Origin of the sequence: Aquaspirillum sp. LM1 (assembly GCF_002002905.1) — a bacterium.
GTDB lineage: Bacteria > Pseudomonadota > Gammaproteobacteria > Burkholderiales > Aquaspirillaceae > Rivihabitans.
On sequence record NZ_CP019509.1, the window covers coordinates 1026279 to 1256964 of the forward strand.

The 230686-nt window shown below is 61.9% G+C and carries 184 protein-coding genes, 2 tRNA genes and 5 CRISPR repeat arrays (2 of these 191 only partly in view); of the genes, 94 read left to right on the plus strand and 92 right to left on the minus strand.

From position 1 onward, the window contains the following. Window positions 1-384, plus strand: the 3' portion of a protein-coding gene (locus BXU06_RS04550) for a GNAT family N-acetyltransferase (RefSeq protein WP_077297240.1). Its footprint begins 135 nt before the window's first position; the window shows 384 of its 519 coding nt (coding positions 136-519); its start codon lies beyond the left edge, outside the window; its stop codon occupies window positions 382-384. A gap of 21 nt (window positions 385-405) precedes the next feature. Here the strand turns inward: BXU06_RS04550 and BXU06_RS04555 are convergent, their stop codons facing one another. The 3 genes from BXU06_RS04555 to BXU06_RS04565 all read right to left on the minus strand — a co-directional run bounded on the left by BXU06_RS04555 (window position 406) and on the right by BXU06_RS04565 (window position 6220). Continuing rightward, window positions 406-1170 carry a hypothetical protein gene (locus BXU06_RS04555; RefSeq protein WP_077297242.1) on the minus strand — a complete coding sequence of 255 codons (765 nt, stop codon included), beginning with the start codon at window positions 1168-1170 and terminating at the stop codon, window positions 406-408. Between the two features lie 172 nt (window positions 1171-1342). Continuing rightward, entirely contained in the window at window positions 1343-5191 is a 3849-nt protein-coding gene (locus tag BXU06_RS04560; RefSeq protein ID WP_077297244.1) for a translocation/assembly module TamB domain-containing protein, read from the minus strand. 126 nt (window positions 5192-5317) lie between these two features. Further along, window positions 5318-6220 carry a LysR family transcriptional regulator gene (locus tag BXU06_RS04565; protein ID WP_077297246.1) on the minus strand — a complete coding sequence of 301 codons (903 nt, stop codon included), beginning with the start codon at window positions 6218-6220 and terminating at the stop codon, window positions 5318-5320. A 154-nt stretch (window positions 6221-6374) separates the two neighbouring features. Between BXU06_RS04565 and BXU06_RS04570 the strand changes: the two genes are divergently transcribed. Next, the gene (locus tag BXU06_RS04570; RefSeq protein ID WP_077297248.1) at window positions 6375-7142 is read left to right on the plus strand and encodes an SDR family NAD(P)-dependent oxidoreductase; all 768 of its coding nucleotides are present in this window, start codon (window positions 6375-6377) and stop codon (window positions 7140-7142) included. Window positions 7143-7227: 85 nt separating this feature from the next. Continuing rightward, on the plus strand, window positions 7228-8229 hold the full coding sequence (locus tag BXU06_RS04575) for an aldo/keto reductase (protein ID WP_077297250.1): 1002 nt from the start codon (window positions 7228-7230) through the stop codon (window positions 8227-8229). A 63-nt stretch (window positions 8230-8292) separates the two neighbouring features. Here BXU06_RS04575 and BXU06_RS04580 read toward each other — a convergent pair. The 4 genes from BXU06_RS04580 to BXU06_RS04595 form a co-directional block, all read right to left on the minus strand. Beyond that, a tRNA-Ser gene (locus tag BXU06_RS04580) sits at window positions 8293-8383 on the minus strand. 76 nt (window positions 8384-8459) lie between these two features. After that, window positions 8460-9578, minus strand: coding sequence for a GNAT family N-acetyltransferase (locus tag BXU06_RS04585; protein ID WP_077297252.1), 1119 nt, complete (start codon window positions 9576-9578; stop codon window positions 8460-8462). Window positions 9579-9581: 3 nt separating this feature from the next. Beyond that, window positions 9582-10088 (minus strand): hypothetical protein, encoded by a 507-nt coding sequence (locus BXU06_RS04590; RefSeq protein WP_077297254.1) that lies wholly within the window; start codon window positions 10086-10088, stop codon window positions 9582-9584. 327 nt (window positions 10089-10415) lie between these two features. Further along, a complete protein-coding gene (locus BXU06_RS04595) occupies window positions 10416-12137 on the minus strand; it encodes a cation:proton antiporter (protein ID WP_077297256.1) in 1722 nt (573 codons plus the stop codon). 1778 nt (window positions 12138-13915) lie between these two features. Between BXU06_RS04595 and argS the strand changes: the two genes are divergently transcribed. Continuing rightward, the gene (gene argS, locus BXU06_RS04600; RefSeq protein ID WP_077297258.1) at window positions 13916-15634 is read left to right on the plus strand and encodes an arginine--tRNA ligase; all 1719 of its coding nucleotides are present in this window, start codon (window positions 13916-13918) and stop codon (window positions 15632-15634) included. 120 nt (window positions 15635-15754) lie between these two features. On the opposite strand, the gene BXU06_RS04605 is transcribed toward argS, so the two are convergent. Then, window positions 15755-19192 (minus strand): tetratricopeptide repeat protein, encoded by a 3438-nt coding sequence (locus BXU06_RS04605; RefSeq protein WP_077297260.1) that lies wholly within the window; start codon window positions 19190-19192, stop codon window positions 15755-15757. Window positions 19193-19347: 155 nt separating this feature from the next. On the opposite strand from BXU06_RS04605, the gene BXU06_RS04610 reads away from it, so the two are divergent. Both BXU06_RS04610 and BXU06_RS04615 read left to right on the plus strand, forming a co-directional pair. Continuing rightward, entirely contained in the window at window positions 19348-20151 is an 804-nt protein-coding gene (locus BXU06_RS04610; RefSeq protein WP_077297262.1) for a hypothetical protein, read from the plus strand. Continuing rightward, window positions 20135-20500, plus strand: a complete 366-nt coding sequence (locus BXU06_RS04615; protein ID WP_077297264.1) for a HEPN domain-containing protein — start codon at window positions 20135-20137, stop codon at window positions 20498-20500. The genes BXU06_RS04610 and BXU06_RS04615 overlap by 17 nt, the downstream gene beginning before the upstream one ends. A gap of 3 nt (window positions 20501-20503) precedes the next feature. On the opposite strand, the gene BXU06_RS04620 is transcribed toward BXU06_RS04615, so the two are convergent. Next, a complete protein-coding gene (locus BXU06_RS04620) occupies window positions 20504-21274 on the minus strand; it encodes an SDR family NAD(P)-dependent oxidoreductase (RefSeq protein WP_077297266.1) in 771 nt (256 codons plus the stop codon). A gap of 126 nt (window positions 21275-21400) precedes the next feature. Here BXU06_RS04620 and BXU06_RS04625 point away from each other — a divergent pair, with 126 nt between their 5' ends. Next, window positions 21401-22303 carry a LysR family transcriptional regulator gene (locus BXU06_RS04625; protein ID WP_077297268.1) on the plus strand — a complete coding sequence of 301 codons (903 nt, stop codon included), beginning with the start codon at window positions 21401-21403 and terminating at the stop codon, window positions 22301-22303. On the opposite strand, the gene BXU06_RS04630 is transcribed toward BXU06_RS04625, so the two are convergent. Next, window positions 22300-22569 carry a chorismate mutase gene (locus tag BXU06_RS04630; protein WP_253189523.1) on the minus strand — a complete coding sequence of 90 codons (270 nt, stop codon included), beginning with the start codon at window positions 22567-22569 and terminating at the stop codon, window positions 22300-22302. The two genes, BXU06_RS04625 and BXU06_RS04630, sit on opposite strands and share 4 nt — an antisense overlap. A gap of 243 nt (window positions 22570-22812) precedes the next feature. Further along, window positions 22813-26724, minus strand: coding sequence for a phosphoribosylformylglycinamidine synthase (gene purL / locus BXU06_RS04635; protein WP_077297272.1), 3912 nt, complete (start codon window positions 26722-26724; stop codon window positions 22813-22815). Window positions 26725-26850: 126 nt separating this feature from the next. Between purL and BXU06_RS04640 the strand changes: the two genes are divergently transcribed. Beyond that, a complete protein-coding gene (locus tag BXU06_RS04640; RefSeq protein ID WP_077297274.1) occupies window positions 26851-27189 on the plus strand; it encodes a P-II family nitrogen regulator in 339 nt (112 codons plus the stop codon). Between the two features lie 141 nt (window positions 27190-27330). Beyond that, a complete protein-coding gene (locus tag BXU06_RS04645) occupies window positions 27331-28089 on the plus strand; it encodes a molybdopterin-binding protein (RefSeq protein ID WP_077297276.1) in 759 nt (252 codons plus the stop codon). Here the strand turns inward: BXU06_RS04645 and BXU06_RS04650 are convergent. After that, window positions 28077-29561, minus strand: a complete 1485-nt coding sequence (locus BXU06_RS04650) for an amidase (RefSeq protein WP_216352539.1) — start codon at window positions 29559-29561, stop codon at window positions 28077-28079. The two genes, BXU06_RS04645 and BXU06_RS04650, sit on opposite strands and share 13 nt — an antisense overlap. After that, window positions 29558-30070, minus strand: coding sequence for a DUF2867 domain-containing protein (locus BXU06_RS04655; protein ID WP_077297278.1), 513 nt, complete (start codon window positions 30068-30070; stop codon window positions 29558-29560). The genes BXU06_RS04650 and BXU06_RS04655 overlap by 4 nt, the downstream gene beginning before the upstream one ends. Before the next feature lie 496 nt (window positions 30071-30566). On the opposite strand from BXU06_RS04655, the gene BXU06_RS17250 reads away from it, so the two are divergent. Further along, on the plus strand, window positions 30567-30986 hold the full coding sequence (locus BXU06_RS17250; protein WP_150125100.1) for a hypothetical protein: 420 nt from the start codon (window positions 30567-30569) through the stop codon (window positions 30984-30986). 144 nt (window positions 30987-31130) lie between these two features. Next, window positions 31131-32213 carry a hypothetical protein gene (locus BXU06_RS17255; protein WP_150125101.1) on the plus strand — a complete coding sequence of 361 codons (1083 nt, stop codon included), beginning with the start codon at window positions 31131-31133 and terminating at the stop codon, window positions 32211-32213. A 110-nt stretch (window positions 32214-32323) separates the two neighbouring features. Here BXU06_RS17255 and BXU06_RS04665 read toward each other — a convergent pair whose 3' ends face one another. Beyond that, window positions 32324-35140, minus strand: a complete 2817-nt coding sequence (locus tag BXU06_RS04665; RefSeq protein WP_077297282.1) for a valine--tRNA ligase — start codon at window positions 35138-35140, stop codon at window positions 32324-32326. A 194-nt stretch (window positions 35141-35334) separates the two neighbouring features. Between BXU06_RS04665 and BXU06_RS04670 the strand changes: the two genes are divergently transcribed. Further along, window positions 35335-37263: a diguanylate cyclase gene (locus tag BXU06_RS04670; RefSeq protein ID WP_077297284.1), complete on the plus strand. Its 1929-nt coding sequence runs from the start codon at window positions 35335-35337 to the stop codon at window positions 37261-37263. On the opposite strand, the gene BXU06_RS04675 is transcribed toward BXU06_RS04670, so the two are convergent. Beyond that, window positions 37247-37585 (minus strand): DMT family protein, encoded by a 339-nt coding sequence (locus BXU06_RS04675; protein WP_077297286.1) that lies wholly within the window; start codon window positions 37583-37585, stop codon window positions 37247-37249. The two genes, BXU06_RS04670 and BXU06_RS04675, sit on opposite strands and share 17 nt — an antisense overlap. A 145-nt stretch (window positions 37586-37730) precedes the next feature. On the opposite strand from BXU06_RS04675, the gene BXU06_RS04680 reads away from it, so the two are divergent. The 3 genes from BXU06_RS04680 to BXU06_RS04690 all read left to right on the plus strand — a co-directional run bounded on the left by BXU06_RS04680 (window position 37731) and on the right by BXU06_RS04690 (window position 39727). Next, window positions 37731-38303, plus strand: a complete 573-nt coding sequence (locus BXU06_RS04680; RefSeq protein ID WP_077297288.1) for a peptidylprolyl isomerase — start codon at window positions 37731-37733, stop codon at window positions 38301-38303. A gap of 91 nt (window positions 38304-38394) precedes the next feature. Then, window positions 38395-38901, plus strand: coding sequence for a peptidylprolyl isomerase (locus tag BXU06_RS04685; RefSeq protein ID WP_077297290.1), 507 nt, complete (start codon window positions 38395-38397; stop codon window positions 38899-38901). An 85-nt stretch (window positions 38902-38986) separates the two neighbouring features. Then, window positions 38987-39727: a UDP-2,3-diacylglucosamine diphosphatase gene (locus BXU06_RS04690; RefSeq protein WP_077297292.1), complete on the plus strand. Its 741-nt coding sequence runs from the start codon at window positions 38987-38989 to the stop codon at window positions 39725-39727. Window positions 39728-39836: 109 nt separating this feature from the next. Here the strand turns inward: BXU06_RS04690 and BXU06_RS04695 are convergent, their stop codons facing one another. The 3 genes from BXU06_RS04695 to BXU06_RS04705 form a co-directional block, all read right to left on the minus strand. Beyond that, window positions 39837-42050, minus strand: a complete 2214-nt coding sequence (locus BXU06_RS04695; protein ID WP_077297294.1) for a patatin-like phospholipase family protein — start codon at window positions 42048-42050, stop codon at window positions 39837-39839. 14 nt (window positions 42051-42064) lie between these two features. After that, window positions 42065-42811: an amino acid ABC transporter permease gene (locus BXU06_RS04700; protein ID WP_077297297.1), complete on the minus strand. Its 747-nt coding sequence runs from the start codon at window positions 42809-42811 to the stop codon at window positions 42065-42067. Window positions 42812-42998: 187 nt separating this feature from the next. Next, window positions 42999-43808 (minus strand): basic amino acid ABC transporter substrate-binding protein, encoded by an 810-nt coding sequence (locus BXU06_RS04705; protein WP_077297299.1) that lies wholly within the window; start codon window positions 43806-43808, stop codon window positions 42999-43001. A 255-nt stretch (window positions 43809-44063) separates the two neighbouring features. On the opposite strand from BXU06_RS04705, the gene BXU06_RS17260 reads away from it, so the two are divergent. Beyond that, window positions 44064-44636, plus strand: coding sequence for a hypothetical protein (locus BXU06_RS17260; RefSeq protein WP_150125102.1), 573 nt, complete (start codon window positions 44064-44066; stop codon window positions 44634-44636). Window positions 44637-45149: 513 nt separating this feature from the next. On the opposite strand, the gene BXU06_RS04715 is transcribed toward BXU06_RS17260, so the two are convergent. The 7 genes from BXU06_RS04715 to BXU06_RS04745 form a co-directional block, all read right to left on the minus strand. Continuing rightward, a complete protein-coding gene (locus BXU06_RS04715) occupies window positions 45150-46493 on the minus strand; it encodes a DEAD/DEAH box helicase (RefSeq protein WP_077297303.1) in 1344 nt (447 codons plus the stop codon). A gap of 177 nt (window positions 46494-46670) precedes the next feature. Beyond that, window positions 46671-47591 carry a CobD/CbiB family protein gene (locus tag BXU06_RS04720; protein WP_077297305.1) on the minus strand — a complete coding sequence of 307 codons (921 nt, stop codon included), beginning with the start codon at window positions 47589-47591 and terminating at the stop codon, window positions 46671-46673. 97 nt (window positions 47592-47688) lie between these two features. Continuing rightward, entirely contained in the window at window positions 47689-48153 is a 465-nt protein-coding gene (locus BXU06_RS04725) for a flagella synthesis protein FlgN (RefSeq protein ID WP_077297307.1), read from the minus strand. 19 nt (window positions 48154-48172) lie between these two features. Continuing rightward, entirely contained in the window at window positions 48173-48475 is a 303-nt protein-coding gene (gene flgM, locus BXU06_RS04730) for a flagellar biosynthesis anti-sigma factor FlgM (protein WP_253189524.1), read from the minus strand. A gap of 129 nt (window positions 48476-48604) precedes the next feature. Next, window positions 48605-49279: a flagellar basal body P-ring formation chaperone FlgA gene (gene flgA, locus BXU06_RS04735; RefSeq protein ID WP_171982111.1), complete on the minus strand. Its 675-nt coding sequence runs from the start codon at window positions 49277-49279 to the stop codon at window positions 48605-48607. Window positions 49280-49407: 128 nt separating this feature from the next. After that, window positions 49408-52839: a PAS domain-containing protein gene (locus BXU06_RS04740; RefSeq protein WP_077297311.1), complete on the minus strand. Its 3432-nt coding sequence runs from the start codon at window positions 52837-52839 to the stop codon at window positions 49408-49410. A 221-nt stretch (window positions 52840-53060) separates the two neighbouring features. Then, window positions 53061-54686, minus strand: a complete 1626-nt coding sequence (locus tag BXU06_RS04745; protein WP_171982112.1) for a methyl-accepting chemotaxis protein — start codon at window positions 54684-54686, stop codon at window positions 53061-53063. Window positions 54687-55325: 639 nt separating this feature from the next. On the opposite strand from BXU06_RS04745, the gene BXU06_RS04750 reads away from it, so the two are divergent. The 3 genes from BXU06_RS04750 (at window position 55326) to BXU06_RS04760 (ending at window position 60830) form a co-directional block, all read left to right on the plus strand. After that, window positions 55326-58235, plus strand: coding sequence for an EAL domain-containing protein (locus BXU06_RS04750; protein WP_077297315.1), 2910 nt, complete (start codon window positions 55326-55328; stop codon window positions 58233-58235). 110 nt (window positions 58236-58345) lie between these two features. Beyond that, the gene (locus tag BXU06_RS04755; protein ID WP_077297317.1) at window positions 58346-59467 is read left to right on the plus strand and encodes a succinylglutamate desuccinylase/aspartoacylase family protein; all 1122 of its coding nucleotides are present in this window, start codon (window positions 58346-58348) and stop codon (window positions 59465-59467) included. 160 nt (window positions 59468-59627) lie between these two features. Continuing rightward, a complete protein-coding gene (locus BXU06_RS04760) occupies window positions 59628-60830 on the plus strand; it encodes an acetylornithine transaminase (RefSeq protein ID WP_077297319.1) in 1203 nt (400 codons plus the stop codon). 72 nt (window positions 60831-60902) lie between these two features. Here BXU06_RS04760 and BXU06_RS04765 read toward each other — a convergent pair whose 3' ends face one another. Continuing rightward, window positions 60903-61778, minus strand: coding sequence for a dienelactone hydrolase family protein (locus BXU06_RS04765; RefSeq protein ID WP_077297321.1), 876 nt, complete (start codon window positions 61776-61778; stop codon window positions 60903-60905). 219 nt (window positions 61779-61997) lie between these two features. On the opposite strand from BXU06_RS04765, the gene BXU06_RS04770 reads away from it, so the two are divergent. Then, on the plus strand, window positions 61998-62621 hold the full coding sequence (locus tag BXU06_RS04770; protein ID WP_077297323.1) for a MarC family protein: 624 nt from the start codon (window positions 61998-62000) through the stop codon (window positions 62619-62621). Between the two features lie 115 nt (window positions 62622-62736). On the opposite strand, the gene BXU06_RS18465 is transcribed toward BXU06_RS04770, so the two are convergent. Together BXU06_RS18465 and BXU06_RS04780 are read right to left on the minus strand one after the other, a co-directional pair. Further along, window positions 62737-64944: a calcium-binding protein gene (locus BXU06_RS18465; RefSeq protein WP_077297325.1), complete on the minus strand. Its 2208-nt coding sequence runs from the start codon at window positions 64942-64944 to the stop codon at window positions 62737-62739. Window positions 64945-65335: 391 nt separating this feature from the next. Beyond that, complete coding sequence (locus BXU06_RS04780) at window positions 65336-66451, minus strand: hypothetical protein (protein WP_077297327.1); 1116 nt, start codon at window positions 66449-66451, stop codon at window positions 65336-65338. Between the two features lie 383 nt (window positions 66452-66834). On the opposite strand from BXU06_RS04780, the gene BXU06_RS04785 reads away from it, so the two are divergent. Beyond that, window positions 66835-67773 carry a hypothetical protein gene (locus tag BXU06_RS04785; protein ID WP_077297329.1) on the plus strand — a complete coding sequence of 313 codons (939 nt, stop codon included), beginning with the start codon at window positions 66835-66837 and terminating at the stop codon, window positions 67771-67773. 325 nt (window positions 67774-68098) lie between these two features. Here the strand turns inward: BXU06_RS04785 and corA are convergent, their stop codons facing one another. From corA to BXU06_RS04830, 9 genes are all read right to left on the minus strand, one after another. After that, window positions 68099-69181, minus strand: a complete 1083-nt coding sequence (corA, locus tag BXU06_RS04790; RefSeq protein WP_077297331.1) for a magnesium/cobalt transporter CorA — start codon at window positions 69179-69181, stop codon at window positions 68099-68101. After that, window positions 69178-70677: an exopolyphosphatase gene (gene ppx, locus BXU06_RS04795; protein ID WP_216352578.1), complete on the minus strand. Its 1500-nt coding sequence runs from the start codon at window positions 70675-70677 to the stop codon at window positions 69178-69180. The genes corA and ppx overlap by 4 nt, the downstream gene beginning before the upstream one ends. 244 nt (window positions 70678-70921) lie before the next feature. Continuing rightward, window positions 70922-71620 (minus strand): phosphate signaling complex protein PhoU, encoded by a 699-nt coding sequence (phoU, locus tag BXU06_RS04800; RefSeq protein WP_077297335.1) that lies wholly within the window; start codon window positions 71618-71620, stop codon window positions 70922-70924. A gap of 122 nt (window positions 71621-71742) precedes the next feature. Next, complete coding sequence (gene rpiA / locus BXU06_RS04805; RefSeq protein ID WP_077297337.1) at window positions 71743-72408, minus strand: ribose-5-phosphate isomerase RpiA; 666 nt, start codon at window positions 72406-72408, stop codon at window positions 71743-71745. 128 nt (window positions 72409-72536) lie between these two features. Further along, complete coding sequence (gene ispF / locus BXU06_RS04810; RefSeq protein ID WP_077297339.1) at window positions 72537-73013, minus strand: 2-C-methyl-D-erythritol 2,4-cyclodiphosphate synthase; 477 nt, start codon at window positions 73011-73013, stop codon at window positions 72537-72539. Then, window positions 73010-73705, minus strand: a complete 696-nt coding sequence (gene ispD / locus BXU06_RS04815; RefSeq protein WP_077297341.1) for a 2-C-methyl-D-erythritol 4-phosphate cytidylyltransferase — start codon at window positions 73703-73705, stop codon at window positions 73010-73012. Before ispD ends, ispF begins: the two co-directional genes overlap by 4 nt. After that, entirely contained in the window at window positions 73702-74415 is a 714-nt protein-coding gene (gene dnaQ / locus BXU06_RS04820; RefSeq protein WP_077297343.1) for a DNA polymerase III subunit epsilon, read from the minus strand. Before dnaQ ends, ispD begins: the two co-directional genes overlap by 4 nt. Window positions 74416-74439: 24 nt before the next feature. Continuing rightward, window positions 74440-74889, minus strand: coding sequence for a ribonuclease HI (gene rnhA / locus BXU06_RS04825; protein ID WP_077297345.1), 450 nt, complete (start codon window positions 74887-74889; stop codon window positions 74440-74442). After that, window positions 74876-75622, minus strand: a complete 747-nt coding sequence (locus tag BXU06_RS04830; protein WP_077297347.1) for a class I SAM-dependent methyltransferase — start codon at window positions 75620-75622, stop codon at window positions 74876-74878. Before BXU06_RS04830 ends, rnhA begins: the two co-directional genes overlap by 14 nt. A gap of 30 nt (window positions 75623-75652) precedes the next feature. Between BXU06_RS04830 and gloB the strand changes: the two genes are divergently transcribed. Together gloB and BXU06_RS04840 are read left to right on the plus strand one after the other, a co-directional pair. After that, window positions 75653-76411 carry a hydroxyacylglutathione hydrolase gene (gloB, locus tag BXU06_RS04835; RefSeq protein WP_216352540.1) on the plus strand — a complete coding sequence of 253 codons (759 nt, stop codon included), beginning with the start codon at window positions 75653-75655 and terminating at the stop codon, window positions 76409-76411. Window positions 76412-76567: 156 nt separating this feature from the next. Next, a complete protein-coding gene (locus tag BXU06_RS04840) occupies window positions 76568-78325 on the plus strand; it encodes a LysM peptidoglycan-binding domain-containing protein (RefSeq protein WP_077297349.1) in 1758 nt (585 codons plus the stop codon). Window positions 78326-78418: 93 nt separating this feature from the next. On the opposite strand, the gene BXU06_RS04845 is transcribed toward BXU06_RS04840, so the two are convergent. Next, a complete protein-coding gene (locus BXU06_RS04845) occupies window positions 78419-80758 on the minus strand; it encodes a tetratricopeptide repeat protein (RefSeq protein WP_077297351.1) in 2340 nt (779 codons plus the stop codon). A 160-nt stretch (window positions 80759-80918) separates the two neighbouring features. Continuing rightward, window positions 80919-81587, minus strand: a complete 669-nt coding sequence (locus BXU06_RS04850) for a phosphoglycolate phosphatase (protein ID WP_077297353.1) — start codon at window positions 81585-81587, stop codon at window positions 80919-80921. Between the two features lie 399 nt (window positions 81588-81986). Here BXU06_RS04850 and BXU06_RS04855 point away from each other — a divergent pair, with 399 nt between their 5' ends. Continuing rightward, window positions 81987-83345 (plus strand): DEAD/DEAH box helicase, encoded by a 1359-nt coding sequence (locus BXU06_RS04855; RefSeq protein WP_077297355.1) that lies wholly within the window; start codon window positions 81987-81989, stop codon window positions 83343-83345. A 90-nt stretch (window positions 83346-83435) separates the two neighbouring features. Here BXU06_RS04855 and BXU06_RS04860 read toward each other — a convergent pair whose 3' ends face one another. The 3 genes from BXU06_RS04860 to BXU06_RS04870 all read right to left on the minus strand — a co-directional run bounded on the left by BXU06_RS04860 (window position 83436) and on the right by BXU06_RS04870 (window position 85622). Beyond that, window positions 83436-84482 carry a hypothetical protein gene (locus tag BXU06_RS04860; protein WP_077297357.1) on the minus strand — a complete coding sequence of 349 codons (1047 nt, stop codon included), beginning with the start codon at window positions 84480-84482 and terminating at the stop codon, window positions 83436-83438. Window positions 84483-84577: 95 nt separating this feature from the next. Next, on the minus strand, window positions 84578-85255 hold the full coding sequence (locus BXU06_RS04865) for a PPC domain-containing protein (protein WP_077297359.1): 678 nt from the start codon (window positions 85253-85255) through the stop codon (window positions 84578-84580). Window positions 85256-85439: 184 nt separating this feature from the next. After that, a complete protein-coding gene (locus BXU06_RS04870) occupies window positions 85440-85622 on the minus strand; it encodes a YjfB family protein (RefSeq protein WP_077297361.1) in 183 nt (60 codons plus the stop codon). Window positions 85623-85926: 304 nt separating this feature from the next. Here BXU06_RS04870 and BXU06_RS04875 point away from each other — a divergent pair, with 304 nt between their 5' ends. From BXU06_RS04875 to BXU06_RS04885, 3 genes are all read left to right on the plus strand, one after another. Continuing rightward, the gene (locus tag BXU06_RS04875; protein WP_077297363.1) at window positions 85927-86190 is read left to right on the plus strand and encodes an acyl-CoA-binding protein; all 264 of its coding nucleotides are present in this window, start codon (window positions 85927-85929) and stop codon (window positions 86188-86190) included. Between the two features lie 211 nt (window positions 86191-86401). Next, window positions 86402-88981, plus strand: a complete 2580-nt coding sequence (gene clpB / locus BXU06_RS04880; protein WP_077297365.1) for an ATP-dependent chaperone ClpB — start codon at window positions 86402-86404, stop codon at window positions 88979-88981. 712 nt (window positions 88982-89693) lie between these two features. Then, window positions 89694-91310 carry a methyl-accepting chemotaxis protein gene (locus BXU06_RS04885; RefSeq protein WP_077297367.1) on the plus strand — a complete coding sequence of 539 codons (1617 nt, stop codon included), beginning with the start codon at window positions 89694-89696 and terminating at the stop codon, window positions 91308-91310. Between the two features lie 176 nt (window positions 91311-91486). Here BXU06_RS04885 and BXU06_RS04890 read toward each other — a convergent pair whose 3' ends face one another. Continuing rightward, the gene (locus BXU06_RS04890) at window positions 91487-92281 is read right to left on the minus strand and encodes an outer membrane protein assembly factor BamD (RefSeq protein WP_077297369.1); all 795 of its coding nucleotides are present in this window, start codon (window positions 92279-92281) and stop codon (window positions 91487-91489) included. On the opposite strand from BXU06_RS04890, the gene rluD reads away from it, so the two are divergent. The 3 genes from rluD (at window position 92280) to BXU06_RS04905 (ending at window position 95240) form a co-directional block, all read left to right on the plus strand. Continuing rightward, complete coding sequence (gene rluD, locus BXU06_RS04895) at window positions 92280-93344, plus strand: 23S rRNA pseudouridine(1911/1915/1917) synthase RluD (protein WP_077297371.1); 1065 nt, start codon at window positions 92280-92282, stop codon at window positions 93342-93344. The two genes, BXU06_RS04890 and rluD, sit on opposite strands and share 2 nt — an antisense overlap. Window positions 93345-93457: 113 nt before the next feature. Next, a tRNA-Ser gene (locus tag BXU06_RS04900) sits at window positions 93458-93547 on the plus strand. A gap of 244 nt (window positions 93548-93791) precedes the next feature. Continuing rightward, entirely contained in the window at window positions 93792-95240 is a 1449-nt protein-coding gene (locus BXU06_RS04905; protein WP_077297373.1) for a sigma-54 dependent transcriptional regulator, read from the plus strand. A gap of 29 nt (window positions 95241-95269) precedes the next feature. Here the strand turns inward: BXU06_RS04905 and BXU06_RS04910 are convergent, their stop codons facing one another. After that, a complete protein-coding gene (locus BXU06_RS04910) occupies window positions 95270-95902 on the minus strand; it encodes a hypothetical protein (protein ID WP_171982113.1) in 633 nt (210 codons plus the stop codon). Then, a complete protein-coding gene (locus BXU06_RS04915) occupies window positions 95868-96476 on the minus strand; it encodes a helix-turn-helix domain-containing protein (RefSeq protein ID WP_077297377.1) in 609 nt (202 codons plus the stop codon). The genes BXU06_RS04910 and BXU06_RS04915 overlap by 35 nt, the downstream gene beginning before the upstream one ends. Before the next feature lie 206 nt (window positions 96477-96682). Between BXU06_RS04915 and BXU06_RS04920 the strand changes: the two genes are divergently transcribed. The 11 genes from BXU06_RS04920 to BXU06_RS04970 all read left to right on the plus strand — a co-directional run bounded on the left by BXU06_RS04920 (window position 96683) and on the right by BXU06_RS04970 (window position 108788). Continuing rightward, on the plus strand, window positions 96683-97840 hold the full coding sequence (locus tag BXU06_RS04920; RefSeq protein ID WP_150125103.1) for a benzoate/H(+) symporter BenE family transporter: 1158 nt from the start codon (window positions 96683-96685) through the stop codon (window positions 97838-97840). Window positions 97841-98164: 324 nt separating this feature from the next. After that, entirely contained in the window at window positions 98165-99934 is a 1770-nt protein-coding gene (locus BXU06_RS04925) for a DEAD/DEAH box helicase (RefSeq protein ID WP_077297380.1), read from the plus strand. A gap of 177 nt (window positions 99935-100111) precedes the next feature. After that, entirely contained in the window at window positions 100112-100924 is an 813-nt protein-coding gene (locus BXU06_RS04930; RefSeq protein ID WP_077297382.1) for a response regulator, read from the plus strand. Window positions 100925-101018: 94 nt separating this feature from the next. Beyond that, complete coding sequence (locus BXU06_RS04935) at window positions 101019-101921, plus strand: NAD(P)-dependent oxidoreductase (RefSeq protein ID WP_077302662.1); 903 nt, start codon at window positions 101019-101021, stop codon at window positions 101919-101921. Between the two features lie 131 nt (window positions 101922-102052). Continuing rightward, window positions 102053-103159 carry an anhydro-N-acetylmuramic acid kinase gene (locus BXU06_RS04940; RefSeq protein ID WP_077297384.1) on the plus strand — a complete coding sequence of 369 codons (1107 nt, stop codon included), beginning with the start codon at window positions 102053-102055 and terminating at the stop codon, window positions 103157-103159. Window positions 103160-103304: 145 nt separating this feature from the next. Further along, a complete protein-coding gene (locus BXU06_RS04945; RefSeq protein WP_077297386.1) occupies window positions 103305-103913 on the plus strand; it encodes a TetR/AcrR family transcriptional regulator in 609 nt (202 codons plus the stop codon). Window positions 103914-103977: 64 nt separating this feature from the next. Next, the gene (locus BXU06_RS04950) at window positions 103978-104790 is read left to right on the plus strand and encodes a crotonase/enoyl-CoA hydratase family protein (protein ID WP_077297387.1); all 813 of its coding nucleotides are present in this window, start codon (window positions 103978-103980) and stop codon (window positions 104788-104790) included. A gap of 110 nt (window positions 104791-104900) precedes the next feature. Next, the gene (mnmC, locus tag BXU06_RS04955) at window positions 104901-106892 is read left to right on the plus strand and encodes a bifunctional tRNA (5-methylaminomethyl-2-thiouridine)(34)-methyltransferase MnmD/FAD-dependent 5-carboxymethylaminomethyl-2-thiouridine(34) oxidoreductase MnmC (protein ID WP_077302664.1); all 1992 of its coding nucleotides are present in this window, start codon (window positions 104901-104903) and stop codon (window positions 106890-106892) included. Then, entirely contained in the window at window positions 106889-107278 is a 390-nt protein-coding gene (locus BXU06_RS04960; protein ID WP_077297389.1) for a cupin domain-containing protein, read from the plus strand. The genes mnmC and BXU06_RS04960 overlap by 4 nt, the downstream gene beginning before the upstream one ends. Next, a complete protein-coding gene (locus tag BXU06_RS04965) occupies window positions 107271-107996 on the plus strand; it encodes a TIGR01621 family pseudouridine synthase (protein WP_077297391.1) in 726 nt (241 codons plus the stop codon). Before BXU06_RS04960 ends, BXU06_RS04965 begins: the two co-directional genes overlap by 8 nt. Window positions 107997-108185: 189 nt before the next feature. Next, window positions 108186-108788 carry a CBS domain-containing protein gene (locus BXU06_RS04970; RefSeq protein ID WP_077297393.1) on the plus strand — a complete coding sequence of 201 codons (603 nt, stop codon included), beginning with the start codon at window positions 108186-108188 and terminating at the stop codon, window positions 108786-108788. A gap of 156 nt (window positions 108789-108944) precedes the next feature. Here the strand turns inward: BXU06_RS04970 and BXU06_RS04975 are convergent, their stop codons facing one another. The 3 genes from BXU06_RS04975 to BXU06_RS04985 form a co-directional block, all read right to left on the minus strand. Next, a complete protein-coding gene (locus BXU06_RS04975; RefSeq protein WP_077297395.1) occupies window positions 108945-109160 on the minus strand; it encodes a glycine zipper 2TM domain-containing protein in 216 nt (71 codons plus the stop codon). A 98-nt stretch (window positions 109161-109258) separates the two neighbouring features. Continuing rightward, window positions 109259-110347: a ferrochelatase gene (gene hemH, locus BXU06_RS04980; RefSeq protein WP_077297397.1), complete on the minus strand. Its 1089-nt coding sequence runs from the start codon at window positions 110345-110347 to the stop codon at window positions 109259-109261. 99 nt (window positions 110348-110446) lie between these two features. Then, window positions 110447-112918, minus strand: coding sequence for a DNA translocase FtsK (locus BXU06_RS04985; RefSeq protein ID WP_077297399.1), 2472 nt, complete (start codon window positions 112916-112918; stop codon window positions 110447-110449). A 218-nt stretch (window positions 112919-113136) separates the two neighbouring features. Here BXU06_RS04985 and BXU06_RS04990 point away from each other — a divergent pair, with 218 nt between their 5' ends. The 6 genes from BXU06_RS04990 (at window position 113137) to BXU06_RS05010 (ending at window position 120639) form a co-directional block, all read left to right on the plus strand. Beyond that, window positions 113137-113751: a LysE/ArgO family amino acid transporter gene (locus tag BXU06_RS04990; RefSeq protein ID WP_077297401.1), complete on the plus strand. Its 615-nt coding sequence runs from the start codon at window positions 113137-113139 to the stop codon at window positions 113749-113751. Between the two features lie 133 nt (window positions 113752-113884). Continuing rightward, window positions 113885-115060 carry an O-succinylhomoserine sulfhydrylase gene (locus tag BXU06_RS04995; protein WP_077297403.1) on the plus strand — a complete coding sequence of 392 codons (1176 nt, stop codon included), beginning with the start codon at window positions 113885-113887 and terminating at the stop codon, window positions 115058-115060. A 21-nt stretch (window positions 115061-115081) separates the two neighbouring features. After that, window positions 115082-116257, plus strand: a complete 1176-nt coding sequence (locus tag BXU06_RS05000; protein ID WP_077297405.1) for a DUF1501 domain-containing protein — start codon at window positions 115082-115084, stop codon at window positions 116255-116257. A 225-nt stretch (window positions 116258-116482) separates the two neighbouring features. Further along, on the plus strand, window positions 116483-117775 hold the full coding sequence (locus BXU06_RS17815) for an AMP-binding protein (RefSeq protein ID WP_216352541.1): 1293 nt from the start codon (window positions 116483-116485) through the stop codon (window positions 117773-117775). 1020 nt (window positions 117776-118795) lie between these two features. Next, on the plus strand, window positions 118796-120079 hold the full coding sequence (locus BXU06_RS17820) for a Pls/PosA family non-ribosomal peptide synthetase (protein ID WP_253189525.1): 1284 nt from the start codon (window positions 118796-118798) through the stop codon (window positions 120077-120079). Continuing rightward, window positions 120058-120639 carry a hypothetical protein gene (locus tag BXU06_RS05010; RefSeq protein ID WP_077297407.1) on the plus strand — a complete coding sequence of 194 codons (582 nt, stop codon included), beginning with the start codon at window positions 120058-120060 and terminating at the stop codon, window positions 120637-120639. Before BXU06_RS17820 ends, BXU06_RS05010 begins: the two co-directional genes overlap by 22 nt. 35 nt (window positions 120640-120674) lie before the next feature. On the opposite strand, the gene BXU06_RS05015 is transcribed toward BXU06_RS05010, so the two are convergent. From BXU06_RS05015 to BXU06_RS05025, 3 genes are read right to left on the minus strand one after another with little or no spacing between them, the layout of a single operon-like run. Then, on the minus strand, window positions 120675-121370 hold the full coding sequence (locus tag BXU06_RS05015; protein WP_150125104.1) for an ABC transporter ATP-binding protein: 696 nt from the start codon (window positions 121368-121370) through the stop codon (window positions 120675-120677). Beyond that, window positions 121363-122580: an ABC transporter permease gene (locus BXU06_RS05020; protein WP_077297409.1), complete on the minus strand. Its 1218-nt coding sequence runs from the start codon at window positions 122578-122580 to the stop codon at window positions 121363-121365. Before BXU06_RS05020 ends, BXU06_RS05015 begins: the two co-directional genes overlap by 8 nt. Further along, complete coding sequence (locus BXU06_RS05025) at window positions 122577-123620, minus strand: efflux RND transporter periplasmic adaptor subunit (protein ID WP_077297411.1); 1044 nt, start codon at window positions 123618-123620, stop codon at window positions 122577-122579. The genes BXU06_RS05020 and BXU06_RS05025 overlap by 4 nt, the downstream gene beginning before the upstream one ends. Window positions 123621-124183: 563 nt before the next feature. Here BXU06_RS05025 and BXU06_RS18470 point away from each other — a divergent pair. After that, complete coding sequence (locus tag BXU06_RS18470) at window positions 124184-127084, plus strand: calcium-binding protein (RefSeq protein WP_171982114.1); 2901 nt, start codon at window positions 124184-124186, stop codon at window positions 127082-127084. An 83-nt stretch (window positions 127085-127167) separates the two neighbouring features. Here the strand turns inward: BXU06_RS18470 and BXU06_RS05035 are convergent, their stop codons facing one another. The 3 genes from BXU06_RS05035 to upp are packed head-to-tail and all read right to left on the minus strand — an operon-like array spanning window position 127168 to window position 129760. After that, on the minus strand, window positions 127168-128415 hold the full coding sequence (locus BXU06_RS05035; RefSeq protein ID WP_077297415.1) for a uracil-xanthine permease family protein: 1248 nt from the start codon (window positions 128413-128415) through the stop codon (window positions 127168-127170). Window positions 128416-128450: 35 nt separating this feature from the next. After that, a complete protein-coding gene (locus BXU06_RS05040; protein ID WP_077297417.1) occupies window positions 128451-129089 on the minus strand; it encodes a hypothetical protein in 639 nt (212 codons plus the stop codon). A gap of 38 nt (window positions 129090-129127) precedes the next feature. Then, window positions 129128-129760: a uracil phosphoribosyltransferase gene (upp, locus tag BXU06_RS05045; RefSeq protein WP_077297419.1), complete on the minus strand. Its 633-nt coding sequence runs from the start codon at window positions 129758-129760 to the stop codon at window positions 129128-129130. Window positions 129761-130146: 386 nt separating this feature from the next. On the opposite strand from upp, the gene BXU06_RS05050 reads away from it, so the two are divergent. After that, on the plus strand, window positions 130147-132906 hold the full coding sequence (locus BXU06_RS05050) for a bifunctional diguanylate cyclase/phosphodiesterase (protein WP_077297421.1): 2760 nt from the start codon (window positions 130147-130149) through the stop codon (window positions 132904-132906). Window positions 132907-133066: 160 nt separating this feature from the next. Here BXU06_RS05050 and BXU06_RS05055 read toward each other — a convergent pair whose 3' ends face one another. After that, window positions 133067-134713 carry a glycosyltransferase family 39 protein gene (locus tag BXU06_RS05055; protein WP_077297423.1) on the minus strand — a complete coding sequence of 549 codons (1647 nt, stop codon included), beginning with the start codon at window positions 134711-134713 and terminating at the stop codon, window positions 133067-133069. 101 nt (window positions 134714-134814) lie between these two features. Next, on the minus strand, window positions 134815-135027 hold the full coding sequence (gene rpmE / locus BXU06_RS05060; protein WP_077297425.1) for a 50S ribosomal protein L31: 213 nt from the start codon (window positions 135025-135027) through the stop codon (window positions 134815-134817). A 201-nt stretch (window positions 135028-135228) separates the two neighbouring features. On the opposite strand from rpmE, the gene BXU06_RS05065 reads away from it, so the two are divergent. Next, on the plus strand, window positions 135229-135648 hold the full coding sequence (locus BXU06_RS05065; protein WP_077302668.1) for a PaaI family thioesterase: 420 nt from the start codon (window positions 135229-135231) through the stop codon (window positions 135646-135648). Between the two features lie 9 nt (window positions 135649-135657). Here BXU06_RS05065 and BXU06_RS05070 read toward each other — a convergent pair whose 3' ends face one another. Both BXU06_RS05070 and BXU06_RS05075 read right to left on the minus strand, forming a co-directional pair. Further along, complete coding sequence (locus BXU06_RS05070; RefSeq protein ID WP_077297427.1) at window positions 135658-136572, minus strand: alpha/beta fold hydrolase; 915 nt, start codon at window positions 136570-136572, stop codon at window positions 135658-135660. Window positions 136573-136813: 241 nt separating this feature from the next. Beyond that, on the minus strand, window positions 136814-137602 hold the full coding sequence (locus BXU06_RS05075; RefSeq protein ID WP_077297429.1) for an inositol monophosphatase family protein: 789 nt from the start codon (window positions 137600-137602) through the stop codon (window positions 136814-136816). A 162-nt stretch (window positions 137603-137764) separates the two neighbouring features. On the opposite strand from BXU06_RS05075, the gene BXU06_RS05080 reads away from it, so the two are divergent. From BXU06_RS05080 to cas3f, 4 genes are all read left to right on the plus strand, one after another. Beyond that, a complete protein-coding gene (locus BXU06_RS05080; protein ID WP_077297431.1) occupies window positions 137765-138523 on the plus strand; it encodes an RNA methyltransferase in 759 nt (252 codons plus the stop codon). Beyond that, window positions 138520-139422 (plus strand): DUF1853 family protein, encoded by a 903-nt coding sequence (locus BXU06_RS05085; RefSeq protein WP_077297433.1) that lies wholly within the window; start codon window positions 138520-138522, stop codon window positions 139420-139422. Before BXU06_RS05080 ends, BXU06_RS05085 begins: the two co-directional genes overlap by 4 nt. Before the next feature lie 253 nt (window positions 139423-139675). Beyond that, complete coding sequence (gene cas1f, locus BXU06_RS05090) at window positions 139676-140674, plus strand: type I-F CRISPR-associated endonuclease Cas1f (protein WP_077297435.1); 999 nt, start codon at window positions 139676-139678, stop codon at window positions 140672-140674. Then, on the plus strand, window positions 140671-144078 hold the full coding sequence (gene cas3f, locus BXU06_RS05095; RefSeq protein ID WP_077297437.1) for a type I-F CRISPR-associated helicase Cas3f: 3408 nt from the start codon (window positions 140671-140673) through the stop codon (window positions 144076-144078). The genes cas1f and cas3f overlap by 4 nt, the downstream gene beginning before the upstream one ends. A gap of 279 nt (window positions 144079-144357) precedes the next feature. On the opposite strand, the gene BXU06_RS05100 is transcribed toward cas3f, so the two are convergent. Next, window positions 144358-145320, minus strand: a complete 963-nt coding sequence (locus BXU06_RS05100; RefSeq protein ID WP_171982115.1) for an Rpn family recombination-promoting nuclease/putative transposase — start codon at window positions 145318-145320, stop codon at window positions 144358-144360. Between the two features lie 607 nt (window positions 145321-145927). On the opposite strand from BXU06_RS05100, the gene csy1 reads away from it, so the two are divergent. From csy1 to cas6f, 4 genes are read left to right on the plus strand one after another with little or no spacing between them, the layout of a single operon-like run. Further along, entirely contained in the window at window positions 145928-147319 is a 1392-nt protein-coding gene (gene csy1, locus BXU06_RS05105; protein WP_077297441.1) for a type I-F CRISPR-associated protein Csy1, read from the plus strand. Further along, complete coding sequence (csy2, locus tag BXU06_RS05110) at window positions 147316-148311, plus strand: type I-F CRISPR-associated protein Csy2 (protein ID WP_077297443.1); 996 nt, start codon at window positions 147316-147318, stop codon at window positions 148309-148311. Before csy1 ends, csy2 begins: the two co-directional genes overlap by 4 nt. 34 nt (window positions 148312-148345) lie before the next feature. Beyond that, a complete protein-coding gene (gene csy3 / locus BXU06_RS05115; RefSeq protein ID WP_077297445.1) occupies window positions 148346-149368 on the plus strand; it encodes a type I-F CRISPR-associated protein Csy3 in 1023 nt (340 codons plus the stop codon). 1 nt (window position 149369) lies between these two features. Next, on the plus strand, window positions 149370-149963 hold the full coding sequence (gene cas6f, locus BXU06_RS05120; RefSeq protein ID WP_077297447.1) for a type I-F CRISPR-associated endoribonuclease Cas6/Csy4: 594 nt from the start codon (window positions 149370-149372) through the stop codon (window positions 149961-149963). A gap of 141 nt (window positions 149964-150104) precedes the next feature. Then, a CRISPR array of direct repeats spans window positions 150105-151696; the repeat unit is 28 nt; unit sequence GTTCACTGCCGAATAGGCAGCTTAGAAA. 6 nt (window positions 151697-151702) lie between these two features. Further along, a CRISPR array of direct repeats spans window positions 151703-152391; the repeat unit is 28 nt; unit sequence GTTCACTGCCGAATAGGCAGCTTAGAAA. A 145-nt stretch (window positions 152392-152536) separates the two neighbouring features. Further along, window positions 152537-153465: direct repeats of the CRISPR family, unit length 28 nt; unit sequence GTTCACTGCCGAATAGGCAGCTTAGAAA. 145 nt (window positions 153466-153610) lie between these two features. Continuing rightward, a CRISPR array of direct repeats spans window positions 153611-153998; the repeat unit is 28 nt; unit sequence GTTCACTGCCGAATAGGCAGCTTAGAAA. Window positions 153999-154117: 119 nt separating this feature from the next. On the opposite strand, the gene BXU06_RS05125 is transcribed toward cas6f, so the two are convergent. From BXU06_RS05125 to BXU06_RS05145, 5 genes are read right to left on the minus strand one after another with little or no spacing between them, the layout of a single operon-like run. Next, window positions 154118-155356 (minus strand): hypothetical protein, encoded by a 1239-nt coding sequence (locus BXU06_RS05125; RefSeq protein WP_077297449.1) that lies wholly within the window; start codon window positions 155354-155356, stop codon window positions 154118-154120. 4 nt (window positions 155357-155360) lie between these two features. Beyond that, window positions 155361-156137 carry an outer membrane lipoprotein-sorting protein gene (locus BXU06_RS05130; protein WP_216352543.1) on the minus strand — a complete coding sequence of 259 codons (777 nt, stop codon included), beginning with the start codon at window positions 156135-156137 and terminating at the stop codon, window positions 155361-155363. Beyond that, window positions 156137-157360 (minus strand): FtsX-like permease family protein, encoded by a 1224-nt coding sequence (locus tag BXU06_RS05135; protein ID WP_216352544.1) that lies wholly within the window; start codon window positions 157358-157360, stop codon window positions 156137-156139. The genes BXU06_RS05130 and BXU06_RS05135 overlap by 1 nt, the downstream gene beginning before the upstream one ends. Then, a complete protein-coding gene (locus BXU06_RS05140) occupies window positions 157357-158061 on the minus strand; it encodes an ABC transporter ATP-binding protein (protein WP_077297451.1) in 705 nt (234 codons plus the stop codon). The genes BXU06_RS05135 and BXU06_RS05140 overlap by 4 nt, the downstream gene beginning before the upstream one ends. Next, window positions 158058-158627, minus strand: a complete 570-nt coding sequence (locus BXU06_RS05145; RefSeq protein WP_077297453.1) for a hypothetical protein — start codon at window positions 158625-158627, stop codon at window positions 158058-158060. Before BXU06_RS05145 ends, BXU06_RS05140 begins: the two co-directional genes overlap by 4 nt. A gap of 37 nt (window positions 158628-158664) precedes the next feature. Between BXU06_RS05145 and BXU06_RS05155 the strand changes: the two genes are divergently transcribed. The 15 genes from BXU06_RS05155 (at window position 158665) to BXU06_RS05225 (ending at window position 173952) form a co-directional block, all read left to right on the plus strand. Continuing rightward, entirely contained in the window at window positions 158665-160029 is a 1365-nt protein-coding gene (locus tag BXU06_RS05155; RefSeq protein ID WP_253189526.1) for an alanine--glyoxylate aminotransferase family protein, read from the plus strand. A 753-nt stretch (window positions 160030-160782) separates the two neighbouring features. Next, window positions 160783-162153 (plus strand): AAA family ATPase, encoded by a 1371-nt coding sequence (locus BXU06_RS05160; protein WP_077297458.1) that lies wholly within the window; start codon window positions 160783-160785, stop codon window positions 162151-162153. Between the two features lie 12 nt (window positions 162154-162165). Further along, window positions 162166-163131 (plus strand): DUF4435 domain-containing protein, encoded by a 966-nt coding sequence (locus tag BXU06_RS05165; protein WP_077297460.1) that lies wholly within the window; start codon window positions 162166-162168, stop codon window positions 163129-163131. A 132-nt stretch (window positions 163132-163263) separates the two neighbouring features. Further along, entirely contained in the window at window positions 163264-163593 is a 330-nt protein-coding gene (locus BXU06_RS18050; protein ID WP_077297462.1) for a transposase, read from the plus strand. 82 nt (window positions 163594-163675) lie between these two features. Next, window positions 163676-164725 (plus strand): ATP/GTP-binding protein, encoded by a 1050-nt coding sequence (locus BXU06_RS05175; protein WP_077297464.1) that lies wholly within the window; start codon window positions 163676-163678, stop codon window positions 164723-164725. After that, window positions 164722-165339: a hypothetical protein gene (locus BXU06_RS05180; protein WP_077297466.1), complete on the plus strand. Its 618-nt coding sequence runs from the start codon at window positions 164722-164724 to the stop codon at window positions 165337-165339. Before BXU06_RS05175 ends, BXU06_RS05180 begins: the two co-directional genes overlap by 4 nt. A gap of 152 nt (window positions 165340-165491) precedes the next feature. After that, on the plus strand, window positions 165492-166385 hold the full coding sequence (locus tag BXU06_RS05185) for a LysR family transcriptional regulator (protein ID WP_077297468.1): 894 nt from the start codon (window positions 165492-165494) through the stop codon (window positions 166383-166385). Between the two features lie 217 nt (window positions 166386-166602). Beyond that, window positions 166603-168009 (plus strand): 3-isopropylmalate dehydratase large subunit, encoded by a 1407-nt coding sequence (gene leuC / locus BXU06_RS05190; RefSeq protein WP_077297470.1) that lies wholly within the window; start codon window positions 166603-166605, stop codon window positions 168007-168009. Between the two features lie 13 nt (window positions 168010-168022). After that, on the plus strand, window positions 168023-168661 hold the full coding sequence (leuD, locus tag BXU06_RS05195) for a 3-isopropylmalate dehydratase small subunit (RefSeq protein WP_077297472.1): 639 nt from the start codon (window positions 168023-168025) through the stop codon (window positions 168659-168661). A gap of 444 nt (window positions 168662-169105) precedes the next feature. Continuing rightward, window positions 169106-170173, plus strand: a complete 1068-nt coding sequence (gene leuB / locus BXU06_RS05200) for a 3-isopropylmalate dehydrogenase (protein ID WP_077297474.1) — start codon at window positions 169106-169108, stop codon at window positions 170171-170173. Between the two features lie 202 nt (window positions 170174-170375). Further along, window positions 170376-171488, plus strand: coding sequence for an aspartate-semialdehyde dehydrogenase (asd, locus tag BXU06_RS05205; RefSeq protein ID WP_150125266.1), 1113 nt, complete (start codon window positions 170376-170378; stop codon window positions 171486-171488). A 311-nt stretch (window positions 171489-171799) separates the two neighbouring features. Then, a complete protein-coding gene (locus BXU06_RS05210) occupies window positions 171800-172348 on the plus strand; it encodes a flavodoxin (protein ID WP_077297477.1) in 549 nt (182 codons plus the stop codon). 47 nt (window positions 172349-172395) lie between these two features. Further along, on the plus strand, window positions 172396-172710 hold the full coding sequence (locus BXU06_RS05215; RefSeq protein ID WP_077297479.1) for a thiosulfate sulfurtransferase GlpE: 315 nt from the start codon (window positions 172396-172398) through the stop codon (window positions 172708-172710). After that, entirely contained in the window at window positions 172707-173084 is a 378-nt protein-coding gene (locus tag BXU06_RS05220; protein ID WP_077297481.1) for a hypothetical protein, read from the plus strand. Before BXU06_RS05215 ends, BXU06_RS05220 begins: the two co-directional genes overlap by 4 nt. A 139-nt stretch (window positions 173085-173223) precedes the next feature. Continuing rightward, window positions 173224-173952, plus strand: a complete 729-nt coding sequence (locus BXU06_RS05225) for a DsbC family protein (RefSeq protein WP_077297483.1) — start codon at window positions 173224-173226, stop codon at window positions 173950-173952. 146 nt (window positions 173953-174098) lie between these two features. Here BXU06_RS05225 and BXU06_RS05230 read toward each other — a convergent pair whose 3' ends face one another. The 4 genes from BXU06_RS05230 to BXU06_RS18580 form a co-directional block, all read right to left on the minus strand. After that, window positions 174099-174980, minus strand: a complete 882-nt coding sequence (locus tag BXU06_RS05230; protein ID WP_077297485.1) for a cobalamin-binding protein — start codon at window positions 174978-174980, stop codon at window positions 174099-174101. A gap of 1600 nt (window positions 174981-176580) precedes the next feature. Further along, window positions 176581-177183 (minus strand): outer membrane lipoprotein chaperone LolA, encoded by a 603-nt coding sequence (lolA, locus tag BXU06_RS05235; RefSeq protein WP_077297487.1) that lies wholly within the window; start codon window positions 177181-177183, stop codon window positions 176581-176583. Window positions 177184-177397: 214 nt separating this feature from the next. After that, window positions 177398-178990, minus strand: a complete 1593-nt coding sequence (locus tag BXU06_RS05240) for an NAD+ synthase (RefSeq protein WP_077297489.1) — start codon at window positions 178988-178990, stop codon at window positions 177398-177400. Window positions 178991-179474: 484 nt separating this feature from the next. Then, the gene (locus BXU06_RS18580; protein ID WP_216352545.1) at window positions 179475-179786 is read right to left on the minus strand and encodes a zinc ribbon domain-containing protein; all 312 of its coding nucleotides are present in this window, start codon (window positions 179784-179786) and stop codon (window positions 179475-179477) included. A gap of 65 nt (window positions 179787-179851) precedes the next feature. Here BXU06_RS18580 and BXU06_RS05250 point away from each other — a divergent pair, with 65 nt between their 5' ends. The 3 genes from BXU06_RS05250 to BXU06_RS05260 all read left to right on the plus strand — a co-directional run bounded on the left by BXU06_RS05250 (window position 179852) and on the right by BXU06_RS05260 (window position 182262). Then, window positions 179852-180790, plus strand: coding sequence for a DUF692 domain-containing protein (locus BXU06_RS05250; protein ID WP_077297491.1), 939 nt, complete (start codon window positions 179852-179854; stop codon window positions 180788-180790). Then, on the plus strand, window positions 180765-181583 hold the full coding sequence (locus BXU06_RS05255) for a DNA-binding domain-containing protein (protein ID WP_077297493.1): 819 nt from the start codon (window positions 180765-180767) through the stop codon (window positions 181581-181583). Before BXU06_RS05250 ends, BXU06_RS05255 begins: the two co-directional genes overlap by 26 nt. Before the next feature lie 205 nt (window positions 181584-181788). Further along, window positions 181789-182262: an AtaL-like protein gene (locus tag BXU06_RS05260; protein WP_171982116.1), complete on the plus strand. Its 474-nt coding sequence runs from the start codon at window positions 181789-181791 to the stop codon at window positions 182260-182262. 141 nt (window positions 182263-182403) lie between these two features. Here BXU06_RS05260 and BXU06_RS05265 read toward each other — a convergent pair whose 3' ends face one another. Further along, on the minus strand, window positions 182404-183300 hold the full coding sequence (locus tag BXU06_RS05265) for a LysR family transcriptional regulator ArgP (protein WP_077297497.1): 897 nt from the start codon (window positions 183298-183300) through the stop codon (window positions 182404-182406). Between the two features lie 99 nt (window positions 183301-183399). Between BXU06_RS05265 and BXU06_RS05270 the strand changes: the two genes are divergently transcribed. Next, window positions 183400-184008 carry a LysE/ArgO family amino acid transporter gene (locus BXU06_RS05270; protein WP_077297499.1) on the plus strand — a complete coding sequence of 203 codons (609 nt, stop codon included), beginning with the start codon at window positions 183400-183402 and terminating at the stop codon, window positions 184006-184008. A gap of 106 nt (window positions 184009-184114) precedes the next feature. Here BXU06_RS05270 and BXU06_RS05275 read toward each other — a convergent pair whose 3' ends face one another. Both BXU06_RS05275 and BXU06_RS05280 read right to left on the minus strand, forming a co-directional pair. Continuing rightward, entirely contained in the window at window positions 184115-184600 is a 486-nt protein-coding gene (locus tag BXU06_RS05275) for a YajQ family cyclic di-GMP-binding protein (protein ID WP_077297501.1), read from the minus strand. 63 nt (window positions 184601-184663) lie between these two features. Continuing rightward, window positions 184664-184867, minus strand: a complete 204-nt coding sequence (locus tag BXU06_RS05280; RefSeq protein WP_077297503.1) for a DUF2788 domain-containing protein — start codon at window positions 184865-184867, stop codon at window positions 184664-184666. Window positions 184868-185119: 252 nt separating this feature from the next. Here BXU06_RS05280 and BXU06_RS05285 point away from each other — a divergent pair, with 252 nt between their 5' ends. After that, window positions 185120-185572 (plus strand): hypothetical protein, encoded by a 453-nt coding sequence (locus tag BXU06_RS05285; protein WP_150125105.1) that lies wholly within the window; start codon window positions 185120-185122, stop codon window positions 185570-185572. Window positions 185573-185687: 115 nt separating this feature from the next. On the opposite strand, the gene BXU06_RS05290 is transcribed toward BXU06_RS05285, so the two are convergent. The 3 genes from BXU06_RS05290 to BXU06_RS05300 form a co-directional block, all read right to left on the minus strand. Continuing rightward, window positions 185688-186917 (minus strand): argininosuccinate synthase, encoded by a 1230-nt coding sequence (locus tag BXU06_RS05290; RefSeq protein ID WP_077297507.1) that lies wholly within the window; start codon window positions 186915-186917, stop codon window positions 185688-185690. Window positions 186918-187048: 131 nt separating this feature from the next. Next, window positions 187049-187978: an ornithine carbamoyltransferase gene (argF, locus tag BXU06_RS05295; protein WP_077297509.1), complete on the minus strand. Its 930-nt coding sequence runs from the start codon at window positions 187976-187978 to the stop codon at window positions 187049-187051. Window positions 187979-188202: 224 nt separating this feature from the next. Continuing rightward, window positions 188203-190152: an aminotransferase class I/II-fold pyridoxal phosphate-dependent enzyme gene (locus BXU06_RS05300; RefSeq protein ID WP_253189527.1), complete on the minus strand. Its 1950-nt coding sequence runs from the start codon at window positions 190150-190152 to the stop codon at window positions 188203-188205. Window positions 190153-190432: 280 nt separating this feature from the next. Here BXU06_RS05300 and BXU06_RS17265 point away from each other — a divergent pair, with 280 nt between their 5' ends. Together BXU06_RS17265 and BXU06_RS05310 are read left to right on the plus strand one after the other, a co-directional pair. Continuing rightward, window positions 190433-191401 carry a nucleoside 2-deoxyribosyltransferase gene (locus tag BXU06_RS17265; protein WP_150125106.1) on the plus strand — a complete coding sequence of 323 codons (969 nt, stop codon included), beginning with the start codon at window positions 190433-190435 and terminating at the stop codon, window positions 191399-191401. Window positions 191402-191497: 96 nt separating this feature from the next. Continuing rightward, window positions 191498-191812: a BON domain-containing protein gene (locus BXU06_RS05310; protein ID WP_077297513.1), complete on the plus strand. Its 315-nt coding sequence runs from the start codon at window positions 191498-191500 to the stop codon at window positions 191810-191812. Between the two features lie 366 nt (window positions 191813-192178). Here the strand turns inward: BXU06_RS05310 and BXU06_RS05315 are convergent, their stop codons facing one another. Both BXU06_RS05315 and tsaD read right to left on the minus strand, forming a co-directional pair. Next, entirely contained in the window at window positions 192179-194101 is a 1923-nt protein-coding gene (locus BXU06_RS05315; protein ID WP_077302678.1) for an ATP-binding cassette domain-containing protein, read from the minus strand. 162 nt (window positions 194102-194263) lie between these two features. After that, window positions 194264-195298: a tRNA (adenosine(37)-N6)-threonylcarbamoyltransferase complex transferase subunit TsaD gene (tsaD, locus tag BXU06_RS05320; RefSeq protein WP_077302680.1), complete on the minus strand. Its 1035-nt coding sequence runs from the start codon at window positions 195296-195298 to the stop codon at window positions 194264-194266. A 167-nt stretch (window positions 195299-195465) separates the two neighbouring features. On the opposite strand from tsaD, the gene BXU06_RS05325 reads away from it, so the two are divergent. Next, on the plus strand, window positions 195466-195885 hold the full coding sequence (locus tag BXU06_RS05325; protein WP_077297515.1) for an OsmC family protein: 420 nt from the start codon (window positions 195466-195468) through the stop codon (window positions 195883-195885). 41 nt (window positions 195886-195926) lie between these two features. On the opposite strand, the gene BXU06_RS05330 is transcribed toward BXU06_RS05325, so the two are convergent. The 7 genes from BXU06_RS05330 to speA form a co-directional block, all read right to left on the minus strand. Continuing rightward, window positions 195927-196250 (minus strand): helix-turn-helix transcriptional regulator, encoded by a 324-nt coding sequence (locus BXU06_RS05330; protein WP_150125107.1) that lies wholly within the window; start codon window positions 196248-196250, stop codon window positions 195927-195929. A gap of 171 nt (window positions 196251-196421) precedes the next feature. After that, window positions 196422-196757, minus strand: coding sequence for a zinc ribbon domain-containing protein YjdM (locus tag BXU06_RS05335; RefSeq protein WP_077297519.1), 336 nt, complete (start codon window positions 196755-196757; stop codon window positions 196422-196424). Between the two features lie 65 nt (window positions 196758-196822). Then, on the minus strand, window positions 196823-197755 hold the full coding sequence (locus tag BXU06_RS05340; protein ID WP_150125108.1) for a hypothetical protein: 933 nt from the start codon (window positions 197753-197755) through the stop codon (window positions 196823-196825). Between the two features lie 148 nt (window positions 197756-197903). Continuing rightward, a complete protein-coding gene (locus tag BXU06_RS05345; protein ID WP_077297523.1) occupies window positions 197904-199460 on the minus strand; it encodes a hypothetical protein in 1557 nt (518 codons plus the stop codon). Between the two features lie 1514 nt (window positions 199461-200974). After that, window positions 200975-201382, minus strand: a complete 408-nt coding sequence (locus BXU06_RS05355; protein WP_077297527.1) for a YchJ family protein — start codon at window positions 201380-201382, stop codon at window positions 200975-200977. After that, window positions 201363-201806 carry a hypothetical protein gene (locus BXU06_RS05360; RefSeq protein ID WP_077297529.1) on the minus strand — a complete coding sequence of 148 codons (444 nt, stop codon included), beginning with the start codon at window positions 201804-201806 and terminating at the stop codon, window positions 201363-201365. The genes BXU06_RS05355 and BXU06_RS05360 overlap by 20 nt, the downstream gene beginning before the upstream one ends. Before the next feature lie 270 nt (window positions 201807-202076). Beyond that, the gene (gene speA / locus BXU06_RS05365; protein WP_077297531.1) at window positions 202077-203960 is read right to left on the minus strand and encodes an arginine decarboxylase; all 1884 of its coding nucleotides are present in this window, start codon (window positions 203958-203960) and stop codon (window positions 202077-202079) included. Window positions 203961-204343: 383 nt separating this feature from the next. Here speA and BXU06_RS17270 point away from each other — a divergent pair, with 383 nt between their 5' ends. Then, entirely contained in the window at window positions 204344-204538 is a 195-nt protein-coding gene (locus tag BXU06_RS17270) for a hypothetical protein (protein ID WP_150125110.1), read from the plus strand. Window positions 204539-204806: 268 nt separating this feature from the next. Here BXU06_RS17270 and BXU06_RS18375 read toward each other — a convergent pair whose 3' ends face one another. Then, window positions 204807-204929, minus strand: coding sequence for a DUF3149 domain-containing protein (locus BXU06_RS18375; RefSeq protein ID WP_077297533.1), 123 nt, complete (start codon window positions 204927-204929; stop codon window positions 204807-204809). Window positions 204930-205143: 214 nt separating this feature from the next. Here BXU06_RS18375 and BXU06_RS05375 point away from each other — a divergent pair, with 214 nt between their 5' ends. After that, entirely contained in the window at window positions 205144-205530 is a 387-nt protein-coding gene (locus BXU06_RS05375; protein WP_077297535.1) for a hypothetical protein, read from the plus strand. A gap of 32 nt (window positions 205531-205562) precedes the next feature. Here BXU06_RS05375 and BXU06_RS17275 read toward each other — a convergent pair whose 3' ends face one another. Next, window positions 205563-205811: a hypothetical protein gene (locus tag BXU06_RS17275; RefSeq protein WP_150125111.1), complete on the minus strand. Its 249-nt coding sequence runs from the start codon at window positions 205809-205811 to the stop codon at window positions 205563-205565. A 223-nt stretch (window positions 205812-206034) separates the two neighbouring features. Between BXU06_RS17275 and ilvB the strand changes: the two genes are divergently transcribed. Next, window positions 206035-207738, plus strand: a complete 1704-nt coding sequence (ilvB, locus tag BXU06_RS05380; RefSeq protein ID WP_077297537.1) for an acetolactate synthase large subunit — start codon at window positions 206035-206037, stop codon at window positions 207736-207738. 2 nt (window positions 207739-207740) lie between these two features. Continuing rightward, entirely contained in the window at window positions 207741-208031 is a 291-nt protein-coding gene (ilvN, locus tag BXU06_RS05385; protein ID WP_077297539.1) for an acetolactate synthase small subunit, read from the plus strand. Between the two features lie 533 nt (window positions 208032-208564). On the opposite strand, the gene BXU06_RS05390 is transcribed toward ilvN, so the two are convergent. From BXU06_RS05390 to BXU06_RS05400, 3 genes are all read right to left on the minus strand, one after another. After that, entirely contained in the window at window positions 208565-209695 is a 1131-nt protein-coding gene (locus BXU06_RS05390; protein ID WP_077297541.1) for a patatin-like phospholipase family protein, read from the minus strand. Window positions 209696-209799: 104 nt separating this feature from the next. Next, window positions 209800-210930 carry a patatin-like phospholipase family protein gene (locus BXU06_RS05395; protein WP_077297543.1) on the minus strand — a complete coding sequence of 377 codons (1131 nt, stop codon included), beginning with the start codon at window positions 210928-210930 and terminating at the stop codon, window positions 209800-209802. Between the two features lie 958 nt (window positions 210931-211888). Beyond that, window positions 211889-213025: an ISAs1 family transposase gene (locus tag BXU06_RS05400; protein WP_077297545.1), complete on the minus strand. Its 1137-nt coding sequence runs from the start codon at window positions 213023-213025 to the stop codon at window positions 211889-211891. Between the two features lie 253 nt (window positions 213026-213278). Then, a CRISPR array of direct repeats spans window positions 213279-215320; the repeat unit is 28 nt; unit sequence GTGTTCCCCGCAGACGCGGGGATGAACC. Window positions 215321-215453: 133 nt separating this feature from the next. Here BXU06_RS05400 and BXU06_RS05405 point away from each other — a divergent pair. Next, the gene (locus tag BXU06_RS05405) at window positions 215454-215825 is read left to right on the plus strand and encodes a hypothetical protein (protein WP_077297547.1); all 372 of its coding nucleotides are present in this window, start codon (window positions 215454-215456) and stop codon (window positions 215823-215825) included. Window positions 215826-216078: 253 nt separating this feature from the next. Beyond that, window positions 216079-216393 (plus strand): pyrimidine/purine nucleoside phosphorylase, encoded by a 315-nt coding sequence (locus BXU06_RS05410; protein WP_077297549.1) that lies wholly within the window; start codon window positions 216079-216081, stop codon window positions 216391-216393. Window positions 216394-216484: 91 nt separating this feature from the next. On the opposite strand, the gene BXU06_RS05415 is transcribed toward BXU06_RS05410, so the two are convergent. After that, window positions 216485-216850 (minus strand): ArsC family reductase, encoded by a 366-nt coding sequence (locus tag BXU06_RS05415; protein WP_077297551.1) that lies wholly within the window; start codon window positions 216848-216850, stop codon window positions 216485-216487. 104 nt (window positions 216851-216954) lie between these two features. Further along, window positions 216955-218637, minus strand: coding sequence for a long-chain-fatty-acid--CoA ligase (locus tag BXU06_RS05420; protein ID WP_077297553.1), 1683 nt, complete (start codon window positions 218635-218637; stop codon window positions 216955-216957). A 389-nt stretch (window positions 218638-219026) separates the two neighbouring features. On the opposite strand from BXU06_RS05420, the gene rimP reads away from it, so the two are divergent. The 7 genes from rimP to pnp all read left to right on the plus strand — a co-directional run bounded on the left by rimP (window position 219027) and on the right by pnp (window position 228584). Beyond that, a complete protein-coding gene (gene rimP, locus BXU06_RS05425) occupies window positions 219027-219452 on the plus strand; it encodes a ribosome maturation factor RimP (protein WP_077297555.1) in 426 nt (141 codons plus the stop codon). Window positions 219453-219595: 143 nt separating this feature from the next. Further along, window positions 219596-221074, plus strand: a complete 1479-nt coding sequence (gene nusA / locus BXU06_RS05430; RefSeq protein WP_077297557.1) for a transcription termination factor NusA — start codon at window positions 219596-219598, stop codon at window positions 221072-221074. A gap of 76 nt (window positions 221075-221150) precedes the next feature. Beyond that, the gene (gene infB, locus BXU06_RS05435) at window positions 221151-224267 is read left to right on the plus strand and encodes a translation initiation factor IF-2 (RefSeq protein ID WP_077297559.1); all 3117 of its coding nucleotides are present in this window, start codon (window positions 221151-221153) and stop codon (window positions 224265-224267) included. Window positions 224268-224348: 81 nt separating this feature from the next. Then, window positions 224349-224762: a 30S ribosome-binding factor RbfA gene (gene rbfA / locus BXU06_RS05440; RefSeq protein WP_077297561.1), complete on the plus strand. Its 414-nt coding sequence runs from the start codon at window positions 224349-224351 to the stop codon at window positions 224760-224762. 115 nt (window positions 224763-224877) lie between these two features. Further along, window positions 224878-225798: a tRNA pseudouridine(55) synthase TruB gene (gene truB / locus BXU06_RS05445; protein WP_077297563.1), complete on the plus strand. Its 921-nt coding sequence runs from the start codon at window positions 224878-224880 to the stop codon at window positions 225796-225798. 96 nt (window positions 225799-225894) lie between these two features. After that, complete coding sequence (gene rpsO, locus BXU06_RS05450) at window positions 225895-226164, plus strand: 30S ribosomal protein S15 (protein WP_077297565.1); 270 nt, start codon at window positions 225895-225897, stop codon at window positions 226162-226164. 269 nt (window positions 226165-226433) lie between these two features. After that, the gene (gene pnp / locus BXU06_RS05455) at window positions 226434-228584 is read left to right on the plus strand and encodes a polyribonucleotide nucleotidyltransferase (RefSeq protein WP_077297567.1); all 2151 of its coding nucleotides are present in this window, start codon (window positions 226434-226436) and stop codon (window positions 228582-228584) included. 107 nt (window positions 228585-228691) lie between these two features. Here pnp and BXU06_RS05460 read toward each other — a convergent pair whose 3' ends face one another. Both BXU06_RS05460 and BXU06_RS05465 read right to left on the minus strand, forming a co-directional pair. Further along, window positions 228692-229471, minus strand: a complete 780-nt coding sequence (locus BXU06_RS05460; protein WP_077297569.1) for an RNA methyltransferase — start codon at window positions 229469-229471, stop codon at window positions 228692-228694. 66 nt (window positions 229472-229537) lie between these two features. Then, window positions 229538-230686, minus strand: the 3' portion of a protein-coding gene (locus BXU06_RS05465) for an HDOD domain-containing protein (protein ID WP_077297571.1). The gene runs 192 nt beyond the window's last position; the window shows 1149 of its 1341 coding nt (coding positions 193-1341); its start codon lies beyond the right edge, outside the window; its stop codon occupies window positions 229538-229540.

The following is a 230686-nucleotide window of genomic DNA, read 5'->3' on the forward strand; positions in this document are numbered from 1 at the left end:
ATTGGCGGCAGCACGGTGGATGACCAGGTGCTGCTGGAACAGCAATACCAGCTGCAATGCCGCCATTACCAGCAACTTTCCGGCCCGCTGGCCTGGGGTGTGGTGGAAATGGCAGGGCAGCCGGTGGGGCGCTTGTATCTGCAGCAGCGTGAACACAGCCTGCACCTGCTTGATCTGATTCTGCTGCCGGCTTTCCAGCAGCACGGGCTGGGCAGCGCCCTCTTGCGGGCGGTACAGGCGCAGGCGCAGCAGCAGGGCGGCTCGGACGTGAGCTTGTATGTGGAAATCCACAACCCCAGGGCAATGCAGCTGTATCAGCGCCTGGGCTTTGTGCCGATGGAGATGCAAGGGGTGCATCTGCGCATGCTGTGGTCGCCCGCTTAAGCGCCGCTCACAGCCCCCCTCTCACTCGGCCTTCAGCCATTTGTCTGCGGCCAGGCGGATTTTTTCTGCGTAATCGGCGCATTCAGCTGGGCCAATCAGCGGCAGCTTGAGTTCAGCCACCACCGCCGCCACGGTGTCGGGGGTCACCGCCTGCCCGGCGCGGCGCAGACGGTCGGCAATCACCATTTCCTGGCCCCAGAAATACACCTTGTGCGCACCGGTATTGGCCTGCATGCGGCGCACTTCCTCGGCGCGCCCGGCACCAAACAGCGGTAGCCAGATATCCGCCAGCAGGGTGTCTGCCGGGGTGTCTGGCACAAAGGTATAAGCGTCAGCGTTGACGATGCGCACCCGCTGGCGAACCGCATCGGGCAGTTGGGCAAATACGCCAGATTGTTCCACCACCTGAATCACTTCCGGGTCAAACTCCACCACAGTGACCTGGCTGACTGCCGGGTTCAGCGCGGCATTGGCCGCCGCCCAGCCCATGCCCAGCCCCATCACCACCACATGGCCGCTGGCGTATAAGCACCCCAGCGCCTGGCTTTCGGTTTCCATCGGGCTCATCGACATCCAGGTGTGGGTCTTGCCGCTGGCGTCGGTGCGCAGCAGCAGCGCCATGCCCATCACCAGTTGTGGAGGGGTCCAGTAGCCGGGGCACAGCACCATGTCGGCCAGACGCAGCGACCAGCGCTCGCCTTCAAATGGCTGGTAATGCGGGGCAAACAGGCTGTGCTGGTAAACCGGCAGGTCGAGCGGGGCAGTGGTCTGGGCGTGATCGGTCATGGCAGGGCTCTGAAAATAACAGCCGGTACGGTATGGCGTTTGGGTGAGCGATGTCAATAACAGGGCATTGCCGCTTGAGCACCGCGCGCCCCTCCTGGCGTGGGGGCGTGCTGGTACGGTCTGCGGTGGCGCGCCGAGCCAGGCGCGCTGCGCTGCGTTTGGTGAGCCGCTGTTAATCAAACCCCCGGCCATATACCGCATCCAGCGCGCTTTGTTCACCAGCGCGCAGCACCACCGACCAGTTTTTTGACCATTCCCAGGTCAGCTTCACTGCCGCCCCCACCCCGGTCAGGCTTTGCTCATAGCCCAGGTACAGGCCGCTGGACAGCCGTTTGCCCAGGGTCAGCACCTGATTGTCCAGCGGATGGCTGGTGCTGCTGGTCTGGGTGCTGCGCACGCTGGGCCGGGTACTGGCAGCGCCTACGTTCAGCTCGTCCAGGCCCAGCCGGCTGGCCAGTTGCTGCTGGATGCCCATGGCGTTGCCGCTGCCCAGCAGCGTGCTGGCAGCAGAAAACAGCAGCTCGGTTTCACCACCACGCAGGCTGGTGGCACTGCGCCCCAGCACCAGCCAGGACAATTTTTCGCTATCGGGCAGCTCTGGGGTAGACACCAGTTGCACGCGCGGTGCTTGTGCGCTGCCGCTGATTTCTACCCCCGGCTCCACGCTCAGGCCACGGCGCACCGCCAGCACGTCCAGACCGGGGTTATCCAGGCGGTGAACAAAGGTCAGCACGCCCCGGCTGATGTCCAGACGCTGGCCATAGGCGGCGTAATAGCCACTGACCACACGCACGCTGCCAGTGGCGCTGGGTGGCTGCCCGGCGGCGGCGCTTAGCCGCAGCTGGCCAGCCAGACGAGTGTTCAGGCCTTTGCCGATCAGGTGAAACTGCTCGCCCAGGTCAAGATCCAGCGCCACGGCCACAGGCACGGCCAGCGGGGCATCTGGCTCACGTGCCGGCTGGCCGACAATCACCACATCGCTGCCCAGCGTCGGGGTATCGCTTTCTGGCAGCACAATCCGCCCTTTATCCACCGTCAGCCCGCCTGACAGCAGCAGGCCGTTGCCGCTCTGGCGCAGCTGGGCCTGGCCGCTGACGCTCAGGCTGCGGTTGGGGTGGCTGAGCACCGCCAGCTGATGTAGGGTGAGGGTGAGCTGGGTGCTGTCCGGCTGACGCCAGTTGGCGCTACCGCGCAGGGTGAGATAGCCGCCCTGCTTGTCGCGCAGGGTCAGGCTGTCCAGTTTCAGCGTGTCGTCCTGCAGGCTAGCGCGCAGCTGGCCGTCGCTGAAGGCAATGCCGTCGCTGGGGCGTTGCACGCCCAGCGCATCGGCTTTCAGGCTGCCGCGCCAGCGTGGCGCGTTCAGCGCACCGTCGGCGCTCAGGCTGGCGCTGGCGCGGCCACTGAGGCGAATGCCTGGCGGCAGCCAGGTGGCCCAGGCCGCCAGATTAGGCAGCTCGGCGTTGGCGCTGAGCTGCATGGTGCTGGCCGGGCCGGGCAGCAGCTGGCCAGCAGCGCTGCTGAGCTGGCCTTGGGCTGTCAGGCTGCCCAGTGTCTGGCTGCGCAGCGTGGCCTGGCCTTTCCAGATGGCGTCACGCCGGTTCAGCTGCAACTGGGCATGTTCCAGCCCCAGCGGGCGGGCAGCGTGCTGGCTGAGCCAGACATCCCCGCTTTCCCGGCGCAGATTCAGCTGGCCCTGGCCGTTACCGCTCAGGTTCCAGTCGGCGGCCAGCACCAGCGAGCCATCCAGCGGCGGCGGGCTGTCCAGCAGTTTCAGCCAGCTGGTCAGCACCATACCGCTGAGTTGCCCCTGGCCGCTCAGGGTGTTGCCATCCTGCGCCAGCCGGGGGGCATTGAGCCGCGCGCCCAGCAGCTTGCCGCGCAAACCCGTCAGCTGCCAGTGGCGGGCGTCCACCACGCTGAGCGCCAGCGGCGCGTCCAGATTCAGCGCCAGCCGGCCCTGATTGCTGAGTTGGGTCAGTTGGCCCTGCCAGCCGCGTCCGCTTTGCCAGCCGCCCTCTGCCGCCAGCCGGGTATCAAAGTCGCCCAACGGTCCGCGCCCGCGCGCCTGCACGCTCAGGCTGTGTCGGGGCCGGCTGCCCTGATAGCGTGCGTCGGCCTGCACCAATTGCCAGCCGCCAGCGCGCAACTGGCGCAAGGTCAGGCTGAGCTGGCCGGCCTGGTCGAGGTTGTCGGGCAGGCGGGCGTCCAGCAGCAATTGCTCAACGCTCACACCGCCCGGCGCGCGCAGCTGGCGAATGTCCAGCAGGCCGGCCAGGCGCAGTTGCCAGCCCTTGCCGCTCAATTTGCCCTGGCCTTGTGCGCTGCCGGCAAACTCGCCGCCCAGCTGGCTGAGCTGCGGTGCCGCCAGGGTAAAGTTCAGCACATCCTGCGGCCCGCCCAGCGCGCCATCAGCGGCCAGCCGGTTATGGCCCAGGCTGGCGGCCAGACGCAGCCCCTGGGCGCGCTGTCCAGCCCACTGGCCACGCAACTGGGCGCTGACTGGCAGGCCACGGTAGTGGCTGGATGGGTCCACATTCAGTTCAATCTGGGCGCTCAGTGGCTGGGCGTTGCCGCTGACTGTCACCTGGGCATTCAGCGTGCCATCGGCCAGCGCCGTGCTCCAGCGTGCCGGATTCAGCTGGCGCAGGGTGGCGGTCAGGCTGAAGCGGCGGTTGCCAGCCAGCGCCAGGTCGCCGCTGCCCTCCAGCCGCGCGGCACCGTCGCGCAACTGCAATTGAGTCAGCCGCAGCTGGCGGGCCTGGGCCGGGCCTGCCAGCGTGAGTTCGGCGTGCAGTTCGCGCTGCTGACGGTCGTTCAGACTGAGTGATAACTGTGGCACCGACATCTGGCCATGCACCGCCAGCTGGCCGTCTGCCGGCCAGTCCGGCAGCGCGCTGGCCAGGGTGCGCAGCCGCAGGCCGCGCAGGCGGCTGGCAAAATTGAGCGTCTGCCCCTGCCAGCTGCCGCTGCCGTCCAGTTCGCCATCCAGCGCCTGCACACTCAATTGACGCACTGTCAGCGTGTTGTCGTCCACGTCCAGCTCGGCCTGGGCACCCTGCCATGGCAAGCGCTGACTTGGCCACGGCCCGGCCAGCGCATTATTGGCGCGCAGCTGGATGCGCTGGCGCTGGCCAGACACCGGTGTGCTGCTGGCGCTGAGCGAAATATCTGCCGCTGGTGCGCCGGGCAGCCACTGCGCCGGGTTGAACTGCGCCAGGGTGACCTCGGCCTGGCGCAGACGGGCAAATGGCAGCGCAGCAAACGGGGCCAGAGTAGCCTGTGCGCCCAGTGCGCTGTGCTGGTAGCCCACCGCCAGGGAAACCTTGACCGCGCCCAGCGTGCCGGCCAGGCGCACTTCGCCATTGATGGGTGCCTGTGCCAGCTGGCCACCATGCCGCCACACGCCTGCCAGCGCAAAGGGCCGCACCCCATCCAGCTGCAGCGCTGCCGTGCTCGCCCCCCACGGGGTGATGGCCTCGCTGAGCTGCAAGTGATGCTGGCGGCCATCGCTGCGCGCACTGAGCGCAAATGGCCCCATGGCCAACTGACCCAGCTCCAGCCGTGCCAGCCGGGCGTGTTCCAGCGTCAGCGCCAGCGGCAAGGTTAGCTGTTCAGGCAGGCTGGGCGGCGTGGGGTCTGGCGCGCGGGCGGTCAGGCGCAACACCCCCAGCGCCAGCGTGGTGATCCGTACCTCGCCCTGCCACAGTTGCGCCGGCTGCCAGTGCAGGTCCAGCGCATCCAGCTGGTAGTCGGTGCTGGCGGTGCGCAGTGCCAGTCCGCGCAGTTGCACCCTGCCCGAGCCCAGGCTGCCTGTCACCGCCGCCACCTGCAGCGCGCCCCCGCTCAGGCGCTCGGCCAGCGCCAGCCCGGCGCGCAAACCGGGGGCGCTGAGCAGGCTGGCCAGCAGCAGCAGCGGCAACAGCAACACCAGCGTGCCGGCCAGCCACCAACGCCAACGACGATGGGGGCGGGGCGATGGGCTGGGCGCGGTGCTGGAATCGGGTGGCGGGGTGGCGGTCATGACGGCGGTGTGGAAAGAGGAAGTCTAGCAATGTACGGCCTGGGCGACGATTTGTTAAGCAGCAGCTGGCCTGGGCCTGGCGGGGCTGCTTGTTGCGCGGGTGGCGTGCGCCAGCCAATGGCGGGTTCAGCCGGTGCGATTTGCCTGCTCGCGCACCATGTCGACAAAGGCCCGCAAGCCAGCGGGCAGCAGCCGGCGGCTGGGGTAATACAGGTAAAAGCGTTCGTCCATTGCCCGCCAGTCGTCCAGCACGCTGACCAGCCGCCCGGCAGCCAGCGCGTCGGCGGCGTAGCTGGCATACACATAGGCCAGCCCCAGGCCACGTTCGGCGGCGTGGATCATCAGCGGCATCTCTCCCACGGTCAGCGCGCCGTTCACTTCAATGTCCAGCGACTCACCGGCGCGGCTGAACTCCCAGCGGTACAGCGCCCCCCCAGGAAAACGAATGCGGATGCAGCCGTGCGCGGTCAGGTCGCGCGGGGTGCGCGGCACGCCATGGCGGGCCAGATAGTCGGGCGAGGCCACCACAATAAAGCGCTGCGGCGGGCCAATCGGGATGGCCACCATGTCTTGCTGCAGGCGTTCGCCAAAGCGTACCCCGGCGTCGAAGCCGGCGGCCACGATATCTACCAGCGCATCGTCGGCCACCAGCTCCACCTGCATGCCAGGATGGCGGGCCAGAAACGCCGCCACCAGCGGGGCCAGCACCAGCTCGCAGGCCGGGCGCGGTGCGTTCAGGCGCAGGCTGCCCAGCGGTGAGTCGCGAAAGGCGTTCACTTCATCCAGCGCGCCCTGAATATCACGCAGCGCGGGCGACAGCCGCGCCAGCAGGCGCTCGCCGGCTTCGGTGGGGGCCACGCTGCGGGTGGTGCGGTTGAGCAGGCGCACACCCAGCCTGGTTTCCAGATTGCGCAGCGCATGGCTGAGCGCGGAGGGCGACACCTCCAGTTCGGCGGCGGCACGGCGAAAGCTGCGCAGGCGGGCCACGCAGGCAAAGGCGTGCAGGTCAGACAGGCTGGCGGTGGACATTGATGAAAATGACTCAGCAAGGTGTGTTGAAAACAGCGGATTGTTGCACAGTTGGCTGGCGAGTAGTCTGGGGACACTGCATGACAACACCCCCTACCGGCGGCCAATGCCGCCGGGGGGGCCGGTTTATCCCTCTGTTTGGAAAGGTATGGCAATGAAACATCGTCTGGCGGATCTGGCAGGTAAAAGCATTCTGGTGACGGGGGCATCGTCCGGAATTGGTGCCGCCACTGCGCTGGCGCTGGGCCAGGCCGGGGCGCGGGTGGCCTTGGCTGCTCGGCGTGAGGATGCGCTGGCGGCACTGGCCGGGCAGATTTGCGCGGCCGGCGGCGAGGCGCTGGTGATTCCCACCGACGTGACGGTGGAAGCTGACCTCGAGCGGGCGGTGGCGCGCACGCTGGCGCAGTTTGGCCGGCTGGATGGCGCGTTCAATAACGCTGGTGTGCTGGGCAAGGTGGCCCCGCTGCATACGCTGAGCACGGCGGATTTCAGCGCGGTGATGCAGGCCAATGTGTACGGCGTGTTCTGGGCGTTGAAATACCAGATTGCCGCGATGCGCGACAGCGGCGGCGGGTCGATTGTGAACACCGCATCGATTGTCGCCCAGCTGGGGTTTGCCGATTTTGCCGCCTACACCGCCAGCAAGCACGCGGTGCTGGGCCTGACCCGCAGCGCCGCCACGGAGAACTTTGCCCATGGCATCCGGGTGAATGCCGTCAGCCCCGGCCCGGTGGCCACGCCGATGGCGGAAATCGGCTTTGGCAGCCTGGACAATCTGCACGCCAGCCTGAAGCTCACCCCGGCAGGCCGGCCAGGCACCCCCGAGGAAATTGCCCAGCCGGTGCTGTTTTTGCTGTCGTCAGCGTCCAGCTATATCAACGGCCAGGGGCTGGTGGTGGATGGCGGATTCAGCGTGGTGTGATGGCGTGGTCCGGGGCCGCACCAGCCCCTGGCCAGCGCGGGTTTTTTGTCCTGTATGGAATATGGAATATTGAGAAAGGTATACCATGCATCAGCGTGTATTGGGCCCGCAGCAGCGGGCGGTTTCCGCCATGGGCTTGGGCTGCATGGGCATGAGCGAATTTTACGGCCCCAGCGATGACGCTGAATCATTGCTGACCCTGCATCGGGCACTGGCGCTGGGCATTACCCTGTTCGACAGCGCTGACACCTACGGCCATGGCCATAACGAGCAACTGCTCGGCCAGTTGGTCCGCCAGATTGGCCCGGCCCGCCGCCAGCCGCTGTGCCTGGCCAGCAAGTTTGGCATTGTCCGCCAGCCGGGGCAGGCCGGGCGGCGCATTGACAATAGCCCGGCGTATATCCGCCAGGCGTGCGAGGCCTCGCTGCAGCGGCTGGGGGTGGAGCAGATTGATCTGTACTACTGCCATCGCCGCGATCCGGAAGTGCCGATTGAAGAGGTGGTTGAGGCCATGGCCGGGCTGGTGCGCGCTGGCAAGGTGGCGCAGATTGGCTTGTCAGAAGTCTCCGCCAGCACCTTGCGCCGGGCGGCGGCCATCCACCCGATTGCTGCGGTGCAGACCGAATATTCCCTGTGGAGCCGCGACCCCGAGGCTGAACTGCTGCCCGCCTGCGCCGAACTGGGTGTCAGTCTGGTGGCGTACAGCCCGCTGGGCCGGGCCTTCCTGACCGATACCTTGGCAACAGGACAATTAAGCGACGGCGATTTTCGCCAGCACAGCCCGCGTTTTCAGGGCGAGGCGGCACAGGCCAACCAGCAGCTGGTGGCCCAGCTCAGCGCCTTTGCCCAGGCGCGCGGCCAGAGTAACGCCCAGGTGGCGCTGGCCTGGCTGCTGGCCAAACACCCGCAGTTGATTCCCATCCCCGGCACCCGTCGGATTGCCTATCTTGAACAAAACGCCGCCGCCGCCGACTGCGCGCTCAGCGCTGCCGACGTGGCCGAACTGGATAAGCTGTTTGATCCGGCGCGGGTGCAGGGCGAACGCTATCCGGCGTCGGGCTGGCTGGGGATTGAACAGGCCATGTGAGCTGAACCATAAAACCCCATAGAAAAAGCCCCTGAGCAATGCTCAGGGGCTTTTTCTGATGTGTGGCGGAGAGGGGGGGATTCGAACCCCCGATAGGCTATTAACCTATACACGCTTTCCAGGCGTGCGACTTAAACCACTCATCCACCTCTCCGGATAAGAAGGACCGCATTATAGAGACAAAATTTCAATCGCACAAGCTTTTTTTACTGTTGTGGCTGCGCATCTGATCATCCTGCCATTTTATACGGGCTGGCGGCGTGTTGCTCGGCCAGATACTCGGCCATGGCCTGACGTTCCTGCGCCAGCCAGCGGCCAATGGCCTGATGAAACGCCGGCTGCTGCAAGCGGTGCATCGACCAGGTGGGCACGGGCAAAAACCCCCGGGCCAGCTTGTGTTCGCCCTGCGCGCCGCCTTCAAACACCGCCAGACCCTGCGCCAGCGCGTAGTCAATGCCGGCGTAGTAGCACAGCTCAAAGTGCAGGCAGTCCACCTGTTCAATGCAACCCCAGTAGCGGCCATACAGCCGGTGCGCATCGCGCAGACACAGGCTGGCGGCAATCGGCTGCTGGCCGCGATAGGCCAGAAACAGCACGCAAGCCTCGGGCAGGCGCTGGCCCAGCAGCAGAAAGAATTCCAGCGGCAGGTAAGGGTGCGAGCGGTGTTCCTGGTAGGTATTGCGATAGCAGTGTTCAAAAAACACCCAGTCGGCCTCGTGGATGTCGCTGCCGCTGCGCTGTACAATCTGCACGCCGGCAGCGGCAACCTTTTGGCGCTCCTGGCGGATTTTCTTGCGCTTGTCCTGGCGCAGGCTGGCCAGAAAGGCGGCAAAATCTGGCCAGCCGGCGTTCTGCCAGTGAAACTGCACCCCCATGCGCGGCAAAAACCCCACGCTTTGCAGCGCGGCGCGGTCGGCATCGGGCACAAACAGCACATGGCTGCCACTTTGCCCATGCCCGGCATCGGCCAAACCTTGTGCCAGCGCCAGCCGGCTGGGCGCGTCGGCAGCCAGCAGACGCGGGCCGGGAATGGGCGAAAACGGCACCGCGCCCAGCGCTTTCGGGTAGTAGTCCAGCCCATGTTCGGCATACGCTCGCGCCCAGCTCCAGTCGAACACATACTCGCCGCGTGAATGGGTTTTCAGGTAGCGCGGTGCCACCGCGCAGAGCTGCTTACCTTCCCACAGCGCCAGATGGGCCGGTTGCCAGCCGGTGGCGGCGCTGACTGCGCCGCTGTCCTCCAGCGCCGACAGCAGCGCATGGCTCACCCAGGGCTGGCCGCCGGACAGCGCATCCCAGCTGTCGGCGGGCAGGGCGTGCAGGGAAGCATGTTCACGCAGGATAGCCATGGCTCAGTGCCGCTGGTAATAGTCAAACGCCTGCTCGGCGGACAGCGTCACCACCTCGGCGTGGCAGCGCTGATAAAAGCGCTGCTTGTCGATTGCCCTGACTTGCAGCTGCATCTCATGGTTGGCGAGTTTTTCCTTTTCCAGCGCGCCATCAATCGACACCGGAATATCGCGGCAAATCCGCTTGTACTTGCCGCCTTGCTCCTTGCTGCAGCGGGTGTCACCGTGGCGTGCGGAGCGGGACGGACACGCCACCTCCGGGGCCTTGCTGGCTTCAACGGTACGGCAGGACTCATGCAGCCGGTAGCCCCGGTCCAGCACCTGACGAATCTCCGCCGCCTTGTTTGCGTGCTCGCGTTCCTCACGATCCAGCTGCGTGTAACCGTTGACGCTGGTACACACCTCATGCGCGCGCTGCAGCGGCGTCATTTTGCGAAAGCTGTCCACGCTGGCGCAGGCAGACAACAGCGTGACGGTCAGCACGGTCAGCGTCAGTGCAGGGAGGTTCATGCGGCGGTTCCTTGTGGTGGCGAAGAAGCCCTGACCGCTGCGCTGCATGTTGTGAGCGCCTTTTAATCCGGCTGGCTCGTCCAGAACGAGCGCCATGGCGGCGTGGCAGCCCGAATGATAATCCGCTGGCGCAGAAAAGAAACGCTCCGTGCATCGGTAGGCGACAAGGAGTATGCCGGGTGCCCTGATTGAGACAGTGAGGCTTGAGACAGTAAGGCCGCGCGGAGTCAGTGATACTGATAATAATTGAACGCCTGCCCCGCCGACATCGGTTTCACCCGCGCGTAGCAACTGCGGTACCGAGCGCCTGATTGAACACGAAACGGATCAGTGCCCGGCCACGCCGTGGGCGTGGCTGCCCGCCGGGTGATGCGCCAGAATCTGCCCGAGCATTTCCTGCGCCATGGCGGCGTCGGCATGCACCACCGTGCCAAGGTTTTCCTGCTGCCACAGCGCTGCCTGGGCGGCATCGTCGCCGCGTACCAGCACGCGGATGCCAGGGTTCAGCGTGCGGGCAATCTCGACCATCTTGCGCGCGTCAAACAAATCCGGAATGGCCACCACCAGCATGCTGGCGCGGGCAATATGCGCCTGAATCAGCACCGCCGGTTCGCTGGCGTCGCCCAGCACCGCCGCGCGATGGCTGGCGCGCAGCGCCTCCACCGCCTCGCGGCGCAGCTCGGCCACCACAAACGGAATGGCATGGCTGGCCAGTGCATCGGCAATCCGTGTGCCCACCCGGCCATAGCCCACCAGCACCACCTGGCCGCTCAGGCAGGCATCGTGCACCGTACCGGGCAGCTCGGCCAGCGGGTCGGGACGCAAGGCCAGTTCGCGCGCCCAGGCAAAGCGCGCGCGCAGCCAGGCTTCCAGCGGGGCAATGGCGGCAAACAACAGGCTGTTGCAGGCAATCGACAGCATGGCCCCGGCCAGAATCAGGTTTTGCCCTTCACGCGGCAGCAAACCCAGGCTGACGCCAAGCCCAGCCAGAATAAACGAGAACTCGCCAATTTGCGCCAGGCTGGCCCCCACCGTCAGCGCGGTGTTCAGCGGGTGGCGCAGCAACAGCACCAGCGCCACCGCCGCCACGGTTTTGCCCAGCATGATCACCCCGGTGACCGCCAGCACCTTACCCGGATCGCTCAGCAGCACCGCCGGGTCGAACAGCATGCCCACCGACACAAAAAACAGCACGGAAAACGCATCGCGCAGCGGCAGCGATTCGTCAGCCGCCCGGTGGCTGTATTCCGACTCGCGCATCATCATCCCGGCAAAAAACGCCCCCAGCGCAAACGACACATCAAACAGCCGCGCCGAGCCATACGCCACGCCCATGGCCACGGCAATCACGCACAGGGTGAACAGCTCACGCGAGCCGGTGCCAGCCACCCACCATAACAGGCGCGGCAACAGCCGCCGACCCACCAGCAGCATCAGCGCCACAAAGGCGCTGACCTTGGCCAGCGTCAGGCCCAGCGTGGCCCACAGCGCGCCTTCCTGCGCTGCGCCGCCAGTGTGGCCGCCCAGCAGGCCCGCCAGCGGCGGCAGCAACACCAGCACCAGCACCATCACCAGGTCTTCCACCACCAGCCAGCCCACCGCCAGCCGGCCATTGCCCGACGCCAGCTCGCCCCGGCTTTCCAGCGCACGCAGCAGCACCACCGTGCTGGCCACCGACAGCGACAAGCCCAGCACCAGCCCGGCACCGGGCGTCCAGCCCCACGCCCACGCCACCCCGGCTCCCATGGCCGTGGCCACGCCGATTTGCACAATCGCCCCCGGCACCGCCACCTTGCGCACCGCCAGCAAGTCGCCCAGCGAAAAATGCAGCCCCACGCCAAACATCAATAACATCACGCCAATTTCCGCCAACTGCCCGGCCAGCGCTACATCGGCCACAAACCCCGGCGTGGCCGGGCCAATCATCACCCCGGCCAGCAAATAGCCCAGCAAAGGCGGCAGGCGCAGGCGGGCGGCGGCAAAGCCCAGCACCAGCGCCAGGCCAAAGCCGGCAGACAAGGTGGTAATCAGCGGAATGTCATGCAGCATGAAGGCTCCTGAAACAAGGGGAAGATCACAACAAGCAATACCAGAAGGGCAAGCCAGCACACACGGCATGGTGTGGCGCGGCAATTGGCGCAGCAGGGTGGCAGGCGATTGACCACACGCTCTAGTAGCCAGTTACGTTGAAATACAAGGGTTCATGCGAGCAAATTTATGCCGGGTATCTCGGTTTAATTTCTGTTAAAACAAAACCTTACTTTGCCACAGCGAACCACCTGCCGCGCCCTGTCGCGTCATTCCCGCGCAGGCGGGAATCCAGGGGCCTCCACAGCGTGCAGCGGGTGTGCGCTCTCACGACCGTCCCGCCCGCCCCACACCCACGGCACACGCTGTGGTGCGGTCTGGGTTCCCGCCTGCGCGGGAACGACAAGTGGGTGAAACTCACGCCAGAAGAGGGCTAGCCTCCGATGGGCGCTCTGGTTTAATTTTTTTAAAAACAAAGCTTTACCTAGCCACAGCAAACCACCCGCCGCGCCCTACCCCGTCATTCCCGCGCAGGCGGGAATGACGGGGTATCCACAGCGTGCAGCGGGTTTGCGCTCTCACGACCGTCCCGCCCCACACCCACGGCACACGCTGTGGTGCAGTCTGGGTTCCCGCCTGCGCGGGAACGACAAGTGGGTGAAACTCATGCCAGAAGAGGGCTGGCCTCCGATGAGGACTCTGGTTTAATTTTTTTAAAACAAAGCCTTATCTAGCCACAGCAAACCACCCGCCGCGCCCTACCCCGTCATTCCCGCGCAGGCGGGAATCCAGGGGTATCCACAGCGTGCAGCGGGGGGGTCTCCCGACTGCCCCGCAACGCCCCACACCCACGGCGCGCACTGTGGCACGGTCTGGGTTCCCGCCTGCGCGGGAACGACAAGTGGGTGAAACTCACGCCAGAAGAGGGCTAGCCTCCGATGAGGACTCTGGTTTAATTTTTTTAAAACAAAGCCTTATCTAGCCACAGCAAACCACCCGCCGCGCCCTACCCCGTCATTCCCGCGCAGGCGGGAATCCAGGGGTATCCACAGCGTGCAGCGGGGGGGGGCTCCCGACTGCCCCGCAACGCCCCACACCCACGGCGCGCACTGTGGCACGGTCTGGGTTCCCGCCTGCGCGGGAACGACAAGTGGGTGAAACTCACGCCAGAAGAGGGCTAGCCTCCGATGAGGACTCTGGTTTAATTTTTTTAAAACAAAGCCTTATCTAGCCACAGCAAACCACCCGCCGCGCCCTACCCCGTCATTCCCGCGCAGGCGGGAATCCAGGGGTATCCACAGCGTGCAGCGGGTATGAGTTCTCACCACCGCCCCGCCATGCTAAGGATGCGCTGATTTATTCAGACAAACCGTTTTTGCCAAAAACAAAACCCATTAAAATCAAAAACCTGGATTCCCGCCTTCGCGGGAATGACGATTTTTTCAGCGTATCCCTAAAGCTTCCCACGGCATACGCTGTGGCGTGGTCTGGGTTCCCGCCTGCGCGGGAACGACAAGTCGGGTGAGCTTCATGCCCAAAGCGGTCGATTTACCGTCCCGTTGAAATACCTGCACGCAGGCGAGCGCGCTGACCTTGGGTGTCTGTGCCAATCATCGGTTCATATCAGGGTGACTAACTACTCCTAGGGCAGACAGGGGCGTCACGCAGATGGTTCACTGTCTGGCGGGCTTTCCGGGCAACATGGACGCCTCCCGCCCTCCCCGCTTAAAATAGCGCCATTCTTTTACCCCACCCCGTGCGCCTGCCCTGCCGTGCGGCGCACCCGGCAACGAGACACCATGACCCTTCTGCAACTGCTCAACCAACGCATTTCTGCCGCCCTGGCCGCCGCTGGCTGCCCGGAAGCCTCGCCCATCCTGCAAACCGCCTCGCGCGCCGAGTTTGGCGACTATCAGGCCAACGGCATCATGGCCGCCGCCAAAGCCAAAAAAACCAACCCGCGCGCGCTGGCCGAGCAGGTAATTGCCCAGCTGGACCTGGCCGGCATCGCCAGCAAAATCGAAATCGCCGGCCCCGGCTTTATCAACATCCACCTCGACCCGGCATTTCTGGCTGGCAAAGTCAGCGCCGCGCTGGCCAGCCCCACGCTGGGCATCGAGCCGCAAAGCCCGCGCCAGAAGGTGATTGTCGATTACTCCTCGCCCAATCTGGCCAAGGAAATGCACGTCGGCCACCTGCGCTCCAGCATCATCGGCGACGCGCTGGTGCGCGTGCTGGCCGCCGTCGGCCACGACACCGTCCGCTGCAACCATGTGGGCGACTGGGGTACCCAGTTTGGCATGCTCACCGCCTATCTGGTGGAAAGCGACAATCAGGACGCCGGCCTGGCGCTGAACGACCTGGAAGACTTTTACCGCAAGGCCAAAATCCGCTTTGACGAAGACGCCGCCTTTGCCGACCGCGCCCGCGACTATGTGGTGCGCCTGCAATCCGGCGACGCCGAAGTGCTGGCGCTGTGGAAGCAGTTTGTTGACGTGTCGCTGACCCACTGCGAAGCGGTGTACCGCAAGCTGGGCGTCAGCCTCACCCGCGCCGACGCGCGCGGCGAATCCGCCTACAACGCCGACCTGCCGGTGATCGTGCGCGAACTGCGCGAACAAGGCCTGCTGGCCGAAGACAACGGCGCGCAAGTGGTGTTTCTGGACGAATTCCGCAACCAGGACGGCGACCCGATGGGCGTCATCATCCAGAAAAAAGACGGCGGCTATCTCTACACCACCACCGACCTGGGCGCGGTGCGCTACCGCTGCCGCGAACTGGGCGTGGACCGCGTGCTGTATGTGGTGGACGCCCGCCAGAGCCAGCATTTTCAGCAGGTGTTCACCCTGTGCCGCAAGGCCGGCTTTGCCCCGGAAAACGTGCAGCTGCAACACATCGGCTTTGGCACCATGATGGGCGAAGACGGCAAGCCGTTTAAAACCCGCAGCGGCGGCACCGTCAAACTGATCGAACTGCTGGACGAAGCCGAAGAACGCGCCTTCCAGCTGGTCAGCGAGAAAAACCCCGACCTGGACGACGCCACCCGCCGCCGCGTGGCGCTGGCCGTGGGCATTGGCGCGGTGAAATACGCCGACCTGTCGAAAAACCGCAACAGCGATTACATCTTCAACTGGAACCAGATGCTGGCCTTTGAAGGCAACACCGCGCCCTATCTGCAATACGCCTATACCCGCGTGGCCAGCCTGTTCCGCAAGGCCGGCGAGCACGACGCCAACGCCCCGGTGCAGATCGACGCCGCCGAAGAAAAAGCTCTGGCCGTCGCCCTGGCGCAGTTTAACGACGTGCTCTACCACGTGGCCGACGAAGGCTACCCGCACTTTCTCTGCCAATACCTGTACCACGTCGCCACCCTGTTCATGCGCTTTTACGAAGCCTGCCCGGTGCTGAAAAGCGAAGGCGCCGTGCGCGCCTCCCGCCTGCAACTGGCCCGCCTGACGGCGGCAACGCTGAAGACCGGGCTGGATTTGCTGGGGATTGAGGTGCTGGAGGCGATGTAAGCGGGGGTGAGCGGGCAGCGGGCGGATTGCTTGGCTGTGTGCTGCCTGTGCTCAGTGCTTACTGGATAAAAAAACCGCCAGCCTGGTAGATGGGGCGGCGGTTTTTTTATATTGGTGTGGTCAATTGTCGAAGTGGGCGGCCAGCCAAGCCTGGGCTTGTGCTTCGCCACCAGTGATTTCTCGCAAGACATCGCGCACATATCCCACAACATTGGGCGTATTGGATCGCTCAGCCATGCTCAAGGCCTTCAGTAAGGCATCGTCTCGTTCCTCGGGGTGTGCCAAAGCCTGCTGGCAGCGTGCGATTTCAGCTAAGGTCTTGGCCCAGCCCGCTGGCGTTTGCTCCTGCTGATACAAAGCCAGCGCGTCCAGATACATATCCAGCGCGGCAGACCAAGCCTTTTCTCCACGCTTTAAATCGCCCAAAGCCCGCAGCGTGCTGGCGAGCCCCAGACAGTAGCGTGTCTTGTCAAATAGCTCGCGCGCCTGTTCATAGTAGTCGCGCGCCTTTCCCTGCTCGCCCAGCCGGCGTTCCAAATCGCCTAGAGACTTCAGCGTGTAGGCCAGCCCTATATCGGAGTGCTCCTTCGCATACAGCGTGCGCGCCTGTTCGTAGTGGTCACGCGCCTTATCCCTCTTGTCCTGCCGACTTGCCAGATCGCCAAACGACTTTTGCATCTCAGCCAGCCCTAAATCATCGTATCCCTTCTTGAATAATGTCTGCGCTTCTACGTAGCAGACATACGCCTCGTCCTTCTTGTCCAGTTGGTTTTCCAGATCACCTAGCACCCTGAGCGTGTAGGCCCGCCCCGCACCGGAGTGTTCCTTCTCATAGAGCTTCAGCGCCTTTGTGTAAGAGGCACGCGCCTTGTCCACCTCACCCAGCCGCTTTTCCAGATTTCCCAGCGACCTTAGTGTATCAGCCAGCCCCAAGCGGTCACTTTCCTGCTCATACAGATTCTGTGCCTGGCTATAGTACTCATATGCCTTACCCACCTCACCTCGCCGGCTCTCCAAGTCACCCAGCGACTTTAACGTGTTGGCTAATCCTAGGTCATCTCTGCATTCCTTGAAGAGAGCCAGGGCTTCTTCGTAACAAGTACGCGTCTTGCTTAATTCACCCAGGCGCCTTTCCAAATCGCCGAGTGACTTCAGCGTGTTGGCCAACCCCAAATCGTCGTTTTTCTTTTTATACAGGCTCTTTGCCTCCTCGTAACAGTCGCGAGCCTTGTCCATCTCACTCTGCCGCTTTTCTAGATCGCCCAGCGACTTTAGTGTGTTGGCCAGCCCCAAATCGTCATGTTTCTTCTCATACAACACTCGTGCCTCCTGATAGCAGGCGCACGCCTTATCCGGGTCTCTTAGCCGACTTTCCAGATCGCCTCGGCGTAGCAAGAATAAAGCTTCATCTGGGTAACGCTCACACAAGATGGCAAGCAAGGGAGCTGCCACCACTGTGTTGAATATATATTCATTGCTCAGCTTGTTTGCTATAGCAAGCAACCACGCCTCATCTTTTTGCCCAGATAGCATTCCCCCCATCAAGCGAGCCAGTGCAGTAAAATACTGTTGTAGCCATCTGCGGGCCTCCCGTTTTTGATCACTGCTGCAAATACTCTGTACCTGATCCACCTTCAGAGTAAACATCTCTTGCAACGGCTGCCGCACTACCGCCCAATCAAACCGGGCGCGCCCCGCCTGCGCGGCATCCAGCGCATAGCGCGCCAGCGGCGGCAGCATGGCCCAGCGGCCTTCGGCATTGCGTGTCAGCACATGGTGGCGCACCAGCCAGCGGCGGGCGTCGATCCAGCCGCTGGTGGATTCCAATTCTTCTAGCGTGTCTTGCGGCACGCCGCCGTGGAATAGCGCGCAGGCCGCCCACAGCAGCAGGGTGTGCGGATTGTGCTGATGCAGCGCCTGCGCGGTTAAGGCCAGGCTGGTGTCCAGGCTGCCCAGCCGGGCGGTAGGCTGTTGCGGGTCGTCGGCGGCGCGGGTGCCAAGGTGTTGCCAGCGGCGCAGCAGCTCGACATAGCTGCACCAGTCGCCCAGACGGGCGCACAGCACAATGCTCAACGGATGGCCACCCAGCTCGTTCACAACAAAATGGGTCAATTCGGCATCCTGCGGCAGTTGATTGGCCGGCCCGGCCCATGTTTCGCGAAACAGCCGCAAGGCGGCATCGTCGGGCAGGCGGTCCACTTCGATGATTTTGCCAAATACTGCCGACACGCTCTGCCGGGAGGACACCAGCAGGCGCACATCGGGCTGGTCAGCCCAGGCTTTTAGCGCCTTGATCCCTTCCGGCTGGCTGAGCACGCTTTCCAGATTGTCCAGATAGTACAGACCCGGCGGCAGGCTGGTTATCAGCTTGTCCATGGTGTCCACCTGGCTGGGCAGCCCCAGCCCGCGCTGGGCGATGTCCAGCAGGTCGGCCAGGCTGGCGTGGTCTGGCAGGCTGAGATACCAGGCGGCAGCGTGTGGGGCTTCCGTCAGCCAGGCTTTCAGCGCGGCCTTGCACACCTCGGTCTTGCCGATGCCGCCCACGCCGGAGACTTCCTTGGCGGCAGACACGGCCAGGGTGTTGGCGTCGCCGCGCAGGAAATCCAGCACTTGGGCGACGATGGCGTCACGGCCATACACTTCTTTTTCGACGGGATTGAGTTTTTTGTCATTGCCCCCGGACAACCGCGCCGGCGGTTGTGTCGGAACTGGCGCAGCCATTGGCACCCATGCGGCAGGCGCAGCAAGTTGGGCAGTCAGTGAGGGGATTTCACCCAGAAAAGCACACACTGCATGGTGCAGGTGCTCGTTTCGGTTAGCTGGCTTGCTAATGCTGATGTGGTTCTGCGCCAGCGGAACAGCCGTCACGCCAGGCAAGCTGGGGTCGCTGCTGCTTGGATCGACCACACGAACCCGAGCCAGTCGCGTCAGCCAAGGCAGCCAGGATCGCTTGGTTTGCCATTCCAGGTCTCGACTTTCTGCAAAGGCCTGTACGGCGAACCCTAGCCGAGTATGTTCAGCACCAAACGAGCGATTCAACTGCCGCAAGTGCGGATCATGCAGCTGCAAATTGCCGACTTGTGGATTAGGACGAAGCAGCTTGCCGATGGCCTGCGCCAGATTGGCCAGTTCGGCGCCTTGGTGTGGCGTGGCAATAAACACCACGCCACGAATGCGGCGAACCATGGCCTGATGGCGTGGGTCGTCTTTGTGCATGCTTTGGGTAATCAGGGTTTTGATCACCAAGCCGCCCATGCTGTGGCCAATCAGCACCAGTTGGCGTTCGACAAGTTTGGGGTGAACGGAAAGCAGACTTGCCACTTGGTCACCCTGGTCTGGCAAGGGCATGGCCTGATGTTGCCAACGGCTCAGGCTGGCGTCGTATTCCAGCAGGTAGACGTCACATCCGCTGTCCTCACTCAGCCAATGGGGCCAACAGGCATCCGGCGGGGTGCCGTCAGGCCGCCAAGAGTCCAAGAAATGGCCGTTCAGCCCATGGATCAAAATCACCACAGGTTTGTTGCGGTCGCCTTCACGGCAAAGATGTAATTTGGCCAAGCGCTTACTTCCCCCAGACGACGCAGCCAAGGCATGACGACCGCAACCCGATATGGGTGAATGGTAACGTTTTTGCGACACAGGCGGCAGGGCTTTTGTCACAGCCCCTTGCCGCGCTTGTTCGACCGGGTGGGCGTATCGTAAGATGAAATGCTATGGTTATGCCAAAAACACAAGCGGATTCAGTGATTATTGATGAGCTGAATGCCGCCATTCACACCGGCCTTGCGCCCTCTGAGTTTCAGTTGAAACAGTGGGAGCGCTCAGCACGCGCCTTGCTTAACAAGAGCCCCGCCGACGCCGCAGAGGGATACCAGGTATTAGGAATGCTGGCAACGTTCTCAGGTGATGTAGACGAAGTTGAGGCTAACTTTGGCAAAGCCTCTCAGCTGGCAGCAGGCGACCTTTTACTTGCCCATAGATATATCTGCGCACTGGTGAATGTCGGCTACGCAGCGCGCGCGCTGAATGTGTTGTACGCAATCCGCTTACCCGGTGGGTTGACTGACCCAGCATTTTGCGCTGACGCCATTCATGTTTTGCTCATCAATGGCTTGGTGCACAACGCCGCAGACTGGATGGATCAATGCCCAGAAGAGGTCACACATTTACTCGCTGGCGACGCCATGAACTCGTTTGACCCACAATGGCCGGAAGTGGCTGCTGCACAGATGGCTACCCTACAGGTCGCAGTCGCCTGGTCTGATGGCCTGCACTGCGCAGAAACCCTGCTGCGCGAGACGCTGGGTGCCCGGATGTTTGCCGTCACCTACCAATTTCATCTGATCCCCGAATTCGGCCCGGCGCTGACGGTGCGTGCGCCGGTATCAGTGGAATCTGCGGTGGAGCTGAATTTCCAGCTGGCCGAGCGTTGGGCGGCACAGCTGGATTGCTCATTAGGTTGCTCACTGGAACAATTACCCACCCTGACTATCCTGCCCCATGCCCAGCTCAGCTGAAGATTTTTTGCTCACCGCTCAGGCGCTGCTACAGCAGCCCGGCGAAACGGTAGCGCGCAGTGCGGTCAGCCGCGCCTATTACGCGGCTTATCACGCCGCACTGACCTTCGCCAACACCCACGGCTGGCCCGATTGCCCTTACCAGACTGGCGTGCATGAGCAGCTGACTCAACGTTTTGAGCGACAAGGCCAGCATTACAAAGCCTTGGCCATCATGTTGCGCAACTTGCGCAGCGCTCGTGTGAAGGCGGATTATGAGCTTGCCGCTACACTCAATCCGCTAGACGCGCACACCCATGTGCAAACCGCCCAGCGCCTGCTGGACAAACTCGCCGCCGCCCCCGCCTAACCCTCACACAAACATCCCCCCCGACGCCTCCACCCGTTGCGCCGTCATCCACCCGGCATCCTCCGACAGCAGCGCCGCCGCCATGGTGCCAATATCGTCCGGCACACCCACGCGGCCCAGGGCGGTGTGGGCGGCCAGGTGGGCGTTGATGTGCGGGTTGTCGCGCACCAGGCCGCCGGCAAAGTCGGTTTCGATGGCGCCGGGGGCCAGGGTGTTGACGCGGATGCCGCGCGCGCCCAGTTCGCGGGCCAGGTAGCGGGTGAGCACTTCCACGCCGCCTTTCATGCTGGCGTAGGCGGCGTAGCCGGGCTGGCTGAAGCGGGTGAGGCCGCTGGAGAGGTTGAGGATGCGCCCGCCGTCGGCCAGCAGCGGCAGCAGCGCCTGCGTCAGAAAAAACGGCCCTTTCAGGTGGATGTTCATCAGCTGGTCAAACTGCGCTTCGCTGGTGTCGGCAAAGCTGGCGTGAATGCCAATGCCGGCGTTGTTCACCAGGCAATCCAGCTGTTCGCGTTGCCAGTGCTGGCGCAACGCCTGCGCCACCTGGCGGGCAAAGCCGGCAAACTGGCTGCTGTCGGCCACGTCCAGCGCCAAGGCTGCCGCCTGGCCACCCAGCGCCTGGATGTCGCGCACCACGGCATTGGCTTGTTCGGCCTGGTCGCGGTAGGTGAGGATCACATCCATGCCGCGCGCGGCCAGCGCCAGCGCGGTGTGGCGGCCCAGGCCACGGCTGGCACCGGTGATCAGGGCAATCTTGCGGGAAGAAGAGGCGTGCATATCAGGCTCCGTCGGGTGGGTGAAGGGATGGCAGCAGTGTATTGCTGGCTGATGGACGGATAAATCTGGGGGTTCTGGTTATACTGTTCGCCCAGACTGAACAATCTTTTTCTGACAGGCCGCCCGATGGAACAGCTAGAGCGCATGCGCGTGTTTGTGCGCGTGGCCGATTTGGCCAGCTTTACCCAGGCCGCGCACAGCTTGGGCCTGCCCAAGGCCAGTGTGTCCAGCGCGGTGCAGCAGTTGGAGGCACACCTGGGCGCGCGGCTTTTGCAGCGCACCACCCGCCGGGTGCAGCTCAGCGACGATGGCCGGCTGTATTACGAGCGTTGCCGCGATGTGCTGGCCGATGTGGACGAGCTGGACAGCTTGTTTCGCTGTGACGATGCGCCGCTGACGGGCCGGGTGCGGGTGGATATGCCGGCGGGGGTGGCGCGCCATGCGGTGTTGCCGCGTCTGGCCGAGTTTCTGGCTCGCCACCCCGGCCTGAGCGTGGAGCTGAGCAGCGTGGACCGGCGGGTGGAGGTGCTGCGCGAGGGGTTTGACTGTGTGCTGCGGGTGGGCGCGCTGCACGACAGCACGCTGGTGGCGCGCCGGCTGGGCGTGCTGCGCCAGATCAACTGCGCCAGCCCGGCCTATCTGGCCCGCCATGGCCTGCCAGAGACGCTGGCTGATCTGGCCCGCCATCAGCTGGTGCATTACACCCCCGGCCTGGGCGGCAAGCCGGCTGGCTTTGAATATCAGGACGCCGACGGCGTGCTGCGCACGGTGGCGATGGCCGGCGCGCTGACGGTTAACGCCACCGATGCCTACACCGCCGCCTGCCTGGCCGGGCTGGGCCTGATTCAGGTTCCGCTGGCCGGCGTGCGCGGCCACTTGCAACGCGGCGAGCTGGTGCAGGTGCTGCCCGACTGCTACCCGCCCACGCTGCCGGTGCATCTGCTCTACCCCAACCGCCGCCACCTGCCGCGCCGGGTGCGGGCGTGGATGGACTGGCTGGTGGAGGTGATGGCGGATTATCTGGCTTAAGCTTGGCTGCCCTGCGCCTGCCACTGCGCGTGTTCCTCGCGAATAAACGCCTCAATCATCGCCCGCCATACCGCTTCCACCACCTCGGGTGAGGCACCCTGTTGTTGCGCCAGCGTGCGCACCTTGTCCAGCACCTGTGCCACCCGCTGCGGGGCGGCTACGTCGTCGGCGCTGCGCTTGAAGCCCGCCGCCTGCGCCACATAGCCGCCGCGCTCGGCAATCAGCGCCACCAGTTGGCAGTCGATGCGGTCGATGTGCTGGCGCACTTCGTCCAGTGAGGTACAGAGGGGGAGGGGATGCGGGGTGGCGGTTATGGCTGGGCCTTTCAGTGTGCGGCGTTAACCAGATCAATGCCAAGGGGTGGACTAAGCATGCAGCAACATACATAAAAAAACCCCCTGCCATGTGACAGGGGGTTTTTTATGGCCAGAACACTCACACCCGATAAACCCGGTTCCTAACGGCTATCCCCTGCCTGAGCGGGGGATAGCCGTTTTGCCCATGCGGGCTTAGCCCAGCCAGGCGCGGGCGTTGGCAAACATGCGGAACCACGGGCTGTTTTCGCCCCAGTTATCCGGATGCCAGCTCATCTGCACGCTGCGGAACACCCGTTCCGGGTGCGGCATCATGATGGTGAAACGGCCATCGGCAGTGGTCAGGCCGGTGATACCATCGGGCGAGCCGTTCGGGTTGTGCGGGTAGGTTTCGGTTGGCTGGCCGGCAAAGTCGAGGTAGCGCATGGCCACCAAAGCCTGGGCGCGGTCAGCTTCGCTGGCAAACACGGCCCGGCCTTCGCCATGGCTGACCACCACCGGCACCTGGGTGCCGGCCATGCCGGCAAACAGGATGGACGGGCTGTCCGGCACTTCCACCATGGTGAAGCGTGCTTCGAACTGCTCAGACAGGTTGCGGCGGAACTTCGGCCAGTGTTGTGCGCCAGGAATGATTTCAGCCAGGTTGGACATCATCTGGCAGCCATTGCACACGCCCAGGGCAAACGAATCGCTGCGGGCAAAGAAGGCTTCAAATTCGGCGCGGGCCGCCGGGTTGAACAGAATGCTCTTGGCCCAGCCTTCGCCAGCACCCAGCACGTCGCCATAGCTGAAGCCGCCGCAGGCGGCCAGGCCGGCAAAACCACTCAGGGAGGCGCGGCCAGCGATGATGTCGCTCATGTGTACATCAATGGCGTCAAAGCCGGCGCGGTCAAACGCGGCGGCCATTTCCAGCTGGCCGTTCACGCCTTGCTCACGCAGGATGGCCATGCGCGGGCGAGCCCCCACGTTGATGAACGGCGCAGCCGGGTTGTCGTCCAGATTGAACGGCACCACGGCAAACAGCCCTTCACCGTCTTCGGCAATCTGGTCAAACTCGCTTTGTGCGCACTCGGGGTTGTCGCGCAGCGATTGCAGCTCGGCGCTGGTCAGGCTCCAGGTTTGCAACAGCTCGGTCAGCGTTTGATCAAACACCGTTTCGCCGCCCAGGCACAGCGTCAGCGAATCATGCTCGGCCACCGGCGCACCCAGCAAGTGCAGGCAAGCGCCCAGCCCGGCCTGCATCAGGCGGGTAACCACAACTTCCAGTTGCTCAGCCTCGATTTGCAGCACCGCGCCCAGTTCTTCGTTAAACAAGGCGGTCAGCACATCGCCGTGCTCGCCCTGGGCTTTCACCAGGCTATCCAGCTCGACTACCATGCCGGCGCGGCTGGCAAAGCTCATTTCTGCCAGGGTGGTGAACAAGCCGCCGTCCGAGCGGTCGTGATAGGCCAGCACCAGACCGTCGGCGTTCAGGTCTTGCAGAGCATGGATAAATGCTTCGAGCTTTCTGGCATCCACCAGATCCGGCGCTTCGCCAGTCATCTGCTGGAACACCTGCGCATAGGCTGAGCCGGCCATGCGGCTGCGGCCTTCGCCCAGGTCCACCAGCAGCAAGGCGGTTTCGGCAATGTTGGTGCGCAGTTGCGGGGTGAGCGTGCGGGTGACATCGTCCACGGCGGCAAAAGCCGACACAATCAGCGACAGCGGCGAGGTGACGCTGCGTTTTTCGCCGTTGGCTTCCCACACGGTTTTCATCGACAGCGAGTCCTTGCCCACCGGGATGGAGACTTTCAGCGACTGGCACAGCTCGGACACCGCCTTGACCGTGTCGTACAGCGCGGCATCTTCGCCGGGGTGGCCTGCGGCAGCCATCCAGTTGGCCGACAGCTTGATATTGCTCAGATTGCCCACCGGGGCAGCGGCAATGTTCAGCAGTGCTTCGGCCACTGCCATGCGTCCGGATGCCGGGGCATTGAATGCCGCCAGCGGGGTGCGCTCGCCCATGGCCATGGCTTCGCCGGCCAGGGTGTTGAAGCCCAGCGTGGTCACCGCCACGTCGGCCACCGGCACTTGCCACGGGCCCACCATCTGGTCGCGTGCGGTCATACCGCCCACGCTACGGTCGCCAATGGTAATCAAAAAGTTTTTATTGGCCACCGAGGGCAGCATCAGCACACGGTAAGCGGCTTCGGCCAGTTCGTGGCCTTCGGTGGAGAACGGCGTCACCGGCGGCTGGCGGCGCTGCACGTCGCGGGTCATGCGCGGCGGCTTGCCCAGCAGCACGTCCAGGCTCATGTCCACTGCATCCTGGCCCAGCAGGTCGTCGCGCACGCGCAGCTGTTTTTCGGCAGTGGCCACGCCCAGCACGGCAAACGGGCAGCGCTCGCGCTCGCACAGCGCGGTAAAGACAGCCAGATTGTCCGGATGAATGGCCAGCACGTAGCGCTCTTGCGATTCATTGCACCAGATTTGCATCGGCGACATGCCGGATTCTTCCAGCGGCACCGCGCGCAGGTCGATCACCCCGCCACGATCCGAGCCGTGAATCAGCTCAGGCAAGGCATTGGACAAACCGCCCGCGCCAACGTCATGAATCGACAGAATCGGGTTGGCTTCGCCCAGTTGCCAGCAGCGGTCGATCACTTCCTGGCAGCGGCGTTCGATTTCCGGGTTGCCGCGCTGCACCGAATCAAAGTCCAGGTCTTCGGCGTTGGCACCAGTGTCCATCGACGAGGCTGCGCCGCCACCCAGGCCAATCAGCAGGCCAGGGCCGCCCAGCTGGATCAGCAGTGCGCCTTCCGGCAGTTCGTGCTTGTCGATGTGGTCGCCGTGAATATTGCCCAGGCCGCCGGCAATCATGATGGGCTTGTGGTAACCACGCATCTCGCCGTGGACTTCGGCTTCAAAGGTACGGAAATAGCCGGCCAGATTGGGGCGGCCAAATTCGTTGTTGAACGCCGCGCCGCCAATCGGGCCATCCAGCATGATTTGCAGCGCCGAGGCAATGCGCGACGGCTTGCCGTAGGTCTGGCCTTCTTCGCCGTAGGCTTCCCACGGGTGGGTAAAGTCGGGAATGTTCAGGTTGGACACGGTAAAGCCGGTCAGGCCGGCCTTCGGGCGCGAGCCGCGACCGGTGGCACCTTCGTCGCGGATTTCGCCGCCCGAACCGGTGGACGCGCCAGGAAAGGGCGAAATGGCGGTCGGGTGGTTATGGGTTTCCACCTTCATCAGGATATGGGTGGGTTCCTGATGGAACTGATAGCGGTGTTCGCCAGCTGCCGGGTAGAAGCGCTCGATCGTGCGCCCTTCGATCACCGAGGAATTGTCCGAGTAAGCCACCAGCGTGCCGTGCGGGTGCGCCTTGTGGGTGTCGCGGATCATGCCGAACAGGGATTTGTCTTTCGGCTTGCCGTCGATGACAAACGTGGCGTTGAAGATCTTGTGGCGGCAGTGTTCCGAGTTGGCCTGGGCAAACATCATCAACTCAACGTCGGTCGGATTGCGGCTGATGGCGGTGAAGTTTTCCACCAGGTAATCAATTTCATCCGGCGACAGCGCCAGACCCAGCTCGCGGTTGGCGGCGTCCAGTGCATCGCGCCCACCGGCCAGCACGTCCACCGTGCGCAGCGGTTGCGGCGGCACATGGGTGAACAGCCGTTCGGCGTCGTCCAGGCGGGTCAGCACCTGCTCGGTCATCCGGTCATGCAGCAGGGCGCTCAATTGCTGGCGTTCGGCGTCGCTCAGTGGCTGCTCGCTGCTCACCCAGTAGGCCAGGCCACGCTCGATGCGGGTAATTTTGTCCAGGCCGCAATGGCGGGCAATGTCGGTGGCCTTGGACGACCACGGTGAAATGGTGCCGATGCGCGGCACGGTCAGAAACAGCTCACCTGCCGGGGCGTCAGCCAGGGCAGGCTCGCCGTAGGTGAGGATGCGCGTCAGCGTGGCCGATTCCGTCTCGCTCGGCAGGGCCGATACCTCGGCGAAATGCCAGTATTCCGCTGCCACAGCCACCGGTGGCAAACCGGCCTCACTGATGGCACGATGCAGTTTGTCGGAACGGAATGCAGACAGCGCGGCACCGCCGCGAAGCTTGAGAATGGAAGGCATTGAGGGAACTCGCAGCAACATGTAAAAAGCAGTCATAATACATCAAAACGCGGGTCCTTTCGAACTGGATTGCGACATTCGCTTTGGCTAAACCCCGGATTCCATTGGATTATTACAGGAGCTATCATGAAAAAAATCGAAGCCGTCATCAAACCGTTCAAGCTGGACGAAGTCCGCGAAGCCCTTTCCGCCCTGGGCGTGAATGGTTTGACCGTGACCGAGGTCAAGGGCTTTGGCCGGCAAAAAGGCCACACCGAGCTGTATCGCGGTGCGGAATATGTGGTGGATTTTCTGCCAAAAATGAAAATTGAAGTGGTGCTGACCGACGATCGCGTCGATCAGGCCATTGAAGCCATCCTCAACAGCGCCCGCACCGGCAAGATTGGCGACGGCAAGATTTTTGTGTTCGACGTCAACCAGGTGGTGCGCATCCGCACCGGCGAAACCGGCGAAGACGCGGTATAACCGTCCACCCCCATCTGCCCCCGCCGGCCCCGGTGGGGGGCAGATGTTTCTGGCAGCTGTTTTTCTCTGGCAACACGCCACCCGGCCAGAGGGTCACTGCATCGCACGCGTGCTGCCGCTTCTCTCAAGGACACGGCCATCATGGCAATTGGCGCATTGATCATTGGCGACGAACTGCTTTCCGGCAAACGTCAGGACAAACACCTGGCACAGCTGATTCACCTCCTCAGCGCCAGAGGGCTGAAACTGGCCTGGGCCCAGTATCTGGGCGACGACCCGCAGCGCCTGCAAACCACCTTGCGCCAGACTTTTGCCAGCGACGATCTGGTGTTCAGCTTTGGTGGCATTGGTGCCACCCCGGACGACCACACCCGCGCCTGCGCCGCCGCCGCGCTGGATGTGCCGCTGGTCATTCACCCCGAAGGCAAAAAGCTGGTGGAAGCGCGCTTTGGCGCCGACGCCTACCCGCACCGGATCAATATGGTGAACATCCCGCAGGGCAGCCGGCTGATTGCCAATCCGGTAAACCAGATGCCCGGCTTCAGCCTGCACCACCACCACTTTGTGCCCGGTTTTCCCAGCATGGCCTGGCCGATGATTGAAGACGTGCTCGACCGCGAATACCGCCATCTGTTTGCCAGCGCGCCGGATATCGAACTCACCGTGCTGGCGCTGCACGCCCGCGAAGGCGATTTGATCGATCTGATGCAGCAGATGGTCAGCCGTTACCCCGAGGTGCGTTTTTCCAGCCTGCCCAGCTTTGGCACCGACACTCTGCCACCGCATATCGAATTTGGCCTGACCGGCCAGGCCAGCCTCACCCGCGCCGCCATGGACACCCTGGTGGGCGGCCTGCAAGCGCAAGGCTATGCACTGGGCGAAGTGATTCAGCGCAGCTGATCCGGATCGGGCGGCGCTTGCCACGGCCCCAGCGCCGCTTCCACCTGAGCCCCCACCTGCAGCAAAGCCTCGTCCTGCCAGCGTCGGCCCACCAGCTGCAACCCCACCGGCACCCCCGCCACCGCGCCTGCCGGCAGGCTGAGCACCGGGCTGCCAGTCAGCGAAAACGGCGTGGTCAGGCTCAGGGTGGCTTCAATATACGGCAGCGACTGCCCGGCCACCGATAATGGCTTGGGCGGGCGCAGCGGATGCAGGGCAAATGCCGGATAGGCCGTGGTCAGCGCGGTAGGGCACAGCCAGGCGTCCCATTCGCCCAGAAACCCGTCCAGCGCGCTGATCAACTGCTCACGCCGGTTGAGCGCCCATTGAAACTGCCGCAGGTTTAGCCGGGTGCCGTGCAAAAATGCCCGGCTGAGCGGCGCATCGCGCGGCAACAGCCCGGCGCTGTGCGCCATCAGCCAACGCTGCCAGCGCGGCAGGCCCAGGCCAATTTCACTGCCGGCCAGCCAGCCAAACGCCTGCCAGGCGGTGGCCCAGTCAAACCCGGCAGGCGCGCAACGCTGCACATCATGACCAGCAGCTTGCAGGCGCTGCACAGTGTGCGCCAGCGCCTGCGTGGTGCGCGCACACAGTGGCAGGCCGGCAAAGTCATCCCACCAGGCAATGCGCAGAGGCCGGTTAAGCGCCGGCAGACTGCGCCAGGGCAGCGGCGGCGTTTCGCTGTCCTGGCCATCCGGGCCGACCAGCACGGGCAGCGCCAGTTGCAGGTCGGCCACGCGCCGGGCCAGCAGGCCAAACGACAGCAAATGGCGCACGCTGCGTTCTGCGCCGGGCAGATGCGGAATATGCCCGCTGCGCGGCAGGCGGTTTTCGCTGGCCTTGAACCCGGCCACGCCGCAATACGCGGCGGGAATCCGGATCGACCCGCCAATATCGCTGCCCAGCTCCAGCAGAGAAAACCCCATGGCAATGGCCGCCGCGCTGCCGCCCGAGCTGCCCCCTGGCGTCAGCGTCGGGTTCCACGGGTTGCGAGTGGGGCCAAACAGCGGGCTCCAGCACTGAGGGTCGCCGGCCAGCTCAGACAAATTGCTCTTGCCCACCACCACCGCCCCAGCCGACTTGAGCCGGGCCACCAGGCTGGCATCTTCAGGCGGCAGATAGTGGGCCAGCGCGGCATGGCTGCTGGTGGTGCGCAAACCCTGAGTGGCAAAGGCATCCTTGATCGACACCGGCAGCCCCAGCAGCGGCTGGGCGTCAAACCGCGCCACGCCCTGCACCAGCAGGGCATCTATCGCCGCCGCCACCCGCCGCGCCCTGGCTTCATCCAGCGTCACCAGCGCGTTGATTGCCGGGTTATGCCGGGCAATCCGCGCCAGACACTGTTCCAGCAGCGCGCTGGCGCGCACTTCACCCGCCGCCAGCTGTTGCGCCGCCTGCGCCGCCCCCGGCGGCATGCTCAGCCCGGCGCTCATGCCTGGCCCGCCTGCGCCAGCAAGCCACGCGCCATCCGGCGCACGCTGGCGCGCACAATCAGCGTATGAAACGGCAGCACCGCCAGCAAATACAGCCAGCCCAGCCCATGATGCGGGCGCACCCCGGTGATGTGATGCAGCCGCCCGCCATCCACCCACAGCAGCAAGCGGAAATCCAGATGGCGATCATCCTGGCCCAGCAGCACCTGATTGTCCGCCAGCCAATGCACGGTAAACACCCCCAGCGTTTGCCCGCACACAAACGGCGGCGCGTGGCGGCCCGGCGGAGCGGTTTTCAGGCCCAGTGGCCCGGCCAGCCGGTCGCGCAGGCGCATCAAGCCCTCGGCCCAGCCAGGAATGGCAGCCAGAAAGCCCAGGATCAAACGCTCGGCGCAAATCGGGCCAGATTGCGCAGCATTGGCAGGCAAGGCAAAAGCGTGACAGTCACGGTATGGGTAACGCACCTGCTCAGCCGCCAGCACCGAGCCAGCAGGAAAATCGGCAAACATTCAGACTCACTCCAGCAAACACACTGGCCCCGACTGTAGCGCGGGTCAGCGGTGGTGGTCTTGTACTGAAACGACATGGGGGGAGGGGAGAGCGGGGGGAAGTGGCGGTTTTTGGAAGGCTGGGGGATGGAGAAAAGTGTGGTGCATAACAGGTAGAAGACTCGCTGGTCTTCATCGTTTAGTGTCCCCCTGAGGTCTCCATGTGAGACGTTGATTTACACGTCAAAAGATGTGTGTCACTGGGTGGTGTGAAGGCCCCGGCTTTGTCATTGGATAGTTATTTTTATAGGCAAGTAAATATAATTTATTATGCACGATTATTACGTAAGTTTACGTATAATTTCCTAGGTAGAACTACGTGGAAGGTTATGATTTCATGAGGAAATTTGCTAAAATACAACAGTTTTCATCTTAGGGTTGACTCAAGGCAAAAGTAGGTCTACATTGAATGTGCGTATAGAATGTATTTTATTTTTTAGATTGAAAAGGATTGGTAATGAAAAAATTTATATTGATGTGTGCGATGCTGGGGTTTGCTGCACAGAGTCATGCGGTAAGCGGTTCATGGTCAAAAGATACATTACACTACACTATTTACGCTAGTAACACCGCAGCGACCATGCCATTTAGAAGCACTACTTATATGTCTACCGGTGCTTCTTACGTTACTTCTTTGTCTTGGCAGTGGACCCCCTATGCTAATGGTAACTTTTCGGAGGTCGTTCAAATATGTTATTCGGGAAAGTATTCTACTGTAATTGGCGGGTGTAGAACTTACCCTGCTAGACAAGGTACAACCCAAGATTTTAATGGGTTAGATGCTTCCGGGACATTTTGGGTTAGACATACTTTAGTTGGTGGTAGTTATCCAGCTGTTTCAAGTACAGCAGATCGAATATCTGTTGTTTATCAGTAGTTCTGGCCAAATTAGGCATACGTGAAATTTTAGCGCTCCTTATGCGAGAATAAAACTTGTGCCTAAATTTAAGAATCATCTATTTATTGAACAAAAATCCACAACAAATTCATATTTTTTCATACCATAGACTGAGGGCTTACCATGGCTACCAATATTGGCAATTCGATGCCTAGTTACTCTTTGGCTAGTAGTGTATCCATTACATCAAGTACTGCCCAGCCAAGCAGAGCCGAAAAAATGAGTAGTGGTACAGCTATTATGTTGGAGCGCTTATGGCGAATTACCGATCCCACCGTTTCTGCACCAGCTGTCAAAACCGTTACAACAACTAGCATGACAAACTTTAATACAGCTGATTTTCTGACGACTTCTGACCGTAAATTTCTGGAAAAAGTCTATACTTGGGCATCTGAAAATAAGCAACCTCTTGAACAGGTGGATGCCCTGGCTGCTGATATGGCCATGTACCGCCTTGCCGGGCCATCTGGCCCAGCGATGGGGAGTGGCTATACGGCAGATGGAAAATGGATCATTCCGGCATTTGATGAGCGGGATAGTATAATTGCAGATCGGCTTCAGTCTAGCCTGGCTATCGCCAGCACGGAATTAGATCATGGTTTTCTAAGCAAGGAGCTTGATCCAAATAGCATGCAGCATGCTGTGGATTTTGCTTTCTTGGAAAAAGTTGTTCATGTGTTCTCAGATCAGGCGGACAAGCCAATTAATGTGGCCACTCGCCCAAAAGATCCAAATAAACAGTATGCCGCACCTGGTCAGCACTACTACCTGTCTGATGTGTTGCCCAATGGTCAGAAACCACCTACCCATCCGGATAATCTGGGCAAAAGCGTGGCCAGTAGTGGCCAGGGTGGCAGTGATGTATTGAGCTATCTGACTGCACATGACCGTAAGCAATTGTTACAGGGTTACCAAATGCTGATGTCGCTGGGCATGAGTACTGATCTGCTTGACAAAACCGCCAACAATCTGGGTGCCAGTCGCATGCGCGAAGCCACCGGCCAATCAGCCCCGGTCAGCAGTACATTAGCCAGTACAAGCGCTAGCCATAAAGCCACACGCGCATACAGCAGCCAGAACAGCCTAACTTCATTGCTGGATACCTTGAGCCCGGCCAATCGGCAAAAAAATCGCCAGCCGGTGATTCAGATGTCCAAGGTGCTGGAAAAGCTGCTGATGGCGGAAAAGGTCGAGCAGGCAGGGTAGGTCTGACTGGGAGCAATGGGCGCGGGGTTTACGCGATTCGGGCGGTGCATACAGTATGGCTGCACCGCCCGAATCGTATATCGTATCCATCCTTTACTTAATGCAAGCTCTCACCCCAACTTCCCCAACTGCCCCTTCAACTTCACCAGCTTATCCCCAAACTCCACCAACTGCGCCTTGTCCCGCTCCACCAGATGTGCCGGAGCCTTATCCACATACCCAGGCTTTTCCAGCTTGGCAGTCAACTTACCCAGTTCCACTTCCAGCTTGCCGATTTCCTTGGTCAGGCGGGCGGTTTCGGCGGCTTTGTCGATTTCCACCTTGAGCATCATCCGCGCTTCGCCGGCCATGGCCACCGGAGCGTCGTCTTCGGGCAGTTGTGCCACCAGGCTGCCTTCGGACAGGCGGCACAGCAGTTTCAGGTAGGGGAGGTAATCGGCCAGGCTGGCGTCCTGGGTTTCGATGAACAGCGGGGCTTTCACTGCCGGGCCGATGCCCATTTCGCCGCGCAGGTTGCGCACGGCGTTGACCATGTCCTTGAAGGCGTCCATGCGCGTGTTGGCCTGGGCGTTGATCTTCTCTGGCGCGGCCACCGGCCAGGGGGCCAGCATCAGCGAGTCGGTGTGCTTGGCGTTGGCCAGCGGGGCGACGGTTTGCCACAGCTCTTCGGTGATGAAGGGCATGATCGGGTGGGTCAGGCGCAGGGCCACTTCCAGCACGCGCACCAGGGTGCGGCGGGTGGCGCGTTGCTGGGCGTCGTTGCCGGTTTGCAGTTGCACCTTGGCCAGTTCCACGTACCAGTCGCAGTATTCGTTCCAGATGAATTCGTAGATGTCCTGGGCGGCCAGGTCAAAGCGGTAGGTGTCCAGCGCGGTGGTGACGCTGGTTTCGCATTGTTGCAGGCGGCCAATAATCCACTGGTCAACAAAACTGTATTCTAAAGGCAGGGTTTCATCCTGGCCGCAGTCTTTGCCTTCCACGTTCATCATCACAAAGCGGGTGGCGTTCCACAGCTTGTTGCAGAAGTTGCGGTAGCCTTCGGCGCGTTTGAAGTCAAAGTTGACCGAGCGGCCCAGGCTGGCGTAGCTGGCCATGGTGAAGCGCAGCGCGTCGGCACCAAACGGCGGGATGCCATCGGGGAACAGCTTTTCGGTGGCCTTGGCGATTTGTGGGGCTTTTTCCGGGCGGCGCAGGCCGGTGGTGCGCTTTTGCACCAGCTCGGGCAGGGCGATGCCGTCGATCAGGTCCACCGGGTCAATCACATTGCCCTCGGACTTGGACATCTTCTTGCCTTCGTGGTCGCGCACGATGCCGTGGATGTACACGTCGGTAAACGGTACTTTGCCGGTGAAGTGGGTGGTCATCATGATCATCCGGGCGACCCAGAAGAAAATGATTTCATAGCCGGTGACCAGCACTTGCGAGGGCACAAAGGCGCGCAGTTCCGGGGTGTCTTCTGGCCAGCCCAGGGTGGAGAACGGCACCAGCGCCGAGCTGAACCAGGTGTCCAGCACGTCGTCGTCGCGGCGCAGGGTTTTGCCCGGCGCTTGTGCCTGCACGGCTTCCAGGCTGCGGCCCACGTACACCTTGCCGTCTTCGTCGTACCAGGCCGGAATCTGGTGGCCCCACCACAGTTGGCGGCTGATGCACCAGTCCTGGATGTTGTTCATCCACTGGTTGTAGGTGTTCACCCAGTTTTCCGGGATAAAGCGCACCTGGCCGGATTCAACGGCGTCGATGGCTTTCTGGGTGATGGATTTGCCGGTGGGGTCTTGCTCGCTGGCCTTGGTCATGGCAACAAACCATTGGTCGGTCAGCAGCGGTTCGATCACCGAGCCGGTGCGGTCGCCGCGCGGGGTCATCAGTTTGTGCGGTTTGACTTCCACCAGCAGGCCGGCGGCGTCCAGATCGGCCACCATGGCCTTGCGCGCTTCGGCGGTGGTCAGGCCGGCGTAGGCGGCGGGTAGGTCGATGCTGCCTTGCACGCTGCCGTCAAAGCCAAACACTTGTGCCTTGGCCAGGATTTTGGCTTCCAGGCTCATCACATTGATCAGCGCGGTGGCGTGGCGCTTGCCCACTTGATAGTCGTTAAAGTCGTGCGCCGGGGTGATTTTGACAAAGCCGGTGCCAAAGGCGGCATCGACGTAGTCATCGGCAATCACCGGAATCTGGCGGCCAGTCAGCGGCAGTTGCAGCTGTTTGCCCAGCAGGTGCTGGTAGCGTTCGTCGTTGGGGTTGATGGCCACAGCCACGTCGCCCAGCAGGGTTTCCGGGCGGGTGGTGGCCACAATCACTGTGTCATCGCTGCCCACCACCGGGTAGCGGATATGCCACATATGGCCGTCTTCTTCTTCCGACACCACTTCCAGGTCAGACACGGCGGTGCCCAGTTTCGGGTCCCAGTTCACCAGGCGTTTGCCGCGATAGATCAGGCCTTGCTCGAACAGGCGGACAAACACTTCGTTCACCACTTCGGCGCGGGTGGCGTCCATGGTGAAGTATTCGCGCTCCCAGTCTACCGAGCAGCCGACGCGGCGCATCTGGCTGGTGATGGTGCCACCGGATTTTTCTTTCCACTCCCACACCTTGCTGATGAAGGCGTCGCGGCCCAGCTGGTGGCGGTTGACGCCCTGTTCGGCCAGTTGGCGTTCCACCACAATCTGGGTGGCGATGCCGGCGTGGTCGGTGCCGGGAATCCAGCTGGTGTTGTCGCCCTTCATGCGGTGATAGCGGGTCAGGCCGTCCATGATGGTCTGGTTGAAGGCGTGGCCCATGTGCAGGGTGCCGGTCACATTGGGCGGCGGCAGCTGAATGCAGAAGGACGGTTTGCTGAGGTCCATGTGCGGCTTGAAGTAGCCGGCGCTTTCCCAGCGCGCGTACCAGCGGTTTTCCAGATCACCCGGTTCAAAGCTTTTGGCAAGTTCCATGACGTTTCGCTATGCAGAATTCTGTGAAAAATGAGCGCAATTATAGCGCACCTTGGCCAGGCGGCAGGCATTGCTCGCACGCGCAGGCGTGCGCTGCGTGCCGGCAGGAGAAACCCTGCTGCCAGGGGTGAGGCCGGCTCAGTAATATGTCATAATAGGATGTTTTCGTCCCGAGCAGGGCCGGTGTCTGAATCATGTTGCTTCCTCCTTTGTCTGCCCTGGTGCGCTGGCTGGCGTTACGCAGCAATCGGGTGCCGTTGCTGGCCTTGTTGCTGACGCTACTGCTCAGCCTGTTTCTGACCATTCAGCTGGTCGATGCCCGTCGCCAGCAGGAAAGCCGCGCCCGCCAGGAAGTGCAAAATCTCGCTGCGCTGCTGGAGGCGCGCCTGCTGGCGGGCATTCGCGAGATTGACGTTACCCTGCGCAGCCTGGAGCCCAACCTGCCGCTGGCGGCCATTCAAGGTGATGCGCCATCCGCCAGCGTGGCCCATCAGCTGGGGCAGTTGCTGGAACAGGCGCTGCCGCTGGCCAGTTTTGCCGACCATCTTGGCCTGATGAATGCCCGTGGCCTGTTGGTGAGCCACACCGGCAATCATGGTGAGCTGCTGGAAAGCCTGAGCCGGGAGTATTTTGTGCGCATGCGCGATGATCCAGGCGTGCGTTTTATCGGTACCCGCTTGCTGACCACGCCCGGCACGCTGTCGTCCGGGATTGTGCTGGCGCGTCGGCTGGAGGACAAAAATGGCCGGTTTGCCGGGGTGCTGGTGGCCACGGTCAACCAGAACGCCATTCTCAAGCTGTTTGCCAGCATCAGCGTGGGCAAGCATGGTGCAGTGGCCATGCGTGATGAGACCATGGCCACCATTGCCAGGGTGCCCTATTTTGAAGAAAACCGCCCGGTGGTGGCGTCGCGCCATCCGCTGGTCAAGGCCATCATGCGCGGCGAAACCGGCGGCAGCTATTCGGCGTATTCGATTGTGGACGATGAATCACGCATGCATGCCTGGCGGCTGCTGCCGGGCACCCGTTATGTGGTGCTGGTGGGCATGGCCGAGCGTGATTATCTGCAAGCCTGGTATCGCGTGCTGTATGCCTACTACGCGGCAATGAGCGCGCTGGTGCTGCTGGGCGGCAGCGTGGCCTGGCATTACCGCAGCGAACGCCGTGACGGCAAGGCGCTGCAGGCGCGCAAGAATGTGCTGGAAGAAAGCGAGGCGCGCTTTCGCAATATGGTGGAAAGCCTGCCGTTTCCGCTGACCATCACCGCCCTGCACGACCGCACCCTGCTGTACGCCAACGCCCGCGCCTGCCGCCTGTTTGGCATGGACCCCGATCTGCGCAATGGGACACGGCTGGACCCCACCCAGTTTTATGTTGATCCGGGCGATCGAGTGCGGTTTTTTCAGCAGCTGGCCTACCACGAACAGCTGGACAGCGCCGAGCTGCAGTTTCAGCGCCGCAATGGCACGCGCTTCTGGGCGCTGGTGTCGGCGGTACACCTCACCTTTGACCATCAGCCCGCCGTGCTGTGCGGTTTTCACGACATCAGCAGCCGCAAACTGCTGGAAGACACCCTGCGCCGCCAGGCGCAAACCGACGCCCTGACCGGCCTGGCCAACCGTGCCTACGCGCTGGAGCGCGCCACCGAGTTTTGCCAGGAGGCCAGACGCACGGGCACACCGCTGGCGGCGCTGATGCTGGATATTGATCACTTCAAGAAAGTGAACGACAGCCGTGGCCATGCCTGCGGTGACGCCGCGCTGCACGGCCTGGCGGTGGTGCTGGAGCATCATGTGCGCCGCACGGATTTGCTGGGCCGGCTGGGCGGCGAGGAATTTGTGGCGTTTTTGCCGGATACGCCGCCGCTGCAGGCGTTTCAGCTGGCCGAACGCCTGCGCGTGCAGGTGGCCTCCGCCGCCATGCCCGTCCCCGGTGAGCACGAGCCGGTGCGCATTACCATCAGCATTGGCCTGGCCATGCTGCACGAAGGCGAATCGCTGGATGCGCTGCTGGCCCGCGCCGACGAGGCGCTGTATCAGGCCAAGCACCAGGGGCGCAACCGGGTGGTCAGCGCCGAACCGCTGGACGAGCCGCCCGCAGCGGCGCTCACCCCCGAAACATGAAATACACCGCGCCCAGCATGCACAGCGCTGCCCAGACATAGTCCCATTTGAATGGCTGGTCCATATACAGCACGGCAAACGGAATGAACACGCTCAGCGAGATCACTTCCTGGATGATTTTCAGCTGGGACAGGCTTAGCGCCGTATAGCCAATCCGGTTGGCCGGCACCTGCAGCAGGTATTCAAACAGCGCAATGCCCCAGCTGGCCAGCGCGGCCATCCACCACGGGCTGGCCGCCTGGTTTTTCAGGTGGGCATACCAGGCAAAGGTCATGAACACATTGGAGCAAATCAGCAGGAACACAGCGGACAAAACAGGCATGGCGGGCAGGCGATAACAGACAGTGCGTGATAGAATGCGGCGCGACCGGCGGCACAAGCGTGCCCGGTTGCTCCCCGGCGCTGGCCTGCCCGCAGGCAAGCCGGCTGCCATGATACCGACTTTGCCCGCCCGACAGGATACCTTGATGCGCACCTTACGTTCTGTATTTGCCCTGCTGTTGCTCACCCTGCTGCCCGGCCTGCTGTGGGCAGCCAACCCCAAGGTGGAGCTGACCACCAGCCTGGGCAAGGTTGAGCTGGAGCTGTACCCGGAAAAAGCGCCAAAATCGGTGGAGAATTTCTTGCGCTATGTGAACGACGGCCACTATAACGGCACGGTGTTTCACCGCATCATCAGTGGCTTCATGGTGCAGGGCGGTGGTTTCGACAAGGCGATGGTCGAGCGCAACACCCGCGCCCCCATTGCCAATGAAGCCAATAATGGCCTGAAAAACGAGCCGGGCACGCTGGCCATGGCCCGCACCATGGACCCGCACTCGGCCACCGCGCAGTTTTTCATCAACGTGGGCAATAACGGCTTTCTCAATCACCGCGCGCCCACGGCGCAAGGCTGGGGCTACACCGTGTTTGGCCGGGTCACCCAGGGCATGGACGTAGTGGAACGCATGAGCCGGGTGCGCACCACCAACCGTGGCATGTATCAGGATGTGCCGATGGAAGCCGTGGTGATTGAAAAAGCCGTGGTCAAGGCCGAATGATGTCGTGCTGGCCGTGGCGCTGCTGTCTGGCACCGGGCCGGCGCGGTTAACCCGTTTTTTCCCTTTGCGATTTGTGACAAGGACTTCCCGCATGATCAAGCTCACCACCAACCTGGGTGTGATTACCCTGCAACTGAACGCCGAAAAAGCCCCGAAAACCGTGGCCAACTTTGAAGAATACGTGCGCAGCGGCCACTACGACGGGACGGTGTTTCACCGCGTGATCAACGGCTTCATGATCCAGGGCGGTGGCTTTGCCCAGGGCATGGTGCAAAAGCCCACCCGCGAGCCTATCCCCAACGAAGCCAATAACGGCCTGGAAAACAAGCCGTACACCATCGCCATGGCCCGCACCATGGCCCCGCATTCGGCCACCGCACAGTTTTTCATCAATGTGTCGAACAACGCCTCGCTGAACTTCACCGCAGAAAACATGCACGGCTGGGGCTACTGCGTGTTTGGCGAAGTGGTGGAAGGCCAGGATGTGGTTGACCGGATCAAGACGGTCAAAACCGGCCGCAGCGGCCAGCATCAGGATGTGCCGGTGGAAGACATCGTGATCGAAAAAGCGGAAATCATCGAAGACGCCGCCGCCTGATTGCCTGTGCGTCCGCGCGCGCGTTTGCGCATCCGCCCTGCCCAGCCCTGCTGCGCGGGGCGGTTTTTCTCCTGGCCTGCTTACCGTGACCACACTGTTTATTGCCGACCTGCACCTCTCGCCTGCCACCCCGGCGCTTAACCAGGCGTTTCAGTCCTTTTTGCAGGCGCACGCCGGCCAAGTGGACGCGCTGTATATTCTGGGCGATCTGTTTGAATTCTGGCTGGGCGACGACGACCGCCGGCCATTCAGCCGGCAATGCTGCGCCTGGCTGGCCGAATTTGCCCGGCACACGCCAGTGTTCCTGCTGCGTGGCAATCGGGATTTTTTATTGGGCCGCCGCTTTGCCCGCGACAGTGGCGTCACCCTGCTGGCCGACCCGCATCCGCTGACGCTGTATGGCCAGCCCTATCTGCTCAGCCACGGCGATGGCCTGTGCACCGACGACCTGGCCTATCAGCGGTTTCGTGCCAGGGTACACCAGCGCTGGCTGCAACAGCTGTTTCTGGCACTGCCGCTGGGCTGGCGCGCCCGGCTGGTGGGCGCGGTGCGTCAGGAAACCGGTCAGGCCAAGGCCGACAAGCCTGCGGCCATCATGGATGTGAACCTCCAGGCGGTAGACGCGCTGCTCGACCGCGCCGCGCCGGGTAGCATCCTGATTCATGGCCACACCCACCGGCCAGCCCAGCACCAGTGGCTGCACGCCGGCCAGTTGCGCCAGCGCTGGGTGGTGCGCGACTGGCGCAACGAGGGCGGCGGCTATCTGCAGATCACCCCGTCCGGGGTGCTGGCCGGGAGCTGGCCGGTGACCATCCTGCCGGATTAGGGATACGCTGAAAAAACCGTCATCCCCGCGAAGGCGGGAATCCAGGATGTTGATTTTGCTGGGTTTTGCTTTTGGTGAGAACAATTTTTCTGAATCAATCAGCGCCGCCTTAGAAATCCGCCCCCAGAAACAAATACCCCATCACACCGGAGCCCACGGCCTTGCCCACCCCCACAAACAGCGGGCCAAGCAGGCTGTCGGCCACCACATAGGCGGAGGCTGCCGGGATCCAGCCCTGACGGGCGTACAGCCCCGGCGCGGCATGGCGCACCCGGCCCGCTTCCAGCGACATCCCGGCATACAGCCCGCCGCCAATGGCATTGGGCAAGGCGGCAATCTGCCGGTAGCCCATCAGCCGCAACAGCAGGGTGTCCTGGCCCAGTAACTGATTGGGCCCCATGCCGGACAGGTTGAGAAACCCGCCCAGGCCGATCTGGTCGGCGGCAATGCGCTCACTCCGGGCAAAGGTGCGGGCATATTTCAGCGTGGCACGCAGGGTATTGGCGTCCAGGGTATGCGCCAGGTCGAGCCGGGCACGGACATGGGTGAAATCCTGTTCACTGCCCAGCAGGGTGAATGCCCGGCTGAAGTCTGCCTGCAGCAAATAACCATCGCGTGGCAGCTTGGGCCGGTCAAACTGGTCAATCACCACATGGCCCTGCACCCCGGCCACTTTTTCCCGGCCTGAGTCAAACTGCGCCGGGTCGCCCACTTCGCGCTGGGCGCGTTCATTGCCCCGGAACACCCCCAAACGGATTTCACCATGGTTGGCCAGCGACAGGCCCAGCTCGGCCTGCATGGCCTGACGACGCACGCTATAGCTGCCCAGTTGCTCGCCGCCGGGCAGGTATAGCCGCAGCGGGTGTTCCTGGCCATGCAGCGACCAGGCGGTAAACCAGCGGCTGCCTGGGCCCAGTGGCTGGTAGAACTCGCTGTGCCAGCCGGGGCTGTGGCCAAACGCCAGCTCATTGCGCCATTCTGCCCCCCAGTTATTCAGCCAGATGCGCTGGTGGCTGAATAGCAGGCTGAAGGCATTCTGGCCGTCGGTGCCCGAGTTCAGCCCCAGGCCCATGCGCAGATAATTGGGGGCCACCGCGCGCTCCAGCGGGGTCATTTCCAGCACGGTGCTGCTGCCGTCACGCGCCAGCCGGTAGCCCACCCGTTCAAAGTCACCCGAGGCGTACACCTGGGTGAGCTGCAGCTGCAGCGCGGCGCTGTCCAACGGGCCAAGCGGCACCTGCAACTGCTCGGCCAGGCTGGCGGCGCTGATGATTTCGGTGGGGGCAATGGCCACCCGGTCCACCACGGCAGGAGCGCTCCGGCGCGCCTGACGCTGCGCTTGCCAGGCGGTGTACTCGGCCTCGCTGACGCTGTAGCGGCTGAGTTCCGCCAGATGTGCTTGCACCGCTTCCCGGCCCAGCTCGGCCAGCGCCCGGTAATCTTTGAAGTTGGCGGCGGTATAGCGCCCCAGCTCTGGACGAATCAGGATATCGCGTTGCGGATCGAGCAGTTTTTCCTGCTGGCGAACATTTTGCAGCACGCCAATCTGGGTGTACTGCGCCAGCACATCGACAAACGAGCGAATGTCATCGTGCTTGAGCGACGGAGAACCCACGTCGATGGCAATCACCACGTCGGCGCAGCCGCCGGGGCGCTTGAGGTTTTCCACCGGCAGCTGGCGGGCCATGCCGCCGTCCACCAGCAGGCGCTGGTCCAGTTCTACCGGTTCAAACAGGCCGGGTACGGCCATGCTGGCGCGCTGGGCAAAGGCCAGATCACCGTGGTCAAACACATAGGTGTCGCCGGTGAGCAGGTCGGTGGCAATGGCCTGAAACGGAATGGGCAGGTGTTCAAAGCTGTCCACCACCACATCGCCGGTAATCCGGTGTAGCAGCTGGTCGATATGTTGCGAGCTGACCGCCGCGCGCGGAAAGCGCAGGCTGCCGTCACGAAAACCGGTCAGCAGGTCGAAATAATTGCGGTAATCATCGCGTTTGCGCCGAAACGGCAGTTCGGCGCGTTCCATCTGGCCGCTGAGCACGCGGTCCCAGTCGGTGTGGTCAAATGCCTGGAGGATGGCGTCCGGGCTCAGCCCGGCAGCGTAAAACCCGCCCACCAGCGCGCCGGCGCTGGTGCCGGCCATGCAGGCCACCGGAATGCGCAAGCGCTCCAGTTCGGCCAGGATGCCCAGATGGGCAAAGCCGCGCGCGCCGCCGCCGCCCAGCACCAGGCCGATGCGGGGCGGCGGGCTGGCCTGCGCCGGGCTGGCCAGCAGGAGCAGCACCATCAGCAGGCTGGCCAGCACACGCAAAGCCTGGGTCATTTTTGCTGCACCGTTCAGCGATGCGAGGCAATCTGATAATGGCGTTCCAGCCAGTTCACCCCGGCGGCCATGGCCATGGTCAGCAGCAGATACACCAGCGAGATGGTCAGGTAAGGTTCCCAGTAGCGCGAGTACACCCCGGCCACAGTGCGCGCAGCAAACGCCAGTTCGGCCAGGCCGATGGCGGACACCAGCGAACTGTCCTTGAGCAGCATGATGGCTTCGTTGCCCAGCGGCGGCAGCATGCGACGAAACGCCTGCGGGATGATGACAAACTTCATGGTCTGACCGTAGCTCATGCCCAGCGAACGGGCTGCTTCGGCCTGGCCACGGTCGATGGATTGAATCCCGGCGCGAAAAATCTCGGTGATGTAGGCCCCTGCGTTCAGGGTCAGTGCCACCAGGCCAGACAGAAACGCACCGTAGTTCTGGCGGATATCGCGGGCCAGTTCGCCGGAAATCAGCAGGCCGTCGCTGGGATGAACCAGTGCCGGCATCAGGGCAAAGTGAATCAGCAGAATCTGCACAAACAGCGGCGTGCCACGAAAAAAGGTGACATACAGGGTGGCAGGCAGGCGCACCAGATAACGCAACACATAGCGTCTCCAGCCATATTTGGCTTCTGCCAGCCGGGCCATGCCCATCAGCAGGCCAATCACGGTGCCCAGCACCACGGCAATCACCGTGATGCCCAGTGTCATTTGCATGCCGCCAATAAACAGCGGCATGTATTCGGCAATCATGCCCCAACGAAAATCCATAAGTCCTCGAGCAGCAAAACCCGCAGCAGACACGCCGGGCGGCGGATGACCGCCGGCAAACCGTGACCATGCGCCAGGTGAAGCGCCAGCCAGCAGCGCTGGGTGCGGGATGAAGTCATATACGACACAAGGCGGCCAGCCGGGGCTGGCGCGCCTTGTCTGAAGTGCTCAGGATTTTACCCGAGTGTTACTTCTTTTCACCAAAATACTTGGCGTAGATTTTGTCGTAAGTGCCGTCGGCCTTGATCGCCTTGATGCCTTCGTTCAGCTTGCCCTGCAGTTCGGCATTGCCTTTCTTGATCGCCATGCCGTAAAACTCCGGCGCAAAGCTTTCGCGATCTTCCACGGTGGAAATGCCATTGCTGCTGTTGTTTTTCAGGTAGTTGACCACCACGCCGTTATCGGCCACCACGGCTTGTACGCCACCGCTTTCCAGCTCTTTCAGCGCCAGCGGGGTGGATTCAAAGCGCTTGATGTCGGCGCTGGTTTTGCCCAGCAGTTTTTGTACCACTTCATCGCCAGTGGTACCGGTTTGCACGGCCACTTTTTTGCCCTTCAGATCGGTAAATTTCTTCACATCGGTCACGCCCTTGCCCACAGCAATCAGTTGGCGGGCTTCAAAGTATGGTTCGGAGAAGTCCATACTTTGCTTGCGTTCGTCGGTAATGGTGACAGCCGAAATCACGATGTCACGGTCACCCTGGGCCAGGGTGGCAAAAATGCCTTCCCACGGGGTATTGACAAATTTGACTTTGAAACCAGCCTTGTCGGCCACGGCGCTCAGCACGTCGATATCAAAGCCTTCAACCTGTTTCTTTTCGTTTTCAAATTCAAACGGTGCGTAGGCAGCATCGGTGCCTACCACGTATTCCTTGACCTGCGCCACCGGTGCAGCAGCCGGTACCGGCGCGGCGGCTTCTTCTTTTTTGCCGCATGCAGAAAGCATGACCGCGCTCATCAGCGCGCCCAGCAGCAAGGAACGTCGGGAAATCGTCATCATAGGGAGCCTCGTGATAAAGTGATGAACTTGGCACCGCCCACGCCGGAAAACCCCGGAGAGGGTGGCAATCAAACGGTAGTATTACTGCAGCCATCTTACCCAAGAGCCAATTGCAGATTCAACGGGTATTTCAGGATTTTTTTGCCAGAAACCGACAAATTAAGCTGGTTTTATCGCTGTTCGTGACATATGACATTGCTGCAGCGCAAAACGGCAGCCGGTTTTACATTAACTCAACAGGTAACACATCACATGCTACGCACCTTGCTTGCCACTGCGCTGGCCTTGTTGCTCAGTGTGGCCCAGGCCGACGATCTGCCCTTGCCGGGCGATTCTGCGCCTGCGCGCACTGTCACTTCTTCTAGCAAGCCACATGCCAAGCCAGCACAGCACCCCCGCCATGCGTCTGCCTCACGCCAGCATGGCCAACGGTCGGTTCACGCCAAACAGCGGCAAAGCGTCAGTCGCCCGGCCAAGGCGGTTCGCCCATCAAGCAAGGCCACGGTTCGCCATGCGGGTAAACATGCGGGTAAAACAGTCAAGAAAACCTTGCGGCCTCAATCCGGCAAGTATGCGACTAAACGGTCTGCGCACCCCCGGAAAAAACTGGTTGTGAAAAAATCGGCGCTGCACGCGGGCAAAACCGGCAAGACGCAGCGCTCACGGCTGGCCAGACCAACGGCAAAAGCAACAAAACCGCTGAAAAAGTCGGTTCGTCATCCGCAGGTCAAATCCAGCAAGCCCAGACAAGGCAAGGGCAACGTGGCCAAAACCAAGGCCTCGACGCGACAGCACACGCAGCGGCAACGCAAACGCCAACAGTAAGCACTGCTGGCGCACGGTTGCGATAACGGGCCGTGCGCCAGGGCGATATGCCGGGACGGGCGAAAAACAAGAAGAAAAGCAAGAAAGATAGGCAAAGGGCGGACCCGGCCATTGGGGTGGGTTGGCCTGATTCAAGCGCAGGGCCGGTGGTTAGGCGGCGTTTTAAAGCAAAACCCAGAAAAATCAAAAGCCTGGCCCCTCGCTTGCGCGGGGATGACGATGGGTTTCGCGTGCCTCTAGGGATACGCTGAAAAAATCGTCATTCCCGCGCAGGCGGGAATCCACGGGCATCCACAGCGTGCAGCAGGTGCAAGTTCCACCACCACGCCACGCTCAACGCCCACGGCGCACGCTGTGGCACCGTCTGGGTTCCCGCCTGCGCGGGAACGACCAGTGAGGTGAGGCTCATGCCGAAAGAGGTCTAATCACCCATCACCTTGAAACGCAAGGGCACGAGCGAGCTGACCTTGGGCATCCGCACCAATTATCAGTTTATATCATGATGACTGACGACTAGCGGTAGCGCGGGGGCAGCAGCAGGGCAGGAATTTCCCGTGGCTCGCCACGCAGCGCCGGATGGGTCATGCGCACCGGGGTCACTGGGGTGCTGCGCGTGGGAGCAGCCGCCAGGGCGGCAATGGCACCGCTGGCGCTGAGGGCGGCGGACACGCTGGCCACCGGTGCCAGCTCCGGACGTTCCGGGCGTGGCATCCAGCTGGGCCAGAAGCGTTTTTCGGTTTGCGGGGTCAGCGTTTGCTTGATCAGGGATTCAATGGCTTCCAGCTGGCGTTGCTCGTCTTCGCCCATCAGCGACAGGGCAATGCCCTTGCTGCCGGCACGACCGGTGCGACCAATGCGGTGGACGTAGTCTTCTGGCGAGTTGGGCAGTTCAAAGTTGACCACAAACGGCAGCTCTTCAATATCCAGCCCGCGCGCGGCCACGTCGGTGGCCACCAGCACGCGCACCTGACCATCCTTGAACGCCGACAGGGTTTCCAGTCGCTGACTTTGCGCCTTGTCGCCGTGAATCGCTTCGGCGGCCAGGCCGTCGCGTTTGAGTTCACGCGTCAGCTGCTCGGCACCCTGACGGGTGCGGCAGAACACAATCACCTGGGCAATATTGCGCGCCTGCAGCAGGTGAACCAGCAGATGGCGCTTGCGCGCGGCATCCACGGCGTACACCACTTGCTCAATGGTATCGCTGGTGGCATTTTGCCGGGCCACTTCCACCAGTTCCGGGTCGCGCATGAAGTCGGCGGCGAGCTTTTTGATTTCCGGGGCGAAGGTAGCGGAAAACAGCAGGGTCTGCCGGCTGGCGGGCAGCAGGCTCATGATGCGGCGGATGTCCTGGATAAAGCCCATGTCGAGCATGCGGTCGGCTTCGTCCAGAATCAGCATTTCCACCCGGTTAAGCATCACGGTTTTTTGTTCGATGTGATCCAGCAGGCGGCCTGGCGTGGCCACCAGCACTTCCACCCCACGGCGCAGGGCTTCCTTTTGCGGTTCCATCGACATGCCGCCAAACACCACGGTGGAGCGCAATGGCAGGTATTTGTTGTACTGGCTGACACTGGCGCTGACCTGGTCGGCCAGTTCGCGGGTGGGGGTGAGAATCAGCGCGCGCACCGGATGCATGGCCGGCGAGGCACTGTTATTGGCGTGCACACGCAGGCGGGACAACAGCGGCAGGGTAAATGCGGCGGTTTTGCCGGTGCCGGTTTGTGCAGCAGCCAGGATATCGCGGCCAGAGAGCACCACGGGGATGGCGGCAGCCTGAATCGGCGTCGGCGACGCGTAGCCCAGCTCTTCAACCGCCTTGAGCACTTCTGGCGACAAACCAAGCTCGGCAAACGTCATGACGGGATTCCTTCGCAGCAGATAAGTTCAGAAAAACACGTAACTATACGCGACAACCCTTCGCAGTTCCAAAGGAATTGCCACCCAAGTCAGGAGGGGAAAACAGTCGGGCCACCGGGGCAGGCCAGCAATGGCCGGTGTTTTCCCGGTGGGGGGCAGACGGACGGCAGGGAGGGTTTACACCCACCACACCAGCGTTAGCAAGGCAATCATGAACAGCCAGAACATCACCGTGCGCCACACCAGGCCAACGGCGCTTTTCAGGTAGCGCGGGTCGGCTTCGTCGCCCACACCGAGTTCGGGACGGTATTTGACCGTGTAATCCTGGCGCAGCGGGTCGCCTAGCTTGATGCCGATGGCACCTGCCGCACTGGCCAGTAAAATGCCGTAGGCGTAGTGGCCCCAGGCCTGCGCCTGGGCACGCCAACAGTACACGGCATCTTCAAAATTGCCCATGATGGCAAAGCTCACGGCGGTCAGCCGGGTGGGCAGCCAGTCCAGGGCATCCTGGGCGCGGTAGGCAAAGCGGCCAAACAGATCACCAAACTGGCTATCGCGCACGCCCCATTTCTGGTAAAGCATGCTGGACAGGCGGTAGAGCACGGCACCACACGGGCCGGGCAACAAGGCAAACCAGAACATGGTGGCAAATACATGGCGATAGCTGTCGATCACGCCCTGTTCGATGGTCAGCCGGGCAATTTCATTGACTTCCAGCTCGCTGGTGGATTGCCCGGACCAGCGCGCCAGTGCGGCGCGGGCATCGTGCAGACGCTGTTCGGCCAGGGCATCGGTAATATCGGTCAGGGCGCTGCTGAAATGGCGAAACCCCATGGTCAGATACAGCACCAGCACATTCCAGGCCAGGGCCAGCAGCGGCGATACCTGAAGGCACAGTGCGTACACGCCATACACCACCAGGCACGCCGGCAGCACGGCAGCCAGCCAGGCCAGCACGCCGTGGCGGTTCTGGCCGGCATTCAGGTTGCGTTCCAGTGAATTGGCGTAGCGGGTAAACAGCAGAAACAGGCGGTTACGGTTGCCCAGCGGGCGAAGCTGTTCCAGCGCCAGGGCAACAATAATCGAAAGCAGGGTCATGCGGGAATCCGAAGCCTAGAGGTCAGTGACAAGCACGATACCATAAAGCCCGGCGGCTGGGCAGCCTGCCGGGCCTGGGACTGGCGCAAAACGTGCATCAGGCCGAGCCGATGCGGCGGCCACCCGTGACCGCCGAGCGCGCGCCGCCGTCGCGGCGGTAGGCAAAGGTGCTCTGGTCGCTGGTGAACAGCACCTCCAGCGAGGCGTCCACCTGCTCCATATGGATGGCAATCAGCTTGCCGTTGATTTCGTTGATCAGCTTGGCTTTTTCCACCAGCACCTCCAGCCCCAGCCAGGCCGCCAGCAGGGGTTTGTCGGCCAGCCATTTGCGCCAGGCCGCCAGCGATACAATGCCCAGCACGCGCATATGGTCGCCACGTTGCTGTCCCAGGCTGTCGAGTTCCTGCAGCGCCTGGGCTTTTTTCTGGGCGATGGCTTCCAGTTTGTGTGCCGTGCCGGAAATCAGCTGGCGCTGTTCCTGCTCCAGCAGGCTGATCAGTTCAAGGTAACCGGTGCGTTCAGCTTCAATCAGGTGGTTCAGTTCCTGCAGACGATCACTCATGGGGGCGGCACGATCCTGGTTAGGGTTTGTCTTGCAACAGTTCCCGGGTCACGGCAATCAGGCTATCCGCAATGGCCTCGGGGTTGATCTGGAATTTGCCGGCGGCAATGGCGTCCTTGATGGCGGCTACTTTTTCGGCGTCGAACGCTGGTTGCTGGCGGATTTCCTGCTCGGCAGCGGCCATCTGGCTGGCCAGGGGATTGATGTCCACGCTGTCTGACGGCGCGCTGCTGCTGGCCACCGACGTGCGTGCGCCAACGCGGCTTTTACCGCCAACTGGCCGGCTGGCAACTGGTTTACCAGTGGAGTCGATTTTCATCATGGCATCGCTTCACGCATATCGTTTAGGTATCAGGCCTGACTATCGGTAAAATCCCGGTAATCTTGAGTAGTTTAGCCGGTTTCCACCTGCTTGGTACGGACTTTACCTGCCTGAACACCGCCTGCCGTATCAGAAGCGAATTTCCACTGAGCCGCTGGCGCTGACCACACCGCTGATCACCCGCCCAGACGGCATGCGCACACCGATGACATCGCCGACACTGCCATTTTTCATTGCCACGCCTTCGGCCCCCACCTGAAAACTGCCATCCGAAGCCACCAGCTGGACTTTCTGGCCCGAGCGGACAATCTGCTGCTGACGCAACAAGCCCCGGCGCAAAATCAACCCGGCAGACAGGTTTTGCGTCACGGTCTGGCCAATGGCTTCGTTCAGGTCGGTGACCGACACAGCGGCCATATTGCTGCGGGCGGCCACCAGCATCACATCGTCGGCGGTCAGCGTGCTGCCAGCGGAGACCGAACGGCGCAACACCACCACCATGGCGTCGCGCTCCACCTTGACTGGCACGCGGATGTTCCAGCCAGCGCTGGGGCAGGCCATGTCCACGGCAGTGTTGCCCTCAATCCGCCCGCCCAGCCAGCTGGGCTTCAGCGGGGTGGCGCAGGCGGGCAAGCGCAGGCGGGTATCAACCATGCCGACGGTGATTCGCGCCTGGCTGCCTGATAGCGATGCCTCGGCAAACTGGCGCGCCTGCCCCACCAGCGCGGCAATATCCTGGGTGCCGGCTGCCAGCGCCGGCAGACTGGCGAGCAGCACAAGCAGGAAGACAAAAAGTTTTTTCATGCGGGAGATTCTACCGGACTTACGCCCCAGTGCTCCACATAATCCATTTCTGCTGTCCGGCATTGGCATAGTGCGCTTGCGTGGCAAGGCTCATACAGCAGACGATGCGGAGGCACCGAGGGGATGCATCAGTCTTGGCCACGGGTGCGGCACACCACCTGATTGCGGCCATTGTGTTTGGCCTGATACAGCGCCGCATCTGCCTCAGCCAGCCAGTGTTCCGGGTTGTCCTGACGGCTGGCGTCGATCAGCGCCACGCCGATGCTGGCCGTCACTCGCACGTCGCCACCCTGAGCCAGAGCCACCTGCACGGCGGCAATTGCCTGGCGCAGGCGCTCGGCCACGTCGCCGGCGTGTTCTGCCGGGGCACCGGGCAGCAGCACGGCAAATTCTTCGCCACCCAGCCTGCCGGCAATATCGTCGTTGCGCAGGGTGTGGCGGATGACGGACGCGGCCTGTTGCAGCACCTTGTCGCCCACGCCATGGCCATAGCTGTCGTTGACCCGCTTGAAGAAATCCAGATCCACCATCAGCACGGCACCCTGCTGCTGGCTGCCAGTGGTCAGATCCAGGGCAAATTGTTCCATATGGGCAATAAACGCGCGGCGATTGGGCAGGCCGGTCAGCGCGTCGGTGGCGGCCAGGGTTTGCAGGATGGCTTCCCGGCGTTTTTGCCCGGTAATGTCGCGCACCAGCCATAGCCGGCCATAGTATTGTTCGTCATGGCTGATTGGCTGCTGGTCCACTTCCAGGGTGCGGCCCTGACAACCAGCAATTTCGCGGGCCAGATAGCCGTCCGAGCGGATGCGTTCATCCGCATCGGGTGGGGTAAACTGCTTGCGGCTGTCGTCCGGCAGTGCCTGCAGCAGCACCTGCTGGGGCTGGCCAATCAGCCGCGATGGCAGTTCATTCACACAAAGCAGGTCGCACAGGTTCTGGTTGATCATCACAATCCGGCCCGTGTCGTCGTCTACCCACACCCCGCCGGGGAAGCGGTCGATGATGGCGGTCAGCCGCACCCGTTCGGCGGCCAGCGCGGTTTCGGCCTGATGGCGTTCAGTGGTGTCGATCAAGGTCCAGATCACGTCGGCGTCGGGCTGGTCGGGGTCGAGCAGGGTGCCGTGGATGTCAAACCAGCGGGTATGCCCGGCGGCGTCGCGCAGCGGGTGCTCCAGCCGCACCTGGCCCTGACGGCGCAGCATGTCGTAGTAAAGACCAAAGCGGTCGAACGAAGCCGGATCGACATGCAGCTGGCTGAACGACATGAGCTTGAGGGATTTGCCTTCCGGGGCAAACATTTCGGTGGCGCGGGCGTTGGCATGGCGGATAATCCGCTCGGGCGACACCAGGAAAATAGCCGCCGCGCTCTGATCGAGCAGCGCCCGGCGCAAATGGCTTTGCTGTACGCGCTGGCTGATGTCGCTGTAGGTGCCCATCATCCGGGTGTGCTGGCCGCTGGGGTCCTGCACCAGCTGGCCGCGCACTTCCACCCAGCGCCAGTCGTGCTGGGCGGTGCGCATCCTGCATTCCAGCCGCACGCCGTCGCGCGGCACCGACGCCGGGTCCAGCCGCTGCAGGGTGGATTCGCGGTCCAGCGGATGCAGCAGTTCGCCCCAGACAGCAAAGGTGAGCGGGAAGGCCTGCGGCTCATAGCCCAGCATGTCGTAGCAGCGGTTATCCCAGTGCAGGATGCCGTTGCGGGTGTCCCACTCCCACAGGCCGTCGCGCACCGCCGAGACGGTCATGCGCAGGCGCTCTTCGCTCTGGCGCAGCGCCTGCTGCACGGTGTAAGTGGCGGTGATGTCATGGATGTAGCCGTGCCACAGCGTGCCGCCGTCGCTTTCGCGCTCGGGGTTGGCCTGGCCGCTCAGCCAGCGCACCGTGCCATTGGCAAAGCGCACCCGGTATTCGCACTGCCATGGGGTGAGGTTGACCGCAGACAGGCGGATGGAGGTGATCACCCGCTGCAGGTCATCCGGGTGGATGGTGGCAAATACCGCATCGGCGTTGTTTTGCACGTCTTCCGGCGACAATTGGTAAACGTCGCGAATCCCCTGGCTGGCGTAGGGGAAGCAGGCGGTGCTGTCCGGGCGCAGCCGGTATTGATAGACCATGCCCGGCACCTGGGCCACCAGCTTGCTCAGGCGCGATTGCAGCTCGGCCCGGGCGGCTTCGGCCTGCTTGCGGGCGGTAATGTTCAGGTGGGTGCCCACCGCGCGCAGCGGCGCGCCGGCGGAACTCCAGTGGGTGACCCGGCCCTTGGCCAGAATCCACACCCAGTGGCCATCACGGTGCAGCATGCGGTGTTCTGATTCAAACACCGCGCTGGCACCTTCCAGATGAGTTTGCATCGCCATCATCTTGTGCGGCCAGTCGTCCGGGTAGGTCAGCGTCTGCAGGCCAGCCAGGGTGTGTGGCAAGTCGTCGGGCTGATAGCCGATCATCTCGGCCCAGCGTGAATCAAAGCGCATGGCGTCGCTGGGGATATGCCAGTCCCACGAGCCCAGGTCGCCGCCCTGCAGCGCCAGCGCCAGGCGTTCTTCGCTTTCCTGCAGTTGAAGCATATTGCGTTGCTTCTGGAAAAACAGCCAGCTGATGCCAAAAATGCCGATCAGGATCACCACACTGCCCAGCGCATTGCGCAACAGGCCGGCATGCAGGGCGGTTTGTACCCCGGACAAGGCGGTTTCCTGGTTCAGGCCCACATTGACCACCACCGGGTAATTGGCGGCGCGATGCCAGGCGTAGTAGCGCATCACATTGTCCAGCGGTGCTTTGGTCAGGTATTCACCGCGCTGGCGGCCCGCGTCGATCAGAAAACCAGAGCCAGGGGCCTGCACGGCCTTGCCCAGCACGCTATCCTGCTGCTGGGTGCGCGCCAGATAGCTGCCGTCGTCGCGCAGCAGCATCACCACGTCGCCAGGCTGGTAAAACACTTCGCGGAAAAAGTCGGAGATATAATCAGGCGACAGCGACAGCACCACCACGCCGGCAAAGGTCTTGCCATGGTAAATCGCCCGCGAGAACTGGATCGACCAGCGTTTGGACACCCTGCCCTGCACCGGATGGCTGATGAACAGCCCCGGCGTCTGGCGCAGCGCATGCACCGAGAAGTGCTCGCGATCGGCAATCGACACCGGCTTGGCGCTGCTGGATGGCGCATTGGCGTTCAGGCTGGAAAACAGGATGGTGCCTTGCGCGTCGGCAATGGCTATTTGCAGCACGGAGCCCTCAGGAAACGCCTGCTTGGCGGTTTCCACTGCCTGAAGAAACTCGGGCTGCTTGTCGGGATGGTAGCTGGCGGCCAGGGTGCGCGACACATAGTCGACGCCATTGAACAGCGAGCCAATTTGCAGGGACAGCGCGCTGGCCATCTGGGCGGCGCGCAATTTGGTTTGCTGTTCGGTCTGGTTGAGTTGGTCCTGATGCGACTGCAGCAGCTGGCCCCAGTACAACGCAAACGCCACCAGCACCAGAATCCAGACCGGAATGGCGCGGCGCAGCGAGGCTGCATCACTGGGGGTGGGCGTTGCGGGGAACGCTTCGTATGTTTTATGCATAAAACGATGATAATCGAAGCGGACTGAGAAAGGTAGCCCTGTATCGGGATTTTTCTGCCCAACTAAAGTGGCATAGCTGGCCGGCGCAGACTACGTTAACACACCACCCCGGCATCATACCAGTCATTTTATGTGGGTGACATCCAGAGGGCAAGACACGTGGGATGCACACACAGGGCAGGCACCCCGCGTGTGCTGGTCAGCAGAAATCAGTTGAAGGCCTATACCTTGAAGCCTGCCGCCGAGCGCTCCAGCGCGGCGGCCAGGTGTTGCAGGCTCAGCGCGGTGCTATGCGCCTGGCGCACCGACTGGCTGTTGCTTTCCGCCATGGCAGCAATCTTTTCCACATTGGCTGCCACGTCGGCGCTGGCCTGCACCTGCTCCTGCAGCGCCGTGGTGATGGTGCTGACCACCGTGACCACCTGCTCGGCGCTGTTGCGGATGCTCACCACCGCCTCGCCAGCCTGGTGGGCCAGCGCCACGCCAGTGGTCACCTGGCTGACGCCATCCTCCATGGTGTGTACCACGCCCTGGTTGCCACTCTGGATGCCGTGGATCATCTGGGCAATTTCGCGGGTGGCCTCGCCAGTGCGTTCGGCCAGCTTGCGCACTTCGTCGGCCACTACGGCAAAACCGCGCCCTTGTTCGCCGGCGCGGGCGGCTTCGATGGCAGCGTTGAGTGCCAGCAGGTTGGTCTGGTCGGCAATATCCTGAATCACCGTGACAATGGCGGAAATCTTGCCCGACTGCGCCTGTAGCCCGGCAATTTCCCCGGCGGCGCGGGTCACGCTATCGGCAATCTGCTGAATGCCGCTGACCGCCTGGGCGATGATGTCGCCGCTGCTGCGCGACAGCTCGCCCGAGCGGGTGGAAATCCGTTGCGCTTCGGCAGCGCTTTCCGTCACATGGCCAATGCTGACCGACAACTGCTCCACCGCCGAGGCCATGGCGGTGGCCGAGTGTGACTGTACTTCGCTGGATTCGCTGATATGCGCCGATGCGGCAGAAATCTGCCCGGACGAATCCAGCAGATTGCGCGCACCGGTCTGGATTTCCGCCAGCAGTACGCGCAGGCGCTGCTGCATGCTGGCAAACGCGGCCAGCACCTCGGCCACTTCATCGTCGCCATGGGCGTTAACCTTGACCGTCAGGTCGCCCTCGGCGGCGGCATGGGCCACTTCCACCGCATGGCGCAAACGCCGGCTGATATGCCGACCCAGGCTGGCGGCAATCAGCAGGCCCAGCAGCAGGGCAATCGCCCCGCCCACCAGCAGCACCGCGCGAGCCAGCTCGGTGGAGTGCGCCACGGCGGCATTGCGTTCATCCAGCGCCTGTTGTTCGTCGGCAATCAGCGCGCGCAGTTCATGACGGATCTGCCCGCCCTTTTCGGTGCCGCCCAGCGACAGATAATAGCGGGCCACCTGACCAATTTCGCTGGTATCGCCCAGCTTGCCCCGGCGGGCCTCAATGGCCGGGTACACCGAGGCCCCCATCCATGCCCCTTTCAGTTGGGAAATCTTGTCCAGCCGGGCCAGTTGTTCCGGGCGGTCGCTCAACTGGGCGCGCAGGGTTTTCAGGCTTTTTTCCACTTCACCGTCGCCCGCGTACACCGCGCCAAGCATGTCTTCCTTGCCCGTGAGCATATAGCCCCGAATGCCGATGCTGATGTTGGCCAGCTGGTTTTCCAGCGCAGCGGCACGCTGGATGGTTTCGTAACTGTGCTGGCTGGCGGTTTTGGAGGCAACCAGGCGGTCGGTGGAAAACAGGGCGGCAGTCAGCAAGATGGCCAGAATGACCAGCACAATGCCAAACCCCCCGTACAGCTTGCGGGACAAGGTGAATTTCATGCAATAACTCTCTCGTGTCGATGAATGCTGGCCCAGCCGGGCTGGGTTGGCATTCGTCGCGTCCGGTCTGGACGCGTCTGGCCCCCTGCTCCCAGGGTGAGGAGAGGGGCGCATTTTATGATGATTCTGCCGGTTAACCCGCCGGCAGCCCGAAAACTGGCCCACCACGGATCAGGGCGGGCCAGTGTGCCGGTGGCTGCAAGGTGGGCAGCCGCCGAAGTGATGCCTGACTACAATGAACCAAGATGCTCAGGTAATGCCTCATCTCTGTTGGTGTACCGATGCGGCAGCCTGACAGGGCGGTAAAATATCGTGATTTCGATAGGCAAAATCATCATGATGAATGAAAATGCCAATAGACATCCTGAGCACCCGCCACACAAGGATTACCCATAAATAGACTAAGTAAAAATACCTAGTCAGTATCTATCACCCGATTGTTTGCGCCACATCAGAAAGTGTGCACAGCTTGCCAGCGAATGTGTTGCAACGTGCTAAACTGCGCCGTTTTTTGATCTTCCGCATTCTTGTTGTGCCTTTGTCCTGCTGTGTTCGTCGCTGGGCTGCCCGGCACAGCTTTACAGATTTAGCAAGGGAGATGCCAGTCTGTCTCAACCATCTGCCCGTTCCGTCGCGGACATGACCAACACTGACGCCATTTCGACATTGGCGCAGCGGGTTCGGCACGCCCTGGAAATGTTCTACGCCCATCCGCAGGATGGGGTGCTGCCGATGCAGCAGGCAATTGAACTGCTGTGTGCCCAGGTGGGTGCCGACTACGGGGCTTTCCGCGCTGACGCCTTTTGCCCGGATTATCAGATTCAGGATGAGCGCTGCCTGAGCCAGTGCCCGCTCAGCGAGGCGGGCATGCCGCTGTGCCGGATGATTCCGGCACTGGAGCACTGGCTGTATCACCAGCCCGACGTGGTGACCGAAGTCTTTGTCCTCAACCAGTTTGACGATGGCCTGCGCACCTTCCATACCCTGGCGTTGGCCGTGTTGCGCGTGCCCGGCCAGGGGGTGGCGCTGCTCAGCGTGGGCCATCTGGACGTGGCCTACACCTGGGGGCGGGATGAACGCGATGCGCTGGCCACGCTGGTGGGCATTTTCAGCCTGATTCACCAGCGCGACGAAGCCACCCGCCAGGCCGCCCAGGTAGAGGCGCACGAGCGCGCGCTGATGGCGGCCAGTCCGGACGCCATGGTGGTACACGACCGCGACCATATCCTGTTTGCCAACCAGGCCGCCGCCCGGCTGATTGGCCTGGCCCAGCCGGAAGAACTCGACCACTACCCGCTGCACAGCCTGCTGGTCAGCGCCGACTGGCCCGCATTGCGCCAGCGCCTTCAGGCGGTGTTCAGCGGCGCGCCCGACGCCACCGGCCCGTGGCAGGCCCGGCTGCAACGCCGCGATGGCCGCGAGCTGCCGGTGGCCTTGTCTTCGCACCGGCTCAACCATCGCGGCCAGCAGGCGGCGTGGACCACGCTGCGCGACCTGTCGGCGTGGAATGATCTCACCCGCCAGCTGCATCTGAGTGAAACCTATCTCGACCAGGTATTGCGCCAGTTGCCGGTGATCCTGTGGGCAGTGGACGGCGATAACCGCTTTACCCTGTGCGTGGGCACCGGCCTGCGTGGCCTGCCCGACGGCCTGACCCCGATCATCGGGCAGAAAGTGGAAGAATGCCTGCCCAGCCTGCCGGACTTTCCGTTCCAGATCGAGCGCGCGCGCAAAGGCGAACGCTTTAGCGCGCTGCGCCGGTTTGGCGAGCGGCTATGGCTAGAAACCCATTACACGCCGATGCCGGATGAACAGGGCCGCCCTGGCGTGATTGGCATGTCGTTTGACGTCAGCGAGCGTGAACAGGCCGCCGAGCAATTGCAGCTGTCGGCCCAGGTGTTCCAGCATTCCGGCGAGGGGATTGTGATTACCGACGCCAACGCCCGGATCATTGCCCTGAACCGGGCATTTGAACGCATCACCGGCTACACCAGCAACGAAGCGGTGGGACAAACCCCGGCACTGCTGGCGTCGGGCTATCAGGACGCCACGTTTTACCGGGCGATGTGGAGCGCGCTCACCCAGCAAGGCCGCTGGGCTGGCGAAATCTGGAACCGGCGCAAATCCGGCGAGGTATACCCGGAGTGGTTGTCGATCACCGCCATCCGCAATGCCGAAGGTGCCATTCATCGCTATATCGGCATCTTTACCGACATGACCAGCCGCAAGGAAAAAGACCGGGCGATTTATCAGCTGGCCAACTACGACAGCCTCACCCTGCTGCCCAACCGCCATCTGTTCAACGACCGCGCCCGGCTGGCGCTGGCCAGCGAACTGGCGCGCAATGGCTCGGCGGCGATGCTGTTTGTCGACCTGGATGGTTTCAAGCTGGCCAACGACATTGCTGGCACTGAAGCCGGCGATGCGCTGCTGGTGGCCATGGCGCGGCGGCTGCACAGCTGCCTTGACGACGAAGCCACCCTGGCCCGGCTGGAAAGCGACCACTTTCTGATCTTGCAAACCGGCATTGGTGAGGGCGAGCACTGGCAGCCGCTGGTTGAGCGCCTGCTCGACGCCATCCGCCAGCCCTGCACAGTAGACGGCGCGGCCAATGTGCATCTGAGTGCCAGCATCGGCGTCAGCCGCTTTCCTGCCGACGCCGACACCGTGGAAGTGCTGGCCCAGCAGGCTGAGTCGGCGATGCAGGAAGCCAAAACCCTGGGTGGCGACAACTTTGCCCTGTTCAAGCCAGACCTGTCGGAACGCGCCGCCGAGCGCTTCAATCTGTTCAATGCGCTCAAGCACGCGCACAGCCGCAATGAGTTCCGCCTGTTCCTGCAGCCACAGTTCCGCCTGAGCGACGGCGCGCTGATTGGCGCTGAATCGCTGATTCGCTGGCAGCACCCCCAGTGGGGGCTGGTCAGTCCGGCGCGGTTTATCCCGATTGCCGAAGACACCCATCTGATTCGCGACATCAGCGACTGGGTGCTCAACGAAGCCTGCCGCCTGCGGGCAGAATGGCCAGTGCAGCACACCGCTGATGGCCGACCGCTGACCATTGCCATCAATCTGTCAGCCGTGCATTTTCAGGATCCTTCCCTGCCGGGCAAGGTGCAGACGGCGCTGGCCCGTCACCAGCTGGACCCGCGCTGCCTGGAGCTGGAAGTCACCGAGCGCACGGTGATGGGCGATATCGACGCCATTATCAGCATTCTGTCCGAGCTCAAGGCAATTGGCGTGCAACTGGCAATTGACGACTTTGGCACTGGCTATTCATCGCTGTCCTACTTGCGCCATTTCCCGATTGACCGGCTGAAAATCGACCGGTCGTTCGTCACTGACATCACCACCGACACCAGCGCGGCGGCAATTGTTGACACCATCCTCAGCCTGGCGCGCAACCTCGACTTGGCGGTGATTGCCGAAGGGGTGGAAACCGCCGAGCAGCTGGCCTTGCTCACCCAGCGCGGCTGTGGCGAGGCCCAGGGCTATTTGCTGGGCTACCCCTGCCCGGCGGACGAATTCATCCAGCGTTTTCTGTCGCAGTAAGCCTGGGCGGGCCGGCGTCATGCCGGCGCAGGCCGCAAGGATTTCCCCCAAATTGGCCAACTTCGCCTACCATATTGCCCCATCTGCACAGGTTTCCCGGAGATCGACCGATGCACCGCCAGTCGCACCCGCTGCCCTCCCCCAGCCTGGGCACCCAGCGTGAGCTGGTCAGCTTTCACTACGGCACCGCCGGCGTTGGCGAAAAAATCTACCTGCAAGCCAGTTTGCACGCCGATGAACTGCCCGGCATGCTGGTGTTGCACCATTTGCGTGCCGCACTGGCCAACGCCGAAGCCGAAGGGCGTTTGTGTGGCGAAGTGGTGGTGGTGCCCGTCGCCAACCCGATTGGCCTGGCGCAAAGCGTGCTGCGCGATCCACAGGGACGGTTTGAGCTGGGCAGCGGGGAAAACTTCAACCGGCGCTACCCGGAGCTGGCCGTTCCGCTGGCCGAGCGACTGGCTGGCCAGCTGGGGCCAGATGCATGCACCAACAAGGTGCTGATTCGCCGCGCCATGCACACTATTCTGGCCGAATACGCCCCGGCCACCGAACTGGAAGCGCTGCGCCTGACCCTGCTGAGGCTGGCCTGCGACGCCGATGTGGTGCTTGATTTGCACGCCGACACCGAAGCCATTGTGCATCTGTACACCGAAACCCCCTATTGGCCACAGGCCGAAGTGCTGGCCCGCTGTCTGGGCAGCCGAGTCAACCTGCTGGCCCAGGGCAGTGGCAGCGCCTGCTCGTTTGACGAAGCATGCAGCCAACCCTGGTGGCAACTGGCCGAGAGCCTGGACGCGGTCACCCCCGTGCCGCTGGCTTGCCTGGCGGTGACAGTCGAGCTGCGTGGTGAAGCAGACGTCAACCATGAACTGGCCCAGACAGACGCGGCCAGCCTGCTGGCGTTTCTGGCGCACCGTGGCGTATTGCGCGGCGAGCCCCCGCCCCTGCCGCCTTTGCCGTTTCCGCCCACCCCACTGGCTGGGTCGGAAACCTTGCGTGCGCCTCACCCCGGCTTGCTGGTGTTTGTGCGTCCGCTGGGTGACTGGGTGAACGCTGGTGAGCCGGTCTGTGAAATCATCGACCCGCTCAGCGCCCAGGTCAGCCCGGTGTGCGCCAGCGTCAGCGGCCTGCTGTACGCCCGCAGCCCGCACCGCTACGCCACCCTGGGCATGGATCTGGCCAAGGTGGCGGGTAGCACGCCGTTTCGCCAGGGTGAACTGCTGACGGCCTGAATCCACTGGGCAAACCAGTGATGCACGATTGCCCTGCTGCCAGGCCAGCCCATGGGCATGGCCCGGCTGCGCCGGCGCTTGCCGTCTCTCGCGCTGCGTTGCACAATCGCAGCCCAGACTGTTTCTTCCCGCTCATGCTGCTTAACCTGAAGGATTGACGATGCATCCCGTTCAACGCGCCGACTTTGACCAGCTGATGGTTCCCAACTACGCCCCGGCCCAGTGGGTGCCGGTGCGCGGCGAAGGCAGCCGCCTGTGGGATCAGCAAGGCCGTGACTATCTCGACCTGGCCGGTGGCATTGCCGTCACCTCGCTGGGCCACTGTCATCCGGCCATGGTGCGCGCGCTGACCGAACAAGCCCAGCAGCTGTGGCATGTGTCCAACACCCTGACCAACGAACCCGCGCTGCGTCTGGCACGGAAGCTGGTGGACGCCACCTTTGCCGAACGGGTGTTTTTCTGCAACTCCGGCGCTGAAGCCAACGAAGCCGCGTTCAAGCTGGCGCGCAAGGTGGCCAGCGACCGCGACCCGGCGCGTGATGAAATCATCGCCACCACCAACAGCTTTCATGGCCGCACCTTCTTTACCGTCACCGTGGGCGGCCAGCCCAAGTACAGCGACGGCTTTGGCCCGCGCCCGCAGGCCATCAGCCATGTGGCATACAACGACATCGACGCGCTGCGCGCGGCGGTCAGCGCGCGTACCTGCGCCATTGTGATTGAACCGGTGCAGGGCGAAGGTGGGGTGCTGCCGGCACAGCGTGACTATCTGCAAGCCGCACGCGAGCTGGCCGACGCGCATGGCGCGCTGCTGATTTTTGATGAAGTGCAAACCGGCGTGGGCCGCACTGGCACGCTGTACGCCTACCAGCACTACGGCGTTGTGCCGGATATTCTGACCAGTGCCAAGGGTCTGGGCGGTGGTTTTCCGATTGGTGCCATGCTGACCACCACCGACATCGCCAAACATTTCAGCGTGGGCACCCACGGCACCACCTATGGCGGCAATCCGCTGGCCTGCGCGGTGGCCGAAGCGGTGATCGACACCGTAAACACGCCCGAGGTGCTGGCCAATGTGGCCAGCCGCAGCGCGCAACTGCGCGATGGCCTGACCGAACTGAACCGCGCAACGCCGGTATTCAGCGAGATTCGCGGGCTGGGGCTGTTGCTGGGCGCAGTGCTGACCGAGGCGTATGCCGGCAAGGCCGGTGAAGTGGTGGCGCTGGCGGCAGAAGCCGGGGTGATTGTGTTGCAGGCAGGGCCGAATGTGGTGCGCTTTGCCCCGTCGCTGGTGATCAGCGAAGCCGAGCTGGCCAGCGGGCTGGCGCGTCTGGGTCAGGCGCTGGCCAGCTGGACGGCGTGAGCGGCACTTGAGCGCCGGTCCACTGCGCGGCCTGTTGGGCGGGCTCACGCAGGTTCAGCGCCCGTGGTGCGGCTAAGCCAGGTGCTGGTGTAAAAACGCCAGCGTGCGCTGCCAGGCCAGCGCCGCCGCAGCAGCATCGTAGCGGGCGGCATTGGTGTCATTGTTGAAGGCATGATTGACGCCGGGATAGGTGTAAACGCTATGGCGCGCCCCGGCAGCCTGCAGCGCGGCGGTGAAGCCTGGCACACCAGCGTTGATCCGCTCATCCAGCCCGGCGTAATGCAACAGCAGCGGCGCACGGATGGCGGCAACGTCGCTGCTGGCCGGGGCCGGGCCGTAATACACCACGGCAGCCTGCAAGTCTGGCGCGTGCACCGCCAACTGCCCGACCTGACCGCCACCCCAGCAAAACCCGACCGCCCCCACCTTGCTTGATCCGGCCTGACGCAGCGCGGCCACCGCCGCCAGCGAAATCTGCCGCGCCAGCCCGGCGTCCAGCTTGGTAAACTGTTCGCGGGCCTGGTCTTCATCCGCTGGCGTGCCGCCCTGGGTAGACAAGTAATCCGGTGCCAGCACCCGGTACCCGGCCAGCGCCAGCCGGCGCGCCATGTCGCGGATATGCGGGTTCAAGCCCCGGTTTTCGTGGATCAGCACCACACCCGCCATGCTGGCAGCGGCGGCGGTGGGGTGCACCTGATAGCCCGACAGCGCCGCGCCACCGGCCAGTGTGGCAAACTGGCCTTCCTGCGCCAGCAGACGCGAGTCGGTCGGCACACTGGCCGCCTGGGCGTAGTTGTTTTCCAGCAAGGGCAGCAAGGCATACGCTGCCGAGCTGCTGCCCACCAGCGCAGTCAACCGCTGCAGGAAATCCCGCCGGGACCACGGGGTATGGGTATAAGCATCGTAAAGCTGGATGGCAGCCTGATGCAGTTTGGGATCGAGGGACATGGGCGCTCCTGGGAAAAGGGGGATGACACCAGCTGACTGCATCATACTCGATCTACACGGGCCTGCCGGAGCGTGGCCCCTCGAACAAAACCCCGCAGCCCCAAGACAAGCCCCTGGTAAATCCCGTATCCTGTCTGCCCTTTTTATGCCCGGCTCTGGCCGCCATCCCTGGCTGAAGCCGATGTGTCTGATCCTGACACTTACCCCGTGGATACCCGCATGGACGCCATCAAGATTTTTATTGCCCTTCTGGTTCTGGTCAACCCGATCGGGGCGATTCCGATTTTCATCAGCCTGACCCCGGACGCCAGCGCCAAAGAGCGCCGGCGCATTGCCAAAACCGCCTCGATTGCCGTGGCGGTGGTGATTCTCACCTTTGTGGTGCTGGGGGATTCGCTGATTCGCCTGCTGGGGATTTCCATCGGCTCGTTTCAGGTGGGTGGCGGGATTCTGGTGATGATGATTTCGCTGTCGATGATGAACGCCGCGCCGTCGGCAACCAAAACCACCCGCCAGGAAACCGAAGAAGCCGGAGGACGGGCCAATATTGCCGTGGTGCCGCTGGCGATTCCGCTGATGACCGGCCCCGGCACCATTTCCACGGTGATCATTTATGCCAGCCACGCCCACGGCTGGCTGGGGTATCTGAGCCTGGCCGGCTGCGCAGTGCTGATTGCGGCGACATGCTATCTGGCCATGATTGCCGCCACGCCGGTGTCACGCCTGCTGGGCCAGACCGGAATCAATATCGTCAACCGGATCATGGGCATGCTGCTGGCGGCCTTGTCGGTGGAGATCATTGCCGATGGGGCCATCAAGCTGTTTCCAGCGCTGGGGCGCTAGGTATGGCCGCTTCGCCGGGGTGTTTGCAGGCGTTCGGCAGATGAGGGCATAACTCTGGACAAAACCTGGCAAAAGCGCCGGGGTGGGCGCTTTTGCCAGGGAGGTCAGCTTAAGATCACACCACGAGCACGCAGGCAAAATCCGAGGTTTGCAGATTCACCAACCCGGTCAGCTTGATGGCGGCGTCGGTGGCGCTGAAGGTGTTGACGCTGGTGTTGGTGTCCAGCACCACATACGTGTCGCCAGAGAACTGGAAAGACACCAGCTTGGCTTCGCCGCTGTTGGGCAGGCCAGCGGCTTTGTCCAGCAGGCTGACCAAGGTGTCGCCCGCCGTCGGGGTGATTTGGGTCAGCGCGGTCGGTGCCGACACGCCCAGGCTTTGCGCGATGTCAAAGCGAATCTTGTCCTGACCACTGGTGAAATCCGTGATGATGACATTCGACGCCGTCTGCGCCGGATTACTGGTCAGGTAGCGGCCCATATAGAACACATCATTGCCGGCCTCGCCGCTCAGGGTAGCCACACCCGCCCCGCCGCCAGCCGCGGCGGCGACGTACAGGTAGTCGTTGCCGTCGCCGCCCAGTAAGGTGTCGTTGCCACCATTGCCACTGATGACGTCATTCCCTTCGCGGCCATTGATCAAATTATTGCCAGCGCCCCCCTGCATCATATTGTTGAGCGCATTGCCCAGACCATCGATGTTGGCGCTGCTGATCATCACCAGGCTTTCCACCTCGCCCACCACCAGCGGCACGCCATAGTCATTGACCATTTCGCCAGCTTGCAGCGACATGGTCACAGTGGTGCGAATGGTGTCCACGCCTTCACCGGGCAGCTCATTCACCTGATTCATGGTGTTGTTGATGACGTAAGTGTCATTGCCCATACCACCACTGGCGTAGGTACGATGGGTTCCATAATTCAGATAAATCCAGTCATTCCCTGCGTCGCCATACGCATATGACGTGGAATTACCGCCAACATAAATGATGTCATTGCCATTATCGCCATGAATGGTGTCATTGCCACCCTGCGTGGAGCTCGTGCCAAATGAGTAAATACTGTCGTTGCCATCGCCGCCACTGAGTGAGTCGCTGCCGTTGGAGCCACGGATATAGTTATCCATGGCATTGCCCACCAATGCCAACCCAGCTTGACCCGCATACAACTGCTCAAGATTATCGCCCAGCGTCATGGAAATCTTGCTGGTGACGGCATCCAGGCCTTCTCCTGCCAGTTCGACCACCACATCACCGGCATCATCCACCATATAGCTGTCATTGCCCAGCCCGCCCTGCATCGAGTCGGCACCAATGCCGCCATCCAGCAAATCATTGCCTTCGCTGCCAGCGGTGGCGGCGTACAGGTAGTCGTTGCCATCGCCGCCCAGCAAGGTGTCGTTGCCACCATTGCCACTGATGATGTCATCTCCTTCGCGGCCATTGATCAAATTATTACCAGCGCCCCCCAGCATCATATTGTTGAGCGCATTGCCCAGACCATTGATGTTGGCGTTGCTGATCATCACCAGGCTTTCCACCTCGCCCACCACCAGCGGCACGCCATAGTCATTGACCATTTCGCCAGCTTGCAGCGACATGGTCACGGTGGTGCGAATCGTGTCCACGCCTTCACCGGGCAGCTCATTCACCTGATTCATGGTGTTGTTGATGACGTAAGTGTCATTGCCCATGCCACCACTGGCATAGGTACGATGGGCTCCATAATTCAGATAAATCCAGTCATTCCCTGCGTCGCCATACGCATATGATTTGGAATTGCCGCCAACATAAATGATGTCATTGCCGTTATCACCATGAATGGTGTCATTGCCGCCCTGCGTGGAGTCAGTGCCAAATGAGTAAATACTGTCGTTGCCATCACCGCCACTGAGCGAGTCGCTGCCGTTGGAACCACGGATATAGTTATCCATGGCATTGCCCACCAGTACCAACCCAGCTTGACCCGCATACAACTGCTCAAGATTATCGCCCAGCGTCATGGAAATCTTGCTGGTGACGGCATCCAGGCCTTCTCCTGCCAGTTCGACCACCACATCGCCGGCCTCGTCGATCAGATAGCTGTCGTTGCCCAGGCCGCCGAGCATAGAATCAACGCCTTCGCCGCCATCCAGCAAATCATTGCCTTCGCCGCCATTCAGCGTGTCATTGCCTTGATTACCTTGCAGGGTGTCATCGCCAAGATTGCCGGTGATGGCGTTGTTTAGGCTGTTGCCAACCAAGGTGAAACTGCTTGTTTCTGTCAGGTTGAAACTGGTTTCTGTGGCGGACAAAGTGATGGTGTTGCCATTGGTGGTGGCCATGCTGCGCTCCAGCGTGATGTTTAGAGAGAAGTGCTTTTCCCGTTAAGTTAGGAGAAGCGATGTTGTGATAAGTCTAAGCCTTTGGAGAGATGGTATTCAATACGTAAAAACACTTGAGTTCTGTAATTTTTAAATTTTTTCATAATTTTATGTTGAATGCAATTTCAATGTTTAAATTATTCAAGCGGGTCATCAGCTCGTACCGTGTGACTTTTTGTGTTTTGCTGTCGGTTGATTGGTTATGCTGGCCGTTACATGTCAAGCCCCGTACGATTACACACCGTTTTTTTGAACAACGTCGGCTTGTTTTTCCGCCACAGCTTCATCCACATACAATAAGGGCGCAGACCGATTCATCTGCGCCCTACCCTGAACTGGCCACCCTGGTGGGTTACACCGCCAGGTCAATCTGCTGCATGGTGCCGGCGGTGCCGTTTTCACGCAAAAACACCCCGGTGCTGCGCAGTTGGCCCTGCAGCTTGTGCTGTTCGTCCTTCAGGGAAAACTCGGTGCGTTCGCTGCCCAGGAACAGTGCACCAATGCCCACTTCGCTCAGGCTGAGCAGTTGGTCTTGGCCGGCTTCGTCCTGTGTCCACAGCTTCAACCGGGCAAATGCGGCGTCGCCTTCGTCAATCCAGCCATTGCCGTCATCGTCAAGCTGGGCCAGGTCGGCAAAGCCATCGCCGCTTTGCGCGCCAAACAGCTCGCTGCCATTGTCGATGCTGCCGTTTTCATCCATATCCAGCGCCAGAAAGCCACTGCCCGACGCCAGCATGGCCATGTTTTCGGTCTGGCCATCGTTGTCCAGGTCAAAATCCCGCCGTTGATTGCTCAATTGCGCGGCGGTGCCGGCAAAGTTGATCACCAGCGGGTCTTTCAGTCGTGGGCCGATGGTGCGCACCTGGGTGGCATCCCAACTGATGCTGCGCGACAGCGCCAGGTCCAGCGCAAACGACACGGTTTTGCCGTCTGCGGTGGTCACCACGCCATTGGCGTTCCAGCTCAGTTGCTCTTCTTCGTGGTAGCGGGTGGTGGTGGTTTCAATAAAGGTGTTTGGCGCGGCATTTACTGCCAGCGCGCGCAATTCGCTGGCGGACGGGGCGGCGGTTGCGGCGTCGGGGGCTGGCAAGGCGGCGGTTGTGCCCGAACTGGTTTGCTCGGTGGTGCTGGTGCTGGTCAGGTCGCGGGCATTGAACAGCTTCACATCCACGCCAAACATCGACTTCAAAATACTGACCAGCACCTGAAACGAACTACTCAGGCCATTGTCATTGGCTTCGCTGGCGGCCTGACTGGCCTGGTTGGCTTGCGTTTTTTGCTGGGCCTGTTGCGCCAGCGATTTGCCTTCTGCGCTAAGGGTTATTTTTTCGCCGGGCTGGCTGGATGTCAGCAGCGGGCCGGCCATGCGGGTGGCCAGTTGCAGTGGCTCACGTCGGGTGACCGAGCGGGACGACTGCCGGGCACGGTGCTCGGACTGAAAGGTGATATCAGAAGACTGGATGCGCATGGCAGGCCTCGCAAGAGAAAGACGGCAGACAGCATGCTATCGGCCATGGCACAGCCAGCTTGAGAAAAATCGATACGGAACAATCAGCTAGATGCATCAGCGCCACATCGGGCCAGATGCGATGAAAAAAGAGCCGGCCTGAATTCAGGCCGGCTATCCAGACTCACGGCTTCCGAGTTGAGTGGAGGATGTCGGCTGACATCTTGCCCAGTCAAGCAGAAAACATGCCTGCTACTGAGGCGTGCGCGAAACGCGAGCGAAAATCCGTCCGGATGGCGGATAGGGTCCGGTGGTGCGATAACAATGGCATGTGTTTGGCTCAATTTTTTTCGGTTTGGGCCGATAAATTCAAGTTATTCATTCGTTCAATTGAGAGCCCTGCCATGACCCTGTCCAGCCTGAGCGATAGCTTGCGTCTGCGCCTGCAAAGTTTTGCCGGTCGGTTACGCACCACCGGCCAGCCGGCAGCTGCCACGGCAGCGGCTCAGCCTGCCCCGCCGGGCAATTTTCAGGGGGTGAGCGACCGGGTGACGCTGGGGGCCAGTCAGGAAGCCCCCACCCTGTACGACAAGCAAGGGATGCTGAGTGGGGGAAGTGACGCCACCGCCATGCGCAAGCAGGCCACCGACAAGGTGGCCGAGCTGAAAAAGCGGATGAAATGGCTGAAAGCCATGATGACCGGTGCCAGCCCGGCACAGGCCAAGGGGCTGGCCCGTCAGCTGGCGCTGGTGGCGGGTGAGCTGAAACAGGCGGTGAAGCAGTTTGCTGGCAGCAGCGGGCAGGCCGCCAGCGCGCCTCAGGCCAGCGCGGGCACACCCAGTGCGGCCAATGCGTCGGCGGATGCCAGCGCACAGGCCGCCGCACCGCTGCAGGCGGAGGGACAGGCCATGGCGGCAGCATTGAGCGGCGACGCCGTCAGCCAGTCGTCTGCGGGTTCAGCGGAGAGCACGCCGGCGTTTGCCGGCCCTGCCGCCACCAGCAGCACCGGCTCGGCAGCCGAGGCCGACGCTAAGTCCAGACAGGATTTCATTCAGGATGCCAAGGCGGTGGCCAGCGATATCAAGCGCGCGCTGGAAGCGCTCAAGCGCAAATTGCGCCAGTCCGGCCAGGATGCGGTGCGCCAGACCGAAAAACTGCTGCACGAAGTGAGCAAGATGCTGAACGCGCTGGGCCAGCAAGCCACCCCAGCCGCTGTCAGCGGCAGTTTGACTGGCGGCAGTGAGGCAAACGTCAGTGTGGCAGGTGGAGCAACAGGTGTTGCAGAGGTGGGCAGCGTCGAAGCTGGCAGCGTCACCCCCGCAGTCAGCGCAGCGGGCCAGTAGCCCGTCATCATGGTGACTGACGGCTCGATCTGTTTCGGCATGAGCCTCACTTCACTTATCGTTCCCGCGCAGGCGGGAACCCAGACGGTGCCACATCGTGCGCCGTGGGGGTTAGCGTTGTGGGGCGGTCGTGAGAGCACGCACCTGCTGCGCGCTGTGGATGCCTCTGGATTCCCGCCTGCGCGGGAATGACGGGGTAGGGGCGCGGCGGGTGGTTCGCTGTGGCAAGGCAAGGATTTGTTTTAACAGAACAAATAGAGATGCCAGACGTAAACTTGCTCACGTTCACCCTTGTGTTTCAACGTGACTGGCTACTAGACCGGGCTTACCACCAGCGCCGACGCCAGAACAGATAGCCCATGCCCCCGGCAATCGCCGCCATCAGCCCAAGCACGGCAAAATACCCCCACTTCCAGTGCAGTTCAGGCATGTAGTCGAAGTTCATGCCGTAAATGCTGGAAATAAACGTCAGCGGCATGAACAGGGTGGCAATTACCGTCAGGAAGCGCATTTCCCGGTTCAGCAGGTTGGACTGGGTGGACACATACAGATCCACCATGCCGGCCACCAGGTCGCGCTGCAGGTCTACGGTTTCCAGCAGATGCACCAGATGGTCGTACACATCGCGCAGATACAGCCGGGTTTCCGGGTCAAGCAGGCCGGAATCACCATGCTGCAGGGTCATCACCGCCTCGCGCAGTGGCCATAGCGCCCGGCGCAGCGCCAGCAGGGTCATTTTCAGGGTGTGGATGCGGGCCAGAGTGCCGGTGTTGGCCTGGCCGGCCAGCAGGCGGCTGTCAAGCTCGTCCACCGTATCGCCCAGTTGGTCGAGGGTGACAAAATAATGGTCAACAATCACGTCCAGTAGACTATAGGCCAGGTAACTGGCCCCCAGGCGGCGGGCCGGGCCCACGGCGTTTTTCAGCCGCTCGCGCAAGGGCTGAAAGCGGCCTGCCGGGCGCTCCTGGAAAGTCAGCACAAAGCCGTGGCCCAGCACCATGCTGATCTGGTCTTCGTTCAGTGTGCGGCTGGCCGGGTGGTATTCGAATACATGGGTGACGATGAAAATATAATCGCCGTAGTCTTCGATCTTGGGCCGCTGGTGAGTATTGAGAATATCTTCCAGCACCAGCGGATGCAGGCCAAAGCGCTGGCCAATCTCCGCCATCATCGCCACATCCTGCAGGCCGTAAACATTCAGCCACAGGGTGCCAGCGTCAGGCTGGTGTGCCTGGTCGTCGCCCAGATGGGCAAACGGGGTTTCCCGGTAATGCGCGGGGTCGAATTCAATCAGCAGCAGCCGTGGCTCGGCGGTTTTTGTTTCCCCGATATGCACCAGCTCGCCCGGCGCATGGCCAGCATGGTGGCCAAGCCGGGTGGCGGTGTGTGGATGGCCAGGATGACTCATGCCTGCTGCTGGATGCTCAGGGTCAGCCCGGTGCTGCGCCAGGGATCTTCTTCCTGCTTCAGTGCGCCAGCGGTGAGCGGGTTATGGTTCAGCCATTCGGCGCTGACCATCAGGCTGAAGCCCTGGCCGTTATTGCTCAGGTGCAGGGTGGGCGGCAGGTCAACCGGGCGGCGGCTGCGGCACAGCAGCACGGCCAGACGCAAGGCCAGCACCGCCGGCCAGTAGGCCGGCTGGTCGCTCAGCAGTGGCACCATCTTGTTCAGCGAACCCTTGTGCGCCAGCACCAGATGGGCAATCTGGCGTTGCTCGCGGCGGGAAAAGCCGGGCATGTCGGCCTGTTCGACAATATAGGCCGAGTGCTTGTGGTAGCCAGAATGGGAAATCATCAGGCCAATTTCATGCAGTTTGGCCGCCCATTCCAGTTGACGGGGGATTTCCGGGTTGGCCATGGCTTCGCTGCCGGCCAGTTGGGCGTAAAACTGGCGGGCCAGCCCGGTGACCCGCTCAGCCTGGCCGGTATCGACGTGATAGCGGCGCTTGAACTGGGTGACGGTGACGTCGCGCAGGTCCTTGTGGTACTGACGGCCCAGCATGTCGTACAGCACGCCGTCGCGCAGCGCGCCCAGGGTAACCGTCATGGTCTCCACCTGCAGTTCTTCAAACACCGCCAGCATGATGGCCAGACCGCCCGGCAGCACCGGTGCACGGTCGGCGCGCAGGCCGTTCAGGTCCACCGCGTCCATACTGCCACAGCGCAGCAGCTCGGCCTTGAGCTGCTCCATTCCGGCGCGGGTAATGCCGTCCGGGCTGTAGTCGTTCAGCTCGAGAATGTCGCGCAGCGAACGGGCGGTGCCGGAGGTGCCAATCGCCAGCTGCCACTGGTCACGGGTGTATTCATGGGCAATGCGCTGGATTTCGTTGCGCGCCGCCAGTTCGGCGTTCTTGAAGTTGGCTTTGGTCAGCTTGCCGTCCGGAAAATAACGCAGACTGTAAGTGACACAGCCCAGGCCCAGGCTTTCGGTTTTTTGCGGTTTCATCCCGCTGCCGATAATGAACTCGGTAGAGCCTCCGCCGATATCCACCACCAGGCGTTTTTCCTTGCCGGCAGGCAGGCTGTGCGCGGCACCAATGTAAATCAGCCGGGCTTCTTCGCGCCCGGCAATGATTTCAATTGGAAAACCCAGCCGGGCTTCGGCTTCGCGGATAAACGCTGCCGAATTTTTGGCCACGCGCAGGGTGTTGGTGCCCACCACACGCACTTGATCGGGGCTGAAATGGCGCAGGCGGTCGCCAAAGCGGGCCAGGCAGGTCAACGCCCGTTGCTGAGTGGCGTCGTCCAGATAATTGTCGGCGGTCAGGCCGGCCCCCAGACGCACGGTGTCTTTGAGGGTGTCGAGCGGGAAAAACTGCTCGCCGTCCACGCGGACGATTTGCAGGCGAAAGCTGTTGGAGCCGAGATCTACGGCCGCAAGGGTCTCAAACGACGAGGGCACCAGAAAACCTCAAGAAGGTAAAGTATGAAGCGGGGTTGATGGGAGCCACCTGACTACCAGGCATGACATGCACAGGCCAGGCCAAGGCGGGCGGGCGGGCGCGGGCGCACGGTGTGACGGGAAGGCAAGCCCGCCAGCGGCCATCGACGGCAAATCATGGCTTGTCATGATAACGGGAAACCTGTCTTAACGAAAAGCCGCCCGCAAAACGGGCGGCCTGGGCAAGCGCAGTCAGGCGCCTGACGCATTACAGATCGATGTGCTCGACGTCTTCCAGTGCGGTATGGCGAATATCCTTGCCCTTGACCAAGTACACCACGTATTCCGAGATGTTCTTGGCATGGTCGCCAATGCGTTCGATGGCCTTGCACATGAAAATGGTGTCGATCGACATCGAGATGGCGCGCGGATCTTCCATCATGAAGGTCACCAGCTGACGGAAATTGGCGTCAAATTCGTCATCCAGCTTGCGATCCTGGCGGGTGACATCCAGCGCGCCGGCCACGTCCAGCCGGGCAAAGGCATCCAGTGCGCGGCGCAGCATGCTCAGCGCCACTTCGGCCATTTTCTGGATTTCGCGAAAACGCGGCATGTGTACGCGGTCGGCCAGCAGGATGAGCTTGCCCATGCGCGCCACTTTTTGCGCTTCGTCGCCAATGCGCTCCAGATCGGTGATGGTCTTGATCACGGTAATGACCATGCGCAGGTCGCTGGCAGCAGGCTGGCGGCGGGCGATGATGTGCTGGCACTCTTCGTCCAGGCTGACTTCCATGGCGTTGACCAGCGCGTCCTCGGCAATCACCTTGTCCAGCTTGGCAATGTCGGATGACATCAGCGCGTCAATTGCGCCGATGATTTGCGCCTCGACCAACCCCCCCATCTGCAACACGCGGGTGCGGATGGTTTCAAGCTCCAGATCAAACTGCTTGGAAATATGCTCTGCCATGGTGGATTCCTGGGAATGAGGTTCGGTGAATGTGCAATTGTCCCGACCCTGTATGAACTTTTCATGAAGGGAACATCACTTGTGCCCGCTTGCGGGCACAAAAACATGATTTTCATGCTGAATCAGCGGATTTCCTTCACCCCTGAGTCGGTGCCCAGCAGCAAGACATGGGCGTGCTGGCGGGCAAAGATGCCGCAGCACACCACGCCGGGGATCTGGTTGATGGCGGTTTCCATCTCTACCGGCTTGAGAATTTCCAGATTGTGCACGTCCAGAATCAGGTTGCCATTGTCGGTGACAAAGCCCTGACGCCATTCTGGATGCCCGCCCAGATGCACCAGTTCGCGCGCCACCAGCGAACGCGCCATCGGAATCACCTCCACTGCCACCGGGAAGGTGCCCAGCTTGGCCACATATTTGGCTTCGTCGGCAATGCAGATGAATTCCTGGGCCGACGCCGCCACGATTTTTTCCCGGGTCAGCGCGCCACCACCCCCCTTGATCATGTGCAGCGAGTGGTTGATTTCGTCGGCACCATCGATATACACCGGCAATTCGCCAATATTGGTCAGCTCGAACACCGGAATGCCGTGCGCCTTCAGCCGGGCGGTGGAGGCGTCGGAGCTGGACACGCAACCGTCAATCCGTCCCTTGATGCGCGCCAGTTCGTCGATAAAGAAATTCACGGTAGACCCGGTGCCAACGCCAATCAATGCGTTATCCGGCACAAAATCAATCGCCTTGCGCGCTACCGCGCGTTTTTTGTCGTCTTGGGTCAGGGTGGTCATGGTGGTCTCGCTGTTGACTTCGGTGGTCCGTCACAGCAGGTGCTGCGGCAGAGCGGTATTATCACATAAGCGTGGCAAAGTACATGCCTGATCCGGGGCTGGTCAGCCGGGGCACAGGCGCGTGCGTATCACGCTTTTTCAATCAGGCACACCGCCTGCGCGGCAATGCCTTCCTCCCGGCCCAGATGGCCGAGTTTTTCGCTGGTTTTGGCCTTGATGTTCACAGCGTCCATATCCAGGCGCAAATCGGTGGCGATGTGTGCACGCATGGCCGGAATATGGCTGGCCAGCTTGGGGCGCTGGGCAATCACCGTGCTGTCCACATTCACCACTTTCCAGCCGCGCCGCGCCAGGCGGGCCACGGTTTCCCGCAGCAGGATGCGGCTGTCCACGCCATGAAACGCCGGGTCGGTGTCCGGAAAATGGCTGCCGATATCGCCCAGCCCGGCCGCCCCCAGCAGGGCGTCGGTAATGGCGTGCAGCAGGGCATCGGCGTCGGAATGCCCCAGCAGCCCTTTGTCATGCGGGACGGTCACCCCACCCAGAATCAGCGGTCGGCCTTCCACCAGTCGGTGAACGTCCCAGCCCTGTCCAATGCGAATCATGCCATGTCATCCTTGTGTGTGCTCAGAAGGGCGGCGGCCAGCCGGATATCCTGAGCATAGGTCACCTTGAAATTGCGCGCATCACCGCGCACCAGACGCGGCTGCCGGCCCAGGCGCTCGATGGCCGAGGCTTCGTCGGTAATCTCCGCCCCGCTACCGGCGGCCAGCGCGCGCGCCAGCAGGCCGTAGCGGAACATCTGCGGGGTTTGCGCCTGCCACAGGCCATCGCGGGCCACGGTGGCGGCCACGCCCTGCTGGCCATCGTCGCGCTTGAGGGTGTCGGCCACCGGCAGCGCCAACAGGCCGCCGCAGGGGTCGGTGTCCAGCGTGTCAATCAGCCGGGTGAGCGCATCTGCCGGCAGGCAGCAGCGGGCGGCGTCGTGCACCAGCACCCAGTCGTCGTCGGCCAGCGCCAGCGCGGCCAGGCCGTTGCGCACGGTTTCGGCGCGAGTGGCCCCACCATGGCGCAGCACGCCCAGCTTGGCGTCGGGCCAGTCAAACTGGTCAAACCAGTCATCTTCCGGGCTGATGACCACCCAGACCTGATCCACCCTGGGCTCGGCGCACAAGGTGCGCAGGGTGTGCGCCAGGAGCGGCTGGCCAGCCAGTGCGGTGTATTGTTTGGGGGTGGGCTGGCCAAAGCGGCTGCCGCTGCCTGCCGCAGGCACCAGCACCACGCAGCGTGGCTTCATGCCGACTCCGGCGGGGTTTTCCGCCACAGGCAGCTGCCCTTGACGGCTTTGTCCAGGCCGTCCAGGTAACTTTCATGCAGGGCGGTTTCTTCGGCGCTGGCCAACTGCACCTTGGGGCGTGTGCCGCCACTGAGGCTGAGTGCCGGGCCGCCGCGTTCGGACTGGATGGGCTCGATGTCCATCAACAGGCTTTCCTGGCCACGGGTCATGGCCAGATACACCTCGCAGAGCAGTTCGCAGTCGATCAGCGCGCCGTGGAAGGTGCGGTTGGAGCGGTCCACTTCAAAGCGGTCGCACAAGGCGTCCAGGTTGTTGCGCTTGCCGGGAAACTGTTCCTTGGCCATGGCCAGGGTGTCGATCACTTCGCCCGCCTGGCTTCTGGCGCTGGGCAGGCCAATCCGGGTGAACTCCATATCCAGAAAGCCCATGTCGAAGGGGGCGTTATGGATGATCAGCCCGGCACCGCGAATGAAGTCGCTGATTTGCTCTGCCACACCGGCAAACACCGGCTGGCCTTCCAGTTGGTCGAGGGTGATGCCGTGGATGCGCGAGGCTTCTTCCGGGATGTCGCGTTCCGGGTGGACAAACAGGTGCAGCGAGCGGCCAGTGAGCTTGCGCCCGACCATTTCCAGCCCGGCAAATTCAACCAGCCGGTCGCCAGTGCGCGGGTTCAGGCCGGTGGTTTCGGTATCGAGAATAATGTAACGCATGAAAAACCTTGGTGTGATTCCGGGTTAGCCGCCCAGGGTGTCGTCCACCCCACGGTTGGCCAGGGCGTCGGCCCGTTCGTTGAATTCATGGCCGGCGTGGCCTTTTACCCAGCGCCAGTCAATCTGGTGGGTGCTTTGTGCGCTGTCGAGCAACTGCCATAGGTCGGCATTCTTGACCGGGGCCTTGGCGGCGGTTTTCCAGCCACGCGCCTTCCAGCCATGAATCCATTCGCTGATGCCTTTTTGCACGTACTGCGAGTCGGTGTATACATGGATGACCGACGGGCGTTTCAGGCAGTTCAGCGCCTTGATCACCGCCAGCAGCTCCATGCGGTTGTTGGTGGTGTCGTTTTCACCGCCCCACAGCTCTTTTTCGGCACCCTTGTAGCGCAACAGCGCGCCCCAGCCGCCTGGGCCAGGGTTGCCCTTGCAGGCGCCATCGGTGTAAATCTCGACAATATCAGCTGTGCTCATGCCTGTTCTTTCGGGTCACCGCCGGTGGCAACACGCCCCGGCGGCTGGAACGGGCGGCGCTGCTGGCCAGCGGGGCGGGCGTCAGCAGCCGCCAGCGCGGGGTGAGCAGGCGCATGCCGCGCACCCGCTTGACCGCTTCGATGGCATACACGCCAGCCGCCAGCGGCCACCAGCGGTCGCCGGCATCTTCCATGAATCGCCAGCGCTGCAGCCAGCTTTCCCGCTCAAACGGCGGCGCATAACACAAGAACGCCCCGCCAGCCGGCTCCAGGCTCAGCAACTGCAGCCAGTCCTTCAGCCGGTTCAGCCCGATGAAATTGGCCTGCCACGGCAAGCTGTCCGGCTTGCCCCGCCGCGCCAGCCCCCACAGGCTGAACGGATTGAAGCCGGTCAGGATCACCCGCCCCTCAGCCACCAGCACCCGTTCGGCTTCACGCAGCACCTGGTGCGGATGGCTGGTAAAATCCAGCACGTGGGGCAGCAGCAGCAGGTCGATGCTCTGGTTGGCAAACGGCATGGCCACCGGATCGCACAGCAGGTCCACCGGGCCATGATTGCCGGCCAGGCAGCGCCAGGGCATGCGGTTTTCCCGCAGCAGCGGGTGGTCCGGCAGACCAAGCTGAACGGCGTGGTAGCCAAACACATCGGCCACCGCCCGGTCAAAATAAGCCTGTTCGCGCGCCATCACATAGTGGCCAAGCGGCGTATGCAGCCATTGGCTCAGTTCCGGCATGCCGGTCCCTCCGTTTGAAACGGTTTCATCATGCTGAAAATCTCTCCCGTTCCAGTCTTCAACGACAATTATATCTGGGTTTTGCACACCCCGACGCATGCCTTGGTGGTTGACCCTGGCGATGCCGGGCCTATTTGCGCCTGGCTGGCCGAGCAGCAGCTTGTTCTGGCCGGGGTGGTGCTGACCCATGGCCATCCTGACCATATTGGCGGCCTGGCCGGCCTGCTGGCCGCGCATCCTGCGCCGGTTTACGGGCCAGGCGAGCTGGCCGGGGTGGATCATCCGGTGGATGAAGGCGACCAGATTGCCCCGCCGGGCTGGCCAGAGACGCTGACTGTCTGGGCCACGCCAGGACACACCCGCCACCATCTGAGCTATCTGCTGCCGGGGGCGGTATTTTGCGGCGACACGCTATTTGCCTGTGGCTGCGGGCGGATTTTTGATGGCACGCCAGCCCAGTTGTACGCCTCGCTGATCCGGCTGGCCAGCCTGCCCGACGATACCCTCGTGTATTGCAGCCATGAATATACCTTGTCCAACCAGCAGTTTGCCGGGCAGATTGAGCCTGACAATGCCGCGCTGAGCGCCCGCCGCCTGCGCGACCAGGCCCGCCGCGCTGCCGGGCTGCCTACCGTGCCCAGCCGGATGGCAGAAGAGCAGCAGACCAATCCATTCTTGCGGGTAGCGCAACCCGCCGTGCGCCGGGCGCTGGCCGATGCGGGCTACGCGCCGCTGGACACTGACCTGCAGACATTCACCGCCTTGCGTGAATGGAAAAACCGGTTTTGAATGATTTTGGCATGTGACTCACCGCCAGGGCAGACGCTGCTGGGGCTGATGGGAAATATTTTGGCAAAATGCGCAAAACGATTGATTTTTATGGGTTGACAGCCTTGCTCAGGAAAACTAGCATCGCTGCAACTCGAAAATGAAGGTTATTTTGCCATGAAGCCCCTTGCCCCGCTCGCCCTGGCACTGTCATTGGCCTTTTCTGTCGCTCACGCCGACGACGCCCCCAATGACCCCAGCCAGCCGATGCAGGTCGGCATGCAGTTGATGCAAAGTAATGCGCATTTGTTGCGCAATGGTGACAATGTCTGGGTGCGTGTGCGCGAAGGCTTCCAGCTGACCGAAGTGGACAGCGAGCTGGTGCGTCGCCACGAACGCCTGTACAGCGCCAAGCCAGAATACCTCAAGCGCACGCTCGACCGCAGCAAACGTTATCTGTTTCACATCATGAACGAAGTCGAGCGGCGCGGCATGCCCACCGAAATTGCCCTGCTGCCCCTGGTGGAAAGCGCCTTCAATCCTGGCGCGGTGTCCAGCGCCAAGGCTGCCGGGCTGTGGCAGTTCATGCCGGCCACCGGTCGCCACTACGGCCTGGAGCAAACCTTCTGGTACGACGGTCGCCGCGATGTGCTGGGTGCCACCAGCGCTGCACTGGACTACCTGGAAAACCTCTACGCCATGTTTGGCGACTGGAGCCTGGCGCTGGCTGCATACAACTGGGGTGAGGGCAATGTCAGCCGCGCACTGGAAAAAAACCGCGCCAAGGGCCTGCCAGAAGAGTTTTCCGCCATCCGCCTGCCTAACGAAACCCGCAACTACGTGCCCAAGCTGATTGCCGTGCGCAATATTCTGGCCGAACCGGAACGCTTTGGCCTGAAGCTGGATAAGTTCGACAACCGTCCGTATTTTGTGGCGGTGAGCACCGGCAAGCATATGGATCTGGACGTGGCGGCCAAGCTGGCCGAGATGCCGATGGACGAATTCAAGGCGCTCAATCCGGCATTCAACCGTCCGATCTACGCCCACAAGCCGGGCCGTCAATTGCTGATTCCGGCCACCAAGGCCGAGCTGTTTGAAAAAAACCTGGCCGCCTATCAGGCACCACTGCTGTCGTGGCAGGTGTATACCGCCCAGCCGGGTGACAGCGTGGAAGAACTGGCCCAGCGCTACGGCATGACCCTCGAACGCCTGCGCAGCGTCAATGGCCTGGCAAGCAACGCCATTGCACCGGGCCAGCCACTGGTGCTGGCGGCACTGAACCCGGCGGCCACGCCGAGCGCCAGCACGCTGACAATCAGCGCTGACACCGACACCACGCCAGATACCCTGGCCAGCCCGGCGCCGGTGGCGCGCCTGGCTGCTGCCACACCAGTGACCTTGGCAGCTGCGGCGGCCAAAGACGCTGTCAGCGATATGCCAGTCCGCACTGCTGCTGCCTCTGAGTTGAGCCGGCCCGTCGCCGTGGTGGGCGACAGCGCCAGCCCCGAGCGGGCAGATGCGCCCCGTCGGGTGGCAGCCACCCTGGTGCCACAAACCGCCAGCAGCCCTGACAGCAGCGTCAGCCGGCACACCGTGGCCGCTGGCGACACCCTGTACAACATCGCCCGCCGCTACAACCTCAGCGTGGCCGAGCTGAAAACCCTCAACCGCCTGGACGACGAGGCCATCAAGCTGGGCCAGACGCTCACCGTCAAGGGCAGCGCCAGCAGTGCCGTGGCCAGCGCCAAGCCAGCCAGCAAGCCCGAACCACGCGAAACCCGCAAGGAATACGTGGTGCAAAAGGGCGATACCCTGTTCAGCATCGCCCGCAAGTTCAATATCGACCACGACGATCTGAAAAAATGGAACCAGACCAAGTCGCTGGCCCGATTGCAGCCAGGCTTCAAGCTCACCTTGTGGACGGGTGGCCGTTAAGCCGGGCTCGCACCATCACGCATCATTGCCGCCCGGATTGGGCGGTGTGACTGGGCCGGACAGGAGGGTTTTCCTGTCCGGCCCAGGCTATTTTTACCCACCGATTTTTGCTTCATCACTCTGGTCACTCTGGCTGGGCAGCGGTGTAGTCTGCTGCGCGCACCAGGCCTGCCACATGCCGCGCAAAGCCGCTTCAAACTGGCGGGTAAAACCCGCTTCATCCATCAGCCGGCTGGCTTCCATCTCGCTGCGCAGTGCCAGGCGGATGGCGTTGAGCGCCGGGATATCCGCCGCCAGCCTGGCGGCGATGTCCAGATAGCCTGCCTGATCTTGCGCCACCCACTCCGGATGGCCCACGGCATGCAGCAGGCTCACGCCCATGCGCGAGACAAACCGTGTCCCTGCCAGCGTCACCAGCGGCACGCCCATCCACAGCACATCGCAGCTGGAGGTGCCGCCATTGGCCGGAAACGGGTCGAGGGCAATGTCAATCTGGTGGTAGCGCAGATACTGCCAGCGGGAATCCCGCTCTTCCAGCTGCAGACGTGCGGCGGCAATGCCGTGCTGGGCAAAACGCGCTTGCAGCTCGGCACGGGCCTGGCCGTGCTGGATGCCGGCCAGTTCCAGCAGCAGGCGCGAGCCAGGCACGCGATGCAGCAGCTGTGACCACAGCGCAATCATGTCGTTGGTGATCTTGGCGTAGTTGTTACAGCAGCCAAACGTTATCTGGCCATGCTGTAGCGCCGGGGTGGGCTGCACCGCGTAGTCGGCGCGGTGACGCAATGCCGGCTGGCGCACCATGGGCCGGTAGCAGCAAAACACCTCGGGCAGCCGCCAGAGCCGTTCGGTATAGCGCGCTTCTGCCCCGGCTGGGTCTCCATGGCCATCGCTGATGCGCCAGTGTATCCGGCTCAGCCCGCTGGTGTCGGCATAGCCCAGCCAGCTCACCTGTACCGGCGCAGGGCGATGGGCAAAGGTCAGCAGCCGGTGGCCGCCGGTATGCCCGGACAGATCAATCAGGATGTCGATCTGATCCTGCTGAATCTGTCGGGCCAGTTCCATGGACGTGGCACCACGCACCCGACGCCAGACATCGGCCAGTGGCCGCAACTGCTCGGTGACGGCATCCGGATTCAGGCTGGTGTCGTAGGCGATGCAATCAAACTGCTGGCGATGGCGTTCACTCCACACCGGTAACACGAAATAGGCCACCGGGTGCGAGTTAAAGTCGCCAGACACCCAGCCTACCCGCAGCCGGCGTTGCGGATTGGCCAAGTTGTCATGCCGGCGCGGCGTCGGGCAGGGACGTTCATAGCGCAGGCCAAAGCCCCGGTGCCAGTCAAACACTTCCTCAGGGGAATAACCCGGTGCATATTGCAGCGTCAGCAGCAGGTTGCTGTAGGTGTCGCTGTCGCCAGGATCGAGCGCCAGCGCCTGTTGATAGGCGGCAATCGCGGCGGTGTGCTGGCCCAGCTGGCGCAGTGCCGAACCCAAACGGCGTGGGTGGACGGCGACGTTTGGCTGGCGCGCGGCCAACTGCTCCAGCAGGGCAATCGCCGCCTCAAACTGGTGCTGGAAACGCCAGGCATCAACCTGGGCAGACAAGGCGTCCAGATGGTCTGGCTGGCGGGACAATACCTGATCCAGATAGCCTTGTGCCGAGGCAAACGCCTGACGGCGAATCTGCAGGGTGGCCAGATTCACCAGGGTGGCACTATCGTCTGGCTGGCGCTGCAATACCCGCTGGTGCATGGCCAGCGCGTCATCGAGTTCGCCACATTGTGCCAGTGCATTGGCCAGGTTGATTTGCACATGGAGATCGTCCGGATGGCGTGCCAGGGTGTGCTGCAGCAGATTCCGGGCAGCCACATAGCGCTTTTGCTGCAGATAGCAGTGGCCCAGATTATTGGCCGCCTGAGCATGCTCCGGTGCCAGCGCCAGCGCCCGCTCGAAATACGCCGCAGCCTCTGCCATGCGTTGGTGCACCACCAGCACCGTACCCAGCCGGCACAGGGCCTCCACCGAGTTCGGGGTGAGCAAGGCCTGCTGATGCGCCAGTCTGATGGCTTGTGGCAGTTCAGCACTGGGTGGCTGGGCCAGGCTGAGCGCGCCGCTGGCCTGACGTGCCAGCAGTTGTTCGGCTTCGGCCAGCCAGCCCTGCCACGCTGGCTGTGCCTCCAGGCGGAGCGCCTGTTGCCAGCACGCCTGGCTGGCAGCCAGATCCAGCGCCTTCCAGTGTACCCGCCCCAGCAGTGCCAGGCAGGCGGCTTGCTGGCGTGGATCGGCATTTGTGCTTTGCAATGTCTCCCGCAGCGTGGTCAGGCGCGTACGCGCCAGAGGCCAGTTGCCGGCTTGCAGGGCGGCTTGCGCCTGCTGGTACGCGTGATCAAACTCGAACGAATCCGTCGGGGCGTGTGTGGCTGCAGTGCTCATAAGCGGTGCTCATCATCTGTTTCTGAGGAAACGCTGAAAAAATCGTCATTCTCGCAAAGACGGGAGTCCAGTGTTTTGATTTTGCTGGATTTTTCTGAATCAATCAGCGCGTTTCCAAGGGCCGTCTCAATCTGCTTGTCCTGGACCATGGCCCTGCTATTTAACCCAACAGCGAGCCAATCTCGGCAATGCTGTCAATCACCCCGTCCGCCTGTAACGCCGCCACCGATTCGGTGTAACCGTAGCTGACGGCCAGCACTGGCGAGCCGTGGGCGCGGGCCGCCAGGATGTCGTTGCTGGAGTCACCCACCATCAACAGCTCGGCTGGGGCCACGCCAAACTGCCGGGCGGTATGCACCAGCGGTAGCGGGTCGGGTTTTTTGCTGGCCAGGCTGTCGCCGCCCAACACCAGACTGAAATAGTGACTCAACCCCAGCACCAGGAGCAGTGGCTGGGTGAACACCATCGGCTTGTTGGTGACGCAGGCCAGCGGCAGGCCGCGCTCAGCCAGCGCGCTCAGCCCGTCGTGCACGCCGGGATACAGCTGGGTGCCAGTGCTCAGGGTGGCCAGGTAGTGCTGCTGAAACGCGGTGCGGGCGCGGGTTTGCAGCGGGGAATCGTCCACGCTGGCGTCTGGGTTGTCGAGGATGGTGCGCGCCATCAGCATGGCGGCACCGTCTCCCACAAAGCTGCGCACGCGGGCGTCGGCCAGCGCCGGCAGACCCAGCTCGGCGCGCACGGCATTGGCGGCGCGGCTCAGGTCGGGCAGGCTGTCCACCAGGGTGCCGTCCAGGTCAAAGGCGATGGCGCGAATCGGGGTAGCAAACATGGGCGGAGCTCCAGAATCAGGCAAGGCTGCATGGTGCCTGTGTCTGTCCGACAGGGCAAGCCAGCGATGGACATACGCCGGATGCCGTGTCAGTGTGGTACAAACACCGCAATATGGTCAGACCACTGGGCCGCGCCCATGTTAAGATGACCCGCTTTGTTCTATACGTGAACATGACAGAGATTAGGTGTTTTCACCTAGTTTCTGTGCTATCCGCTATAATCGCGAACCATTTCGCTTTTAGTGTATGGATGTTCGGGGTGCCAAAAGCCGCGCATGGTCTGGTCGTTTGGCGACCGGTCATGTTACGGATGGCTTATATCCACGCACCCCGGCAAGGTCCCCGCCCTAGTATTTGTCTTCCGCCTGCGTTATCCGCCGGCGGCTGGAGTTGTTTGCATGCCTTTTTCCCGACTGGGGTTGTCCGACCCCATCGTCCGTGCCGTGGCCGAGCTTGGTTACACGGAACCCACTCCGATTCAGCTTCAGGCCATTCCGGCAGTGCTCAGCGGGGGTGACCTGCTGGCCGGCGCGCAAACCGGCACCGGCAAAACCGCCGGCTTTACCCTGCCGATCCTGCAGCGCCTGTCAACCACCGCCCCGGCCCAGCCCAATGCCCGTCCGGGGATTCGGGCGCTGATTCTGACCCCCACGCGTGAACTGGCCGCCCAGGTGGAAGAAAATGTGCGCGACTACTCGCGCCATTTGAAACTGACCTCAATGGTCATGTTTGGCGGCGTGGGCATGAACCCGCAGGTCGATCGCCTGAAAAAGCGGGTGGATATTCTGGTGGCCTGCCCGGGCCGGCTGCTCGACCATCTGTCGCAAGGCACCATGGACCTGAACAGCGTGGAAATCCTGGTGCTGGATGAAGCCGACCGCATGCTGGACATGGGCTTTGTCCATGACATCAAGAAGGTGCTGGCCAAACTGCCGCCCAAACGGCAGAACCTGCTGTTTTCCGCCACGTTTTCTGATGAAATCCGCGCACTGGCCGACCGTCTGCTCGACCATCCGGCGCTGATTGAAGTGGCACCGCGCAACGCCACCGCCGACCGTGTGCGCCAGCAAGTGTACCGGGTAGACCGCGAACGCAAGCGCGACCTGCTGTCGCACCTGATTCAAGAGCATAACTGGCAGCAGGTGCTGGTGTTTACCCGCACCAAGCACGGTGCCAACCGCCTGGCAGAAAAGCTGGAAAAAGACGGCATTCCGTCGGCAGCGATTCACGGCAACAAAAGCCAGTCGGCGCGCACCAAGGCGCTGGCCGGTTTCAAGAGCGGCGAGCTGCAAGTGCTGGTGGCCACCGATATCGCCGCCCGTGGCATTGATATCAGCGAGCTGCCGCATGTGGTGAACTTCGAGCTGCCCAATGTGCCGGAAGACTATGTGCACCGGATTGGCCGCACCGGTCGCGCGGGTGCCGAAGGTGAAGCCATTTCGCTGGTCTGCGTCGATGAAAACAAGCTGCTGGTGGATATCGAGAAGCTGATTCGCCGTCCGCTGCCCAGCAGCCAGGTGCCGGGCTTTGAAGTAGACCCGCGCATCCAGGCCGAGCCTATTCCGAATGGCCGTAATGCCCCGCGTGGCGGCGGTGGTGGTGGCGGGCGTTCCGGTGGCGGTCAGCCGCGCAGTGGTGGCGGCCAGGGCAGTCACCACGGTGGTCCTGGCGCACCGCGCGCGCCGTCGGCCACCCCGCGTCCGGCTGGCCAGGGCCAGGCACGCACGCCGAAAAAGCCGACCTCACGTCATCATTGAGCCAGGCCTGCGCTGGCGTGGCCAATGGCGCACCAGCGCAAAAAACCGGCAGCACCTGTTTTCCAGGTGTCTGCCGGTTTTTTTACGCCCTCAATGCGTCATCACGTCCACTTTCAGCGTGTTGCCACAATTGGACGAAAACCCTTCCTGACCAGCCTGCAACAATTCGCGCAAGGTAGCCTGCGGTGGAATATGTGCCGGCAGGTTCATGTAAATGTCCACCAGCATGCCATCCGGGGTGCAGATGAATTTCATCCGTTTGTGCGCCCCCTGGCCCAAGCCCTGGTCAATCACGTCGAACACATCCTGGGTGGGAATGCTGAAACCGCGATTGGCGCTCATGAACGGGCCGATTCCGGATTGATTGAATGCCTCGGTCAACTTGATTGCGGTGGCAAAATAACCGTCGGCATCCCATTCGGTCTGGCAAGTGCCATGCTTGAACCACTCGTGGCGCTGCAGGCAGGAGCCGGCTGCCGCACTGGGCATCACCTTTTTCAGCTGGTCCATGGTGGGCGGCGCAATGGCCGGCTCCGGGTAATCACAAAACGCCTTGGCCTGGGCTTGTGCGCTGCAAAAGCCATAATGCGTGCCACAGCTGCTCAGATTGGGCCACAAGCCATGCAGGGTGAAATTGCCTGCCGCCCATTCGCTCGGCGCGGCGCATTCCGGCTTGGTCTTGTGCGATTCACAAAATGCCGCCTGCCAGCTGACGGCAAACACATTGCCATCGGCCAGGCCGGGGGTGGTGCAACGGCTGGCGGTGCTGGGTGTGGCTGGGGTGGAGGGGGCCGGCGTGGCGGTAAGAATGCCCTTGCCACACTGCGCCGACACCCAGCGCCCGGACGGCTGCACATAGGGCAGCTGGATGCGGTACCAGCCCGGTGTGCGGGCTGCGCTGGCGTCGATCACCGGATACGCCACCCCCGGCTGCAGCCGGGCCTGATCCGGATTACGCGCCCGCGTGCCCGCTTTGGGCTGGTTCAGCGTGGCCGCACAGGCCTGGGTGGCGCTGAAGCTGCCGGCATAGCCGCTGCCCGCCGCCAGCACCGGCTGGCCCATGCTGGCCAGCGCCAGGGTCAGGCCCGCCAGCAGCAGGCGCGAGGGGGAGAATCGATAAGACGGTATGGGGAACATGGTAAGACTCCAGGGTGCAGGGTGAAATCCGGATAATTGACCATTCTCGTGGCATCATAACCCGTTTTGCATGCTGGCGTCGTTGCCGGCTAGCCTCAGCGTGAGACCGGCAGCACCCGCAAGCGGTAATCCACCGGTTTGCCTTCGCTACCTGCCCCATCACGGTACAGATACACCTTGATGGTGTAATCCCCATCATCAGGCAATTCGCCCAGCCAGCCACGGGTTTCCACGGGCTGAATGGTTTTGCCATCCGGCTGGATCACCGAAAAATAAGCCAGCGCCACCTTGCCGGTCACTTCAATGCGCACCTTGGCCCCAGCCTTGGCGCTCAGCCGGTAACTGCGACTGGTGCTGCCACTCAGGCTGCCAGACAGTGTTTGCCCCAGGTTGATACGCAACGAGCCATCGCTGTTGGCCGGGCGAGGTTTGCTGACTGGCCGGGGCTTGGGCGCGGGTTTTTTGGCTTCAGCAGCTGGTGGCGTATCCAGGCTGGCAGGCTCAGTGGGCGAGGGCGCAGCTGCCGTAGGGGCAGCGGCTGGAGCGGGAGCGATAACGGGGGCAGCCGCGGCAGTCGGGCTGGCGTTGGCAGCGTCCTGCGTCGGGTTGGCGGTGACGGTCACCGGTGTGGCCGTGGCCGATTTGACCGGCGCGGCGGCTGCGCCGCTGGGGCGCTGCAAGGGAATCACCTGCAGTGCCGGAGTGCTGTCCTGGGCCTGAGCGGTGGCGCTGGTCAGCGCGGCCAGTGCCATCAGCCAGAATGATTGGCGCATCGATACGTTCTCCTGTCGAGCCACGGTGGCGCGCTGGCCCTGCAGCCCTTGCTGTGTCGGATCATAGAGTGTACCTGTGCGACGGGGGGCATGAACAGACGCAAACGCCCGGCTGCAGGCAGCCGGGCGTCGGGCAATCCCACTCCTTCCTATTCAGCTCAGATGAGTGGGGGTGCTGAGTGGATCAGGCGCGCACATCCACATTGGCACCCAGATGCAGCGGGTTGGACGCTGCCGGCGGGGTGGCCACCGAGTTCAGCAGGGTGGCAACTGATTGGGCTTGCAGATCTTGCGATTTTTTCAGCGCAAAGATGCTGGCGGCTTGATGGACTTCAGTCGGGGCAGAAGAAACGCTGGCGGGACTCATGATGGACTCCAAAGTGTAGACACCTGCTCGACAAGAACAGGCTCAGGATGGATTGCACGCGCTTTTGCCAGAAAGTGCAATCGTAGAACTACCTAATTTGCAGAATTTTTGATGGCAATACCCACAGGGGTTTGTTTTTAATTGCACAGCATTAATTCAAACGTTAGTTTGACTGCATGCATTGACTACGCTACAGTCAGGCTGCAGCCTCCCGGTCGCACCGGGCAGGTTATTATCAGGATACGCCTTTCGCTGGACAGTTATCGGCGACATGGCCACGCTATTTTCATCAGGAGAACACGGCATGAGCGAGCTGCAAACCCGTTTTGAACAAGCCCAGATTGATCTGAAATCACTGTCGGAACGTCCGGACAACGCCACCCTGCTGGAGCTGTACGCGCTGTACAAGCAAGCCACCGCCGGCGATGTCAGCGGCGAGCGTCCGGGCATGATGGACTTTATCAATCGTGCCAAATACGACGCCTGGGAACGGGTGCGCGGGCAATCCAGCCAGGCTGCGATGGAACGCTATCTGGACATTGCCAACCAGCAACTGGGCCGCAGCTGATTGCCCGGCACGCGGGCATTGCGGCAGGGGGCCACGGGCTGGCACCCCGTGGCGGACACTTCAAGCCGGATGCAGTGGCGTTTGCGCTCAAGCGGCAAAATTGATGCCAATGTGCTTGTGTTGCGGATAAAGCTTTGCATCACCAGGGCTTGAAAAGCCCGCATTGCCCCACAAATACCGTCTTGACAAAACTTTCTGGAGGTGCAGAACCATGCGTCAAGACAAACTGACTACCAAATTCCAACAAGCCCTGGCCGACGCACAAAGCCTGGCCCTGAGCAACGACCACGCGTACATCGAACCGCAACACCTGCTGGCGGCCATGCTGGACGATGCCGACTCTGGCATTGCCAGCCTGCTGGCCCGCGCCGGGGTCAATGCGCCGCGCCTGCGCCAGGCGCTGGCCGCCGCGCTGGAGCGCATGCCCAAGGTGCAGGGTACCGGGGGCGAGGTGAATGTCTCCCGCGACCTGCTCAACCTGCTCAATCTCACCGACAAGGCCGCCAGCAAACGCGGCGACCAATTCATTGCCTGCGAGCTGTTCTTGCTGGCGCTGGCCGAAGACAAGGGCGAAACCAGCCGGCTGCTGAAAGAGCAGGGCGGCAGCCTGCCGGCGCTGACGGCGGCAATCGACGCCGTACGCGGCGGCGATACGGTGGGCAGCCAGGACGCCGAAGGCAAGCGCGAAGCCCTGAACAAATACACGCTGGACCTGACCGCTCGCGCCCGCGAAGGCAAGCTTGACCCGGTGATTGGCCGCGATGATGAAATTCGCCGCGCCATCCAGGTGCTGCAACGCCGCACCAAGAACAACCCGGTGCTGATTGGCGAGCCGGGGGTGGGCAAAACGGCGATTGTCGAAGGCCTGGCCCAGCGCATTGTCAATGGCGAAGTGCCGGAAAGCCTCAAGCACAAGAAGCTGCTGGTGCTGGATCTGGCTGCGCTGCTGGCCGGGGCCAAATTCCGTGGCGAGTTTGAAGAGCGGCTGAAGGCGGTGCTCAACGAGCTGGCCAAGGATGAAGGCAACACCATTGTGTTCATCGACGAAATCCACACCCTGGTGGGAGCCGGCAAGGCCGAAGGTGCGATGGACGCTGGCAATATGCTCAAGCCGGCGCTGGCGCGCGGCGAGCTGCACTGCCTGGGGGCCACCACGCTGGACGAGTACCGCAAGTACATCGAAAAGGACGCCGCGCTGGAGCGCCGCTTCCAGAAAGTGCAGGTCAGCGAACCGAGCGTGGAAGACACCATCGCCATCCTGCGCGGCCTGCGTGAGAAGTATGAAATCCACCACGGAGTGGACATCACCGACCCGGCAATTGTCGCCGCCGCTGAACTGAGCCACCGCTATATCACCGACCGCTTTCTGCCGGACAAGGCCATCGACCTGATTGACGAAGCCGCCAGCCGGATCCGGATGGAAATCGACTCCAAGCCGGAGGCGATGGACAAGCAGGAACGCCGGCTGATCCAGCTCAAGATTGAACGCGAAGCCGTGCGCCGGGAAAAGGACGAAGCCTCGCAAAAGCGTCTGAGCCTGATTGAAGACGAAATCCGCCGTCTTGACCGGGAGTATTCCGACCTGGAAGAAATCTGGAAGGCCGAGAAAGCCGCCGTGCAGGGCGCACAAACGATCAAGGAGCAGATCGACCGGCTGCGTACTGACATGGAAGACGCCACCCGCAAGGGCGACTGGCAAAAAGTTTCCGAACTGCAATATGGCACGCTGCCGCAACTGGAAGCCCAGCTCAAAGCCGCCGAAGCTGGAGAAAACCCGGCTGGCCAGAAAAGCAACCGCCTGCTGCGCACCCAGGTAGGTGCCGAGGAAATTGCCGAAGTGGTCAGCCGCGCCACCGGGATTCCGGTGTCCAAAATGTTGTCCGGCGAGCGCGAAAAGCTGCTGAAAATGGAAGATGTGCTGCACCAGCGGGTGATCGGCCAGGACGAAGCCGTGCGCGTGGTGGCCGATGCCATCCGCCGTTCGCGTTCCGGCCTGTCCGACCCGAACCGGCCCTATGGCTCCTTCCTGTTTCTCGGCCCGACCGGGGTGGGCAAGACCGAACTGTGCAAGACGCTGGCTGGCTTTTTGTTTGACAGCGAAGAACACATGATCCGCGTGGACATGTCGGAATATATGGAGAAGCATTCGGTGGCCCGGCTGATTGGCGCGCCACCGGGCTATGTGGGCTACGAGGAAGGCGGTTATCTCACCGAACAGGTGCGCCGCAAGCCGTATAGCGTGATCCTGCTTGATGAAGTGGAAAAAGCCCACCCGGACGTGTTCAACATTCTGTTGCAGGTGCTGGACGATGGCCGGCTGACCGATGGCCAGGGCCGCACGGTGGACTTCCGCAATACCGTGGTGGTGATGACCTCGAACATGGGCAGCCAGCTGATTCAGTCCATGGCCACCGACGACTACGAACTGGTCAAACTGGCGGTGATGGGCGAAGTGCGCACCCACTTCCGCCCGGAATTCATCAACCGGATTGACGAAGTGGTGGTGTTCCATGCGCTGGACAGCCAGCACATTGCTTCGATTGCCCGCATCCAGCTCAAGCATCTGGAAAAACGTCTGGCGGCGATGGGGCTGCAGCTGGAGGTCAGCGACGCTGCACTGGCCTTGATCAGCGAAGCGGGTTTCGACCCGGTGTATGGTGCGCGTCCGCTCAAGCGGGCCATCCAGAGCGAAATCGAAAATCCGCTGGCCAAGTCGATTCTGGCTGGTCGTTATGCGCCCAAGTCAGTCATTCGTATCGACGCCCAGCACAACAAGCTGGTGTTTGCCTGAGTCAGCGATACGCCGCGCCGTGCAAGCCCTGCCAGTCTGGCAGGGCTTTTTTCATCTTAGGGATACGCTGAACAAATCGTCATTCCCGCGAAGGCGGGAATCCAGGAGGTTGATTTTGCTGGGTTTTGCTTTTGGCAAACACGATTTTTCTGAATAAATCAGCGTATCCTTAGGTGCGGCTGATGGCAGCGCCCACCGCGCGGCGGTGACGTTGACCTGCTGATATTGAATGCCATGATGTGAATGGATAATAGCATAATATGCTTGAAATTTATTTCACTGGAATATATTATCCGCAACTGTTGCGGTTAAGCTTGCGTTAAGCTTGGCTGATGATAGTATGGAAATGTCCATCATCTGTTCAGACAAGAAAAGATGCAAAACCCGATAAAACAAAAAATTTCTTTAATTTTCAATGTTTTATGAATTCAAGTATATTACTCCTGCACTGGATAAAGCCCATTTTCCATGTGTGGCTTTAATTGTCATGCTGCTGTCCGGCCTTGAGCGGAGCATTTCAACCGCCGCATTGGCTTAAGGGGCTGGCAGGGTGCACAAATTTCCGCCAGTTTCTGCTGTTGTGATAGCTCATGACATGGCAGTATACGTTGGGCTATAATACTAAACCTTTGTTCATTTATTTGTCTGCTGGCGCGCCGGTTCAGCTTGTGCTGGCCAGTGGCTGCGCCGCACTGCCGGAAGCTGACTCCCGATGAAAAACCTGTCTGTACGCACACAACTTCTGGCCCTGGTGATCCTGGCCGTGGTGGGCTTTCTGGCGCTGGGCGGCATGGTGCTGCGCTCGGAATACCTGGCCTTGCGCGCCGCCAGCGTGGACAAGCTGACCACGCTGACCGAAAGCGCGCTGTACATCATCCGTCACTATGAAGAAGCGGCCAGCCAGGGGCAGATGGGCGAAGCTGACGCCAAGGCGCAGGCCAAGCGGGCGGTGATGGCATCGCGCTACGGCAAGGATGGCTATTTTTTCATTTTTGACGCCCAGCTCAATTACGTGGGCCACCCGCTCAAGCCGGCGCTGGACGGCACCAGCGTGTACAAGCTGAAAGACGCCAAGGGGCGGAATCTGGGCGAGCTGTTTGCCAAGGCGGTGGCCGATGGCAGTGGGCTGGCATCGTATGACTGGATCAAGCCAGGTGACTCGGACGAAACTGAAAAAATCTCCAAGGTATTGCGCAGCCAGCGGTGGCACTGGGTGGTAGGCACTGGCCAGCATATTGAAGACATCAACCGCGAAATCTGGCAGTCGGCCATCAATCTGCTGGTGATCATGGGTCTGGGTACGCTGCTCTTGCTGCTGGCCGGCATGGCGATTGCGCGCAATATTGTCCGCCAGTTGGGCGGCGAACCGGTGTATGCCGCCGAAGTGGTGGCCAGCATTGCCAGCGGCAACCTGAATACCCCGATCATCGAGCGCGGCCAGGGCTTGCTCAGCGCCATTGCCAGCATGCAAACCCAGCTGCGCACCATGGTTGGCCAGGTAGCCGAGCAGGCCAACCGGCTGATGGACATGTCCAAGGGCTTGTCCGGCCATGTCGAGCATCTGTCCACCGCCGCCCAGAGCCAGAGCGAATCGGCCTCGGCCATGGCCGCCTCGGTAGAGCAGATGACCGTCAGCATCAATGAAATTGCCAGCCATGCCGGCGAGGCGCGCGATATCAGCCAGAATGCCGGCCAGCAGTCGCATGACAGTGGTCAGGTGGTGCGCCGTGCCGCCGAGGAAATGGCCGAGATCAATGGTTCGGTGGAGGCTGCATCGCATACGCTGACCACGCTGGTGCAGGACGTGGGGGGGATTAGTTCGATTGTCGGGGTGATTCGTGACGTGGCCGACCAGACCAATCTGCTGGCGCTCAACGCCGCGATTGAAGCTGCCCGCGCTGGTGAACAAGGCCGGGGCTTTGCCGTGGTGGCCGATGAGGTGCGCAAGCTGGCGGAACGCACCGCCAAGGCCACCGGGGAAATTACTGACCGAATTCACCATATCCAGCACTTGTCCGGCCAGTCGCGTGCCAGCATGGACGCCGCCGTGCAGCGGATGACCGATGGCGTGACCCTGGCGCGTGAAGGCGGCGAGGCGATTGGCACCATCGAAAGCCACTCCAATCAGGTGGTGGCCACGGTCAACGATATTTCCCTGGCGCTGAAAGAGCAAAGCCTGGCCAGCAACGACATTGCCCAGCGTATTGAGCAGATTGCCCGTGGCGCTGGCGACACCGCTACGGCGGTGCAGGCGGCGGCGCTGGCCAGCAGCGAAATGCACGCCGTGGCCGCCAGCCTGCAAACCTCGGTGCGTGGCTTTCGTACCTGAGTCATGAACGTTGAGCCATGAAAGCCATGAAAAAGCCCTGATGGCTCAGGGCTTTTTCATGATGGCTGCCGGACAGCGCTTAAGGAAACGCTGAAAAAATCGTCATCCCCGCGAAGGCGGGAATCCAGGGTGTTGCTTTTGGCAAAAACGATTTTTCTGAATCAATCAGCGCTTCCTTAACGCCAGAACTGATACCACGGCATATCCTGATACACCCAGGGCGATTTCAGATAGCGGCTGTTCGGGTAGCTCGTGACCAGCACCCGCTGGCTGTCTTCGGCCAGTTTCGGCAGTTTCAGCTCGGTGTAGGCGGTGACCATCAGCGCCAAGGCTTCTTCGGTGTAACCCGCGTCGGCAAACTCGCGAATGGTGGCCTGGGCGCGGTTGACCGCCGCCAGGTACGCCTTGCGTTTCATGTAATAGCGCGCCACGTGCATTTCATTGGCGGCCATGGCGTCCACCAGGATGGCCATTTTTTTCTTGCCGTCTTCCGCATACGGGCTTTGCGGGAAGCGGGTAATCAGCTCGCGAAACGCCTGGAACGACTCGCGCGCGGCGCGCGGATCGCGTTCGGACAAATCCTGCCCGGTCCAGCGGGTCAGCAGCGATTCATCTTCGTTGAAATGCACCAGGCCCTTCAGGTAGTAGATGTAATCCAGGTTGGGGTGGGCCGGGTGCAGTTTGATGAAACGGTCGCACGCCGCCAGCGCCAGTTGGGCTTCCCTATCCTTGAAATGGGTGTACGCGAGGTCCATTTGCGCTTGCTGCGCAAAGCGTCCGTACGGAAAACGCGCTTCCAGCGTTTCGTATAGCTGCACAGCGCGCGTATAATTGCCACTGTTCAATTCGTCGCGGGCCTCGCCGTAGAGTCTTTCTACCGGCCAGCCTCGCGTTTCATCAGCAGGTCCCTTGGTGGACGAACATGCCACCAGACCTGCCGCCATCAGCATTGCAGCAACGATTTTTTTCATGAGCCATCCTTACGACAGTTCCGAAGATTATAACGACTTATCCGAAAACCGTGTCGTCCAGATACCGACGGAATTGGCAGGCGAGCGGCTGGATGCCGCTCTTGCCCGTTTATTTCCGGTGTATTCGCGCTCACGGCTGCAACAATGGATCAAGGACGGCCACGTGTTGGTCAACGGCGAAACCGCCCTGGGCAAGCAAAAGATGTACGGTGGCGAGCAGATTCTGCTCGACGCCCCGCCCCCGCCAGAGATCAGCGCATTCACCGCCGAGGACATTCCGTTCCCGGTGGTTTACGAAGACGAACACCTGCTGGTGATCGACAAACCCGCCGGGCTGGTGGTGCACCCGGCGGCCGGCAATTGGTCCGGCACCCTGCTCAACGGCCTGTTGCACTACTGCCCCAGCCTGACCCAGCTGCCGCGCGCCGGCATTGTGCACCGGCTGGACAAGGACACCAGCGGCCTGATGGTGGTGGCCAAAACCCAGCTGGCGCAAACCGACCTGGTGCGCCAGTTGCAGGCGCGCACGGTCAAGCGCCATTACCGCGCCGTGGCCGACGGCCTGGTGCGCCAGTCCGGTGCCATCGACGCCGCCATTGGCCGCGACCCACGCAACCGGCTGAAAATGGCCGTGGTGAATTTTGGTGGCAAGCCGGCGGTCACCCATGTGGAAGTGGTTGAACGCCTGCTGGCGCACACCCTGGTGGAATGCCGGCTGGAAACTGGCCGCACCCACCAGATTCGCGTACACATGCAAAAAGCCGGGCACCCGCTGGCGGGTGATCCGCTGTATGGCAATCCGCGCCACGCCATGAGCAATACCGCCCGCGAGGCGGTGGCGCTGCTGGGCCGTCAGGCGCTGCACGCCTACCGGCTGGCGCTGGTGCATCCGGCGACGGGCGAAACGCTGGAATGGAAATCCCGCCTGCCTGCCGATATCCGCGCCTTGCTGGCGGTACTGCGTGCCGAAGCTGGCCACGCTCACCACGCGCCGGACCTGGACGACGACGAGGATGACGGCGACGACGATGGCTGGGAGATCATCTACACCCGCGAGGAGTAACAAACGCGCGGCAAAACCCGTCTTGGCGCAGGCTCCGGCAGTGCTGTTGCTGCCATCTGGCATTCCCCCTAGCCAAACCGGCGCGGGGGTTTTATAATCCGACGCTCTTACCCGGAAGCGTGGCTGAGTGGTTTAAGGCAGCGGTCTTGAAAACCGTCGGGGATGTGAGTCCCCCGTGAGTTCGAATCTCACCGCTTCCGCCAGATCAAAACAAAACCCCCTTGAGCAATCAAGGGGGTTTTGTTTTGATCTGGTCAGTGTGGTGTCGTGGCCAGGACAGCCCCGTGTCAAATGGGCAGGATAGCACCAGGGCTAGGGCAAAAAGCGCCAACGCCATGGACAGCCAACCAGCCGGCGGCGCTTTTGCAGTGACAACGACACACCCATACCCAATCCCGCCCCCGCCGATATAATACCCCCCTCTTCTTGCTGTCCCCCGGAGGCGCCATGTCCACCACCCTGCCCGCTGTCTTGATTGTGGACGATGAAATCCGTTCGCTGGAAACCCTGCGCCGCACGCTGGAAGAAGCGTTTGAAGTATTTACCGCCGCCAGCACCGACGACGCGCTGGCCATCCTGCAAAGCGAGTTTGTCCATGTGGTGATCAGCGACCAGCGCATGCCGGACATGACCGGGGTGGCGTTCCTGAAAATTGTCCGCGAGCGCTGGCCTGAGGTGGCGCGCATCATCCTGTCTGGCTACGCCGACAACGCCGACATCATTGCCGCCATCAACGAAGCCGGGATTTACCAGTACCTGCTCAAGCCCTGGCGGCCAGATGCGCTGCTGCTGACCGTGCAGGGCGCGGCGCGGCTGGGAATGTTGCAGCGGGAAAACGAGCTGATCAATATCGAGCTGAAAGCCAGCGAGCCGTGGATGCGCAGCCGGGTGGCGGCCAAGCGCCAGCAGGCATCGGATGCGTTTGCCATGAGCAGCATCACCCGCGCCGCCAACAGCCCGCTCAACCGCATCTGCACACTGCTGACCAAGGTGGCGATACACGACATTGCCGTGCTGATTGAAGGCGAATCCGGGGTGGGCAAGGAGCTGCTGGCGCGTGCGCTACATTACGCCAGCCACCGCGCCCAGCGCCCGTTTGTGGGCGAAAACTGTGCGGCGCTGCCGGAGCAGTTGCTGGAAAGCGTGCTGTTTGGCCACAAGCGCGGCGCGTTTACCGGAGCCTATCAGGACCACGTTGGGCTATTTCAGCAGGCTGACGGCGGCACCATCTTTCTGGACGAAATCGGCGAAACTTCGCCAGCGTTTCAGGCCAAGCTGCTGCGGGTGCTGCAGGAAGGCGAAATCCGCCCGGTGGGCAGTTCGCGCTCGCTGAAGGTGGATGTGCGCGTGGTGTCGGCCACCAACCGCACCCTGGCCGATCTGGTGCAGCAGGGGCGTTTCCGCGAAGACTTGTACTACCGGCTGTCGCCGTTTGCCGTGGTGACGCCGCCGCTGCGCGAGCGCCCGGAAGATATTCCGCTGATTGCGCTGGATTTGCTTGAGCGCATGCGCGCCAGCTTTGGCCAGCCCGACGCGCTGTTCAGCCCGGCCACGCTGGTGTGCCTGCAAAACTACCGCTGGCCGGGTAATGTGCGCCAGCTGAAAAACGAAATCCAGCGCATGCTGGCGCTGGCCGAGGGTGCCGTGCTCAGCCCGGACTTGCTGTCGCCGCAGGTGCTGCACGCCGGCGATGAATCGCAGCAGGAAGAACTGGCGTTTCTGGGCAGCGTGCGCGGTGACCTGAAAGAACGGCTGGACCAGCTGGAAAGCCAGATCATCCGCGAAACCCTTACCCGCCACCGCTGGAACAAAACCCGCGCCGCCAGCGAGCTGGGCCTGTCGCGGGTGGGCCTGCGCAACAAACTGGTGCGCTACGGGCTGGAACCCAAGGGCTGATGGCAATGATCGTCGGGGGCAACACACGCTTATTTGCGCACCCGTCCCAGCGTCAGCCCGTACAGTGCCATGCGCGCCAGCTTCTTCAGGCTGGGAGCCAGCATCAGGCTGTACCAGGAAAATTTCCAGTACGCGGTTTTATGCCGCAACGACAATAATTTGTCGCCGTAGGCAACCATCACATCGTCCAGATAAGCCAGATCCAGCGCCAGAATCAGATTGCAGCTGTTCAGGTGGTCAATGTGGTTCTGGGTCAGCGTGGCGCTGGCGCGGGTTACATTATTGTGATGGCGGCGATAGCGGCCCAGCACTTCATCCAGATAGTGAATTTCACCGCCGTTGTGCAGGGTTTCCACCCAGTACAGCCAGTCAGACGCCACGGGAATGGCCGGGTTGAAGCCATGTTTTGGGGTGCGCTCGCGGCGCACCATGGTCGAGCAGGCACCATTGAAGGTGCCATGGCGGATGGCGGTGTGCACATCACCGGACAGCTTGGTTCTTTCATTGAAAAAATACAGCGTGGCGTCGGTTTCCGACTGGAACACATCCAGATTGTGGTAGCACACGCTGCAGTGCGGGTGCGCTTCCATATGCGCCACTTGCTTGCTGATCTTGCCGGGCACCGGGTCAAGTTCCGCCTGGCGATGCTGCCATGGTCGCACGGGCGCTGCCGGCGTAATGGATCAGATTATGAAACACGGTTGGCGTGGCCCCGCTATTGCGGTAGCCATGCGCCTGGTCGGCAGCAAAGCGCAGCGCCTGGCCCGCGTTCAGCGGCTGCCAGCTACCGTTGAGCCAGAGATCCAGACAGCCGGCAATCACCAGCACATATTCGCTCACCCCGGTCACATGCGCGTCAGCCAGGCGCTGGTAGCCGGGGGGCAGGGTCAGTTCAAACAGTTCAAACCCCACCGCCGGATCATAAGGAAACACCGGTGCCACCAGCATGGCGTCGCTGGCCGGTTGCCGGCGCAAAGCGTGGGCATCACGCCGTTCTGGCGGGCGCGGCGGCGCAGCCGGGGCCTGCGACGGCTCCAGCAGCTGCGACAGCGACAGCTGCAAGCCGCCGGCCAGCTTCCACAGCGTGGCCACCGTCGGGCTGGATTCGCCGCGTTCAATCTGGCCCAGCATGGCCTTGCTCACGCCAGTGGCGGCGGCGGTGTGGTCCAGACTCCAGCCGCGCGCCTTGCGCAGCGCACGCAAGGTGTCGCCCAGGGCAGTGGGGGAAGCACTCATCAGGCATCAGGCTCCAGATTCAGCAGGCCACCCCATGACACTGCATGGCGCGGGGTAGCATGAAAATACTCAAAATAAAAACAGGTTGGGCTATTGTGCGTAATAGCGCACAAGGGGTAGCATGCGCTGTGCGTCATCACGCACACTTTTGTCATTACAGCACAGTTGCCAGGGCCTTGCACCCACTGTGCCCGCCAGGAGCCGCCATGCGCCGTTATTTCAATCCATCCCATTTGTCTGCCGGCCTGATTGCCGTGCTGGTGGGCTACACCAGTTCGGCGGCCATCATTTTCCAGGCGGCCACCGCCGCCGGGGCCACCCCGGCGCAAACCAGTTCGTGGCTGTGGGCGCTGGGCGTGGGCATGGGGCTTACCAGCCTGGGCCTGTCGTGGTGGCATAAAATGCCAGTGCTCACCGCCTGGTCCACCCCCGGCGCGGCGCTGCTGGTCACCGCGCTGGCCGGGCTGTCGATGGGCGAGGCGGTGGGGGCGTTCCTGTTTGCCTCGGCGCTGGCGCTGCTGTGCGGCATCACCGGCTGGTTTGACACGCTGATGCGCTGGGTACCCAAGGCCATGGCTGCCGCCATGCTGGCCGGGGTGTTGCTGCGTTTTGGTCTGGGCACGTTCACCGCATTGCCCAGCCAGCCCTGGCTGGTGGGCAGCATGCTGCTGGGCTTTTTGCTGCTGCGCCGCTGGGTTCCGCGTTTTGCCGTGCCGCTGACCCTGCTGCTGGGCCTGGCGGTGGCGGCGGGGCAGGGGCTGATTCACACCGAGGCGCTGACGGTATCGCTGGCCCAGCCGGTGTGGATGGCCCCCAGTTTTTCCTGGACCGCGCTGATTGGCGTGGGGCTGCCGCTGTTTGTGGTCACCCTGGCGTCACAAAACGTGCCCGGCGTGGCGGTGCTGCGCGCCAATGGCTACACCCTGCCGGTATCACCACTGGTGGGCTGGACTGGCGCGGCCGGGGTGCTGCTGGCACCGTTTGGCGGGTTTTCGTTTAACCTGGCTGCCATTACTGCCGCCATCTGCATGAGCCCGGACGCCGACCCTGATCCGGCCCAGCGCTATCGGGCGTCGATCTGGGCGGGGATTTTCTATCTGGGCACCGGCCTGCTCGGTGCCACGGTGGTCGGGCTGTTTACTGCACTGCCGCAGGCACTGATTGTCACCATCGCTGGCCTGGCGCTATTGGGGACGATTGGCAATGGCCTGGCTGCCGCACTGGAACACCCGGCAGAGCGCGACGCGGCGCTGATGACCTTTGTGGTGACCGCGTCGGGAATGTCATTGTTTGGCATTGGCAGCGCCTTCTGGGGCCTGCTGCTGGGCGGGCTGACCGCCTGGCTGCAACAGCGCAGCCGGTGAGGCACCGGGCTCGCGGCGTGACCGGGGTGTCGCCAATGCCGGGCGACGCCCCGGTGTGACAGGCCTGTGACACTGATTCAGAATTAAGCCTTGCTTTTCAGTACGGTTTATCAGATACTGACGGATTGCCGCTCGGCCTTGCCTCCAGATTCGATCTGGTGGTTCATCGTCTCTCCGACCCTCTGTCGATCCTGTTGCTGTGATCGACCACCTTACGGTTGGCATTCGATGTTCATGACATGCCGCCGCCGTCTTGCTGCCTGCTAGTTTGACGCCTGCCCTGCCGAGCTCCATTGACCTCGTATCCATACAAAGGAAGTTCCCTTGTCGCAATCTGCTTTCGAGGCGCTCGGCCTCGACGCCCGTATCGTTTCCACCTTGACCCAAAACCAGCTGACCACACCGACCCCGGTGCAGGAACAAACCATTCCGCTGCTGCTGCAAGGACGTGATCTGATCGGGTCGGCACAAACTGGCACCGGCAAAACCGCTGCCTTCCTGCTGCCGGCGTTGCATCGCCTGGCGCAATCGACCGAAAACACCAAGGGCCGTGGTGCCCGCGTTCTGGTGCTCACCCCCACCCGCGAGCTGGCTCAGCAAGTGGCCCGCGCCGCAGAAACCTTTTCCAAGGGTCTGCCGCGCATCAAAACCGTTTGCGTGGTGGGCGGCGTGTCCTACCGCATCCAGAACGACCTGCTGGCCAAGCCGCACGAAATTCTGGTGGCTACCCCTGGCCGTCTGATCGACCACGTCAATGCCCGCCGCATTGACTTCTCCCGTCTGGAAATGCTGATCCTCGACGAAGCCGACCGCATGCTGGACATGGGCTTCTCCGACGACGTGCTGGCGATTGCCAACCAGCTGCCGAAACAGCGCCAGACCGCATTCTTCACCGCCACCACCACCCACAATGTGCGTTCGTTTGCCAACGAACTGCTCAATGACCCGGCCACCATCGAAGTTGCCGCGCAGACCGCCCGTCATGAGCAGATCGACCAGATGATGTGCTATGTGGATGACCTGGGCCACAAGAAACGGCTGCTGAAGCACTTCCTGGCTCAGGAAGGCATCAAGCAGGCCATCATCTTCACCGCCACCAAGCGTGACACCGAAGAACTGGCCGACGAACTGTGCGTGGAAGGCCTGCGCGCCGCTGCCCTGCATGGCGACATGCCGCAACGCGAACGCACCCGCACGCTGACCCAGCTGCGCCGTGGCGAATTCGACCTGCTGGTGGCCACCGACGTGGCCGCCCGTGGCATCGACGTGGCCGGCATCAGCCATGTGTTCAACTTCGACCTGCCGCGCTTTGCCGAAGACTACGTGCACCGCATTGGCCGTACCGGTCGTGCTGGTGCCACCGGCACCGCCATTGCCCTGGTAGGCCGTGACGACGTGATGCCGCTGCGCCGCATCGAACGCTTCACCAGCCACAAGATCCGCGTGCATGAAGTGGAAGGCATGGAAGGCCGTTTCCGTCCGAACGAACGCAAGCCGGGCAGCGGCGGCGGCAATGGCCGTCCGCATGGCGGTGGCAAGCGTCCGGGCAGCAGCTGGGGCGGCAAGGGCAAGTCGCACGGTGACCGTGGCTTTGGCGGCGACCGTTCGTTTGGCGACCGCGCCGTGGCCACCACCAGCGGCGAACGCAGCTTTGGCGACCGCAGCGAGCGCAGCCACAGCCATGGCGAACACCCGCACGCTGACCGCGCTCCGGCCAACCGTGGCCACTTTGGTGACCGTCATCAGGACCGTGGCGGTTACGCCGGTCGCCACGAGCGCAGCCCGCGCCCGGCAGGTGCCCCGCATGCCGCGCCGCACGCCCCGCGTGCCGAAGGTCAAGCTCGCAGCGAGCCGCGCGGTGAAGGCCGTCAGCCGCTGGACAACTCCAACCACAACCCGTTTGCCAATGCCGGTGGTCGCCCGCCGCGCCATGGTCAGCACAGCGAACCGCGCAGCTTCAGCGGTGACCGTCGCCCGGCCAGCCCTGGCGGCGATCGTCGCCCCGGTGGCCAGAGCGCCGACGGCCAGCGCCGTCCGGTGCGTGAAGGTGGCCACGGTGCCCGTCGCGACCGCTATCCGGCTTACCGCGACTGATCTGCCTGAGCGCAAGCCGCCAGGCTTGCCGCTGGCAGGCTGACGCCAAGCCCGAAACCAGGGCACCCTTATCCGGGGTGCCCTGGTTTTTTTATGCCCACCCTCTGCACAAGCCGGCGCAGGCATGCTAATGTCTTCGGCTATCCAAACCGCCCCTCTCACCTGCCGGAAGCTGCCATGCTGGAACGTGAATACCTGAATATCTGTCTGGCCGAGCCCTCTTCGGTGCAGGCCAGCATCATCAAGCACATGCTGAGTACGCTTGGCATCGATAACCTGCAAATCACCGAAAGCGGCCAGGCCACGCTGGACCTGCTGGCCAGCCCAGTGCCGCCCGATGTGGTGATCAGCGCGCTTTACCTGCCCGACATGACCGGCACCGACCTGGTGTATCGCATGCGCGATAACCCGCGCATGCGCGAAACCCCGTTTTTGCTGGTGTCCAGCGAAACCAAGCGCTCCTACCTCGACCCGATCCGCCAGGCCGGCACCCTGGCCATCCTGCCCAAGCCGTTTACCGGCGAGCAGCTGTCGCATGCGCTGAACAACACCGTTGAATTCCTCAACGCCCACGAAAACCGCATGGACTCCAGCGTGCTGGACGTAGCCGAACTCAGCGTCTTGCTGGTGGACGACAGCCTGACCGCGCGCAACCATATTCGCGGCGTGCTGCAACGCATCGGCTTTGAGCGCATCAGCGAAGCCATCAACGGCCAGGAAGCCGTGCCGCTGCTGGACACCACGCTGTTTGACCTGGTGGTCACCGACTACAACATGCCGGAAATGGACGGCAAACAGCTGGTGGAATACGTGCGCCAGCACAGCATGCAGCCGTCGGTGCCCATTCTGATGGTGTCGTCCGAGCACGACGAAGGCCGGCTGGCCGCCATCGAACAGGCCGGCGTGTCGGCCATCTGTGACAAACCCTTTGAAGTGGAACTGATCCGCAAGCTGCTGCGCAATTTCTTTGTCGAGCCCAGCCGCTGCTGATTGGCCCTGTATTGACCTGGATTGTCTGGACTTGGATGATCTGATTGCGGCGCGCCCGGTGACGGGCGCGCCGCGCTATTGTGAGCCAAACCCCATGAGCCACCCCCTGCGCATCGCCTTTGCCGGCATTGGCCTGATGGGCCTGCCGATGTGTCGCCGCCTGCTGGCCGCCGGCTACCCGCTGACCGTCTGGAACCGCAACCCCGACAAAACCGCCCCGCTGCTGGCCGCTGGCGCACGCCAGGCCGCCAGCCTGGCCGAACTGGCGGCTGGGGCAGATATCGTCTGCCTGTGCCTGTCTGACACCGCCGCTGTCGAGCAGGTGATGTTTGCCGCCGACGGCTTGGCCGTCCACTTGGCGGCGGACACACTGGTGGTGGATTTTTCCAGCATCGAACCCGCCGCCACCCGCCTGTTTGCCCAGCGCCTGGCCACCCAATGCGGCGCACGCTGGGTGGACGCGCCGGTTTCCGGTGGCGTGGTCGGTGCCGAGCAAGGCCGGTTGGTGATCATGGCTGGCGGCGAGCCCGCCGACATCGAGCGCCTGCGTGCGCCGCTGGCGGCGCTGAGCCAGCGGCTGACCTGTATGGGCCCGGTGGGCTGTGGCCAGGTCACCAAGGTGTGCAATCAATTGATTGTCGCCGCCAACAGCCTGCTGATTGCCGAAGCCGTGGCACTGGCCGAACGCGGTGGCGTAGACGCCAGCCTGCTCGCCCCGGCGCTGGCCGGCGGCTTTGCCGACTCGCTGCCGATGCAAATCCTCGCCCCGCGCATGGCCACCCGCCAGCATGAACCGGTGCAGTGGAAAGTGGCCACCTTGCTCAAAGACCTGGACAATGCCGTGAAACTGGCACGGGAGACCGACAGCGCCAGCCCGCTGGCCGCGCTGGCCGACCAGTTGATGCGGCTGCACGCCACACGCGGACATGGGCAGGCGGATTTGAGCAGTGTGATTGGCTTGTTTCACTCGAGCATCGACAGCACCGCCCCAGCCTGAACACCAAGGCTTGCTACGGCGCTCAGGCATGGCATTCATTCCGTGAATGGGATGGCAGGGGCAAACATTGCCCTGAGGGGCATGCCCATCCGCTACACTGGGCGCTGTTCTGTTTTTTCCCGGTTTTGACCATGACCGCCTCTTCCCTCTACCTTGGCCTGATGTCCGGCACCAGCCTGGATGGCGTGGACGCCGTGCTGGCCGACTTTGCCAGCGCCCGCCCCACGGTGCTGGCCTGCGTCAGTCTGCCCTATCCGGATAGCCTGCGCAGCGCCGTGCTGGCGCTGCAACCGCGTGGTGACAACGAGCTGGACCGTGCCGCCCGGCTGGGGCGTGAGCTGGCGCAGCTGTACGCCCAGGCAGTCCACGCCACCCTGGCGGCAGCCGGGGTCAGCGCCAACCAAGTGGCCGCGCTGGGCTGTCACGGCCAGACCGTGCGCCATGCGCCGCACGCCGGCTACACGATTCAGCTGGGCGACCTGGCCCTGCTGGCCGAACTGACCGGGGTGGACACCATCGGCGACTTCCGTCGCCGCGATCTGGCTGCCGGCGGACAGGGTGCGCCGCTGGTGCCTGCCGCCCATCAGGCCTGGTTTGCCCACCCGACCCAGGCGCGGGCAGTGCTCAATCTGGGTGGCATCGGCAACCTGACCCGGCTCGACCCGGCCTTGCCGGTGATGGGTTTTGACACTGGGCCGGGCAATATGCTGCTGGACGCCTGGATTGGCCAGCATCGGCCCGGCCAGCGCTTTGACGCCAATGGCGAATGGGCGGCCAGCGGCCAGTGTCTGCCAGCCTTGCTGGCCGAGCTGCTGACCGAACCGTACTTTGCCTGCCCCCCGCCCAAAAGCACCGGGCGCGACCTGTTCTCGCTGGACTGGCTCCAGCCTCGCCTGGCCGCTTATCCTGGCCTGGCCGCTGCCGACGTGCAGCGCACCCTGCTGGCGCTGACCGTGCACAGTGTAGCCGATGCCGTGCGCCAGCATGCGCCGGCCACGCGGGCCTTGTATGTATGCGGCGGCGGCGCGCTGAATCCGCTGCTGATGGCCGAACTGGCCGCCGCGCTGCCGGATTGCGCCGTGGCCACCACCGATGCACTGGGTATTCCGGCCATGCAGGTGGAAGCACTGGCCTTTGCCTGGCTGGCCCGCCAGTACTGCCTGCGCCAGCCAGGCAATGTGCCGGCGGTCACCGGCGCGCAAGGGGAACGGGTATTGGGGGCGCTGTATCCGCGCTGAAAGCCATGCGCACGGCGGTCTGACGCTGAATGTCCCGACCCGTGGCACGCTGCCCGGCCCGTCGGGCGCTCTGCCAGTCCGTGCGCGCCTTGTGCTGGCCGCTGCCAGATTTGACAACTTACCTACCAATAAGTAAATTGCCGGCATGACTGCTCCCGATGCCGCTTCCCCCCAGCCGGATGACGCCCGGCAAGACACCAAAAAACGCATTCTCGACATGGCCGAGACACTGCTGCTGACCCGTGGCTTCAATGCCTTCAGCTACCAGCATATTTCCTCCAGCCTGGGGGTGAAAAACGCGGCGATTCACTACCACTATCCCAAAAAAAATCATCTGGGCGTAGCGGTGATCCAGCGCTATCGCCGCCGCTTCCAGCGCTTTGTCGACGCTCAGGCCGGCTTGTCCAGCGTGGCCCAGCTGGAAGCCTACTTTGCCCTGTCCACCCGCTACTACGACCAGGACCAGCAAATCTGCCCCAGCGGGATTCTCAGCGCCGAATACCATGTGCTGCCGGAAGACATGCAGACAGAAGCCGCTGCGTTTGTGGCGGAAATGCGCGACTGGGCCGTGCAGATTCTGCGCGAAGGCCAGGCGCGGGGAGAACTGCAGTTTGCCGGCACGCCGCAGGCCATGGCGGCGGTGATGTTTGCCGCGTTGCAGGGGGCCTTGCAGCTGGCCCGGCTGGACCCGGACATCCTGCTGCAGATCAAGACCCAGCTGCGCGCACTGCTTAACGCGCCCACTGACGCCTGAGCCCCGATCCGTGTCTGGCGGGGCGCAGTCCCGCCGGTTTTTCCCGTTTACCCAGGAGATTGTCGTGACCCATCCCTCTGTGCGCACCGAACTGGCCGATGGCATTGCCCAGCTGACGCTGAACCGCCCGGACAAATCCAACGCCTTTGACGCCGACATGTGGCAGGCGCTGCACGACGCGCTGCGCTGGGCTGACGACACACCGGAAGTGCGGGTGGTGATCCTCAGCGGCGCGGGCAAGAATTTTTGCGCGGGGATTGATCTGGCCATGCTGATGAATATCCAGCAAACCATCCAGAACGACTGCGAAGGCCGCAAGCGTGAAGCGCTGCGCCGGCTGATCCTGCAGCTGCAGGGGGATATTTCCAGCCTGGAACACTGCCGCAAGCCGGTGATTGCCGCCATTCACGGTGCCTGTGTCGGCGGTGCCATCGACCTGATCACCGCCGCCGACATCCGCTTTGCCAGCGCCGACGCCTATTTTGCCGTGCGTGAAATCGACATGGGCATGACCGCCGATGTGGGCACCCTGCAACGGCTGCCGCGCATTGTGGGCGAAGGCGTGGCACGCGAGCTATGCCTGACTGGCCGCCGGGTGGACGCTGCCGAAGCTGCCGCGCTGCGGCTGGTCAACCGGGTGCTGGATACGCCGGAGGCGTTGCTGGCGCATGCCCGCCAGGTGGCCGCCGAGATTGCCGGCAAATCGCCGCTGGCGGTGCGCGGCACCAAGCAGGTGCTCAACTACAGCCGCGACCACAGCGTGGCCGACAGCCTGGAATATGTGGCCAACTGGAACGCCGCCATGCTGCTGTCGGCGGATATCCAGCAGGCGGTGATGGCCAGCATGAGTAAAACCCCGGCGCAATTTGCCGATTAAGCAGCGCCCACAACCGGTCGAGGGGGCGGCGACAGATGCCATCCCCCGACACAGCACCCGCCAGCCGGTTTATCATCACGCCTTTCTGTCTGACCCCGCCCCGCGCCCGCATGACCTCCTCTGCTTCTCCCCTGCTTGACTGGCAAGATGGCCAGCCGCTGTCCACCCGCTTTGGTGACCGCTATTTTTCCCGCCACAGCGGCATGGACGAAAGCCGCCATGTGTTTCTGCAACATAACCACCTGGCCGAGCGCTGGGCGGCGTTGCCGCAAGGCGGACGCTTTGTGATTGGCGAAACCGGCTTTGGCACCGGGCTGAATTTTCTCTGCGCCTGGCAGCTGTGGCGTCAGCACGCTCCGGCGCAGGCACGGCTGCATTTCATCAGCACAGAAAAATACCCATTGGCCCCTGCCGAGCTGGCGCAGGCGCTGGCCTTGTGGCCAGAGCTGGCCGAGCTGGCCCACCAATTGCAGGCGCAGTACGCCGTGCTGCCGCCGGGCTGGCACCGCTTTCATTTTGACGCCGACCGCGTCACCCTGACCCTGCTGGTGGGCGACGCGCTGGACACCCTGCCGCAGCTGGATCGGGCCAGCAGCCAGGTGGATGCCTGGTTTCTGGATGGCTTTGCCCCGGCGTGCAACCCGGAATTATGGTCGCCCGCGCTGTTTGCCCAGCTGGCGCGACTGTCGGCACCAGGGGCCAGCTTTGCCACCTTTACCTCGGCGGGCGTGGTCAAGCGTGGGCTGGCCGAGGCCGGCTTCAGCGTGCGCCGTGCGCGCGGGTTTCGCTATAAATGGCATATGTTGTGCGGCAATTGGCAGGGCGAACCGGCCTGCGCCTGGCAGCCGCCGTGGTATGCCTGGCCGGCGCATGTTGGCGAGCAACGGGCGCTGGTGATTGGCGGCGGGATTTCCGGTGCGGCGGCGGCGGCCAGCCTGGCACGGCGCGGCTGGCAAGTCACCGTGCTGGAGCAGCAGGCACAGTTGGCCGACGGCGCTTCCGGCAACGCTCAGGGCGTGTTGCACACCAAGCTGTCGCCACACCTCACCCCGCTGACCCGGCTATTGCTGTCTGGCTACGCCTACAGCCTGCGCCAGCTGCACCACGGCCTGCCGCGCGGCGAGGCGTGGGACGCCTGCGGTATTGTCCAGCTGGGCTTTGACGCCGACGAGCAGCAGCGCCACGCCGGCCTGGCCGCGCTGGGTCTGCCCGCCGAGGTGCTGCACGCCGTCAGCGCCGAACAGGCCAGCGCCCTGACCGGGCTGACGCTCGACCACGGCGGGCTGTGGCTGGGGCAGGGGGGCTGGGTGCATCCACCGGCCTGGGTGCGGCAACTGGCCGCCACGCCAGGCATCAGCGTGGAACTGGGCTGCACCATCGACACCCTTAGCCACGATGGCCAGCACTGGCTGGCCCACGCCCGCGATGGCCGCCAGTGGCGCAGCCCGGTGGTGGTGGTGGCCACCGCCCATCACGCCGCCCGGTTTGCCCAACTGGCGCACCTGCCGCTGAACCCGATTCGCGGCCAGGTGTCGCACGCTGCCGCCACCCCGGCCAGCCAGGCCCTGCGTGCGGTGTTGTGCGGCGAATCGTATATTTCACCGGCCCGGCTGGGCCAGCACTGCTTTGGGGCCACCTTCCGCTTCAAGCAGACTGAACTGGCGGTGACCACCGAAGAACATCAGGAAAACCTGGGAAAACTGGCCACGCTCACCGCCGACGGCTGGGCGCGGCTGGGCGGTGCGGCGTTAACGCCGGCGCAGCTGGGCGGCCGTTCTGGCTGGCGCGCCACCACCCCAGACTACCTGCCGCTGGTAGGCCCGGTGGCGCAGGCCGAGCAATTTGCCCAGCACTACCCCACGCCAGAACGCTGCGGCCCGCGCCAGCCAGGCCCGGCTGCGCCGTGGTGGCCGGGGCTGTATGTGTCGCTGGCGCATGGCTCACGCGGGCTGATCACCGCGCCGCTGGCCGGCGAAACGCTGGCTGCCGCCCTGCACGGCGACCCAGCCCCGCTGCCCGGCCCGCTGCTGGAGGCCCTGCACCCCAACCGCTTTTTACTGCGCGCACAAAAACGCCGCCATGCCCCGGAGCTCCGCCCATGACGCTGAGCCACTACGCCAAACAGAGCGCCTACCTGACCAAGGATGGCTCGGAAATCCGCGAGCTGATGCACCCATCGGTGCACGGCAACCAGGCGCAAAGCCTGGCCGAAGCCCGTTTGCCCGCCGGCTGCCAGACCCTGGCCCACCGCCATCGGCGCAGCGAGGAGCTGTATCACGTCACCCACGGCCATGGCTGGCTGCACCGCGATGGCCAGCGCCACTGGCTGCAAGCCGGCGATACCGCGCTGATTCCCCCCGGCTGCGTCCACTGGCTGGACAACCCCGGCCCTGATGCGCTGGTGCTGCTGTGCTGCTGCGCCCCGGCCTACGCCCACGACGACACCGAGCTGGTGGATGCAACCGCCACTGGAGCCGACGATGTTTGACCTGATTGCGCTGACCCCACGCTGGCTGGTGATCGACAAGCATCCGGATGTGTCTTTTCATCGTGAACAGGCCGAGCATGGCCTGCTGGACGCCATCCGCGCCCATACCGGGCTGAGTGCGCTGTACCCGGTGCACCGGCTGGACGCCATGACATCCGGCCTGCTGCTGTTTGCCCGCGACCCCGCCACCGCCGCCGAACTGGGCCGCGCCTGGCAGGCGGGCGAGGTGGGCAAGCTGTATCTGGCCATTGCACCGGGCAAACCCAGCAAAAAACAGGGCTGGGTGAAGGGCGATATGGACAAATCGCGTCGTGGCGGCTGGAAGCTGCTGCATAGCCAGCACAATCCGGCCATCACCTGGTTTGACAGCTGCAGCCTGGCCCCCGGCCTGCGCCTGTATCTGCTGCGCCCCTATACTGGCCGCACCCACCAGCTGCGGGTGGCGCTGAAAAGCCTGGGCGTGCCGATTCTGGGCGATCCGCTGTATGCACCTGCCGGACAAGCTAGCGACCGTGGCTATCTGCACGCGGCATTGCTGGAGTTTCCACTGGAGGGACAGCGCTGGTGCTACCAGCGGCTGCCCAGCCGGGGGGCCTTGTTTACCGAGCCGGGTTGTCAGGCGCAGATGGCGGCGCTGCTGGCCGACAGTGTGGCGCAGGGCAAAACCCTGCCCTTGGCCACCCCGGCCCGCCCCCCCGGTGACGCGCCACAGACGTAATCACCTCATTCAATCGGCATTTTTTTGCGCTGGCGCAAATCGGCATGAATTGCCGGGTGAGTTGGATTGGATTCGCCGGGGTGGGCTGCTAGAATCGAATCAGGATCCCCCCAACGCGGGTAAGATCCCCCATAACAGCCACGCCGCCAGCCTGGCCGGCGATAAGGCCACAAAGTGAGGAGATTCAAAATGGACGCCCTGTTTCATCCCCTGCCCACCACCCCGCTGCCCGCCAACACCGATCTGCTGCACCTGGAAGACCGCCCTGGTCGCCCGGTAACCCACGACAGCTGTGCGCTGGAGGTGATGACCGACCTGCGCGTGCTCGATCCGGTCAGCATCATCGAAGACGCCACGCTGGACGCCGCCCATGCGCTGATGGTCAGCCGCGCCATCCGCCTGCTGTTCATCACCGACGACGAAGGCCACCTGACCGGCCTGGTCACCGCCACCGACGTGCTTGGCGAACGGCCCATGCAGCGCATCCACCAGGATGGCAAACGCCACAGCGAACTGCTGGTGCGCGAGGTAATGACCCCGCGCGCCGAACTGGACACGCTGATGCTCAAGGATGTCAGCCACGCCAAGGTGGGCCAGCTGATTGCCACGATGAAACAGCTGGGCCGTCAACATGCGCTGGTAGTCGAGCATAATGCCCACAGCGGCCATCACGAGTTGTGCGGGCTGTTTTCCACCTCGCATATTGCCCGCCGGCTGGGCGTTTCGCTGAACTTCATCCGCGTGCCGCAAACCTTCTCGGAAATCCAGCAGCGCCTGACTCACCCGGCCTGAGCCGGCTGGACGCGGTGCCCCCTTCAGACGCGCACCAGCCTCCAGCGCCTGTTGCGCAAGCCAATGAATCAGGCCCGGCACGCCGGGCCTGATTCATTGGCGCTGAAACCGGGCAGGCGGCCCAGACTCAGCCCAGCCCGCCCTGACCGGCGCGGTTTATTTCTTTGGCGTGGTCTGGTTGCCAATCACCCCGCCCACCACAGCCCCGCCCACGGTGCCCACCGTGCTGCCACCAGTCAGCACCGACCCGGCCACGCCGCCCACCGCCGCGCCAATTGCGGTATTGCGCTGACGCTTGTTCATGTCGGCGCAGGCGCCCAGGCTGCTTGCCAGCAATACGGCCATCAGGCCGATACTCAATTGACGGATCATTTTTTTCTCCTTGATTCCATGGTCTGCTCGGGGGCACATCTCCTGATATAGAGACCGCACTGGCCGGCAACGTTCCCGTGAACAAAAACAGGCTTTACTCAGGCACGCGCGCCCATTGCCAGTGCGCGGGTTCTGCGCGCTGGCAGGTCTTCGGCCTTTGGTGTCAGCCAGCCGGCCAGTTGCTCGCGGCTGATCTGGGCCAGGGCGTCAACCCACACCGGGCTGGCGTTCAGGCAGGGGAGATAGCGGTATTCACCGCCGCCGGCGGTCAAAAAGGTTTCCTTGCCTTCCATGGCAATTTCTTCCAGGGTTTCCAGGCAGTCGGCGATAAAACCAGGGCAGATCACGTCCAGCTTGCCCACCTTCTGCCGGCCCAGTTCGCGCAGCACGTCGCTGGTGTACGGCTTCACCCACTCGGTGCGGCCAAAGCGCGACTGAAAGCACACCACATAGTCGGCCTGACTCAGCCCGAGTGCTTCGGCCAGCAGGCGGCCAGTCTTGTGGCATTCGCACGGGTAGGGGTCGCCCTTGTCCAGGGTATAGCGCGGCACGCCATGAAAGCTCATCAGCAGCTTGTCGCCCCGGCCATGGCGTTGCCAGTGTGCGCGCACCTGGCTGGCCAGCGCGGCAATATAGGCCGGGTGGTCATGAAAATGCCGCACGGTGCGCAGCTCGGGCATATTGCGCAGCTGCATCAGCGTGGCAAACACCGCATCCAGCGCGCTGCCGCTGCTGGACGCGGCGTATTGCGGGTAAAGCGGAATCACCAGCAGCTGGTCCACGCCCTGGGCGCGCAGCCGGCCAATCACGCTCTCCACCGAAGGCTGGCCGTAACGCATGGCAAAATCCACCACCACGCCGGCCTGGCCGTCCTGCGCCAGCCGGGCGGCCAGGGCTTCGGTCTGCTGGCGGGTATTGACCAGCAGCGGCGAGCCGTCCGGTGTCCAGATGGAGGCGTATTTTTCTGCCGACTTGCGCGGGCGGACATTTAGGATCACCCCGTTCAGAATCAGCGCCCACAGCCAGCGCGGCAGCTCCACCACCCGCCGGTCGGATAAAAACTGCTTCAGGTAGGGGCGCAAGGCACCCGCCGTGGGGGCCGCCGGGGTGCCCAGATTCAGCAGCAGCACGCCCACACGCGCCGGGGCATCGTGACGGAAACTCGGTTCAGGCAAAAAATCAGGCATGGTTAACGGCTTTCGTGAACAGGGGAGACGGGCTTGGAACCGGGATGGCCGATAGCGTTCCCGCCGGCTGGCCGCCAGTTGGGAAGAAAGGCTACACGGTCAATCCAGGCTGAGCAGCACGCTGCGGTTGCCGCTGCTGTCTGCGGCGGACACCACGCCGGTTTGCTCCAGGCTTTCCATCAGCCGGATGGCGCGGTTGTAGCCCACTTGCAGCTCGCGCTGCAGATGGGTGACCGAGGCTTTGTCACTTTGCCGCACCAGGGTGACTGCCTCGTCGTACAGCGGGTCGAGCATGCTGTCTGGCAGCGCGGCACGGCGCGAACGCGGCAGGCCCACCGACGGATGGCCGTCGAGCAGGCCTTCCACGTAGTCGGGGCGACCGGTGCGGCGCAGAAAATCCACCACCTGCTGCACATCGCCATCGCTGACCCACGCGCCATGCACGCGCAGCGGATAGTCGGTGCCGGAGGGCTTGTATAGCATATCGCCCTGGCCCAGCAGGGTTTCTGCGCCCATCTGGTCAAGAATGGTGCGGCTGTCGATCTTGGACGCCACTTCAAAGGCAATCCGCGTTGGGATATTGGCCTTGATCAGGCCGGTAATCACGTCCACCGTCGGGCGCTGGGTGGCCAGCACCAGATGAATGCCGGCAGCGCGGGCTTTTTGCGCCAGCCGGGCAATCAGTTCTTCCACTTTCTTGCCGGTGGTCAGCATCAGATTGGCCAGCTCGTCCACCACCACCACGATGGCGGGCATCAGGTCCAGCGGCTGGGGGTCATCCGGGTCGGCAAACGGATCGGCAATCCGCTCGTCGCGGCTGTCGGCGTCGCGCAGTTTCTGGTTGTAGGCGGCCAGATTGCGCACGCCCATGGCCGACAGCAGCCGGTAGCGGCGCTCCATTTCGCTGACACACCAGGCCAGCGCGTGGGCGGCCTGGCCCATGTCGGTAATCACCGGTGCCAGCAGGTGCGGAATATCCTGATAGGCCGACAGTTCCAGCATTTTTGGATCAATCAGCAGCAAACGCACTTCTTCTGGCGCGGCCTTGTACAGCAGCGAGACCAGCATGGCGTTCAGCGCCACCGACTTGCCCGAGCCAGTGGCCCCCGCCACCAGCACATGCGGCATGCGCGCCAGGTCCACCACCATGGGCTGGCCGGCAATATCCAGGCCCAGCGCCAGGCTCAGCCGCGACGGGCTGGACTGATACGCCGGCGAGGCAATCACTTCGGATACATACACGGTGCGCCGCTGTGGATTGGGCAGTTCCAGCCCCATGCAGGTTTTGCCGGGCAGGGTTTCCAGCACGCGCACCGAAGGGGTGGCCAGCGCCCTGGCCAGGTCCTTGCTCAGGCTGACCACCTGCGCGCCTTTCACCCCTGCGGCTGGTGCCAGCTCGTAGCGGGTGACCACCGGGCCGGGGCAGGCAGCCACGACATTGACGGGCGCGCCAAATTCGGCCAGCTTGCTTTCAATCAGCCGCGCGGTGCTGTCCCGTGCTTCGGCGCTAAGCGATGGCGAGCTTGCCGGCGCGGCGCTCAGCAGCTTGATCGGCGGCAGAATCGGGTCGGGCAGGTAGAGCCGGGGCGGGGCCAGCGGGTTGCGGCGCGGCGGCGGGGTGGGCTCGCTGGCTGGCGCAGGGGCGTCGGCCTGTGCGGCTTCAGCCGCCTCTGGCTGGGCGTTGTCTTCCATCATGTCCAGCACCGGCGGCTCATGCGCCGGGTCGTCGTGCATGCCCGGTTCAATCCGGCCATCCGGGGTCAGCACGGCGTCATCGGCGGCATGGGGGGGCGTGGGCATGGCAGGGGCGCTGCTGTCGCCCGCCTCAGGGGTGTCGGGTGCGTCTGGTCTGGCGGGTGCCTCAGCGGCGGCCCTGTCCGGTTCGGCGCGGGCGGCGGGGCGTTCGCTGGATAAATCCTCATCGTCGCCCACCACTTGGCGGCGCAGCGCCAGCCAGGCGTCTTCCAGGCCGCCGCCAATGGCTTCCATGGCGTCCAGCCACGACATCTGGATGCACAGGGCCAGGCCAGCCACCATGCCCGCCATCAGCAGCACGGTGGCACCGGTAAACCCGAGCAACTGCTCCAGCTGCTGGCCCAGCATGCCGCCCAGAATCCCGCCCGCCGACAGCGGCAGCGCCACCTCCAGGCTATACAAACGGATGGCCTCAAATGCCGCGCTGCACAGCAGCAGCAGGGTAAAGCCGCCGTAGGCCATCAGCCCAGGCAGATCCAGGCTGAGCGACAGGCGGTCGTCGTCACGGTAGACACACCAGGTGATCAGCCCGGCCAGCGCCGCCAGCCACCAGGCCGACAGGCCAAACACAAACAGCAGCAAGTCGGCCAGCCACGCGCCCGCCGCCCCGGCCCAGTTATGCGGGGCAGGCAAGTCGGCGCTGTGCGACCAGGAGTTGTCGTCAGGCGAATAGCTCGCCAGCGCCACCAGCAGAAACAGCGTGCAGGCCAACGCCAGCAGCCAGCCGGCCTGGTGCAGCAGCTTGGCCAGTTTGGGCGGCAGGGCGGGCGCGTCGTTGCGCACCACTGCGGGTTTTCGTTTTCTCAGAATTCGCATGACACGCGTTTGGGTTCGGAATCGAGCCGATTATAGCGAGGAATGCTGCAGCTGCGCGGGTGTTACTGCAGGCAAAGCCACAATATCCCGCGCTGAACAGGCCAGATATGCCAAAGCGCGACATTCTCGGTCGGGTTTTGCCCCACGCGGCTGCATTGCCACCGCGAGCTGGCTACACTGGCTGGCCAAACTTTCATTTCGCATCAGGAGCGCCAGACATGGCATTCAGTGCAGCAGCGTATGGTGCCGGCCTGTCGGTGGGGCTGGGTTTACTGGTGGCCATTGGCCCGCAAAACGCTTTTGTGCTCAAGCAGGGCATTGCCAGGGCGCATAGTGGTACGGTGGTGGCGGTATGCATTGCCTGTGACATCCTGTTGATCACCCTGGGGGTGGTCGGGCTGGGGCAAACCCTCAGCCGCTCGCCACACTGGGTGCAGTGGGCCACCTGGGGTGGGGCCGGGTTTCTGGCGCTGTATGGCCTGCGGGCGTTCTGGGCGGCGTGGCGGCCCGGCGCGCTGGACACCCGTGGCACGGTGCAAACCACCCGGCGCGGGGCGATTCTCACCACGCTGGCGTTCACCCTGCTCAATCCTTATGTCTATCTGGACACCGTGGTGCTGATGGGCACGGTGTCCAGCCGGTTTGGCGAGGCGCTGTGGGCGTACTGGCTGGGCTGTGTCAGCGCTGCCGTGCTGTGGTTTGCCAGCATTGGCTTTCTGGCGGGCAAGCTGGCCCCGCTGTTTGCCCGCCCGGCCAGCTGGCGGGTGCTCGACAGCGTGGTGGGCGTGGTGATGTGCGCCACCGCCTGGCATTTGCTCACCCACTTTGCCTGAGCCACCATAGCCAGCACGCGTCAGCGCGCTGGCTTGTGCGCCAGACGCTGCATGAACTTATTCCCAAAAGGTGTTTGGCGCGGCCGGCTGCCGGCGGTATGCTCGCCAGACTTGACGCCAGAAAGCCCGAACCATGAGCCACGCCCCGTTGCACCCGGAAACCCTTGCCATCCGCGCCGGCAAGGAAACCTCGGATTATCAGGAACACAGCCAGGCGCTGTTTCTGACTTCCAGCTTCAAATCCGCCTCGGCTGCCGAAGCGGCCAAACTGTTTTCCGGGGAAATCCCCGGCTACACCTACTCGCGCTTTACCAACCCCACCGTCAGCGCCTTCCAGGCCCGGCTGGCGGCGCTGGAAGAAGGCGAGCGGGCGGTAGCCACCGCCAGCGGCATGGCCGCCATTCATGGCGTGGTGCAGGCTTATCTGTCGGCGGGCGACCATATCGTGGCTTCGCAAAGCCTGTTTGGTGCCACCGTTCAGTTGCTGTCCACCATCCTGACCCGGTTTGGCATTGAGGTGACGTTTGTGCCCGCCACCGACCTGGCCGCCTGGCAGGCTGCCATCCAGCCCAATACCAAGCTGTTTTACCTGGAAACCCCGTCCAACCCGCTGACCGAAATCATCGACATCCGCGCCGTGGCCGATATCGCCCATGGCTGCGGTGCGCTGCTGGCGGTGGACAACTGCTTCTGCTCGCCGGCGCTGCAAAAGCCGTTGACCCTGGGCGCCGATCTGGTGATTCACTCCGCCACCAAATACATCGACGGCCAGGGCCGCGTGCTGGGCGGTGCCGTGGTGGGCAGCCATGAACTGCTGGAAAAGCTGTATCTGTTTGTGCGCAGCGCCGGCCCCACCCTGTCGGCATTTAACGCCTGGGTGCTGTTGTCCGGGCTGGAAACCCTGTTTGTGCGCATGGAGCGCCAGTGCGCCAACGCCCTGCAACTGGCCCGCTGGCTGGAAACCCACCCGGCCATCGAAAAAGTGTACTACCCCGGCCTGGAAAGCCACCCGCAGCACGCCCTGGCCATGCGCCAGCAAAGCGCCGGCGGCGCGGTGGTGAGCTTTATCGTCAAGGGCGGGCGCGAAGCGGCGTGGAAGCTGATTGATTCCACCCAGCTGGTGTCAATCACCGCCAACCTGGGCGATGTGAAAACCACCATCACCCACCCGGCCACCACCACGCATGGCCGCGTGGCACCGGAAGTGCGGGAAAAAGCCGGGATTGTCGAAGGCCTGGTGCGGGTGGCGGTGGGGCTGGAACACCCTGCCGATGTGCAGGCCGATCTGGCGCGCGGGCTGGAAGGCTGATTGCCCGCAGCTCAGCGCCCGATGCCCTCTTTAGTCAATCACCCTCGCCGCCAGCTGATTGGCGCACTGGCGCTGGCCCCCTTCGCGCTGGCGGCACGCAGCTGGGCCAGCCCGGCCAGCCAGGGCGAAGGACGCATGCTGGTGGTGCTGCTGCGCGGCGGGCTGGATGGCCTGTTTGCCTTTTCGCCCAGCGCCGATCCACGCTGGACCAGCGCGCGCCCCACCCTGTCCCGCCTGGCGCTGACCCAGGGCCTGCCGCTGTCCGGCAGCGGTTTTGTTGCCCACCCGGCGCTGCCCGAGCTGGCCGCCTTGTATCAGGCCGGTGAACTGCTGTTTTGCCCGACCGCCGGCACACCGGATGTCAGTCGCAGCCATTTCCAGTCGCAGGATGTGTTCGAGCTGGGGAACGGCCAGATCATGGCCGCCAGCGGTTTCATGGCCCGGCTGGCCAGCGCGCTGGCGGGCCGGCCCGCCGCCAGCTTCAGCGCCGGCTTCCCCTTGTGCCTGAGCGGCAGCGCATCGCTACCCATGCACATTCCACTCAGTCAATCCGGTATGCGCCTGAACAAGGGGCCGGCGCTCGACGCCATTCTCCAGGCACACGCCCATCTGCCCAGTGGCGTGATGCTGCAGCAGGCGCTGGACATCCAGCGCGTGCTGGATAGCCGTGATCCAGACCAGGCTGCACGCGGCGCGGCCCCGTTAAGCGGCTGGCCGGCGCTGGCCCGGCAAATGGGCCTGCTGCTGCGCCAGCAGCCCGACTGGGCGCTGTCGTTCATCGACCTGGGCGGCATGGATAGCCACGCAGCCCAGGCCACGACGCTGGCCGGGCTGCTGCGCCAATTGTCCTTGGGCATCCAGGCACTCAAGGACAGCCTGGGCCAGGAAGAGTGGGCGCGAACCCGGCTGGTGGTGATGAGCGAGTTTGGCCGCACCGTGCAGGAAAACAGCAGCGCCGGCACCGACCACGGCCATGGCGGCCTGGCCTTGCTGGCCGGCGGCGGGCTGGGCCGCCCGCGCATGCTGGGCGACTTTCCCGGTTTGCAGCCCGCTGCGCTGTTTGAAGGTCGCGATCTGCCGGTGCTGCTTGACTGGCGCAGCCTGCTGGCAGAAACCGCCCGCGCCAGCTTTGGCCTGTCTGAGCGGGCGCTGGACAGCGTGTTTCCAGGCCGGCCCAGGGTGGCCTGGACACTCTGACGCGGGGTTTCTCCCGGCTGAAATCCCCTCCGGATGTGCTGTCCAGCCCGGCTCCGTCAACCAAATCCCGCTTCAGCCGTTAATTCCGACACAGCAGGTCGCCTAGAACCTGTGCCTTCGGCGCATCGCAGTGACGATGCGCCATCTCATCACGCGTGCCATCCCTGAAGCGTTTCCCCGGACCATATTGCCGGGAGGGTGGCTTCATTTCTGGATGTTTTTCTGATGATTCTGCATGGCCCTTCCCGCCCGGATTTTCTGACCGACATTGGCCTGCCCGATGTGCTGGAAGCTACCGTTGCCCGCCAGCCGGATTGCCCGGCGCTGTACTGGGGTGAGCAGTGCCTCAGTTATGCGCAATTGCTGGCCCAGGCGCAACTGGCCGCCCATCACCTGATGGCATGCGGCGCAGCGCCAGGCCAGCATATTGGCTTGTGGATGCCGCGCGGCGCAGAGGCGCTGGTGATGCAGGCGGCGATTACCCTGACGGGTGCCGCCTGGCTGCCGTTTGACGCCGATACCCCGCTGGAGCGCATTCAGGTGTGCCTGAACGATGCCCAGGCGATTGGCCTGGTGTGCAGCGCCGACGCCTTGCCAGCATTGGCCGCCAGCCCGGTTCCCGCCTGGTCGGCCAGTGCACTGCAACAGCCGGTGGACGGACCGCTGCGCCAGCGTGAAGGGTTGCGCCCGGAGCATCCGGCCTATGTGATTTACACCTCGGGCTCCACGGGCGTACCCAAGGGAATTGCCGTCAGCCATGGCAGCATTTGCCACTTTCTGCGCAGCGAAAACAGCGTGCTGGGTGTGCGTGGCGACGACAAGGTGTACCAGGGGTTTTCCCTGGCGTTTGACATGTCGTTTGAAGAGATCTGGATCAGCTATCTGGTGGGGGCCGCGCTGTGGATTGCGCCAAAATGCCTGGTGAGCGACCCCGACGCGCTGTCGCAGGCGCTGATTCGCGAGCAGATCACCGTGCTGCATGCCGTGCCTACCCTGCTGGCGTTGTTTCCGCAGGATGTGCCCAATCTGCGTATCATTAATCTGGGCGGGGAAATGTGCCCGCAGGCGCTGGTCGACCGCTGGGCCACGCCCGAGCGGCCCTTGTTCAATACCTACGGCCCGACCGAAGCCACCGTCTCCGCCAGCCTGGCCCGCCTGCTGCCCGGCCAGCCGGTCACCATCGGCCAGCCCCTGCCCAACTATGGCCTGCTGGTGGTGGACAGCCAGATGCAACTGCTGCCGGTGGGTGAAAATGGTGCCGGCGCTGTTCATCACCTTGCCGGTGCTGCCCCGCCTGACGTCGGGCAAGATCGACCGCAAGGCCTTGCGCGCCTTGCCGCTAGAGGCCGTCAGCGTGGAGGGCGGCGACGATACCCCGGCTACACCGGGCGAAACGGTACTGTTTGCCGCCGTGCGCCGCCTGTTTCCCGGTCAGCCCATTCAGCGGGCGGCGGATTTTTTCCACGACCTTGGCGGCCACTCGCTGCTGGCGGCCCGGCTGGTATCTGGCTTGCGTGACGATCCCCGCTATGCCGGCATGACCGTGCAGGATGTCTACCGTCTGCGCAGCCTGCAGGCGCTGGCCGCCGCCATGGATGCACTGGCCGCGCAACACCAGGCCCGCCCGACCCCGGCCCAGACAACACCGGTACAGCCCATCCATGGCTGGCGGCGCGCGCTGTGCGGGCTGGCGCAGGCGGTGATGCTGCCGCCGCTGATCAGCCTGCGCATGCTGCAATGGCTGTCGCCATTTTTTACCTACCATTTCCTGACCGGCGACCCTGATGACAGCATTGCCCTGGCAGTGCTGGTTTCCCTGCTGGTGTTTATTCTGTCGCATGTGCTGAGCTTTGCCGTGGCCATTGCCGGCAAATGGCTGGTGCTGGGCCGTTTGCGCCCAGGGCGCTACCCGCTGTGGGGGCTGACTTACTTTCGCTGGTGGTTGTCCGACCGGCTGGCTGATGTGCCAGCGGTGTATCTGCTGCATGGCTCGCCCTTGCTGTCCAGCTACTGGCGGGCCATGGGCGCGCGCATTGGCCCGGATACGCTGATTGGCTCGATTTCGCTGCGTGCGCCAGATACGCTGACCATCGGCGCGCGGGTCAATCTGGGCTCATCGGTCAATCTGGAAAATATCCGCATCGAAACCGACGCGCTGGTGGTGGACAGCATCACCCTGGCCGATGACTGCTATCTGGGTTCGTACAGTGTGCTGGAAGGCGGCGTCACCCTGGAAGCCGGCGCGTATCTGGACGGCCTGTCGGCCTTGTCCACCGGCCAGCGGGTGCCCGCCGGGCAGCGCTGGGAAGGGGCACCCGCCCGCCAGAGCGCCGCCCCGATTCGCCAGCGCCCGCCAGCACCGGCTGCGCTGGGCCGGGGACGGCAGTGGCTGGCCACTGTGGGCTATGTGCTGGGGGCGGCGGCGGTGGCGGCGCTGTTTTTCCTGCCGGTGTTCCCCAGCTTTATCCTGATTGACTGGCTGGATGTGCATGAGCTGGATCTGGGCCAGCTGGGTTTGCCCGTCTGGCAGGCGTTTTTGTGGTACGCGCTGCTGGCCCTGCCGGCCAGCGGGGTGCTGGTGGTGGCCACCCCATTTTGCTCTCGGCAGCCATCCGCTGGCTGGCCTTGCCGCGCCTGCAGGCTGGGTGCTGGTCGGTGCACAGTGGGGTGTATTACCGCAAATGGCTGACCAACCAGATTCAGGAATCCAGCCTGCAGATCTTGCATGGCCTGTACGCCACGGTGTATGCGCCGTTCTGGTACCGGATTCTGGGGGCCAAAATTGGTCGGGGCGCAGAAATTTCCACAGCCATGGGCGTGGTGCCGGATATGCTGACCCTGGGCGACGATACCTTTATTGCCGACGCGGTGATGCTGGGCGATGAAGAAATCGACGGCGGCTGGATGACCCTGCGTCCCACCCGGATTGGCCACCGCAGCTTTGTTGGCAATGGGGCCTACCTGCCCGATGGTACCGACCTGCCAGAAGACGTGCTGATTGGCGTGCAATCGCGGGTGCCAGAAAATGGCCGGGTGCGTCCGGGGGAAACCTGGATGGGCTCGCCGCCCATCAACCTACCGGCACGCGAAGTGACCAGCGGCTTTCCCGACACCCTGACCTTTCACCCGTCCTGGCTGCGCCGGATCGGGCGCAGCACGGTGGAAGCGGTGCGGATTGTGCTGCCGCTGGCACTGATTATTGCCAGCGGCTACCTGACGGTGATCAAGGTGCTGCCTTACGCCGAACGCGACCAGTGGGGCATGGCGCTCTGGGCCTTGTGCCTGGCCGGCCTGCTGTATGGGGTGAGTTCGTTTGCCGTGGTGCTGGCGGCCAAATGGCTGCTGATTGGCCGCTATGTGCCGCGCGCTGCGCCAATGTGGACGCCGTTTGTCTGGCTGAGCGAGGCGGTGACCAATCTGTATGAATCGATTGCCGTGCCCAATTTTGTCAATTTTTTGCGGGGCACGCCGTTCTTGCCCTGGGCATTCAATCTGCTGGGGTGCCGGATTGGCCGTGGCGTGGTGATGGATACCACCGATATCACCGAATACGACTGCGTCGAAATTGGTGCGGGCAGCGTGCTCAATGCCTGGTCCGGCCCGCAAACGCATCTGTTTGAAGACCGGGTGATGAAAATTGGCCAGGTGCAGATGGGCGCAGGGGTGGTGTTGGGTTCACGCAGCACGGTGCTGTACGACAGCCAGCTGGGCGACGGTGCCCGGCTGGGGCCGTTGTCACTGGTGATGAAGGGCGAGCGGATTCCGGCGCATAGCCACTGGAGCGGGTCGCCCACCCGGCCATGGACGCCGCCGCCGGCATGAGCGCCATGGGCCAGCCACCGGGGCTGCACTGGCTGAGCAACGCCCTGGCCGCGCCGGCACAACTGATGGCCGGCGACACCGTGCTGGTATGGCTGTCCTGTGCCGGATTGAGCCGGGCGCTGGCCAGCCAGTGGCTGCGTCATCAGCTGGATGCCCTGCCCTGCCTGGCCGATGGCTGGCAGGAGTCGGCGCACGGGCCGCGTCCCCGGCGGCCCGACCTGCGCCTGAGCGTTAGCTATGGCCGCCAGCGGGCGCTGATTGCCGTGCATGCCGGCCAGTATGTGGGGGTCGATCTGCTGGCCCTGCCGGTGGCGGATGACTGGCCGGACGTCAGCCGGGTGTTTTTGGGAGATGCCGAAACCACCCGGCTACTGGCCTTGCCGGCAGAACAACAGGCCGACGGGTTTGCCACGGCGTGGGTTGGGCTGGAAGCGCGTGGCAAGGCGCTGCAACAGGGGCTGGAAGCCTATTCAGCCGAGCGCGCGCTCCGCCACGCCGGCCTGCACGCATGCTGCTGGCAGCCCGACTCCGTCCACTGGCTGGCCTTGTGCCGGGGTTGAGCCCGACCGGGGGCAACCTGAAGGATTCAGCCGGATCAGCGCGCCGCCCCTGGCGGCAGCAAGCGGCCATCCTGCAGGTAAAACTGCTGGTTACAGCTGTCGGCCAGGCGGGGGTCGTGGGTGACAATCAGAAAGGTCATGCCTTCTTCCCGGTTCAGCTCGCGCAGCAGGGCAAACACCTCGCTGGCGGTCTGGCTGTCCAGGTTGCCAGTGGGTTCATCGGCCAGCACCAGCCGGGGCCGGTTGATCAGCGCTCGGACAATTGCCACCCGCTGCTGCTGACCGCCAGACAATTGCACCGGCTTCTTGTGTGCATGCGCGGCCAGCCCCACCCGTTCCAGCAAGGCCCTGGCGCGCTCGCGGTCGTCGCGGCTGACGCGGCCCACCCCGGCCAGCACTGGCATCAGCACGTTTTCTTCGGCATTGAACGCCGGCAATAAATGGTGAAACTGGAAAATAAAGCCCAGATAGCGGTTGCGCAGCGCGGTGCGCACCGCATCGCTCTGGCCGCTGGCCTGCTCGCCGGCCAGCCACAGCGCGCCCTCGCTGGGTGATTCCAGCAGGCCGATGATATTCAGCAAGGTGGATTTGCCCGAACCCGACGGCCCCACCAGCGCAGAAAACCCGCCTTCGGTGAGGTTCAGGTCGATGCCGTGCAGCACTTCCACTACCGGTGAATCGCCGCCGCCGTAGCGCTGGCGGATGCCTTGCAACACCATCACGTCAGCCACGAATCGCCTCCACTGGGTCCAGTCTGGCGGCCCGCACCGCCGGCATCAGCGCCGACAACACGCCCACCACGCAGGCAATCAGCGCCGTGCTGATAAACAGTTCGCTGTCCAGCACCACCGGAAACAGCGGGCTGCCATCTTCCGTGCGGGCAATCCGGGTAAACCCCAGCGCCAGCGCTGCACCCAGCGCCGTCCCCAGCAGCGAGCCTACCAGGCCGACAATGCCGCCCTGCAGCAAAAACACCCCGAGAATGCGCCAGGCTGGCGTGCCCATGGCACGCAGGATGCCGATTTCGCGCTGGCGCTGCACCACCGACACCACCAGCACGCTGGCAATACCCAGCGCCACGGCAAAGGTGACAAATACCCGGATCATGGTGCTGGATGCCCGCTGGCTTTTCAGCGCGGTAACCAGCTGGCCATTATTGGCCTGCCAACTGTCGGCGGTCAGCCCGGTGGTGGCGGCCAGCTGGCTGGCCAGGGTTTCGGCTTCAAACAACTGGTCGGTGCGCACATAGATTTCGGTGATGTCCAGCCGGTAGCCCAGCAGGTTTTGCGCTTCCCGCAGCGGCATCAGCACCCAGCGCCGGTTCAGGTCTTTCAGGCCAAAATCCAGCATGCCGCTGACCCGCACCGACACTTGCACGCCGCTGGCCGATTGCAGGCGCAGGCGGCTGCCCGGCGTCAGGCCAAGGTCGGAGGCCAGCTCCACGCCAATCAGCGCCTCGCCCGCTGCCAGCTGCAAACGCCCGGCGCGCAGTTTGTCTTCCAGCCGCACCACTTGCTGGTAATCGTCCAGCGCCACGCCCATCAGCGACACCGACTTGTTTACCCCGCCCTGCTGCGCCACCCCCGGCCCGCTGGCCATGACCGCAGCGGCGCTGACCCGTGGGTGGGCGTGAATCGCCTGCAGCAAGGGTGCCCAGTCGCGGATGGTGTTTTCCCGCTGGGTACGCTTGCGCACGTCGGCCAAGGTGCTCACCCCCTCGGCGGCGGTCAGCGCTGGCCGGTTCAGCCGGTCTGCCGGGCGCAGCACCACATGCGCCTGGCTGGATAAAGTGCGGTCGATGATATTGGCCTGCAGGCCGTTGACGATGGCGGTGATGTACACAATCACCGCCACGCCAATGCTTACCCCGGCCAGAATCAGCACGGTTTGAAAACGCCCCTCGCGCAACAGCCGCCAGGCTACCGTCCAGACAAAGCTCATGGCTGCGCCACCCTGACGCGCTGGCCGTCATCCAGCGCCGGGGCCGGCACAATCACCTGCTGGCCGGCAGACAGGCCGGATTTGACTGGCAACTGGCCGGCCACCCGCTCGGCGGTATCCACCTTGACCCAGCGCACCCGCCCGTTGTCAATCAGTGCCGCCTTGCCATCGCGCACGGCAGTGGCCGGCAGCAGCAGCATGGCGCGCGGGGCGGCAGTGACAATTTCCGCCGACACGGTCATGCCGCTGCGCAAGTAGGGAGCCGGCTGGGTCAGCGCCAGTTCGACTTCCACCGTGCCGCGTGCGGTGTCCACACTGGCCCCGATGCGGGTCACCGTGGCCGGTGCACGCTGTTCGGCAAAGGCGTCAGCCAGCACGGCTGCCGTCTGGCCCACGGCCAGCTTGCCCAGATCGCGCTCGTCCAGATCAAGCAGGATGCGCGGCGGGCCATCGGCGGCAAAGCGCAGCAGGGTTTTGCCGGCAGTCACCACATCGCCCGCTTCCACGTCACGACTCAGCAGCACGCCGTTGGCCGGCGCGCGCAAGGTCATCTGCGCCAGGCGGGCCACGCTTTGTTCGGCCAGCCCACGCAGCTGTGCCTGGCGCTGTTCGGCAGCTTCCCGGCTGCGCCGGGCGCTATCCAGCGCCGCCTGGCTGACAAACCCCTGGGCAAACAGCTGTTGCTGGCGTTGCCACTGGCGTCTGGCTTCGGTCAGCTGGCTGTCGGCGTCGGCTCGCTGGGCCTCAGCCTGCGCCTTGGCTGCCAGCAATTCATCGGACTCCAGCACCAGCAGCACGGCACCGGCCAGTACCTGTGCACCTGCTTTCACCGGCGTGTGCACTACCCGGCTGGTGGCTGTGCTGCCCAGCACACTCTCGTGCACCGCTTCCACCCGGCCAGTGGCCACGACGGTGAGCTGCACCGGGTGAGGGGCGAGCGTGACCGCACTCACTGACACGGGTCGCCACCAGGCCAGTGCCAGCCCAAGGGCCAGGAGTGCCGCAATCGCACCACCCAGCCATTTTCGCTGCAATCTCATGAGCGCCTTTCTGATCAAGCCTTGCCGGCCATGGACAATTATGCCGCATGTCGCGGTGAGGACCTATGTTGTTTATTCAAACCCTGTATGTTATCTGTCTTTACATAATTCACTACCGGAATTTTTTATTTTTGTCTACCCCTCTTGTCAAGCATGATCCATTGACATAGCTAGGTAGAATTACGTATAGTTAGTAGAAATACGTAATGATGCCTTGCCCGGAATCCGCCGCGAGCGGCACACCCGCCTGCTACCTGATCTGCTCGGGAAGTCATCTTGCTGTCCGTCACCTTTGGGGAAGGTGTGCGGAATCCCGTCCGGCGTCTTTCTCTCTTGCCCTGATGCTCGGCACACAGCAGCTGAACTTCCCCAGCGTTGACAGTAGCGCGCATGTTGGCGGCTTTGGCCTGGCCAGGCGGTTCGGCCATGCCTTTACCGTGACAGCCTGGTGATGTGTCTGCCCCCCGTGCGGGATGGGCAACGCAGCCAAGTGAATGCGGTTCCGCGCTGTCTGGCGACACACACGACATAACCATAACGAAGCAGACAAAGGACCCAATCGCATGGCAACCCCTTCCATTACCCTGACCGACACCGCCACCGTTTACACCTTAAGCGCAGACTCCATACTGGCCGTGTACGGCAACGCCCTGGCCAACACCCTGAATGGCAATGCCAGCAACAATGCACTGTACGGCGGCGATGGCAACGACACCCAGACCGGTGGTGCTGGCAATGATCAACTGTTTGGCGAAGCGGGCAACGACCGGCTGGATGGGGGGCTGGGTGCCGATACGATGCAGGGCGGCCTGGGCAATGATGTGTTTTTTGTCGATGATGCCAACGATGTGGTGCAGGAAAATGCCAATGAAGGCATTGACAGCATTGCCAGCAGCGTCAGTTACACACTGGGCAACCATGTAGAGAGCCTCACCCTGCTGGGTGCGGCTGACCTCAGCGGCACGGGCAATGCACTGGCCAACAGCCTGACCGGCAATACCGGCAACAACCTGCTGGATGGCGGTGACGGCAACGACACACTCTCCGGTGCGGCTGGCAACGACACACTGCAGGGGAGTGAAGGCAACGACACCCTGAGCGGTGGTGAAGGCGCTGACCTGCTGGACGGTGGCAATGGCAACGACCGTATGGACGGTGGTGTGGGTGCCGATACCATGGTGGGTGGCCTGGGCAATGATGTGTTTTTTGTCGATGATGCCAACGATGTGGTGCAGGAAAATGCCAATGAAGGCATTGACAGCATTGCCAGCAGCATCAGTTACACACTGGGTCATGATGTAGAAAGTCTCACCCTGCTGGGTGCGGCTGACCTCAGCGGCACGGGCAATGCACTGGCCAACAGCCTGACGGGCAATACCGGCAACAACCTGCTGGATGGCGGTGACGGCAACGACACACTCTCCGGTGCGGCTGGCAACGACACACTGCAGGGGAGTGAAGGCAACGACACCCTGAACAGTGGTGAAGGCGCTGACCTGCTGGACGGTGGCAATGGCAACGACCGTATGGACGGTGGTGTGGGTGCCGATACCATGGTGGGTGGCCTGGGCAATGATGTGTTTTTTGTCGATGATGCCAGCGATGTGGTGCAGGAAAATGCCAATGAAGGCATTGACACCATTGCCAGCAGCATCAGTTACACACTGGGTCATGATGTAGAAAGTCTCACCCTGCTGGGTGCGGCTGACCTCAGCGGCACGGGCAATGCACTGGCCAACAGCCTGACGGGCAATACCGGCAACAACCTGCTGGATGGCGGTGACGGCAACGACACACTCTCCGGTGCGGCTGGCAACGACACACTGCAGGGGAGTGAAGGCAACGATACCCTGAACAGTGGTGAAGGCGCTGACCTGCTGGACGGTGGCAATGGCAACGACCGTATGGATGGTGGTGTGGGTGCCGATACCATGGTGGGTGGCCTGGGCAATGATGTGTTTTTTGTCGATGATGCCAACGATGTGGTGCAGGAAAACGTCAATGAAGGCATTGACAGCATTGCCAGCAGCGTCAGCTACACACTGGGTCATGATGTAGAAAGTCTCACCCTGCTGGGTGCGGCTGACCTCAGCGGCACGGGCAATGCACTGGCCAACAGCCTGACGGGCAATACCGGCAACAACCTGCTGGATGGTGGCGATGGCAACGATGCTCTCTCCGGTGCCGCCGGCAATGATACCCTGCTGGGCAGCGGCGGCAACGACAGCCTGTATGGTGGCGCAGGCAATGACTCGCTGATTGGCAGTGTGGGCAACGACCTGTTGGTGGGCGGCGAAGGCAGCGACACCCTGGAAGGCGGGGTGGGCAATGACATCTACCAGCTTGATGACCTCAACGACACCCTGATTGAAAACGCCAACGAAGGCACGGACATTGTCGTGGTGGCAGCCACCATGAATTACGCTCTGGGTGACAACCTGGAAAATGCCCGCATCACCAGCAGTGGGTCGATGCTGACCGGCAATGCCCAAAACAATGCCATTGTTGCGGTAGGCGTGGCGTGCATTGTGTATGGACAGGATGGCAACGACAGCATTACCGGCGCGGCCAACACCAGTCTGTATGGCGATAATGGCAACGACACCCTCACCTTGACCGGCACAGGCTCGTTTGCCTACGGCGGCATGGGCAATGACACGCTGGACGTGCGGGCCACCACCGGCAACTGGCTGGTGGGCGGTGCCGGCGACGACAGCTATGTGATTGACAGCAGCAATCAGTACATTGTCGAGCGCGCCAATGAAGGCATCGACACCATCAAGAGCAGCGTGTCGTTTTCACTGGCAACCGGCAGCCGTGTGGGCGGTGGATCGGTGTCTGAAAGCCTGGAAAACCTGACGCTTACCGGCACCGTTGCCATCGATGCCACCGGCAACCAGCTGGATAATGCGCTGACTGGCAATACCGCAGCCAACCTGCTGCTGGGCAATGCCGGCAACGATACGCTGATTGGCGGCGGCGGTAACGACACCCTCAATGGCGGTGCCGGCAATGACACCCTGCGTGCCATTGCCGACAGCACGGTGACCTCAACGCTGGGTGGCGTAGTCAGCCTGACGGGCGGTGCTGGCAATGATGTGTTTGCCATGAGCAAGGGCTATCTGGGCAATCACGCCAGCGGTAGCAATGTGCTGACCATTCAGGACTTTGTACACGGCGAAGACAAGATCAGCCTGACCGTGGGCAAAACAGTGACCGCGCCGACTGTCTTGCAACAGCTGACCGTCAGCGCCAGCGACACGCTGGACAGCCTGCTGGCCCGCGCCGCCGCCAGCGGTGGCACGGTGACGGTGCCCAAGGTCAGCAGCTTTGCCTTTTCTGGCAATACCTATCTGGTGCTGGATCAGACCAGTGGTAACACCCTGGCCGCCACTGACCTGGCCATCCAGCTGACCGGCACGCCGACACTGACCTTCAGCGACCTGGACTTCATCAAGCTGTAAGCCAGGCATAGACCGGCAGCAAGCAGCAAAAAGCCCCTGCACCGACCAGACCGGTGCAGGGGCTTTTTATCGGCCAGATGCGGTCAAATATCCTGCCCTTCCACCACGCCATCGTGCGGGCTGTGGTCGGCTTTGGGCAGAATCAGGTTCAGCAGCATGGCCAGCACCGAGCACAAGCCCACCCCCACCAGCGAGAAGCTGCCGAATTTCAGCTCCAGCGCGCCAATCCCGGCGGTGAGCACTACCGAGACAATCACCAGATTGCGCGGTGCCATCAGGTCCACTTTGGCTTCAATCAGGGTTTTCAGGCCAATGCTGGCGATGGTGCCAAACAGCAGCACCATGATGCCACCCATCACCGGCATCGGGATGGATTGCAGCAGGGCGTTGAACTTGCCAAAAAACGCCATGACGATGGCAAACAGCGCGGCCCAGGTCATCACCACCGGATTGAAGTTGCGGGTAATCATCACCGCGCCGGTCACTTCGGCGTAGGTGGTGACCGGCGGGCCGCCAATCAGCCCGGCAAAGCACACGCCCAGGCCATCGCCGGCCAGGGTGCGGTGCAGGCCAGGGGTTTTGGTGTAATCATTACCAGTGACTCCGCTGATGGCCATCACCCCGCCAATATGCTCAATGGCCGGGGCAATGGCCACCGGCAGCATAAACAACGCCGCCGCCCAGTTGACTTCCGGGCTGACAAACTGCGGCATGGCAAACCACGGTGCGTTGGCAATCTTGCTGAAATCCACCAGCCCCATCATCGCTGCCAGCACATAGCCCACCACCACCCCGGCCAGAATCGGCACCAGGCGGAACATGCCACGGGAGAACACGGCCACCAGCACGGTGGCGCTCAGTGACACCGCTGCCAGCAGCAGCGATTGCTGATAGTCCATCACCTGATTGCCACCAGCGCGGCCCATGGCCATATTGCTGGCCACGGTGGCCACCGACAGGCCGATGATCATGATCACCGGGCCAATCACCACCGGCGGCAGCAGGCGATGCACCGCCTCAATGCCGCGCCAGCGCACCAGCGCGGCAAACACAAAATACATGAAGCCCGCGGCAAACAGGCCAAACAGCGTGCTGGGCAGGCCCCAGGTTTGAGTGGAATAAATAATCGGTGCAATAAAAGCGAAACTGGAACCTAGGAAAATCGGCACCTTGCGTCCGGTGCACAGCTGAAACAACAGCGTGCCCACCCCGGCCCCCAGCAGGGCCATGGCCGGGTTCAGGCCGGTGAGCAGTGGCACCAGCACCAGTGCGCCAAAGGCGACAAACAGGATTTGCGCGCCGGAGACGGCGGTTTTGAGTTGCTGGAACATCAGGGGTTTCCTTTTTGGGGTCTTGCGGGGTGCATTCAGACGGCGCAGTACATGATGGCCTGAGCGATGATATTGTTTTGCCCGGCCGCCAGCGTGCTGCCAGCGCGAAAGCGCTGCACCATCTGCTGCACCCGCTGATAAGTGGTGAAATTGGGCAGTGCCTGATAGGCAATGTCCTCACCCAGCCGGGCGGCCAGCTGGCGTACCGTGGTGGGTTTGACGCAGACATGCTGCTGCGGGTCGTAGTAGGCCAGAAAACAGCTCAGCAGCGGCCATTTGGCTGCATTGGCGTTTTTGTCGTAGCGGCACAGCTGCAGCACCTCGACACAGCGGGCAAAGCTGTCCGGGCCAAACTGGTGGAGCAGGTCATGCAGCGCCTGCACCAGCGGGCGGTGGACGTCGCTGAACGCCAGATAGTTGCGAAACGCCAGACGTTCGAAGGTGCTGACCGTGGTGCAGCGGCTGACCATGTGCCGGCAGGTGTCGATCACCCCGGCCAGCTGGTCGCTGGCCAGCGCCTGCTGCAACACCGGCTGCGCCAGCCCGGTGCTGGCCAGTTCGATCACCTTGTTGACGCTACGGTGTTTTTTGCCCAGCGCCAGCCAGGCCGGGTCGTCCAGCCCGAGCGGAAAGCGCAGCAAAAAATCATGGTCAATCTGGGCGTAGGCGTCCATGGCGTTTCTCACAACAAAATGGCGGTCTGGCCGGGCCGTCAGGCGTGCTTGGTGCCAAAAATCTTGTCACCGGCGTCGCCCAGGCCAGGAATGATATAGCCGTGTTCATTCAGATGGCTGTCCAGCGCGGCAGTGACGATTTCCACATCCGGGTGTGCTTCGCTGACAGCTTTCACCCCTTCCGGCGCGGCCACCATCACAATGGCCTTGATGCTCTGGCAGCCCTTGCGCTTGAGCAGGTCGATGGTGGCAATCATCGACCCGCCGGTGGCCAGCATCGGGTCGATGATCAAGGCAATGCGCTCGTCCAGGCTATCGACAAACTTGTCGAAGTACGGCACCGGCTCCAGGGTTTCTTCGTTGCGGTACAGGCCCACCACGCTGATCTTGGCCGACGGCACCAGATCGAGCACGCCGTCGAGCATGCCCAGGCCAGCGCGCAGAATCGGCACCACAGTGACTTTCTTGCCCTTGATGCGCTGCACATGGATGTCGCCGCACCAGCCATCAATGGTCACCGGCTCCAGTTCGAAGTCGCGGGTGGCTTCGTAAGCCAGCAGCCGTGCCAGCTCGTGGGTGAGGGTGCGGAATTTATAGGTGCTGATGTCGGCCTCGCGCAGCAGGCCGAGTTTATGCTGCACCAGAGGGTGGTTGACGATGGTGATAGGCATGATTCCCCGCAATCTGGATCGACGTCCGCCGGGGGGCGGGCGTTAAAAAAGCGCAGTCTGATGATGGACCTGCGCCGACCGCGCCAGCGATGGCTGACGCGGCACAAACGGCTGGATTGTACGCCGGATAAGACCGGATTTGCCATGGCGGATGGTGCAAAATCAGGAAAGCCGGCGCGCCAGCCTGCCGCTGGCACACGCCAGTGGCGAGCCGGCAGTCTGCCTGCTACTGTCAAAGCTGCGTGCCGCATGCCAAACAGGCACCCCTGGCTGACTTGCATCCCCACAGACAAGATTTAATGACATAAGGTATTATTTTGACATAGTCGTGTCCTGGTAGCGACAGACACCTCGCCACACCGATCGAATCAGGAAAGGACACTCCCATGTGGGTTCAACGCAAACTGTCCGGCTTGCTCTTGCTGGTGCTGGCCGTTGGCGTGGCAGCCCCTGCACTGCTGTGGGCCGCCTGGGACATCCAGCGCAGCGCCCGCCAGCAGCAACAGGCATTTGCCCAGGAAATCCAGCAGTTCCAGCGCAAGCTGGAATCCGGCCTGCAATCGCCGCTGTGGGATCTGGCCCCAGACAGCGCCGCGCCCTTGCTGGATGCCCAGTTTCAAGACCGCCGCCTGGCCAGCCTGACCGTGCTGACCGACGCCCGCCAGCTGTTTTATCACCACGACGAAGCCAGCCGGCGTGATGGCCAGTGCACGACTCACCATCTGCCGGTTTACCGGCAAACCCAGCTGCTGGGCGAAGCGCTGGCCGAGTTTTGCGATGGTGCGCTGCAGGCGCAGATTGCCCAGCAGCGCAGCGAGCGGCTATGGCTGATTGGTGGCCAGTTTGGCCTGACGCTGATGCTGATTGTGGCGCTGCTGCACTGGCGGCTGGTATTGCCGGTGCGCCAGCTGGTGGCGCAGGCCCAGGCGCTGGCCCAACGCCGGCTGGCGCAGCCGTTTACCTGGCTGCGCCGCGACGAGCTGGGCCAGCTGGGGGCGGCGCTGGAAACCACCCGGCAGGCGCTGGCCCAGCTGTTTACCCGGCTGGAGCAACAAAACCAGGCGCTGCACGCCGAACTGCAGCAGCGCGCCGCCATCAGCGAGGCGCTGCGCCACAGCCAGCAGCGCTATCAGGCGCTGGTGGACGAAGCGCCGGAAGGCATTGCGCTGATTTGCCCTGGCACCGGGCGCTTTGTTGAAGGCAACCCGCAAACCGCCCACCTGCTGGGCTGCCGGCAGGATGCCCTGCCAGACTACACCCCGTTTGATGTCGCGCTGACGGTAAAAACCGACGCACCCGCCGTGTGGCAGCAGCGCTGGCTGTCGGCGCTGCATGCCGCCAGCGAGGGCGTATTCAGCCAGTTTCGCTGGCGTTTTCAGCCACTGGACGGCCAGCCGCAACGGCATATCGACGTCCACCTGGGCCGGCTGGATACCGGGCAGGGCCGCGCCATTCGCGCCACCCTGCTGGATGTCACCGCCCAGGTCAGCGCCGAACGCCAGCTGCACCTGATGCAGCGCGCCACCGAACAAAGCCGCGATGGCATTGCCATTCTGGACAGCCGGCTGACGCTGAGCAGCTGCAATCCGGGATTCCGCTGGCTGTTTGGCCATGAAGATGTCCGCCTACTGCCCTGCCTGGACCCGCACAATCCGGCCTTGTATCAGGCCTTGTGCCAGCAGCTGGACAGCGAAGGCAACTGGCAGGACGCCATGTGGCTGAACACCCGTCAGGGCAGCCGCTACTGCCAGGTGCGCATCAGCCGGATTGTCAGCGAGGAAGACCCGGACAACCATATCTGCGTGGTGACCGACACCACCGAAACCCACCAGCAGGAAGACCGCATCCGTTACCTGGCCCACCACGATCCGGTGACCGGGCTGACCAACCGGCATTTTTTATACGGACGGATGGCCGAGGATATTCACCTGACGCCACCGCGCCCGTTTGCCCTGGGTTTTCTGGATCTGGACCGGTTCAAGACCATCAACGACACCCTGGGCCACGAAGCTGGCGATATTTTATTGCAGGCGGTGGCGCGTCGGCTGCAGACCATCATTCGCAACGAAGACCTGGTGTCGCGGATTGGCGGCGACGAATTTGTCATTCTGGCCAGCGGCATGCGCCAGGCCAAGGAAGCCGACGAGCTGTTCACCCGTGTGCTGGGTGCGTTTCACGAGCCATTTGAACTGGCCGGCAAGCTGTTTCACATTACCCCAAGCATTGGCGTGTGTTTTTTCCCGTCCGACGGCGACAATGCCGACGTGCTGATGCGCAACGCCGACACCGCCATGTACGTGGCCAAGGCCGCCGGGCGCAATACCTACCGGCTGTTTGCCCAGGCTATGCACGCCCAGAACGCCGAGCGGCTGGATCTGGAGCGCGAATTGCGCCGGGGCATTCAGCAGGGTCAGTTTGTTGCCCATTACCAGCCCAAGGTAAACCCGCAAGGACGGCTGATTGGCTGCGAAGCGCTGGTGCGCTGGCAGCACCCCGAACTGGGCCTGCTGTCGCCCGCGCGGTTTTTGCCCATGGCCGAAGAAACCGGCCTGATTGTCAGTATTGGCCGTCAGGTGCTGCTGGCCGCCTGCCAGGATTGTCTGCGCTGGCGTCAGGCCGGCTATCCGGATCTCTGCGTGGCGGTGAATGTCTCCAGCCGGCAGTTCAGCCACGACAATTTGCAAGACACCGTGCAAGCCTGCCTGGACCAGAGTGGCCTGCCGCCGGATGCGCTGGAGCTGGAGATTACCGAAAGCCTGCTGATGGACAATCTGGAACAGGCCATTACGCTATTGAATGCACTGCGGGCGCTGGGCATTCGCATCTCGCTGGACGACTTTGGCACCGGCTATTCCAGCCTGAGTTATTTGCAAAAGCTGCCGATCGACACCCTTAAAATCGACCGCAGCTTTGTCCAGCATATCGACAGCCGCCCCGGTGACGCGGCCATCACCCGCGCCATCATCACCCTGGCCCATGGCCTGGGCGTGCGCGTGGTGGCCGAAGGGGTGGAAACCGTGGCCCAGCGCGATGTGCTGAACGGGATGCACTGCGACGTGATGCAGGGTTTCTGGTTCAGTCGGCCAGTGTCGGGCGAGGTGCTGATGACCCGGCTGGGCGACACCTTTGGCGGTGAGTCATCGTAAGTTACCTGCCTTAGGGATACGCTGGTTTATTCAGTAAAATCGTGTTTGCCAAAAGCAACACCTAGCAAAATCAAAATCCTGGATTCCCGCCTTCGCGGGAATGACGATTTTTTCAGCGCATCCTTAGGGGCTTGAACCGGTGGGGCCGGCGTGCGCCGGCTTAGTCCGCCACGCGCGCCAGCAACACGTAAAACTCGCGTTTTTCTGCCGGTCGGGCTCCACGCCACCGCGCCTGCCACGGCCCTTGCGGCTGGTAATGCGGGTCTGGCGTGGTAATCAGCCGATAGCGGCAGGCTTGGCCAACCGGGCCATCGCTGTCTGGCAAAGACAGCCCGATATAGTAATACGCCATTGCCCTGGGCAGCTGATTGCTGCGCGCCGTGCTCACGCACTCGCCCGTGTCCGGCAAGGCCTGGCGCAGCGACAGCATCACCGGCTGATAGCTTTTTTGCGCATCCAGCCACGGCAGCCACAAGGCACCGGCCAGGCTCCACAGCAAGGTCATCCCCAGCGCCCAGTTGGTGACCGCCTGACGGCCCATCAGCCGGCGACGGGTCACGGCCCAGCCCCAGGCCAGAGTAATGCCCAGCGCCAGCAGCAAGGGCAGAACATGCACCTGCGCCTGATACGTCGGGCTGTACTTCACCGCCAGCGTGAGCAGCTGCACCGGCCAGCCAAAGTTCATCGCCGCCCAGCCCAGCCAGATCAAGCCGCCAGCCAGGCCCAGGGTGAGCACGCCAAACCAGTTGAAAAACGCGGCAGCCCCGCGCTTGAGGGTATCGAGCTCCACAGCGGCCAGCACTGCCATCGGCAGCAACAGCGGCAAGGCATACAGGGCGTTCTGGCGCGGCGACAGCCACAGCACCAGCAAATTAATCGCTATCAGCAGCAGCGGCAGCTGATAGCGCGCGGCATTCAAGCGTTCACGCCCCCGCCACACCGCCCAGGCCGCCAGCGGCCACGCCGGCCAGGCAAACCACGGCAATAAACGCAGGTAATAGCCAAACTCATGCAGCAGTGTCAGCCGGCCAAAACCATAAAACGGCCCCAGCGCCAGCGAATACCACCATTGGGCAAACAACGCCGGCTCGTGCTTGAGCATCGACAGCGGCCACAACAGCGCCAGCGGCATGCCCAGCGCCAATGAAATGGTCACCGTCTTGATATACTGGCGGCTGCGCCAGCCAGGCAGCAGCAAGAGCAGTAACACCGCCAGCCACACCACAGCCACTTCCATCAGGCTGGCCGACAACAACAGCGCGGTGCTGCCCAGCGCCAGCGCCAGCGCTGCCAGAAACCCCCGGCGCTGCGCCAGCGCCAGCCCCAGCAAGCAGGCCGATTCGGCGCAGAGCATGGCCACATCGGGCGACAGCTGGTGGCCGGATTCAATCAGGCCCAGGCAGCCAATCAAGATCAGCACGGCACTGCGGCCATGGCGGCGGCCAATCAGCTCGCGGGCAGTCATGCCGGTAAACAGCAGGGTCAGCGCCATAAATAAAGGCGTGGCCAGCCGGGCGGCGTCGTGCAGCGCCAGCCAGGGCGACAATAACCGGGCAAACCCGGCGGCCACCCAGTAATACAGCGGCGGCGTATCCAGATAGGCTTCGCCGACAATACGCGGCACTTGCCAGTCGCCGCTGTGCAGCATCCACTGCACCACGCCCAGCGCATAGGGCTCGTCGGGTTTCCACGGGCCATGGCCGAGAATGCCCGGCCACAGCCAGACAAAGCACAGCAGCAATAGCAGCCAGGGTTTTTCCGTCGGTTTGGGCAGTTCGGGATGTTTGGGCGGGGTATAGGTCAGCATGGCAAGCAGTCAGGACGGCAGCCGTCAGAGGGCGTATTGTGCGCGATTGGCGCAAACAAAAAAAGGCAGCCATGGCTGCCTTTTTGTCGAGCTGTCGCGGATTAGCGCGAGAACTTGCCGAACTTTTGCTTGAACTTGTCGATACGGCCAGCGGTGTCCAGCACCTTTTGCTTGCCGGTGTAGAACGGGTGGCATTGCGAGCACACTTCAACGTGGAAGTTTTCCTTGCCCATGGTGGAACGGGTCTGGAAAACATGGCCGCACGAGCAGGTCACGTTGACTTCGGTGTAATCCGGATGGATACCAGCTTTCATGTTTTTTCCTTTGGGTCACGGGCGCAGGGGTTTTGCCTGCGCTACTTGGTCAAACGCGCATTATCCGGAAAACCCTGCCCCTTGACAAGTCACCGTCGGCCACTTTTGCCGCAGATTCTGCCCACCCGGATGGTGCGCTGCATGATTGACGCGCTGCCGTGGCACAGCGATGCTGTGGGCTTCCCAGCCCGGAGCCTGCGAATGAGCCAGATATCCGTTGATGCCTTCCAATGCCTGATTGACGCCGACCTGCCGCTGGTCAGCCTGTTTGGCATTCGCACCACCGCCATTGGCCACGGCAGCGCCAGCATGCGCATGCACTTCAACCCCGGCCTGATCCGCCCCGGCGGCACCATTGCCGGACCGGCGCTGATGGCGCTGGCCGATGTCACCCTGTATGCAGTGGTGCTGGGCATGATTGGCCAGGTGGAGTTGGCAGTGACCACCAGCCTGAACATCAATTTCTTGCGCAAGCCCGGCCAGACCGACATCCTGGCCGAAGGCCGCATTCTGAAACTGGGCCAGCGTCTGGCGGTGGGCGAAGTGCTGCTGTACGCCGAGGGTGACCCAGAACCCGTGGCGCATGTCACCGGCACTTATTCGATTCCGCCGCGCCGCTGATGCTTCTGCTCATGCCGCCACGCCCTGTGGCGACTGCGGATAGCGTTGCGGCTGTTGGGACAGCCAGTCCAGCGCTTCCACCCACAGCGGCTGGGCGGTGGCGCGGAAATAGCCCATATGGCCAATCTGCGCCATGCCAAAAGAATTAGGCTGGATGTCACGCCCCTGCCAGGGGGCATTCTGGTAACCCGGCATAAAAGCATCACGCGAGCCCGGCGAGGCCCAGCTATCGTCCACCGCATTGGCGGCCAGAATGGGCAGGCGCACCTGGGCAAAGCGTTGCGCCAGTTCCGGCAGGCTGCTGTCTTCAAAAAAATACCGTGGATAACGGCACCAGTGCTTCCATTGCCGGTAAACATCCAGCGGCAGGTTTTCGCCCATATTCAGCCGCTTGAGCGGCAGATAGCCATACCAGCGCGTCAGCAGCGGGCCGACCATATTGAGCAAAAACCGCACACGCCAGCCTTCAAGGGTGGGCATCCAGCCATGCCAGCCAGAGCCGGTGCCAAAGGTAAAGCAGGCGTCAATCAGTTCGTGATTGGGCAACAGCCCCAGCGCGTGTCCGCCGTAGGAATGGCCCAGCAGGTACAGCGGGCAACCGTCCCCGTGCATGGCTTTTACCGCCGCCGCCAGATCCTGCTGACCCCAGTCCAGATAATTCATCCGGAAGCCGCGCAGCTCTGCCGGTGCCGACAGGCCCACTCCGCGATAGTCCAGCGTCAGCGTGTCGTAGCCACGCAGGCGGGCAAACCGGGCAAAGCGGCGGTAAAACTGCTGCTGCACCCCGGTGGCCCCGGCCACAATCAGCCGGGCGCGCACCGGGCCGCTGGGCAGATAACGCTGTGCCACCAGCGGATACCCATCGGCGGTTTCCAGCGTTTGTATATGGAAAGAGCGCTTGTCTGCGGCGAGTGAGAGCGACATGGCAGGGCATCTTATGCTGAATAGAATGCGCATATCATGACACCGTCAGGCGCGCCATCACAAGAGCGTAGAAATACCTGAATGTCGTGATGTAATATCAGCAAAACGCCCGGCAAGCCGGGCGTTAAATAAGCGCTGATAAATTCAGAGAAACCGTTTCTGCCAAAAACCAAAACCCAGCAAAATCAAAACTCTGGATTTGCACCTGCGCAGGAATGCCGATTTTTTTTCAGCCTATCCCTCACAGCTCAACCTGGTTCAGCACCTGCAGCATCTGGTGCATGATCTTCGGATTGGCGGCCAGGATGTCGCCAGACTCCAGCCAGCCTTCATTGCCGGTCAGGTCGGTGATGATGCCGCCAGCTTCCTGCACCAGCAGGCTGCCCGCAGCAATATCCCACGGCTTCAGGTTCATTTCCCAGTAACCATCGGTACGGCCACACGCCACATAGGCCAGATCCAGCGCGGCGGAGCCTTCGCGGCGCACGCCCACGGTGCGTTGAATCATGGCCTTGAGCTGGGCCATGTCCAGATCCAGCTGGCTGGTGTTGACGTGCGGGTGACCGGTGGCCACCAGGCAGTCGGACAGCTGGGTGCGCTTGCCCACGCGGATGCGGCGGTCGTTCAGAAAAGCCCCTGCGCCCCGGCTGGCGGTAAACAGATCGTTACGGTTGGGATCGTAGATCACCGCATGGCTGAGCACGCCGCGCACCGACAGCGCAATGCTGATGCAGTACTGCGGGTAGCCATGCAGATAGTTGGTGGTGCCATCCAGCGGGTCGATGATCCATTCGAACTCGGACTGGCCAATCCGGGAGCCGCCAGACTCCTCTGCTAGAATGGCGTGGTCCGGATAAGCATCGCGAATGGTGTCGATGATGGTCTGCTCGGCGGCGCGGTCAACTTCGCTGACAAAATCGTTCGGGCGTTTTTGCTCGGGACGCAGGATGTCGAGGTTGTTGGAAGCGCGCTGGATCACACTGGCAGCGCGGCGGGCGGCTTTGACCGCAATCGTGAGCATCGGATGCATGGATGGCCTTTCACATGGCACACGCACCGCCCGGCACCGGCCCTGAATCAAGGAACCGGCACGCCAGCGGCAGCGCCGTGTGCTGCAATTCTGTTAATGAACAAAAAAACCCGAAGACGGTTTCGGGTTCTGGTATCGCACCATTTTAATGTGATTTTCCCAATGATGAAACCCGAAGCTGTTGATGTACTGAAAAATATTCGCGTGGTGCTGGCCCGGCCCTCGCATCCGGGCAATATTGGCTCGGCGGCCAGAGCGATGAAAACCATGGGCCTGACCCGGCTGACCCTGGTGGCCCCGCGCGATTTCCCCAGCGCAGAAGCCAACACCCTGGCCTCAGGCGCAGTGGACGTGCTGGAGCAGGCCCAGGTGTGCGCCAGCCTGAGCGACGCGCTGGCCGACGTGACCCTGGCCGCCGCGCTCACCAGCCGCCGCCGCGAAATTGCCGCCCCGCTGCTCACCCCGCGTGATGCCGCCGGCGAACTGCTGGCCTGCGCTGCCCAGGGCCAGCAAGTGGCGCTGGTATTTGGCAACGAAACCTTTGGCCTGTCGATTGAAGAAGTGGAGCAATGCAACCTGCTGGTGACCATCCCCGGCAACCCGGACTACTTTTCCCTTAACCTGGCCCAGGCGGTGCAAGTGCTGGCCTACGAGCTGTTCAGCCAGACCGGCTACGGCCTGGACGCGCTGCGCCAGCCGGTGGAACACGCCAGCCACGCCCAGGTGGAAGGCTTTTATCAGCACCTCGAACACACCCTGCAGCAGATTGGCTTTTTTGAACGCCGTCCGCCCGACCGGCTGATGCGCCGCTTGCGCACCCTGTTTAACCGCAGCCGCCTGCAGCGCGAAGAAATCGACATCCTGCGCGGCATGCTCAAACAAATTGAACGCCACGCCCCAGCCCAGCCGCCACAGCCATGACCCCCCTTCCCCACCCGGCGCACTACCGCCAGCCCGTGGTGCGCGACCTGGCCCAGCTGCTGCTAGGCCAGCCACCATGGCACACCGGCTGCGAACTGCCCCACCCCCGCCTGCTGGGCGCACACGGCCTGAGCCTGCTGGCCGAACTCGACACCCAGCCCCAGCCGCTGCTCGACGCGCTGGCCCAGCGCCCGGCCACCCGCCGGCTGGGCCGCTATGTAGAAGCCCTGCTGCACAGCTGGTGCCAGCTGGCCCCGCATTGCCAGGACATTCACGCCAACCTGCCCCTGCGCGACGGCGGCCACACCCTGGGTGAATTTGACCTGCTGCTGCGCCTGGACGGCGAACCCTGGCATCTGGAGCTGGCGTGCAAATACTATCTGGTGGTGGGCCGCCACGGCGAACACTGCGTTGGCCCCAACCCGCACGACGCCTGGCAGCGCAAGCTGGCTAAACTGCAACAGCAACTGCGCCTCAGCCGCCACCCGCTGGCCGCCCAGGCCCTGCCCGCCGGCTGGCAGGGCTGTCAGGTTGGTTCGGTGTTACGCGGCCAGTTTTTTTACCGCGACACCCCACTGGCCCTGCCCCCGCTCAACCCAGCCGCCCCCGCCGGCTGGTGGCGACCGCTGGCCGACCCCTGGCTCGGCGAAACCCACCCCGCCACCCGCTACCTGCACCTGCCGCGCCTGGCCTGGCTCGGCCCCGCCCAGCGCCCGGCCCACGCCAGCGACCTGCTCACCGCCACCACCCTGCGCCCACACTTGGCCCACTGCGACAGCCCGCAACAACTGGCCCAACTGCAGCAAACCGCCAACGGCGACTGGCAAGAATGCGCGCGCGGGTTTGTTGCCCCCGGCGCGTGGCTGGAGTCGGATATGTTGACCCTGGCGGAGGTGTAGGCGCGGATTGGGGTTTATTCATGCAGGGCAAACATTTCTGGGGCACTCCGCAGTGTTTGCCTGGGTTATCGCTGAAACCGGTTTCGGGGCATTACGCCCTTCCTGTGCAAAGTATTCCGGTTCGGAGACACAGGCGGCACCATCACGTGTGCCGCTGATGGATGTCAGCACAGACGACAATCCAGCGCCGATCACACGGAAACCCCTCTATACTGGCCTTCATCCATTTGTAATATCGATGACAGGATTCAGCATGGACAACCTTCGCCCCACCGACCTGAAAACCATCCTGCACTCCAAGCGTGCCAATCTGTACTACCTGGAACACTGCCGGGTATTGGTGAATGGCGGACGGGTGGAATACGTGACCGACCAGGGCAAGCAATCGCTGTACTGGAATATCCCGATTGCCAACACCACCACCGTGCTGCTGGGTACGGGCACGTCAATCACTCAGGCCGCTGTGCGCGAACTGGCCAAGGCTGGGGTGATGCTGGGATTTTGTGGCGGTGGCGGCACGCCGTTATTTTCAGCCAACGAAATGGATATAGAAGTGGCCTGGTTTGCGCCGCAAAGCGAATACCGGCCCACCGAATATCTGCAGGCGTGGACACGCTTCTGGTTTGATGATGGCCAGCGACTGGCGGCGGCCAAGCTGTTTCAGTACGAGCGGTTGGGGCAGATTGTCCGGCACTGGCAGCAACGTGCACGCACCGAGGCCAGCTTTGGCTGCGATGCAGAACGGCTGAGCGCTGCGTTGGATGCCTCACGCGCACGCATTGAGCACGCCCCCGACCATACCGCTTTGCTGACCGAAGAAGCACGGCTGAGCAAAATACTGTTTCGCCTGGCCTGCGAGGCCACCGGGTATGGTGACTTTACCCGCGCCAAGGGCGGCTCGGGCAGTGACCCGGCCAATCGGTTTCTGGATCATGGCAATTATCTGGCTTACGGGCTGGCCGCCAGCGCCACCTGGGTGCTGGGCCTGCCGCATGGGCTGGCGGTGTTACACGGCAAAACCCGGCGTGGTGGCCTGGTGTTTGACGTGGCGGACCTGGTCAAAGACGCGCTGATTTTGCCCCAGGCTTTTGTCAGCGCCATGCGCGGCGATGATGAGCAGGCGTTTCGCCGCGCCTGCATCGAGACACTGACCCGCACCGAAGCGCTGGACAGCATGATCGACACCCTGAAAACCGTGGCCATCCGGCTGGGCAGTGGTCACGCAGGCCTCCGCGACGAGGGTACCGCATGAATATCCTGCTGATTTCGCAATGCCATAAAAATGCCCTGACCGAAACCCGGCGCATTCTCGACCAGTTTGCCGAGCGGCGCGGTGAGCGCACCTGGCAAACGCCGATCACTCAGGCTGGGCTGGACACGTTGCGCCGGCTGCTGCGCAAAAGCGCACGGCGCAATACGGCGGTGGCCTGCCACTGGATACGCGGTAAAGACCATAGTGAGTTGTTGTGGATTATTGGCGACGCCAGCCAGTTTAACGCCGACGGTGCCACGCCCACCAACCGCACCACGCGCAAGCTCACCCGCCACGCCCGGGAAAACCATTGGCACAGTTTGGAATGGATCAGCCAGCTGGCTTGCCTGGCGGCCTTGCTGCATGACTTGGGCAAGGCGTGCGCGGCGTTTCAGGCGCGGCTGCGCGCCGGCCACGTGGCCAGCCGCAATATTTACCGGCATGAATGGGTGTCCTTGCGGCTGTTTCAGGCATTCGTGGGCGTGGGGGCAGACGACGCCAGCTGGCTGCATCGGCTGGCCGAGGTGGACGGCCACAGCCCGGATGACTGGCTGCGCGGCCTGCTGCGCGACGGCCTGGATGCCGCTGCCCGCCAACAACCGCCCTTGGCCGACTTGCCGCCGCTGGCGCAGGCGGTGGGCTGGTTGATGCTGAGCCATCATCGTTTGCCGGTGGCGCCGTCCGACAAGCCGGAGGACGACAAGCCGGAAGACTGGCTGGGCAAGCGACTGAACAACCTGCATCCCGCCCTGTTGCATGACGTGCTGGACAAAATCCAGGCCGCCTGGAACGAGCGCCCCAGCCTGGCCAGCGCCGCAGAGATTGCCCCATATTGGCAATTTAGCCACGGCTTGCCCGTGGCGGACTTGGCCTGGCGCAAGCGCGCCGCCCGTTGCGCCCGTCGGCTGCTGGATGCGCGCCACCCGGCGGCGGGCGCATGGCTGGATGACCCCTATGTCATGCAGCTGAGCCGGCTGACGCTGATGCTGGCTGACCATTATTATTCCAGCCTCACCGACCCCACTCAGCGGCGTGGCTTGAACCCGCATTATCCGCTGCACGCCAACACTGGCCCGGGTGGCGTGCTCAAGCAAACGCTGGACGAGCATTTGCTGGGCGTGGCCTGGCACGCTGGCCAAATCGCCCATGCCTTGCCCGAGCTGGCCGAGCAGCTGCCGCGTTTGGCCCGACACAAAGGCTTGCAGCGCCACACCCGCGAGGCGCGGTTTCAGTGGCAAAACCGCGCGGCGGATTGCGCCGCCGCCATGCGTGCGCGCAGCCGCGAACACGGCGCGTTTATCGTCAATATGGCATCCACTGGCTGCGGTAAAACCCTGGGCAATGCGCGGGTGATGTACGCGCTGGCCGAGCCGACACAAGGGCTGCGCTGCGCATTTGCCCTGGGGCTGCGCACGCTGACGCTGCAAACCGGGCGCGCGTTTCGTCAGCAACTGCAACTGGGCGAGCATGAGCTGGCCATTCAAGTCGGCGGTGCCGCCAGTCGCCAGCTGTTCGAGCATTATCAAGAACTGGCCGAGCAATCCGGCTCGGCCTCCAGTCAGGATTTGCTGGCGGAAGACAGCCATGTGCTGTTTGAAGGCAATGACCAGCATCCGCTGTTGCAGCGGCTGGCGCATAGCCGGGGCATGCCGGCGCTGCTGGGCGCGCCCGTGCTGGTGTGCACGGTGGATCATCTGATTCCGGCGGGCGACAGCCTGCGCGGCGGAAGTCAGATTGCACCGATGCTGCGGCTGATGAGCGGGGATCTGGTGCTGGACGAGCCAGACGAATTCGACATCCGCGACCTGCCGGCGCTCACCCGATTGGTGTTTTACGCCGGCTTGCTGGGTAGCCGCGTGTTGCTGTCATCCGCCACCTTGCCGCCGGCGCTGGTGCAAGGGCTATTCGATGCTTATTTACAGGGCCGTCGGCATTTTCAGCGCAATCGCGGCGAGCGCCCGCAGCAGCCGCCAGCGGTGTGCTGCGCCTGGTTTGACGAGTTTCAGCACAGCCAGCATGACTGCGCCGAATCCGACGCCTTTGCCCACGCCCATCTGGCGTTTGCCCAGCGTCGCCACGCCCGACTGGCTGCCGCCGAACCGCGCCGACGCGCCGAGCTGTGGCCCTTGCATCTGCCGGTGGGCACCCAATTGCACGAAGCCTTGGCCGCCGAGCTGCTGCGTGCCTTGCCCGATTTGCACCATGCTCACGCCAACCGTGATCCGATCAGCGGCAAGCGGGTAAGTTTTGGCCTGGTGCGCATGGCCAATATCCGGCCCTTGGTGGCGGTGGCGCTGGCTATGTTCCGCCTGGGCGCGCCGGCTGGCCTGCGCCTGCATCTGTGCGTGTATCACTCGCAGTTTCCGTTGCTGCTGCGCTCCGCCATCGAACAGCAGCTGGATGGCGCACTGGATCGTCGCCAGCCCGACGCCGTATTTGCCCGCGACGATATTCGCCGCAGCCTGGACAGCCACCCAGAAGTCGACCAGCTGTTTGTCGTACTGGCATCGCCAGTGTGCGAAACTGGCCGGGATTTCTGCGTGGACTGGGCGCTGGCCGAGCCTTCTTCCATGCGTGCCTTGATTCAACTGGCTGGCCGCGTGCGCCGCCATCGCCCCGGTGCCGTGGTCAGCGCCAATCTGCGCGTATTCGACCACCCCTTGCGCCACTTTACCCACCCCAATCAAGCCGCCTACTGCCACCCCGGTTTTGAACAAACCGATCCGGCCACCTATCGCTTGCACAGCCATTGCCTGAGCGAGCTGCTGGAGCCCGGCGAGCTGGACGTGGTGGACGCCCGCCCTCGCCTGTTGGCACGCCAGCCACTGCACACCCAAACCCGGCTGGCCGACCTGGAACATGGGCGCGTGCAAGACCTGATGCGCGCGCCAGAGGCAGGCAAACCGCTTTCTGCCCGTGAACTGCGCAGCCGCAAACGTCATGCCGACCCACTGAACGCCGCCAGCATCTGGTCGCTGCCACGCGCCTGGCTGACCGGCGTGCTGCCGCAGCAACAACCCTTTCGGGAGCAAACCCGGCGAGAGGTCGAGCTGTGTTTTTTGCTGGAAGAAGATGGCGAGGATTACGCCATGCATCAGTTTCGCCCTGAGTTGAGCCCGGCATACAACCCCTATGTACGAGTGGACGGCGCGCTGCTGCATCGCATCGACGACGCACAACTGCGCGGCCCAGGCATCAGCCTGTGGGGCCAGGCCGATTACCTCGCTGCTGTGCAGCAACTGGCTGAGGGGCTGGACATTTCACCAGAGGAATGCGCCAGACGGTTTGGCAGGGTGCGGGTGGCGGAAGCGACCCAGGGGTGGGCGTTTCATCCGGCGCTTGGATTAGTTCAAGTTTTCAAACATAGGAATTTGACAGCGACGTCTACGGCTCCTACAATCTGAACACCTCAATGATCGTTGCCAGTCACAGGCTGTGTGCACAGGACTCGACAGGCTACGAGGGCGAGGGTTTCCGGCATGGGCAAATTGCCCGTGTCCCCAGGTTGGCAGGGTTTGTCGCTGGCAGGAGGGTATGGGGTGTGGTTAGACGCGACGCCAGGAGGTTATTAGCTGGTGGTTAGACTCAGGGCAGGGTTCTCGTTGGCGCGGGAACCCTGCTTTATTTTTTTGGGCGCTTATCTGCGCCTACGCCAGGCATCCCGTGATGTGCGGGATTTTGGCTCAATGCCGCGTGTCGCCAAACACCTCGTCCAGCGATTGCGCATCCAGCACCCGGTCACCCCAGATTTCCAGCTGGGCAGGCGTCGCAGCGGCCAGCCTGGCCTGCTGTACGGCGGACAGTTCACCAAAACGGCGGATGAGCTGGCGTTGCAATAACAGGGCTTCGCCCCGTTGCATGCCTTGCTGTATGCCCTTGGCAATCGCCTGGGCTTCCCAACGGTCGATATTGGTTTCCAGCATGTGCATCCCTTTCGTCAATTCTTCGGCATCGGGTGTCACCAGCCCAGGCATTCGACTTTTCAGCCGGTATTTTACCCAGTGCGCCAACACCCGGTCGAGACGCTGCTTGAATGGGGATTGGGCAATGGCTTCGGCCAGATTGCGAATCGCGCGTCTGGCCGCAGCGGTGTCGGGCGTGTGTTCAAAACAAAAAATCGCCGCCACCACCCGGTGCATGTCTTCCAGCTCGGCGGCAGCGAACGCGGCTTCATCCAGCAGCCAGAATTTCAGCTGCGGCTGAAACGGCTTGAGCACGGGCGGATGAGCGCAGATCAGATCGTAAACCTCACTGCTTTGTCGCCAGCGGGCGTCGCCGTTGTACAGCACGATGGGCAGCACTGGCGGCAGTCCGTCGGCGATGTCCACCGCCTTGCTGCGTAACAGATGATCGTACAGCGCGGCCACGTATTGCAGCATGCGCGCCGGCATGGCGTCGTCCGGGGTGGATTGGAACTCCAACAACAGATACAGATAAACGCGCTGCCCCTGTAGTTCAACTGACCAGACAACATCATCTGCCCGTGGCTTCATCGCCGGGGTGACGTAGTTGCCGTTTTCCAGCCGCAACGTGGTGTAGTCGAGCAACTCGGACACGCCCGGCGGGGCGAAAGCTTCCAGTAGCTCTTGCACCAGTTCGGCGTGAGAAAACAGGTATTTATAACCGCTGTCGTGGAGGTGGGCCATTGGTGCAGTGTAGCGTGATGGCTGGGTGGGCTCAAGGGGCTGTGGCGCAGAAAAGAACACGCACATGTGTGAACCCACGTTCCCAAAAAAAAATCGCCAGACACGCTGGCGATTAAAGAAAGTGCTGCCTATGCGGCAGTGAATGCTTCGCGATCATGCGATCACACATATTTCTCAGCTGCCTATTCGGCAGTTTTGTTGCGGAGCAATGGTAACACCTGCGTTTACAAAGAGGGTGAACGGAACATGTGTCGCGTTTTACCCGACTAAGAGCCGCTGCTTCATGACCATGATAACAAACATAGGTTCATATGAATAAACATAGGTTGACAATCTCAATCTGAGCTAGCTATGCTAAACACAACTCCACCATCGAGCGCTCTAGGCTGTGTGCATTCAGGACTCGAGGCTCTATGGTGGAGGGCTTCCGGCATGGGATGTTCCCGTGCCCCCACGCTAGCAGGGTTTGACGCCAGCAGGAGGGTGCAGGGTGTGATTAAACACACTGGGTTATTAGCATAAGCATGTACGGCTCTCGTTGGCGCGGGAGCCGTACATGTATGTGTGCCTGAATTTTACCGTAAAAACCTATCCTGGAGCTATTTGTATGGCCCCATCTGTTCCTGTGTTCCGTAGCGCCATCGCCGCTTTCATCGAAGAGCGTCTGGCCGCCAAGCTGGCCAAGCTGGATGCCGATGATCCCAAGTGCGCTGCATTGCGTGAGCAGTACCAATACCTCACCTGGCTGGACGACGCTGCCCGGCGGGTGCGGCAGATTCAACTGGTCACCCACACCCTGAAACCCATCCACCCCGATGCGCGCGGCAGCAATCTGTATGCGCCGCCGTCAACGCTGGCGGATTATCCCGAGCTGGGCAGCCATGCGCTGGCCGGGATGCATGCCGACGATGTGGTGGGCAATGCCGCCGCCCTGGATGTGTATAAGCTGCTAAAGCTGCAAATAGATGGCCGTTCGCTGTTGGATTGGCTGCGCGATGGCCACCCGGATGCCGTCGCCGCGCTCAGCGATGACGCGGACGATGCGCACACCCTGGCCGAGGCATTTGTGGGCATTGCCCAGCCACGCGCCGGGGGGCCGGCTTCTCACACCTACGCCAAGCAAGTGTTCTGGCTGGTGGGAGACGACCCGCTGGACGACGGGCAATATCACCTGCTCTCGCCCCTATATCCCAGCTCGCTGGCGCATGCGCTGTTTGCCGTGCTCAATGAGCACCGCTATGGCGAAGCCAACAAGCTGGCGCGCGAGGCCTTGCGCGCCCGGCGCGACCATGACCAGCCGTTTTATTCCTATCCGTCGCTGGCAGTGCAAAAGTTGGGCGGCTCAAAACCGCAAAATATCAGCCAGCTGAACAGCGAGCGTGGCGGCAATAACTACCTGCTCAGCAGCTTGCCGCCCATCTGGAAAAGCCATAAGGTTCGGCCACCCACAGGGGCGTCGGTGTTTGATTTGTTTGGCCGCCATGACGATGTGCGTCGGCTGGTGCATGGGCTGCGTCATTTTCTGGAAAGCAGCGCGCCAGATCGGGCTGATGGCGATGCCCCCGGCCCCAAGAACAACAGACACACCCGCGACATCCGCGACCGCTATTACGCTGACTTGATTGATGAGCTGGTGTTGTTTGGCGAAGAGCTGCAAGAACAACTGCCGGCCAACTGGAGCGCCCACGCTGACTGCGTACTGCACGAAGCAGAACAACTCTGGCTGGACCCCTACCGCTGCGAAACCGACCCCAAATTTTGCGCCAGCTGGATGGCCATGGACTGGCCGGCAGAAGTCGGCCAGCGCTTTGCCAATTGGCTGAACAAGCAGCTGGCGCAGCATTTGCCATTGGGCGAAGTGGAAATGCGCCACTGGCGCAAGGAGCTGCTGGTGGACGAACGGCTGGATGGCTGGGCGCGCCATCTGCACCGACAGCGCCGCGAGCAGGACGCACCGGCTTATATTCCCACTCGCGCCGCCACCCGGGAGGCCACATGAGCGCCACTTTGCCTGACAACGATGGCCTGCTGATTCTGCCGCGTCTGCGCATCCAGAACGCCAACGCCATTTCCAGCCCGTTCACCCATGGCTTTCCCGCTATCACCGCCTTTATTGGTCTGATGTGGGCGCTGGAGCGCAAGCTGGCTGAGCAGCAACTGCCGCTGATTTTCAACAGCGTTGGCGTGATCTGCCATGATTTTGCCGAGCAAACCCAGCCCGGCTATGTGCAAACTTTTCGTCTGACGCGCAACCCGCTGAACCAGCGCGGTGAGCCGCCAGCGATTGTCGAACACGGTCGCATGCACCTGACGCTGACCCTGGTGTTTGGCGTCAGTGGCGGCTTTGTTGAACTGGATGCCAACGCCCGCCATCAGCTGGCCGAGTGCGTGGCCGAACAACTGAGCTGCATGCGGGTAGCTGGCGGCAGCGTGCTGCCCGCCGCCGAGCCGCGCCCCGGCGGGCGTCGGCAGCAGCCCTGGCTGGAAGTGCTGAGCCAGGATAGCCAGGAGCGCGCCAACAGCTTTCGTCGTTTGCGCCGGCAATGGCTGCCCGGTTTTGCCCTGGTGAGCCGCGATGACCTGTTGACCAGCCATCTGCACACCCTGCGCCAGCATACCCCGGACACCAGTGTGCTGGATGCCTGGCTGGATCTGTCGCGCTTTAACTGGCGTCCGGCAGAGCGCGACAACCACGGCAAGGTGATCTGGCGGCATGATCGCCCGGCTGGCACCGGCTGGCTGGTACCCATTCCGGTCGGTTACGCCGCGCTGGGTGAGCTGCATCCGCCCGGCAGCGTGCGTGATGCCCGCGACACCAATACGCCGTTCCGCTTTGTTGAGGGGCTGTACAGCCTGGGGCAATGGATCAGCCCGCACCGGCTGGAACGCCCGGAGCAACTGCTATGGTTTGCCGACAGCCAACCCGAAGCTGGCCACTATCGCTGCCGCAACGCCTTTGCCGACACCCCCGCTGGCGCACTATCCGTCTGACCCCTGTTGAACATCCTGCAAGGAGACTTTACTCATGGCTCTGAAAACCGCATCTGTCCTCGCTTTTGAACGCAAACTCGACCCCTCCGACGCCCTGTTTCATGCGGGCCTGTGGAGTGAGCGCCAACAGGCTGACGCCTGGCCCGTGGTGGCGGTAAAAGAAAAATCCGTGCGCGGCACCATCTCCAACCGCCTGAAAACCAAAGATCAGGACCCGCTCAAGCTGGACGCCGCTATCCAAAACCCCAATCTGCAAACGGTAGACATCGCTGCCCTGCCCGCCCACGCCGACACCCTGAAAGTCAGCTTCACCCTGCGCGTGCTCAGCGGTGCCGGCCAACCCTCGGCCTGCAACGACAAAGCCTATCAAGACAAACTGCTGGCCACCGTGCACGATTATGTCCAGCGCCAAGGTTTTGCCGAACTGGCGCGCCGCTATGCCCACAACCTGGCCAATGGCCGCTTTTTGTGGCGCAACCGCACCGGCGCAGAAAACATCGAAATCCACATTGAACACCGCACCGCCGGCGAAGCCGCCAATACCTGGATATTCGACGCCCTGAGCCTGTCCCTGCGCCAGTTTGACGCTGTCAGCGCACCACTGGATGCCCTGTCGGCGCTGATTGCCGACGGCCTGGCTGGCGCGCGCCATGTGCTGCTGCACATCACCGCCTTTGTCCGCATCGGTGCCGGCCAGGAGGTATACCCCTCGCAAGAATTGGTGCTTAACCGCGAACGCGGCGGCAAGAGCAAAACCCTCTACACCGTTGGCGACGCCGCCGGCATGCACTCGCAAAAAATCGGCAACGCCATCCGCACCATCGACACCTGGTATCCCGAAGCCGACACCCTGGGCCTGGGGCCGATTGCCGTCGAACCGTATGGCTCGGTCACCACCCAGGGCAAGGCCTACCGCCAGCCAAAAGCCAAGCAGGATTTTTACACCCTGCTGGACAACTGGGTGCTGAAAGACCAAATTCCGGCGCTGGAGCAGCAGCACTTTGTCATCGCCACGCTGATTCGCGGTGGCGTGTTTGGCGAGTCGGAAGACAAGTAACATGGACCACTACCTCGACCTGCACCTGCTACCCGATCCGGAGTTCTCATCGGCCCAACTGATGAGCGCACTGTTTGCCAAGCTGCACCGTGCCCTGGTGGCGCAGCCAGATGTGCACATCGGCGTCAGCCTGCCGCAAGCGCGCGCCGGCCAGCGCTCAACCGATGAACAGCCCGGCACGCAGCCTTACCTGGGCCAACACCTGCGCCTGCACGGCCAGGCCGATGCGCTGGCGGCGCTGATGGCCCAGCCGTGGCTTTCTGGCATGCGTGACCATGTTAACCTCAGCGCCATCACCCCCGCCCCGGCCAATGCCCCGCACCGGCTGGTGCGCCGGGTACAGGCCGACAGCAATCCGGAGCGTCTGCGTCGCCGGCTGTGCAAACGTCACACCCTGAGTGAAGAAGACGCCCGCCAACGCATCCCCAACCGCGCCGCCCACTATCTGGAGTTGCCCTATGTGCAATTGCGCAGCCAGAGCACCGGCCAGCACTTTTTGCTGTTCATCGACCAAGGTGCCAACCTGCCAGAGCCTTGCCTGGGTGGCTTTAACCGCTACGGCCTGAGCCAGGGTGGCAGCGTGCCCTGGTTCTGACTCTGCGCCGACCCTTTTTTTTACCAGGGAATTCGGTGCTAACAAAATCAAGCACTTAGCGACTTGGTGAAAAAAAGGGGGTTGGCGGGCTGGTCCAATGGAATGGTTGGTGTAACAATGACTTAGCGGAAAAGTGCTCTAGTTCACTGCCGAATAGGCAGCTTAGAAAGCCCCCAGCCCCTCACCCCGCCAGGGCGCTGGGTTCACTGCCGAATAGGCAGCTTAGAAATTCACCGTCCGCCGGCGCTGGCCAGGTTCGCCGTTCACTGCCGAATAGGCAGCTTAGAAACAACCGTCCCGAACTTCTGGCCGCTCCTTATCTGTTCACTGCCGAATAGGCAGCTTAGAAAGGCGGGCAGCGCCCGTGGCCGAAGGCCAGCGCGTTCACTGCCGAATAGGCAGCTTAGAAACGACGTAATTCGCTTGCGTCTGATCATTCGAGGTTCACTGCCGAATAGGCAGCTTAGAAATTGCATTTCATGGCGTCCGGAACATTGATGGCGTTCACTGCCGAATAGGCAGCTTAGAAAGCCCCGGTCGATTTATCCACCGCTGCCGGATAGTTCACTGCCGAATAGGCAGCTTAGAAATGGCGGGGTGAGGGGCTGGGGGCGAGCGCAGCGTTCACTGCCGAATAGGCAGCTTAGAAAGTTATTGCAACACCCTCGGCCACCCGCACTTGGTTCACTGCCGAATAGGCAGCTTAGAAACAATGGCGACGTGGACGCCCCTGGCGTGTATGGTTCACTGCCGAATAGGCAGCTTAGAAAGCCCCGACCGCCCCGACCGCCCCGACCGCCCCGTTCACTGCCGAATAGGCAGCTTAGAAACTGTTGACTCTCACGCTCTTGGGTTCTTTGTCGTTCACTGCCGAATAGGCAGCTTAGAAATGGAGCCGGGCACGGCGTCGTAAAATGCCGGCGTTCACTGCCGAATAGGCAGCTTAGAAATGCCGCCGACGTGATTGGTCTGGCCGCCGCAAGTTCACTGCCGAATAGGCAGCTTAGAAATTCACCGTTCGCCGGCGCTGGCCAAGGTTCGCGTTCACTGCCGAATAGGCAGCTTAGAAACGGCGCTGCCGTGGTCTACCAGGCGGTTTCACTGTTCACTGCCGAATAGGCAGCTTAGAAATTATCGAGCTCTGACGCAGAGTAAAGCGGCATGTTCACTGCCGAATAGGCAGCTTAGAAAGCGAGCCAGCCGACCTGAAGGTCTATGCTGACGTTCACTGCCGAATAGGCAGCTTAGAAACACACCCAGGCGGCGTCCGGCGCGTCGTGCTCGTTCACTGCCGAATAGGCAGCTTAGAAAAATTGCTAATGCGCTATTTGACTGTGCTGTTAGTTCACTGCCGAATAGGCAGCTTAGAAATAATGCCGAATCGCGTCTAAGTTGAATTCTTTCGTTCACTGCCGAATAGGCAGCTTAGAAAATCGCCCAGGCGCACGACAGCGGGCTGATCGAGTTCACTGCCGAATAGGCAGCTTAGAAATGGCCCCCGGCTCGCGCGCCATCCTGATGGCTGTTCACTGCCGAATAGGCAGCTTAGAAAAGCACCATCAAGTGCTAGCGCAATGTGCCTGTTGTTCACTGCCGAATAGGCAGCTTAGAAAAGCCCGCCAGCGCTGCCGACACGCACAGATACGTTCACTGCCGAATAGGCAGCTTAGAAATGGCAGTTGCTCTGGCCGGCGGCCATGCTCAAGTTCACTGCCGAATAGGCAGCTTATGTCCGCGCAGTTCACTGCCGAATAGGCAGCTTAGAAAAGCAGCTGGTCGAGGATGTTTTGCTGATAGTCGTTCACTGCCGAATAGGCAGCTTAGAAAACAAACTGCCCAGGCCATCAAACGCAGCATTCGTTCACTGCCGAATAGGCAGCTTAGAAAGCCGCGCCGCACTGCGCTGACCCAGCGGCATGGTTCACTGCCGAATAGGCAGCTTAGAAAGCAGAGGCCGCCGCCCAGTTTGAAGGCATGGCGTTCACTGCCGAATAGGCAGCTTAGAAACAGACTGGGTTGATTTACGGCCAGCGCTGTGCAGTTCACTGCCGAATAGGCAGCTTAGAAATGGCTGCATCAGTCGCATGCTCCTTCACGCAGGTTCACTGCCGAATAGGCAGCTTAGAAAAGACGGCACTGAGCGCGATTACTGGCAAGGCCGTTCACTGCCGAATAGGCAGCTTAGAAAACCAATTGCCGGCTGGCAGCATTGGAAATCACGTTCACTGCCGAATAGGCAGCTTAGAAAGTACTGATCTACGACGAGCCCAGCGGCGCGGTGTTCACTGCCGAATAGGCAGCTTAGAAAGATCACCTCGGCCATCCGCGCCGCGCGAATTTGTTCACTGCCGAATAGGCAGCTTAGAAAACGGAAAGCAGCAGCAAACAGGTCTTGATAAGGTTCACTGCCGAATAGGCAGCTTAGGGACGCGCTGATTTATTCAGAAAAATCGTGTTTGCCAAAAGCAAAACCCAGCAAAATCAACATCCTGGATTCCTACCTTCGCGGGAATGACGATTTTTTCAGCGTATCCTTAGAAAATCGCCACAAGGATCACTGGCAGCTTTGCCGGGTTCACTGCCGAATAGGCAGCTTAGAAAAGCAACTGGGCAACACCCCCAGCCAGACCATTGTTCACTGCCGAATAGGCAGCTTAGAAATCAGGTGCCGTGCAGAATTTTAGTGGGGGGCTGTTCACTGCCGAATAGGCAGCTTAGAAAAGTCCGGCTTGAGCCGAACGACTCTTCTGGTCGTTCACTGCCGAATAGGCAGCTTAGAAAACCCTGCGCAGGGTGCTTGCGGGATATACAGCGTTCACTGCCGAATAGGCAGCTTAGAAACGCACCAGGCGCAGGCCGGGGCGCTGGGCGGCGTTCACTGCCGAATAGGCAGCTTAGAAAAGCGACGCAAACGCAGCCGCCATCTTGATAATTGTTCACTGCCGAATAGGCAGCTTAGAAAACGCATATCTGTACAAGGTGCTGGCCGGCGGCGTTCACTGCCGAATAGGCAGCTTAGAAAGATACCCATCACATGGACTGAGCTGTCGGCATGTTCACTGCCGAATAGGCAGCTTAGAAAATCAAAATCAATGGCACAACGATTGAGTGCTGGTTCACTGCCGAATAGGCAGCTTAGAAAAGCCGCTCAGCTGTGGTCTGGATATCCTGGCCGTTCACTGCCGAATAGGCAGCTTAGAAACCTAGCCTGCGGTGAACAGGTCAGTTGACGTAGTTCACTGCCGAACAGGCAGCTTAGAAATGTGGGTGGTGCTGGTGCCGGAATCTGAGTACGTTCACTGCCGAATAGGCAGCTTAGAAATAAATGAGCAAGGGCGTCGGCGGCACGGTCGGGTTCACTGCCGAATAGGCAGCTTAGAAAAGGCTCGTCGTCGCCACCGACCGGCTCACGGTGTTCACTGCCGAATAGGCAGCTTAGAAAGCTTGATCAGCTCGCGCAGCGCGGGCAGCTCAGTTCACTGCCGAATAGGCAGCTTAGGACGCGCTGATTTATTCAGAAAAACCGTTTTTGCCAAAAACAAAGCCCAGCAAAATCAACACCCTGGATTCCCGCCTTCGCGGGAATGACGATTTTTTCAGCGTATCCCTTAGAAAATCGCGTCATACACAGATGCGAATGCAGTGTCGTTCACTGCCGAATAGGCAGCTTAGAAAACAAGAAGCAGTAATGGCTTTGGCCCAGACCCGTTCACTGCCGAATAGGCAGCTTAGAAATATTTCGGTAGTGCTGATACCTTTGATCTGATGTTCACTGCCGAATAGGCAGCTTAGAAAATCTCGGTGGCCAACTGTTCCAGAGCGTGGGAGTTCACTGCCGAATAGGCAGCTTAGAAAATCTCGGTGGCCAACTGTTCCAGAGCGTGGGAGTTCACTGCCGAATAGGCAGCTTAGAAATGTCAGTCTGTGATAAACGCAATGCTCAGCTGGTTCACTGCCGAATAAGCAGCTTAGAAAGTCCGCAGCCGCACAGCTTTTTCGGCCTTTGAGTGCACTGCCGAATAGGCAACTTCGGAATGCACTGATTTATTTCAGAACCCTCCAATTGCTTTTGCCAAAAGCAAATCCCAGAAAAATAAAAACCCTGGATTCCCGCCTTCGCGGGAATGACGCTTTCCCCACATATGCTTAATTAATCAATACACCCAGCTCGCCATCACATAGCCCTGGGTGCGTTCCGGCAATTGGCGAATCAGTGCGCTGGCGGGGCCGGTGTGGTGGCGCAGGCCGGTTTCCAGTTTCAGCCGGTCGCCTTGCCAGGCGAGTGCGGCAGTGAGCATGCAGCCGCCGTCCTGTGGGTGGTACAGCACGTCAATGGCCGGTTGCCAGTTGTCGTGGGTCCAGCTGAGCCGGGCAAACAGGGTGTTGCGGTGCAGGGCGCTGGCGGTGTTGAAGGCGGAGGCTTGCCAGGCCTGGTTGCCGGCCACGGCCTGGGCCGGTGCGCCGGCGCGGGCCAACTGGGCCAGTTCGGCGTTGTGGGCGGCCCAGCCGCGCCAGCTGGCGGCGCTGGGGGCGGTGTCGTCGCGCCAGGCTTCCAGCAGCATGCTGACTTGCTCGGCAGTGGTCCAGCTGCCGCCGATCAGCCATTGCCGCGCCGGGCCGGCCTGCTGGTGCAGCCAGGGGTTGCGGCTGGCCAGGGGCGCGCCGGGGTTGACGTAGGTCACGCTGTCGTCGCGGCGCAGGTAGCGCGCCGAGGCGTGCAGCTCTATTGCATCGCTGACCACCCAGGCCAGCGCTGCGCCCACGCTGGCTCCGGTGCGGGTGCCCAGGCGGGCAAAGCCGTGCCAGTCGATGCTGCCGTCGCGTTGATACAGGCGTGCGGCCAGGGCGGGTTCGCCGGCGTCGGTGGCGTCGCGGTGGGCGGTGGGGTTAACCGCCACCAGCGTCCAGGCACGGTCGGCGGTAAAATATTCGCCCATCAGCAGCGGGCGGCCTTCCAGCGGCAGGCTGAGCAGGCGGCGGCGGCTTTCCTGCTGTACCACGTCGTTGGGCCGAAAACCGTAGCCCACATCCCAGCTCAGCACTTTTTTGCCGGCGCTCCACTGCCAGCCGTTTGCGCCGCCGGCCAGATAGGCTTCGTTGATGCCCAGCCGGCCCTGGCTGAGCTCGCCTTCCGGGCGTTCGCTGCGCGCCAGCAGGTCGGCGCTAAAGCGCAGCGGGCCGAGCGGTGCGCTGCCTTGCAGCCCGGCTTCGAGCACGGCGGTAGATGGCGCGCTGACGGCCAGCCCGGCGGCGTGGGCGGCGGCCAGTGGGCCGCTGTCGGTGGCGTGGGCGCTGGTCCAGCGCGTGCGCAGGGTGGCGTTCCAGCTGGCGTCTTCGGCGTGGGCCAGCGCGGCGCATCCGCTGGTCAGGGCAAGCAGCACAAGCCGGCGCATGGGCTTACTCCAGGCTGGGGCTGCGGGCGAGGAACATCGGGTTCAGCCATTCTGCCGGCACGCTGCGCGGCTTGCGGCTGAGGTAGCTCACCGTGGTGCGCTTTTGCTTGCCCAACTGGTCGATCAAAATCATGTCGGTGACCATGGCGCGGGTTTTGTCCAGGGTGAACTGCGCCTGTTTGGCCAGTTTGTCTGATTGCACGTACAGGTCGGCGCGCACCGGCTCGTGGCGGGTTTTGCCCAGCCACAGTTCGATGCGCTGGTAGGTGACGCCCTTACGCGCCGCTTGCAGGCTCAGGTGCAGGCAGCCGCGCGCGCTGGTGTCGTCGGGCTGGCAGGCTTCTTCGCCCACCAGGGTGGCGCGGTAGTCGCCGCTCCAGCTGAGGGTGGCAATGTCGCCGGTGGAGGCGTCGCCCAGCAGTTTCTGCATCGGGGTGATGCGCATCGGGCGCTGGCTGTTGGGCATCAGCAGCCAGAAATCATCCCCCAGCATCAGCACTTTCTGGCCTTTTTCAGCGGGGCTTTGCATCAGCACCAGCGACTGGCGGCCTGCCTGGGCAAACACGGTGTAGCGGCGTTCTTTGTCCAGCTCGCCGCTGAGGGTGAAGGTTTGCACCAGGGTGTCCACTTGCAGGTTGTCGGCGCTCATCCGGTAGTGATCGGCATTGCGCAGCACGGTGTCCAGGTCCAGCGCCCAGCTGGCGGGGCTGGCCACCAGGGCGGCGAGGGTGGCGGCCAGGGAGGCAATCGGGCGGGCGAGTAGCATGGCGGTGGCTTTCATCAGGTGTGCGCCAGGGCGTCAACCACTGGCAGGTGAACGGTTTTGCGCGCCACCGCCAGCGAGGCCATCAGCGTCAGGGCAATCATTGCCAGCATGGTCAGTGCGTACAGGGTGGGGTCGATGGTGACGTGCAGCGGATAGCCGGTGGTGCGGCCAGGCGGCGGCGGCATGTCCACCGGAAACACATACAGCAGCAGCGATGCCGCCAGCGCCAGCAGCGCGCCCACCGCCGCGCCTAGGCTGCCCAGCAGCGCGCCTTCCAGCCCCAGCATCAGCAGCACTTGCCGGGGCAGCGTGCCCAGGGCGCGCAGTGCGCCAATTTCGCGGGTGCGCTCGATAATCGCCATGGCCATGGCGTTGGCCACCACAAACACCACAATCACGGCAATGATGATGCCCAGCGCACCAAAAATGCGGTTGTACAGATTGCGCACCGCCTGATAGAACACCGCTTCCTGCTCCCAGCTGTGAACGCTCAGTTCTGGAAACTGCGCGGCCAGACGCTGGCGGGCGCTGTCGGTGGCGTCCATGCGGTCGAGAAACACCCCCAGGCTGGACACTTTGTCGGTGACCAGCAGGCGCTGGGCGGTGTCCACGCTGGTGTAAACCATGCGTTTGTCCACCTCGGGCACGCCGGTGGTGAACACCCCGGCCACGGTCACGTCCATGGCGTTCATCGCCCCTTCGGTGGTGCTGGCCAGCAGGGTGAGCCCATCACCTGGCCGGGCTTTCAGGCTGCGGGCCAGATCGGCACCCAGCATGGCCTGCGGGCGGGCGGCGTCGGCGGTGAGCAGGGTGCCGGCGGTGAGGGTTAAAAACGGCCCCTTGACGGCAAATTCGCTGTCGGGGTCGATGCCGGCGGCCAGCATTACGGTGGATTTGTCGCCATTGCTGATCAAGCCGGTAAACGCCACCCTGGGCAGCACATGGCGCACCCGTTCATCGGCCAGCAGCGTGGCGCGCAGGCGGTTTACCTGGCTCAGGCCGTGTTGCAGTGGAATCTCTTCATCGCTGCTGAAATGCGCCGGCGTGCCCAGCACCAGATGGCCGCTGTCGCGGGCAGTGGCTTCGGCCAGGCTTTCGTAGGTGTACAGGGCAAAGCCGCTGGCCAGCAAGATGGCGGCGCTGCCCAGGGCAGCAATGGCGGCGGTGACCAGCGAGCGGCGACGGTTGCGCAAGGTGTTTTGCCAGGCAAATTTCAGCCAGGTCAGCCTGGTTTTCATTGGATCACCCCATCCAGCAAGGACACCACCCGATCACACTGCGCGGTCAGGCGCGGGTCGTGGGTGGCAATGATGAAAGCCGCGCCTTCGGCGTGGCCGCGTTCGCGCATCAGCGCCAGCACCTGGTCGGCGGTGCGTGAATCCAGGCTGGCGGTGGGTTCGTCGGCAATCACCAGCCGGGGCCGCTTGATCAGCGCGCGGGCAATCGCCACCCGCTGACGCTGGCCGCCGCTGAGCGCATCCGGCTTATGCCGGGCGTGCTCGGCCAGCCCCACCGCCGCCAGCTGGGCCGCCACCCGTTCGCGCCGCTCGGCCAGCGGCACATCGGCCAGAAACAGCGGGTAGTCCACGTTCTCGGCTACTGTCATCACCGGCACCAGATGAAAATTCTGAAACACAAACCCCAGCGCGTCGCGGCGCAGCAGGGTGCGCGCGGTTTCGTCCAGGCCATTGACGCTGATGCCATTAAGGGCAATCTCGCCGGCATCCGGGGTGTCAATCAGCCCGCACAGATTCAGCAGCGTGCTTTTGCCGCTGCCCGATGGCCCGGTAAGCGCCAGCAGCTCGCCAGCCTGCACGCAGAGATCCACCCCGCGCAGGGCGTCAATCCGGTGTGCGCCCAGTTGGTAGGTTTTATGCACCTGCTGCAGGCGCAATACCGGTGCGGCAGCTGGCCCGGTAGGCAAGGGTGCGCCAATCATGGCTGGCTCCCAGGGGTCAGGCCGGCCTGGGTGGCCGCCTGGTGCGCGGCCTGGCGAAACGCCCGCGGTGCGCTGGCCAGTTGCGGGCTGGCCAGCACCTCGCCCAGCAGCTTGATGCCCTTGTCGCGCCGGTTCATAAAACCCGGCACCGCCAGAAAAGTATTGGCCGCCACCAGCTTCACCTCCAGCTGCGCCGGCACGCCAGCGGGGCCTAGCGCTGCTGATGTGCTCACCCCGGTCAGCGCCTTGTCCAGCAGCGCCAGGCCATCTTCGGCGTAATGCATTTTTTGCCAGGGCAGCCAGGTGGTGGTGGCCTGCAAGGCGGTGGCCGAGCCGGTATAGGCCAGCAGCACCCAATCCGTTGGCGCGGTTTTGCGCAATGCCACAAAAGCCTCCAGCGCCGGGGCCACCGCCGCGCTGTCGCCCTGCACCGCGCGCATGAATAGACGATGCGCCGGCAGAAACTGCGCCTCGCTGACCGCCAGGGCCGGCGTGGGCGCGGCGCTCAGGCAGAGCACACAGGCCAGCGCCAGCAGCAGGGGTTTGTACATCAGGGAGTTGTTCATACGCCGCTCCAGAGCCAGAAAAATTCATGCCGCCAGTATGCGCAGCCGCGCCGCCAGCCGCCGCCAGCATGCGACGAAACGCGCCAATCCCGGCGTCAGCGCCGGCTGGCCGGGCGCGAATGCGTCGGCGGCCAGCCGGCGCACCAGGGCAAACGCAATAGGCAAAACCCTGCGCGCCAGTTGCCACAAATCCGCCCACTGGCGGTATGCTAGGGTTTTGCGCCGCCAGCCGGCCAAACCCGATGTGTTCAAGGAGAAAAACGACGTGACTGCCCTGCTGCCCCAACCCGATCCCGAAGGCTTGCTCGAATATTCCGTGGTGTATACCGACCGCGCACTCAACCATATGTCGCAGCGTTTTCAGGGGGTGATGAAGGACATTTCGCGCCTGCTCAAGCAGGTGTACCACGCAGACGCCACCGCCATCGTGCCCGGTAGCGGCACCTTTGGCATGGAAGCCGTGGCCCGCCAGTTTGCCACCGACCAAAAAGTGCTGGTCATCCGCAACGGCTGGTTCAGCTTCCGCTGGACGCAGATTTTTGAAATGGGCCGTATCCCGGCAGACACCCAGGTGCTCAAGGCCCGCCAGGTAGGCAGCGGCCCGCAAGCCCCGTTTGCCCCGGCCCCAATCGACGAAGTGGTGGCCACCATCCGCGCCTACCGCCCAGCCGTGGTGTTTGCCCCGCACGTGGAAACCGCCTCCGGCATGATGCTGCCCGACAGCTATCTGCAGGCCGTGGGTGAAGCCGTGCGCGAAGTGGGTGGGCTGTTTGTGCTGGACTGTATTGCCTCCGGCACGGTGTGGGTGAATATGCAGGCCAATCTGGTAGACGTGCTGATCAGCGCCCCACAAAAAGGCTGGAGCGCCTCGCCCTGCGGCGCGCTGATTGGCCTGAGCGAGCGCGCCCTGGCCCGGCTGAACGACACCACCAGCACCAGCTTTGCCTGCGATTTGAAAAAATGGCGGCAAATCATGGAAGCCTTTGAAACCGGCAGCCACGCCTACCATGCCACCATGCCCACCGACGCACTGGCCGTGCTGCGCGACGTGATGCTGGAAACCGAGCAATACGGCTTTGACAACGTGTGCGCCGAACAGCACGAACTGGGCCGCCAGGTGCGCGCCCTGCTGGAAGCACGCGGCTTCCCCAGCGTCGCCGCCGAAGGCTTCCAGGCCCCTGGTGTGGTAGTGAGCTACACCACCGACCCGGAGATTCAAACCGGCAAGAAATTCCTCGCCACCGGCCTGCAAACCGCCGCCGGCGTGCCGCTGCAATGCGACGAAGGCGCGGATTTCCGCTCCTTCCGCGTGGGCCTGTTCGGGCTGGATAAACTGCATGACCCGGCACGGACGGTGGCGAGCTTGGCGGAGGGCTTGGATAAGGTGTTGGGGGCGGCGTAAGGCGGAGTGTGCTGATGCGCTGAAAGGAGAACGGCCCGGTTTCTGGCGGGAATAGGGAGCCGGGGTGTTTTGGTGCTGGTTTAGGGGTACGCTGAAAAAATCGTCATTCCCGCGAAGGCGGGAATCCAGGGTGTTGATTTTGCTGGGTTTTGCTTTTGGTGAGAGCGGTTTTTTTTGAATTGATCAGGGCGTTGTTTATAGATATCTGGCTGTTCCGTGCTTGTGCTGGACAGGAACTGTGCAAGTGCGTCTACTGGGTGTTGAACAACACGGTAGCAGCACTGATATGAAATTTCTCAGGTAGCCCGAGAAATATTTTGCTACTTATGTATTGATTTTTTTTTGGATGTTGGTTACAGTCCAACACGATATGGCATTAAATGCAAGTGACGTAATATTGCTGCGTTTTTAGGAGGCGGAGCTTGAGTATGAAATGCTCCTGGGCTTAGGTCAAGTTATCTGGGTTGTGAAGCTAGGGGTATTAAGAAGTTAAGCGATATCATTGCTAAGCTTTCCCTTATCGCAAACGTCTTTGATAGAATGGTGCTATATCCATGAGTAGTAGACCGTTCAGCTGGGCATAGCTTGTCTGCAACGTATCTCAGACGCGGTGCGTTTAAATGTCAATCAGCCTGCCCCCTAACTAACGTTCATTCAAGCCGACGCAGCATAGTAGCTGCATCTTAGCTCAAGCGTTATGCAGCATACCATCCTGTCCTGTCTCTACCTTTTCAGACACTCCATGAGGTTGCGATGACCAACAGTACACTTGAACGATTTCAGATCATTGGCCTACACGGTTGTAGGTTTGTCGACGTCACGATTCGGGATAACACGCTTATCCTTGTCGGCGAAAATGGATCGGGGAAGACTACGTTTCTCCGCATCCTTTTTCACTTCCTATCTGGCCGATGGCTTCCTCTCGTTCAATTCCGTTTTGATTCGATTGTTGCCACCATAGGAGGTATCGAGTACAAGGTCTCCCATGAAGAACTTGTCAAGGCATTCAAAGGCATTGATCGTCGCTTTCTAGCCGAAATTCCTCTCCCGCTTAGACGGCGCGTGATGGAACTCATAGAACGGGGCGAATTGGAAAAGGCGGGAATTGAACTCGAACGCATGGGTGGACGATATGGCGTCTCGCCCGATGTCTTTCTCAGGCAGCTAGAGTTCTTCGGGGAGACGCCAAGAGGACCCAAGAAGGAACTTCAAGAAACTATCACAAAAATACGAGAAGCGATTCAAGCCCAGGTTCTCTATTTACCAACCTACCGCCGCATTGAGCGGGAATTGAGCAGTATTTTTGAAGATGTTGACCCTGACGATTTTCGCCGCAACCGAACCCGTCTTCGTCAGCAGGAATCCACCGAGTCGTACATCGAATTCGTCGAATTTGGTATGAAGGACGTCCAGAACGCAGTCGATCGAACCTTAGAACGGTTAAAGGAGTTTGCGCGCGAGAATCTCAATAACCTGACCTTAAGGTATTTGGGTGATGTTGTTAATCGAGAATATCAGAACGTTGGAATGAATGAGATCGCTGACGTATCTGAGCAAACCGTCCGTGAAGTACTCGACAGAATCCACGAGAGCATTCTTAACAAGAACCACAAAGATCATCTATTTGGCGTTATCAACTCGGCGCGCTCGGCAGATAACCCAACAGAGCATGAACGAATCATCTACCACTACTTCCTCAAACTTCTTAGGTTCCAACAGTCGCTCCAGGAAAAAGAGCGCCAGATGTCCGCATTTTGTGCTCTCTGCTCTGAATACATAGTTGACAAGACGTTTGTTTATGATAGCCAGACCTTCAGTTTCTCAATTGTGCCCGCTGAAAACCCCCAGTCTGAACGATCAATCACGTTGAGCGATCTTTCTTCTGGTGAAAAGCAAATCGTCTCGCTGTTTAGTCACCTCTACTTGTCTGGCCAGCAAAATTTCTTTGTTCTGATTGATGAGCCAGAGTTATCCCTATCCGTTCCATGGCAACGACGCTTTCTCATTGACATCCACGAAGGATGCTTCACGAAGGGTTTGGTAGCAGTCACTCACTCGCCATTTATTTATGATAATAGTCTAAATAAATACGCGCACTCACTCGGCGAATTTGTGAATTTATAGGAAAATAATAAAATGTCGATGCTTGATATTCATGCTAAAGCACTAAATTGTATTAGCGCTGCACATCATGAGTTTCTTCTCCGTTATAAAGTCAATGCTAAGGTTGTCTACGGCATTGTCGAAGGAAAGGAAGACCCAATGTTTTATAGAGGATTAATCGAGAAAAATCTCCCAGATGGTTGGGAGGTTGAGTTGATTCCAGCAGGCTGCAAAGACAAAGTGCTCAAGGCTATTGAGGCATTCGATTGGACGCGGTTTTCTCCAAAACAGATTTGTTTTTTTGTTGATCGAGATTTGTCATGTTTCATAGAAGATACTCCTCTGACTGCCGAGAACCTTTACGTTACCGACAACTACTCGATAGAAAACGATGCGGCCAATTTCGGGGTGTTCAAGCGCATACTGGAGGAAGTCCTGAGTATTTCTGGCCTAAAGCCTCATGAGTTTGATTTAATAGAAAATCGATTCGCAGCTGGTCTGGCTTTATTCTGCGAAGTAATGACTCCCATTATGGCCCAGATCCTTATTTGGCGTAGCGAGGGAAAACGGCCATGTTTGAATGACATTGATATAAAAAACTTATTTACATTTCGAGACGGTGCCATTCAAATTAGAAATGGCTTTGAAACTACTCTTTCAAGATTGCAGAATGTAGCGAGCTGTGTAGGTCTCTCTGTCGCCACCAAGGCCGCCATAGCTGAGGCTGAAGCGCGTTTCCAAGAGAAGCAGGGTACGAAAAAATTCATCCGAGGAAAGTATCTTTTATGGTTTATGGTAGAAATGGCTCTGGAGATTCACCGGTCGATATCATCCGTCGTTGCACGATTCACATCTCCACCGAAAGTACGGGTTAGTCTGGGCATGAAAAATGCTATGATAATTATATCTCCACGGGTTAGATGCCCGAGGTCGCTTAATGATTTCCTTGACCTGAACTATGGAAAATATGCAATAGAACATAATGGTAAGGCATGCTGAATGCTGAGTAATAATTCAACGTAAAATCCTCCGGCATCCACACCGAGAAAAAGACTATAGAATTTCTACAAATAGTATTAAGATGGCTAGAGCATGTTCTGAACTATCCCATAGCGGTAAAATCCAAGCCCCATGGAGAACCGCAAACCTTACCCAATCCGATGTCAGCGACGAGAATGGGCGTTCGTCGCACCGTACTTGACCCTGTTTCCCTTGGACGCAGGGCAGCGCAAACACTCACTGCGCGAGGTGTTCAACGCTGTGCGCTACGTGGTACGCCGTGGTTGTCCATGGCGCATGCTGCCCAATGATCTGCCGCCATGGCCACTGGTTTACCAACACATGCAGTGTTGGCTGGCTGCGGGCTGCTTTGAAGATATGGTGCTCAACTTGCGGGTGCTGTTGCACCTGCCGGATGACCGCCCGTGTCTGAGGCACTGCACCAACGGATCTGTGAACTAAGCCAGCAAGGCAAATTCGCAGCCAAGCCGCTTGCTGAGCGGTATGCTCAGCCGAAACCAGATTAAAATCCTGCGGATAATTTATGTTAAGTAGATTGGAAATCAAGCAGTTTACGGTCTTCCGTGAACTCAACCTGAGCTGTTCGCCTGGCCTGAATGTGGTGGTGGGCGAAAACAGCAGCGGCAAATCGCATTTGCTCAAGCTGCTGTATGCCTTGATTGCCACCAGCGCCAGCGCGGGAAAATCCGCACACGCTCAGCCACCCACCAAGGCGTATTTGCAAAAAGCCTATGGTGAAAAATTGCTGGGGGTGTTTCGTCCAGAATCGCTGGGCCGCTTGGTCAGCCGCCGGCAAGGCCGCGAGCGCTGCGAGGTGGCGGTGTGCTTTGATCATCAGGTGCTGGATGTCGGCATCAGCTTTGCCACCAATTCGAAAACCGATGTGCAGGTGGATACCCTTCCCAGCGCATGGGAGGCGCAAAGCCCCTTATATTTGCCCACCCGTGAGTTGCTGACGATTTATCCCAATTTTGTCGCGATCTACGAGGGGCATTATCTGGAGTTTGAAGAAACCTGGCGCGATACCTGTATTCATTTGGGCGGCCTGTTGCAAAAAGGCCCACGCACATTGCAAACCGCCAAGCTGATCGAACCGATTGAGCAAGCGCTGGGCGGCAAGGTGGTGCTGGAAAAAAATGGCCGGTTTTATTTGCGCGTTCCCGGCGGCGGCAATATGGAAATGCCGCTGGTGGCAGAAGGCCATCGCAAGCTGGCCATGCTGGCGCGGCTGATTGCCAATGGGGTGATCCAGGCCCAGGGCTATCTGTTTTGGGATGAACCCGAGGCGAATTTGAACCCGCGCCTGATTCGTCAGGTGGCGCAGGTGATTCATGGGCTGGTGCTGGCGGGGGTGCAGGTGTTTATTGCCAGCCATAGTTTTTTCTTGCTCAAGGAGCTGGAGCTGCTGTCGCGACGCCAGCCCGTGCCGCAAACGTTCATCGGCTTGTATTGGCAGGAGGGGGCCGCCGGGGTGAGCTGCGAACAGGCCGAGGTGTTGCCCGGCTTAAACCATATCGTGGCCCTGGATGAAGAGCTGGCCCAGTATGACCGCGAGTTGCAGGGGGGCGCATGAGCACGGTGATTCGGGAGGGCAAGCTGGCGCTGCATTTTGCTGAAGGCTGGCAGGCGGTGAAGTGGGACGAACAAGCTTGGTATCGTGATGGCAATGCCCTGGGCAGCCGCATCAAGGGCATGGATGTGGTGGCTCTGGGGCCTGATGGGCAGCATTGGTGGATCGAGCTGAAAGATTGTCTGGGCTATGAAACAGAGAATTTACCCCGGCTGACAGCGGCAGACCCGGTTCAAGTCCAGACGGCCAATACTTGGCTAAAAGATAATCAGCTGGATCAGCTGGTTTGCGCCAAACGCAAAAAGCTTTTTATTGGCGATGAGTTGCTGGAAAAACTGGTCGGCACCGTAGCTGGCCTGGCCGCTGCGGCGCGCCAGGCCAGTCAGGATGCGCGAGCCCAGGAGGTGGCGGCCTTTGCCACGGCACCCACGCCTGGCTGCCCGTGGTCTATTGCCTTGCTGTTGGGTGGAGAAAGCCGGGAATTCAAGCGAATGGCGGGGCGACTCAAAAGCAAGCTGGATCAGCGTTTGCACGCTTTTGGCGTATTTTGTTATGTGGTGAATGAAACCGTAGCTGCACCACAGCAGCCTTGGACGGTGGAGAGAATGGCATCGTGAATCTGGACCTTAAGGGAGGCGCTAATTGATTCAGAAAAACCGTGTTCGCCAAAAGCAAAACCCAGCAAAATCAACCCCCTGGATTCCCGTCTGCGCGGGCATGCCAGTTTTGTCAGCGTTTCCCTAATTTCACCCCCACCCCCAGGACCCCCATGCGCTTCGACTTTGTAGACCTGCGCCTGCTGGTGCATGTGGCCGAGGCCGGCAATCTCACTGCCGGCGCGGCGCGTTTGCCGATTGCCCTGTCGGCGGCCAGTCAGCGCATGCGCAAGCTGGAAACCCTGTTTGGCGTGGCGCTGTTCGAGCGTGAGCGCGATGGCGTGCGGCTGACGGCGGATGGTGCGCGCTGTGTTGAGCACGCACGGGTGCTGCTGCGCGCTGCCGACCGCATGCAGCGCGAGCTGACTCACCCGGCGCAGCAGGGGCGTCAGGTGTTGCGTCTGGCAGCCACCACGGTGACCACGGCGGAGTTTCTGCCGGATGTGCTGGGGCGTTTTCTGGCGCAGCACCCTGATGTAGATGTGGAAATCGACGAGCGGCAAAGCGCGGCCACCATTCAGGCTATCCGCGATGGTGAGCACGATCTGGGCATTATCGACGGCAATACCGGGGCTGAGCGGCTGGCGCTGTTGCCTTTCAGCCGCGACAAGCTGGTGTTGGTGGCGCATGCCGATCACCCGCTGGCGGCCTTGCACCAGGTATCGTTTGCCACCGCGCTGGATCACCCGTTTGTGGCCTTGCGTCCGGACAGCGGCATGCAGCAGTTTATCGAGCGGGCGGCCTTGCTGCATGGTGGCAAGCTACAGGTGCGCTTACGCGTGCCCAGTTTTGAAGCCTTATACCGGCTGGTGGCCGCTGGCGCGGGTTTGGGCGTGCTGCCCGAAGCGGCGGCGCTGCGCTATCGCGGTGCCGGCCAGCCGGTGACGATTGTGGAATTCAGCGACCGCTGGGCCGAGCGTGAGCTCAAGCTGTGCGCGCGGGATTTTGTCAGCCTGTCGCCGTTGCAGCAGCGCTTTGTCGGGTTTTTGGCGCGCGGGGACGAATAAGTGCCGTTAAGCCGGCGTGCCAGGCCGGTGGGAGGCCAGCCAAAACACGGGGGTCTGACGTGGCTGCGGCGTGGCTCCTGATGGGATGATGCCAGCGGTCTAGCGTGTTTCAGCCATCGCTATCTGCGATGGCTGCGTCGTTTAATTTCAGTTCCGTTCAGGTCGGGGCGGCGGCATAATCGGGGCTGGATTGTCCCTGCACAAGCGAACCGAGACCATGACCGCACAAACGCTTTACGACAAACTCTGGCAAAGCCATGTGGTGCACGAAGAAGCCGACGGCACCGTGCTGCTCTATATTGACCGCCATCTGATTCACGAAGTGACCAGCCCGCAAGCCTTTGAAGGGCTGAAGCTGGCCGGGCGTGCGCCGTGGCGGGTGAGCTCGATTGTGGCCACTGCCGACCACAACACCCCCACCGACCACTGGGACCAGGGCATTCAAGACCCGATTTCCCGCCAGCAGGTGGAAACCCTGGACGCCAATATCCGCGAAGTGGGCGCGCGCGCTTACTTCCCGTTCAAGGACCGTGGCCAGGGCGTGATTCACGTCATGGGCCCGGAACAAGGCGCCACCCTGCCGGGCATGACCGTGGTGTGCGGCGACAGCCACACCTCCACCCATGGCGCGCTGGGCTGTCTGGCGCACGGCATTGGCACCTCGGAAGTCGAGCATGTGCTGGCCACGCAAACCCTGGTGGCAAAAAAATCCAAATCCATGCGGATCGCGGTGGAAGGCGAGCTGGGCGCGGGCGTGTCGGCCAAGGATGTGGCGCTGGCCATCATCGGCAAGATCGGCACTGCCGGTGGCACCGGCTACGCCATCGAATTTGCCGGCAGCGCCATTCGCGGCCTGACCATCGAAGGCCGCATGACCCTGTGCAATATGGCCATCGAAGCCGGTGCCCGCGCCGGCATGGTGGCGGTGGATCAGGCCACCATCGACTACGTCAAGGGTCGCCCGCTGGCCCCCACCGGCGCGATGTGGGATCAGGCCGTGGCTTACTGGAACACCCTGCACTCCGACGAAGGCGCGCAGTTTGACGCCGTGGTCGAGCTCAAGGCCGAAGACATCCTGCCGCAAGTCACCTGGGGCACCTCGCCGGAAATGGTGGTGACCGTGGCCGACCGCGTGCCCGATCCGGCGCAAGAAGCCGATCCGGTGAAAAAATCCGGCATCGAGCGCGCGCTGGCCTATATGGGCCTGACCGCCAACACCCCGGTGAATGAAATCCCGGTGGATGTGGTGTTTATTGGCTCGTGCACCAACTCGCGCATCGAAGACCTGCGCGCTGCCGCCAGCGTGATCCGTGGCCGCCAAAAAGCCGCCAACGTCAAGCGCGTGCTGGTGGTGCCGGGCTCGGGCCTGGTGAAGGCCGAAGCCGAGGCCGAAGGGCTGGACCGCCTGTTTGTCGAAGCCGGCTTTGAATGGCGCGAACCGGGCTGTTCCATGTGCCTGGCGATGAACGCCGACCGGCTGGAGCCGGGCGAGCGGTGCGCGTCCACCTCCAACCGCAACTTTGAAGGCCGTCAGGGCCAGGGCGGGCGTACCCACCTGGTTAGCCCGGCCATGGCCGCCGCCGCCGCGCTGGCGGGCCACTTTGTTGACGTTCGCAGCTTCTAACCGAGAATCGCACATGAAAGCCTTTACGACACTCCATGGTCTGGTCTGCCCGCTGGACCGCGCCAATGTGGACACCGACGCGATCATCCCCAAGCAGTTCCTCAAGTCGATCAAGCGTTCCGGCTTTGGCCCCAACCTGTTTGACGAATGGCGCTACCTGGACCACGGCGAACCGGGCATGGACAACAGCGTGCGCCCGGTGAACCCGGACTTTGTGCTGAACTTCCCGCGCTATGAGGGCGCGCAAGTGCTGCTGGCACGCGAAAACTTTGGCTGCGGCAGCTCGCGCGAACATGCGCCGTGGGCGCTGGAAGACCAAGGCTTCCGCGTGGTCATCGCCCCGTCGTTTGCCGATATTTTCTTTAGCAACTGCTACAAGAACGGCCTGCTGCCGATTGTGCAGCCCGCCGAGGTGGTGGATCAGCTGTTCAATGAATGCCTGGCCAGCGAAGGCTACCGCCTGACCGTGGACCTGGCCGCCCAGACGGTCATCACCCCGTCGGGGCAGTCGTTTGCCTTTGAGATTACTGCGCATCGCAAACACTGCATGCTCAACGGCCTGGACGAAATCGGCCTGACCCTGGCGCACGCCGATAAAATCCGTACGTTTGAAGACAGCCGCAAGCAGAACCTGCCGTGGCTGTATGTGTAAATTGAAGTGACTGCTCGCTGTGGTAGCGCCTGGATTCCCGCCTGCGCGGGAATGACGGGGGTGGGCAGTGAGGCGGTAGTGCGAGAGGCGTTGGCCGGCTCGTCGTAGCGTCGCCTGGATTCCCGCCTGCGCGGGAATGACGATGGTGGGCGGTGAGGCTGTAATAGGTGGGGGCAAGGCGTGGTTGACCGACAACGCTTACAAGCTCCTGCCCGTTGCACCTCACCCCGTCATCCCCGCGAAGGCGGGGATCCAGGAGGGTGATTCGTCCGTCACTGTTGGCGTGTCAACCGTGGTGTGACGGCACAGCACATGCTAGCGGTACCACATCCGCTACTGTTGGCGTGCTGAACACATTCGCCGTGGTTGGCATGCTGGCCAATCGTGGCATACTGCGCCATCGGCGCACTGAATTCAGAACATTGTTTGACAAGGAAAACTCAAGTGAAAATTGCTGTTCTGCCGGGTGACGGCATTGGTCCGGAAATTATTGCCCAAGCGCTGCGCGTGCTCGACGTGCTCAAGGCGGAAGGTCTGCCGATTGAAACCGAAACCGGCCTGATTGGCGGTTGCGCAGTGGATGCCACCGGTGTGCCGCTGCCGGATGCCACGCTGAAGCTGGCACTGGACGCCGATGCCGTGCTGCTGGGCGCGGTGGGTGGCCCCAAGTACGATGTGCTGCCGCGTGAACAGCGCCCGGAGCGCGGTCTGCTGAAAATCCGCAAAGAGATGAATGTGTTCGCCAACCTGCGCCCGGCGATTCTCTATCCCGAGCTGGCCAACGCCTCGTCGCTGAAGCCGGAAGTCGTGGCCGGTCTGGACATCATGATCATCCGCGAACTGGTGGGCGATATCTACTTTGGCGAGCCGCGCGGCATTGAAGTGCGCAATGGCGAAAAAGTCGGCTTCAACACCATGATTTACAGCGAAAGCGAAATCCGCCGCATCGCTCACGTGGCGTTCAAGACCGCGCAAAAGCGCAGCAAAAAGCTGTGTTCGGTAGACAAGATGAACGTGCTGGAATCCACCCAGCTGTGGCGCGACGTGGTCACCGAAGTGGCCGCCGAGTACCCGGACGTTGAGCTGTCGCACATGCTGGTGGACAACGCTGCCATGCAACTGGTAAAAAACCCGAAACAATTCGATGTGATGGTCACTGGCAACATCTTTGGCGACATCCTGTCTGACGAAGCCTCGATGCTCACCGGCTCGATCGGCATGCTGCCGTCCGCCTCGCTGGACGCCAATGGCAAGGGCCTGTACGAACCGATTCATGGTTCCGCCCCGGACATCGCCGGCAAGGGCCTGGCTAATCCGCTGGCCACCATCCTGTCGGTGGCGATGATGCTGCGCTACACCTTTAACCAGGACGCCACTGCCGACCGTATCGAAGCGGCGGTGAAGTCGGTGCTGGCGCAGGGCCTGCGCACTGCCGACATTTACGAAGACGGTGCCACCCGCGTGGGCACCGTGGAAATGGGCGATGCGGTGATCAAGGCGCTCACCGCCTGATTGCATCAGCACAAAGACACGCTGATTTATTCAGAAAAATCGGTTTTGCCAAAAGCAAAATCCAGCAAAATCAACATCCTGGATTCCCGCCTTCGCGGGAATGACGATTTTTTCAGCGTGTCCCAAGGCAACACCCCCCACTCGCCGCCCGCTGGGCGGCGAAACAGACTTCACAACTCAAAAAAGTAAGGAAAACATCATGTTGAAAGTAGGTTTGGTTGGCTGGCGCGGCATGGTTGGCTCGGTGCTGATGCAGCGCATGGTTGAAGAAAACGACTTTGCCCACATCGACCCGGTGTACTTCACCACCTCCAACCCTGGCGGCGCAGCGCCGAGCCTGGGCGGCAAGACCGCCCCGGCGCTGAAAGACGCCAAGAACCTGGACGAGCTCAAGGCATGTGACGTGATCATCACCTGCCAGGGCGGCGACTACACCACCGAAGTGTACGGCCCGCTGCGCGCCGCCGGCTGGAACGGCTACTGGATTGACGCCGCCAGCACCCTGCGTATGGAAGACGAAGCCGTCATCATCCTCGACCCGGTCAACATGAACGTGATCAAGGATTCGCTGGCCAAGGGCGGCAAAACCTTTGTCGGCGGCAACTGTACCGTCAGCCTGATGCTGATGGCGCTGGGCGGTCTGTTCCAGAATGACCTGGTGGACTGGGCCACCTCGATGACCTACCAGGCCGCATCGGGTGCCGGTGCCAACAATATGCGCGAACTGCTCAAGGGCATGGGCGCAGTCAACGCCGCCGTGGCCGCCGAGCTGGCCGACAAGAACAGCGCCATCCTCGACATCGACCGCAAGGTATCTGACTTCATCCGCTCCGACGCCAACCCGACCGAGTTCTTTGGCGTGCCGCTGGCCGGCAGCCTGATTCCGTGGATCGACAAAGACCTGGGCAATGGCCAATCCAAGGAAGAATGGAAAGGCGGCGTGGAAACCAACAAGATCCTGGGCCGCAGCGCCAGCCCGATCGTCATCGACGGCCTGTGCGTGCGCATCGGTGCCATGCGCTGCCACAGCCAGGCACTGACCATCAAGCTCAAGCAAGACCTGCCGGTGGCCGAAATTGAAGCCCTGCTGGCCAAGGCCAACGACTGGGTGAAAGTGGTGCCCAACCAACGCGAAGCGTCGATGAAAGACCTCACCCCGGCCGCCATCACTGGCACGCTGACCGTACCGGTGGGCCGTATCCGCAAGCTGGGCATGGGCGGCGAATACATCAGCGCCTTCACCTGCGGCGACCAGCTGCTGTGGGGCGCCGCCGAACCGCTGCGCCGCATGCTGCGCATTGTGCTGGACAAGTAATACGACGCTAAGCTGGCCAGGCACTGCCGGCAACTGAACGTCACACAGCGGCCACCGGATGGGACATTCGGTGGCCGCTGTGCGTGTGGCCTGTTTTGCGGGTCTGTGCATGACGGTGGCTCTGTCACCCGCTGGCCTGAGCGGAATTTCCCGGCATTTGTCACCTTACCGACACCCCCCATCTCAGTCTGTTGCTGTGGCATTTCAGTCAAGACAATATGAATCAGTTACTTATGTAAACATTATCCGCTGGCATCATCCCTGCATGTCATGGCCAAAAACCACACGCCATCAGGGGAGATCAGCGCGTCATGGATAAAATTGGACTGTTTTTTGGCTCGGAAACCGGCACCACCCGTCTGGTGGCGAAAAAAATGCAAAAAAAGCTTGGCGATGCGCTGTGCGACAAGCCGGTGAACGTCAACCGCTGCCACATGGACGACCTGCTGCGCTACAACGCGCTGATTCTGGGCACGCCCAGCTATGGCGAGGGCGAGATTCCCGGCAAGAGCCTGGGCTGTTTTGAGCCTAACTGGGAGGAGTTTTTTGCCCAGGGGCCAGCCCAGCCGGATTTCAGCGGCAAACGCATTGCTTTTTTTGGGCTGGGTGCGCAGGAGCGTTATGCCGACCGCTTTGCCAGCTCGCTGCTGCCGCTGGTGGAAAAGTTTCGCCGTTGGGGGGCCGAGATTGTCGGCGACTGGCCCACCACCGGCTACACCTACCAGTATTCGGCAGCGGAAGTGGACGGGCGTTTTCTGGGCCTGATCATTGATCAGCGCACCCAGAGCATGTTCACCGACGAACGCCTGGATGCCTGGCTGGCGCAGGTCACCCCGCTCTTGCAGGAAAAACTGGGCTGAACCACTCTGCCGCGCACGCTGCCCGTCGCACCACACAGGACACCCCCATGAGCTACCAGTGCATTTCTGCCCGCACCGCCCTTGAGCTGCTCAGCCAGCACCACAGCGTCACCGTATTTGATGTGCGCGACAGCGCCGCCTATCAGGCTGGCCATCTGGCGGGCGCGGCCAACCTGAGCCAGGACCGCTTGCTGGGCTGGACCAAGCGTCTGGCCAAAGACGCCCCGGTGCTGATTTACTGCTACCACGGCAACGCCAGCCAGAGCTACGCGCAAATGTTGATTGATTTCCGCTTTACCCAGGTATTCAGCGTGGATGGCGGCTACCCGGCGCTGGTGGAAGCCAGCACCGCCAGCGCATGACCCCCGCCGACGTTCGCGCCTGGCTGGCCGCCCATCCGCTCACCCCCAGCGAGGTGGACTGTGTGACGGCGGTGATGCTGAAAATTCTCGACGGCAAATGCAAAATGCGCGAAGCCGAAAAACCGCTGATTGCCGCGCTGTACGACGCCGCGCAGGGCCTGCCCGGCCAGCGCTTTGGTGCCAGCGAACATGCGCTGATTGCCCAGGCACGCACCCACGCCAACGATGCCCTGCGCCAGACGCTTTACGAACACCGGGTGCTGGCAGAAACCGCGATTTCCCGCCCGGTGATGAAGGCATTCAAGGCCATGATCCGCAACCAGGGCCTGTTTGCCGGCCTGGCGGCCCCCGCCGGAGCAGAAGACGAAACATAACATTGCAGATCGACCGGCTGCATAAGACAATGCCCCGTACACGCTGCCGCCCAGCCGGATCACCGGCCACGGCGCTGGCCGGTTTTGTCTTCCGCTGCCGCTCTCTGGCGGCGGGTTAACTTTTGCTGAAAGAGCCTTGATGACTTTCCCTATCCGCCCTCTCTGGCTTGCGCTGAGCAGCCTGTCGCTGATTGCCTGCTCTGCCCAGGCGGCTGATGATGCCGACGCGGTGAAAAAAGCCTTTAGCCGGCAGTTTCCCGACCGCCAGGTGGTGAGCGTGGCCCCGACCTCAATGAAAGGCGTGTTTGAAGTGGTGATGCAGGGCCGGCAGATTGTTTACACCGACGCCCGTGCCGAACACCTGCTGGTGGGCGAGCTGATTGACGTGAAGAAAAAAGAAAGTCTGACCGAAAAGCGCATGAACCAGCTGTCGCGCGTGGACTGGAACAGCCTGCCGCTGGATCTGGCCATCAAGGAAGTGCGCGGCCAGGGCAGCCGCAAGCTGGTGGTGTTTTCCGACCCGGATTGCCCGTTCTGCAAAAAACTGGAAACCACGCTGGCGCAACTGGACGACGTGACCATTCATACCTTCCTGTTCCCGCTGGCCGAGCTGCACCCGGACGCGCCACGCAAGTCGGCGCAAATCTGGTGCGCCAGCAACCGTACCGAAGCCTGGGTGCAGCTGATGCGCAACGGCGTGGCCCCGCAGCAAGGTGCCGCCAACTGTGACACACCGCTGGCCAAGCTGCAGGAGCTGGGGCAAAAACTGGGCATCAGCGGCACCCCGGCGCTGGTGTTCCCCAGCGGCCAACTGGTGTCGGGCGCAATTGGCAAGGCGGATATCGAAAAACTGCTGTCGGTGCGTTAAGGCCATGCTGGAACAACCGTCATTCTGCGCAGGCGGGCATCCAGAAGGTTGATTGTGTGAGGGGGGCGGTTGGCCGAAACGATTTTTCTGAATCAATCCGCGCACCCTCAAGCCCTGGCGGCAATGTGCGCCAGGGGATTGGCCAGTTACTTCTTCAAGACCTCGCGCGCCTGCGCCAGGCGGGCGCAGAGCTGGCGGGTGCCTTCCAGCATGCGTGGGCCAGGGCGGTGCAGGGTATCGGCCTCCAGGGTGAACAGCAGTTGGTGCCGCACAGCGCTTAGCTGGGGAAAACGCTGCCAGCCATCCAGCCCGCCGCGCCCGCCCATGTCTCCGGCAATCATCACCTCGGGGTTGGCCGCCACCACGGCTTCCTGGGTCACTGTGGGCGCGGTCACCGGCAGGTTGGCAAACACATTCACCCCGCCGCATACCCGCAAGGCATCGCTGACAATATGCTGGCCGTTCAGCGTATACAGCGGTTTATCCCACACCTGATAAAACACCCGCACTGGCCGCGCCTGCTGATACTGGCGGCGCAGGCTGTCCAGCTGCTGGCTGAACTGCCCGGCGGCAAGCTGGGCCTGCGCCGAGGTGCCCAGCAGGCTGCCCAGCCGGATCAGCGTGTCCGGAATCGCCGCCAGCGTGGTCGGCTCGCTGTAAAACAGCGGAATCCCCAGCCGACGCAAGGGTTCCAGCTGGCGCTGGGCATTGCCATGCCGCCACACCACCAGCAAATCGGGCTTGAGCGCCAGCAGCCGTTCCACATCCACCTGGCGGTTATCGCCCACCTGGGGGAGCTTTTGCGCCTCGGGCGGGTAGTCACTGTGGCTGACCACGCCCACCACCTGCTTGCCGCCTCCGGCAGCAAACAGCAGCTCAGTCACATGCGGTGCCAGGCTGACCACGCGCTTGGCCGGTGCGGCCAGCACCAGCAGCTGGCCAGCGTCGTCGCGCACCTGGATGGTAGCTTGCGCCGCAGCAGAAACAGCCAGACCGCACAGGACCAGCAGGGTAAACAACGCCTTCATTAACATCACTTTCGGGGAGGGAAACAATCGGGTAAGCAGACTGCCAGCAACTGCGCTGGCTACCTAGGGATACGCTGAAAAATCGTCATTCCCGCGCAGGCGGGAATCCAGGGGTATCCACAGCGTGCAGCGGGTATGAACTCTCACCACCGCCCCACCATGCTCGATGCCCACGGCGCACGATGTAGCACGGTCTGGATTCCCGCCTGCGCGGGAACGACACATCAGTTGAGGTTCATGCCGGAAGAGGTCTAGTCGCCAGTCACGTTGAAACACAAGCGTGCATGTACGCAAGCTTACGTCGGATGCCTCTGTTTAATTGCCATTAAAACAAAATCTTACCTTGCCAAAGCGAACCACCCGCCGCGCCCCAGCCCGTCATTCCCGCGCAGGCGGGAATCCAGAGGCATCCACAGCGTGCAGCGGGTATGAGCTCTCACGACTGCCCCGCCATGCTCGATACCCACGGCGCACGATGTGGCGCGGTCTGGGTTCCCGCCTGCGCGGGAACGACACGTCAGCTGAAGTTCATGCCGGAAGCGGTCTGGTATCCAGCGGGTACTGCTGTTTAATCTCTGCTAAAACATAGCCTTACCTTGCCAAAGCGAACCACCCGCCGCGCCTCACCCCGTCATTCCCGCGCAGGCGGGAATCCAGAGGCATCCACAGCGTGCAGCAGGGGTGTGCGCTCACCACCGCCCCGCCATGCTCAACGCCCACGGCGCACGATGTGGCGCGGTCTGGGTTCCCGCCTGCGCGGGAACGACACGTCAGCTGAGGTTCATGCCGGAAGAGGTCTAGTCGCCAGTCACGTTGAAACACAAGCGTGCATGTACGCAAGCTTACGTCGGATGCCTCTGTTTAATTGCCATTAAAACAAGATCTTACCTTGCCAAAGCAAACCACCCGCCGCACCCCAGCCCGTCATTCCCGCGCAGGCGGGAATCCAGAGGCATCCACAGCGTGCAGCGGGTATGAACTCTCACCACCGCCCCGCCATGCTCAACGCCCACGGCGCACGATGTGGCGCGGTCTGGGTTCCCGCCTGCGCGGGAACGACACGTGAACTGAGGTTCATGCCGAAAGCGGTCTGGCTTCCAGTGGGTACTGCTGTTTAATCTCTGCTAAAACATAGCCTTACCTTGCCAAAGCGAACCACCCGCCGCGCCCCACCCCGTCATTCCCGCGCAGGCGGGAATCCAGGGGTATCCACAGCGTGCAGCGGGTATGAACTCTCACCACCGCTCCACCATGCTCGATACCCACGGCGCACGATGTGGCGCGGTCTGGGTTCCCGCCTGCGCGGGAGCGACACGTGAACTGAGGTTCATGCCGAAAGCGGTCTGGCTTCCAGTGGGTACTGCTGTTTAATCTCTGCTAAAACATAGCCTTACCTTGCCAAAGCGAACCACCCGCCGCGCCTCACCCCGTCATTCCCGCGCAGGCGGGAATCCAGAGGCATCCACAGCGTGCAGCGGGTATGAACTCTCACCACCGCCCCGCCATGCTCGATACCCACGACGCACGATGTAGCACGGTCTGGGTTCCCGCCTGCGCGGGAACGACACGTGAGGAAACGGTCAAGCTATCTGTAGCGTGCTCAATCGCTCAGCACGTCCACCCCTTTAGGCGGGGTAAAGCTGAAACGGCCAGCGGCCAGTTTCGGGTTTTTTTGCAGCGCGGAGAAGGTCAGCGTGGTGTGCTGGCCAAAATTGTCGGCCAGCTCCATTTTGATCAGCTCACCCGACTTGAATCCCATGCGCACGGTTTTAAACGTACCTTCTGCCTGCTTGGGCGTGGCTTCCAGCCAATCCAGGCCGTCTTTCACCCCTTGGTTTTTCAGTTGGTAATTGCGCTCCAGATCGTTGTTGCCTGCCAGCAACGCCGCCGGGCTGCTGCCCAGCGCATCGTCCAGCTTGCGGGTGGTGACCTGGGCCAGCGCCTTGTCGTACACCCACAAGCGCTTGCCATCGCCCACAATCAGCTGATCGTAAGGGGTGTCGTAAGTCCAGCGAAACTGGCCTGGCCGCTGCAATTCCAGCGTGCCGCTAGCGCGCTGGGTCTGGCCGCCGGTCACTTCCTGCTGAAAACGCGCCGACAGCGCGCGGGTATCGTGCACAAACTGCTTGAGCTGGGCAACGCCATCGGCATGCGCCAGCGCGGCGCACAAGGACATACTGGCAATCACAACAAAACGGATCATGGCCACTCACTAACGGTAAAAGATCAGCCTTGGGCGGGACGCCCCGGCAAAAGTTCGCTGCGCCATCATACCGCGCAATCCGGTGCCGGTGCGGATGCCCCACATGACCGTCGCTCCCGCGCAGGCGGGAGCCCAGATGTGTCCACTGCGTGCCACGCTGGCGTTCCGCTCTTTCCATTGACCCATTTTGAATAAAGCAGGCAACAGGCCAGGCTTAGCTGAAGCGATTGGTGATCGGATACCGCCAGTCGCGGCCAAAGGCGCGCTGGGTGATGCGCGGACCCACCGGGGCCTGGCGGCGCTTGTATTCGTTGATTTTCAGCAGGCGCACCACCTTGCGTACATCGGCCTCCGGAAAGCCTGCCGCGATAATCTGCGCGGCAGACTGGTTGTCCTCGACATAGCGCTGCATGATGGCGTCCAGCACGTCGTATTCCGGCAGGCTGTCCTGGTCTTTCTGGTCCGGGCGCAGCTCGGCGGACGGCGGGCGGGTGATGATGCGCTCGGGAATTACCTCGGCCACGGTATTGCGCCAGCGCGACAGCTGGTACACCAGCGTTTTGGCCACGTCCTTGAGCACGGCAAAACCGCCGGCCATGTCGCCATAAAGCGTGGCGTAGCCAGTGGTCATCTCGGATTTATTGCCAGTGGTCAGTACCAGCTTGCCGGTTTTGTTGGACAAGGCCATCAGCAGCACGCCGCGAATGCGCGATTGCAGGTTTTCTTCGGTGGTGTCTACCGGTCGGCCAGCAAACAGCGGGGCCAGCGTGGCTTCAAAGGCGTCGTACATTGGTGAAATCGCCAGCTCGTCATACGGCACGCCCAGCCGCGCCACCATGTCACGGCTGTCGATCAGGCTGATGTCGGCGGTGTACGGCGACGGCATCATCACTGCATGCACCTTGTCCGCACCCAGCGCGTCCACCGCCACCGCCAGGGTCAGCGCCGAATCAATGCCGCCGGACAAGCCCAGCAGCACCCCCGGAAAGCCATTTTTGCCAATATAGTCGCGCACGCCGATCACCAGCGCGCGGTACACACTTTCCAGCCGGCACGGCAGCGCGGCCTGCTCGCCGGCGACAAAATCGCCGTCGGCATAGTCCACCCAACCCAGCGCGTCGTCGTAGGCCGGCAGTTGCACCGCCAGCTCGCCAGCGCGGTTCAGCGCAAACGACGCACCGTCAAACACCAATTCGTCCTGACCACCGGTCAGGTTCACATAGGCCAGCGGCAGGCCGGTTTCTTCCACCCGGTAGCGCGCGGCCTGCTGGCGTGCGTCGATCTTGTCGCGGTGAAACGGCGAGGCGTTCAGCACCACCAGGCAGTCTGCGCCCGCTTCGGCGGCCTCGGCAGCGGGCTCGACATGCCAGACATCCTCGCAAATCAGTACGCCCAGCTTCACCCCGTCCACCTCTACCACCAGCGGTGCCACACCCGGGGTGAAGTAGCGGCATTCATCGAACACTTCGTGATTGGGCAGCAGCATCTTGTGATACTGCCCCAGCCGGTGGCCGTCACGCAGCACGGTGGCGGCGTTAAAGCGCTCGGCCCCCATGCGTGCCGGGTGACCAATCACCAGGGTGATGCCATCCAGCTCCAGCAGTTGATCCAGCGCGGCTTCCACTGCCGCATAAAAGCTGTCGCGCAGCAGCAGGTCTTCCGGGCTGTAGCCGGTCAGCGCCAGCTCGGGCGTGACCAGCACCGACGCCCCACCCTGCCGCGCCAGTTCGGCCAGACGCAGAATTTCGGAGGTGTTGCCGGCAATGTCACCGACCACCGGGTTGAATTGAGCAAGGGCGATACGCATAGTGTGGGGGGCTTTCCTGGGCGGCAAAAGAGGGGATTTTACCTTGTTGCGGGCAGGCAAGGGTTCCGGCGTGCCGTGGCGTGGTACCCGGATGATTCCGGCCTGGCGCAGGTGCTCTTGCACCTGCAGCCCACACTGTAATCCCATGTAATTCAGCACCGACCACCTTGGGCACTAGTAGCCAGTCACCATGATCTGAATCGACTGACAGGCGATTAGACCGCTTTCGGCATGAGTTTCACCTCAGGTGTCGTTCCCGCGAAGGCGGGAACCCAGACCGCGCCACAGCGGGCGCGGTGGGCATGGCGCAGGTAGCGCTGATGAGCGCTCACCCCGCTGTACGCTGTGGACGCGCCTGGATTCCCGCCTGCGCGGGAATGACGCGGTGGGGCGCGGCGAGTGGTTCGTCGTGGAACGTGAGCCATCGTGTTTCAACGTGACTGGCTACTAGAGTGCGCTGTCGATGCTTGACATCCTCCCCCGCCTAAAGTCGGGGGATTCCTACGGCGCTCGTCCCGGCATCGAGTCGGCATGAGTCGCTTCGCTGGGTTCCTGCTGCTGGCGGCATGACCGCACCGCTCACTTCACAGGCGATCCGGGCTGCGGCTTCCCGCCCGGCGGAAGCGTCCGCCGTGTCCTGCCCTTCGTCTCGCAATAGTTGCATCCCGCGAGACAGGATGTTGATCGCGCCGACCAGATCGGCGTTTTCCTTAAAACCGCATTCAACACACTGGAACCGTGCCTGCGCCTGGCGCTGCCGCCGTCCACCTGAGCGTGCCTGCTGCCCAACGGGCATCCACACCCCTCTGCCGCCCCGGCCTGCGCCGGGGCGCACCCCCTTCTGAACATCAGGGAGGCACCATGCCCCATCCCTCACTGGACCTGCCCGACCTGGGCTTTGGCGTTGGCCTGCGCAATACGCACTTGCCCGACATTCTGGCGCATGGCCCGCGCGTGGACTGGTTTGAAATCATCAGCGAAAACTACATCGACCACCATGGCTACAGCCAGCATGTGCTGATGCAACTGCGCGAGCACACGCCGATGGTCATGCACGGCGTGTCGCTTTCCATCGGCAGCAGCGACCCGCTGAATATGGACTATCTGCACAAGCTGCGCACGCTGGCCGACGCCGTGCGCCCGGCGTGGATTTCTGACCACCTGTGCTGGACCGGCGCACTGACGGTGAATTCGCACGACCTGTTGCCGCTACCGCTGACCGAGGCCAGCTTTGCCCATGTCAAACAGCGGGTGCTGGCGGTGCAGGATTTTCTGGGGCGGCCATTGGTACTGGAAAACCCCAGCAGCTATGTGCAGTTTCGTCAGTCCACCCTGCCGGAATGGGCGTTTCTGGCCCGGCTGGTGGACGAAACCGGCTGTGCGCTGCTGCTGGACGTAAACAATGTGTATGTGTCGGCGTTCAACCATGGATTTGACGCCGAGCACTATATCCGCCAGCTGCCGCACGACCATATCGCCCAGATTCATCTGGCCGGCCCCACTGATTGCGGCGACTATCTGCTGGATACCCACGACCAGCCGGTGCACCGCCCGGCCTGGGCGCTGTATGCGCTGGCGCAACAGCTGTGCGGCGGCACCGTGTCCACCCTGCTGGAATGGGATGCCAATCTCCCCGACTACCCGCTGCTGCTGGCCGAGCTGGACAAAGCCCGGCAAGTGCTGCGTGGCGACATGCCTGACTGCCCGGCCCCGGTGCGCCTGCCCGCCGGTGCCACCGCGCTGTCCACCCCGATTGATCACCAGATGAGCCGCCATGACCGCCTCGCCGACCTTGTTTGACAGCCAGCGCTGGCTGCTGACCGTGATGACGGCCAGCCAGGATATCAACCAGGCGCTGACCCTGGCCGACGATGCCCTGGGCCTGGCGCTGGAAGACATGATTGTGCCGCCGCCGCGCGGCAACGCCCGTGCCCGGGTGGCGGTGTACGCTGGCGGCTATGTGCAACGGCTGCTGGAATGCCTGCGGGCAGATTTCCCCCTGCTGGCGCGGGTGATGGGTGAAGCACTGTTTGATTTTTTTGCCCGCCGCTATCTCCAGCACTGCCCGTCCCGCTCCACCACCCTATACGATCTGGGCGCGCGCTTTCCGGCGTTTCTCGCCGCCAGCCAGCCTGCCGCAGCGGCACAAGACGCCAGCCTGGCGCTGCCGGTGGCGCTGGCGCAGCTGGAACGCGCCTATGTGGAGTGCCTGCGCGCACCGGGGCTGGAACACACCGCGCCGCTGTTGTCTGACTGGTGGCTGGGGCTGGATGCGCACCGCTGGTGTGTGCCGCCTTGTGTGCGCCTGCTGGCGCTGCCATTGCCGCTGGCGGGCTACTGGCATGCCTTGCGCCAACTGGATGCTAGCGCGCCATTGCCGGAAACGCCCCCGCTCATGCCCAGCTGGATTGCGCTGACGCGGCAGCATTGGCGCGTCAGCGTGCTCGGGCTGCAGGACTGGCAGTATCAGCTGTTGTGCGCCCGCCAGCATCCGGCAGACGCCTCCCTGATGCACGGCACCAGCGTGCCGGGCGAACAGGCGCTGTGGCTGCATCAGGCTGCTGACCTGGGATTGCTTACGCCAGCGGCGTGATGGGCTGATCTGGCATGACTCGCCGTTGTGCGGGAATCCCCGTCCTTTCAGTTGGAAAATGCGCGGTGTTTGCTGGGGTTTAATCTACCGAATTTGCGCCCAGGGGCCCCGGTCATCGCCCATCCCTTCGATTGCCCTGGCCCTAGGCGAGAGGGGAGGAGGATGTCAAACTTGCGCCTTTGTTGCTGCTTTTGAAAGATGCCCCGTGTACTTTGAACATGTGATTCAGGTGAATGACCTGAGCAAGCCGCTGCTGGCGGTGATTCCCCGCGATACCTTGTGGCGCGGGCTGTTGCGCCGGGCGGAACGGCCCCAGGATTTTCTGCCCGATCTGGCCCAGGGCGAAATTATTGAGCGCGGCGATGGCTGGTTTCGCCGGGTGGTGCAGATGGGCACGCTGCAGGTACACGACCGGGTGACCCTGCACCCCGGCCAGCGCCTGCAGTACGACACCGCTGCGGGAGAAGGCTATCCGGCCAGCCGCCTGACGGTCAGCATTGAAGAACCAGAAACCGATGCGTTGTTTGTGCGCTTTGTTTACCAGAGCGAACTGCCCGAGCAGACGCCTGCCGACGGCGAAGTGGATTACATTGCCTATCTGAAGTCGGCTTACCAGCAAATGGACATCGACGCCCTGGTGATGCTGCGCCGGATGGTGGAAGCCGGCGAGCTGGAATAAGCACTGCCGAGCGCTCAGGCCTGGTCGCTTGGGGACGCGCGGATTGATTCAGAAAAATCGGTTTTTCCAAAAATAAAACCAAGCAAAATCAACACCCTGTATTCCAGCCTTCGCGGGAATGACGATTTTTTCAGCGTATTCTTAGCCCACCGGCTCCAGCTGCTGTTGCGCGCCAGCCAGCAGCGCTGCGCCAAAGCGCGCCAGCCGGGGCGATTGCAGCGCCCAGCAGTGCCAGTACAGGGTAATGGCTGGCGCAGGCTGGGCGGCCAGGTCATGCAGCTGGCCACTGGCCAGTAATGGGGCCACCTGCAGGCGCGGGGTCAGGCCGTAGCCCAGCCCGGCGCGGATCATGTCAAGCAGGGCGTGAATCGACGGCACGGTAAACTGTGGGAAATCCGCCGGGCCAATGCCGCGTTCGGCCATAAAGTTCAGATGCAGGCTGTCCTTGCGGTTAAACAGGATGGCCGGGGCGGCCCGCAGCGCCTCGGGGGTGAGGCCATTGGCAAAATAGCGGGCGGCAAACGCCGGCGTGGTCACGCAGGCATACGGCATCTGCCCCAGGCACACGCTCTGGCAGCCAGTCAGCGCCTGCGCCTGGCTGGTGACGCAGCCAATCACATCACCGTTTTTCAGCAGGGCGTGGGTATAGTCCTGATCGTCCACCGTCAGTTGCAACAGCAACTGCTCTTGCGCCGCGCAGTCGGCCACCGCGTCAATAAACCAGGTGTCCAGCGAATCGGCATTGACCGCAATCGACAATGCGGTAAAGGCCGGCGCGCTGTCGTCGTCGCTCAGTTCACGCAGCAATTCCGCTTCCAGCACGCCCAGCTGGCGCACATGGCGCAGCAGGCGCTTGCCCGCCGGGGTGGCGCGCACTGGCTGGCTGCGAATCAGCACGGTCTGGCCAATACGTTCTTCCAGCTGGCGAATGCGCTGTGACACCGCCGATGGGGTGATGCACAGCCGCTGGGCGGCTTTGTCAAAGCTGCCGGCCTGCAGCACGGCGTCCAGCGCCATCAACGGTTTGCTGTCGAGCATGACATGAATTTTTCTAATGAAGGTGAAAAACAATCAATTTTACTGAATTTGGCACACCCCGTAAGCTGGCCCCATCGTAAATTTTTTGGGAGCGGCAGCATGCAAAGCGCAGTGTTTTTTCAGGGGCTGGCCATCAGTGCCGGCCTGATTGTGGCAATTGGCGCACAAAACGCCTTTGTGCTGGCGCAGGGCGTGCGTGGCGTCCACCGGTTGCAGATTGCCGTGGCTTGCGCCAGTTCGGATGCCTTGCTGATTGCGCTGGGGGTGGGTGGCGCTGGGGCGCTGATTGCCCAGCAGCCGCAACTGCTGGCGCTGGCGCGCTGGGGCGGCGCGGCGTTTTTGCTGGTGTACGCGCTGTTGGCATTGCGCCGGGCCTGGCACGGCGAATCCATGCACTTGCCAGAAGCCAATAACCAGACCGTCTGGCGCGCGCTGGCGGCCACCCTGGCGGTGACCTGGCTGAATCCGCATGTGTATCTGGACACGGTGGTGCTGCTGGGGGGCGTGGCCGCCAACCTGCCGGCGCAGGACCGGCTAAGCTTTGGCCTGGGGGCCATGCTGGCATCGTGGCTGTGGTTTTTTGCCCTGGCCTACGGTGCACGCCTGCTGGCCCCGCTGTTTGCTCGTCCCAACAGCTGGCGGGTGCTGGATGTCGGGGTGGCCACGGTGATGCTGCTGGTGGCCTGGCAACTGGTGCAGGGGCGCTAAGCGCCGCGCAAAGTGCGGCCACATGAGCGCCGCAAGCAAAACCCAGCAAAATCAACACCCTGGATTCCCGCCTTCGCGGGAATGATGATTTTTTTCAGCGTATCTTTTAGTCGCGGAAATTATTGTACTGCAGCGGAAAATCGGTAATTTCCTTGCGCACCATGGCAATGCAGTCCTGCAGCAGGTCGCGCTTGGCACCGGATACGCGCACGGCGTCGCCCTGGATGGAGGCCTGGACTTTCAGCTTGCTGTCCTTGATCAGCCGCACCAGTTTTTTCGCCAGTTCGGTTTCCACGCCCACCTTGACGGTGATGGCCTGCTTGACCTTGTTGCCGCTGACTTTTTCCACCTTGCCGTATTCCAGGCAGCGGATGTCCACATTGCGCTTGCTCAGCTTGGTTTTCAGCACGTCGATCACTTGTTCCAGCTTGAAGTCATCGTCGGCAAACACGGTCAGCACCTTGTCGCCCTGCTCCACGCGGGCGTCGGAGCCTTTGAAGTCGAAGCGGTTGGTCACTTCCTTATTACATTGCTCAACGGCATTCTTGATTTCAGTCAAATCCACTTCGGACACAATATCAAACGACGGCATACACACTTCCTGAAAAAAATACAGATGACCGCCAGCGGCCCCAGGCCGTGGCGCTTGGCTGGCTTAATTGGCCAGAATGAAGCTGACCAGCAGCTCCTTGAACACAAAACCGGTCACACCAAAGCCCAGGGCCAGAAACAGCACAAACATGCCAAAGCGCCCGGCGTTGGATTGCTTGCCCAGATCCCAGATGATGAACCCCATGAACAGGATCAGGCCGCTCAGCAGCACCGCCATGGAAATATTGGTAAATTGTTCTTCAGACATCGTTTTCCACCATATTCGGGTAAGCGCCGCCTGGCGGCTGGACGGGACGAGGGCCATGCCGGCAGCGCGTGGCATGGGCGCAGGCCCCCATGCTATGCTGCGTGGTGCGCGCCACGTAAAGGGCTGTATTGTAAAGTCTCTTCGCCGGAAAACCCAGCCTGTCAGCAGCAGAAGCTTTTGGTCGATGGCGCAATCAGTCCATCATCTTGTGCAGGAAGTCATATAATGGCAACACAAGCTTAATATTGTGCAGTGCAAACCCGCCGTATCATCGTCGGCATGTTCGACACTCACCAGGGACGTGACATGAATGCAGCAAAAAAAATCCGCAAACTGATCGAATCCGGCACCGCCGAAGGCGATATGGCCGTATTGGTTGATCTGGCACGCAGCCTGGAGACCGGAATCCCTTTCCAGCTGGCCCAGCTGAATACGCTGGACATGCGCCATTTTGACCTGGCCATGGAACTGATCGCCGACTGGCGTTTTGACCACCATATTCCGGCCCGCCGCAAACTGACCGACGTGATCATGAACCTGCACGAACAGACCACCGCCGAAAGCGTGGGCCTGGAAGCGCTGGCTGAACGCATCGACACCGAAGCCGAGGCCAACACCACGGCTGAGGCTGAAGCCAAGGTCGAGCCAGTGGCAGAGCCGGCAGCAACAGGCAAGGCGGGCAAAAAGGCCGCCAAGGTGGACTGAGCCTTCTGTCCGCCCATGAAAAAAACCGCTGAGGTGTACCTATCAGCGGTTTTTTTCATGGCAGCGTATATTGAGCGCCCGGCGGGTTTTCCCCACCGGGCGCTTGCGTTCAGGCTCAGGCCTTCTTGCTGGCCAGCTTGGCGGCAATGCGCATGCGCAGGGCGTTCAGCTTGATGAAGCCGCCGGCGTCTTTTTGGTCGTAAGCGCCTGCGTCATCTTCAAAGGTGGCGATGGTCGGGTCGAACAGCGAGTCGGTCTTGGAATCGCGGCCCACCACAATCACATTGCCCTTGTACAGCTTGACCCGCACCCAGCCGTTGACGGTTTGCTGGGTGTGGTCAATCAGGGTTTGCAGGGCCAGACGCTCCGGTGCCCACCAGTAGCCGTTGTAAATCATGCTGGCGTAGCGCGGCATCAGGTCGTCCTTCAGATGGGCGACTTCGCGGTCGAGCGTGATCGACTCGATGGCGCGGTGTGCCTTCAGGATGATGGTGCCGCCCGGGGTTTCGTAGCAGCCGCGCGACTTCATGCCCACGTAGCGGTTTTCCACCAGGTCCAGACGGCCAATGCCGTGCTTGCCACCCAGTTCGTTCAGCTTGGTCAGCACTTGTGCCGGGCTCATCGCCACGCCATTCAGCGCCACGATATCGCCCTGGGCAAATTCGATGTCCAGATATTCGGCAGCGTCCGGCGCGGCTTCCGGCGAGACGGTCCAGCGCCACATGGATTCTTCGGCTTCGGCTGCCGGGTTTTCCAGATGGCGGCCTTCAAACGAGATATGCAGCAGGTTGGCATCCATCGAGTACGGCGAGCCGCCGTTGCGGTGCTTCATGTCGATGGGGATGCCGTTGGTTTCGGCGTAGGCCAGCAGTTTTTCCCGCGACAGCAGGTCCCATTCGCGCCACGGGGCAATCACCTTCACGCCCGGCTTGAGCGCGTAGGCACCCAGTTCGAAACGCACCTGGTCGTTGCCCTTGCCGGTGGCGCCGTGCGAGATGGCGTCAGCGTTGGTCAGGTTGGTGATTTCAATCAGGCGTTTGGCAATCAGCGGACGGGCAATCGAGGTGCCCAGCAGGTATTCGCCTTCGTACACGGTATTGGCACGGAACATCGGGAAGACAAAGTCACGCACGAATTCTTCGCGCAGGTCGTCGATAAAGATGTTTTCCGGCTTGATGCCAAACTGCAGCGCCTTGGCGCGCGCCGGCTCCAGTTCTTCGCCCTGGCCCAGGTCGGCAGTGAAGGTCACCACTTCACATTGATAAGTATCTTGCAGCCATTTCAGAATGACCGAGGTATCCAGACCGCCGGAGTAGGCAAGCACAACTTTCTTGACGTCAGACATAATCAGTTCTTTCACTATTCTAAAGGGCCTGCCCACCCCGCTTGTGGCAGGAATGCGCCAGGCCCTAAAAGAAGCACGCCCGCCAGATGCGGGCACAGCTTCCAGAAACAGGTGTCAGGGCAACACCCGGCTTATTTCTTGTCGGCCACCCGGCCCAGCAACAGAAACTCGACCAGCGCCTTTTGCACATGCATGCGGTTTTCGGCCTCGTCCCACACCACGCTATTGGGGCCGTCGATCACCTCGGCGCTGACTTCCTCGCCCCGGTGGGCCGGCAGGCAGTGCATGAACATCGCATCCGGCTTGGCGGCGGCCATCACTTCGGCAGTGACGGCAAAGCCGACAAAGGCCTGATGGCGCACGTCAGCTTCGGCTTCAAAGCCCATGCTGGTGTACACGTCGGTGGTGACGATGTCGGCGTGGCGGGCGGCGTCCAGCGGGTCGGCGCACACTTCAAACACCTCAGGCCCGTAGTCCTGGCCATCCAGCACGCTGACTTCGTACCCCTTGGGCGAGGCAATGCGCAGCTTGAACCCCAATAGTTTAGCCGCTTGCAGCCAGGTGCGGGCGACATTGTTGCCGTCGCCAATCCAGGCCACCGTGCGCCCGGAAATCGGCCCGCGCTGTTCAATCCAGGTAAACAGATCGGCCAGCACCTGGCAGGGATGGTATTCATTGGTCAGGCCGTTGATCACCGGCACCCGCGAAAACGCCGCCAGGCGCTCCACCAGGGTTTGCTCGAAGGTGCGGATCATGATCACGTCGGACATGCGCGACAGCACGCGCGCGGTGTCTTCAATCGGCTCGCCGCGCCCCAGTTGCGAGGTTTTGGTGTCGAGGAACATGGCATGTCCGCCCATCTGGGCCATGCCGGCTTCAAACGAGGCGCGGGTGCGGGTGGAGTTCTTTTCGAACACCATCGACATGACCTTGCCGACCAGGGGCCGGTACAGTTCGCCATCGTAGTGACGTCGCTTCAGGATTCGGCTCCGCTCGAACAGGTGCAGATACTCGTCACGGGTCAAATCGCTGAATTGCAGGTAATGTCTGGCTGGCTTCATGATGAAAGTAAGGTCCGTAGGATGTCTACCCCGCCGGGCGATACACCATCGCCCTGAGCCGGGAAACGCATCACCGGGTGCGTACACGCGCGGCAGATGCCTGCACCCGAACACGGGTGCCAAAATGCCACGCCCGGCCAGGCCGGGCGCGTGTTATACAGCAATAGCCTTGCTGCAAGTGCTAGTTTTAACGGATTTGACCGAGGCTGGCAAGGTTTACATCATCATGCAAAGCGCCCGCCCGGCAACTGGGCCAGCTCCGCCTCGGCCAATACCCGCAAGGCCGGCTCGCCCAGAGCCTCGTCCACCCCGTGCAATTCCACGGTTTTTTGCGAAGCGCCCAGCCGGGCCAGATAAGTTAAAATCGGCAAATCAATCACCTGCCCCGGCACCAGCACCGGAATCCCCGGCGGATAGGGCACAATCTGGTCGCAACTGACCCGCCCCACCAGCGCCGGATTGGGCTGGCCCTGCTCGTCAAACAGCGGCACCCGTTCGCCCGACTCATAAAACGCATCACGCGGCAGGCAGGCCAGCCGGGTAAAGCGCGGAATCTCCGGCATGCGCTGGCGCAGCGGCTGCGCGCGGCCTTCGCGCGCCAGGCGCAGCATGGCATCGTACAGCCGCGACACCTTGCTGCGCGTGGTGCCCAGCGTCACCAGCAGGGTCAGCGTATTGAAGGTGGATTTTTCCACCTGGATATTGAAACGCTCGAACAGCGCCTCGCGCAGCTCGTCGGCACTGTAGCCACTGGCAGAAATATCCACGGTCAGCTTGGTTGGGTCGAGCTGCACCCCATCGTCGCGCACCTCGTCCGGCAGCAGCGCGTCCAGATCCAGCACACGAAACACCCCGGTGGCGTTGATCTGCTCGCGCAGCTCAGCCGCCAGGCGCAGCGAGCGCGACAGCAATTTATAGCCTTCCATCACCGCCTGCTTGCGCGCCACGTCCAGGCTGGCAATCAAGCCGTATTGCGGGCTGGTGGAGGTGTGCATGTTCAGGTTTTCGCGGAACAGATGGCCGTTGAAATCCGGGTCGTTGACATGAATCATGCTGGCCTGGGAAAACGCCGACAGCACCTTGTGGGTAGACTGGGTGGCGTAATCGGCCCCGCACTCCAGCGCGGTGGGGCGAAACGCCGGGTGAAAGCGCCCGCAGCCATACCAGGCTTCATCCACAATCACCTTGATGCCGTATTCATGCGCAGCGGCAATGATCGGTGCCAGATCATAACGAAAGCCATCGTAGGTACACGAAGTCAGAATCAGCGCCTTGGCCTGCGGGTTGGCCTGCATCGCCGCCAGCAGCGTAGCCTTGGGTACCGGGCCAAAAATCCCGTACTGGCGGTTGATCGACGAATCCAGATACACCGGCCTGGCCCCGGACAAAATCACCGCATGGTGTACCGACTTGTGGCAATTGCGGTCCAGCAGCAGCACATCGCCCGGTGCCAGCAGGGTTTGCACAATCACCTTATTGGCCGTTGAAGTGCCATTGGTGGCAAAAAACGTCCGCCGCGCACCAAACGCCTGCGCCGCCAGCTTTTGCGCCTGCTGAATCACCCCGGTGGGGTGCAGCAGCGAATCCAGCATCGGCACCGACACCGACAAATCGGCGCGCAGCATGTCCTCGCCGGCAAAATCAAAAAAGTCGCGCACCCACGGGCTGGCGCGCAGCGAGTCGCCGCCGGAATGGCCGGGGGTGTGCCAGGAATCCTTGGCCATCGCCACGTAGCGCTTGAGCCGGTCGAAAAACGGCGTGGCCGATTTTTCCACCAGCTCAGCGTGGATAATGCGCAGCCAGCCGGCCCAATCGCCCTCCTCGCGGAAGAAATAGCCGTTCACGCTGTCCGCTGACAAGGTATCGACCATGGCTTTTTCATCGTCATTGTCCAGCAGCACATACAAGGTCAGCTCCGGACGCAGCTGATTAAGCGCATCCACCAGCGCAATTGCCCCACGCGCCGGCATGCTCTCGTCCACCAGCGCCCCCTGCACATCACCCTCCGCCGCCACCAGCCGCAACGCCTCATCGGCACTGGCCGCCGGCACAAACTCCAGCCCCGGCGACACTTCATGCTGCGCCGCCAGCGCATTCAGACCCTGCACGGTTTCTTGCAGCCAGCGGGTATCGTGGCTGACCACCACCATCAGACAAACAGGAGACGACATCATCGCAATTTTCCAGAACACGGCCACCGCGCACGATGGCCCAACCGGGACGATCACCCCGGCCACACCCGGCAGGCTTGTGGCCCACCAGACCCGACCGCCCAGTGCAGACCGGGCGGAATGCCGGCAAACCGGCGTTTGAATGGGTACTTTGCCAGTAAAAGAGAGGGCAAGGCAATCATGATGTAAAATAGACATGGCTGGAAAATCAGCGAATTTACAAGCTGGCTTTTTCTCTGCCTTGTCTCGACTATTTTTTAACACCTTAAGGTAGCAATTGCTGATGACTACACAATCTATACCATGCCCTGTCTGCGATTCTAATGCTGAAAAAATTCATCGCACAGATGGATTTGACGGATTAACAGTTGACTGCCCTCATTGCGGCTCCTTTAGCTTGTGTGGCTCACTTGTATCCACATGGCCAAGCCAAAAAGCCAATGATCCTCTCGCCGCTGCAAAGCTGAGTCATGCGGTACGGAACGCACAAACAAAAAATGCCATCACCATTGTTAATACAGATATGTGTAACGCAATTTTGAGGACATCACTACCCAAGCCAAGAGAGCAAGCAGACTTAATGATTCGCTGGCTTGCTGAAAACTACCAAGAACCAGGAAAAGAAATCAATCTTAACTATGCTGATCATGGGGCAATTATTGGAAGCCAATCGGCAACAGGCTTTGTATTTACGATAGACTATATGATGCAAAGCGGATTTTTGGAAGGAAAAGTCAGCAAAGTAATGGATGCTTCGCGTCGTCAATACCATCTCTTTCTTACTGTAAAAGGGTGGGATTGTTATGATGAAATTAAAACTAGAAATGAGTCCTATCGCAAGGCTTTTATGGCTATGAAATTTGGTGATGGATGCTTAGATCAAACACTAGAAAATGTTTTCAAGCCAGCTGCCAAGAAAGCTGGATTTGAATTGTTTAAATCTACCGAATTACTTGAGGCCGGGTTGATCGACAATCAAATTCGCGCACAGATTCAGGCCTCAGATTTTGTAATTGCTGACCTCTCTCATGATAACCTGGGGGCTTATTGGGAGGCTGGCTACGCAGAAGGGCTAGGAAAGCCCGTGATTTACACCTGCCAGAAATCCAAGTTCGAGAAAAGCAAAACACATTTTGACACTAATCACCACCTGACTATTGTCTGGGATGATGAAAACCCTGCGCAATGTGAAAGAGAGTTGATTGCCGCCATTCGTGTCACGTTGCCACATATTGCAAAAATGGATGACTGACCATTGCAACCTTTGCTCGTTGTGACCGCTCCAACCCCCACGCCCCGCCGCTCACCAGCGGGGCGTGTTCCCTTCGACTTTCCCCAGGAGCCCACCATGCGCCACGCTTTCCCCGCCTCCCTCGCCCTGGCCGCCTTGCTTGCCGCCTCCGTCACCGGCTGCGCGGTCAGCCGCGATCAATCCACCGTCGGCCAGTATGTCGACGACACCGGCATCACCACGCGAGTGAAGGCGCGGTTTGCCGAGGATAAGACGGTGAGCGCGGTGGCGATTCGGGTGGAAACCTTGCGCGGGGTGGTGCAGTTGTCCGGGTTTGCCCGTAGCGCGGCGGAGCAGGTGCGGGCCGAAGCGTTGGCGCGGGCGACACCGGGGGTGGCGGGGGTGCGTAATGATATTGTGGTGCAGCCGTAGGGCGGTGCAGATTTATTCAGCACCGCCCAGCAAAATCACTCGTCTAAGGACACGCTGATTGATTCAGAAAAACCGTGTTTGCCAAAAGTAAAAACCAGCAAAATCAACACCCTGTATTCCCACCTTCGCGGGAATGATGCTTTTTTCAGCGTATCACTAAGCCTGGGGCTCCACTGCCCCCAAACAAAAACCGGGTGAGCAATCTGCCCACCCGGTTGCTGGGCCACCGGGGTGGGTGGCCGAAATGGCACATTGGCCAGCGGGTGCGGGCCAGGCAACGGCCTGGCCCGGTAAGGCCACGCCGTTGCGTGCAAGCGGGCGACTGTAGCGTAAAGCCCGCCCGATTTCAATCGTTTGTTTTAAACTTCAGCCAGCCAGGCCCAGTTCGGCTTCCAGCGCTTCAATCTCCATATGCACCAGCAGCCAGGCTTCTTCCTGCTCGGCCAGCCGGGTGCTGACTTCACCCTGGCGTTTCAGCGCGGTTTGCAGCTCGGTCTTGCGTTCGGCGCTGTAGATGGCTTCGTCGGCCAGTTGAGTGTCCAGCGTGGTTTTTTCGCTGTTCAGTGCAGCCAGTTCACGCTCCAGCGCGGTCAGCTGTTTCACCAGGGGCTTCTTGCGTTCCGACAGGCGCTGGCGGGCTTCGGCTTCCTGGCGTTTTTGCGTTTTACGGTCTACTTCGCTGCTGGCGGTGCCGCTGCTGCGCGGGGCGGCATCGGCGGCTTGCTGGGCCAGCCGGTAGGCGCGGTAGTCGGCCAGATCGCCGTCAAATGGCTTGACCTGGCCGGCGTCGATCAGCCAGTACTGGTCGGTGGTGGTTTCCAGCAGGGCGCGGTCGTGCGACACCACAATCAGGCTGCCAACAAAATCCTGCAGGGCCAGGGTCAGCGCGGCGCGCATGTCCAGGTCCAGATGGTTGGTGGGTTCGTCCAGCAACAGCAGATTGGGGCGCTGCCAGACAATCAGCGCCAGCGCCAGGCGGGATTTTTCGCCGCCGGACAAGGGGCCAATCGGTGCGGTGGCCATGTCGCCGATAAAATTGAAGCCACCCAGAAAATTGCGCAGCTCTTGCTCACGGGTGGTCGGTGCCAGTTTTTGCATATGCCACAGCGGCGATTCTTCTTCGCGCAGGGTATCCAGCTGGTGCTGGGCAAAATAGCCGATTTTCAGCTCACGGGCGGTTTTCAGCTGGCCACACAGCGGGGCCAGCTCGCCGGCCAGCAGCTTGACCAGGGTGGATTTGCCGGCCCCGTTGGGGCCGAGCAGGCCAATGCGCGCGCCGGCTTCTACTGACAACGACACCCGACGCAAAATGGCGGTATCGCCATAGCCGATATCGGCCAGCTCCACCTGCAGCAGCGGGTTGGGGCTGTGTTCTGGCGGTTCAAAGCAGAAATCAAACGGATTATCAATGTGGGCGGCGGCCACGCGCTCCAGCCGGGCCAGGGCTTTTACCCGGCTTTGCGCCTGCTTGGCCTTGGTGGCCTTGGCTTTGAAGCGGGTGATGAAGCTTTCCAGGTGGGCGATGGTGCGCTGTTGTTTTTCAAACGCCTGTTGCTGCTGGGCCAGCCGTTCGGCGCGCTGGTCTTCAAAATTGCTGTAGTTACCGGTGTACACCGCCATCTGGCCGCGCGCCACTTCGATGATCTGGGTGGTGATGGCATCGAGAAATTCTCGGTCATGCGAGATCAGCAGCAGGGTGCCGGGGTAAACCGCCAGCCATTGCTCCAGCCACAGTACCGCTTCCAGGTCCAGGTGATTGGTGGGTTCATCCAGCAGCAGCAGGTCGGAACGGCACATCAGCGCTTGGGCCAGGTTCAGCCGCATGCGCCAGCCGCCAGAAAAACTGGCCACCGGACGTTCAATCGACTCGGCAGAAAACCCCAGGCCGGCCAGCAGCTTGCCGGCGCGGGCCGGGGCGGAGTAGGCGTCGATCACCGCCAGCTCGCTGTGCAGGCGGCCAATGGCTTCGCCGTCGTGGGCCGCTTCGGCGGCGCTCAGTTGTTGCTCCAGCTGGCGCAGCTCGCTGTCGCCGTCGAGCACATAGGTGAGCGCCGAGCAGTCCAGCGCCGGGGTTTCCTGAGCCACATGGGCCACGGTCCAGCCAGCGGGAAACAGGGCGTCGCCGCTGTCGGCGTGCAGCTGGCCGCGCAGCAGGGCAAACAGGCTGGATTTGCCTGTGCCGTTGCCGCCAATGATGCCGACGCGCTGGCCGGGGGTAATGGTCAGCGATACGCCGCTGAACAGCTCCTTGGCACCACGGCGCAAGGACAGGTTTTTCAGTTGAATCATGAACAGTTCGCCTGCAAACAACCCGCTGCCGGGCGCACCCGGCAGGCAGGAAGAATCTTGAGTCATATCGGTCCGCCAGCCAGGGCAGGGTTTGCCGCTGGCTGGCGGGCGGGAATTATGGGGTGGAAGGAGAGGGCGGCAGGGGGCGGACGCGCCCCGGTGTTAGCGTGCCACCGCCTCCAGGCTGGCCAGTGGCCAGCGCGGGCGCACCGAAAATGCCCCCGCCGGGGTGGCCAGTGTCAGCCGGGCGGCCCCTGCATAGGCAATCATGGCACCGTTGTCGGTACACAGCGACAGCGGCGGGTAGTACACGGCAAAGCGGCGGCGGTGGGCGGCGTGGTCCAGCGCGGCGCGCAACTGGCGGTTGGCCCCCACCCCGCCGGCAATCACCAGCCGCTGCATGCCGGTGGCCTTGAGTGCCGCCAGCGACTTGCTGACCAGCACCTCGACAATCGCCTCCTGAAACGCCCGGCAGATATCGGCGCGGGTGGTGTGATCCAGCGCGCCGCCGCAAGCAGCTTCTTGCTGGCGCACCAGGGTGAGCACGGCGGTTTTCAGCCCGGAAAAACTCATGTCGAAATCGCCCGAGCGCAGCATCGGCCTGGGCAGGGTGAAGCGCGTGGGGTCGCCCTGTTCGGCCAGGCGGGACAACTCCGGCCCGCCGGGGTAAGGGAGGCCGAGCAGCTTGGCGGTTTTGTCAAACGCTTCGCCGGCGGCGTCATCCAGGGTTTCGCCCAGGGTGTCGTAGTCGCCCACGCCGCGCACCGCCATCAGCTGGGTGTGGCCACCAGACACCAGGAGCGCCACAAAGGGGAACTCCGGTGCCGGGTTGGCCAGCATCGGCGACAGCAGATGGCCTTCCAGGTGGTGCACCGGAATCACTGGCAGGTTCAGGCCAAACGCCAGGCCGTTGGCCACCGCCGCGCCCACCAGCAGCGCGCCGCCCAGGCCGGGGCCCTGGGTGTAGGCGATGGCATCCAGATCGGCCAGGGTGAGCCCGGCAGTTTTCAGGCATTCGCGGGTGAGCGGCACCACGCGACGGATATGGTCGCGACTGGCCAGCTCGGGCACCACACCGCCGTATTCGGCGTGCATGGCCATTTGCGTGTGCAGCGCGTGCGCCAGCAAACCGGCTTCGGTGTCGTAAACGGCAACGCCGGTTTCGTCGCAGGAAGATTCAATACCCAGAACTCGCATGGTCATCATTGGCAAAGGCAATCCGCCATTGTAGCGGTTCCGGCATATGGATGGCACAAGGTGAACTTTAGCGCGCAGCGTGCGGCAGGTATGCTTGCGGTTTTGGCGGTGGCAAACCCTGCTGCTGCCGGATTGCCGCCAGGCACTGAACAAGGACGACGACAGCAATGAAAGCCAGATTGAAATGGGTGGATGGCGTGTGCTTCATGGGCGAAAGCGCCAGTGGTCACGCGGTGGTAATGGACGGCGCGCCAGAAGGTGGCGGGCGTAATCTCGGCCCGCGTCCGATGGAGCTGGTGCTGCTGGGCACGGCGGGCTGCACCAGTTACGACGTGCTGAGCATTCTGCGCAAATCCCGCCAGGATGTGCGCGATTGCTGGGTGGAGCTGGATGCCGACCGCGCCGACACCGACCCGAAGGTGTTTACCCGGATTCATTTTCACTTTGTGGTGACCGGGCGGGCGCTGAAAGCCGACGCGGTGGAGCGGGCGATTACCTTGTCGGCAGAAAAATACTGCTCGGCGTCGATCATGCTGGGCAAGACGGCGCAGATTACCCACGATTTCGAACTGCGCGAAGCAGAATGAGCAAGGCGCGCGTGGCCGGATGCGGGCTGCGCGCCTGCCACTCAATCCGCCGTGTGCTCTGCTTCACCTGGCGGTGAGTCAGGCTGCAAGTGCGCGATTTGCAGTAAAAACCCCTGCAAGGCTTGTAGGGCCGGGGTGTTGAGCTGGTAGCGGGTGAGCTGGCCGTCAACGTGCCGGCTGAGCAGCCCCTGCTGGGCCATGGTCTCCAGCGCCGGGGCAATGTCTGCCAAGGGCTGGTCGAGCGCCTGCGCCAGGGTGTGGGCGCAGGCCGTGTACGCGGGCTGGGCGCGCAACTGGCAATAAAGCGCCAGATGCATGGGGCTGGCAAGCGAGGCAAACAATTGGGCGGCGAGCAAAGTATCCATGATTTCTATCATACTACAATCATTGGATTGTTGCTTTATTGAAATGGCTTGTGCCGGTAGCAGGGCTGCTTGGCTCAGAAAAAAACACAGGCCCTGCCGTCTATCATGCCGGCAGGGCCTGTTGTTGCATGGGGGAGGCACCCATGGGCGATGGCGGTTTGCCAGCGGTGTTTAGGCTTTTTTCAGGTAGCACGCCTTGAGCATGAAATTGCCGGCGTCCATTTTGCAGTCTACTTCGTGGTCGCCATCAACCAGCCGGATGCTTTTAACCTTGCTGCCCTGTTTGAGGGTGATTGACGAGCCCTTGACCTTCAAATCCTTGATCAGCACCACGGCATCGCCATCTTGCAGCAGGTTGCCGTTGGCGTCGCGAACCATTCTGTCTTCGCTGTCTTCTACCGCGCCATCCATAGGCCATTCATGGCCACAGTCGGCGCAGACATACTGGCTGCCATCCGGGTAGGTGTTTTCCAGGGTGCATTGGGGACAGGCGGGGAAATTGGACATGGGCGGCTCGCAACAGTCAGATAAAGGGCGCAAGGATAACCGAAGCGCCCTCGCTGTGGCAGTGGCTATTTTTTGTCAGGTTGCTCTGCGGTTTGCTTCATCGACTGGAAAAAGCTTTCCCGTGCCTTGTCTTTGGCTGCAGCCTGGGCGGCATCCTGGCTGTGCATCTGAACGATGAAGTCAATATCGGCCAGCGGGAAAGGCCGTAAGGTGGCGGTGCCATGAATCGAGCCGATTTCAATTTCCAGTGGAATACCGCGTTTATAATAGCTGTTGCTTCGCCCGCGACCAGAATAATCATTTACCCAGCCATCTGCTTGCAGTTTGCTCTCCAGGTAGTCAATGCCATCGTTTTTGCGGCATTGAATGGGCTTGCTCCACACTGGCAAGCCTTGGGCTTTAACCGTTTTTTCAATACATTCCGGATGGTAGAATGTGCGGCCAAATTCAATCTGGATGCCTCGATAACTGAGCTGCTCCTGGTTTTCTGTGCGTACCGAAAAACGGGTTTGAGCAAAATTGTCAACATTGTCCAGTACCAGCGAAGCCGACAAGGCATTCATGCCAAAAATCCGGGTCAGCCGGGTGCGCTTGCAATCAAACACGGCACTGCTTTGCGTACAATCAGTAAACCCCAGCGCTTTGGCATCATGCTGGGTGCCCGGCAGAACCAAGCCCTCAAAGTGATAGGACGTGAGCCTGGTCACCGGTTTGGCCGCCAGCATCTTGCTTAATGGCTCTTCATCCGGGGTGTCTTCGCTGCAGGAGCTGATAAAAAAGGCAATCAGCAGTAATGGCCAGATCAGCAAGGAAAACACCCCGGTCAAACGACCAAACCAGCGTGAGCCTGCACTTGGCGCTTCCTCCTGCACGGCGATATCGCTGACAGCCGGAGACGGCCCTTCCGTTGCCGCGATTGGCGGGTGGGAAGGAGAGAAGGCCTGTGGGCGCTCGGTGAGGCTATCGTCCTGAGAAGACACTAAAGTGACCCTTTTCATTTAATTTGACTATCAGCATAAGGCAAGGCGGACATTGGTGATAACACGCTGTATCCAGCCAGCCAAATCAGGTCAACGTTGTTTCATCTACAGCAACATGCTCGGCGTACTGCGTGCGCGGCTCAAGCCATGATTCATTCCAGGTGATTCAACGCTTGCGCCAGAGCGGGTCGCGTTCAAACTGCCTGAAAGCTGCTTCCAGCTGCCACTGCCGCTGGGCTTTTTCGCTGCTGCCCAAGGCATGGGCACAGCGCGGAGACAGCGACGCGCTGCCCGGTTGGTCTTTATGGCATACACTGATCCGCTGTTGCTGATTAAAATTACGCCACAGGCTGGCACCTGGCAGAAAGCTGTATTCCAGGCTATTGCGCGATAATTGTTTCAGCTGGTGGTAATTCAGCCGGTAGGTTTCTGCCGCGCGCTGATATTCATGGCTCAGATCAATGCGCGATACGCCTTCGTCATCTGATGCCAGTACCACCGGCACCCCGGCGGCCAGATAATCCGGCAGCGGGTGGCGTTCGCCGCTGACACCCAGAATCACGTCATTGCTGGTCAGGCAGATTTCTGCCGCCACCTTGCGCTGACGCATTTCCGCCAGGGTGCGAGGAGCATGGTCTTCAAAACCAATGGCAACCCCATGGCCAATCCGCTTGGCCTTGGCCACAAACACGGCATCGTGGATATGGTGGCGCAAGGTTTCGGGTGGCGTCAGCCCCAGGGTCAGCTCACCGGCATGCAGCGCCACGTTGACTTCCGGCATCAGCGCAGACAGGAATCCCACCATGGCCATGTGCAAGCGGTAATCGCGCAAGGCCACCGGGTCGTCTTCTGGCGCAACCAGATTGATCCCGACGACCCGAGAGTCGGTTTTGGCCAGTTCAAATGCATAGGCCAGTTGGGCAAAAACCTGGGCGGGCGGGCTGGTGCGCGAGGTTTGCTGCAGCCAGCGCACACTCACCTGGCAACCCGGCTTGGCATGCGGCAGGCCGCAGGCCTGGGCAGTGCGATAGCTGGCGTCAAACTGGTCCATGTCCTTGCGCGCAGCGTCAACCAGATCGGTCAGGCCCTGTTCCAGCAGCCATTGCCGGCTGTGGGCAAAATCGGGCGTGGTGGGCCAGGGCATGGTTTGGGCCAGCTTGCGTATTCCTTCACCTTGATAGGTGGTCATCAGTTCCAGGTGCTGGATATTCTGGCTGGCTGCACGATTGCTGACTTCTGCCGCCAGCACCACACCGGCCTGTGGCAAATTGGCTACCGGGCGGAAATGGCCAAAAGTGGCAAAAAACTGATCGTGCCCGGTTTTGCCTGACAAGGGGTAGTTGCGGGTGGATAGCTGGTTGACCATGGCGCTGTAAACCGCACCAGGCAGTGCATTGGCGGGCAGTTGTGGCGCAGTGCAAGGCGGCGAGGTGAATTTCAGGCTGCTGCCATCCACGCACAAGCCGGCCTGGGCAGCCAGCTGCAGATAGGTTTCTGCGTATGCGGCACCGGTCAGATGGCTATGCAGGTCAGCGCCTTTGGGCATGCGTTGCAAAAACTGGCGCAACAGCGGCGGACGCTGGCGGTTGGCGTCAAACCAGCGTGCTACCTGCTGGGTATCGGTGCTGGCGGCCTGGGCCAGCGGCGCATGCAGTCCACCCAGGACAGCCAGGCTGACCCAGAACAGGGAGGATGCAGACAGGGCAGAAAAATTCTTGTTCATTTCAACGGTTCATCATTCTTGACGCCACCCAGACAGACAGGTGTCGCTCAGGGATTCAGGAAGTCATCGGGCCGGCATCAGCCCGAAACCCAGTGCTGATCTTGGCGGGTTTATCATTTGCTTAAATGTCTTGCGGGCCCAAGCAAAAATAAATACTAAGTATTTTTACGTAGTTAATGCATGTGCCAGGGGAGAAACTTGGCGGTTTCTCCGTATTTCTACTGAGTAAAATCACGTGATGATGAATTTATCCTGCAGGGCGAATGATATACCAGTTTAAGCCTGTTCTTGGCTATGATCGAACGCAAACCTTGAGCGACTCAGTATTCTCACTGATAAAACCTGTGCAGTTAAGCTGGCCATGAGCCAAGCCGCAGTCACGGTGTTTTATGAGGAGTGGATGCTGCCGGACATCTTCTCCCGCCTTGAAGAGGCGGTCACAAAAGTGCATCAGGCAGGGGTGCAGACGACGTGTCGCCAAGTGCGTGATCCGGCTAGTGTTTGCCACACCCACTGGGGGGCGAGGCTTGCCGTGCGTGGGTGTGTGTGATGACATTTATCCGGGGGCAGGATAGTTGTCAGTCACGTTGAAACACAAGGGTTCATACGAGCAAGTTTATGCTGGACATTTCAGTTTAATTTCTTTTAGAACATAGTCTTACCTTGCCACGGTGAACCACCCGCCGCATCTCACCGCGTCATTAGCACCCCGCCCGCCGCACCACACCCCGTCATTCCCGCGCAGGCGGGAATCCAGGGGCATCCACAGCGTGCAGCGGGTTTTGCGCTCTCACGACAGTCCCGCCCCACGCCCACGGCGCACGCGGTGGCACGGTCTGGGTTCCCGCCTGCGCGGGAACGACAAGTGAGTGAAAATCATGCCAGAAGAGGGCTAGCCCCCGATGGGTGCTCTGGTTTAATTTTTTTTGAAACAAAGCCTTACCTAGCCACAGCGAACCACCCGCCGCATCTCACCGCGTCATTCCCGCGCAGGCGGGAATCCAGGGGGGTCCACAACGCGCAGCGGGTGTGTGCGCTCACGACCGTCCCGCCCCACGCCCACGGCGCACGCGGTGGCACGGTCTGGGTTCCCGCCTGCGCGGGAACGACAAGTGAGTGAAATTCATGCCAGAAAAGGGCTAGCCCCCGATGGGTGCTCTGGTTTAATTTATTTTAAAACAAAGCTTTACCCAGCAACAGCGAACCACCCGCCGCATCTCACCGCGTCATTAGCACCCCACCCGCCGCACCCCACCCCGTCATTCCGCGCAGGCGGGAATCCAGGGGCATCCACAGCGTGCAGCGGGTTTGCGCGCTCACGACCGTCCCGCCCCACGCCCACGGCGCACGATGTGGCACGGCCTGGGTTCCCGCTTGCGCGGGAACGACAAGTCGGGTGAGATTCATGCCGAAAGTGATCGATTCGCCGTCCCGTTGAAATACCCGCGTGCAGGCGCGCGCGCTGACCTTGGGATCTGTGCCAATGATCGGTTTTATCATGGTGTGACTGGCGGCTAGGCCGTCACATCGCCTTCCAGATAACACCAGCGGCCAGCTTCACGCACAAAGCGGCTGGTTTCTGCCAGGCGCAAGGCCCGGCCATTCACCTTGTAGCGGGCCACAAAGCTGACTGTGCCATGGCTGTCGCCAGGCTGGCCAGCCTGCTGGTCAAGCACGCTCAGCCCCAGCCATTTTACCGGCAGTTCATCCGCCAGATTCAGCGCGGCAGGGCGGGTGTCGGGGTGCCAGCTGGCCAACAGATACGCTTCATCGCCCAGCACATAGGCACTGTAGCGCGAACGCATCAGGGCCACTGCCGTGTCTGGCCATTGCTCGCCACCATGGTAGCGGCCACAGCAGGCCGCCAGCGACTGGCCTGAGCCACAGGGGCAGGGTGGGGTGTTACAGGGGCGGGCGCTCATAGATTTTCAGCAGCATATTGGTGAACACTGGCGGTTTCAGCGGTTTGGGCTCCAGCACGGCATAGCCCTTGCGCACTGCTTCCAGTTTGGCCATCAGCGTATTGCGCAGTTTGTCCTGGGTGATTTTCTTGTACTGCACCTGACGGCTCAGTTCGCGGTAAGTGCGGAACACTTCGTCATCCACCGGATGCGGACCCACCATGGCCAGCCGGCGGGCATTCAGCTGGTCGGCGGCTTCCAGCCGGGTCAGCGCGCCTGTTGACACCAGATTGCCCAATCGCTTGGCTTCTTGCAGCAGGTTATCTTCCATCACCGAAAAGTTTGGCGCAGGCGGAGGCGTCACCGGTTGGGCAGGAGGCGGGGCGCTGGCGCAGCCGGCCAGCAAGGCAAGTGCAGAACAGCTGGCAAGGAGCAGGTGTTTCATCATGAGTCCTCTTTGAGAAACCAGGGCAAACGGATGCGCCGGGCATGGCCCCGGCCCGCTGTCGCACCCGCTACCCAGGGATACGCTGATTGATTCAGAACAATCGTGTTTGCCAAAAGCAAAACCCAGCAAAATCAAAACTCTGGATTCCCGCCTTCGCGGGAATGACGATTTTTTCAGCGTATCCCTAGTCTGGGGCAGCGCAGGTGGCGGCGCGCATTGGGCCAGCAGTATGCCGCAAACCACTGCGCTTGTCCGCTGGCCGCAACACTACACGGTCAGATAAGACGAGCGTTTCAGCCCCTGCTTGAGCTCATTCAGGAATGTGCCGCGCTCGTCGCCGGACAATTCGGCGCGGACAATCTTGTCCAGATAACGGCTGATCAGGTCTTCTGGCTGCAGATGCACATAGCGCAGCATGTCTTCGATGGTGTCGTGGACTTCCACCCCTTCGATGCGCAGCGTGCCGTCGTCCTGGGTATAGACGTTGACCGAATCCGTATCGCCAAACAGATTGTGCATGTCGCCAAGAATCTCCTGGTAAGCCCCCACCAGGAAGACCCCAAGCAAATACTCTTCATCCGGCTTCAGGTCATGCACCGGCATTGACGATTCGATGCTCTGGTGATCGACGTACTGGGTCACCTTGCCATCCGAGTCGCAGGTGAGGTCTTGCAGCACGGCGCGGCGCAGCGGTTGTTCGTCCAGCCGGTGCAGGGGCGCAGTGGGCAGCAGCTGGCCAATGCCCCAGGTATCTGGCAGCGACTGGAATACCGAGAAATTGCAGAAATACTTGTCGGCCAGTTTGTCGTGCAGTTCATCGTACACCTGGCGGTGCGACCGCTGGGCGGCGGTCAGCGCCCGGTGCAGCCGGCGGCACAGCGCTGCATAGCATTGCTCGGCAAAGGCTTTTTCCGCCAGGCTGAGCTTGCCGTCGGTGTAGAGTTCGGTCACCGTGGCCACGTACTGGCCGGCGCGGTAATAGGTTTCTGCCGCCAGTTCGATATCACCGGTCAGCGCCAGCTCGTACAGCTTGTGCAGCGGGTCGGCCAGCTCTTCCAGGGTGTCAACGCTGGGCACCGCGTCAATCGGCTGCTCGACGTCGGTGACATTGGTAATCAGCACGGCGTGGTGGGCAGTCAGCGCGCGGCCAGACTCGGACAGCAGATGCGGCATCGGCAGGCCGTGGGCGTCGCAGAATTCATGCATCATGCCAACGATGGTTTCGGCGTATTCGCCGATGGTGTAGTTCACCGACCATGGATTGCGCGAATGGGTGCCGTCGTAGTCCACCGCCAGGCCGCCGCCCACGTCGATATGGTCAACCGGCAGGCCCATGTTGATCAGTTCACCATACCAGCGCACTGCTTCGCGGAAACCCAGCCGGTAGTCGCTGATATTGGCAATCTGCGAGCCCATGTGAAAGTGCATCAGGCGAATGGCGTTTTGCATGCCGGCAGCGCTGAAGCGGCTGATGACCGACAGCACTTGTGCCGCCGACAGGCCAAACTTGCCTTTTTCGCCGCCGCTGTCGGCCCACTGGCCATGCGACAGTGCCGACAGGCGCACGCGCAGGCCAACCATGGGCAGAATGCCGAGTTTTTTCGATTCTTCGATCACGAACGGCACTTCGGCCTCTTTTTCGATCACGATGAAAATCTTGTGGCCCAGCTTCTGGCCAATCAGCGCCAGACGGACAAATTCGCGGTCCTTGTAGCCATTGCACACAATGGTGCCGCCACAGGGGGCCAGCGCCAGCACCGCCATCAGCTCGGGCTTGGAGCCGGCTTCCAGGCCGATGGCCAGGCTGGGGTCGGCGATCATGCTCTTGATCACCGCTTCTTGCTGGTTCACCTTGATCGGATAGAGCAGGGTGTAGCCGTTTTCATAGCCCAGTTTTTCCCGCGCCTGGTCAAAACCACCAATAATCCGGCGCACCCGGTGTTGCAGAATATCGGGAAAACGCACCAGCAGGGGCAGCGCCAGTCCGCGCGCACGCAGGTCGCGGGTCAGCTGGTACAGGTCCAGCGAGGCGTCGTCGTGTTTGCCGCGCGGGTGGACACAGACATGGCCGTTTTCGCCAATATCAAAGTATCCCGCGCCCCAGTGGCGAATGCCGTACATGCTGCGGCTGTCTGCAATGGTCCAAGCCATGAATGTGTCCTTTGTCGGGCCGTCTCGGCCACGCGGTTCATCCGGTCAACCCGCTCCCACTTCACGGCTTGGGGCCGAATAGCGTTTTCCTGGAACCCAGTGGTTGAGAGGTTCAACCACCAATGGTTCACGGGTTGCAGGAGCGGAAAAAGGACGCGGATTGTAGCAATAAATGTTTTGTCCTGCGGCAAAATCTTGCCGGTGCGGGGCAGACAAATCCCCCAGCGTAACAAGGACTTGCCTGGAAAGCATCGCACCAGGCCGGCAGGCGGCCCAATCTGGCCGCCAACACCGCCCTGGCCAAGAGTGTGCCAGACAATTCTGACAGTTTTTGCAGCGTTGGTGAACACGCGGGTCTGTGGGGCTGGTCGGTGGGGGGATAAATGCCAGCTTATGATTATGGTATTTTTACCGATTGGGAAATTTTTTACCCTGGCCCAAAATGGTTGCACCGTCCTTCATTCAGGCAGGTCAATCCACTTGATGTCAAAACCCCAATAACTCAGGTTGCGCCAGCACACGGCAGCACTGGGGTGGCGATGTGCGGTGAAGCCTGGTCAGTGATTGAATACGAATGACTCGCGCTGGCAATGCTGCCAGGGCCGCAGCCAGCGAGGCAGAATCGGCACGGCAGAGACGCAAGGCCATGGCAGCGGACGGGCTTGCGTGGGTCACGCACACCAATAATGTTTGATTTTATTCAGAACTTTAAGAATTTGGGTCGCAATAAGAAAACGGCCCGATAGCAAGCTACGCTATCGGGCCGTTGTCCGTCATCCCCCCGGACGACAGGCAATCATCAGACATGTATGATCATGTCGTCAACTGAAATCGTGAAATCTTGGGTTATTCGTGCGATTTCTTGATAAAGAAAGCGATAGCCGTTCCCACAACTGCGCAGGTTACCGTAATGGTAATCAGGCTGAGAATACCCACGTCAGACGACAGCAATTCTTTCATCAGTGCCATTTTTTCCTCCCCCGGTCATGCCCGACCTGTGTGCTGATTCATAAACAACTGTGACCAGTATAAAGATTTAATTATTATATATATTGATGGAGATCAAATGTCGTGAGCATCGCCATCCGGAGCCAGCTCGGACCGATCTCGCCAGCTGGTCAATCTGGGCAGAATCAGTGACAATCTTCTTTCCTGAGCCTTGTGGCCACTGTGGAGTGTTGTGATGGCTGTCTATCCGTCTGTTACCCCTGCCGATGAGCGCGACGCGCGCAAATGGGCGCTGATTGTTTACATTCTGCAAGCCTGCTCGCTGCTGGTTGGCATCACCCTGCTGGTGGCGGTGATCCTCAACTACGTGAAGCGTAAAGACATGCGCGGCACATTGGCCGAATCGCACTTTCGCTGGCAGATCAACACCTTTTGGTATTCTCTGCTGTGGGCGGTGCTGGGTGCGCTGACCAGCATCATTGGGGTGGGCATTGTGGTGCTGGTGGCCGCCGGGGTGTGGTTTCTTTACCGGATCATCAAGGGCATGGTGTATCTGCAGGATGGCAAAACCATGTATCTGAATAACAGTCAAGTTCCGCCTGGTTATAAACGCGGTTTTTGAACAATTCAGGTTTTTTCTTCCGCCATGCCTTGTCAAAAAGTCCACGCTGCTGCGCTCACTTTGATCGGCATGGCGATGTACGAACGTGTGGCGCGGTCGATGGTCACAGCAGGTAGCGCCGCGCTATGCAACAAATAACCTGTCACCTGATAGAGAAGGGTGTGGCGTTTTGACCACCCTTTGCCCCTGATTCCGGCAACAGGCTTGCATTGGCAAAAAAATCGCGGCACACTGCCTGCCTGAAACTTATTACTGATTCGTCTCTTGAAGGCTGCATTCATGTCCGGTTCTTCCCTGCACCCGCTGTCCATCTCCCTGCCCCTGCCGGCAGGCGTCGTGGTATCCGGTGTAGTGGTCGTTAACGTAGTAGTCATTGACTACGCGCCGCGGGCTGCCGGATAGTTTCAGGATCACACCGAATCTACACCAAACCCCCGCCGGCGCGAGCTTGCGGGGGTTTGTCGTTTCCCCCCGAGCCTGCCGGCCTACAAAGGAGACTTTGGCATGTCTGCCAATGAAATCACTGCTGCCCCTGCCCAGCCAGAATGGCTGACCGGTGCCGAGCTAACCGTTCGTCTGCTGGAACGCCAGGGCGTTACCACCCTGTCTGGCATTCCGGGCGGGGCCATCCTGCCGTTTTATGACGCGTTGTCAGCGTCTACCCGCATCCGCCATGTACTGGCCCGCCACGAACAAGGGGCCGGTTTTATTGCCCAGGGCATGGCGCGCACCACTGGCCAGGCCGCAGTGTGCCTGGCGTCGTCTGGTCCGGGGGCGACCAACTTGCTGACCGCCATTGCCGATGCCAAGCTGGATTCCATTCCGCTGGTGGCCGTAACCGGCCAGGTGCCACACAATATGATTGGCACCGATGCCTTTCAGGAAGTGGATACCTATGGCCTGAGCGTGCCGATCACCAAGCATAATTTTCTGGTGGACAGCGCTGAAGCGCTGCTGGAGGTGATTCCGCGCGCGTTTACCCTGGCACTGTCTGGCCGCCCTGGCCCGGTGCTGGTGGATATTCCCAAGGATGTGCAGCTGCAGCGTATCGCCGTCAGCCAGTGGCCCGAACCGGGCTGCGCCCAGCCCGCGCCTGCGCCAGACGTCGACAAGGTGGCCCAGGCTGCCGCAATGATCAACCAGGCGCGTCAGCCGATCCTGTATCTGGGCGGTGGCGTGGTGCATTCTGGCGCGGCAGACGCAGCGGTGATGCTGGCCGAGCAGGCGGCGCTGCCTACCACCATGACGCTGATGGCGCTGGGTGCCATGCCGGTGGACCATCCGCTGTCGCTGGGCATGCTGGGCATGCATGGCGCGCCGTATACCAATCTGGCGCTGGAAGAGTGCGATTTGCTGATTGCGGTGGGTGCGCGCTTTGACGACCGTGCCACCGGCAAGGTGGCGGCCTTCTGCCCGAATGCGGCCATCATCCATATTGATATCGACCCGTCCGAGCTGGACAAGATCAAGACTGCCCATATCGGCATCGCGGGTGACGTAGGCGCAGTGCTGGCACAGCTGCTGCCGCAGGTAAAGCCGACCCTGCGCGAAGACTGGCATGCGCGGATTGCCCAGTTGAAAGCCGAGCGACCCATGCCACTGCCGGGCCTGGATGACCCGCGCAGCCATTATGGCCTGGTAAAAGCCGTGGCGGATTGCCTGGACGACAGCGCCTTTGTGGCCACCGATGTTGGCCAGCATCAAATGTGGGTGGCGCAGGCGTATCCGCTGCGTCGGCCGCGCCAGTGGCTGACTTCCGGCGGGCTGGGCACCATGGGCTTTGGCCTGCCCGCCGCGATTGGCGCGGCGCTGGCCAACCCGGAGCGCACCGTGGTGTGCTTCTCTGGTGATGGCAGCATTCTGATGAATATTCAGGAGTTTGCCACCCTGGCTGAGGCCGGTCTGAAGGTGAAGGTGATTTTGATGAACAACGCCTCGCTGGGCCTGGTGCATCAGCAGCAGGAGCTGTTCTATGGCGAGCGCATTTTTGCCTCGCGCTTTATCGCCCAGCCGGATTTCCTGCAGATTGCCCGGGGTTTTGGCATTGCCGAGCTGGACCTGGACACCGCCGCCGACCCGCGCGCCGCGCTGCAACAGGCGCTGAACGCGCCCGGCCCGTGCCTGATTCACGCCAGCATCGACGTGAAGGAAAAAGTCTACCCGATGGTGCCGCCGGGTGCCGCCAACAAAGAAATGATTGGAGGTTAACCATGACCGCAGAACAACTCACTCGCCCGGTGCTGGAAATCGACGTGAACAACCATCCCGGCGTGATGTCGCATGTGGTGGGCCTGTTCTCCCGCCGCGCCTACAATGTGGAAGGCATTATCTGCGTGCCAGTGGGCAGCGGCGAAACCAGCCGTATCTGGCTGCAGATCAACGAAGACGAGCGTCTGGAACAGATCGTCAAGCAGGTGGAAAAGCTGGAAGATGTGCTGGTGGTGCGCCGCCATGACAGCGGCCATCCGGCGTTTGCCGGGGTGGAGCGCTACGCGGCGTGATGGGATCTGGTGGGGTGAAGGGGCATGCCGGGGGCATCGCCCCTTCCAGGAGTACCCGTCAGTCACCATGATATGAACCGATCATTGGCACAGATACCCAAGGTCAGCGCGCTCGCCTGCACACGGGTATTTCAACGGGACGGCGACTCGACTATTTGCAGCATGAGTTTCACCTCACGTGTTGTTCCCGCGCAGGCGGGAACCCAGACGGTGCCACAGCGTGCGCCGTGGGCGTGGCGTATGGCGGGGCGGTTGTGAGAGCGCAAACCCGCTGCGCGTTGTGGACACCTCTGGATTCCCGCCTTCGCGGGAATGACGATTTTTTCAGCGTATCCCTAGCCGCCTGGCAGCAACACTGATACAACACCCATCACACAGAGGCCCCGCCAGAATGTTGTCTGGCGGGGCCTCTGTGTGACTGAACAACTGAACCGCTGTCTAGGGACGCGCTGATTGATTCAGAAAAATTATTGTTGCCAGAAAACCCAGCAAAATCAAAACTGCTGGTAGCGCCTCCCCCATCCATAAGATCATCAGGCGGTGGCGGCGGCTTCTGCTTTAACGGCAGGCTTGCTGGCCGGCAGGTCGAGCAGTTCGGCGTGTTCTTCGCAGAACTTCAGCCCGGCTTCGTAGCCCACCTTGTACAACAATTGCAGATTGGTGGCCGACCAGTCCATCACCTGCGGCCAGTGGTCCTTGGGAATGCCGCCCATCAGATCCACCTTGAGCAGCTTGCGTTTTTCCTTGCCGGTTTTCGGGTCGATATTGTGCTGGTACTGGAACAGACGGATGTCGTCCTTGGCGATTTCCACCAGCGGGGTGATGATCGACCCCACCCAGGCGTCGTACAGATCGCGCGGCTTGCGGATCAGTTGGTCAGCACCGAGGATGTCGAAGATCACCAGCGTATCCAGATCGCAGTGCTTGCCCAGTTCGCATGTGCCGCCCTTGTCGTCGTCATTGACCAGCGCCTTGAAGTTTAGTGTGTCAATCGCCGCGCCTTCGATGTAATCCTCACCATTGAGGGTGTACGGCGGATAGATCAACGGGAAAGAAAACGCCGCCCGCAGGTGTTCCGGGGTGATTTCGCTCTTGTTCCAGATGGTCATCTTCGAGCGATTCATGTTGTAGGCGTTGATATAGAACTCGGGCTTGATCTTCGGGATGGCGTCGAAGTTAATCACCTGCTCGGCAAACGGCAGGTGGGCACACATGCCCAGGCTCTTGCCGCTCAGATCCGATGGCGACATGGCCGCCAGAAAAAACTTGGCCAGGTCAGAGAAAAAACCATGCCCCACCGGCGAAGACGGATCGTACAGCGGCTTGGTGAACGGATTGCGGTTCATGATCCAGTCGCGATACGTGGCTGCTTGATCGCCGGGTTTCATGAACACCTTGTAGTTCACCGGAAAACGGTTGTAAATGGCATCCGACACGCCAACCTTGGCCCAGTCTTCCAGTGCCTGTCGCGGATTGCCTTCTTTGGGGGCGGTGTACAGCAGCCCCATCAGGGCACCCGCGCCGGAGGCGGAAATCACGTCGAATTCGACGCCTTTTTCCAGAAACGCCACCAGGGCGCCAGCCATCAGGCTGGAATTGGGTGCGCCGCCACCGATCAACAGCGCTTTCTTGTGCTTGTGGCTAGGATTGACCTTGGCTGTCATGAATGCTTCCCTTGTAAGGTAGTGGTGTCGCCGGCAGCCCACGAGCGGATGACGCATCGGGCCTGCCGGCAGGCTGACCTTCAGGATGAAGGTCAGCGGCCACTTTAAAACATGGCAAGGGCATTTTCAAATAAGCGTGTGGGTGAGAGCGGTGAAGTGTGGTGCATTTGCCGCACTGCAGCATGATGGGTGCGCGCCGGCTTGCCAGTGGCGGGCAACAGGCCCAGCAGCAGGCCGTGTTCATCAAGGAATTCCTGCCCGGTTTGGTAGCCCACTTCAAACAGGCGCTTGAGGTTGCTGTCCGACCAGTCAAAGATTTCCGGCAGCCAGGCATCCGGTACGTTTTTGTAAAAATCCAGCTGCAGCACGGTTTTGCCATGCTGGGCCATTTGCATCTTGTACATTTTGGTGTCGCTGTGGGCAATTTTCACCAGAGGGGTGATGATCGACTTCACCCAGGCATCGTACAGATTGCGCGGCTTTTGCAGCAGGCGGTAAGACCCGAGAATGTCGGCGACAATCACCACATCCACATGCTCTTCCACCTCCGGACGGGTCATCACCTCAAAGTTCAGCGGCTCAATCGACGCGCCTTCAATATACCAGTGCCCATCCACCTCGTACGGCGGATAGATCAGCGGGAAGGAAAACGCTGCACGGATGCGCTCGGCAGACAGCTGTTCCTTGTTCCACACTTCCATGCTGGAGGTGTCCAGATTGAAGGCGTTGAAGTAGAACTCGCCGGGCATGCGATGGGCCAGGTCAAAGTCGACATACTCTTCCACAAACGGCAGATGCGCGCACAAGCCCAGGCTTTTGGTGTTCAGGTTGCTTGGCGTCATCGATGCCCAGGCCAGCTGGAACATATCGTGCATGAAGCTGCCCTGCGGAAACATCTCCCGATGCCACTGCACCCAGGGGTTTTTTGCCATCGCCTGGCGGAACTGGTGAGCGTGGTCGCCCGGTTTCATGAAAACTTTGTGGTTGACCGGAAACAGCTTGTACAGCTCGTCCGATACCCCGATCTGCGCCCAGCGGCTCAGCGCCTCAACCCGGTCGCCCCCTTGTGGGCAAGTGTACAGCAGGCCCATCAACGCCCCGGCACCCGAGGTGGAGATCACGTCAAATTCCATTTCACGTTCAGCAAAAGCGACCAAAGCGCCAGCAATCAAGCTGGAGTTAGGCGCGCCGCCACCCAAGACAATTCCGGTTTTCACATGATGCGTATGGTTCATGATGATTCTCCTGCGGGGCAAAGAAGGAAGGACACTTGTCGTCATGCGTGATGCTGGCTGGCCGATCAGTGACACCCTTGAATGAAACTGTTTGTTATGACTGTCCGGTTACGGTGATGCTGTGGAAAAAAATGTCAGGACGCTTGCTGTAAAAAAGTTGCCCGAGCCAGTCCGCCTGGCGGAGGGGGATCAAGCAAAGGTCGGGTTGTCTGACCAATGTTTGATTTCGCACCGAACTAGGTAGATATGCTTAACAACTCTCTTAAGGCATGAACGATGCTTATATCATGCCATGCTACATTGCCGCGCGCCACGGTCTTTTTATGTTGCGCTGCAGCACGTCACTAAGCAGCAAGTAGGCCAGTTGATAAACAGGCTGGTGGTTAAGCAAGAAAATTGCTAAGGATTGCGTAATTGAACCAAAATTTACCACTCAATTCATGACAAACAAACGATTGTTATGACGTTTTGCAGAGGTAAACCGGCAAAATTTGCCGCAACGGCAAAAATTTCCGGCAAACATCCGCTAACCCCCGTTCAGTTTTTGTGTCAAGCTGATTGGCATAATATCTTTGTCATAATGTTAAACGGCTAGCGTTCATCGCGCCACGCGATCGATTGATCCTGAAAAATGGCCGAAAGTGCCTGGATAGCAGCAGAATGTTGCTGCCTGGCTGCTGCTGAAATGCTGCGTCGCGGGACAAATTCAGACAGACCACGCCAAGGGCGGACGTCACCGGTACACCAAGCTGGTGCCAGGCAGCGCGAAAACGAATCCGACAAGAGGGAAAACGCGCATATGACTCACACGGAGGCAGAGCAGAAACCGCGCAGGCAAAAAGCGGGTAAAGCCGCACGCACCGGGCTTGCATGAGCCACGACAAGCACTGGGGCGGGTTGGGAAAGTTTGACGAGAATGGGTGGGTGGCTGGTATCCTTGCAGGGCAATCGCATGAATTCACGCCCGCCCAAGTCCGAAGAGCTGCTCACGGTATTCATCCGACGTCGCCGCAATCAGTCGGCGCACCTTGATGCCCCCCTTGCGCGGAATCGGATCCAGCCGAATCAGATTCAGCGTGATGTGCTTGAGCACCGCCAGGTTGTGCGCGGCATGGCCCGTACGGGCACGCATCTGATCATCACCAAACACCACGTCCATGCACCAGTGCAGGCGGTTCTCAACTGACCAATGCGCCCTGATGGCATGCGCCAGGCGTTGTGCATCCGCTGCCAGACTGGTGAGGTAGTAGCGCTGCTCGCGGGTGGTTTTGCCTTTGACCAGACGCTCTGAATCCATCACCACAAAAGCATATAAATCAGGCCATTGCGTTGGTTTGTACAGACAATCCAGTTGGTCGAAGACGTAGCAGCGACGATGTTCAATACGTCCGTGATCCTTCTCTATCTGCTCATGAAAGCTGTGCGGGGTTTGTTCCGCCGGGGCAGATTGGAACTGTGTGAAGAAGTCGCGCATTGAGTCGGCGAGCGTAGGGTGGTTGTCCTTGACCGCCAGAACATAGTCAGCTTTCTTGTCGCGGATGGCCTGGGCAATGTTGGTTTGCGTGCCCATCGCGTCGATGGTCACGATGCAACCTTCCAGCGCCAGGGTATTGAGCAGCGTCGGGATGGCGGTTTTTTCATTGGATTTTTTTGCCGTTGCCGTTTGTCCCATCACCAGCCCGGCCCCGGCGGCAAAGGCGCTGACCAGATGCAGTGCGGTGGCGTCCACCTTGCCGGAGCGTCGGCTGGTTTTGCCGTCGATTGCCACCACATCCTGAGCAGCCAGAGCGGGCAGTATGCTGCGAACCCAGCGTTGAAAGGCAGACTCGAATTCTGTTGGATCAATCAGCCCGAACAGCCGCCCAAACGTGTCATGAGAGGGAATGCCGTGTTCCAGCTTGAGATAGCGACGAAACCATGTCAGTTTCTCGTTGGCCCAGGCTTCGATCTCGACGAAGGTGTCGGCACCGGCCAGTACGCCGTTGACGGCGACCACGAGCACTTCGACCAGATCGTGCCGTGTCTTGCGGGTTTGGCGAGGGTCGGTGATGGAGACAAACACATCCGCTAGCTGCAACTTGCCTTCTGTCTCCATGAGTCGCTCCCAAAAAGCGGGACGCTACACAAATCAGGGGCAGGTGAACAGTCTGGGGCGTCATGGCTTGTAGGCGTTAGGGCAATGGCATTCATGCGATTGCCCTGGGTATCCTTGTTGCTGGCTGGATGGCCTGTGACAGGGCTTGAAACATCGCTCTTTGAACAAGCTGACCACGCTACTTACCCACCTGAAAATCGGTAGATTTTGACGTGGGTGAAAAGTTGTTATGAATCAATTGTTTATTTTTGGTGTGTTCCCCGCAGACGCGGGGATGAACCGACGAGACGGCTGCCCGAAAGATCATTGCTGACGTGTTCCCCGCAGACGCGGGGATGAACCGCCGCGCTGGATGCTGCCGACCTGGACGCCGACGTGTTCCCCGCAGACGCGGGGATGAACCGACGCCATCGCGGGTGCCATCTTCATTTTCGTCGTGTTCCCCGCAGACGCGGGGATGAACCGGACAGGATGAGCCAGAGCCCAGCCTAGTGCGCGTGTTCCCCGCAGACGCGGGGATGAACCGCGTTAGAGATATTGCAGAACGCCTTTCCTGGGGTGTTCCCCGCAGACGCGGGGATGAACCGAAAACGGACTTGATCTGCGCGCCATTGCCCCGGTGTTCCCCGCAGACGCGGGGATGAACCGCGGCCAGCTTGCCATCTGCCCGCGAGATGCCAGTGTTCCCCGCAGACGCGGGGATGAACCGAACTCGCTGCTGTACGTGGTGGATGCCGATGAGTGTTCCCCGCAGACGCGGGGATGAACCGCTTGGCATCACGGGCCAGGCGGCAGATTACGGGTGTTCCCCGCAGACGCGGGGATGAACCGAATCGCTTGCCGGACAGCGAGCGGAATCTCATGTGTTCCCCGCAGACGCGGGGATGAACCGGTCATTTGAGCCAGGCGGCCAGCTGGGTGCGCGTGTTCCCCGCAGACGCGGGGATGAACCGAAAGTCCGCGCGGCTGACTTTAGCCTCAATAAGTGTTCCCCGCAGACGCGGGGATGAACCGGCTGCGCTACTGGCCTCACGCGGATCTATGTTGTGTTCCCCGCAGACGCGGGGATGAACCGCCAGATCCTTGTTTCGAGACATTCCTCGAGGAGTGTTCCCCGCAGACGCGGGGATGAACCGAGCACGGAGCACAGGTCATCCCTACCGCTTTTGTGTTCCCCGCAGACGCGGGGATGAACCGGCGCGCACGCTGGATGAACTCCAGAAGGTGGCGTGTTCCCCGCAGACGCGGGGATGAACCGTCTGGGTAAAAAAATCGGAGCAGGTGTTGACAGTGTTCCCCGCAGACGCGGGGATGAACCGGTGCTCGCCCGTTTTCGACCGGCGTTCCTGCGGTGTTCCCCGCAGACGCGGGGATGAACCGAATGGCGTCGCCTTGGATGAGGTTGATCCGGGGTGTTCCCCGCAGACGCGGGGATGAACCGCTGTGCACCGTTCGGCATGCTGGCAATGGCACGTGTTCCCCGCAGACGCGGGGATGAACCGGCGCGACTGGTAGCTACAGTTGCGCCGCGTCTGTGTTCCCCGCAGACGCGGGGATGAACCGTTTCGTATTCAACGCATCTATCGTTTTCACCTGTGTTCCCCGCAGACGCGGGGATGAACCGACGATCAAAAAACCCCTTGGGGAGCGTGACACGTGTTCCCCGCAGACGCGGGGATGAACCGTCACCTTACTCAGAATGGGTCGCATGGAACCCGTGTTCCCCGCAGACGCGGGGATGAACCGTTCCGTGGCCAGCGTGACCGCGACGGAAACGTGTGTTCCCCGCAGACGCGGGGATGAACCGACCTCTGATGCGGCCATCAAGGCGCTGCACGAGTGTTCCCCGCAGACGCGGGGATGAACCGCACGCGGCTGTGCATGCGCTCTCAGCGCTTCAGTGTTCCCCGCAGACGCGGGGATGAACCCAACGCAGACGGGTCACGACTGGAGCCGGACTTGTGTTCCCCGCAGACGCGGGGATGAACCGGGCGACGCTAAAGCCGACGATACGGCGGGTGGGTGTTCCCCGCAGACGCGGGGATGAACCGCGCCGGAGCGACCGGCTCACGCGCCAGCAGTTGTGTTCCCCGCAGACGCGGGGATGAACCGGATGGATTTCGCCGCTGCGGCGTGTCGCACAGGTGTTCCCCGCAGACGCGGGGATGAACCGTAGAGCGGCTGGGGCGCAACACCCGGCCCGGCGTGTTCCCCGCAGACGCGGGGATGAACCGGCCCTGTGATTTTTGGCGACGTGATCGGGCATGTGTTCCCCGCAGACGCGGGGATGAACTGCGGATGGGGCTGCTGATGGATCGGCTGATGGATGTGATGCGCGCCAAGGTGGAGCAGTTACGGTCTGTGGTGTAAGTGGTGAAAATGGAAGCCCCCAGAAACGGGGTCTTTTATATTTTATGCATATTGTGACATGATGATGATTTTCAGAGGGGCTATCATGAGGGTTGATGATCGCGGGTTGCTGGTCATTGCCGGTGTAGTTTGTGCGGCAGTTGTCGCTGGTGTCTGGTGGCAGCACAATGCGATTGTGCGCGATGCTGAGCGTGCGTTGCGTGCTGTTGCGGTTGTGCCGGACTCGGCACGCATTGACTCGTATGAGCAGCGCGATGATAGGCTGTGCGGAACCTGGAGCGGAAATAACGCAATGGGTCAGCGTTTGCAGCCTGCCCGGTTTGTTTACCGAGCAGCATCAGGCGGTCTGGACATAGAGCCGGGCCGTTTTAGTGATGACGATTTGCTGCATCGCATGTTCATGATCAGCTGGCAGAGCTACTGCCAGTAGCGGGCTACTGACAGCGGTCATGCTGAGTGACGCTGACAAGGGCCGGGCAATCGGGTATTTCGACTGTCCGGCGTGTTCCCCGCAGACGCGGGGATGAACCCTATCATCATAGCCGGTGGCAAAGTCGACTGCCCTGACGTTGACCGCACCATAACGTAACACCCCCCATCCCCGCACAACAACGGTGAACTCTGTCGCCGGCTCGGGTACACTGCCAGTCCGTTTATTTTTGCCCGCCAAAAGGGGTTGTTTCATGGAACAGTTCGACAATGTCAGCGTCGTCAAACAAGCCAATGTCTACTTTGATGGCCGTTGCGTCAGCCACAGCCTGATTCTGGCTGATGGCGTGCGCAAGTCGGTGGGGGTGATCCTGCCGGGCGCGACGCTGACCTTCAATACTGGCGCGCCGGAAATCATGGAAGTCATCGCGGGCCAGTGCGCGGTGCAGCTCAAGGGTGACAGCGCAGTGAGCCATTACGGTGCCGGTCAGTCGTTCTCGGTGCCGGGCGATAGCGCCTTTGACATCACCGTGAGCGATACGCTGCACTATGTTTGCCACTTTGGCTAATTCTGCCAGTCAACACCAAAGCCACGCCCCTGATGCGAGTCATTCCGCTCAGGGGCGTGGCTTTGGCTCGGGATGTTGAGCCAAGCTGCGCTCAGAGCCGCCCGGCAAAAAATGCCTGATAACTGGCGTCGGAAAATCCCACCAGCACCTGGCCATCGCACACCAGCACGGGCCGCTTGATCAGCGAAGGCTGTGCCACCATCAGCGCCACCGCGCCATCAGGCTGTTCGGCCTGGGCACGGCTGGCGTCGTCTAGCTTGCGCCAGGTAGTGCCTTTGCGGTTGAGTAAAGTGTCCAGCGTGGCACCTAGCGCCAGCCAGCCCTGGATCAGCTCAGGGCTGACCCCCTGTTTTTTGTAGTCGTGAAACACCACATCCAGCGGGTGCTCAGCCAGCCAGGCGCGGGCTTTTTTCATGGTGTCGCAATTGGGAATGCTGTACAGAGTAACGCTGGGCATGGCGGGCTCCGGGGGAAAAACCGGCAGTGTAGCCGGAAATTCCCCCGTTCAACACGGTCTGCGCCCTGGTGAGGATGGAAGATAAAGGTGGGGCTGAGGTGAGGTCAGCCCGGCTTGCTCATGCGCACTTCATCGCGCAAGGCGCGACGCAGGATCTTGCCGACGTTGGTTTTGGGCAGTTCGTCGCGGAACTCGACATACTTGGGCACCTTGTAACCGGTCAGATTGGCCTTGCAATGGGCCAGGATGTCTTTGTCACTGAGGCTGGGGTCTTTCTTCACCACAAACACCTTGACCACCTCGCCCGATTTGTCGTCGGGCACGCCTACGCAGGCCACTTCCAGCACGCCAGGGTGACTGGCCACCACGTCTTCGATTTCGTTCGGGTAGACGTTAAAGCCCGACACCAGAATCATGTCCTTTTTGCGGTCAACCAGTTTGACATAGCCATCCGGCGTCATCATCGCCATGTCGCCAGTGGCCAGAAAGCCCTGGGCATCGATCACTTTGGCGGTTTCTTCCGGGCGCTGCCAATAACCCTTCATCACTTGCGGGCCTTTGATGCACAGTTCGCCTGATTCGCCATACGCCACTTCCTGGCCCTGACTGTCACGAATCTGGATATCGGTGGACGGAATCGGCACGCCAATGGTGCCGTTGTACTCTCTCAGATCCAGCGGGTTCATGCACGCGGCTGGGCTGGTTTCGGTCAGGCCATAGGCTTCAATCAGCGGCACGCCAGTCAGGGCTTTCCATTTGTCGGCCACGGCTTTTTGCACGGCCATGCCGCCGCCCAGCGCCAGCCGCCAGGTGGAAAAGTTCACGGAGGCAAACTCGGGATGGTTGAGCAGGGCGTTGAACAGGGTGTTCACCCCGGTCATGGCGGTGACCGGGTATTTTTTCAGTTCCTGAATAAAGCCGGGAATGTCACGCGGGTTGGTGATCAGGATGTTCAGTGCGCCAATTTCGGTAAACACCATCAGGTTGGCCGTCAGCGAAAAAATATGATAAAGCGGCAGTGCGGTAACAATCACTTCCTGGCCTTCACGCACGGCGGGTTTGACCCACGCGCCAGCCTGTAGCATATTGGCGACAATATTGCGGTGCAGCAGCATGGCCCCTTTCGAGACGCCGGTGGTGCCGCCGGTATATTGCAAAAATGCCACATCGTCATGGCCGATCGTCACTTTGTTCAGCGGCTGCGCCGCGCCAGCCTTCAGCGCGTCGTTAAACAGAGTGACGGCAGGCAGTTTCCACGCCGGGACCATTTTCTTGACATGCTTGACGGCAAAATTGACCAGCCAGGATTTTGGCGCGCCCAGCAAGTCGCCAATCCGGGTCAGCACCACATGCTTGACCGGGGTGCGCGGCAGCACCTGCTGCAGCACGTTGGCAAAGTTTTCCAGGATGACGATGGTTTCCACCCCGGCGTCCTTGAGCTGGTGTTCCAGCTCGCGCGGGGTGTACAGCGGGTTGACGTTGACCACGGTATAGCCGGCGCGCAGGATGCCAAACACCGCCACCGGGTACTGCAGCAGATTGGGCATCATCACCGCCACCCGCGCGCCAGCAGGCAGCTTCAGGCTGTTCTGCAGAAACGAGGCAAACTTGGCTGACAGCGCATCCAGCTGGCCGTAGGTGTACACCTTGCCCATATTGGCCATGGCCGGGCGATCGCGAAACCGGGTCACGCTGCGTTCGAACACCTCGACTACCGACTGGAACTGGTTGATGTCGATTTCGGCGGGTACGCCGGCCTGGTAGTTCTTCAGCCAGATTTTGTCCATTGTCTTGTTTCTCCATCGTAAAGGTGGTGATGCCCGGTACGGTGCCGGGGCGCATCGCGCCGTGCCCTGCGCTGGGGGTGAACCCGGCGCATTCTGGCGGCCATGCCTGATTTATAGATGTCGGGTCGCTGTGGCGTGCAAGCACGTTTGTACAAACGACTGTTTGAAATATGGCATGTAAGGGCATTATCTGTCCACTTCCTCTTGCTGCGTCAATCGTGCAGGGCAGCATCGGCGTGGGGCGCTGGCCAGCGCTGGCTTGCCTGAAACGCTGGCTTCTGCCACACTTGGCGTGCGATGGGCAGACAGTTTCTTTTTCTTTCAAGAGTCTGTTATAATTTCTGGTATCAGTATGGGCGTTTCGCCCATTTTTTATTTGTGGAAAAAACATGGATGTTCGTGCGTTGCTGGAAAGCACGCTCGTCGGGCTCGGGTACGAATTTGTCGACCTGGAGTTGACCCGGTCGGGCGGATTCCGTCTCTTTATTGACAAGCCTGAAGGCATTACCGTGGACGATTGTGTGCTGGTCAGCAACCATCTGACCCGTCTGTTCATGGTGGAAAACATTGATTACGACCGGCTGGAGGTTTCTTCACCCGGTCTGGATCGACCGCTGAAAAAAGAAGCGGATTTTGTCCGTTTCACCGGCCAGCTGGCCAAGGTGAAAACCCGCATGCCGCTGGATGGCCGCAAACACTTTGTCGGGCGTCTGTCCGGGGTGGAAAACGCCAGTGTGCGGCTGGACATTGAAGGCGCGGTGGTGGAAATCCCGCTGTCCAGTATTGACAAGGCCCGGCTTGAGCCGGAGTTCTGAAAAGCCGTTTGACCATGCCGTAGGGGCAGGTTCGGCCCTGGCAAGGCATGGAAATATTCAACAGCTTTGATGTGCCCCGTGCCGTCGAGCAGCCAGGCCGGGCGACCCTGTCGCAACCGGCTTATGCGGAAGAGAGTGTTTAGATGAGTCGAGAGATTTTGCTGTTGGTGGATGCGCTGGCGCGTGAGAAAAATGTCAGCAAAGAGATCGTGTTTGGTGCACTGGAGCTGGCCCTGGCCTCTGCCACCAAAAAGAAATGCAATCAGGAAGATATCGACGTGCGGGTGGAAATCGACCGCAATACTGGCGAATATCATTCCTTCCGCCGCTGGCAGATTGTCGAAGACAACGACCACGAATACCCCTCCCGCCAGATTGCCGTCAGCGACCTGGACGAGCGTCACGCCGGGCTTGAGCTGGAAGACTTCTACGAAGAACCGATGGAGGCCATCGAGTTTGGCCGGATTGGCGCGCAAACCGCCAAACAGGTCATTCTGCAAAAAATCCGCGATGCCGAACGCGAACAGGTGCTGAACGATTTCCTGGAACGCAACGATTTCCTGGTGCGCGGCAATATCAAGCGCATGGAGCGTGGCAGCGCCATCATCGAAATCGGCAAGCTGGAAGCCATCCTGCCGCGCGACCAGATGATCCCGAAAGAAAACCTGCGCGTGGGCGACCCGGTGCGGGCCTACCTGCTGCGCGTGGATCGCGGCGGCCGTGGCCCGCAGCTGGTGCTGTCGCGCACCTCGGCAGAGTTTGTCAAAAAGCTGTTTGAGCTGGAAGTGCCGGAAATCGAGGAAGGTCTGCTGGAAATCCGTGGCGCTGCCCGTGATCCGGGCAGCCGCGCCAAGATTGCGGTGAAGGCCAACGACCCGCGCATCGACCCGCAAGGCACCTGCATTGGCATGCGCGGCTCGCGCGTGCAGGCCGTGACCGGCGAACTGGCCGGCGAACGGGTGGACATTGTGCTGTGGTCGCCGGAACCGGCTACCTATGTGATCAATGCCCTGTCCCCGGCTGAAGTGCAGCGCATCATGGTCGATGAAGAACGGCACAGTATGGATGTGGTGGTCGAGGAAGACCAGCTGGCGCTGGCCATTGGCCGTGGCGGCCAAAATGTCCGCCTGGCCTCCGAGCTGACCGGCTGGATCCTCAACATCATGACCGTGGATGAAGCGGCAGAAAAACACGAAGCCGAAGGTGCTGCCCTGCGCAGCCTGTTCATGGACATGCTTGATGTCGATGAAGAAATGGCCGAAGTGCTGATCAGCGAAGGTTTCACCACGCTGGAAGAAGTGGCCTACGTGCCGCTGGCCGAGATGCTGGAAATCGACGCCTTCGACGAAGAAACCGTCAACGAGCTGCGCAGCCGCGCACGCAATGCTCTGTTGACTCAGGCCATTGTCTCGGAAGAGAAAATGGAAAATGTGTCCGAGGAGCTGAAAACCCTCGAGGGCATTGATGCCGATCTGGTGCGCAAGCTGGCCGAACATGGCATTGCCACCCGCGATGACCTGGCCGATCTGGCTGTGGACGATCTGGTGGAAATGACCGGCATGGACGCTGACGCTGCCACGGCACTGATCATGAAAGCGCGCGAGCACTGGTTCAGCGAATGATCGACGATCAACAACGACAGCAGGCTGCTGCCTGCGGCTGGACTGGGCAAAAAGATAGGGAAATTTAGGAACGCGAATGCTTGAAACGAATGTAAAACAGTTTGCCACCGAATTGGGCCTGCAACCGGATCACCTCCTTGAACAACTGCGCGCAGCGGGCGTGGGCAAGTCTTCGATGGAAGACGTGCTGACCGAGCAGGATAAAACGCAACTGCGCAATCATCTGCGCCGCGCACATGGCGGCACGGTAGATAACCGTGTTACTCTCAAGCGCAAGGAAACTTCCGAGATCCGCAAGTCTGACAGCACCGGCAAATCTCGCACGATTCAAGTGGAAGTGCGCAAGAAGCGCGTTGTGATGTTGCCGGAAGAAGAAGCTGTCAAAACCCCTGCGCCGGTCAGTGCCGCTGCAGTTGAGCCGGTGGTCAGTGCGCCGGCCCCGGCGGTTGTTGCCGCCGCCCCGGTCAGCGAACCGGTTGCCGCCCCGGCCAGCGCCGCTGCGGCCCCCGCCCAGGCTGAAACGCCGGTTGCCCAGGCAACCGCGCCAGCTGAGCCTGTTGTCGAAACCCCGACGCCGCCTGCGGCGCCCACCTCTGAGCCGGCCTCCCCTCCCGCGTCGGCAGTTGAAGCGAAAGAAGTGAAACCAGAAGTCAAACCGGAATCCAAACCCGAATCGAAGCCCGCTGCCGCCCCTCAGGCCGCCAAGCCGGCTTCGGCACATGCGCACAAGCCAGCAGGCAATGCCAACAACAACCGTCGTGACCAGGGTAACAACCGTGGTCAGGGCGGCGGTAATCGCGGTCAGGGCGGACGCCCCAGCCAGCCAGCGGTCAAGCCGCTGTCGCCGGCTGCCGCTGCTGCGGCATCCATGAATGCCCCGCGTACCGTGCTGTCGCCAGCGTCCATCCTCTCCCCGGAAGAAATTGCCGCCCGTGAGGAAGAAACCCGCCGTCAGGACAAGCTGCGCGCCGCTCAGGAAGCGCTGATCCGCGAACGCCAGGAGCGCGAAGCGCGCCGTCTGGCTGCCCGTCAGCAAGCCGAAGCCGACGCTGCCGCCAAACTGGTGGCCGCCAGCAAGCCGCCGGCACCGGTGGAAAAACCGGCTGCCGCCCCGGCTGCTGCTGACAAGGCCCCCAAGGCTGCGCACGGTAGCGTGCTGCACAAGCCGGCCAAACCCGCTGGCAGCCCGTCGGCGCGTCCGGCTCCGGCTGCTGCGCCTGGCGGTGCACCGGCTGCGGCCAAACCGAACGATGCCCCAGGCCGCAACAAGAAACCTGGTGGCAAGGACGGCTGGGACGATGGTGCCAAGAAACGCGGCGGCCTGAAAACCAAGGGCAGTGGCGACAGCCGCAACGACTGGAAGTCCAAGAAGGGCGGCAAGGGCAACAAGCATGCCCAGGGTGCCCATCAGTTCCAGGCCCCGACCGAGCCGATCGTGCACGAAGTGCTGGTGCCGGAAACCATCTCGGTGGCCGAACTGGCCCACAAGATGGCGGTGAAGGCTGCCGAGGTGATCAAGACCCTGATGAAGATGGGCATGATGGTCACCATCAACCAGGTGCTGGACCAGGAAACCGCCATGATCGTGGTGGAAGAAATGGGTCACCTGGCCAAACCGGCCAAGCTGGACGATCCGGAATCGTATCTGGATGACGTGGACGGCGGCCATCACGAAGCCGTGCTGGAATCCCGTGCCCCGGTGGTGACGGTGATGGGTCACGTTGACCATGGTAAAACCTCGCTGCTCGACTACATTCGTCGCGCCAAGGTGGCAGCAGGCGAAGCCGGCGGCATTACCCAGCATATTGGTGCTTACCACGTCGATACCCCGCGCGGCATGGTCACCTTCCTGGATACCCCAGGTCACGAAGCGTTTACCGCCATGCGTGCCCGTGGTGCCAAGGCCACCGACATTGTCGTGCTGGTGGTGGCAGCTGACGACGGCGTGATGCCGCAAACCATCGAAGCCGTTCACCATGCCAAGGCAGCGGGTGTGCCGATCGTGGTGGCGGTGAACAAGATTGACAAGCAGGGTGCCAACCCGGAACGCATCCGCCAGGAGCTGTCTGGCCATGGCGTGGTGCCGGAAGACTGGGGCGGTGACACCCAGTTCATCGAAGTGTCGGCCAAGCAGGGCATCAATATCGACGGCCTGCTGGAAGCCATCCTGCTGCAAGCCGAAGTGCTGGAGCTGCAGGCCCCGCGTGAAGCGCCGGCCAAGGGTCTGGTGGTGGAAGCCCGTCTGGACAAGGGACGTGGCGCTGTGGCCACCATCCTGGTGCAGTCCGGCACGCTGAAGAAGGGCGACGTACTGCTGGCGGGCACCGTGTTTGGCCGCGTGCGTGCCATGAACGACGAAAACGGCAAGCCGATTACCGAAGCAGGCCCGTCCATTCCGGTGGAAATCCTCGGCTTGTCCGAAGTGCCGGCTGCCGGTGAAGACGTGATGGTGCTGACCGACGAACGCAAGGCGCGTGAAATCGCCCTGTTCCGTCAAGGCAAGTTCCGCGACGTGCGCCTGGCCAAGCAACAGGCCGCCAAGCTGGAAAACATGTTTGCCCAGATGGCCGAAGGCGAAGTGCAAACCCTGTCGGTCATCATCAAGGCCGATGTGCAGGGTTCGTGCGAAGCGCTGGCCGGTTCGCTGCAGAAGCTGTCTACCGACGAAGTGCGCGTCAACATCCTGCACTCCGCTGTGGGTGGCATCACCGAATCCGACGTCAATCTGGCGGCTGCTTCCCGCGCCATTGTCATCGGCTTCAACACCCGTGCCGACGCGCAAGCGCGCAAGCAGGCTGAAGCCAACGATGTGGAAATCCGCTACTACAACATCATCTATGACGCCATTGATGAAGTGAAGGCCGCGTTGTCCGGCATGCTGGCTCCGGAGCGCAAGGAACAGATCATCGGTACGGTGGAAATCCGTCAGGTGTTTGTGGTGTCCAAGGTGGGTACGATTGCCGGTTGTATGGTGACCGACGGTCTGGTCAAGCGCGGTTCTTCGGTGCGCGTCATCCGCCAGAACGTGGTGATGCATCAGGGCGAGCTGGAATCGCTCAAGCGCTTCAAGGACGACGTCAAGGAAGTCAAGCAAGGCTACGAATGCGGCCTGCAACTCAAGAACTTCAACGACATCCAGGAAGGCGACCAACTGGAAGTGTTTGAAATCGTCGAAGTGGCCCGTTCGCTGTAATACGGCAAGCCATATGGGGGCGGGCGGCAGCGTCCGCCCCTTTTTCATTGGCCGGCCCTGTCCGGCACACAGGAGTGTTTGATGGCGAAGAAGCAATTTGCCCGTTCCGACCGGATTGCCGACCAGATGCAGCGCGAACTGGCCGACATCATCCGCACGGAACTGAAAGATCCGCGCGTGGGCTGGGTGACCCTGACTGCGGTGGAAGTCACCCGCGATTACTCGCACGCCAAAGTGTTTTACACGGTGATGAACAGCACCGACCTGGACACCACCCAGCGCGCGCTGGAACACGCCGGGGGTTTTCTGCGCTCGGAAGTGTCGCGGCGGATCAAGCTGTTTACCGTGCCGCAGCTGCATTTTATCTACGACCAGTCGATTGAGCGCGGCATGCACATGACCCAGCTGATCAACCAGGTGGCCGAGGCTGACCAGGCACTGCGCGTGGACGACGAAGACGACGCCAGCAAGCCGGCAGATAAGCCGGCAGAGTAAGCGTGCCTGACCGATAGCGCCTGCCCTGTGGCAGGCGTTGTCACGTGGTTTCCGGCCATTTTTCTTTTAATTCAGCGGCGCTGACGCCAGTGGCCGCACAGATGCGTAGCTCCTCATGACGGCAAGCAAACCGGCCAAACGGCCTGTCCACGGCGTATTGTTGCTGGACAAACCCCTCGAACTGTCCAGCAACCGGGCGCTGCAAACCGCCCGCTGGTGTTTCCATGCCGAAAAGGCCGGACACACTGGCGTGCTCGACCCGCTGGCCACCGGGCTGTTGCCGGTGTGCCTGGGTGAGGCCACCAAGTTCTCCGCCTACTTGCTGGATGCCGACAAGGGCTATACCGCCACGGTGCAGTTTGGCCATAACTCCAGCACGGGTGATAGCGAAGGCGAGCTGACCGCCATTGGCCCGGTGACGTTTGACCAGACCCAGCTGCTGGCTGCGCTGGCCCAGCTGACCGGACCGATTGAACAGGTGCCGCCGATGTATTCGGCGCTCAAGCATCAGGGCAAGGCGCTGTACGCCTATGCCCGTGAAGGCATCACCATTGAGCGCAAGCCACGCTCGGTGGTGATTCACCGTTTGCAGCTTCTGGCGTTTGACGGCCAGCAGGCGGTGCTGGACGTACAATGCAGCAAGGGCACGTATGTGCGCACCCTGGCTGAAGATCTGGGCCGGATTCTGGGCTGCGGTGCCTACCTGACCGGGCTGCGTCGCACCCGTACTGGCGGGTTTGACCTGGCAGACGCCATTACCCTGGACGCGCTGGAAGCGCTCAGCCCGGAAGCGCGCCTGGCCACCCTGCTGCCGGTGGATGTGCTGGTCAGCCACCTGCCGGCGCATGGGCTGGACGAAGTGGAAGTGCAGAAAATTTGTCACGGCCAGCCGGTGCATCTTGCCGAAAAAGGTGCGATAATTACGGGCTGCCGTTTGTATGATCCCCACCAACGGTTTGTCGGCCTGGGCCGCATGCGGGCAGATGGCCTGCTGTGGCCAGACCGATTGCTGGCGTTTACCCCGCCAGCCGCCTGAGGCCTGCAGGCCTTGGGCATCAGGGAGAACGGAAGGGTTTCGGCTCACCGTATCTTGACCGGGCGAGTGCCGCCCAATTTTTATCTGGAGTGTTTCATGGCTGTTTCTACCGAACAAAAAGCTGGTGTTGTCAAAGATTTTCAACGTGCTGCCGGCGATACTGGCTCCCCTGAAGTTCAGGTGGCCCTGCTGACCGCACGTATCAACGATCTGACCCCGCACTTCAAAGCCAACACCAAAGACCACCACAGCCGTCGTGGTCTGCTGAAGATGGTGAGCCGCCGTCGCAAGCTGCTGGACTACCTGAAGAAAAAAGATGCTGACGCGTATCGCACCCTGATCACGCGCCTGGGCCTGCGTAAGTAATTACTGCAGCCACGCCGGAAAGTCGCAGCGCCTGCTGCGACTTTTTGGCTTTTGCAGGGAAACATCCTGCGCCAGCACGGCCTTCGTGCTGGCGGAATGAAGCCTTTCATTCCAGCGCCAGCCCCAAAGGCATCCTCTGCCTGAGCGGGTAGGCCTATTGTCGCAACGGGGGGAGCCTCTAGACATTCCGTGTCGCCTGCGGCCTGAATTTCTAGGGGTTCCCGTTGTTTTGCCGGGTGTCCGGCAATCCTTACCAAGAGTTACACATCGTGTTCAATAAAATCAGCAAATCCTTCCAGTATGGCCGTCATACCGTCACCCTCGAAACCGGCGAAGTTGCCCGCCAGGCCTCTGGTGCCGTGGTGGTGACCATGGAAGACACCGTGGTGCTGGTCACCGTGGTGGGCGCACAAGGCGTCAAACCGGGTCAGGACTTCTTTCCGCTGACCGTGGACTACCAGGAACGCACGTACGCTGCCGGCAAGATCCCCGGTGGTTTCTTCAAGCGCGAAGGCCGTCCGACCGAAAAGGAAATCCTCACCAGCCGCCTGATCGACCGTCCGATCCGCCCGCTGTTTCCGGAAGGCTTCTATCACGAAGTGCAGATCGTCGCCACCGTGGTGTCGCTGAACCCGGAAATCGACGCTGACATTCCCGCCATGATTGGTGCGTCTGCTGCGCTGGCGCTGTCTGGCCTGCCGTTCCAGGGCCCGATTGGTGCTGCCCGCGTGGGCTACGCCAACGGCGAATACCTGCTGAACCCGACCAAAACCGAACTGCAAACCAGCGAGCTCGACCTGGTTGTCGCCGGTACCCAGCGCGCCGTGCTGATGGTGGAGTCCGAAGCCCGCGAACTGCCGGAAGCCGTGATGCTGGGTGCCGTGGTGTTTGGCCATGAGCAAATGCAGGCCGCCATTGCCGCCATCAATGCCCTGGCTGACGAAGTCAACCCGGTGCTGTGGGACTGGGCCGAACCGGCGCGCAACGAAGCGCTGATTGCCCAGGTGCGTGAAGTGGCTGGTGCCGACATCAAGGCCGCCTTTGCCATTCGCCAGAAGCAGCTGCGCAGCCAGAAGCTGGCAGAAGCCTGGGACAAGGTAAAGGCCGCGCTGATTACCGAAGAAACCGGCACCCTGCTGGCCAACGAAATCAAGGGCATCTTCAAGAACCTGGAAGCTGAAATCGTCCGTGGCCAGATTCTGGCGGGTGAGCCGCGCATTGATGGCCGCGATACCCGCACCGTGCGCCCGATCAGCATTCGCACCGGCGTGCTGCCGCGCACCCATGGCTCGGCGCTGTTTACCCGTGGCGAAACCCAGGCGCTGGTGGTCACCACGCTGGGCACCAAGCAGGACGAGCAGATCATCGACGCCCTGGCCGGTGAATACACCGAACGCTTCATGCTGCATTACAACTTCCCGCCGTACTCCACCGGCGAAACCGGTCGCGTGGGCAGCCCGAAGCGCCGCGAAATCGGCCATGGCCGCCTGGCCAAGCGCGCGCTGATTGCCGTGCTGCCCAAGCAGGAAGATTTCAGCTACTCGATGCGCGTGGTGTCGGAAATCACCGAATCCAACGGTTCGTCGTCGATGGCGTCGGTGTGCGGTGGCTGCCTGGCCATGCTGAATGCTGGCGTGCCGCTGAAAGACCATGTGGCGGGCATCGCCATGGGCCTGATTCTGGAAGGCAACCGCTTTGCCGTGCTGACCGACATCCTGGGTGACGAAGACCACCTGGGCGATATGGACTTCAAGGTAGCCGGCACTGCCAACGGCGTGACCGCACTGCAGATGGACATCAAGATCCAGGGCATCACCAAGGAAATCATGCGCGTGGCGCTGGATCAGGCCAAGGAAGGCCGTCTGCACATCCTCGGCCTGATGAAGAATGCCGTGGAAGCCCCGCAAGAGCTGTCCGCCCACGCGCCGCGTCTGTACACCATGAAGATCAATCCGGAAAAAATCCGCGACGTGATCGGCAAGGGTGGCTCGGTGATCCGCGCGATTACCGAAGAAACCGGCACCAGCATCGACATCGGCGAAGATGGCCTGATCACCATCGCTTCGATCTCCGGCGACGGTGCCGAAGCCGCCAAGCGCCGCATCGAACAGATCACTGCTGAAGTGGAAATCGGCAAGATCTACGAAGGCATCGTGATGAAGATCCTCGACAAGAACGTCGGTGCCATCGTGCAGATCATGCCGGGCCGTGATGGTCTGGTGCACATCAGCCAGATTGCCAACGAGCGTATCGCCAACGTGGGCGACTACCTCAAGGAAGGCCAGCAGGTTCGCGTCAAGGTGCTGGAAACCGACGAGCGTGGCCGCATCCGCCTGTCGATCAAGGCCGTGCTGAACGAAGAAGCTGCCGCTGCTGCACCGGCAGCCGCCCCGGCTGACGTGGCTGCTGTTCAAGAGTAAGTACTAAACCCGCCACGCGCCGATGCACTTTCGGCGTGTGGCCAGCCGCAAAAAAATCCCCACCCCCGCGCCATGGCCGGGGGTGGGGATTTTTTTATCTGTCTCACTCAACCCAGTTGCTGGCGCACCTGTTCAAACAGGCACACCGCTACCGCTGCGGCCACATTCAGCGATTCTGCCTCGCCTGGCATCGGAATGCGCACCGGGTGGCTGGCTGCGGCCAGCAACGCCGCCGACACCCCTGCGCCTTCGTTGCCAAACACAAACGCGCAGCGCCCACGCAGGTCAGTGGCGTACAGCGAGGCGCTGGCCTGCAGGCTGGTCACCAGGCTGGGGCCGGCAAACCCGGCCAGCACATCGCCCAATTCGGCGTCGGTGCGGATATCCAGGGCAAAGTGTGCGCCCATCCCGGCACGCAGCACCTTGGCCGACCACGGGTCGGCGCAGTGTGGTGACAGCCAGACCTGGTGGATACCCGCCGCAGCGGCGGTGCGCAGAATGGCCCCCAGATTGCCAGGATCCTGCACGGCCTCCAGCAATAAGATACTGCCCTGCTCGGGCTCGGCAGGCGGGGCCGGCAGGGCGACGACTGCCACCAGTTCGCCGGGTGTGCTCAGGCTGCTCAGCTTGGCCATGACTGCCGTGTTGACTTCCACCTGACGGCAGCTGGCCGGCAGGCGTCGGCGCAGGGCGTGGACTTCAGGATGACTGAGCGCGTCAGTCTGGATCAGCACTTCTTCCACCTGGGTGTGCCGGGCCAGATAGGCATCGAGCAGGTGGATGCCCTCCAGCAATAGCTGGCCACTGCTGCGGCGCTCGGCAGCTTTGCCGGCCAGCCGGGCCAGTGCCTTGATATGGTCGTTGTGAACAGAAAAAATCGGGGTCATGGCCAAGGTCTCAAAAGCCAACGGCCCGCCAGAGCGGCGGGCCGTACAGGGGTCAGTGGCGTAGGGTCAGGCGCACAGGCGCGAAACGGCGGTCTTGAATTGCTGGTACACCACGTCGTCCACCGGCTTGCCCGACGTACAGTTGTCGAAGTAGAACACCCCGAGCAGGCGGCCTTCCTTGACCACCGACATGGCGGCAAAGCCATGGTCGCCAATGCGGGTAAAGAAGTCGTCGGCAAAGGTGGCGCGCAGGCGCTCCAGCTGGCCGGGCAGGCAGCGGAAGGCCTGGGCTTTTTGCCCCAGGCTGGCAAAGAACGGGTGCTGGGCCAGCTGCAGCGGGCGGGCAATCAGCGTGTCGTCATCGTTCAGGCCGACAAACTGGGTGGCGCTCAGTTGGCCTTGTGGTGCATTGTGGCGGAAGAAAATCACCCGCTCCTGCGCCATGTCCTTGGCCATGAAACGCACCACCCAGCTGAGTGCCTCGTCAAATTCTGCCGGGGGTTCGGCAGAATTTGCCGGGTCCCACTGAATGCTCAGGTTCAGGAAGCTTTGGCTGATCGGTTGTTCCGGCTCCGGCATGGCCGCCAGCTGACGGGCCAGCAGCGAATAGCCTGGCACTTGTGGGGTACGGGCCACGGCCAGAATCAGCTGGATCATGTCGTTCCACACCACTTCAAACGGCTTGGCCAGCAGATGGGAGACGCCGATGATTTTTTCGACCACTTCGATGCGCCACCAGCCCTGCTCCAGCATATTGGCCACTTCAATCGCGCTTTTCAGCAGCAGGCGACGGCGGTCAAACCCTGGTGGCGTGGTCAGCAGATCCAGCAGCAGGTCAGACAGGCGCTGGCTTTCGATAAAGCGTTCGATCATCTGCTTGTAGTCGAGAAAACCCGCCTGCCGGGCCATGGCGTCCAGCGACGGGAAGTTCTTGTCCACGCCGGATTCGGCGCGGAAGCAGCAGGCTGGCACATTGTGCAACAGGGCGGCCACAAAGCAGTCTTCCACCCGGTGTTCTTCCATCAGCGACAGCCAGTCCTTGATCAGCAAGGCGGCCACCCGTGAGCGGGACATCATGCTGATGATCTGGTCCACCCCGGTTTGCGACAGGGTGGGGATGGATTCCAGCGCAGTCAGCTTGGCAAATTCTTCAAAAAAGGCATTCGCGCCGAGGATCATCAGCGCATGCTCGATATTGAGCGATTCGCTGAAGGT

Bases quoted from the DNA above. Each gene is read 5' to 3' on its own strand.
- rpiA (WP_077297337.1), bottom strand. From the start codon at position 72,408: ATGACCACCCTGACCCAAGACGACAAAAAACGCGCGGTAGCGCGCAAG.
- BXU06_RS04555 (WP_077297242.1), bottom strand. From the start codon at position 1,170: ATGACCGATCACGCCCAGACCACTGCCCCGCTCGACCTGCCGGTTTAC.
- BXU06_RS04740 (WP_077297311.1), bottom strand. From the start codon at position 52,839: ATGCATAAAACATACGAAGCGTTCCCCGCAACGCCCACCCCCAGTGAT.
- csy3 (WP_077297445.1), top strand. From the start codon at position 148,346: ATGGCTCTGAAAACCGCATCTGTCCTCGCTTTTGAACGCAAACTCGAC.
- BXU06_RS17275 (WP_150125111.1), bottom strand. From the start codon at position 205,811: ATGAATGCAGCCTTCAAGAGACGAATCAGTAATAAGTTTCAGGCAGGC.
- BXU06_RS05050 (WP_077297421.1), top strand. From the start codon at position 130,147: ATGTGGGTTCAACGCAAACTGTCCGGCTTGCTCTTGCTGGTGCTGGCC.
- BXU06_RS04960 (WP_077297389.1), top strand. From the start codon at position 106,889: ATGACGCTGAGCCACTACGCCAAACAGAGCGCCTACCTGACCAAGGAT.
- BXU06_RS04870 (WP_077297361.1), bottom strand. From the start codon at position 85,622: ATGAGTCCCGCCAGCGTTTCTTCTGCCCCGACTGAAGTCCATCAAGCC.
- BXU06_RS04665 (WP_077297282.1), bottom strand. From the start codon at position 35,140: ATGGAACTTGCCAAAAGCTTTGAACCGGGTGATCTGGAAAACCGCTGG.
- BXU06_RS04975 (WP_077297395.1), bottom strand. From the start codon at position 109,160: ATGATCCGTCAATTGAGTATCGGCCTGATGGCCGTATTGCTGGCAAGC.
- BXU06_RS05405 (WP_077297547.1), top strand. From the start codon at position 215,454: ATGATGATGATTTTCAGAGGGGCTATCATGAGGGTTGATGATCGCGGG.
- speA (WP_077297531.1), bottom strand. From the start codon at position 203,960: ATGGCTTGGACCATTGCAGACAGCCGCAGCATGTACGGCATTCGCCAC.
- BXU06_RS04990 (WP_077297401.1), top strand. From the start codon at position 113,137: ATGGCATTCAGTGCAGCAGCGTATGGTGCCGGCCTGTCGGTGGGGCTG.
- BXU06_RS05155 (WP_253189526.1), top strand. From the start codon at position 158,665: ATGCGCAGCCGCGCCGCCAGCCGCCGCCAGCATGCGACGAAACGCGCC.
- BXU06_RS05310 (WP_077297513.1), top strand. From the start codon at position 191,498: ATGCGCCACGCTTTCCCCGCCTCCCTCGCCCTGGCCGCCTTGCTTGCC.
- BXU06_RS04610 (WP_077297262.1), top strand. From the start codon at position 19,348: ATGGTTATGCCAAAAACACAAGCGGATTCAGTGATTATTGATGAGCTG.
- BXU06_RS04760 (WP_077297319.1), top strand. From the start codon at position 59,628: ATGCATCCCGTTCAACGCGCCGACTTTGACCAGCTGATGGTTCCCAAC.
- BXU06_RS05335 (WP_077297519.1), bottom strand. From the start codon at position 196,757: ATGTCCAATTTCCCCGCCTGTCCCCAATGCACCCTGGAAAACACCTAC.
- BXU06_RS05010 (WP_077297407.1), top strand. From the start codon at position 120,058: ATGGACGCCGCCGCCGGCATGAGCGCCATGGGCCAGCCACCGGGGCTG.
- csy1 (WP_077297441.1), top strand. From the start codon at position 145,928: ATGGCCCCATCTGTTCCTGTGTTCCGTAGCGCCATCGCCGCTTTCATC.
- BXU06_RS04715 (WP_077297303.1), bottom strand. From the start codon at position 46,493: ATGACGTTTGCCGAGCTTGGTTTGTCGCCAGAAGTGCTCAAGGCGGTT.
- BXU06_RS05325 (WP_077297515.1), top strand. From the start codon at position 195,466: ATGAAAGCCAGATTGAAATGGGTGGATGGCGTGTGCTTCATGGGCGAA.
- BXU06_RS18050 (WP_077297462.1), top strand. From the start codon at position 163,264: ATGGAGAACCGCAAACCTTACCCAATCCGATGTCAGCGACGAGAATGG.
- BXU06_RS05300 (WP_253189527.1), bottom strand. From the start codon at position 190,152: ATGATGTCGTCTCCTGTTTGTCTGATGGTGGTGGTCAGCCACGATACC.
- BXU06_RS04675 (WP_077297286.1), bottom strand. From the start codon at position 37,585: ATGCCTGTTTTGTCCGCTGTGTTCCTGCTGATTTGCTCCAATGTGTTC.
- gloB (WP_216352540.1), top strand. From the start codon at position 75,653: ATGCTGAAAATCTCTCCCGTTCCAGTCTTCAACGACAATTATATCTGG.
- BXU06_RS04680 (WP_077297288.1), top strand. From the start codon at position 37,731: ATGCGCACCTTACGTTCTGTATTTGCCCTGCTGTTGCTCACCCTGCTG.
- BXU06_RS05080 (WP_077297431.1), top strand. From the start codon at position 137,765: ATGATGAAACCCGAAGCTGTTGATGTACTGAAAAATATTCGCGTGGTG.
- BXU06_RS04840 (WP_077297349.1), top strand. From the start codon at position 76,568: ATGAAGCCCCTTGCCCCGCTCGCCCTGGCACTGTCATTGGCCTTTTCT.
- BXU06_RS05410 (WP_077297549.1), top strand. From the start codon at position 216,079: ATGGAACAGTTCGACAATGTCAGCGTCGTCAAACAAGCCAATGTCTAC.
- BXU06_RS04655 (WP_077297278.1), bottom strand. From the start codon at position 30,070: ATGTTTGCCGATTTTCCTGCTGGCTCGGTGCTGGCGGCTGAGCAGGTG.
- BXU06_RS17255 (WP_150125101.1), top strand. From the start codon at position 31,131: ATGGCTACCAATATTGGCAATTCGATGCCTAGTTACTCTTTGGCTAGT.
- BXU06_RS05175 (WP_077297464.1), top strand. From the start codon at position 163,676: ATGTTAAGTAGATTGGAAATCAAGCAGTTTACGGTCTTCCGTGAACTC.
- dnaQ (WP_077297343.1), bottom strand. From the start codon at position 74,415: ATGCGTTACATTATTCTCGATACCGAAACCACCGGCCTGAACCCGCGC.
- argS (WP_077297258.1), top strand. From the start codon at position 13,916: ATGACCCTTCTGCAACTGCTCAACCAACGCATTTCTGCCGCCCTGGCC.
- BXU06_RS17270 (WP_150125110.1), top strand. From the start codon at position 204,344: ATGCCAGCTTATGATTATGGTATTTTTACCGATTGGGAAATTTTTTAC.
- BXU06_RS05270 (WP_077297499.1), top strand. From the start codon at position 183,400: ATGCAAAGCGCAGTGTTTTTTCAGGGGCTGGCCATCAGTGCCGGCCTG.
- cas6f (WP_077297447.1), top strand. From the start codon at position 149,370: ATGGACCACTACCTCGACCTGCACCTGCTACCCGATCCGGAGTTCTCA.
- BXU06_RS04785 (WP_077297329.1), top strand. From the start codon at position 66,835: ATGACCCTGTCCAGCCTGAGCGATAGCTTGCGTCTGCGCCTGCAAAGT.
- BXU06_RS05130 (WP_216352543.1), bottom strand. From the start codon at position 156,137: ATGAAAGCCACCGCCATGCTACTCGCCCGCCCGATTGCCTCCCTGGCC.
- BXU06_RS04615 (WP_077297264.1), top strand. From the start codon at position 20,135: ATGCCCAGCTCAGCTGAAGATTTTTTGCTCACCGCTCAGGCGCTGCTA.
- lolA (WP_077297487.1), bottom strand. From the start codon at position 177,183: ATGATCCGTTTTGTTGTGATTGCCAGTATGTCCTTGTGCGCCGCGCTG.
- BXU06_RS05040 (WP_077297417.1), bottom strand. From the start codon at position 129,089: ATGGACGCCTACGCCCAGATTGACCATGATTTTTTGCTGCGCTTTCCG.
- BXU06_RS05215 (WP_077297479.1), top strand. From the start codon at position 172,396: ATGAGCTACCAGTGCATTTCTGCCCGCACCGCCCTTGAGCTGCTCAGC.
- BXU06_RS05210 (WP_077297477.1), top strand. From the start codon at position 171,800: ATGGATAAAATTGGACTGTTTTTTGGCTCGGAAACCGGCACCACCCGT.
- BXU06_RS05375 (WP_077297535.1), top strand. From the start codon at position 205,144: ATGGCTGTCTATCCGTCTGTTACCCCTGCCGATGAGCGCGACGCGCGC.
- BXU06_RS04745 (WP_171982112.1), bottom strand. From the start codon at position 54,686: ATGAAATTCACCTTGTCCCGCAAGCTGTACGGGGGGTTTGGCATTGTG.
- clpB (WP_077297365.1), top strand. From the start codon at position 86,402: ATGCGTCAAGACAAACTGACTACCAAATTCCAACAAGCCCTGGCCGAC.
- rpmE (WP_077297425.1), bottom strand. From the start codon at position 135,027: ATGAAAGCTGGTATCCATCCGGATTACACCGAAGTCAACGTGACCTGC.
- BXU06_RS05460 (WP_077297569.1), bottom strand. From the start codon at position 229,471: ATGACCCCGATTTTTTCTGTTCACAACGACCATATCAAGGCACTGGCC.
- infB (WP_077297559.1), top strand. From the start codon at position 221,151: ATGCTTGAAACGAATGTAAAACAGTTTGCCACCGAATTGGGCCTGCAA.
- BXU06_RS05145 (WP_077297453.1), bottom strand. From the start codon at position 158,627: ATGAACAACTCCCTGATGTACAAACCCCTGCTGCTGGCGCTGGCCTGT.
- BXU06_RS04940 (WP_077297384.1), top strand. From the start codon at position 102,053: ATGACCGCCTCTTCCCTCTACCTTGGCCTGATGTCCGGCACCAGCCTG.
- BXU06_RS04570 (WP_077297248.1), top strand. From the start codon at position 6,375: ATGAAACATCGTCTGGCGGATCTGGCAGGTAAAAGCATTCTGGTGACG.
- BXU06_RS18375 (WP_077297533.1), bottom strand. From the start codon at position 204,929: ATGGCACTGATGAAAGAATTGCTGTCGTCTGACGTGGGTATTCTCAGC.
- BXU06_RS04875 (WP_077297363.1), top strand. From the start codon at position 85,927: ATGAGCGAGCTGCAAACCCGTTTTGAACAAGCCCAGATTGATCTGAAA.
- BXU06_RS04695 (WP_077297294.1), bottom strand. From the start codon at position 42,050: ATGACCCAGGCTTTGCGTGTGCTGGCCAGCCTGCTGATGGTGCTGCTC.
- BXU06_RS05075 (WP_077297429.1), bottom strand. From the start codon at position 137,602: ATGCATCCGATGCTCACGATTGCGGTCAAAGCCGCCCGCCGCGCTGCC.
- cas3f (WP_077297437.1), top strand. From the start codon at position 140,671: ATGAATATCCTGCTGATTTCGCAATGCCATAAAAATGCCCTGACCGAA.
- hemH (WP_077297397.1), bottom strand. From the start codon at position 110,347: ATGCCTGATTTTTTGCCTGAACCGAGTTTCCGTCACGATGCCCCGGCG.
- BXU06_RS17260 (WP_150125102.1), top strand. From the start codon at position 44,064: ATGCTACGCACCTTGCTTGCCACTGCGCTGGCCTTGTTGCTCAGTGTG.
- BXU06_RS04890 (WP_077297369.1), bottom strand. From the start codon at position 92,281: ATGAAAAAAATCGTTGCTGCAATGCTGATGGCGGCAGGTCTGGTGGCA.
- BXU06_RS04945 (WP_077297386.1), top strand. From the start codon at position 103,305: ATGACTGCTCCCGATGCCGCTTCCCCCCAGCCGGATGACGCCCGGCAA.
- BXU06_RS04965 (WP_077297391.1), top strand. From the start codon at position 107,271: ATGTTTGACCTGATTGCGCTGACCCCACGCTGGCTGGTGATCGACAAG.
- BXU06_RS05280 (WP_077297503.1), bottom strand. From the start codon at position 184,867: ATGTCTGAAGAACAATTTACCAATATTTCCATGGCGGTGCTGCTGAGC.
- BXU06_RS05180 (WP_077297466.1), top strand. From the start codon at position 164,722: ATGAGCACGGTGATTCGGGAGGGCAAGCTGGCGCTGCATTTTGCTGAA.
- tsaD (WP_077302680.1), bottom strand. From the start codon at position 195,298: ATGCGAGTTCTGGGTATTGAATCTTCCTGCGACGAAACCGGCGTTGCC.
- BXU06_RS04700 (WP_077297297.1), bottom strand. From the start codon at position 42,811: ATGGATTTTCGTTGGGGCATGATTGCCGAATACATGCCGCTGTTTATT.
- BXU06_RS04640 (WP_077297274.1), top strand. From the start codon at position 26,851: ATGAAAAAAATCGAAGCCGTCATCAAACCGTTCAAGCTGGACGAAGTC.
- BXU06_RS05035 (WP_077297415.1), bottom strand. From the start codon at position 128,415: ATGTTCCAGCAACTCAAAACCGCCGTCTCCGGCGCGCAAATCCTGTTT.
- BXU06_RS05355 (WP_077297527.1), bottom strand. From the start codon at position 201,382: ATGAGCGCCCGCCCCTGTAACACCCCACCCTGCCCCTGTGGCTCAGGC.
- BXU06_RS05315 (WP_077302678.1), bottom strand. From the start codon at position 194,101: ATGATTCAACTGAAAAACCTGTCCTTGCGCCGTGGTGCCAAGGAGCTG.
- BXU06_RS04995 (WP_077297403.1), top strand. From the start codon at position 113,885: ATGAGCCACGCCCCGTTGCACCCGGAAACCCTTGCCATCCGCGCCGGC.
- csy2 (WP_077297443.1), top strand. From the start codon at position 147,316: ATGAGCGCCACTTTGCCTGACAACGATGGCCTGCTGATTCTGCCGCGT.
- mnmC (WP_077302664.1), top strand. From the start codon at position 104,901: ATGACCTCCTCTGCTTCTCCCCTGCTTGACTGGCAAGATGGCCAGCCG.
- BXU06_RS18580 (WP_216352545.1), bottom strand. From the start codon at position 179,786: ATGCCCGTTGGGCAGCAGGCACGCTCAGGTGGACGGCGGCAGCGCCAG.
- BXU06_RS04755 (WP_077297317.1), top strand. From the start codon at position 58,346: ATGCACCGCCAGTCGCACCCGCTGCCCTCCCCCAGCCTGGGCACCCAG.
- BXU06_RS04830 (WP_077297347.1), bottom strand. From the start codon at position 75,622: ATGCCGGAACTGAGCCAATGGCTGCATACGCCGCTTGGCCACTATGTG.
- BXU06_RS04850 (WP_077297353.1), bottom strand. From the start codon at position 81,587: ATGTTTGCTACCCCGATTCGCGCCATCGCCTTTGACCTGGACGGCACC.
- BXU06_RS04670 (WP_077297284.1), top strand. From the start codon at position 35,335: ATGTTGCTTCCTCCTTTGTCTGCCCTGGTGCGCTGGCTGGCGTTACGC.
- BXU06_RS04780 (WP_077297327.1), bottom strand. From the start codon at position 66,451: ATGCGCATCCAGTCTTCTGATATCACCTTTCAGTCCGAGCACCGTGCC.
- leuD (WP_077297472.1), top strand. From the start codon at position 168,023: ATGAAAGCCTTTACGACACTCCATGGTCTGGTCTGCCCGCTGGACCGC.
- BXU06_RS04720 (WP_077297305.1), bottom strand. From the start codon at position 47,591: ATGACCCTGCTTTCGATTATTGTTGCCCTGGCGCTGGAACAGCTTCGC.
- purL (WP_077297272.1), bottom strand. From the start codon at position 26,724: ATGCCTTCCATTCTCAAGCTTCGCGGCGGTGCCGCGCTGTCTGCATTC.
- BXU06_RS04905 (WP_077297373.1), top strand. From the start codon at position 93,792: ATGTCCACCACCCTGCCCGCTGTCTTGATTGTGGACGATGAAATCCGT.
- rimP (WP_077297555.1), top strand. From the start codon at position 219,027: ATGGATGTTCGTGCGTTGCTGGAAAGCACGCTCGTCGGGCTCGGGTAC.
- leuC (WP_077297470.1), top strand. From the start codon at position 166,603: ATGACCGCACAAACGCTTTACGACAAACTCTGGCAAAGCCATGTGGTG.
- BXU06_RS04595 (WP_077297256.1), bottom strand. From the start codon at position 12,137: ATGCTGCATGACATTCCGCTGATTACCACCTTGTCTGCCGGCTTTGGC.
- ilvB (WP_077297537.1), top strand. From the start codon at position 206,035: ATGTCTGCCAATGAAATCACTGCTGCCCCTGCCCAGCCAGAATGGCTG.
- BXU06_RS05230 (WP_077297485.1), bottom strand. From the start codon at position 174,980: ATGAAGGCGTTGTTTACCCTGCTGGTCCTGTGCGGTCTGGCTGTTTCT.
- BXU06_RS04645 (WP_077297276.1), top strand. From the start codon at position 27,331: ATGGCAATTGGCGCATTGATCATTGGCGACGAACTGCTTTCCGGCAAA.
- BXU06_RS05070 (WP_077297427.1), bottom strand. From the start codon at position 136,572: ATGTCGCTCTCACTCGCCGCAGACAAGCGCTCTTTCCATATACAAACG.
- BXU06_RS05020 (WP_077297409.1), bottom strand. From the start codon at position 122,580: ATGAGCTTTGTCTGGACGGTAGCCTGGCGGCTGTTGCGCGAGGGGCGT.
- BXU06_RS05290 (WP_077297507.1), bottom strand. From the start codon at position 186,917: ATGTCTGACGTCAAGAAAGTTGTGCTTGCCTACTCCGGCGGTCTGGAT.
- BXU06_RS05330 (WP_150125107.1), bottom strand. From the start codon at position 196,250: ATGGATACTTTGCTCGCCGCCCAATTGTTTGCCTCGCTTGCCAGCCCC.
- BXU06_RS05345 (WP_077297523.1), bottom strand. From the start codon at position 199,460: ATGAACAAGAATTTTTCTGCCCTGTCTGCATCCTCCCTGTTCTGGGTC.
- BXU06_RS05400 (WP_077297545.1), bottom strand. From the start codon at position 213,025: ATGGAGACAGAAGGCAAGTTGCAGCTAGCGGATGTGTTTGTCTCCATC.
- BXU06_RS05100 (WP_171982115.1), bottom strand. From the start codon at position 145,320: ATGGCCCACCTCCACGACAGCGGTTATAAATACCTGTTTTCTCACGCC.
- nusA (WP_077297557.1), top strand. From the start codon at position 219,596: ATGAGTCGAGAGATTTTGCTGTTGGTGGATGCGCTGGCGCGTGAGAAA.
- BXU06_RS05025 (WP_077297411.1), bottom strand. From the start codon at position 123,620: ATGAGATTGCAGCGAAAATGGCTGGGTGGTGCGATTGCGGCACTCCTG.
- BXU06_RS05340 (WP_150125108.1), bottom strand. From the start codon at position 197,755: ATGAAAAGGGTCACTTTAGTGTCTTCTCAGGACGATAGCCTCACCGAG.
- BXU06_RS17250 (WP_150125100.1), top strand. From the start codon at position 30,567: ATGAAAAAATTTATATTGATGTGTGCGATGCTGGGGTTTGCTGCACAG.
- truB (WP_077297563.1), top strand. From the start codon at position 224,878: ATGACGGCAAGCAAACCGGCCAAACGGCCTGTCCACGGCGTATTGTTG.
- rluD (WP_077297371.1), top strand. From the start codon at position 92,280: ATGAGCCATCCTTACGACAGTTCCGAAGATTATAACGACTTATCCGAA.
- BXU06_RS04590 (WP_077297254.1), bottom strand. From the start codon at position 10,088: ATGAACCTCCCTGCACTGACGCTGACCGTGCTGACCGTCACGCTGTTG.
- BXU06_RS04650 (WP_216352539.1), bottom strand. From the start codon at position 29,561: ATGAGCGCCGGGCTGAGCATGCCGCCGGGGGCGGCGCAGGCGGCGCAA.
- BXU06_RS04705 (WP_077297299.1), bottom strand. From the start codon at position 43,808: ATGACGATTTCCCGACGTTCCTTGCTGCTGGGCGCGCTGATGAGCGCG.
- BXU06_RS05275 (WP_077297501.1), bottom strand. From the start codon at position 184,600: ATGCCGTCGTTTGATATTGTGTCCGAAGTGGATTTGACTGAAATCAAG.
- BXU06_RS04770 (WP_077297323.1), top strand. From the start codon at position 61,998: ATGGACGCCATCAAGATTTTTATTGCCCTTCTGGTTCTGGTCAACCCG.
- BXU06_RS05415 (WP_077297551.1), bottom strand. From the start codon at position 216,850: ATGCCCAGCGTTACTCTGTACAGCATTCCCAATTGCGACACCATGAAA.
- BXU06_RS04565 (WP_077297246.1), bottom strand. From the start codon at position 6,220: ATGTCCACCGCCAGCCTGTCTGACCTGCACGCCTTTGCCTGCGTGGCC.
- BXU06_RS04970 (WP_077297393.1), top strand. From the start codon at position 108,186: ATGGACGCCCTGTTTCATCCCCTGCCCACCACCCCGCTGCCCGCCAAC.
- BXU06_RS04750 (WP_077297315.1), top strand. From the start codon at position 55,326: ATGACCAACACTGACGCCATTTCGACATTGGCGCAGCGGGTTCGGCAC.
- BXU06_RS18465 (WP_077297325.1), bottom strand. From the start codon at position 64,944: ATGGCCACCACCAATGGCAACACCATCACTTTGTCCGCCACAGAAACC.
- BXU06_RS04865 (WP_077297359.1), bottom strand. From the start codon at position 85,255: ATGCGCCAATCATTCTGGCTGATGGCACTGGCCGCGCTGACCAGCGCC.
- rbfA (WP_077297561.1), top strand. From the start codon at position 224,349: ATGGCGAAGAAGCAATTTGCCCGTTCCGACCGGATTGCCGACCAGATG.
- BXU06_RS05250 (WP_077297491.1), top strand. From the start codon at position 179,852: ATGCCCCATCCCTCACTGGACCTGCCCGACCTGGGCTTTGGCGTTGGC.
- BXU06_RS17265 (WP_150125106.1), top strand. From the start codon at position 190,433: ATGACTACACAATCTATACCATGCCCTGTCTGCGATTCTAATGCTGAA.
- BXU06_RS05255 (WP_077297493.1), top strand. From the start codon at position 180,765: ATGACCGCCTCGCCGACCTTGTTTGACAGCCAGCGCTGGCTGCTGACC.
- cas1f (WP_077297435.1), top strand. From the start codon at position 139,676: ATGGACAACCTTCGCCCCACCGACCTGAAAACCATCCTGCACTCCAAG.
- upp (WP_077297419.1), bottom strand. From the start codon at position 129,760: ATGCCTATCACCATCGTCAACCACCCTCTGGTGCAGCATAAACTCGGC.
- BXU06_RS04985 (WP_077297399.1), bottom strand. From the start codon at position 112,918: ATGCGAATTCTGAGAAAACGAAAACCCGCAGTGGTGCGCAACGACGCG.
- BXU06_RS18470 (WP_171982114.1), top strand. From the start codon at position 124,184: ATGGCAACCCCTTCCATTACCCTGACCGACACCGCCACCGTTTACACC.
- BXU06_RS17815 (WP_216352541.1), top strand. From the start codon at position 116,483: ATGATTCTGCATGGCCCTTCCCGCCCGGATTTTCTGACCGACATTGGC.
- BXU06_RS05395 (WP_077297543.1), bottom strand. From the start codon at position 210,930: ATGAACCATACGCATCATGTGAAAACCGGAATTGTCTTGGGTGGCGGC.
- phoU (WP_077297335.1), bottom strand. From the start codon at position 71,620: ATGGCAGAGCATATTTCCAAGCAGTTTGATCTGGAGCTTGAAACCATC.
- BXU06_RS05265 (WP_077297497.1), bottom strand. From the start codon at position 183,300: ATGCTCGACAGCAAACCGTTGATGGCGCTGGACGCCGTGCTGCAGGCC.
- BXU06_RS04845 (WP_077297351.1), bottom strand. From the start codon at position 80,758: ATGAGCACTGCAGCCACACACGCCCCGACGGATTCGTTCGAGTTTGAT.
- flgA (WP_171982111.1), bottom strand. From the start codon at position 49,279: ATGAAAAAACTTTTTGTCTTCCTGCTTGTGCTGCTCGCCAGTCTGCCG.
- BXU06_RS05165 (WP_077297460.1), top strand. From the start codon at position 162,166: ATGTCGATGCTTGATATTCATGCTAAAGCACTAAATTGTATTAGCGCT.
- BXU06_RS04575 (WP_077297250.1), top strand. From the start codon at position 7,228: ATGCATCAGCGTGTATTGGGCCCGCAGCAGCGGGCGGTTTCCGCCATG.
- BXU06_RS04920 (WP_150125103.1), top strand. From the start codon at position 96,683: ATGCGCCGTTATTTCAATCCATCCCATTTGTCTGCCGGCCTGATTGCC.
- BXU06_RS04885 (WP_077297367.1), top strand. From the start codon at position 89,694: ATGAAAAACCTGTCTGTACGCACACAACTTCTGGCCCTGGTGATCCTG.
- ilvN (WP_077297539.1), top strand. From the start codon at position 207,741: ATGACCGCAGAACAACTCACTCGCCCGGTGCTGGAAATCGACGTGAAC.
- flgM (WP_253189524.1), bottom strand. From the start codon at position 48,475: ATGATGAAAATCGACTCCACTGGTAAACCAGTTGCCAGCCGGCCAGTT.
- BXU06_RS05420 (WP_077297553.1), bottom strand. From the start codon at position 218,637: ATGGACAAAATCTGGCTGAAGAACTACCAGGCCGGCGTACCCGCCGAA.
- ispD (WP_077297341.1), bottom strand. From the start codon at position 73,705: ATGAAGCCACGCTGCGTGGTGCTGGTGCCTGCGGCAGGCAGCGGCAGC.
- BXU06_RS05390 (WP_077297541.1), bottom strand. From the start codon at position 209,695: ATGACAGCCAAGGTCAATCCTAGCCACAAGCACAAGAAAGCGCTGTTG.
- rpsO (WP_077297565.1), top strand. From the start codon at position 225,895: ATGGCTGTTTCTACCGAACAAAAAGCTGGTGTTGTCAAAGATTTTCAA.
- BXU06_RS04585 (WP_077297252.1), bottom strand. From the start codon at position 9,578: ATGGCTATCCTGCGTGAACATGCTTCCCTGCACGCCCTGCCCGCCGAC.
- BXU06_RS04930 (WP_077297382.1), top strand. From the start codon at position 100,112: ATGCTGGAACGTGAATACCTGAATATCTGTCTGGCCGAGCCCTCTTCG.
- argF (WP_077297509.1), bottom strand. From the start codon at position 187,978: ATGAAGCCAGCCAGACATTACCTGCAATTCAGCGATTTGACCCGTGAC.
- BXU06_RS05240 (WP_077297489.1), bottom strand. From the start codon at position 178,990: ATGCGTATCGCCCTTGCTCAATTCAACCCGGTGGTCGGTGACATTGCC.
- BXU06_RS05125 (WP_077297449.1), bottom strand. From the start codon at position 155,356: ATGCGCCGGCTTGTGCTGCTTGCCCTGACCAGCGGATGCGCCGCGCTG.
- BXU06_RS04860 (WP_077297357.1), bottom strand. From the start codon at position 84,482: ATGTTCCCCATACCGTCTTATCGATTCTCCCCCTCGCGCCTGCTGCTG.
- BXU06_RS04685 (WP_077297290.1), top strand. From the start codon at position 38,395: ATGATCAAGCTCACCACCAACCTGGGTGTGATTACCCTGCAACTGAAC.
- BXU06_RS05160 (WP_077297458.1), top strand. From the start codon at position 160,783: ATGACCAACAGTACACTTGAACGATTTCAGATCATTGGCCTACACGGT.
- BXU06_RS05055 (WP_077297423.1), bottom strand. From the start codon at position 134,713: ATGCTGACCTATACCCCGCCCAAACATCCCGAACTGCCCAAACCGACG.
- BXU06_RS04560 (WP_077297244.1), bottom strand. From the start codon at position 5,191: ATGACCGCCACCCCGCCACCCGATTCCAGCACCGCGCCCAGCCCATCG.
- BXU06_RS04765 (WP_077297321.1), bottom strand. From the start codon at position 61,778: ATGTCCCTCGATCCCAAACTGCATCAGGCTGCCATCCAGCTTTACGAT.
- BXU06_RS05185 (WP_077297468.1), top strand. From the start codon at position 165,492: ATGCGCTTCGACTTTGTAGACCTGCGCCTGCTGGTGCATGTGGCCGAG.
- BXU06_RS04725 (WP_077297307.1), bottom strand. From the start codon at position 48,153: ATGAGTGATCGTCTGCAGGAACTGAACCACCTGATTGAAGCTGAACGC.
- BXU06_RS05225 (WP_077297483.1), top strand. From the start codon at position 173,224: ATGACTTTCCCTATCCGCCCTCTCTGGCTTGCGCTGAGCAGCCTGTCG.
- BXU06_RS04625 (WP_077297268.1), top strand. From the start codon at position 21,401: ATGGAACAGCTAGAGCGCATGCGCGTGTTTGTGCGCGTGGCCGATTTG.
- BXU06_RS05360 (WP_077297529.1), bottom strand. From the start codon at position 201,806: ATGAAACACCTGCTCCTTGCCAGCTGTTCTGCACTTGCCTTGCTGGCC.
- BXU06_RS05140 (WP_077297451.1), bottom strand. From the start codon at position 158,061: ATGATTGGCGCACCCTTGCCTACCGGGCCAGCTGCCGCACCGGTATTG.
- corA (WP_077297331.1), bottom strand. From the start codon at position 69,181: ATGAGTCATCCTGGCCATCCACACACCGCCACCCGGCTTGGCCACCAT.
- BXU06_RS04915 (WP_077297377.1), bottom strand. From the start codon at position 96,476: ATGAGTGCTTCCCCCACTGCCCTGGGCGACACCTTGCGTGCGCTGCGC.
- ispF (WP_077297339.1), bottom strand. From the start codon at position 73,013: ATGATTCGCATTGGACAGGGCTGGGACGTTCACCGACTGGTGGAAGGC.
- BXU06_RS05135 (WP_216352544.1), bottom strand. From the start codon at position 157,360: ATGAAAACCAGGCTGACCTGGCTGAAATTTGCCTGGCAAAACACCTTG.
- BXU06_RS05000 (WP_077297405.1), top strand. From the start codon at position 115,082: ATGCCCTCTTTAGTCAATCACCCTCGCCGCCAGCTGATTGGCGCACTG.
- BXU06_RS04855 (WP_077297355.1), top strand. From the start codon at position 81,987: ATGCCTTTTTCCCGACTGGGGTTGTCCGACCCCATCGTCCGTGCCGTG.
- BXU06_RS05220 (WP_077297481.1), top strand. From the start codon at position 172,707: ATGACCCCCGCCGACGTTCGCGCCTGGCTGGCCGCCCATCCGCTCACC.
- BXU06_RS04620 (WP_077297266.1), bottom strand. From the start codon at position 21,274: ATGCACGCCTCTTCTTCCCGCAAGATTGCCCTGATCACCGGTGCCAGC.
- rnhA (WP_077297345.1), bottom strand. From the start codon at position 74,889: ATGAGCACAGCTGATATTGTCGAGATTTACACCGATGGCGCCTGCAAG.
- BXU06_RS05065 (WP_077302668.1), top strand. From the start codon at position 135,229: ATGAGCCAGATATCCGTTGATGCCTTCCAATGCCTGATTGACGCCGAC.
- BXU06_RS04935 (WP_077302662.1), top strand. From the start codon at position 101,019: ATGAGCCACCCCCTGCGCATCGCCTTTGCCGGCATTGGCCTGATGGGC.
- BXU06_RS05085 (WP_077297433.1), top strand. From the start codon at position 138,520: ATGACCCCCCTTCCCCACCCGGCGCACTACCGCCAGCCCGTGGTGCGC.